201 protein-coding genes, 18 tRNA genes and 1 CRISPR repeat array (2 of these 220 only partly in view) are annotated in these 230,686 nt (G+C 37.6%); of the genes, 139 read left to right on the top strand and 80 right to left on the bottom strand.

What is annotated here, in order from left to right:
- The 4 genes from bamB to LG402_RS13800 all read left to right on the top strand — a co-directional run.
- Positions 1–424, top strand: partial view of an outer membrane protein assembly factor BamB gene (bamB, locus tag LG402_RS13815; protein ID WP_227335760.1) — the final stretch only. The gene continues 749 nt to the left of window position 1, outside the view; the window shows 424 of its 1,173 coding nt (coding positions 750–1,173); the start codon falls outside the window, past its left edge; its stop codon occupies positions 422–424.
- A 119-nt stretch (positions 425–543) separates the two neighbouring features.
- Entirely contained in the window at positions 544–2,034 is a 1,491-nt protein-coding gene (der, locus tag LG402_RS13810; protein ID WP_109407312.1) for a ribosome biogenesis GTPase Der, read from the top strand.
- 203 nt (positions 2,035–2,237) lie between these two features.
- Entirely contained in the window at positions 2,238–2,807 is a 570-nt protein-coding gene (locus LG402_RS13805) for a hypothetical protein (RefSeq protein ID WP_166540775.1), read from the top strand.
- Between the two features lie 168 nt (positions 2,808–2,975).
- A complete protein-coding gene (locus LG402_RS13800; protein ID WP_227335759.1) occupies positions 2,976–3,323 on the top strand; it encodes a hypothetical protein in 348 nt (115 codons plus the stop codon).
- Between the two features lie 221 nt (positions 3,324–3,544).
- Here the strand turns inward: LG402_RS13800 and hemF are convergent, their stop codons facing one another.
- Positions 3,545–4,453, bottom strand: a complete 909-nt coding sequence (gene hemF, locus LG402_RS13795; RefSeq protein WP_109407310.1) for an oxygen-dependent coproporphyrinogen oxidase — start codon at positions 4,451–4,453, stop codon at positions 3,545–3,547.
- A gap of 133 nt (positions 4,454–4,586) precedes the next feature.
- Between hemF and LG402_RS13790 the strand changes: the two genes are divergently transcribed.
- From LG402_RS13790 to cysM, 8 genes are all read left to right on the top strand, one after another.
- Positions 4,587–5,024, top strand: coding sequence for a GNAT family acetyltransferase (locus tag LG402_RS13790; RefSeq protein WP_166540773.1), 438 nt, complete (start codon positions 4,587–4,589; stop codon positions 5,022–5,024).
- A gap of 333 nt (positions 5,025–5,357) precedes the next feature.
- Positions 5,358–5,975, top strand: coding sequence for an RpoE-regulated lipoprotein (locus tag LG402_RS13785; protein WP_227335758.1), 618 nt, complete (start codon positions 5,358–5,360; stop codon positions 5,973–5,975).
- Positions 5,976–6,095: 120 nt separating this feature from the next.
- Positions 6,096–6,992, top strand: coding sequence for a Dyp-type peroxidase (locus LG402_RS13780; RefSeq protein WP_227335757.1), 897 nt, complete (start codon positions 6,096–6,098; stop codon positions 6,990–6,992).
- 235 nt (positions 6,993–7,227) lie between these two features.
- The gene (gene cysP, locus LG402_RS13775; protein ID WP_166540771.1) at positions 7,228–8,247 is read left to right on the top strand and encodes a thiosulfate ABC transporter substrate-binding protein CysP; all 1,020 of its coding nucleotides are present in this window, start codon (positions 7,228–7,230) and stop codon (positions 8,245–8,247) included.
- Positions 8,247–9,080 (top strand): sulfate/thiosulfate ABC transporter permease CysT, encoded by an 834-nt coding sequence (cysT, locus tag LG402_RS13770; protein ID WP_072068681.1) that lies wholly within the window; start codon positions 8,247–8,249, stop codon positions 9,078–9,080. The genes cysP and cysT overlap by 1 nt, the downstream gene beginning before the upstream one ends.
- Positions 9,080–9,922, top strand: a complete 843-nt coding sequence (gene cysW, locus LG402_RS13765) for a sulfate/thiosulfate ABC transporter permease CysW (RefSeq protein ID WP_227335756.1) — start codon at positions 9,080–9,082, stop codon at positions 9,920–9,922. The genes cysT and cysW overlap by 1 nt, the downstream gene beginning before the upstream one ends.
- A gap of 32 nt (positions 9,923–9,954) precedes the next feature.
- Positions 9,955–11,043, top strand: a complete 1,089-nt coding sequence (gene cysA / locus LG402_RS13760; RefSeq protein ID WP_109407305.1) for a sulfate/thiosulfate ABC transporter ATP-binding protein CysA — start codon at positions 9,955–9,957, stop codon at positions 11,041–11,043.
- Between the two features lie 169 nt (positions 11,044–11,212).
- Entirely contained in the window at positions 11,213–12,097 is an 885-nt protein-coding gene (gene cysM / locus LG402_RS13755) for a cysteine synthase CysM (RefSeq protein ID WP_109407304.1), read from the top strand.
- A 210-nt stretch (positions 12,098–12,307) separates the two neighbouring features.
- Here the strand turns inward: cysM and crr are convergent, their stop codons facing one another.
- From crr to cysK, 4 genes are all read right to left on the bottom strand, one after another.
- The gene (gene crr / locus LG402_RS13750) at positions 12,308–12,817 is read right to left on the bottom strand and encodes a PTS glucose transporter subunit IIA (protein ID WP_036935451.1); all 510 of its coding nucleotides are present in this window, start codon (positions 12,815–12,817) and stop codon (positions 12,308–12,310) included.
- 49 nt (positions 12,818–12,866) lie between these two features.
- A complete protein-coding gene (ptsI, locus tag LG402_RS13745; protein ID WP_227335755.1) occupies positions 12,867–14,594 on the bottom strand; it encodes a phosphoenolpyruvate-protein phosphotransferase PtsI in 1,728 nt (575 codons plus the stop codon).
- A 138-nt stretch (positions 14,595–14,732) separates the two neighbouring features.
- On the bottom strand, positions 14,733–14,990 hold the full coding sequence (gene ptsH / locus LG402_RS13740) for a phosphocarrier protein Hpr (protein WP_006533407.1): 258 nt from the start codon (positions 14,988–14,990) through the stop codon (positions 14,733–14,735).
- Positions 14,991–15,322: 332 nt separating this feature from the next.
- Positions 15,323–16,276 (bottom strand): cysteine synthase A, encoded by a 954-nt coding sequence (gene cysK / locus LG402_RS13735; RefSeq protein ID WP_109407302.1) that lies wholly within the window; start codon positions 16,274–16,276, stop codon positions 15,323–15,325.
- A 236-nt stretch (positions 16,277–16,512) separates the two neighbouring features.
- Here cysK and LG402_RS13730 point away from each other — a divergent pair, with 236 nt between their 5' ends.
- Entirely contained in the window at positions 16,513–17,043 is a 531-nt protein-coding gene (locus tag LG402_RS13730) for a hypothetical protein (protein ID WP_109407301.1), read from the top strand.
- 114 nt (positions 17,044–17,157) lie between these two features.
- Here the strand turns inward: LG402_RS13730 and cysZ are convergent, their stop codons facing one another.
- On the bottom strand, positions 17,158–17,928 hold the full coding sequence (cysZ, locus tag LG402_RS13725; protein ID WP_210812930.1) for a sulfate transporter CysZ: 771 nt from the start codon (positions 17,926–17,928) through the stop codon (positions 17,158–17,160).
- 226 nt (positions 17,929–18,154) lie between these two features.
- On the opposite strand from cysZ, the gene zipA reads away from it, so the two are divergent.
- The 4 genes from zipA to LG402_RS13705 all read left to right on the top strand — a co-directional run bounded on the left by zipA (position 18,155) and on the right by LG402_RS13705 (position 23,063).
- On the top strand, positions 18,155–19,186 hold the full coding sequence (gene zipA, locus LG402_RS13720) for a cell division protein ZipA (protein WP_208105217.1): 1,032 nt from the start codon (positions 18,155–18,157) through the stop codon (positions 19,184–19,186).
- 57 nt (positions 19,187–19,243) lie between these two features.
- On the top strand, positions 19,244–21,271 hold the full coding sequence (gene ligA, locus LG402_RS13715) for an NAD-dependent DNA ligase LigA (RefSeq protein WP_227335754.1): 2,028 nt from the start codon (positions 19,244–19,246) through the stop codon (positions 21,269–21,271).
- Between the two features lie 228 nt (positions 21,272–21,499).
- Positions 21,500–22,684, top strand: a complete 1,185-nt coding sequence (locus tag LG402_RS13710) for a NupC/NupG family nucleoside CNT transporter (RefSeq protein WP_036935465.1) — start codon at positions 21,500–21,502, stop codon at positions 22,682–22,684.
- Positions 22,685–22,847: 163 nt separating this feature from the next.
- Positions 22,848–23,063, top strand: a complete 216-nt coding sequence (locus tag LG402_RS13705) for a DUF3820 family protein (protein WP_023581656.1) — start codon at positions 22,848–22,850, stop codon at positions 23,061–23,063.
- Between the two features lie 2 nt (positions 23,064–23,065).
- Here the strand turns inward: LG402_RS13705 and LG402_RS13700 are convergent, their stop codons facing one another.
- On the bottom strand, positions 23,066–23,506 hold the full coding sequence (locus tag LG402_RS13700; protein ID WP_166540764.1) for a MarR family winged helix-turn-helix transcriptional regulator: 441 nt from the start codon (positions 23,504–23,506) through the stop codon (positions 23,066–23,068).
- Positions 23,507–23,686: 180 nt separating this feature from the next.
- Here LG402_RS13700 and LG402_RS13695 point away from each other — a divergent pair, with 180 nt between their 5' ends.
- A complete protein-coding gene (locus tag LG402_RS13695) occupies positions 23,687–24,442 on the top strand; it encodes an SDR family NAD(P)-dependent oxidoreductase (protein ID WP_166540763.1) in 756 nt (251 codons plus the stop codon).
- 61 nt (positions 24,443–24,503) lie between these two features.
- On the opposite strand, the gene LG402_RS13690 is transcribed toward LG402_RS13695, so the two are convergent.
- The 3 genes from LG402_RS13690 to gltX all read right to left on the bottom strand — a co-directional run bounded on the left by LG402_RS13690 (position 24,504) and on the right by gltX (position 26,257).
- Positions 24,504–24,579 (bottom strand) — tRNA-Ala (locus tag LG402_RS13690).
- Positions 24,580–24,605: 26 nt separating this feature from the next.
- Positions 24,606–24,681: transfer RNA gene (locus LG402_RS13685), tRNA-Ala, on the bottom strand.
- Positions 24,682–24,838: 157 nt separating this feature from the next.
- On the bottom strand, positions 24,839–26,257 hold the full coding sequence (gene gltX / locus LG402_RS13680) for a glutamate--tRNA ligase (protein WP_109407295.1): 1,419 nt from the start codon (positions 26,255–26,257) through the stop codon (positions 24,839–24,841).
- A gap of 319 nt (positions 26,258–26,576) precedes the next feature.
- Between gltX and LG402_RS13675 the strand changes: the two genes are divergently transcribed.
- The 8 genes from LG402_RS13675 to LG402_RS13640 all read left to right on the top strand — a co-directional run bounded on the left by LG402_RS13675 (position 26,577) and on the right by LG402_RS13640 (position 29,801).
- Positions 26,577–26,652: transfer RNA gene (locus tag LG402_RS13675), tRNA-Val, on the top strand.
- 39 nt (positions 26,653–26,691) lie between these two features.
- Positions 26,692–26,767, top strand: a tRNA-Val gene (locus LG402_RS13670).
- A gap of 43 nt (positions 26,768–26,810) precedes the next feature.
- Positions 26,811–26,886 (top strand) — tRNA-Val (locus LG402_RS13665).
- 41 nt (positions 26,887–26,927) lie between these two features.
- Positions 26,928–27,003, top strand: a tRNA-Lys gene (locus LG402_RS13660).
- Positions 27,004–27,041: 38 nt separating this feature from the next.
- Positions 27,042–27,117, top strand: a tRNA-Lys gene (locus LG402_RS13655).
- 40 nt (positions 27,118–27,157) lie between these two features.
- Positions 27,158–27,233 (top strand) — tRNA-Lys (locus LG402_RS13650).
- 14 nt (positions 27,234–27,247) lie between these two features.
- Positions 27,248–27,323: transfer RNA gene (locus LG402_RS13645), tRNA-Val, on the top strand.
- A 2,175-nt stretch (positions 27,324–29,498) separates the two neighbouring features.
- A complete protein-coding gene (locus LG402_RS13640; protein ID WP_166540761.1) occupies positions 29,499–29,801 on the top strand; it encodes a helix-turn-helix domain-containing protein in 303 nt (100 codons plus the stop codon).
- Positions 29,802–30,391: 590 nt separating this feature from the next.
- Here the strand turns inward: LG402_RS13640 and LG402_RS13635 are convergent.
- From LG402_RS13635 to LG402_RS13610, 6 genes are all read right to left on the bottom strand, one after another.
- Positions 30,392–31,441 carry an ABC transporter substrate-binding protein gene (locus LG402_RS13635; protein WP_227335753.1) on the bottom strand — a complete coding sequence of 350 codons (1,050 nt, stop codon included), beginning with the start codon at positions 31,439–31,441 and terminating at the stop codon, positions 30,392–30,394.
- A gap of 12 nt (positions 31,442–31,453) precedes the next feature.
- A complete protein-coding gene (locus tag LG402_RS13630; protein WP_227335752.1) occupies positions 31,454–33,622 on the bottom strand; it encodes a TonB-dependent receptor in 2,169 nt (722 codons plus the stop codon).
- Between the two features lie 278 nt (positions 33,623–33,900).
- Entirely contained in the window at positions 33,901–34,680 is a 780-nt protein-coding gene (gene phsC / locus LG402_RS13625; protein ID WP_109407292.1) for a thiosulfate reductase cytochrome B subunit, read from the bottom strand.
- A complete protein-coding gene (locus LG402_RS13620) occupies positions 34,677–35,255 on the bottom strand; it encodes a 4Fe-4S dicluster domain-containing protein (RefSeq protein WP_109407291.1) in 579 nt (192 codons plus the stop codon). Before LG402_RS13620 ends, phsC begins: the two co-directional genes overlap by 4 nt.
- A gap of 14 nt (positions 35,256–35,269) precedes the next feature.
- Positions 35,270–37,549, bottom strand: coding sequence for a thiosulfate reductase PhsA (phsA, locus tag LG402_RS13615; RefSeq protein ID WP_227335751.1), 2,280 nt, complete (start codon positions 37,547–37,549; stop codon positions 35,270–35,272).
- 861 nt (positions 37,550–38,410) lie between these two features.
- Entirely contained in the window at positions 38,411–39,214 is an 804-nt protein-coding gene (locus tag LG402_RS13610; protein ID WP_227335750.1) for a sulfite exporter TauE/SafE family protein, read from the bottom strand.
- A gap of 104 nt (positions 39,215–39,318) precedes the next feature.
- Between LG402_RS13610 and LG402_RS13605 the strand changes: the two genes are divergently transcribed.
- The 3 genes from LG402_RS13605 (at position 39,319) to LG402_RS13595 (ending at position 41,699) form a co-directional block, all read left to right on the top strand.
- The gene (locus LG402_RS13605) at positions 39,319–40,095 is read left to right on the top strand and encodes an AraC family transcriptional regulator (protein WP_166540757.1); all 777 of its coding nucleotides are present in this window, start codon (positions 39,319–39,321) and stop codon (positions 40,093–40,095) included.
- A 195-nt stretch (positions 40,096–40,290) separates the two neighbouring features.
- Positions 40,291–40,365: transfer RNA gene (locus LG402_RS13600), tRNA-Arg, on the top strand.
- Positions 40,366–40,529: 164 nt separating this feature from the next.
- The gene (locus tag LG402_RS13595; protein ID WP_227335749.1) at positions 40,530–41,699 is read left to right on the top strand and encodes a tyrosine-type recombinase/integrase; all 1,170 of its coding nucleotides are present in this window, start codon (positions 40,530–40,532) and stop codon (positions 41,697–41,699) included.
- A 55-nt stretch (positions 41,700–41,754) separates the two neighbouring features.
- On the opposite strand, the gene LG402_RS13590 is transcribed toward LG402_RS13595, so the two are convergent.
- The 11 genes from LG402_RS13590 to LG402_RS13540 form a co-directional block, all read right to left on the bottom strand.
- Entirely contained in the window at positions 41,755–42,759 is a 1,005-nt protein-coding gene (locus LG402_RS13590) for a Shedu immune nuclease family protein (protein ID WP_227335748.1), read from the bottom strand.
- A 1-nt stretch (position 42,760) separates the two neighbouring features.
- On the bottom strand, positions 42,761–43,090 hold the full coding sequence (locus LG402_RS13585) for a WYL domain-containing protein (protein WP_227335747.1): 330 nt from the start codon (positions 43,088–43,090) through the stop codon (positions 42,761–42,763).
- A 560-nt stretch (positions 43,091–43,650) separates the two neighbouring features.
- Positions 43,651–43,806, bottom strand: coding sequence for a hypothetical protein (locus LG402_RS13580; protein ID WP_227335746.1), 156 nt, complete (start codon positions 43,804–43,806; stop codon positions 43,651–43,653).
- A complete protein-coding gene (locus tag LG402_RS13575) occupies positions 43,796–44,014 on the bottom strand; it encodes an ogr/Delta-like zinc finger family protein (RefSeq protein ID WP_227336967.1) in 219 nt (72 codons plus the stop codon). Before LG402_RS13575 ends, LG402_RS13580 begins: the two co-directional genes overlap by 11 nt.
- Positions 44,015–44,309: 295 nt before the next feature.
- Positions 44,310–47,012 carry a DUF927 domain-containing protein gene (locus LG402_RS13570; protein WP_227335745.1) on the bottom strand — a complete coding sequence of 901 codons (2,703 nt, stop codon included), beginning with the start codon at positions 47,010–47,012 and terminating at the stop codon, positions 44,310–44,312.
- Positions 47,009–47,239: a hypothetical protein gene (locus tag LG402_RS13565; protein ID WP_064505810.1), complete on the bottom strand. Its 231-nt coding sequence runs from the start codon at positions 47,237–47,239 to the stop codon at positions 47,009–47,011. The genes LG402_RS13570 and LG402_RS13565 overlap by 4 nt, the downstream gene beginning before the upstream one ends.
- Complete coding sequence (locus LG402_RS13560; protein WP_227336966.1) at positions 47,239–47,718, bottom strand: host cell division inhibitor Icd-like protein; 480 nt, start codon at positions 47,716–47,718, stop codon at positions 47,239–47,241. Before LG402_RS13560 ends, LG402_RS13565 begins: the two co-directional genes overlap by 1 nt.
- A gap of 88 nt (positions 47,719–47,806) precedes the next feature.
- Positions 47,807–48,340 (bottom strand): GPO family capsid scaffolding protein, encoded by a 534-nt coding sequence (locus LG402_RS13555; RefSeq protein ID WP_198622587.1) that lies wholly within the window; start codon positions 48,338–48,340, stop codon positions 47,807–47,809.
- A complete protein-coding gene (locus tag LG402_RS13550) occupies positions 48,337–49,353 on the bottom strand; it encodes a P2 family phage major capsid protein (protein ID WP_227335744.1) in 1,017 nt (338 codons plus the stop codon). The genes LG402_RS13555 and LG402_RS13550 overlap by 4 nt, the downstream gene beginning before the upstream one ends.
- A gap of 17 nt (positions 49,354–49,370) precedes the next feature.
- Positions 49,371–50,231: a hypothetical protein gene (locus tag LG402_RS13545; RefSeq protein WP_227335743.1), complete on the bottom strand. Its 861-nt coding sequence runs from the start codon at positions 50,229–50,231 to the stop codon at positions 49,371–49,373.
- Positions 50,224–50,454 carry an AlpA family transcriptional regulator gene (locus LG402_RS13540; protein ID WP_227335742.1) on the bottom strand — a complete coding sequence of 77 codons (231 nt, stop codon included), beginning with the start codon at positions 50,452–50,454 and terminating at the stop codon, positions 50,224–50,226. Before LG402_RS13540 ends, LG402_RS13545 begins: the two co-directional genes overlap by 8 nt.
- Positions 50,455–51,535: 1,081 nt before the next feature.
- Between LG402_RS13540 and LG402_RS13535 the strand changes: the two genes are divergently transcribed.
- From LG402_RS13535 to mlaA, 4 genes are all read left to right on the top strand, one after another.
- Positions 51,536–52,093: a fused DSP-PTPase phosphatase/NAD kinase-like protein gene (locus LG402_RS13535; protein WP_109407287.1), complete on the top strand. Its 558-nt coding sequence runs from the start codon at positions 51,536–51,538 to the stop codon at positions 52,091–52,093.
- Between the two features lie 107 nt (positions 52,094–52,200).
- Entirely contained in the window at positions 52,201–52,449 is a 249-nt protein-coding gene (locus tag LG402_RS13530; RefSeq protein ID WP_227335741.1) for a GDCCVxC domain-containing (seleno)protein, read from the top strand.
- Between the two features lie 294 nt (positions 52,450–52,743).
- Positions 52,744–53,640 carry an AAA family ATPase gene (locus LG402_RS13525; RefSeq protein WP_227335740.1) on the top strand — a complete coding sequence of 299 codons (897 nt, stop codon included), beginning with the start codon at positions 52,744–52,746 and terminating at the stop codon, positions 53,638–53,640.
- 207 nt (positions 53,641–53,847) lie between these two features.
- Positions 53,848–54,585: a phospholipid-binding lipoprotein MlaA gene (gene mlaA / locus LG402_RS13520; protein ID WP_166540754.1), complete on the top strand. Its 738-nt coding sequence runs from the start codon at positions 53,848–53,850 to the stop codon at positions 54,583–54,585.
- Positions 54,586–54,664: 79 nt separating this feature from the next.
- Here mlaA and fadL read toward each other — a convergent pair whose 3' ends face one another.
- Complete coding sequence (gene fadL, locus LG402_RS13515) at positions 54,665–56,020, bottom strand: long-chain fatty acid transporter FadL (RefSeq protein WP_227335739.1); 1,356 nt, start codon at positions 56,018–56,020, stop codon at positions 54,665–54,667.
- Between the two features lie 344 nt (positions 56,021–56,364).
- On the opposite strand from fadL, the gene LG402_RS13510 reads away from it, so the two are divergent.
- The 4 genes from LG402_RS13510 (at position 56,365) to sixA (ending at position 61,224) form a co-directional block, all read left to right on the top strand.
- Entirely contained in the window at positions 56,365–56,661 is a 297-nt protein-coding gene (locus LG402_RS13510) for a YfcZ/YiiS family protein (RefSeq protein WP_082151772.1), read from the top strand.
- 235 nt (positions 56,662–56,896) lie between these two features.
- A complete protein-coding gene (gene fadI, locus LG402_RS13505; RefSeq protein WP_109407283.1) occupies positions 56,897–58,201 on the top strand; it encodes an acetyl-CoA C-acyltransferase FadI in 1,305 nt (434 codons plus the stop codon).
- A complete protein-coding gene (gene fadJ, locus LG402_RS13500) occupies positions 58,201–60,360 on the top strand; it encodes a fatty acid oxidation complex subunit alpha FadJ (RefSeq protein ID WP_413685596.1) in 2,160 nt (719 codons plus the stop codon). The genes fadI and fadJ overlap by 1 nt, the downstream gene beginning before the upstream one ends.
- A gap of 390 nt (positions 60,361–60,750) precedes the next feature.
- Positions 60,751–61,224 carry a phosphohistidine phosphatase SixA gene (sixA, locus tag LG402_RS13495; RefSeq protein ID WP_109407281.1) on the top strand — a complete coding sequence of 158 codons (474 nt, stop codon included), beginning with the start codon at positions 60,751–60,753 and terminating at the stop codon, positions 61,222–61,224.
- 79 nt (positions 61,225–61,303) lie between these two features.
- Here the strand turns inward: sixA and smrB are convergent, their stop codons facing one another.
- Complete coding sequence (gene smrB, locus LG402_RS13490) at positions 61,304–61,846, bottom strand: endonuclease SmrB (protein ID WP_166540750.1); 543 nt, start codon at positions 61,844–61,846, stop codon at positions 61,304–61,306.
- A 644-nt stretch (positions 61,847–62,490) separates the two neighbouring features.
- Between smrB and prmB the strand changes: the two genes are divergently transcribed.
- The 7 genes from prmB (at position 62,491) to LG402_RS13455 (ending at position 68,515) form a co-directional block, all read left to right on the top strand.
- Complete coding sequence (gene prmB, locus LG402_RS13485; RefSeq protein ID WP_264484603.1) at positions 62,491–63,366, top strand: 50S ribosomal protein L3 N(5)-glutamine methyltransferase; 876 nt, start codon at positions 62,491–62,493, stop codon at positions 63,364–63,366.
- Between the two features lie 205 nt (positions 63,367–63,571).
- Positions 63,572–64,657, top strand: a complete 1,086-nt coding sequence (gene aroC / locus LG402_RS13480; RefSeq protein ID WP_109407278.1) for a chorismate synthase — start codon at positions 63,572–63,574, stop codon at positions 64,655–64,657.
- A 173-nt stretch (positions 64,658–64,830) separates the two neighbouring features.
- Positions 64,831–65,631, top strand: a complete 801-nt coding sequence (locus LG402_RS13475; protein WP_072068644.1) for a sulfite exporter TauE/SafE family protein — start codon at positions 64,831–64,833, stop codon at positions 65,629–65,631.
- Positions 65,632–65,649: 18 nt separating this feature from the next.
- Positions 65,650–66,204 carry an elongation factor P hydroxylase gene (locus tag LG402_RS13470; RefSeq protein ID WP_166540749.1) on the top strand — a complete coding sequence of 185 codons (555 nt, stop codon included), beginning with the start codon at positions 65,650–65,652 and terminating at the stop codon, positions 66,202–66,204.
- Between the two features lie 152 nt (positions 66,205–66,356).
- A complete protein-coding gene (locus LG402_RS13465; protein ID WP_109407276.1) occupies positions 66,357–66,629 on the top strand; it encodes a YfcL family protein in 273 nt (90 codons plus the stop codon).
- A gap of 327 nt (positions 66,630–66,956) precedes the next feature.
- On the top strand, positions 66,957–67,853 hold the full coding sequence (locus LG402_RS13460) for a hypothetical protein (RefSeq protein WP_227335737.1): 897 nt from the start codon (positions 66,957–66,959) through the stop codon (positions 67,851–67,853).
- A gap of 110 nt (positions 67,854–67,963) precedes the next feature.
- A complete protein-coding gene (locus tag LG402_RS13455) occupies positions 67,964–68,515 on the top strand; it encodes a GNAT family N-acetyltransferase (RefSeq protein ID WP_227335736.1) in 552 nt (183 codons plus the stop codon).
- A gap of 78 nt (positions 68,516–68,593) precedes the next feature.
- Here the strand turns inward: LG402_RS13455 and mnmC are convergent, their stop codons facing one another.
- Positions 68,594–70,645, bottom strand: a complete 2,052-nt coding sequence (mnmC, locus tag LG402_RS13450) for a bifunctional tRNA (5-methylaminomethyl-2-thiouridine)(34)-methyltransferase MnmD/FAD-dependent 5-carboxymethylaminomethyl-2-thiouridine(34) oxidoreductase MnmC (protein ID WP_227335735.1) — start codon at positions 70,643–70,645, stop codon at positions 68,594–68,596.
- Between the two features lie 205 nt (positions 70,646–70,850).
- Here mnmC and fabB point away from each other — a divergent pair, with 205 nt between their 5' ends.
- A complete protein-coding gene (gene fabB, locus LG402_RS13445; RefSeq protein ID WP_227335734.1) occupies positions 70,851–72,062 on the top strand; it encodes a beta-ketoacyl-ACP synthase I in 1,212 nt (403 codons plus the stop codon).
- A gap of 563 nt (positions 72,063–72,625) precedes the next feature.
- On the opposite strand, the gene LG402_RS13440 is transcribed toward fabB, so the two are convergent.
- Positions 72,626–73,546 carry a DMT family transporter gene (locus LG402_RS13440; RefSeq protein ID WP_227335733.1) on the bottom strand — a complete coding sequence of 307 codons (921 nt, stop codon included), beginning with the start codon at positions 73,544–73,546 and terminating at the stop codon, positions 72,626–72,628.
- Positions 73,547–73,667: 121 nt separating this feature from the next.
- Between LG402_RS13440 and LG402_RS13435 the strand changes: the two genes are divergently transcribed.
- From LG402_RS13435 to LG402_RS13385, 11 genes are all read left to right on the top strand, one after another.
- The gene (locus LG402_RS13435) at positions 73,668–74,450 is read left to right on the top strand and encodes an AraC family transcriptional regulator (protein ID WP_109407270.1); all 783 of its coding nucleotides are present in this window, start codon (positions 73,668–73,670) and stop codon (positions 74,448–74,450) included.
- A gap of 149 nt (positions 74,451–74,599) precedes the next feature.
- Positions 74,600–75,742, top strand: coding sequence for a 4-phosphoerythronate dehydrogenase PdxB (gene pdxB / locus LG402_RS13430; RefSeq protein ID WP_227335732.1), 1,143 nt, complete (start codon positions 74,600–74,602; stop codon positions 75,740–75,742).
- A gap of 45 nt (positions 75,743–75,787) precedes the next feature.
- A complete protein-coding gene (locus LG402_RS13425; protein WP_227335731.1) occupies positions 75,788–76,798 on the top strand; it encodes an aspartate-semialdehyde dehydrogenase in 1,011 nt (336 codons plus the stop codon).
- On the top strand, positions 76,798–77,682 hold the full coding sequence (gene truA / locus LG402_RS13420) for a tRNA pseudouridine(38-40) synthase TruA (protein ID WP_227335730.1): 885 nt from the start codon (positions 76,798–76,800) through the stop codon (positions 77,680–77,682). Before LG402_RS13425 ends, truA begins: the two co-directional genes overlap by 1 nt.
- Before the next feature lie 24 nt (positions 77,683–77,706).
- Complete coding sequence (locus LG402_RS13415; RefSeq protein WP_109407267.1) at positions 77,707–78,408, top strand: DedA family protein; 702 nt, start codon at positions 77,707–77,709, stop codon at positions 78,406–78,408.
- Between the two features lie 169 nt (positions 78,409–78,577).
- Complete coding sequence (gene accD, locus LG402_RS13410; protein WP_166540742.1) at positions 78,578–79,540, top strand: acetyl-CoA carboxylase, carboxyltransferase subunit beta; 963 nt, start codon at positions 78,578–78,580, stop codon at positions 79,538–79,540.
- A complete protein-coding gene (folC, locus tag LG402_RS13405; protein WP_227335729.1) occupies positions 79,533–80,831 on the top strand; it encodes a bifunctional tetrahydrofolate synthase/dihydrofolate synthase in 1,299 nt (432 codons plus the stop codon). The genes accD and folC overlap by 8 nt, the downstream gene beginning before the upstream one ends.
- On the top strand, positions 80,821–81,477 hold the full coding sequence (gene dedD / locus LG402_RS13400) for a cell division protein DedD (protein ID WP_109407264.1): 657 nt from the start codon (positions 80,821–80,823) through the stop codon (positions 81,475–81,477). The genes folC and dedD overlap by 11 nt, the downstream gene beginning before the upstream one ends.
- A gap of 184 nt (positions 81,478–81,661) precedes the next feature.
- Entirely contained in the window at positions 81,662–82,153 is a 492-nt protein-coding gene (gene cvpA, locus LG402_RS13395; RefSeq protein WP_023581692.1) for a colicin V production protein, read from the top strand.
- Between the two features lie 30 nt (positions 82,154–82,183).
- Positions 82,184–83,701: an amidophosphoribosyltransferase gene (gene purF, locus LG402_RS13390; RefSeq protein ID WP_072068629.1), complete on the top strand. Its 1,518-nt coding sequence runs from the start codon at positions 82,184–82,186 to the stop codon at positions 83,699–83,701.
- Between the two features lie 119 nt (positions 83,702–83,820).
- Positions 83,821–84,402, top strand: a complete 582-nt coding sequence (locus LG402_RS13385) for a UbiX family flavin prenyltransferase (RefSeq protein ID WP_166540740.1) — start codon at positions 83,821–83,823, stop codon at positions 84,400–84,402.
- Positions 84,403–84,600: 198 nt separating this feature from the next.
- Here the strand turns inward: LG402_RS13385 and LG402_RS13380 are convergent, their stop codons facing one another.
- Positions 84,601–85,506 (bottom strand): TIGR01777 family oxidoreductase, encoded by a 906-nt coding sequence (locus LG402_RS13380; RefSeq protein ID WP_166540739.1) that lies wholly within the window; start codon positions 85,504–85,506, stop codon positions 84,601–84,603.
- 64 nt (positions 85,507–85,570) lie between these two features.
- Positions 85,571–86,188, bottom strand: coding sequence for a glutathione binding-like protein (locus LG402_RS13375; RefSeq protein ID WP_072068626.1), 618 nt, complete (start codon positions 86,186–86,188; stop codon positions 85,571–85,573).
- 198 nt (positions 86,189–86,386) lie between these two features.
- On the opposite strand from LG402_RS13375, the gene yfcD reads away from it, so the two are divergent.
- Positions 86,387–86,929: an NUDIX hydrolase YfcD gene (gene yfcD, locus LG402_RS13370; protein ID WP_072068625.1), complete on the top strand. Its 543-nt coding sequence runs from the start codon at positions 86,387–86,389 to the stop codon at positions 86,927–86,929.
- On the opposite strand, the gene LG402_RS13365 is transcribed toward yfcD, so the two are convergent.
- On the bottom strand, positions 86,926–87,972 hold the full coding sequence (locus LG402_RS13365) for a LacI family DNA-binding transcriptional regulator (protein WP_227335728.1): 1,047 nt from the start codon (positions 87,970–87,972) through the stop codon (positions 86,926–86,928). The two genes, yfcD and LG402_RS13365, sit on opposite strands and share 4 nt — an antisense overlap.
- Positions 87,973–88,199: 227 nt before the next feature.
- Here LG402_RS13365 and LG402_RS13360 point away from each other — a divergent pair, with 227 nt between their 5' ends.
- The 12 genes from LG402_RS13360 to alr all read left to right on the top strand — a co-directional run bounded on the left by LG402_RS13360 (position 88,200) and on the right by alr (position 102,229).
- Positions 88,200–88,643, top strand: a complete 444-nt coding sequence (locus tag LG402_RS13360) for a PTS sugar transporter subunit IIA (RefSeq protein WP_227335727.1) — start codon at positions 88,200–88,202, stop codon at positions 88,641–88,643.
- Between the two features lie 30 nt (positions 88,644–88,673).
- Positions 88,674–88,961, top strand: coding sequence for a PTS sugar transporter subunit IIB (locus tag LG402_RS13355; protein ID WP_088495113.1), 288 nt, complete (start codon positions 88,674–88,676; stop codon positions 88,959–88,961).
- A 10-nt stretch (positions 88,962–88,971) separates the two neighbouring features.
- Complete coding sequence (locus tag LG402_RS13350) at positions 88,972–90,228, top strand: PTS ascorbate transporter subunit IIC (protein ID WP_227335726.1); 1,257 nt, start codon at positions 88,972–88,974, stop codon at positions 90,226–90,228.
- Positions 90,229–90,615: 387 nt separating this feature from the next.
- A complete protein-coding gene (gene cas3, locus LG402_RS13345) occupies positions 90,616–93,309 on the top strand; it encodes a CRISPR-associated helicase Cas3' (protein ID WP_227335725.1) in 2,694 nt (897 codons plus the stop codon).
- A complete protein-coding gene (gene casA, locus LG402_RS13340) occupies positions 93,306–94,889 on the top strand; it encodes a type I-E CRISPR-associated protein Cse1/CasA (RefSeq protein ID WP_227335724.1) in 1,584 nt (527 codons plus the stop codon). Before cas3 ends, casA begins: the two co-directional genes overlap by 4 nt.
- 1 nt (position 94,890) lies before the next feature.
- The gene (casB, locus tag LG402_RS13335) at positions 94,891–95,478 is read left to right on the top strand and encodes a type I-E CRISPR-associated protein Cse2/CasB (protein ID WP_227335723.1); all 588 of its coding nucleotides are present in this window, start codon (positions 94,891–94,893) and stop codon (positions 95,476–95,478) included.
- A gap of 29 nt (positions 95,479–95,507) precedes the next feature.
- Positions 95,508–96,542 carry a type I-E CRISPR-associated protein Cas7/Cse4/CasC gene (gene cas7e / locus LG402_RS13330; RefSeq protein WP_227335722.1) on the top strand — a complete coding sequence of 345 codons (1,035 nt, stop codon included), beginning with the start codon at positions 95,508–95,510 and terminating at the stop codon, positions 96,540–96,542.
- A gap of 12 nt (positions 96,543–96,554) precedes the next feature.
- Positions 96,555–97,292 (top strand): type I-E CRISPR-associated protein Cas5/CasD, encoded by a 738-nt coding sequence (cas5e, locus tag LG402_RS13325; RefSeq protein WP_109407254.1) that lies wholly within the window; start codon positions 96,555–96,557, stop codon positions 97,290–97,292.
- Complete coding sequence (cas6e, locus tag LG402_RS13320) at positions 97,292–97,969, top strand: type I-E CRISPR-associated protein Cas6/Cse3/CasE (protein WP_109407253.1); 678 nt, start codon at positions 97,292–97,294, stop codon at positions 97,967–97,969. The genes cas5e and cas6e overlap by 1 nt, the downstream gene beginning before the upstream one ends.
- Complete coding sequence (gene cas1e / locus LG402_RS13315; RefSeq protein WP_109407252.1) at positions 97,969–98,889, top strand: type I-E CRISPR-associated endonuclease Cas1e; 921 nt, start codon at positions 97,969–97,971, stop codon at positions 98,887–98,889. Before cas6e ends, cas1e begins: the two co-directional genes overlap by 1 nt.
- Positions 98,890–98,891: 2 nt before the next feature.
- The gene (gene cas2e, locus LG402_RS13310) at positions 98,892–99,185 is read left to right on the top strand and encodes a type I-E CRISPR-associated endoribonuclease Cas2e (RefSeq protein ID WP_227335721.1); all 294 of its coding nucleotides are present in this window, start codon (positions 98,892–98,894) and stop codon (positions 99,183–99,185) included.
- Positions 99,186–99,242: 57 nt separating this feature from the next.
- A CRISPR array of direct repeats spans positions 99,243–100,796; the repeat unit is 29 nt; unit sequence GTGTTCCCCGTATGCACGGGGATAAACCG.
- Positions 100,797–101,005: 209 nt separating this feature from the next.
- Positions 101,006–102,229, top strand: a complete 1,224-nt coding sequence (gene alr / locus LG402_RS13305; protein WP_109407250.1) for an alanine racemase — start codon at positions 101,006–101,008, stop codon at positions 102,227–102,229.
- A gap of 70 nt (positions 102,230–102,299) precedes the next feature.
- On the opposite strand, the gene LG402_RS13300 is transcribed toward alr, so the two are convergent.
- The 3 genes from LG402_RS13300 to ackA form a co-directional block, all read right to left on the bottom strand.
- Entirely contained in the window at positions 102,300–102,443 is a 144-nt protein-coding gene (locus LG402_RS13300; protein ID WP_166540735.1) for a Hok/Gef family protein, read from the bottom strand.
- A gap of 152 nt (positions 102,444–102,595) precedes the next feature.
- Positions 102,596–104,740, bottom strand: a complete 2,145-nt coding sequence (pta, locus tag LG402_RS13295; protein ID WP_227335720.1) for a phosphate acetyltransferase — start codon at positions 104,738–104,740, stop codon at positions 102,596–102,598.
- 77 nt (positions 104,741–104,817) lie between these two features.
- A complete protein-coding gene (gene ackA / locus LG402_RS13290; protein ID WP_072068617.1) occupies positions 104,818–106,020 on the bottom strand; it encodes an acetate kinase in 1,203 nt (400 codons plus the stop codon).
- A gap of 392 nt (positions 106,021–106,412) precedes the next feature.
- Here ackA and yfbV point away from each other — a divergent pair, with 392 nt between their 5' ends.
- The 4 genes from yfbV (at position 106,413) to LG402_RS13270 (ending at position 110,138) form a co-directional block, all read left to right on the top strand.
- On the top strand, positions 106,413–106,868 hold the full coding sequence (gene yfbV / locus LG402_RS13285) for a terminus macrodomain insulation protein YfbV (protein WP_166540732.1): 456 nt from the start codon (positions 106,413–106,415) through the stop codon (positions 106,866–106,868).
- A gap of 139 nt (positions 106,869–107,007) precedes the next feature.
- Positions 107,008–107,502 carry a YfbU family protein gene (locus LG402_RS13280; RefSeq protein ID WP_072068750.1) on the top strand — a complete coding sequence of 165 codons (495 nt, stop codon included), beginning with the start codon at positions 107,008–107,010 and terminating at the stop codon, positions 107,500–107,502.
- 34 nt (positions 107,503–107,536) lie between these two features.
- Positions 107,537–108,199: a sugar phosphatase gene (locus LG402_RS13275; RefSeq protein ID WP_166540731.1), complete on the top strand. Its 663-nt coding sequence runs from the start codon at positions 107,537–107,539 to the stop codon at positions 108,197–108,199.
- 109 nt (positions 108,200–108,308) lie between these two features.
- Entirely contained in the window at positions 108,309–110,138 is a 1,830-nt protein-coding gene (locus tag LG402_RS13270) for an SLC13 family permease (protein WP_166540730.1), read from the top strand.
- A 57-nt stretch (positions 110,139–110,195) separates the two neighbouring features.
- Here the strand turns inward: LG402_RS13270 and yfbR are convergent, their stop codons facing one another.
- Together yfbR and LG402_RS13260 are read right to left on the bottom strand one after the other, a co-directional pair.
- The gene (gene yfbR, locus LG402_RS13265; RefSeq protein ID WP_004243705.1) at positions 110,196–110,777 is read right to left on the bottom strand and encodes a 5'-deoxynucleotidase; all 582 of its coding nucleotides are present in this window, start codon (positions 110,775–110,777) and stop codon (positions 110,196–110,198) included.
- A gap of 135 nt (positions 110,778–110,912) precedes the next feature.
- Positions 110,913–112,127, bottom strand: a complete 1,215-nt coding sequence (locus LG402_RS13260) for a pyridoxal phosphate-dependent aminotransferase (protein ID WP_072068611.1) — start codon at positions 112,125–112,127, stop codon at positions 110,913–110,915.
- An 853-nt stretch (positions 112,128–112,980) separates the two neighbouring features.
- Here LG402_RS13260 and hexA point away from each other — a divergent pair.
- From hexA to nuoN, 14 genes are all read left to right on the top strand, one after another.
- The gene (gene hexA, locus LG402_RS13255; RefSeq protein WP_166540729.1) at positions 112,981–113,898 is read left to right on the top strand and encodes a transcriptional regulator HexA; all 918 of its coding nucleotides are present in this window, start codon (positions 112,981–112,983) and stop codon (positions 113,896–113,898) included.
- 800 nt (positions 113,899–114,698) lie between these two features.
- Positions 114,699–115,151, top strand: coding sequence for an NADH-quinone oxidoreductase subunit A (locus tag LG402_RS13250; protein ID WP_072068609.1), 453 nt, complete (start codon positions 114,699–114,701; stop codon positions 115,149–115,151).
- A 17-nt stretch (positions 115,152–115,168) separates the two neighbouring features.
- Positions 115,169–115,843 (top strand): NuoB/complex I 20 kDa subunit family protein, encoded by a 675-nt coding sequence (locus tag LG402_RS13245; RefSeq protein ID WP_004243697.1) that lies wholly within the window; start codon positions 115,169–115,171, stop codon positions 115,841–115,843.
- Positions 115,844–115,919: 76 nt separating this feature from the next.
- The gene (gene nuoC / locus LG402_RS13240; protein WP_166540727.1) at positions 115,920–117,716 is read left to right on the top strand and encodes an NADH-quinone oxidoreductase subunit C/D; all 1,797 of its coding nucleotides are present in this window, start codon (positions 115,920–115,922) and stop codon (positions 117,714–117,716) included.
- Positions 117,717–117,718: 2 nt separating this feature from the next.
- Entirely contained in the window at positions 117,719–118,264 is a 546-nt protein-coding gene (gene nuoE, locus LG402_RS13235) for an NADH-quinone oxidoreductase subunit NuoE (RefSeq protein ID WP_006533305.1), read from the top strand.
- Entirely contained in the window at positions 118,261–119,625 is a 1,365-nt protein-coding gene (gene nuoF / locus LG402_RS13230) for an NADH-quinone oxidoreductase subunit NuoF (protein WP_072063177.1), read from the top strand. Before nuoE ends, nuoF begins: the two co-directional genes overlap by 4 nt.
- A gap of 53 nt (positions 119,626–119,678) precedes the next feature.
- On the top strand, positions 119,679–122,411 hold the full coding sequence (gene nuoG / locus LG402_RS13225) for an NADH-quinone oxidoreductase subunit NuoG (protein ID WP_227335719.1): 2,733 nt from the start codon (positions 119,679–119,681) through the stop codon (positions 122,409–122,411).
- Positions 122,411–123,388, top strand: coding sequence for an NADH-quinone oxidoreductase subunit NuoH (gene nuoH, locus LG402_RS13220; RefSeq protein ID WP_006533300.1), 978 nt, complete (start codon positions 122,411–122,413; stop codon positions 123,386–123,388). The genes nuoG and nuoH overlap by 1 nt, the downstream gene beginning before the upstream one ends.
- A gap of 14 nt (positions 123,389–123,402) precedes the next feature.
- Positions 123,403–123,945 (top strand): NADH-quinone oxidoreductase subunit NuoI, encoded by a 543-nt coding sequence (gene nuoI / locus LG402_RS13215; RefSeq protein ID WP_006533299.1) that lies wholly within the window; start codon positions 123,403–123,405, stop codon positions 123,943–123,945.
- Between the two features lie 12 nt (positions 123,946–123,957).
- Positions 123,958–124,491 (top strand): NADH-quinone oxidoreductase subunit J, encoded by a 534-nt coding sequence (gene nuoJ, locus LG402_RS13210; RefSeq protein ID WP_072063175.1) that lies wholly within the window; start codon positions 123,958–123,960, stop codon positions 124,489–124,491.
- The gene (gene nuoK / locus LG402_RS13205; RefSeq protein WP_023581731.1) at positions 124,488–124,790 is read left to right on the top strand and encodes an NADH-quinone oxidoreductase subunit NuoK; all 303 of its coding nucleotides are present in this window, start codon (positions 124,488–124,490) and stop codon (positions 124,788–124,790) included. Before nuoJ ends, nuoK begins: the two co-directional genes overlap by 4 nt.
- Positions 124,787–126,622 carry an NADH-quinone oxidoreductase subunit L gene (gene nuoL / locus LG402_RS13200; RefSeq protein WP_166540725.1) on the top strand — a complete coding sequence of 612 codons (1,836 nt, stop codon included), beginning with the start codon at positions 124,787–124,789 and terminating at the stop codon, positions 126,620–126,622. The genes nuoK and nuoL overlap by 4 nt, the downstream gene beginning before the upstream one ends.
- A gap of 19 nt (positions 126,623–126,641) precedes the next feature.
- Positions 126,642–128,171 (top strand): NADH-quinone oxidoreductase subunit M, encoded by a 1,530-nt coding sequence (gene nuoM, locus LG402_RS13195; protein ID WP_166540724.1) that lies wholly within the window; start codon positions 126,642–126,644, stop codon positions 128,169–128,171.
- 6 nt (positions 128,172–128,177) lie between these two features.
- Positions 128,178–129,647, top strand: coding sequence for an NADH-quinone oxidoreductase subunit NuoN (gene nuoN / locus LG402_RS13190; RefSeq protein WP_109407241.1), 1,470 nt, complete (start codon positions 128,178–128,180; stop codon positions 129,645–129,647).
- 60 nt (positions 129,648–129,707) lie between these two features.
- On the opposite strand, the gene LG402_RS13185 is transcribed toward nuoN, so the two are convergent.
- Complete coding sequence (locus LG402_RS13185; protein ID WP_227335718.1) at positions 129,708–130,754, bottom strand: alpha-xenorhabdolysin family binary toxin subunit B; 1,047 nt, start codon at positions 130,752–130,754, stop codon at positions 129,708–129,710.
- Between the two features lie 15 nt (positions 130,755–130,769).
- The gene (locus LG402_RS13180) at positions 130,770–131,981 is read right to left on the bottom strand and encodes an alpha-xenorhabdolysin family binary toxin subunit A (RefSeq protein ID WP_109407239.1); all 1,212 of its coding nucleotides are present in this window, start codon (positions 131,979–131,981) and stop codon (positions 130,770–130,772) included.
- A gap of 211 nt (positions 131,982–132,192) precedes the next feature.
- Between LG402_RS13180 and LG402_RS13175 the strand changes: the two genes are divergently transcribed.
- From LG402_RS13175 to menE, 6 genes are all read left to right on the top strand, one after another.
- The gene (locus LG402_RS13175) at positions 132,193–133,524 is read left to right on the top strand and encodes an isochorismate synthase (RefSeq protein WP_166540722.1); all 1,332 of its coding nucleotides are present in this window, start codon (positions 132,193–132,195) and stop codon (positions 133,522–133,524) included.
- 352 nt (positions 133,525–133,876) lie between these two features.
- A complete protein-coding gene (menD, locus tag LG402_RS13170; protein ID WP_166540721.1) occupies positions 133,877–135,571 on the top strand; it encodes a 2-succinyl-5-enolpyruvyl-6-hydroxy-3-cyclohexene-1-carboxylic-acid synthase in 1,695 nt (564 codons plus the stop codon).
- Positions 135,546–136,313, top strand: coding sequence for a 2-succinyl-6-hydroxy-2,4-cyclohexadiene-1-carboxylate synthase (gene menH, locus LG402_RS13165; protein WP_166540720.1), 768 nt, complete (start codon positions 135,546–135,548; stop codon positions 136,311–136,313). The genes menD and menH overlap by 26 nt, the downstream gene beginning before the upstream one ends.
- A 12-nt stretch (positions 136,314–136,325) precedes the next feature.
- A complete protein-coding gene (menB, locus tag LG402_RS13160; protein ID WP_109407235.1) occupies positions 136,326–137,183 on the top strand; it encodes a 1,4-dihydroxy-2-naphthoyl-CoA synthase in 858 nt (285 codons plus the stop codon).
- Positions 137,183–138,154 carry an o-succinylbenzoate synthase gene (gene menC / locus LG402_RS13155; RefSeq protein ID WP_227335717.1) on the top strand — a complete coding sequence of 324 codons (972 nt, stop codon included), beginning with the start codon at positions 137,183–137,185 and terminating at the stop codon, positions 138,152–138,154. The genes menB and menC overlap by 1 nt, the downstream gene beginning before the upstream one ends.
- Entirely contained in the window at positions 138,142–139,569 is a 1,428-nt protein-coding gene (menE, locus tag LG402_RS13150; protein ID WP_227335716.1) for an o-succinylbenzoate--CoA ligase, read from the top strand. The genes menC and menE overlap by 13 nt, the downstream gene beginning before the upstream one ends.
- A 178-nt stretch (positions 139,570–139,747) precedes the next feature.
- Here menE and LG402_RS13145 read toward each other — a convergent pair whose 3' ends face one another.
- Positions 139,748–141,202, bottom strand: coding sequence for a catalase (locus LG402_RS13145; RefSeq protein WP_166540717.1), 1,455 nt, complete (start codon positions 141,200–141,202; stop codon positions 139,748–139,750).
- A 284-nt stretch (positions 141,203–141,486) separates the two neighbouring features.
- Between LG402_RS13145 and LG402_RS13140 the strand changes: the two genes are divergently transcribed.
- The gene (locus LG402_RS13140; RefSeq protein WP_166540716.1) at positions 141,487–142,029 is read left to right on the top strand and encodes a YfaZ family outer membrane protein; all 543 of its coding nucleotides are present in this window, start codon (positions 141,487–141,489) and stop codon (positions 142,027–142,029) included.
- Positions 142,030–142,113: 84 nt separating this feature from the next.
- Here the strand turns inward: LG402_RS13140 and tyrP are convergent, their stop codons facing one another.
- The 6 genes from tyrP to ubiG all read right to left on the bottom strand — a co-directional run bounded on the left by tyrP (position 142,114) and on the right by ubiG (position 148,655).
- The gene (gene tyrP / locus LG402_RS13135) at positions 142,114–143,325 is read right to left on the bottom strand and encodes a tyrosine transporter TyrP (RefSeq protein ID WP_413685595.1); all 1,212 of its coding nucleotides are present in this window, start codon (positions 143,323–143,325) and stop codon (positions 142,114–142,116) included.
- Positions 143,326–143,507: 182 nt separating this feature from the next.
- A complete protein-coding gene (locus LG402_RS13130) occupies positions 143,508–143,741 on the bottom strand; it encodes a YgdI/YgdR family lipoprotein (protein WP_166540714.1) in 234 nt (77 codons plus the stop codon).
- A gap of 90 nt (positions 143,742–143,831) precedes the next feature.
- Entirely contained in the window at positions 143,832–144,110 is a 279-nt protein-coding gene (gene yfaE / locus LG402_RS13125) for a class I ribonucleotide reductase maintenance protein YfaE (RefSeq protein ID WP_109407229.1), read from the bottom strand.
- A gap of 25 nt (positions 144,111–144,135) precedes the next feature.
- Positions 144,136–145,266 carry a class Ia ribonucleoside-diphosphate reductase subunit beta gene (gene nrdB, locus LG402_RS13120; protein ID WP_109407228.1) on the bottom strand — a complete coding sequence of 377 codons (1,131 nt, stop codon included), beginning with the start codon at positions 145,264–145,266 and terminating at the stop codon, positions 144,136–144,138.
- 11 nt (positions 145,267–145,277) lie between these two features.
- Positions 145,278–147,569: a class 1a ribonucleoside-diphosphate reductase subunit alpha gene (nrdA, locus tag LG402_RS13115; protein ID WP_166540713.1), complete on the bottom strand. Its 2,292-nt coding sequence runs from the start codon at positions 147,567–147,569 to the stop codon at positions 145,278–145,280.
- A 348-nt stretch (positions 147,570–147,917) separates the two neighbouring features.
- On the bottom strand, positions 147,918–148,655 hold the full coding sequence (gene ubiG / locus LG402_RS13110) for a bifunctional 2-polyprenyl-6-hydroxyphenol methylase/3-demethylubiquinol 3-O-methyltransferase UbiG (protein ID WP_109407225.1): 738 nt from the start codon (positions 148,653–148,655) through the stop codon (positions 147,918–147,920).
- Positions 148,656–148,827: 172 nt separating this feature from the next.
- On the opposite strand from ubiG, the gene gyrA reads away from it, so the two are divergent.
- Together gyrA and rcsC are read left to right on the top strand one after the other, a co-directional pair.
- Positions 148,828–151,455: a DNA topoisomerase (ATP-hydrolyzing) subunit A gene (gene gyrA, locus LG402_RS13105; RefSeq protein WP_227335715.1), complete on the top strand. Its 2,628-nt coding sequence runs from the start codon at positions 148,828–148,830 to the stop codon at positions 151,453–151,455.
- Positions 151,456–151,647: 192 nt separating this feature from the next.
- Positions 151,648–154,482 (top strand): two-component system sensor histidine kinase RcsC, encoded by a 2,835-nt coding sequence (gene rcsC, locus LG402_RS13100; protein WP_227335714.1) that lies wholly within the window; start codon positions 151,648–151,650, stop codon positions 154,480–154,482.
- A 307-nt stretch (positions 154,483–154,789) separates the two neighbouring features.
- Here the strand turns inward: rcsC and rcsB are convergent, their stop codons facing one another.
- Together rcsB and rcsD are read right to left on the bottom strand one after the other, a co-directional pair.
- The gene (gene rcsB, locus LG402_RS13095) at positions 154,790–155,446 is read right to left on the bottom strand and encodes a response regulator transcription factor RcsB (RefSeq protein ID WP_036935620.1); all 657 of its coding nucleotides are present in this window, start codon (positions 155,444–155,446) and stop codon (positions 154,790–154,792) included.
- Between the two features lie 2 nt (positions 155,447–155,448).
- A complete protein-coding gene (gene rcsD, locus LG402_RS13090; protein WP_166540711.1) occupies positions 155,449–158,157 on the bottom strand; it encodes a phosphotransferase RcsD in 2,709 nt (902 codons plus the stop codon).
- Positions 158,158–158,360: 203 nt separating this feature from the next.
- On the opposite strand from rcsD, the gene LG402_RS13085 reads away from it, so the two are divergent.
- The 4 genes from LG402_RS13085 (at position 158,361) to LG402_RS13070 (ending at position 158,993) form a co-directional block, all read left to right on the top strand.
- Positions 158,361–158,448, top strand: a tRNA-Ser gene (locus LG402_RS13085).
- Between the two features lie 6 nt (positions 158,449–158,454).
- Positions 158,455–158,530: transfer RNA gene (locus LG402_RS13080), tRNA-Thr, on the top strand.
- A 293-nt stretch (positions 158,531–158,823) separates the two neighbouring features.
- Positions 158,824–158,911: transfer RNA gene (locus LG402_RS13075), tRNA-Ser, on the top strand.
- Between the two features lie 6 nt (positions 158,912–158,917).
- Positions 158,918–158,993 (top strand) — tRNA-Thr (locus LG402_RS13070).
- A gap of 129 nt (positions 158,994–159,122) precedes the next feature.
- On the opposite strand, the gene LG402_RS13065 is transcribed toward LG402_RS13070, so the two are convergent.
- Positions 159,123–159,860 carry a helix-turn-helix transcriptional regulator gene (locus LG402_RS13065; protein ID WP_109407864.1) on the bottom strand — a complete coding sequence of 246 codons (738 nt, stop codon included), beginning with the start codon at positions 159,858–159,860 and terminating at the stop codon, positions 159,123–159,125.
- A gap of 239 nt (positions 159,861–160,099) precedes the next feature.
- Between LG402_RS13065 and LG402_RS13060 the strand changes: the two genes are divergently transcribed.
- The 6 genes from LG402_RS13060 to LG402_RS13035 all read left to right on the top strand — a co-directional run bounded on the left by LG402_RS13060 (position 160,100) and on the right by LG402_RS13035 (position 163,365).
- On the top strand, positions 160,100–160,915 hold the full coding sequence (locus LG402_RS13060) for an antitermination protein (protein WP_227335713.1): 816 nt from the start codon (positions 160,100–160,102) through the stop codon (positions 160,913–160,915).
- Between the two features lie 364 nt (positions 160,916–161,279).
- Positions 161,280–161,588 carry a phage holin, lambda family gene (locus LG402_RS13055; RefSeq protein ID WP_072068579.1) on the top strand — a complete coding sequence of 103 codons (309 nt, stop codon included), beginning with the start codon at positions 161,280–161,282 and terminating at the stop codon, positions 161,586–161,588.
- Complete coding sequence (locus LG402_RS13050) at positions 161,581–161,985, top strand: structural protein (RefSeq protein WP_227335712.1); 405 nt, start codon at positions 161,581–161,583, stop codon at positions 161,983–161,985. Before LG402_RS13055 ends, LG402_RS13050 begins: the two co-directional genes overlap by 8 nt.
- Positions 161,982–162,431 (top strand): lysis protein, encoded by a 450-nt coding sequence (locus LG402_RS13045; RefSeq protein WP_227335711.1) that lies wholly within the window; start codon positions 161,982–161,984, stop codon positions 162,429–162,431. The genes LG402_RS13050 and LG402_RS13045 overlap by 4 nt, the downstream gene beginning before the upstream one ends.
- Before the next feature lie 24 nt (positions 162,432–162,455).
- Positions 162,456–162,773: a tail fiber assembly protein gene (locus LG402_RS13040; protein WP_413685690.1), complete on the top strand. Its 318-nt coding sequence runs from the start codon at positions 162,456–162,458 to the stop codon at positions 162,771–162,773.
- A gap of 172 nt (positions 162,774–162,945) precedes the next feature.
- On the top strand, positions 162,946–163,365 hold the full coding sequence (locus tag LG402_RS13035) for a GNAT family N-acetyltransferase (protein WP_227335710.1): 420 nt from the start codon (positions 162,946–162,948) through the stop codon (positions 163,363–163,365).
- Between the two features lie 64 nt (positions 163,366–163,429).
- Here the strand turns inward: LG402_RS13035 and LG402_RS13030 are convergent, their stop codons facing one another.
- Positions 163,430–164,335 (bottom strand): helix-turn-helix domain-containing protein, encoded by a 906-nt coding sequence (locus LG402_RS13030; protein WP_227335709.1) that lies wholly within the window; start codon positions 164,333–164,335, stop codon positions 163,430–163,432.
- 374 nt (positions 164,336–164,709) lie between these two features.
- Complete coding sequence (locus tag LG402_RS13025; protein WP_109407857.1) at positions 164,710–164,889, bottom strand: GhoT/OrtT family toxin; 180 nt, start codon at positions 164,887–164,889, stop codon at positions 164,710–164,712.
- A gap of 699 nt (positions 164,890–165,588) precedes the next feature.
- On the opposite strand from LG402_RS13025, the gene LG402_RS13020 reads away from it, so the two are divergent.
- Positions 165,589–166,131 carry a DUF924 family protein gene (locus LG402_RS13020; RefSeq protein ID WP_166540707.1) on the top strand — a complete coding sequence of 181 codons (543 nt, stop codon included), beginning with the start codon at positions 165,589–165,591 and terminating at the stop codon, positions 166,129–166,131.
- Positions 166,132–166,202: 71 nt separating this feature from the next.
- Here LG402_RS13020 and LG402_RS13015 read toward each other — a convergent pair whose 3' ends face one another.
- From LG402_RS13015 to LG402_RS13000, 4 genes are all read right to left on the bottom strand, one after another.
- Entirely contained in the window at positions 166,203–166,979 is a 777-nt protein-coding gene (locus LG402_RS13015; protein WP_227335708.1) for a dimethyl sulfoxide reductase anchor subunit family protein, read from the bottom strand.
- Between the two features lie 3 nt (positions 166,980–166,982).
- The gene (locus tag LG402_RS13010; RefSeq protein WP_023581764.1) at positions 166,983–167,600 is read right to left on the bottom strand and encodes a DMSO/selenate family reductase complex B subunit; all 618 of its coding nucleotides are present in this window, start codon (positions 167,598–167,600) and stop codon (positions 166,983–166,985) included.
- An 11-nt stretch (positions 167,601–167,611) separates the two neighbouring features.
- On the bottom strand, positions 167,612–170,044 hold the full coding sequence (locus LG402_RS13005; RefSeq protein ID WP_227335707.1) for a DMSO/selenate family reductase complex A subunit: 2,433 nt from the start codon (positions 170,042–170,044) through the stop codon (positions 167,612–167,614).
- A gap of 358 nt (positions 170,045–170,402) precedes the next feature.
- A complete protein-coding gene (locus LG402_RS13000) occupies positions 170,403–171,659 on the bottom strand; it encodes a mechanosensitive ion channel family protein (RefSeq protein ID WP_227335706.1) in 1,257 nt (418 codons plus the stop codon).
- 597 nt (positions 171,660–172,256) lie between these two features.
- Here LG402_RS13000 and LG402_RS12995 point away from each other — a divergent pair.
- Positions 172,257–173,876 carry a hypothetical protein gene (locus tag LG402_RS12995; protein WP_166540704.1) on the top strand — a complete coding sequence of 540 codons (1,620 nt, stop codon included), beginning with the start codon at positions 172,257–172,259 and terminating at the stop codon, positions 173,874–173,876.
- Between the two features lie 101 nt (positions 173,877–173,977).
- Here the strand turns inward: LG402_RS12995 and LG402_RS12990 are convergent, their stop codons facing one another.
- Positions 173,978–174,556, bottom strand: coding sequence for an HdeD family acid-resistance protein (locus LG402_RS12990; protein ID WP_109407851.1), 579 nt, complete (start codon positions 174,554–174,556; stop codon positions 173,978–173,980).
- 194 nt (positions 174,557–174,750) lie between these two features.
- Between LG402_RS12990 and LG402_RS12985 the strand changes: the two genes are divergently transcribed.
- The gene (locus tag LG402_RS12985) at positions 174,751–175,605 is read left to right on the top strand and encodes a D-amino-acid transaminase (RefSeq protein ID WP_227335705.1); all 855 of its coding nucleotides are present in this window, start codon (positions 174,751–174,753) and stop codon (positions 175,603–175,605) included.
- Positions 175,606–175,697: 92 nt separating this feature from the next.
- Here LG402_RS12985 and LG402_RS12980 read toward each other — a convergent pair whose 3' ends face one another.
- Complete coding sequence (locus LG402_RS12980) at positions 175,698–176,258, bottom strand: helix-turn-helix domain-containing protein (RefSeq protein ID WP_166540702.1); 561 nt, start codon at positions 176,256–176,258, stop codon at positions 175,698–175,700.
- Positions 176,259–176,342: 84 nt separating this feature from the next.
- Here LG402_RS12980 and LG402_RS12975 point away from each other — a divergent pair, with 84 nt between their 5' ends.
- Both LG402_RS12975 and LG402_RS12970 read left to right on the top strand, forming a co-directional pair.
- Positions 176,343–177,005, top strand: a complete 663-nt coding sequence (locus tag LG402_RS12975) for an AzlC family ABC transporter permease (protein ID WP_166540701.1) — start codon at positions 176,343–176,345, stop codon at positions 177,003–177,005.
- Complete coding sequence (locus LG402_RS12970) at positions 177,005–177,331, top strand: AzlD domain-containing protein (protein WP_166540700.1); 327 nt, start codon at positions 177,005–177,007, stop codon at positions 177,329–177,331. Before LG402_RS12975 ends, LG402_RS12970 begins: the two co-directional genes overlap by 1 nt.
- A gap of 81 nt (positions 177,332–177,412) precedes the next feature.
- Here the strand turns inward: LG402_RS12970 and LG402_RS12965 are convergent, their stop codons facing one another.
- The 3 genes from LG402_RS12965 to LG402_RS12955 all read right to left on the bottom strand — a co-directional run bounded on the left by LG402_RS12965 (position 177,413) and on the right by LG402_RS12955 (position 180,911).
- On the bottom strand, positions 177,413–178,816 hold the full coding sequence (locus LG402_RS12965; RefSeq protein ID WP_166540699.1) for an ATP-binding protein: 1,404 nt from the start codon (positions 178,814–178,816) through the stop codon (positions 177,413–177,415).
- On the bottom strand, positions 178,817–179,482 hold the full coding sequence (locus LG402_RS12960) for a response regulator transcription factor (protein WP_109407845.1): 666 nt from the start codon (positions 179,480–179,482) through the stop codon (positions 178,817–178,819). It lies immediately after the preceding gene.
- A 697-nt stretch (positions 179,483–180,179) separates the two neighbouring features.
- Positions 180,180–180,911: a hypothetical protein gene (locus LG402_RS12955; RefSeq protein WP_227335704.1), complete on the bottom strand. Its 732-nt coding sequence runs from the start codon at positions 180,909–180,911 to the stop codon at positions 180,180–180,182.
- A 154-nt stretch (positions 180,912–181,065) separates the two neighbouring features.
- On the opposite strand from LG402_RS12955, the gene LG402_RS12950 reads away from it, so the two are divergent.
- The 6 genes from LG402_RS12950 to LG402_RS12925 all read left to right on the top strand — a co-directional run bounded on the left by LG402_RS12950 (position 181,066) and on the right by LG402_RS12925 (position 186,839).
- Positions 181,066–181,404, top strand: a complete 339-nt coding sequence (locus LG402_RS12950; protein WP_166540697.1) for a DUF5713 family protein — start codon at positions 181,066–181,068, stop codon at positions 181,402–181,404.
- Between the two features lie 295 nt (positions 181,405–181,699).
- Positions 181,700–181,978, top strand: coding sequence for a DUF2798 domain-containing protein (locus LG402_RS12945; RefSeq protein ID WP_109407842.1), 279 nt, complete (start codon positions 181,700–181,702; stop codon positions 181,976–181,978).
- A 326-nt stretch (positions 181,979–182,304) separates the two neighbouring features.
- Positions 182,305–183,396 carry an NADH:flavin oxidoreductase/NADH oxidase gene (locus tag LG402_RS12940; RefSeq protein ID WP_227335703.1) on the top strand — a complete coding sequence of 364 codons (1,092 nt, stop codon included), beginning with the start codon at positions 182,305–182,307 and terminating at the stop codon, positions 183,394–183,396.
- Between the two features lie 257 nt (positions 183,397–183,653).
- A complete protein-coding gene (locus tag LG402_RS12935) occupies positions 183,654–184,283 on the top strand; it encodes a CatB-related O-acetyltransferase (RefSeq protein WP_109407840.1) in 630 nt (209 codons plus the stop codon).
- 432 nt (positions 184,284–184,715) lie between these two features.
- A complete protein-coding gene (locus LG402_RS12930) occupies positions 184,716–186,389 on the top strand; it encodes a YadA-like family protein (protein WP_227335702.1) in 1,674 nt (557 codons plus the stop codon).
- A gap of 132 nt (positions 186,390–186,521) precedes the next feature.
- Positions 186,522–186,839, top strand: a complete 318-nt coding sequence (locus LG402_RS12925) for a hypothetical protein (protein ID WP_166540694.1) — start codon at positions 186,522–186,524, stop codon at positions 186,837–186,839.
- A gap of 230 nt (positions 186,840–187,069) precedes the next feature.
- Here the strand turns inward: LG402_RS12925 and LG402_RS12920 are convergent, their stop codons facing one another.
- The 7 genes from LG402_RS12920 to ttrS all read right to left on the bottom strand — a co-directional run bounded on the left by LG402_RS12920 (position 187,070) and on the right by ttrS (position 195,361).
- On the bottom strand, positions 187,070–187,480 hold the full coding sequence (locus LG402_RS12920; protein ID WP_072068555.1) for an acyl-CoA thioesterase: 411 nt from the start codon (positions 187,478–187,480) through the stop codon (positions 187,070–187,072).
- Between the two features lie 108 nt (positions 187,481–187,588).
- Positions 187,589–188,368, bottom strand: a complete 780-nt coding sequence (locus LG402_RS12915; RefSeq protein WP_227335701.1) for a PhzF family phenazine biosynthesis protein — start codon at positions 188,366–188,368, stop codon at positions 187,589–187,591.
- Between the two features lie 163 nt (positions 188,369–188,531).
- Positions 188,532–190,067, bottom strand: a complete 1,536-nt coding sequence (locus LG402_RS12910) for a peptide MFS transporter (RefSeq protein WP_227335700.1) — start codon at positions 190,065–190,067, stop codon at positions 188,532–188,534.
- Positions 190,068–190,487: 420 nt separating this feature from the next.
- Positions 190,488–191,696 (bottom strand): multidrug efflux MFS transporter MdtG, encoded by a 1,209-nt coding sequence (gene mdtG, locus LG402_RS12905; RefSeq protein ID WP_072068552.1) that lies wholly within the window; start codon positions 191,694–191,696, stop codon positions 190,488–190,490.
- Between the two features lie 272 nt (positions 191,697–191,968).
- On the bottom strand, positions 191,969–192,910 hold the full coding sequence (locus LG402_RS12900; protein WP_166540691.1) for a Kdo(2)-lipid IV(A) acyltransferase: 942 nt from the start codon (positions 192,908–192,910) through the stop codon (positions 191,969–191,971).
- 74 nt (positions 192,911–192,984) lie between these two features.
- Positions 192,985–193,587 (bottom strand): tetrathionate respiration response regulator TtrR, encoded by a 603-nt coding sequence (gene ttrR / locus LG402_RS12895; RefSeq protein WP_166540690.1) that lies wholly within the window; start codon positions 193,585–193,587, stop codon positions 192,985–192,987.
- Positions 193,588–193,597: 10 nt separating this feature from the next.
- A complete protein-coding gene (ttrS, locus tag LG402_RS12890; protein WP_166540689.1) occupies positions 193,598–195,361 on the bottom strand; it encodes a tetrathionate respiration histidine kinase TtrS in 1,764 nt (587 codons plus the stop codon).
- Positions 195,362–195,538: 177 nt separating this feature from the next.
- On the opposite strand from ttrS, the gene ttrB reads away from it, so the two are divergent.
- From ttrB to ttrA, 3 genes are read left to right on the top strand one after another with little or no spacing between them, the layout of a single operon-like run.
- Complete coding sequence (gene ttrB, locus LG402_RS12885; RefSeq protein ID WP_072068548.1) at positions 195,539–196,282, top strand: tetrathionate reductase subunit TtrB; 744 nt, start codon at positions 195,539–195,541, stop codon at positions 196,280–196,282.
- Complete coding sequence (gene ttrC, locus LG402_RS12880; RefSeq protein ID WP_166540688.1) at positions 196,279–197,307, top strand: tetrathionate reductase subunit TtrC; 1,029 nt, start codon at positions 196,279–196,281, stop codon at positions 197,305–197,307. Before ttrB ends, ttrC begins: the two co-directional genes overlap by 4 nt.
- Positions 197,300–200,380: a tetrathionate reductase subunit TtrA gene (ttrA, locus tag LG402_RS12875; protein WP_227335699.1), complete on the top strand. Its 3,081-nt coding sequence runs from the start codon at positions 197,300–197,302 to the stop codon at positions 200,378–200,380. The genes ttrC and ttrA overlap by 8 nt, the downstream gene beginning before the upstream one ends.
- A gap of 264 nt (positions 200,381–200,644) precedes the next feature.
- Here the strand turns inward: ttrA and LG402_RS12870 are convergent, their stop codons facing one another.
- The 6 genes from LG402_RS12870 to LG402_RS12845 all read right to left on the bottom strand — a co-directional run bounded on the left by LG402_RS12870 (position 200,645) and on the right by LG402_RS12845 (position 204,096).
- Positions 200,645–201,247, bottom strand: coding sequence for a response regulator transcription factor (locus LG402_RS12870; RefSeq protein ID WP_166540686.1), 603 nt, complete (start codon positions 201,245–201,247; stop codon positions 200,645–200,647).
- A 291-nt stretch (positions 201,248–201,538) separates the two neighbouring features.
- Complete coding sequence (bssS, locus tag LG402_RS12865; protein WP_064720401.1) at positions 201,539–201,793, bottom strand: biofilm formation regulator BssS; 255 nt, start codon at positions 201,791–201,793, stop codon at positions 201,539–201,541.
- Positions 201,794–202,004: 211 nt separating this feature from the next.
- Entirely contained in the window at positions 202,005–203,057 is a 1,053-nt protein-coding gene (gene pyrC / locus LG402_RS12860) for a dihydroorotase (RefSeq protein ID WP_166540685.1), read from the bottom strand.
- 198 nt (positions 203,058–203,255) lie between these two features.
- Positions 203,256–203,331: transfer RNA gene (locus LG402_RS12855), tRNA-Asn, on the bottom strand.
- 290 nt (positions 203,332–203,621) lie between these two features.
- A tRNA-Asn gene (locus LG402_RS12850) sits at positions 203,622–203,697 on the bottom strand.
- A 323-nt stretch (positions 203,698–204,020) separates the two neighbouring features.
- Positions 204,021–204,096, bottom strand: a tRNA-Asn gene (locus LG402_RS12845).
- A gap of 297 nt (positions 204,097–204,393) precedes the next feature.
- Here LG402_RS12845 and LG402_RS12840 point away from each other — a divergent pair.
- Both LG402_RS12840 and LG402_RS12835 read left to right on the top strand, forming a co-directional pair.
- Entirely contained in the window at positions 204,394–205,335 is a 942-nt protein-coding gene (locus tag LG402_RS12840) for an AraC family transcriptional regulator (protein WP_227335698.1), read from the top strand.
- A gap of 89 nt (positions 205,336–205,424) precedes the next feature.
- Positions 205,425–206,018, top strand: coding sequence for an NAD(P)H-dependent oxidoreductase (locus tag LG402_RS12835; protein ID WP_227335697.1), 594 nt, complete (start codon positions 205,425–205,427; stop codon positions 206,016–206,018).
- 182 nt (positions 206,019–206,200) lie between these two features.
- Here LG402_RS12835 and LG402_RS12830 read toward each other — a convergent pair.
- A tRNA-Asn gene (locus LG402_RS12830) sits at positions 206,201–206,276 on the bottom strand.
- 157 nt (positions 206,277–206,433) lie between these two features.
- On the bottom strand, positions 206,434–206,940 hold the full coding sequence (locus tag LG402_RS12825) for a YlaC family protein (protein ID WP_227335696.1): 507 nt from the start codon (positions 206,938–206,940) through the stop codon (positions 206,434–206,436).
- Between the two features lie 455 nt (positions 206,941–207,395).
- Here LG402_RS12825 and cspE point away from each other — a divergent pair, with 455 nt between their 5' ends.
- The 17 genes from cspE to flhA all read left to right on the top strand — a co-directional run bounded on the left by cspE (position 207,396) and on the right by flhA (position 228,859).
- Positions 207,396–207,608, top strand: a complete 213-nt coding sequence (gene cspE, locus LG402_RS12820; protein ID WP_004243573.1) for a transcription antiterminator/RNA stability regulator CspE — start codon at positions 207,396–207,398, stop codon at positions 207,606–207,608.
- 110 nt (positions 207,609–207,718) lie between these two features.
- Positions 207,719–207,913 (top strand): protein DsrB, encoded by a 195-nt coding sequence (gene dsrB, locus LG402_RS12815; protein WP_109407827.1) that lies wholly within the window; start codon positions 207,719–207,721, stop codon positions 207,911–207,913.
- Positions 207,914–208,318: 405 nt separating this feature from the next.
- Entirely contained in the window at positions 208,319–209,017 is a 699-nt protein-coding gene (locus tag LG402_RS12810) for an MgtC family protein (RefSeq protein WP_072068540.1), read from the top strand.
- A 3,593-nt stretch (positions 209,018–212,610) separates the two neighbouring features.
- Positions 212,611–212,961 carry a flagellar transcriptional regulator FlhD gene (flhD, locus tag LG402_RS12805; protein ID WP_036935704.1) on the top strand — a complete coding sequence of 117 codons (351 nt, stop codon included), beginning with the start codon at positions 212,611–212,613 and terminating at the stop codon, positions 212,959–212,961.
- A 2-nt stretch (positions 212,962–212,963) separates the two neighbouring features.
- Entirely contained in the window at positions 212,964–213,545 is a 582-nt protein-coding gene (gene flhC / locus LG402_RS12800; protein WP_006533207.1) for a flagellar transcriptional regulator FlhC, read from the top strand.
- A gap of 134 nt (positions 213,546–213,679) precedes the next feature.
- Positions 213,680–214,573 carry a flagellar motor stator protein MotA gene (motA, locus tag LG402_RS12795; protein WP_036935706.1) on the top strand — a complete coding sequence of 298 codons (894 nt, stop codon included), beginning with the start codon at positions 213,680–213,682 and terminating at the stop codon, positions 214,571–214,573.
- Positions 214,574–214,575: 2 nt separating this feature from the next.
- On the top strand, positions 214,576–215,622 hold the full coding sequence (motB, locus tag LG402_RS12790) for a flagellar motor protein MotB (RefSeq protein WP_109407826.1): 1,047 nt from the start codon (positions 214,576–214,578) through the stop codon (positions 215,620–215,622).
- A gap of 35 nt (positions 215,623–215,657) precedes the next feature.
- Positions 215,658–217,832: a chemotaxis protein CheA gene (cheA, locus tag LG402_RS12785; protein WP_166539680.1), complete on the top strand. Its 2,175-nt coding sequence runs from the start codon at positions 215,658–215,660 to the stop codon at positions 217,830–217,832.
- Between the two features lie 21 nt (positions 217,833–217,853).
- Positions 217,854–218,354, top strand: a complete 501-nt coding sequence (gene cheW / locus LG402_RS12780; RefSeq protein WP_023581802.1) for a chemotaxis protein CheW — start codon at positions 217,854–217,856, stop codon at positions 218,352–218,354.
- Between the two features lie 384 nt (positions 218,355–218,738).
- On the top strand, positions 218,739–220,445 hold the full coding sequence (locus tag LG402_RS12775) for a methyl-accepting chemotaxis protein (protein WP_227335695.1): 1,707 nt from the start codon (positions 218,739–218,741) through the stop codon (positions 220,443–220,445).
- 59 nt (positions 220,446–220,504) lie between these two features.
- The gene (locus tag LG402_RS12770) at positions 220,505–222,151 is read left to right on the top strand and encodes a methyl-accepting chemotaxis protein (protein ID WP_166539681.1); all 1,647 of its coding nucleotides are present in this window, start codon (positions 220,505–220,507) and stop codon (positions 222,149–222,151) included.
- Positions 222,152–222,157: 6 nt separating this feature from the next.
- A complete protein-coding gene (gene cheR / locus LG402_RS12765) occupies positions 222,158–223,048 on the top strand; it encodes a protein-glutamate O-methyltransferase CheR (protein ID WP_109407822.1) in 891 nt (296 codons plus the stop codon).
- Complete coding sequence (locus LG402_RS12760) at positions 223,041–224,093, top strand: protein-glutamate methylesterase/protein-glutamine glutaminase (protein ID WP_109407821.1); 1,053 nt, start codon at positions 223,041–223,043, stop codon at positions 224,091–224,093. Before cheR ends, LG402_RS12760 begins: the two co-directional genes overlap by 8 nt.
- Positions 224,094–224,152: 59 nt before the next feature.
- Positions 224,153–224,542 carry a chemotaxis response regulator CheY gene (gene cheY, locus LG402_RS12755; protein ID WP_023581807.1) on the top strand — a complete coding sequence of 130 codons (390 nt, stop codon included), beginning with the start codon at positions 224,153–224,155 and terminating at the stop codon, positions 224,540–224,542.
- Positions 224,543–224,551: 9 nt separating this feature from the next.
- Positions 224,552–225,208, top strand: coding sequence for a protein phosphatase CheZ (gene cheZ, locus LG402_RS12750; protein WP_023581808.1), 657 nt, complete (start codon positions 224,552–224,554; stop codon positions 225,206–225,208).
- A gap of 419 nt (positions 225,209–225,627) precedes the next feature.
- The gene (gene flhB, locus LG402_RS12745; protein WP_227335694.1) at positions 225,628–226,776 is read left to right on the top strand and encodes a flagellar biosynthesis protein FlhB; all 1,149 of its coding nucleotides are present in this window, start codon (positions 225,628–225,630) and stop codon (positions 226,774–226,776) included.
- Positions 226,769–228,859, top strand: a complete 2,091-nt coding sequence (gene flhA, locus LG402_RS12740; protein WP_227335693.1) for a flagellar biosynthesis protein FlhA — start codon at positions 226,769–226,771, stop codon at positions 228,857–228,859. The genes flhB and flhA overlap by 8 nt, the downstream gene beginning before the upstream one ends.
- A 381-nt stretch (positions 228,860–229,240) precedes the next feature.
- Here flhA and LG402_RS12735 read toward each other — a convergent pair whose 3' ends face one another.
- From LG402_RS12735 to flgA, 3 genes are all read right to left on the bottom strand, one after another.
- Positions 229,241–229,678, bottom strand: coding sequence for a flagella synthesis protein FlgN (locus LG402_RS12735; protein ID WP_227335692.1), 438 nt, complete (start codon positions 229,676–229,678; stop codon positions 229,241–229,243).
- A 17-nt stretch (positions 229,679–229,695) separates the two neighbouring features.
- Positions 229,696–229,995 carry a flagellar biosynthesis anti-sigma factor FlgM gene (gene flgM, locus LG402_RS12730; RefSeq protein ID WP_099075771.1) on the bottom strand — a complete coding sequence of 100 codons (300 nt, stop codon included), beginning with the start codon at positions 229,993–229,995 and terminating at the stop codon, positions 229,696–229,698.
- A gap of 642 nt (positions 229,996–230,637) precedes the next feature.
- Positions 230,638–230,686, bottom strand: partial view of a flagellar basal body P-ring formation chaperone FlgA gene (gene flgA / locus LG402_RS12725; protein WP_166539684.1) — the end only. 608 nt of this gene lie beyond the right edge of the window; 49 of the gene's 657 nt are visible here — the last part of the coding sequence; its start codon lies off the right edge, out of view; it ends in the stop codon at positions 230,638–230,640.

The raw sequence follows: 230,686 nt of genomic DNA, 5'->3' as shown, positions 1-230,686 counted from the left end.
TATTGATGAAAATACAGTATATGCAATGGCATATAACGGTAGCTTAGTTAGCCTTGATATGCGTTCTGGACAAATTCTTTGGAAACGCGATTTAGGTTCAGTCAATGATATGGTGCTATTAGGTGATAATCTTTACCTTGTTGACCAAAATGACCGAGTTTTATCTGTTCGTAAATCTGATGGTGTGACATTATGGACACAAGAAGATTTATTGCATCGTAATTTAACCGCACCTGCTATTTTTGATGGCTATTTAGTGGTTGGTGATGCAGAAGGTTATCTCCATTGGATTGATACTTCGACAGGTAAATTCATTGCACAAAACGAAGTGAATAGCTCTGGTTTATTAAGTCGTCCTCAAGCGGTAAATGATAAACTGATGATCCAAGCTCGTGACGGTAAGCTTTATCTTTATAGTCGGTAATTAATTACTGACAAATCTATTTATTTTACGGCTCCTTTAAAGGAGCCGTTTCGTCTTTTTAGTAATTACATGTAAAATACAATCAGAATTATGATTGTATTTTTATGAGGCATCAAAAAATGATACCCGTTATTGCCTTAGTAGGGCGCCCTAACGTGGGTAAATCCACGTTATTTAATCGACTAACACGCACCAGAGACGCATTAGTTGCCGATTTTCCAGGCCTCACTCGTGACCGTAAATACGGTCGTGCAGAGTTAGAGGGCGAAGAGTTTATTATTATTGATACTGGTGGTATTGATGGTGCTGAAGAGGGTGTTGAAACCCATATGGCATCACAATCATTACAGGCAATTCAAGAAGCCGACGTTGTACTCTTTTTAGTTGATGCACGTGCCGGTTTAATGCCAGCAGACCAAGGCATTGCCAAACATCTTCGTGGTGTTGAGAAAAAAACATATCTAGTTGCGAATAAAACAGACGGTATTGATACTGATACAGCATTAGCTGATTTCTATTCTTTAGGTTTAGGTGAAATTTTCCCAATTGCGGCTTCTCATGGTCGTGGTGTGGCTCAATTAATTGAACAAGCATTATTACCGATTACAGGAAAAGTGGTTGAAGAAGAAAAAGAGCTGACTGAAGAAGAAGAGAATGCAGCATATTGGGCTGCATTAGAAGCTGAGCAAGAAGCACAAGCATTAGAAGAGGAAGAAGATGACTTCGATCCTTCTACATTACCTGTAAAATTGGCGATTGTTGGTCGCCCTAATGTAGGTAAATCGACGCTGACAAATCGTATGCTTGGTGAAGATCGTGTTGTTGTTTACGATATGCCTGGTACAACCCGCGACAGTATTTACATTCCAATGGAACGAGATGATAAAGAATATATCATCATCGATACAGCAGGCGTTCGTAAGCGCGGCAAAGTGAAAGAAACTGTAGAAAAATTCTCTGTTATCAAAACGCTGCAAGCGATTGAAGATTCTAATGTTGCATTGTTAGTTATTGATGCGCGTGAAGGTATCTCAGACCAAGATCTTTCATTACTAGGTTATATCTTGAATGCGGGTCGTTCATTAGTGATTGCTGTTAATAAATGGGATGGCATGACACAAGACGATCGTGAACAAGTAAAAGCCATGCTTGATCTTAAACTGGGCTTTGTTGACTTTGCGCGAGTTCACTTTATTTCTGCATTACATGGTAGTGGTGTAGGTAATCTTTTTGAATCTATTCAAGAAGCTTATGTCTGTGCAACGCGTCGCGTAGGTACATCAATGCTCACTCGTATCATGAAGATGGCTGAAGATGATCACCAGCCACCAATTGTTCGTGGACGCCGTGTAAAAATGAAATATGCACACGCTGGTGGTTATAATCCACCTGTTGTAGTTATTCATGGTAATCAGGTAACTGATTTACCAGATAGCTATAAGCGTTATTTGATGAACTATTTCCGTCGTACTCTGCAAGTTATGGGGACGCCAATCCGTATTCAATTTAAAGAGGGTGAAAACCCTTATGCGGATAAGAAAAATAAATTAACACAATCTCAGTTGCGTAAACGTAAGCGTTTAATGTCACATTTGAAGAAATCAAAATAAGTTAATTTAGTACCAAAATAAAAACTGAGTTCAATTTATAATGAACTCAGTTTTTTTTATCTCTAAGCATTATTTTTGGCTGCTTTCTTTCTATTATTGACGTGCTAACATCGCTAAGATAATTTAGTCTCTATTATTTATAAAAATATTTATCACTGCCAGCTATAAAACTGGTGTTCCTTTCTTATTTTTGAGAAATATCTATGCTTAGAGTTATTCTTCTTTTTATTCTTTTGGGATATCAACATGTTGCTTTTAGTAGCAATGGTTCGGATGATTTTTCTATTGGACTCGTTTCTAATAAAGAAGATGGACTTTTTTTATACACCGATAAAGCGATACTTACAGGGCAATCTGTTTATACTTGCTTTAATGATCTTACAGATAAAAACAACGATCGTTGCTTATCATTAAAAGGTGAAGATTTTACCATTTCAGACAAGCACAATGTGGTTTATGATCCTGTTGACGATAAAATAACTTATACATTTATTTATAATAAAAAAACGATGCAACTTGCACATTTTATGGATGAGTTGTCAGTATCTGTTATTTACCCTAATAACCCTAAGCAAGAAAATGCAGTTAAAATCACAGGTGTTTTAAAGCAAGTTGAAATTACCTTTAATGAAAACAAAGTGAATATAACGAATTGCTATAGCTCTGAGGGAATACATATTTATAATAAAGATAATCTGAAAAAATATCACTTATATTATTATTTAGGCTTTGATGTTATTTCAGATTGCCCTGATGAGTTATTTGAAGAATAAAAAAAGCATCATTTAAACAAGGTGTTACTCCTTATTTGATATTGATTTCATTAATTTTTTTAATTTAATTATCATATAATGATATGTTTTTCATAAAAACTTAATTTAATTTTTCAAATAATAATTTAAAATGTAATTGATTCCTATTCGTCTTAATGAGCTATTATTTTGAAAAAAACAATTATCATTGCATCAATTTTTATGCTTTCTGCTTGTGCAACACCTGAAAAATGGGAAGCAAACACCAGCACACCATCTCCTTTAGATATCGCTAAAAATATGTGTATGCAAGAAGCCAATGCACGATATCCTGCGAGATATGTGGCTTCAAGTCAGCCTTCTTTTGCTCCAATGAAAATAAATGGTAAAGATATTTCAACTTCAGGGGCAGGGACATCTTTTCCTTCAGATGCGAATGAATGGCAGCGTAGGGATTATTTTAATACCTGTATGAGAGGAGAAGGCTGGGAAAATAAAAATAAAGTTACAGGATTACTGGCCTTTTTGTTTAATTGACTTTTAGTTAGTTAAACAAAACAAGTTAAAAATGAATTAAACACCCTGAATTTATAATAAATTCAGGGTTGTTTTTTTCAGCATTAAGTAATGTGATATCAATGGTAAGCATGCTACCTATCGCATCAATATAACGTTTAAGTATTGATAGTTTAAGGTCATTATCAGCACGTTATATTTTGGCGGTCGCGTGTGGCTGTACCTTTAATGATTTATTTTCTTTATACCCACTCTTTTTGGATCAAAAAGTCACTGTATAGCTTTGCTTCTGGAGTATCTGGCTCAGGCGAATAATCATATTCAAAACGGACCAAAGGTGGCATAGACATCAAAATAGACTCTGTTCTTCCACCACTTTGCAAGCCAAATAAAGTTCCTCTATCCCACACTAAATTAAACTCAACATAGCGACCACGGCGATAGAGTTGGAATTGGCGCTCACGCTCTCCCCAAGGCATTGATTTGCGTTTTTCAACTATAGGTAAGTAAGCATCAATATAACCAAGGCCGACACATTGAACAAACTCGAAACAATGGTCAAAATCTGGTGTATTTAAATCATCAAAGAAAAGCCCACCGACACCACGGGGTTCGTTGCGGTGTTTAATATAAAAGTAATCATCACACCATTTTTTATAACGTGGATAATAATCTTCACTAAAAGGGGTACAAACAGATTTAGCAACCTTATGCCAATGAATAACGTCTTCTTCAAATCCATAATAAGGTGTTAAATCAAAACCACCGCCAAACCACCAAATGGGATCTTCACCTTCTTTTTCAGCAATAAAAAAACGCACATTAGCATGAGAGGTAGGAATATAAGGATTAAGAGGGTGAATAACTAATGAAACACCCATTGCTTGGAAACGGCGTCCGGCTAATTCAGGACGATGTGCTGTTGCCGATTTAGGGAGTGACTCACCATAGACATGTGAAAAATTAACACCTGCTTGTTCGAAAAGTGCGCCATTGGTTAAAACGCGAGTACGGCCACCACCACCTTCTTTTCTTTCCCAATTATCTTGCTGAAAAGTAGCTTTTTGGTCTATGTTTTCAAGAGAGTGACAAATCGTATCTTGTAGTGATAAGAAAAATTCTTTAACGCGATGAATATCAGGTAAATTCATAATAACCTACAATTTTTATCATATTTATTAAAAATAGAACTCCATATTGTCTATGTTCTCATTTTCAAGTTGATTCATAAACCAAACAAGCGATAATAAATTCAGATTTGTATGAACAATAACAGGCAAAACCATGGAAATACGTGTATTTCGCCAAGATGATTTTGAGGCAATTATTACACTTTGGGAACGTTGCGATTTAATTTCGCCAGAGAACGATCCCGAAATTGATATTGAAAGAAAAATAAACCATTCACCTGATTTATTTCTGATTGCAGAAGTGGCCGGTGAACTAGTGGGGAGTGTAATGGGGGGCTACGATGGTCATCGTGGATCTTTATACTATTTAGGGGTTCACCCAGACTTTCGTGGCAGAGGCATTGCGAATGCATTGATCTCTCGATTAGAAAAAAAACTGATCGCGAAAGGATGCCCACAAATTACATTAGTTGTACCAGAAGAAAATGATGCAACGATTTTTATGTTTGAAAAGCTGTTGTATGAAGATCAAAACCAAGAAAGTACAACTTATACTAAACGATTAATTGTCGATCAGGATTTTGATCTCTAACATGACATAAGCCCTCAATATTTTGAGGGTTACTCTTACTTTTGTGTTTGTCTTTTCTGTTTCTCTATTTTTATCCCACACTTTATTCCCTTATTTTATACGTAAAATCTGATATTGCTTTTTCTGTGGAACAAACCGTGATGTAAAGGGTCGTAACTAGGCTTTCTTTTTCATGAGATTATTCGACGTTAAATTAGGTAATACTTTGTTATGCTAATTTATTGTGGGTGTTTTAGTCTGATGATTGAGGTGCGGTAAAGAGTAAGATAAGGTGTGCCTAATGACATCAATATCTATTTTAATGAGTGATGAAAAAGTTTAACGGAGAAATAAATGATGCCTAAATTTTGGTTACCCTTGTGTTTAAGCACAAGCGTTTTGCTATTAAGTGGCTGTTCATCCATGGGAGGAATGTCTTTTTCTGCACTAAATCCGATGAATTGGTTCTCAAATGATACGCTAACCGTTTCCGCTAATGGATTAGGTAATATTACAAACTCAACAAAAATTACAGAAAATGATATTAAGAATGAGTTAGGAAGTCGCTTTCATTATCGTGAAGGTATGGAAATGCAAGGCAATGATATTATCGTCGTTGTTCAGGGCCTAGATGATAATAAAATTCAAGTGGCTTTCTACGGCAAAGAAAAAGGCACAGTAGAGAAAATAGAAGTCTTTGATGCCAAGGCAACGACAGATTGGGGTACAACTATTGGTACACCATTTAAAGATATCTATAAAAAAGCCTTTGGTGCATGCAGCAAAGGCCCTAAGGATGAAAAACAGAGAACAATTTTATGTCAATCCACAGAAGCTAAATCGGTGAGTTATGTCTTTAGTGGACAATGGGATGGTCCTGATGGATTGATGCCACCGGATGAAGTTTTATCAAATTGGACGTTAACGCAAATTATTTGGCAGAACAAAACGCCTACACGCTATTCTCTATAATATATGGAAGATTTTATAATCAGACTGTCTGATATTTGTTAAAAGGCAAATCTTCGGAAAAAAATATTCGATATAATTAACATTATTCCGAGCGTTTTGATTATTGATTAGGGAAGCAATATGTCTCATGCACAAAGTGGCATTTTAGTCGCACATAGTAAATTTGGTCTTTTTATCGAAGCAATGGTCGTGGGTGAATTAGAATTTCTGCGTCAAGGATGTCAGAAATTTATGCAATCATTATCTGATTTACAAAAGCAATTTCCTGATGCGTCATTAGGCGCAGTTGTTGCATTTGGCTCTGATCTTTGGAAAAAATTATCAGATGAAAACAGTGCTCCTGAGCTAAAACCTTTTCGCCCATTAGGTAAAGGTTTAGCACCAGCGACACAACGTGATCTGCTTATTCACATTCAATCTATGCGCCATGATGTGAACTTTTCATTGGCACAAGCGGCAATTGCAGCTTTTGGGAATGTGATTAAAGTTGAAGAAGAAATTCATGGTTTCCGTTGGATAGAAGAGCGTGATTTAAGTGGTTTTATTGATGGTACTGAAAACCCACAAGATGATGAACGCTACGGTGTTGCATTGATTAATGATGGTGTAGATGCTGGTGGTAGTTATGTTTTAGTTCAACGTTATGAGCATAACCTAAAAAAATGGGCTCGTTTTAGTGAATCAGATCAAGAAAAAATGATCGGTCGAACTAAAAAAGACAGTGTTGAACTTGATGAATCAGAACGTAATGTCACATCTCATGTTTCTCGTGTTGTGATTGAAGAAGATGGCGAAGAGTTGGCAATTTTACGTCACAGCCTCCCTTACGGTACTGCAAGTGGTAAACATGGTTTATATTTCTTAGCTTATTGTGGTCGTTTATATAATATTGAACAGCAATTACTAAGTATGTTTGGTGAATTAGATGGTAAACACGATGACTTATTACGTATGAGTAAGCCTGTTACAGGAAGTTATTACTTTGCTCCATCTTATGAAGTCTTAAAAGCACTATAAATTGCCAAGCATTAAATAATTTTTTATTGATAAAATGCCTGCTTTAATCGCAGGCATTTTTGTCTGAATTTTTTTCACATTAATTCCAATTGATGTAAATTTAATTAATTAGCTTGCGTTTTACTCAATTTTAATAGCTTTCAGTTATATCAAATAACAAAAGCTAACTACACTGTTATAAATAAAGCCGATAAAGTAACCATTAGAATAAAACTTACAATGATGGGTACTTTTGATGAAGAAAAACACAATCAGAACCTTTGCATTACAAGCAACTACAGCATTGTCTTTGGTTGTCAGCAGTTATGCAGGGGCTGCTCAATTACTTAATAGCTCTTATGACATTGCGCGAGAGTTATTCACACAGCTAAATAGTGATTTTAAAACTCAGTGGGATGCACAGCATCCTGATGACAAAGTGACTATCAAACAATCTCATGCTGGTTCTTCTAAGCAAGCACTTGCGATATTGCAAGGGCTACCTGCTGATGTAGTGACATATAACCAAGTGACCGATGTGCAAATTCTGCATGATAAAGGCAAGCTTATTCCTGCGGATTGGCAACAACGTCTTCCTAATAATAGCTCACCTTATTATTCCACTATGGCGTATTTAGTGCGCAAAGGTAATCCTAAAAATATTACGACATGGGAGGATTTAACTCGCGAAGATGTCAAAGTGGTTTTCCCTAATCCAAAAACATCAGGTAATGGGCGCTATACCTATTTAGCTGCTTGGGGAGCTTTTGAAAAAGCCTATGGTAATGATGAGAAAACCCAAGAAGCAATGAAAAAGTTCCTTAAAAATGTTGAAGTGTTTGATACAGGAGGGCGTGGCGCTACAACCTCTTTTATTGAGCGTGGTCTTGGGGATGTGCTGATCAGTTTTGAATCCGAAGTTAATAATATTCGCCAGCAATATGGTGAAGATGAATATCAAGTTATTGTGCCACCCGTAGATATTCTAGCTGAGTTTCCAGTCGCTTGGATTGATAAAAATGTGCAACGTAATGACACAGAAACATTGGCAAAAGCTTACCTCAATTATTTATACAGTCCTAAAGCACAAGAGATCATCACGCAATTTAACTATCGCGTGAATGATAAAGCTGTTATGGCTCAAAAAGCAGCACAATTTCCAGCAACATCTTTATTTACCGTTGAAGAGATATTTGGTGACTGGAATAACGTGATGAAAACGCATTTCACAACTGATGGCATGCTTGACAAGTTATTAGCGCAAGGACGTCAATAATGTTTACCACAACCAGTAAACGAGTATTACCGGGATTTGGATTAAGCTTAGGCGGAACACTGTTTTATACCTGCTTGATCTTACTATTACCAATGAGTGCGCTGGTTGTGCAACTTTCTGATATGAGCTGGGCGCAATATTGGGCCGTCATAACGCATCCCCAAATTGTTGCCGCGTATAAAGTCACACTACTTGCGGCTGCGGTTGCCAGTATTTTTAATGCTATTTTTGGCATGTTGCTTGCGTGGATCATTACACGTTACCGTTTTCCAGGTAGACAACTACTTGATGGTTTAATGGACTTGCCTTTTGCTTTACCTACTGCGGTTGCAGGATTGACGCTCGCTACTCTGTTTTCAACGCAAGGTTGGTATGGCTTTGTGTTAGATAAATTTGATATCAAAGTAATTAACACATGGATTGGTATCGCTGTTGCGATGGCTTTTACCAGTTTACCTTTTGTAGTAAGAACGGTTCAGCCAGTGCTTGAAGAGTTAGGCCCAGAGTATGAAGAGGCCGCTGAAACGCTAGGAGCGAGCCGTTGGCAAACATTTCGTAAAGTTGTATTACCTGAATTATCACCCGCGCTAATTGCTGGAACCGCGCTCTCTTTTACACGCAGTTTGGGGGAGTTTGGTGCCGTTATTTTTATTGCCGGTAATATTGCATGGCAAACAGAAGTGGTTTCCTTGATGATTTTTATTCGATTACAAGAGTTTGATTATCCTGCAGCTAGTGCTGTGGCTTCTGTGATTTTACTTGTTTCTTTAGTCTTACTGTTTTCAATTAATGGATTGCAAAGCCGATTTGGACAACGGTTGAGGGGGCATTGATGTCAGATATTATACAGCAACGCTCTATTTATCGTCGCCAGATTGATTGGATAAAATGGGGATTAATCCTTACAGGCGTTGTGTTATCCATTTTATTTTTAGTTGTGCCTATAGCGTGGATCTTTATGACCGCGTTTTCAAAAGGTATTGAAATATTTACTGAAAACTTATTAGACGGCGATATGTTACATGCTGTCTGGTTAACGGTATTAATCGCGTTAATCACCGTACCTGTCAATATGTTGTTTGGTGTCAGTATGGCATGGCTGGTTACTCGCTTTCGTTTCCCAGGACGCCAACTATTAATGACACTAATTGATATTCCTTTTGCGGTATCGCCCGTTGTCGCTGGACTGCTCTACTTACTTTTTTACGGTAGTAATGGATGGGCAGGGCAATGGTTATCTCAGTTTGATATTCAGCTTATGTTTTCATGGCCGGGAATGGTATTAGTTACGGTGTTTGTCACTTGCCCTTTTGTGGTTAGAGAACTGGTGCCGGTGATGATGAGTCAAGGTAGCCAAGAAGATGAAGCCGCTGTGTTATTAGGAGCGAGTGGATGGAAAATGTTTTGGCGTGTGACATTACCGAATATTCGCTGGGCATTGTTATATGGTGTGGTATTAACCAATGCCAGAGCCATTGGTGAGTTCGGGGCTGTTTCAGTGGTATCTGGTGCTATTCGTGGTGAAACCTATTCACTGCCGTTACAAGTTGAATTGCTACATCAAGATTACAATACCGTTGGTGCCTTTACGGCCGCCGCATTACTCGCCATGATGGCGATATTCACCTTAATGTTTAAAAGTGCATTGCAATGGCACTTAGCGCGTCAGCAATGACATCATTATTGACACAAAAGTAGAGGCAAAATATGAGTATTGAAATTAATAACGTCACAAAATATTTTGATCGCACCGAAGTGTTGCATGATGTCAGTCTTGATGTCGCTTCAGGTGAAATGGTGGCATTGTTAGGGCCTTCAGGATCAGGAAAAACAACACTTTTACGTATTATTGCGGGATTAGAACATCAAACCCAAGGGAAAATCTGTTTTGAAGGACAAGATGTTAGTCGATTACATGCTCGTTCACGTAAAGTCGGTTTTGTTTTTCAGCATTATGCGCTGTTTCGCCATATGACCGTATTTGAGAATATTGCATTTGGCTTAACCGTATTACCACGTCGTGAAAGACCAAGCAAAGATGCTATTCATAAAAAAGTGACCCAACTATTGGAGATGATCCAATTGCCTCACTTAGCTCAACGTTATCCTGCACAATTATCGGGTGGGCAAAAACAGCGGGTGGCTTTAGCAAGGGCTTTGGCTGTTGAACCTCAAATTTTACTACTCGATGAGCCTTTTGGCGCTCTAGACGCAAAAGTAAGAACAGAATTACGCCGTTGGTTACGTGAGTTGCATGAAGAACTTAAATTTACTAGCGTTTTTGTGACTCATGATCAACAAGAAGCAATGGAAGTGGCTGATCGCATTGTGATAATGGGGAATGGAAAAATAGAACAAGTAGGTACACCACAAGAAGTGTGGCAATCACCTTCAAGCCGTTTTGTACTCGAATTTCTAGGTGATGTTAATCATCTACAAGGTGAGATTAATGGCGCACAATTACATATTGGGGGCTATCACTTGCCATTATCGGTGACACCGCTTTATCAAGGTGAAGTAGATGTATTTTTACGTCCTTGGGAAATAGCATTAAGTACACATGAAAATAGTGTCTGTCGATTACCGGTTAAAGTCATTGAGGTTTCACCTAAAGGACATTATTGGCAATTGATTTTACAACCCATTGGATGGAGTAAAACGCCAATTACGGCAGTATGGAATGAGATGTCTTTAACGCCAGCAAAAGGAAACACCTATTATATGGGAGGTGCCCAAGCCCGTTTATATTCGGGTGATACTCCCTTAAAAACCGTGTCGTTGGCGTATACCGCGTAATTATATTTCTCATTGTACTTTCTAATTATCACCCATGCCTATTTTTAAGCATGGGTGTTTTGGTTTTGACAATAGCCTAAAGTTATCTAAATACGTTAATGCTATTGCGTTAATAAGTTAAATGTGATTTCTTCATTAATACAGACAAATAAATGAGCAGGGACTTATTGTGGCAGGGTTAGAACAATTTATTGGTAATACACCATTAGTAAAACTACAACGACTTACGCAAGAAGTAGACGCTGAAATCTGGGTTAAACTTGAAGGTAATAACCCAGCAGGTTCAGTGAAAGACAGAGCCGCATTATCTATGATTGAACAAGCAGAATTACGTGGTGAAATAAAGCCAGGTGATACGCTTATTGAGGCAACTAGTGGTAATACTGGGATTGCCTTAGCCATGATTGCAGCGGTAAAAGGTTACCGTTTAAAGCTGTTAATGCCTGAGAATATGAGTAAAGAACGTCAAGCATCAATGCAAGCTTATGGCGCAGAATTGATTTTAGTGAGTCGTGAAGTCGGTATGGAAGGTGCACGAGATCTCGCACAACAAATGGAACAGCAGGGAGAGGGAAAAGTATTAGATCAATTTAATAACCCAGATAATCCAAGAGCCCATTTTTTGTCAACAGGCCCCGAAATTTGGCAACAGACGCAAGGTCGTATTACACATTTTGTTTCGAGTATGGGAACAACGGGGACGATCACCGGTGTGGGTAGTTACTTAAAAACACAATCTGATAGTGTGCAAATTATTGGACTTCAGCCAGAAGAAAAAAGCCAAATTCCAGGTATTCGTCGCTGGTCGCCCGCTTATTTGCCGGGAATTTTTAAAAAAGAGCTGGTGGATAGTGTGATTGATATGTCTCAAACCGAAGCAGAATCAACGATGCGCCTTTTAGCAAGTCAAGAGGGTATCTTCTGTGGTGTGAGTTCTGGAGGCGCTGTTGCTGGCGCTCTGCGCGTTGCAAAAGAAAATCCAGGGGCAGTGATTGTGGCCATTGTGTGTGATAGAGGGGATCGTTATTTATCAACAGGCGTTTACTCGTCATAATTCAAGTTGTAGCGTTGTTGACTGCGCTCATTCGCACTAGTCACATACTTGTGTATGTTCTTAGCGACTTATTCCCTTGTCGCCTAGCTACACCTTGAATTATTTAGAGTAATAATATCGTCGAATGAGTTAGAGTATTTTTTGGGTTTTGAATATAAAAAAAACCGCCACATTATTGGTGGCGGTTTAAATAGAGAACATCTCAGAAGATTATTTTTTAATCTGAATAATAACGGTTTCACCAACAGTAACTGGGCCTGTCATTTTGGTTAAACCTTGAATTTCATCCATATTAGAAATGACAACTGGCGTTAGAACTGATTTTGCTTTTTCTTCTAATACAGCCAAGTCAAATTCTAAAATAGTATCACCAACTTTTACTTGCTGACCTTCTTCAGCGATACGTTTAAACCCTTCACCTTTCAGTTCAACAGTGTCGATACCGAAGTGGACAAATAACTCGATACCGTTGTCAGACTCAATAGAGAAAGCATGGTTAGTCTCGAAAATTTTACCGATAGTACCATCGACTGGTGCAACAATTTTATTACCAGCAGGTTTGATAGCAATACCGTCACCTACGATTTTTTCAGCGAAAACAACATCAGGAACATCTTCGATATTGACGATTTCACCTGAAAGTGGTGCAACAATATCAATCGTGCCACTGCCTTTCTTTTCCTCTGAAACCAGTGATTTTAATTTATCAAACAGACCCATGAATCTTCTCCTAATTATTGTAGTTGGGACCGGGCTCTGGCTAATGCGATTAGCACAGTGTCTTTTCTTTAGTAAAAGTTTCTACTAAGTCCATCAATTCTTTTGCAGTTGGCTGAGCAAGTGCTTGCCCTGCTAGTGCTCTTGCATCATCGTAATTCGCATTGCGGATCACTTTTTTGATGCGAGGAATTGAAATAGCACTCATACTAAACTCATCTAATCCCATGCCTAGAAGGAGCAGTGTTGCTCGTTCATCTCCAGCAAGTTCACCACACATTCCAGTCCATTTACCTTCAGCATGTGATGCATCAATCACCTGTTTTATCAGGTTGAGTACTGCAGGTGACATTGGATTATATAGATGAGATATCAGCTCATTTCCACGGTCTACAGCCAGAGTATATTGTGTTAGATCGTTAGTCCCAATACTGAAAAAGTCAACTTCTTTTGCCATATGGCGAGCCATTACTGCAGCTGCTGGTGTTTCTACCATCACACCGACTTCAATAGACTCATCAAAAGCTTTATTTTCTTCACGAAGTTGGCTTTTCAATATTTCAAGTTCTGCTTTCAATGCGCGGATCTCTTCAACAGAGATAATCATTGGAAACATAATACGCAGTTTACCAAAAGCAGATGCTCTTAAGATAGCACGTAATTGTGAATGAAGGATCTCTTTACGGTCAAGACAAATACGAATTGCACGCCAACCTAAGAATGGGTTCTCTTCTTTGGGTAGATTCATGTAAGGTAAGTCTTTATCACCGCCAATATCCATAGTACGAATAATGACCGCAGGACTTCCAACCGCTTCTGCTACCGCTTTATAGGCTTGGAATTGCTCATCTTCTGTTGGTAAAGAGTCTCTATCCATAAATAAAAATTCAGTACGATACAGACCAACACCTTCAGCACCGTTACGTTCAGCACCAGCAACATCACGAACTGTACCAATATTAGCGCAAACTTCGACTTGGTGCCCATCAAGTGTAATGGCAGGTAAATCTTTGAGTTTTGCTAATTCTTCTTTTTCGTGCAGATACTCTTCTTTGATGGCTTTTAATGCTTCGAGTTCTTCGTCAGATGGATTAATAATGATTTTGTTATTAATCGCATCAAGAACCAGATAATCGTCTTTTTTAATGGTTTGTGTCGCATTAGATGTGCCCACAATAGCAGGGATTTCTAATGAACGAGCCATAATAGAAGTGTGAGATGTTCTGCCCCCTAAGTCAGTAATAAAGCCTAATACGTTATCTAGGCTTAATTGAGCTGTTTCAGAAGGGGTGAGGTCAGTTGCCACTAGAATAACTTTTTCTGAAATAGCACTTAAATCGATAATTGGCATTTCTAAAATATTACGCATCAAGCGTTTACCAATATCACGAACGTCAGCAGCACGCTCTTTTAAATACTCGTCATCTAATGCTTCTAATGCGGTGGCTTGATCTTCAATAACAGATTGAACAGCAGCTTCGGCAGTTTTTTTGTCGCTTTTGATAAGAGTAACAATTTCTTGTTCCAACTCTTCATCTTCTAACAACATGATATGGCCTTCAAAGATTTCGGCTTTATCTGCACCGAGATTCTTTTCAGCACGCTCTTTAATGATTTCTAGTTGTTGTGCAGATTTATTACGGCCATCTTTAAAGCGCTCGATTTGATTCTCAATTTCATCACTTTGGATCTTACGTTGGCTAATGATGATTGGTTCTTCTTTGAGGAGAAGGGTTTGACCAAATGCGATACCGGGTGATGCTAAAATTCCTGAAATCATAATTTATCCTACGACTTGCTGGTGATAATCTTAAAAGAATAGGATTGCAAAATACTGTTGTTTTAAAATCATCATTAGAGGTTAACTCCCCTGAATGGTTTCAGGGGAATAAATACTGTGCTAATGCTTAATCGCGAATTATTCTAATTCCGCCATTAATTTTACCAGTGCTTCAACGGCTTGCTTTTCGTCTTCGCCTTCAGCAGAGATAGTCACTACAGTACCTTGGGTCAAACCTAAGGTTTGTAATTTGAAAAGGCTCTTAGCACTAGCAGATTTACCACTAGAGATAAGGGTGATATCAGAAGAGAACGTTTTGGCTTCTTTTACAAATTGTGCCGCAGGACGAGTATGTAAGCCGTTTGGTGCTGTAATAGTAACTTCTTGCTGGTACATAGGATTTTTTTCCTTTTATAACTCAATTGTTCACATTAAGTCAGGACTTAGTAAGTGTAGATGAAATTGTCCTGCTTTGCGTAGCTATATCAGATAATATTAAGTCGTAAAGCGTCATCTGATAAAAATAGTGTTCAGGAAAATAAAAGAGGGTGATTTTATCATCTCGGTTATTTTCTGATTAATTTCGACCTTCGAAATAATTAATTGATTAAATACTAAACTCGAAGGAATAAATCACCTGTCTGGATGACAAAGTTTGATCTCTACCACAAAAAAAGCACCTTTAAGGTGCTTTTTTAATAAATATTTTACAATTGAGATGATGCGATTTAGCTATCAGAAATGTCAGCAAAAAGTGGTGTGCTTAAATAACGTTCACCTGAAGAAGGTAAAATTACCACAATTTCTTTGTTTGCAAATTCGGGTTCTTTTGACAGTTTTACGGCGGCTGCAATCGCTGCTCCAGAAGAAATCCCCGCTAAAATACCTTCTTTGGTCATTAATTCTCGCGCAGTATCAAAAGCTTCTTCGTTTGTGATCTGAATAACGCGATCCAGTAATGATAAATCTAGGTTTTCAGGGATAAAACCAGCACCAATACCTTGGATTTTATGAGGACCTGGTTTAATCTCTTCACCAGCTAAGGCTTGTGTAATAACAGGGGAACCAGTTGGTTCAACCGCAACCATTGTTACTGCTTTACCTTGAGTCTTTTTCAAGTAACGACCAATACCCGTAATAGTACCGCCTGTGCCGACACCTGCAATTACAGCACCGACTTCACCATCAGTGTCGTTCCAAATTTCAGGGCCTGTGGTTTTTTCATGAATTTCAGGGTTAGCTGGATTACTAAATTGTTGTAGTAGGAGATAACGGCTAGGATCGCTATCACGAATTTCATTGGCTTTATCGATAGCCCCTTTCATGCCTTTCGCGCCATCAGTTAGCACTAAGTTGGCGCCTAATGCTTTGAGTAGTTTTCGGCGTTCAACGCTCATGGTGTCAGGCATGGTTAGCGTCAATTTGTATCCGCGTGCAGCTGCAACATAGGCAAGTGCAATCCCTGTATTACCACTTGTCGGCTCTACAAGTTCAACACCTTCTTTTAGGATACCTTTCTTTTCAGCATCCCAAATCATGTTGGCACCGATACGGCATTTCACACTAAAGCTTGGGTTACGAGATTCCACTTTAGCTAGAATGTTTCCATTTCCGAAATGCTTTAAGCGAATTAAGGGAGTGTGTCCAATAGTTTGCGAGTTGTCTTCGAAAATCTTGCTCATTTTTATCCTCGGTACATGATTTTTTATAAGGTCAGATGAAATTACCATACGCCATCAAGACAAAGATGGAAATAAGCTTTATGAATAACCTTATAACTTTTTCTTCTTTTTATTCCAAAAGGTTCTAATCAAGAGTGAGTGAGAAGATTCACAAATTAATAAATCAAGAGATGTGCAGTATATTGATGGCTGATAATCTATTTTTAACTACGTTTATTGTAAATACAGGGGTCATAATGGAAACTATTGAAGAGTTGATTAGCGCACTGGAACTCGCTGTACCTGAATTAGACGCGCAAGCTTTGCGTGAAAATTTACCTGAGTCTGATGCTCAAGAAGATGTACTTAATTGGCTATACGAATCACTCTCTGCTCAAGGATTAATGGATTATGTGGAATGGACAGAATATTTTGGTGATATTCCTGATTTGAAATCCTTAGAACAAATTTCTTTGTCTGAATCACCTAGCGCATTGATTTTATCTCAAGTTGAAAATATTGATTGGGATGAGGTGAGTGTTGATCCTTATATGTTGCCTTATGAATTACCTTATCTGGAATATATTAACCACTTTTTGACAGAAAAAGGGTTACGGTTAGTGGATCTCACACCGTTTGAAAATGCGTATATTTTCTGTATTCGAGACGATGAAGAGCTGATTGAAAAATTAGATGGTGCTTTAAATATCTTTGAAATGGGCATCAATGAACGTGAGCCGATGGATAGAGAAGAAACGAAAGATTATATTCGTTCACTCATTGAGTAATATGTTCAATTGCTAAATAAACACAATTAGCATTTTAAATATAACCTATAAAATAAAACCCCGTTTTAATAAAACGGGGTTTTTCAACATGATCGATAAGCGACGAGATAATGCTTACCACTGCCCTTGTTGTGTATGTTGTTTGCGATAACGATCGCACCACATTGCTGTTGCACCACAAATAGCGACAGGCATGATGACTAAATTTAGAATAGGGATCATGGTAAAAATATTAATAATCATACCAAATTGAAGATTATTCCATTTGTCCTGTTTGAGTGAGGATTTCATCGCTGCAAATGAAATTTTATGGTTATCAAATGGGAAGTCATTATATTGAATTGCCATCATCCAAGCACCAAAAGCAAACCATAAAATAGGAGCAACAGTTTGTCCGACAACAGGGATAAAATAAAGTAATAACAAGACAATAGCTCGAGGTAAATAATAAGCTATTTTGGTTAATTCACGTTTTAGAATACGTGGAATATCTTTTAATATACCCGTAACTCCCGTATCTGGTGGTGCAATACCGGTTATTTGACCTTCTAATTTTTCAGCCAACAGACCATTAAAAGGAGAGGCAATAATATTAGCTAAGGTGCTAAAGAAATAAGTGAACACCAATAAAATAAAAATAACGGATAATGGCCAAATTAAATAGCTTAGCCATTGTAACCAATCAGGGACTTTTTCCATCATCCAATTGACCATATCGCCAATTTGACCATATAACCACCAAAAGGCACTTCCGAGAATAATAATATTGGCAAGTAACGGCAAGATAACAAAACGTTTTAGCCCTTTGCGTGTAATTAAACGCCAACCAAGAGCAAAATAATGAAATCCATTTAAATTTTTATTCGTTTCTGTCAAATTTGTCATACTTCCTATTCTCTCCAATGAGGGCAAGCTAGTATCATATAGGGAGATAATCAGCCTTACTAGTCATGAATTGTCTAAAAAATGCGCATAAGAGATTGAAGTGTGTATCTTTGTGACAAGAAAATTAAGTATTGGCTTGCACTTATGAGCATTGGCAAATACTCTTAGTAAAAAGTAATATTCGCCAACGTGGCTATTAAACCTCAAGACAACAGAGATAGAAATGATGCAGCAAAATTTGCGTCTGATATTAATCGTTGTTGGTGCGATTTTAATCATAGCTTTGTTATTACACGGCTTATGGATTGGTCGAAAAGAGCGTTCTAAGCTTTTCCGTAATCGCCCAGTAAAACGTCAGAAACAGAATTATCAGTCAGATGAGAACGATGACGAACCACAATATGCTGAGACTAGTCATCAGACATCAACTTTATCCTCTACTGAAAAGCGGGAGAGTGAGCTACCGATAAAATCGGAGTCTCTACATGAACCTGAATTTTCGGTGGCAGATAGAGATCCATTAATGTCTGAGAACCAAGCAAAAGGGCATTCTAATGAAACATCACTACAACAAGAGCCAAGCCTTGGAGTATTTGATGTTATTGAAAAAGAATCTGCACCTGTTGTTAGGGATGAGCCAAGACAAGCTCCAGTGGTCAATGTAGCGGGTGAAATAAAATCACACGTTAATACAAGCTCATCGGTGAGCTCAGAGCCTTCGATTTCAGAGACAACGGCTCATGTGACTCCTGCTGAAACTGAATCTTCGCATCATGCTCCGGCTGAAGAGCCAAAAACGGGATCTGCGCCAGTTGTAGAACCTGTAGAAGAAGCAGAGAAAGAGCTGGTTATTGTCTTAAACGTAAGTGCGCACCATGGTCAAATGTTGGATGGTGAAATATTGATGCAAAGTATTATTCAAGCTGGATTCCAGTTTGGAGAAATGAATATTTTCCATCGTCATCTAAATCCAACGGCTAATGGTCCTGTTTTGTTTAGCTTAGCCAACATGGTGAAGCCGGGAACCTTTGATATAGATACCATGGCTGAATTAACCACACCAGGTGTCTCTATGTTTATGATGGTGCCATCTTATGGTGATGCTAACCAAAACTTTAAATTGATGTTGCTTGCAGCTCAACGTATTGCATCTGATGTGGGAGGAGTTGTACTTGATGATGAGCGCAAACTCTTAACACCACAAAAAATCGAGCTTTATAAATCTAGAATTCGCAGGACGCTGGATTTAAATCAATAGTTTCTATCTGTAAAAAAGCCCCCGCTTGCGGGGGTTTTTCTTCTTTGGTGATAAATCATGAATAAAAATACTCAACAAAAAATTGATAAACTTCGCGTTACCTTACGTCACCATGAATATCTTTATCATGTCATGGACGCGCCTGAAATACCTGATGCTGAATACGACCGCTTAATGAATGAGCTAAAAGCATTAGAAGCCCAACATCCTGAATTAATTACCTCGGATTCACCTACACAACGTGTTGGTGCATTACCACTCACTGCATTTGAGCAAGTGAGACATGAAATTCCAATGTTGTCTTTAGATAATGCTTTTGATGAAACCAGTTATCAGGCATTTGATAAGCGTTTGCGAGATCGTTTAAAAAATAGTGAAGAAATCACTTTTTGCTGTGAATTAAAACTTGATGGACTTGCAGTTAGCTTACTTTATGAAAATGGAGTTTTAGTACAAGCTGCAACGCGAGGGGATGGTACAACAGGAGAGAACATCACTGAAAACGTAAGAACCATTAAAGCTATTCCATTGCGTTTATATGGTGAAAATATTCCTGCACGTATTGAGATCCGTGGTGAAGTCTTTATGAATGAAAAAGGCTTTGAATATTTAAACGAAGAAGCTCGTCGCACTGGGGGAAAAGTATTTGCTAACCCTCGTAACGCAGCAGCGGGATCTTTACGACAACTTGATCCGCGTATCACAGCGAAACGTCCATTAACCTTTTTCTGTTATGGCGTTGGTGTACTCGAAGGTGGTGAGTTACCTACAAGCCACTATGCCCGTTTACAACTATTTAAAGAATGGGGATTACCTGTCAGTGATGCAGTAAAACTGTGTACTGGTAGTAAAGCCGTTCTTGAGTTTTATCATCATGTAGAAGAAATTCGCCCTAACTTAGGCTTTGATATCGATGGTGTCGTTATTAAGGTGGATGATATTGCGCTGCAAGAAGAGCTGGGTTTTGTCTCAAGGGCACCACGTTGGGCTATTGCTTATAAGTTCCAAGCTCAAGAGCAAATGACGATTATCAAAGATGTTGAATTCCAAGTAGGGCGTACTGGTGCAATTACCCCAGTTGCCCGTTTAGAGCCTGTGCAAGTTGCTGGTGTTGTCGTGAGTAATGCTACATTACACAATGCTGATGAAATCGAACGCTTGGGATTGCGTATTGGCGATACTGTGGTTATTCGTCGTGCGGGTGATGTTATTCCTCAGGTTGTTAGTGTGATTGAAGAGAAACGTCCTGCTGATGCACAAGAGATTATTTTTCCAACGCAATGCCCAATTTGCCAATCTGATATAGAGCGTATTGAAGGCGAAGCGGTAGCGCGTTGTACTGGGGGATTAATTTGTGGTGCACAACGTAAAGAAGCGCTTAAGCATTTTGTTTCTCGTCGTGCGATGGATGTTGATGGTATGGGCGATAAAATTATCGACCAATTGGTTGAAAAAGAGTATGTCAAAACACCAGCAGATCTTTTTCGTTTAGATGAGAAAATCTTGTCTGGTTTAGAGCGAATGGGTGAAAAATCAGCAAAAAAATTAATTGCTGCATTAGATAAATCAAAATCAACAACATTTGCGCGTTTTATTTATGCTCTTGGAATTAGAGAAGTTGGTGAAGCAACGGCAAGTGGATTAACCGCTCATTTTTCTACGCTTGAAGCATTACGAAATGCAGATGTTGAAGCACTAAAATCAGTCCCAGATGTGGGAGATATTGTGGCTAAGCACGTTGTGAATTTCTTCCAAGAAGAACACAATAAAACGGTTATTGATCAGCTAATTAATGACGCAGGCATTACATGGCAAGCACCAGTAATAGTCACTCATGAAGCGGGAGATAATCCTTTTGCTGGTAAAATCGTAGTGTTAACTGGCTCACTATCACAATTAACACGCGATGAAGCAAAAGATAGATTAGTGGCTTTAGGGGCAAAAGTGAGTGGAAGTGTCTCTAAAAAAACCGATATGGTGATTGCAGGTGAAGCGGCAGGTTCTAAGTTAGTGAAAGCTAACGAGTTAGGGATAGACGTTATTGATGAAGATGAAATGATAAGATTACTTGATCAATCTAAATAATCACTCTATTATTTAGTAAATGCTACTGAGAAACGCTCTCAGTAGCATTTTTCACTTAAGTGAAATTTACATTTAATGTTTCTTTAGTAACTTATAAAGTGTGATCAACCTATCTTATTTAATAAATAGTGTGTATGCGGTTTCATGATATTGTGACAATAGTCACATCCTAATGTTACGCGTTACATAAAATGCTCCTCAAGATTTATTTTTATTTTTGGAGCATGCATGTCTTCTATCATTCACTTCGTTTTAGCACTCGCCGTTATTGGCGCATTAGCATTCATTGCGAGTAATAATCGCAAAGGGATCCGTCTGCGTTATATCGTGCAGTTATTAGTTATTGAAATCGCATTAGCATGGTTCTTCCTCAACTCTGATGTTGGTGAAGGTTTTGTTCGTGGTTTTGCTGGATTATTTGATCACTTATTAGGTTACGCTGCCCAAGGTACTGAATTTGTATTCGGTGGCATGATGAAAGGTGGTTTAGCATTCTTCTTCCTGAATGTATTATGTCCAATTATCTTTATTTCTGCATTAATTGGTATTCTTCAACATATCAAAGTATTACCTTTCGTGATCCGCATTATCGGTACTGTGCTTTCTAAAGTGAATGGTATGGGGAAACTGGAATCATTCAACGCAGTTAGCTCATTAGTTCTTGGTCAATCAGAGAACTTTATTGCCTATAAAGATGTTTTAGGCAAAATGTCTCAGCGTCGTATGTACACCATGGCTGCAACAGCAATGTCGACAGTATCAATGTCAATTGTTGGTGCATACATGACAATGTTAGATCCAAAATACGTTGTTGCTGCTCTAGTACTGAATATGTTCAGTACCTTTATCGTCCTTTCTGTGATTAACCCATATTCTGTTGAGAATGAAGAAGATATTCAAATGGGTAATCTTCATGAAGGTCAAAGCTTCTTTGAAATGTTAGGGGAATACATTCTAGCTGGTTTCAAAGTTGCATTAATCGTAGCTGCAATGCTGATTGGTTTCATTGCTTTAATTGCTGCAGTGAATGCAATTTTCAGCATGATTTTTGGTATTAGCTTCCAAGATTGCTTAGGTTACGTTTTCTATCCATTAGCATGGGTAATTGGTGTACCAGAACAAGATGCATTACGTGTTGGTAGTGTGATGGCAACGAAATTAGTGTCTAACGAATTCGTTGCAATGGGTAGCTTACAAGATATCGCAGCCGATATTTCACCACGCTCAGTGGGTATTTTATCAGTATTCTTAGTTTCATTTGCTAACTTCTCTTCAATCGGGATTGTAGCAGGTGCGATTAAAGGCCTAAATGAAATGCAAGGTAACGTTGTTTCTCGTTTCGGTCTGAAATTACTGTTCGGTTCTACATTAGTGAGCTTCTTATCAGCGGCTATCGCAGGCTTGTTTGTTTAATCGCTCAAGATAAAACAGATAGCATGTGAATAAAATAACAATGTAAACCACATTACTTGTTCATCAGGTAATAAAAAATCAAGCAGTACCTTCGGGTACTGCTTTTTTTATCTTTAAATTACCCTATAATTGATCCTTTCCTTCGATAACAGCGGTATAGAATATGCTAGAAAAACAGCATCTTATTGATATAGCAAACACACAAATGCCATTTGGTAAGTACAAAGGGCGCATGTTGGTTGATTTACCTGAAGAGTATTTATTATGGTTTGCTAAGAAAGGAGAGTTCCCTGAAGGAAAACTAGGGCAACTCATGGAGATGACCCTTGCAATTAAAATTGAAGGCTTAGAAGGACTATTAAAGCCCTTAAAGCGGTGATATTAATTATTATCTAGACCTGATTTTTCAGGTGCTAATGCGTTAATAATTTTCTGACTTAATTCAATAAATAATGTTTGTTCTCCCAATGTCAAACACTCACTTATTTTTTCAGCATTTTGTTTACGACCTAATGCTGCTCTTGCTAAAAAAGCGTGGCCATCATCAGTTAAATGGGTAATAAACTCACGTTTATCTTTTTCTGAACGATACTGTGCAATAAATCCTAAGGTTTTTAACCCTCGCATAAACTTCGATAAATTTTGTCTTGAAATCGCTAACGAATGACTTAATTGGGATGGGGTTAAATCACCTCGTAAGCGCAATAATTCTAAAACATCATATTGACCCCAAGTGACTTGTTCTGGGGTATAACGAGTGCGTTGCGCGACTAATGTGCATTGTAATAATGATAATGCATTTTCTAATTCACATTTTTCCATAAATACGTCATCTCATGAATAATATTAACTAAAGTTAATTTTATCAGGTCATCCCGCGTGAAGAAACTTTATATTGATTAACTAAAGTTAATCAAATATCATGATGTATAGTTAACTTTAGTTAATTACCTTCCGATTGTACGATAAAACGAGATGTCATTGTTAATAGGTGAAATAAAAATGAAAGATTATTTTAAGGATAAAGTGATTTTAGTCACTGGTGCAAGTACAGGTGTAGGTGAAGGTATTGCACAATTGCTATTTCAACGTGGTGCGACGGTTTTCATTACCGGTAGGCATTTAGATCAAGTAATAAAAACAGCGTGTTCTATTGATATAACGGGTAAAAAAGTCATTGCTTTGCAGGCTGATATGACCTCACCTTCTCAGGTCGAAAAAATGATTGAGGCTGTTATGTCGCAAGCTGGAGCATTACATGGCTTAGTTAACAATGCAGGGATCACGGGGCCTCATAATACATCTATTGTGGATTATGAGATTGAAGATTGGAAAGCAGTAATCGATACCGATATTAATAGCGTATTTTATGGCTTGAAATATGGTATACCCGCAATATTAAAAAGTGGGGGAGGGAGTATTGTTAATCTTTCTTCATCTAATGGCGTTGTCGGTATTGCAGGTATTTCAGCATATACGGCAGCTAAACATGCCGTATTAGGGATCACTCGTTCAGCTGCACTTGAATTTGCAGATAAAGGAATAAGGATCAATGCAATAGGTCCTGGTTATGTCGATACACCAAGGATGCAAATGCTACCCAACGAAGTACGTGAATGGATGGCAGATACACACCCAATGAAACGTATGGCAACCAGAGAAGAAGTCGCTAAAACCGTTGCTTTTTTACTTTCAGATGAAAGTAGTTTCACAACAGGTGCATTTTATGCCGTTGATGGGGGTTACACTGCACAATAGAAATGAATAAGGAGTAGAAAACAAAAAATCCCGAAGATTTCTCTTCAGGATCTTGAAATTCTGGTGGAGCTAAACGGGATCGAACCGTTGACCTCTTGCATGCCATGCAAGCGCTCTCCCAACTGAGCTATAACCCCACATATTGGATTGTTCTAGAGTATATTGGTGGAGCTAAGCGGGATCGAACCGCTGACCTCTTGCATGCCATGCAAGCGCTCTCCCAACTGAGCTATAGCCCCAACATACTGGAACGGGCTTGATAATAGGCAACAAGCACAATACTGTCAATCAGTTAATCTCACATTATTTGTTGATTGCTGAAAAAGAATACAAAAAAAAGATACATTCCGTAATTTAGGAATGTATCTCTCTTAGTCAGCAAGTTTAATGTGTAAATTAAGCTTGATTTTCTCTTTCTGTAATAAAGTCTAATGCTTTATTAATACGCGCAATACTACGTGTTTTACCAATAGCATGAACAGTAACATCTAAGCCAGGAGATTGGCCAGCACCCGTTACAGCAACACGTAATGGCATACCAACTTTACCCATACCGATTTCTAATTCATCAGCGGTATCTTGAATAGCTTGGTGAACATTTTCAGCAGTCCAATCAGTAATAGCAGATAATTTATCACGAACCACTTCTAATGGTTGGCGAGCGACTGGGCGTAAATGTTTTTTCGCAGCTGTTTCTTCAAAGGTTTCGAAATCAACATAGAAGTAATGACAACTTTCAGCCATTTCTTTTAATGTTTTACAGCGTTCACCTAATAATTTGATCAGCTCAACTAATGATGGACCATTGCTGGTATCAATATTTTGTTGTTTGATATGCCAATCTAAATGAACAGCGACTTTTTCTGCTGGCAACGTATTGATGTAATGATGATTTAACCAAAGTAATTTATCAGTATTAAATGCACTGGCTGATTTGCTGATAGCTTCTAAAGTGAAGTGCTCAATCATTTCATCAATAGTAAAGATCTCTTGGTCACCATGAGACCAGCCTAAACGTACTAAGTAGTTTAATAGTGCTTCTGGCAGATAGCCGTCATCGCGGTATTGCATCACACTTACAGCATTATAACGTTTAGACAGTTTTTTACCGTCATCACCTAAGATCATTGATACGTGAGCATATTCAGGTACAGGTGCACCCAATGCTTTGAGAATATTGATTTGGCGAGGAGTGTTATTGATATGATCTTCACCACGGATCACGTGAGTAATTTCCATATCCCAGTCATCAATAACAACACAGAAGTTATAAGTTGGAGAGCCATCAGTACGACGAATAATGAGGTCATCCAATTCTTGGTTGCTAAATTCAATCGGGCCACGGATTTTATCATCAAAAATCACAGAGCCTTCTTGTGGGTTTAAGAAACGCACAACATGGGGTTCATCAGCACTGTGATTATGATTACCACCACGGCAACAACCATCGTAACGAGGTTTTTCACCTTTCGCCATTTGATCTTCGCGTAACTGTTCTAAACGTTCTTTAGAGCAGTAGCAACGGTACGCAGTGCCCGCAGATAACATCTGATCGATAACTTGGTTATAGCGATCGAAGCGTTTAGTCTGATAATAAGGACCTTCATCCCAATTCAGATTTAACCAGTTCATACCGTCCATGATTGCATCGATGGCTGGCTGAGTAGAACGTTCTAAGTCGGTGTCTTCAATACGCAGTACAAACTCGCCCTTATTGTGACGGCTATATAACCAGGAATAAAGTGCGGTGCGCGCACCACCAACATGTAGATAGCCAGTAGGACTTGGTGCAAAACGGGTTTTTATTTTACTCATTGGGATTGCCTTAGTACGTCTTACTTATATAGATAAGTAATCGTGATTATCAAAAAAACGAAATGGTTGCCTTATTTTATCACTGGATGCTAATTCCTCAATGACATTAAGCTTTTAACAGAGATAAAAATTTCAAATTGATGATGTTTTGTTTGACGAAGGCTACTCATAAGATTATTTTGGTTAATTGCTGTGTCACTTATGGTGCTAAAAAAAGCATCTTGACTAAAAATAAAACGAACAGTCATTTTCACGATAAAAATCTGATAAAAATCGTTGACTCATAGCGCAGTATCCCTATAATGCACCCCATCACGACGGGCGGTTAGCTCAGTTGGTAGAGCATCTCCCTTACAAGGAGGAGGTCGTTGGTTCGAGCCCAATACCGCCCACCATTATTTTCGTTGTGATACGTTGTATGATTTGATGTAATTGGGCGGTTAGCTCAGTTGGTAGAGCATCTCCCTTACAAGGAGGAGGTCGTTGGTTCGAGCCCAATACCGCCCACCAATTACATTAAAGCGTGGTAGTGAGAATTTAGTCATCATGAAGTGGGCGGTTAGCTCAGTTGGTAGAGCATCTCCCTTACAAGGAGGAGGTCGTTGGTTCGAGCCCAATACCGCCCACCACTTCATTCGGTTATTTCGCGCAATATCACATAATTAGGTATGGGTCGTTAGCTCAGTCGGTAGAGCAGTTGACTTTTAATCAATTGGTCGGGCGTTCGAATCGCCCACGACCCACCATTCCTAAAAATACAACATAAAGTAGTGAACATTGTGACGGGTCGTTAGCTCAGTCGGTAGAGCAGTTGACTTTTAATCAATTGGTCGGGCGTTCGAATCGCCCACGACCCACCATTCACAAAGCTACTTACAGATTTACGCAAAATTATTAAATGGGTCGTTAGCTCAGTCGGTAGAGCAGTTGACTTTTAATCAATTGGTCGGGCGTTCGAATCGCCCACGACCCACCATTTAATAATCAAGCGGGCGGTTAGCTCAGTTGGTAGAGCATCTCCCTTACAAGGAGGAGGTCGTTGGTTCGAGCCCAATACCGCCCACCACTTCTTTTTATCCTCTCTCATTACTTTCTTATTTACTTCCTATATTCTCTTTAAATAATCATGATCAGTGATTTAACGTTTTATTTTTATATGTTGTTCTACAACCTAACTAATTGATTTTTAAATTAGCTTTTCATAAGTTATCGCATCGTTTTAGCTATTACACTAACTTCAAGTGTATGCGCTTTCTAAGTCATCCTAATGGCTTCATTCATTTTCATGTACCACAGCTCGTTTCATTTTCTTTGATTCTTTCCTCTTATGCACTCTGTTTCTATATGGTTGTTTTAGCCTATTCAGACATTAAGCCTTCTACATGATGCAAAAGTTAAAAGGCGTTTTTTCAAAACGTTTTTTACATTTTGTTATGTTTATCCGGAAAATAGAGGTGTTTCCAAAGAGAAAATAAGGGCTTTCATATCTTAATTGGCATTCTATCTTTAAAACAAAGATGAGTAACTCTTTGAATACCTTCTACGTATTAGCCTGAAATATTCAAAAAACGATATTAGTATTAAAAGAAAGATCTGCTCTTTTTTTGATGATTTATAGGTTTTTTCGGTTTATTTATAAAATTAAATAACTTTAAAAACAGTATATTGAATGACTCTAACGTATTTAGTGAGCCAAAAACTCCATAAAATGAGTGGGTTAAAACATTTTTCATAACTATAAATAAACGTACATTTGATTATTTCTAATGAGGAAATTGAAGGAATAAAGATAAAAAATACAATTTTATAGTTAATCTTTCTTAATTATCATCCATTTATTACTAACGTGATGAAATTAAATGATTAAATATAATAATATTTAATTTTTTTCATTCTTCTTTTAAAGAAACTTTAAGTTAAAAATATCTACATAACTAAATGATTATTATGTTATTTTTATAAAAAATTGATATTTGTCAAAATTTGCACCATAATGAACTACGTAGTAAATGATATGAAGCAAAAAGAACTTATTTCATCATTAATTGATTTGCCATTAAGTGGTTAATTTCATTTTTTACTGAAAATGGAGAAAATTGTGCATTTGACAGGAATATAAATTATATAAAAATATTAATGTTTATTTGGGCCTAAGAATAACTCTTATATAGAATGAGTATAAATACTTAGGACATAAAAAGAATATTTCTTATGTTTTTTAACAAAATTAGATCATACCAAAATGGATATTTAACAGCTTATTCATTTTTAAATTTAATTTAAGTTGTAATAAAGATTCTGTTTTTACGCTATCCAAATGCGCGTATTTGAGTGAAAAAGAAAGAATAGAACAATGTGATGATAAAATGTTCAATTTTTATTGTGGTGAGCTCAAGTGTCGAATAACTTACTGATAAAGCAAAAAATATTTATATCAATGATTATGTTTTTTTATTGTAAAAATGAGATTTTTAATCTTATTAAAAATAAAAGGTAATTATTCATTAATAAAAATTCAAAAAAAATGATTAATTAAATGTATTGCCTATTTATGCCAATGTAATAAAGATTTATTACATCTTAAATATATTTAGCTGAAACGCTAAGGGTTTATGCTTATATAAATTAATTAACAAATGTTTAAAAGGTGATCTATATCTTAATCCTAATGTAATAATTGTAATTTGTTGATTTTAAATAATAATTTATATGAAATTATTAATTCATCAGATTTCATTGACATTACTTAAGCTATTTTAGAAAAATAGGAAAATTACCTTCTTTATGAGGTTAATTTATTATTTTAAATAAATTAGACTAATACAACTTGATTTATTTTTGCACAATTCGGGTTATCACGCTTTAAATTAAGAAGATGATAGATAATTATTCTGATTAATGAGTAAAGTTTAAGAAAAAAAAAGCGCTATTTTATAAATAAAATATTTTAACTATATGAAAACAAAGAATATATAGTGCTATCCTAGGTATTGTTTACTAGTATGAGTAAAGTACCAAGCCTTGATTGTCTTTTTTCGACTAGTTGAAAGTGTTTAAATGCGTAGTATATTATTTACATATGATAAGTCATGTTATGAATTGTAATATTTCTTATCTACTAAAAATAATATTTTATTAAAACAAAAAGGTGTCCTCGATAATATATAATTTTATATATTATTGCGCGATAACACACCATTATAAATTAGATATCAATCAAAGTGAAAAGCGAGAACATATTATGAGTAGCAAGTATCCAGTCGCTTATGCAGTTGGACAAAAAATTAAGTCATTAAGAAAATCTCAGGGTTATACTGTATTTCAGTTAGCAAAAGAGATTGATATTAGTGAGCAACAATTATTCCGTTATGAGCGTGGTGTAAACCGTATTGATATTGATTGCTTAGTTAGAGTGCTTGAAGTACTAGGCGTTAATATTGGTAGCTTCTTTGAAGAAGTAACAAGTGGAATGACTCAAGAAATTGAGCATAATGAACAACATATTCCAGCTCATTTCGATAGTAAGGCTCTTTCTATTTTCTAAAAATATCTTTAAATTAGAAGATAACTCATTTTAGAATAACTAAATTGAGTAGGATAATTCTTATATATGTATATCTTTAAGATTAGTAAATAATAAGAATTTTCTTAATTATAGAAATAAAGCCTCTATATAATATTAATGCCCTTATTAGGGCATTTTACGTTTTTATGGGAATGAAATTTTTTAATTCTCTTCAAGAAAAAGAAAAATATTATCGCAGAATATCCGAGATTTACATATCTGTAGAAATATACTCTCATACCTATTGTTATGTGTAAATTAACAGGGGATAGATACCTATAAATATAAATCTATTACTAATCAGCTCTTATATTACCTGCTATGATTTTACTTTTTGGTAACATTTTTAAAGCTATTAATGTATAACTTGTGTGCTTTATACCAAGGAATTTAAAAAGAATAAACGTTGATACGATAAAACTTGAAAAAGAGAACTGGGTCAGAAATTAGGATTAGATCAAATTTTCAAATTTAAGCATTTAATAGCAATGTAGAAATGGCAACAGATAGTCTTTATACAAGAGGAGAGCTTACAGCCTCTTCACCTTCATGATGAAAAGGCTGTTAGTTTAGTCTTGGAGTGGCGGTGTCAAAATATATTCGACCTGTTGATCGCTCAGGGAGATATTAAAAAATGTTTGGTAAAACTGTTTTGTCTCTTTGATGATATCAATGTGCTGTGTTTGCTCTGGGTATAAAATTGTTGCAAGCCATAAAAATTGTAGCGCTTCTTCTGTCGTTTCTCTGCACCACCAAAATAGACCTTTGGGATTTGTGTAGACACGACCTTCACGTACCGCAGTAATTGATTGCCATTCAGGTGAATTCTTGATGATTTCCGTATCTCTTGCATACATAGTGACAATGACATCAGGATTAGCATGAATAACTTGTTCTAAGGAAACTTCACCTGCTCGACTAGGTACATTGTCAAACCAATGTTCTGCAACATTGACTCCTCCAGCAAGTGTTATCCAATCATGATTTAGCGAAGGTGCGCCAGATGTTCTTAATGGCGACCCAAAAGCATGATAAACCTTTATTGGTTTCTTGATGCTTATCTCGCTTATGGCACTGTTTACAAGCGCCGTATTACGCTGAAAGTAAGCTAAATAATCTTTTGCTAATTGGTGGCTACTTGAGCCTAAAATTTCACCAGTAATCACGGTTCTTTCTAACAAGGCATCCATTGAGCCTGACTTTAATAATGCAACACTGATCCCTGCATTTTCTAGCGTCGTCATTTGTGCATCAGATAGCTTTCCTGTTGCAAAAAAGATTTGAGGCTGGCTAACAATTAATGTTTCGATATTCAGTGTGTCATTATTACCTTTACTGGAAATTGAAGCCGTTTTTATAGCTGGAACAATCTCAGTAAAAAAGGGAATAGTTTTGACTAAATCGGTTGTAGAAACAATTTTATCTCCAGCACCAAGCATCGCAAGGATTGCATTTTGTGCATTCCAACTCGTGGCGACTCGTTCTGGGGAATCAGGAACAGTAATTGATTGATCTTGATAATATTGAATAACTCTTTGTGCCTGTACATTGGAAGAGGTACTGAGGGCCGAAACCCCCAGTAATGCAATGCACAGGGTTTTAAAAAACCCTTTATACATTTAACTATCCCCTTAGAGTTCAATACTGACAGATGCGGAAATTTGGCGAGGTGTACCTAAGAAAGCATTAGCACCACCAATTGCACCATTTTGGTTACCAGAGAAGATAGACGCCCAATAATGTTCATTAGTCACATTATCTAAATTGAGGCGGAAAGTTGTTTTCTTATCCCAATACTGTGTTTGATAACGAGCCCCTAAATCGAGCGTGGTATAGGCTTTTGCCCACATTGTATTAGTAGTATTTGCTGCACGCTTACCAGTGTAGTGAACATTAGCGCTATAAATAACATTTGGTAAAGTAGGGTAATAGTATTCAGCTAATAAATTAGCTTGGTATTTTGGTACACCCACAACGTCTTTATTTTGAGTTTCTACATTGCCGGTATTGGTTAAGGTAGGATCTAACCAAGTCATGCTACTAAAAACGAAAAGCTCATCAGTGACTTTTCCGTTAGCAATAAGCTCTAACCCACGGTTACGTTGTTTATCTTGTTCTTTAAAGATATTGTCGTTACCCACATAGGCAAAAGGGCGCTCTAATTGGAAAATAGCCGCATTTAAATTAAGATCGCCAATTTGTGATTTAACCCCCATTTCCCATTGTTCGCTACGATAAGGTTTTAGCACTTCATTTTTGTTGTCGGCAGTGTTTGGAGCTGAATCTCCTTCTTCTAATGAATCTGCATAAGAAACATAAGTCATTACTTCAGGAATAGGTTTAAACATTAATGAGACAGCAGGGCTTAATCCATTTTCGGTGTGATTTCCACCGCCAGCACGATAAGACGTTTCTTTGATCCAGTTTTGACTTAGTGATCCCATTACTGACCATTGAGGATTAAAGGTAACGGTATCACCTAAAGTAAAGGATTGAACTTGTGAGCGGCTATTTTTAGTACGACTACCACCAGTGTAAAAACCTTTGTGTGTGGGGTCATCATAACTATATGGATTATCAATATCTAACCACGGTTGTGAATTGCATTCTAGAGGTGATTGAGGACCACATTTTTGATCTCCAGGATTAGTGCCGTAAATATCCCAACGATAACCGCTAGTGGCAAGAACTAGATCATGAGATAGTGCGCCGGTCATCACATGACCATTAACATTGACAGAGTGGCTTAAAACAGTAAAACGTCCATAAGTTGATGGAACAGATAATTCTTGTCGGAATTGCTTACCATCATTACTTAATTGGTTAGAAACAGAACGAAATCCGCGATCCGCTGTTTGATAGCCAATTGCTGCACTGATTTGCCAATCTTCGTTAAAATCATGTTTTAGTCGGCTACTTACCGTTCTGGTATGAAGATCAACACCTGCAAAAGCTTGACCATAGCCGGCTTTAGTTGGATCTGGCGCATCAGGTAATGCGGTAACTTTTGGTCCATAAGAAAATGCACCAGGGTAACCCATTTTTTTAAACCAGTAATCACTAAAATTCACTTCTAATACAGTATCAGGAGAGATATTCCAATCAAATGCGGTACTGATTAGCTGGCGACGTGTTTTGCTACCGGCGACATAACCTTTACCTTCATCATGCATTAGATTAATGCGATAACCAAAAGTGTTGTTATCATCAATAAAACCACCTAAATCAAGATGGCCTTTAAATTGGTTATCATTGACATAAGTTGCATTAAGTGATGTTAAGCGTTTTAAGGTTGGACGTTTTTGTGTGAAATTGAATTGTCCACTTGGGCTTGCTGGCCCATAAAGTGAACCTGTTAAACCATTGATAATATCTACACGCTCAAGCATTTCGATAGGAAAGGCTGTGGTAGAAATAATATTCACACCATCTAAACGAGAGTTAGCGACAACATTACCCTGCATTCCACGGTTTTGAGGACGACCAACATCCATACCACCACGTGCTTGCATTTGAGAGGAGGCATTATATTTTAAAATATCCGCAACACTGGTAACTTGTTGATTTTCAATCATGGATTGAGTGAAAGTATTTGTTGTATAAGGAGTATCTAACCATTTTTTCTCACCTAATGGCCCCATATCAACTTCACGAGTAACAAATCCCGCACCGGCTTCACTATTATTCACTGGCTGTGCAGTAACGACGATTTTTTCAGCATTTTCAGCGGCTACACTTGCTGATACAGCGAATGTTTGCGCTATAGCACAAGCTATTGTCGAAATGATAAATTTCTTCACGATAGACTCCCAAAATATATTTTTTAGTTATTTAACTCCATCGATATTAAAAAATTTATACAACGATGCTCATCGCAAATGTGATGCAATGTATATCATTGTATAGGTTTTTATATAGCGAGGATGGGCGCTGACTATACACCGAATAACATGTAAATAAAATGATATATTTGCTAATAATAAGATTATGAAATTGTTTCTGAATTAAGATCAAAAAAATGCCCGTTTACACGGGCATTTTAGATAATGATCTTTCTGTAAGGAGTAACCAGAGGGAATTAATGCTCTGCTTTTTTAGTTACTGAACCATGAGTATCATGCTTTTGGTGGCGATGATGACCATCAACCATACTGCGGAATGTCTGTGTAAAAGTGTCTCCTAATGTACATAAATAGAAGTGAGCACAAATAAACATTAATGCCACAATACCCAAAACTAAGTGTGCTTTTAACATCCAATAGCCATAACCAAGTACTTCTGGGTATAAACATAATAATCCAGTAACAAGTAACAGTGGCACTAAACCAAACATCACACCTAAGTAAGCAAGTTGTTGAAGAGGGTTAAACTTATCAGTTTCAGTTGCAGCAAAAGGATGTGGTTCACCTTTCATTATGCCATAGAGGTAAAAGCGAGCTTGTTTGATACAACGGCCAATTAATCCATTAAATCTTACTTTGTAATGTACACCGTTACTGGTTGTTAGATTAATCAGAATAAAACCAATCCAGAACGCGATAAGTACAAAACCACAGATTTTATGTAATAGCACCATTGAAGTGACATTTCCGATAGAGAAATGCCCTAAAAAGCCACTTAGTAATAATAGGATAAAAAGTAAAGCATTACCCCAGTGCCAAAAACGGATCGCTTTAGAATATAAATAAACACGCTCTTCTTCGTAATGGCCTGAATGTTTTGGTGCAAGGGCATAGCGTAGCAAGCCATGAATAACTAAAATGGCTATCATGGCAACAATTAATAAACCTGCCGCCATTAACCATACAGGCCAATAATCTGGCGTATAATGGAGTTCTGCTCCCCAGATACTAGTCATGCTTTATCCCCCTGATGGATTTCTTTACGACGGAATAAACTTGGTTTTCCGACATTATCTAATTGGTATTGATAAACGGATTTTTGTTTGATCCAAGCCTGAATTTCAGGTGAGTCGATACGACCAAAAGCAAGTGCATCCGTTGGGCATACCGATACACACGCAGGTAATTCACCCTCAGCTAATCGAGTATCTGAGCAGAAATTACATTTATCTGCGATATGCGTCATTGGGTTGATATAACGAACATGGTAAGGACAGGCACCAACACAATAATCACAGCCAATACACAACTCTTTTTTTACCTGTACGATGCCATTTTCATCAATAAAAGAGGCGCCAGTTGGGCAAACAGAAACACAAGGTGCATCTTCACAGTGCTGACATGAAACACGGAAAAATTGATAATGTGGATCACCCGCTTCATCGTTGTGTGGGCCTTGAATTTGAACTTGAAGTCGGCTGAAACCTTCAGGAATGTCATTGATGACTTTACACGCAACAGTACAGGCCTGACACCCAATGCAACGTTTTTCATCATGTAGCATGACAAATTGTTTATCATTATTGTTCATCGTTATTTTTTTCCTTAAGCACGACTAATTCTGACACCTGATGTATGCACATCAGTACCCGATACAGGACTAATTTCATGAGGTAATAAGTTGCCACAGTGAACACCTGTTGTAGTCGCTGCTGTTTTTGCACCCGCTTTTGCACCCGAACCCATATAAACAAATACGGTGTCAGGGCGAATGCCTTCAGTGATTAAAGCGTGTGCTTTTTCTTTGCCTATATTGTTTTCCAGAATGATTTCATCACCATGTTTAATACCATGGTTTTTTGCTGTTTCTGGATGAAGCCAAACTGGGTTTTCCCACATTAATTCAGCTAATAACGGTACATATTGTGTTGCACCATTAGTATGAACGGCGACTTTGCCTTGAATAAAATAAAGCTCGTCTTTTTCTTTTAATGGGAAGTTGTGGAAGCGAGGAATACCGTAATTTTCTAAACGGCTTTCTAATTCTTCAGAGTAGATTTCAATTAAGCCACTTGGTGATTTAAATGAGAGCGCTTTTTCCATTGTGTTATTGCTATCAACATGTTTGATGGCTTCTGGATATTGCTCAACAAAAGCTTTTACATAAGAAGGTTCGCGTAACAATAATGGAATACCATAAGAGACATAGCCTTTTTTATGCATCTCTTTGTATAGCGCTTCGCTACCATTAACTTGATAAAGCTGTCTTACCCCCATGTTTTCCCAAGGGAAATAAGCTTCTAATCCCAGCGCTTTACCTAATTCCATCCAAATTAACCAACTTGGTTTGGTATCACCAATAGGTTCGACAACTTGCTGGCGTAATGCATAAGCGGGATTTAAACCTGAAACATCAGCAACTTCTTCATCACGTTCTAAATAGGTGCATTCAGGTAAAAGGTAATCGGCATAAGCGGCACTTTCGCTTAAATACACGTCACAACTAACAATTAAGTCCAACTTCTGCGCTGCTTTTTCTAGCTCAGGACGGCAACTGACTGTTTGGAATGGGTTATGACGAGACATAATCCATGCTTTTGTTTGATATGGTACGCCTTCTAATGTTGAGTCGATAATCGATTGAACAATACCGCCACCTTTATTGATATATTTAAATTGAGGCGCTGTCGCATCAATGCGTTTTGCGGTAATTTCAGGCATACCTTTAACACTTGGTTTTGCCAATTCAGGAGCAATATTAATACCTGCTAATTTATTGTATTTTGCTGCTGCCTTTTTCTGATACATACCACCTTCACGTTCAATGTTGCCTAGTAAAGCATTGAAGGTGAAGATCATTCTGCGCATATTGATCTCTTCTTTATTAAAGGTCGCGCGGTGGCCTGGCATAATCAGTGCATGAGGAGCTTTTGCTGCAATTTCTCTAGCGATACGAGCAATATCTTTAGCGGGAACATCTGAGTGTGCTTGAGCCCATTCAGGGGTTGTATCTTGTAGAACTTCTTTTAATTGTGGGAAACCTACCGTAAATTTCTCAACAAACTCTTTATCGTAGAGATCTTCTTTAATTAAGATATGGCACATCGCCATTAGAACAGGTAAATCGCCACCAGGGCGGATTGAGAACCACTCGTCTGCTTTACTTGAAACGACAGATAAACGAGGATCAAAACTGACTAATTTTGCACCACGTTCTTGTGCTGTCATTAATTCATGCGTTTCAGCAACTTCAATGCCCTCATAAAGGTTATGACCAAAAGAGAGAATATATTTAGAGTTTGCTAAATCCATTGCAAGATCACCACCCATCATAACGGATGCAGCAATGGCTTTACCTGCTGGGCAAGTAGTTGCGTGTGTAAATGTATTTGGAGAACCAAATGCGGCGGCTAAATGGAAAAGGTGAGAAGAAAGCGATCCTGACTTAGATGAAAAAGAGATGCTTTCAGCTCCATAGCTTTGTTTTATTGCATTCATCTTTTCAGCTATTTCTTTATAGGCTTGTTCCCAGCTTATGACTTCCCATTCACCTGCACCTCTAGGGCCTTTGTGTTTCATGGGTTTGACAATACGGTTTGGATCGTTAACCAGACTAACGCCACTTCCACCTCTGGCGCAAATACGGCTACTTTGATGCTCTGCGTTTCTGTTTCCTTGGATAAATACAGTTTTATTGTTAACAACCTGAGCTTCTATAGGACAACGATAAGAACACATCTCACATAGACTAGGTGTTAATGTTGACTGACCCTTAAGAGAATCTACAGGATTAAATGCAAGTGCACCCGGTGGTAAACTACTCACAGTACAACCCACACATCCTATCCCCATCCCCTTAATGAAAGAACGACGACTAATACTCATATAACCTCCAGTTTCTTCTTATAGCTAAATATTATATACAGACGATTAAATAAATATTTGAAGGCGTCTCCAGTTTATTAATCCATAAGTGATGAGTTAGTTGTAAATAATAAATAATAGAGAATAAGACGTTAATAAATGTCACAAAATAAATTAACTAAAATAGACAAAATCAAATGATAATTATTTTCTTCTATTAACTCGTGTTATAAAGATTTTGAGGAGAAAGAGAGGATCTTAGAGGCTGAGGCATTTATGCTTACTTCTTTTAAATTCACTTACTTACGACATTAATTTGTTTTATTAAAGTGTATTTTAAATATATGATTAAATACAATAAATAATTGACAAAAAAGCCTATCGATATATAATTATTTATATATCGAAGTTCAACGTTATTGTAATTAATTTGTTATTTAAAAATCAAATTAAATAATATTTTTTAGCGTTATTTAAATCCAGTTTCTTCTTAAAATATATTTTGTAAAAAATAGCTAACTTATTATTTTGATGATAAATACGAATAAAAGAGAAAAATAAAGAGATGATATTTTGTGCAGAAAATGCTCAGTGAAACGTAATCAAACTGATACTAAAAATGAGACAATCTATAAATTATTATTCATTATGTTTAAATATTAATTAATAAAGCTAATAGTTATGGGGCTGTATATTGATTGTCAAAAAGAGCTGTTTTTTGTTTTATACATCTTAATAATATTAACGCCAAGTAAATATGCGTAGGAAAAGGTTTAAAGCAAATGTTAAAAATAAAGTGGCTCATTAAATATTGAAAGCCACTTTGTTTGCGTGTTGTCAAAATTGTTTTTCTGTTTATCTTTTTTATATAAAAGAAAGGATTTAAAACAACATAACGATTAAGACAAGGCTCAGTAATAAGGGATAAACTCTTGCATGCCATTTATCGGGAATACGAGATAAAAAGCGCTCAGAGATCTTTAACCCTATCCATGTGCTACAAATCAGAATAAAGGCTGCCTTTAGCCAAATATAACCAATAAAGCCAGATTCACTATTTAAAGGTGATGCAAAGGAAAGTGTGACATAAGTGAATGTTGCAGTGAGAGCTAAAGGTAAGGTTAAGGCATTTGCCATTGCTGCAGATTGTGCCATTGGTGTACCTCTACGACGTAATAGAGGAACTGTCATTACACTTCCGCCAACCCCTAAAAAAGCGGCAATAATACCAATCACTGTGCCATTAATGCTTTCTTGTGCTTTGGTCACCTTTTTTGCGTTGTGAGTCGGTGCCATAAAACCAGGGCGAAAATAGCAATCTAAAATAGTGACAAAGAGATAACCAATAAAGATCCATTTGATCCAAGTACCTTCAACTGTTAATGCGAGAAGGGCACCAAAGATCCCCCCAAACGCAATCCCAATAAAAAGGATGAACATGATATGCCAATCAAGCCTTTTTGCCTTATGGTGTTTAATGGTTGTGACTGTTGCAGAAAACAACATAATTAATGCAGAGGTGGCAACTGCGATTTGCATAGCATGTTCGGCAGGTAAACTGTCTATTCCCCAGAGCGTCAGAATAAGTGTATAGAGTAAGGGAACCGTGACAAAACCACCGCCAAAGCCAAATAGCCATGTTGTGATGCCCGAAATTAAACCAAAAGAAATCAGCCAGAGTGTCATTTCAAATCTCCTGTTGAGTCAGGAGATTAACAATATAGAATAAAACGATGGCTTACCCACGCGATATTGACAAGTTTATATGAATTTAGGACAATTTTAATATTATGCGTAATATCGATATTAACAGTGTGGATCATCTTCCTCGTGATATTTTAGCATTAGGCTCTGATTATCCTTATGACACATTACTTGAAGCACATCATCATCGGCGAGCCCAATTTTTATATGCACCCAATGGCGTAATGAAAGTCAAAACAGAAGATGGCCAATGGATTGTATTACCTTACAGTGGTGTGTGGATCCCAGCTGAAAAAACACATCAAGTATTAATGTTGGGTAGCAGCACTTATAGTCTCTATATTGAGCCGAATAAAGTACCTCGTTATTCGGAATATTGTGAGGTTTTACACGTTTCGCCTTTGCTTCATCAGCTATTACTTTGTGCAAATCAACTTCCTTTACTTTATGATTTAGGTGGGAGAGATAGCGCTTTATTAACGTTACTTTGTCATGAACTAGCTGAGGCCAAACCATTACCTTATTTTACTCCTTTGCCCCAACATGCTTTATTAGATGGGTTGTGTACTGAATTTATGTCACAACCGAATATTCGTACTACGCCAGAAATGTGGGCTGAAAAGTTAAATAAGAGTCTACGCACTTTTACGCGTTTATTTCATAAGGAAACAGGGCTTTCTTTTCGAGAATGGCGTCAAAAAGCATGTTTAATGTATGCATTAACGGCGTTAAAGAAAGGTCATTCAGTTACCGAAATTGCTTTAGAATTAGGGTATGAGAATCCGAGTGCCTTTAGTGCAATGTTTAATAAAGAGATGGGATACTCACCGAAATTATTTTTGAAGCAATTGAAAGAATTTTAGTAAAACTGTTATATATAAGAATAAACACAATCATTGATGATGGTATTTATTATTCCTTTTTTAAGGTAAATTTCACTGTTCAAAAAAGAAACAAAAAAATTCCTTCCAATATCAGTGCGTTAAAACTTGATTAATAGAGAGTGAGGGAGGTAAAATACAGTCCATCCATTAGTCATACATTACCTCGTTACGTACGTTCCCTTAGTTAAATGGATATAACAAGCCCCTCCTAAGGGCTAGTTACAGGTTCGATTCCTGTAGGGAACGCCATCTATACATATCATAATGTTCAGTAATGTCTAAAATAATAATTTAAACAATAAGTTATTTAAAAATAGTGTTCAGTAATGTTCTAAGATGTTTACTGGAATCCAGCCACTAATGTGTATAAAATTGAGTGTACTTCTAGGTTCAATGGAAAAACTATACACATTATGCCATTAACAGATATTCAAATCCGCAAAGCTAACCCCAAAGAAAAGCCGTATACATTGAATGATGGTAACGGATTATCTCTATTGGTTGAACCTAATGGCTCTAAGGGATGGCGTTTTCGTTATCGTTTTGCGGGCAAACCTAAAATGATTTCGTTGGGCGTATATGGGCAAGTCACACTAGCAGAAGCAAGAAAGAAACGTGATGAAGCTAAAAAGCAGTTAGCTGAGAATATTAATCCGAGTGATGCCCGTAAATCAGAAAAGATAGCATTAAGGTACGCAACAGAAAATACGTTTTATGCGGTAGCAATGGAGTGGCATAGCTCTAAATGCTCCACATGGAGTGATGGTTATGCAAGCGAGATATTGCGTTGTTTTGAAAATGATATTTTTCCCTATATAGGAAAGAGACCTATCGACCAAATTGCTCCCTTAGAATTATTAGCTGTTCTTCAAAAAATTGAGAAAAGAGGTGCATTAGAACAAGCAAATAAAATCCGTAGGCGCTGTGGTGAGGTTTTTCGTTATGCGGTCATAACGGGTAGGGTAAAATATAATCCTGCACCTGATTTAGCGGGGGCAATGAATAAGCCTGAAACTAAACACTTCCCATTTTTACGTGAAGATGAGATCCCTGATTTTGTTAAAGCGTTAAATAACTATCAAGGCAGTAAAATAACAAAGTATGCCACCCAGCTGTTAATGCTGACAGGTGTTAGGACTGTTGAATTGAGACTAGCTGAATGGTCAGAATTTGATTTTGATAATGCTATTTGGGAAATACCCAAAGAGAGAATGAAAAAGCGCCGTCCTCATTTAGTACCATTATCCCCACAAGTTATTGCGATACTCAATGAGCTAAAAGTAATTACAGGATATTACCCATTATTATTTCCTGGTCGAAATGATGTAAGAAAACCAATCAGCGAAGCGAGTATTAATAAAGTTATTGAAAAAATAGGTTATAAAGGCAGATTAACAGGGCATGGTTTTCGCCATATGATGAGTACAATTTTACATGAAAAAGGTTTTGATAGTGCATGGATAGAATTACAGCTTGCTCATGTTGATAAAAATTCCATCCGTGGAATTTATAATCATGCTTTGTATTTTGAATCCCGTAAAATAATGTTGCAATTTTATACAACTTTTTTATTAAATGAGTAATTAATAATATTTTCGCTACCTAACAAATAAAATAATAAATTTTTAACTTTTACGGTTATAATATATCGGTAATAGAAGCTTCAAGAGCCTCCGCATTTTGAACAATAAACTTAGCTCTTTCAAAAAGCTCGTCATAAAATAATATATTAATGCTTTTTAGGTTTCTTCTATACAATTCCAGTGTTTTCTTTTTAATAACTTTTTCTCTATCATTTCCTGTAATAGATGAAGCGTTTCCAATTACTAAAATACACTCTGGATCACAAGTTCGTTCTAAAATAAGTGTACCTTTTGAAGTATAGTTTTCTTTTTGACCTTCAATCTCCCAATTTGCTTTTTGAGCTAGAATTTGGCTAACTGCATCGGTTAATTCGTTTGATAATCGCCAAGAATCTGAACGATTTTTTCTATTAGAGAATAAAGCTGTTTCTGGAGTTTTTAACTCAACAAGTTTAGTATATCGAGTATCAGATAAAAGAAAATCAGCAATTACATCGTTAGACCCATTTAAGTCAGTGTGTGATATATGAGCTTCTCTTTGTAAAATTTTTAAAAACTGATAATTTAATCCATAGCCAAAAATCCAATTATTTTTTTCAAAAAAATGTTGCCAGTCAGCTTCTGTATAATCTCTACTATTATTTAATTTACATTCAAACTCGTTAATTGCATCTTTCCGGCCTAAAATAGTATTAATATCTGAACCTGTTAATCTATTATTAATAATATGTTGCAGTGCAAGAATTAAAGAAGTGCTATCCGAATGCTCCAAAACTCTCATAATCTCCTCATGATTATTTTGTATTTCAACAAAACGCCCTGTAATGGAAGATTCTGAGTCACGTATAACACTATACTGAGATAAATAGTTATATAGGTTTTGTAAATGGCTTAATTGTAATTGACAAGTAAAGTGTGATGATCCTGTAGTTAAAGAATAGGCGTAGATATTAGCTCTGAGCTCTGATGCTCCCATTGGAGCATCGTTTAAACCTGAAAGATTTAACGTTAATTGATAAACACCATCATTACCAATATCATAAGAATGATTAATACTCATTCTATACCTTAGCAATTACATTATCATAACCAGGCCAAACTGGATTATATTTGCTATCAATTTCGAACGGGCTATCACTTTCTATAATCTTAACATTTACAATTTCTTCGATATTAAACATTCTAAATTCTGGAAAGTTAGGTTCACTATCCGTTACTCCATCAACCTGCACTAAATGAACTTTTGTGGATTCATTACCATCCTTAGTTCTCATAATAAAAATAGCATGTGGATTTCCAACTCTCTCTCCAGGTGTTTTTCCTGGCTTATTATATTCAAATGAAATTGATTTGCGGTCTGAAATTGCTCTTCTTAAAAGTTGTAATGACATATAAACCCCTTTTTAATATAAACCAAGTAGTGTTACCTTACTTATAATTCCTGTTAGTTAAAAGGGATTCTCCGACAAGAAAATAAAAATCTCATGATTAACTTTAGTTTTGTGACAAAACTCAAATATTGTATTTGAAAAAATAAAATTTCAAGCCAACTCATCATTTTTTTCACAAAAGTTTAATCCCTTTTTATGTAAAGTAAATCACGCTAAATAAAATAAATTGGCACGTAAAATGCACTACACCGCACCCGCCTGCACAATTTGGATCTTAAAATTATTTCAGTTTGAATTTTTTACAAAACATATCGTGAGAGCGCATGGTGACTGGGTTCTTTGCGTCAGCATCAAACTGAAATGATTGAAAAGGATTTCAGGTTATTTCAGTTTGACGAAAAAAAGAGAGAAGCAAGTAGATTTGTAATGCCATGAAAATAAAAGAGTTTTCATACTTTACGTGAGAATTATTTTTAATGTAAACCTCGCATGAAAAACTGAAATGCCCAATTCATGCGGGTTCACAGAAAATTCAAACTGAAATCGAATGAAAAAATAAATCAGGAGTGGGGCGGTAACAATGAATGTTTTACTCGCTCTGATACGAGAGCCTGAATAATTTTTATTGCATCTTCAGCACTAAATCCAGATAAATTAATCACCATTGAATTTTGGTTTACTTCGACAGAAATAGACGGTGTTGTTTTAAATAACATGACTATTTTCTCCTTGTTCAATGGAAGGACGAGATTGCGTTAATTTACTGGGAGTAATCACATGTGAAAAAGTAACATCTAAAACAAACGTCATTCCACACTCTAGGTTATTACAAGAACAATATAATTCAGGGCCATTATTTTCGCCTTTCATTTTAATGTAATGGATCTTCGCTTTTGTGGAGCATTCAGGGCAGAGGACTTTCATTACTTTCACGTTATTCTCCTTATCGGGCGTTATGCCTACCAGAAAAAAGCCAATTAAATACATCTCTTGCTATTTTGATGGGTAACACGGGTAACATGGGTTACAGTGTTGAATATAAAGAAATTATTCTGTTACCTAATTAAAAAATAAAAGGGTAACAAGGGTAACAAATCGGGTATGTTACCCATTGTTACCCATAAAAAAGTTAAATGGGTAACAACTAAAACCCTTTAAAATCAATCTTGTAACCCAAGTTACCCTTGTTACATTAAAAAGATAAGAGGGTCAGTTTTTCTTACTCTATTTCGGAACAACCTAAAACTTCGCTATTAAAGATATAAACCCGTTTAACGCCTATTTCTGGCAGGCGAATACTGGTCTGTGGTTTGCCGTCTTTACCCGTTTCAAGCCACCCTTTTTCAACACACAAACGCACCACTTTACGGGCATCAAATCCTTTACAGATTTCTTTCCATGCAGTGGGTAATACATAAAAGATGATACTGCTTTCACCGTTACCCGTGTCTTTCTCAACACGCCTAAAGCCCATCATGCTTGCAGGTCGGCTGTATTCATCGTACCAATCCGCAAAACGGCTAAATTGGTGTCGAGAAATAAAATCACTGACTTGTTCTAATGCGGTCATATCTTCCTGATTTGCCGTGTGCCCGCGTTCTTTCATCCATGCAGATAAGCATTTCTTTGCCGATATAAACGCTTCGCCTTCTTTCCAGCCTGTAATACCTGCACGCGTGGCCATTTCTCCCGCCATAGCGACTAACGCAAAGCGTGTAATAGCGCGCCCCACTTGATTCCCTGCATTTTCAGGCATCAATTTTGTGGTGTATTCTTTCAATAAGGCTTTAGCGGTATTTGACACATCAGATAAATTGTTAGTGATGTACTTGAGCCAGTCGCGAAAGGGTGTTCCGTGATAACGCGTGACCGCATGTTCAAGGTATTCGGCAATCGCTTTACCGCTAGCAAAGTGGTGTAGGTCTTCAAAAACACCGTATTTACCAGAGTCACTCGGAATTTGTATCATTCGCACTTCAACCCCTGCATAAGTGCGTTCGCCTGCGTTTGAGGCGTGCTCAACAAGTGAGAGTTCCCCTGTTGATAGGAATAAGAGATTCCAACGGTTAGTCTCACGGACACTACCGTCTGTTTTGGCGCGGGCTTTTCCTTGTCCGTTTGCCAGCATATAAGCAATGTTACCCGCTTCGCGCCCGTCTACTTCCCTGATTTCATCTAACATCAACGTGGCGTCATTACGACGGCAAGCCGTTCCTTCAAGGGCATTGCCCGTAGCGCGCCATGTATACCAATAATCCGTACCGCCACACACTGACGATGCCACTTTCATGGTGGTTGTTTTACCGTCTGTGGATTCACCTTTTAAGTGATAACCGCCACCGCCGACACTGACTAACCGTAATAAGGGGGAAGCAAAGGCAAGGCTCACCGAAAAGGCAAGACGGGCATTACCCACACAATATTTGCCGATATGTTCACGCCATTGTTCGCTTGTACCTGAGACTCTAAAGTCTTTACCTTGGACACTGGACGTTTGTAAAATCACCGAATCCGCCCCGTTGCCGACCACTTCATCTTGTAGAACGTACACATTGCCATGCCAACCCGTTTTATTTACACAGGTGACTTTTCTTTCTGGACGACAAAGGGAGATATACTCCATTAAATGGGCGCGCGCCTGTCCTGAGATATTGATATAAGATAATCCATTCACCAAAAGTACACGGCGTAACTCTTCACCACTTCCGCTTAACATTTCCATGGGCATTGCCCATTTACGGCAATTACCGTAAGTGTCTTCCCATTCCAATAAGCGCCCGTAGTTACTCCCATCCGCATCACACGTAATCGCGGTGACTTTTATTGGACTGCTGATTTTGATGTTTCTGACTTCGATATCACCGTCTGACTTGGTGATTTGTTTATCAAACCACAGATATTCTTGCGTGAGACGGAAACCTTGTGGTAATCGGGTACGGTCTTTGCCGTAATACGTCATTTCTTCAAAGAAAGCATCTTTGAGTTTTTCAAGGCTATTTTCTTGTCGGAAATCATCCCAATCGGCTTTATAGTGCGTTGGTGGTAATGTTACCCATCCGTCAACCGCTTTACCTGCACGCTCCGCCCACATTTTGCCCGTGTTGTCTTTACCATCCACAAAGTCATTATCCCCTGCGATAATTATCTTCGTTTCAGGGTATTGCGCTCGTAGCTGTTGAGCAACTTTCACTAAGTTAGTCGCGGAAACACTTGCTACAATGAGCGCATCAAGGCATTTTAAGAGACTTAATCCCGTGGCAAAGCCTTCTGTAATAACAATTTGTTCTAAAGGCTTCTTCTCTGGCTGGCGAACAACAATAAAAGAGCCTGAAAGGGTTGAGCCTGATAACAGACTTTTTTCACCGTTTAGGCTAATCAGTTGCCCACCTTTAATCACCGAATCGGTATCAACCAACGGAAGCAATAAAGAGCCTACTGGAAAGCTAAACTCACCCTGTGTATACTGTTGGCGAGTTATTAAGCATTGATGGTTGGCTAACCCTTTATTGATTAAATACTGGCTTTTGCCCAAAGAACAAAAGGCTTTTATTTTTTCATAATGTTCAATGCCTTTCTTAGCGCTAACTTTCTTCACTGGGGTTGGCGCTATTTCTTTAAATGCGGGTAATAAAATAATTTTATTCACTTCCTGACACGCCGTTTTCGTCTCTTTTCCTGTTACCAATTTAACTAAATCTAACCCGTCACCGTGCCCACATTGATTACAAAACCATGTGCCTTTACCGTTCTTATCATCAAAACGAAATCGGTCTTTACCGCCACATTTAGGACATGCACCATGTTTATGATTATCAGGTACGGTAATACCGAGATTCGCTAGGATATAGAGCCAGCGTCCTTGTGACGCATTCACAATGTCGGTGACAGAGGGTGTTTCTGCTGAAAAATGAGTCTGAGTCATGACTTGATCTCCTCATTCATTAAACTGCTTTCTTGAATAATGGATTCCATTTGCTCAGAAAGGCATTCCATCAGTGCAGTCATACCCTCACAAGAAACTAGCTCGCTTCCTGTCATACTATGACTAATGAGTAAATCGGAGATAAAAGCAGTCGCTTGAGCGGTGCGTATAAGCGTTCTTTCACCTTCTTGAGATAACACGACATTACGATTAATAATGTGTTTCATTATGCATTTCCTCCTGTGCGCAGAGGAATTTGACCCGCAAATGATAAAACATAATCACGAGAGAGAGACAAACGAGCATCATGTTCATTAGATGCAGTTACTTCAAGACGACAAGGTTTAGCCGAGGTATCCGCGCGTTTAACGCTCAAAAAGAGGAATTTGATTTGAGTAGGGGTAGGGATAGCCATCATGATGATGATCTCCAGTAACTTAGTTAAGGAGTCACCGCGAGAGTTTCCACGCTCAGTAAGGGCGGTGACGTTATCAGGGGTGGAAATACTGGAGTTACTGGAATCCAGCCAGTCCGAGGACTGCCCTAACAACGCCACCATAGAATCTGTATAGGCGTAATTCGCCATAAGGTAGGCATTGATATGGACACAAAAAAAGACGCTAGGCGCGTCATGTGTCGCCAGTAACTGATTCAGGTTTCCACGCCTGACGTTAGATTTTGCTAACGCATCAGCAATATAGCCCATCCATTTAAAGGTATGCAACACTTTTATTATCCTTAAAAAAGTTGAATAGGAAATGAAATGAAAAGCCCAGCTGAAACTGGGCATCGCATTAACCCGCAGAGATAGCGGAAAACCAGAGGTTTTTGGCTTGCTTCAAGCCTTTATCTAAATGAAAAACGGAAGGTGAACTTAAACTCAACTTACGTTTTCTTCGGGAAAAATGAGCCCGATTGATACTAAATTGAAGCCTATCCGTTCCTACACTGGCGGGGCTATCCGTGACGGCAAGTCCACCTAAATAAAATATCCCTTTACCTTGAAAATCTTCTTCTACTTCGATGGAGCAAAATAGCTTTTGTCCTTGTGCGTTGTAGCTCAGTAACTTTCCATTCGGTCTTAAACGAACGTAGAGCTTTGTTTCACCGTCAACGGTATCCACTTTGGCATCGAGCACTTCGCCTAAGTTATCCAAATTGCGGTTATGCTCTTCCCAAATTAATGCGGTGTAATAACTGGGGTCGTAATACTCGGCAATATCCGTTAGCCACTGTGCCTCAATTTCTCGCTTATCCATACTTGTAAGCCCTGCCGTTGCGACACATATCCAACTGGTTGTTAACTGAGATGTATTTTTATCACTCATAAGGAATAGACTCCTTCCTCAATCTCAATGGCACTTTCATCAATCGCAGCATACAAATTGATATCACCTAAGCCATAACCCTCGTTACGTAAATAGCTATGCTCATAGGCTGAACGGTCATCAACAAACTCCGCTCTAAAGCGACGGCTTCCTGTTTGTGTGTAGATATGCAAATTATCAAGGCGAGTAACCACAATGCGTCGCCCAGGCATAAAGGGAGGAACAATAGCAAGACGACCTGCAACGGTACTGAGCATTTTTTGACTGGCATTTAAATCCGATGGGCTGTTAGCGCCATTAAATAAGGATGTGCGATACATGCCTGCTAATTCAGCGCCCACAAGTACCACTAAACGCGGGTCTTCGCGGTATTCTTCGGGAATTTTTTGCATAATGAGGTAATTCACCAACGCATCTAAATTAGGAAATTTTCCATCCTTACCTAAGGTAATTTTGTCAGTAATAATTTGAGCACCATCATTCGTGGTTTTGGCGATTTCATGCCAACCGATATTGACATCTTGGCCTTTAGGGAATTTTTGCGGATTGGTCGGATAGTTACAAAAGTGACCATTAAAGCCAATACGTAACATATCTAAAGCAACCGCTTTTGACATATAGTCGGACATGGATTTATTGATATGGTCATCATCTCCACTGCCACTATTGCAAATTAAAGATAATTGTTGATACGTGAGCGAACAGCAGGTATCCACTTCTTCTAGCGCAAAAGGTGTTCCTGCAAAGGCGACATTTTTATAGAAACGGCTTTCAACTTCTCGCCCCGTATGCAGTGAATTATCCCCTAAATTAACGGTATCCCCTTTAACTTCATCAACATCAGCAAGCGTTAATTGATTAATTAACCAATTAGAATCCATTAATGCCACACGAATTAAATTCGTTGACGGTTCTGATAATGAAAAATAACGACGCGCTGAAGATAAATACTTTACTCCACGGGTAAAATTCTCGTGGAAAACCCTTGCGCCTTGAGGTGCAATATAAGACATAATTAATTTCCTTATTATTAAATAAATGATTTAGTCATTAAGTATTTTTTATCGTGAACTTCTTTCTCTTGAGCTAGAATATAATTCACATAATCTTCTGCACTCAAAATAGATTTTATAATCCAATCTGTCTTACTGTAATAATATTGATATAACTCTACACCTCGTTGGTGCTCCCACATTCGCAATTTGTATCTATCATTAGAAGGTGTGCAAGAATTAAGAATATGTAAGATGTTTTTATTCAGTTTTTCAAAAGATAATTCAATATATTTATAAGCATCTTTAAATTCCCAACAAGTATTATTTCTTAAATATGAATTAAATTTATGGCTTTTGTATTCTTCATTTGGGATACAGTTAAGCTGTTTTTTATTAATTTCCTTTACATTCTCAATTGATTGAATAATGAAACGTAATAATCCAAACACACCATTAAAGTTAGTCAGCGTTTCTTTTGCATCATTAAGTCTTTCTTTACAGTGACTAACGTCGGCAATAATATCTTCTTTCCAAGCCCGTACCGACATGGCATTTTTAGGTTTTGTAAGCCCACCTTCTTCGGCTCTTTCTTTTATATTTTTAGCTAAATCATAATTCTTTGATAATTCAGTAACGATTTCTTCATTTCGTTTTGAAATAGCTTTCCCTCGTTCAATTAATGCAATAACTTCTTCCATTGAAGGATCAATGTTATCTAACGTTAACCCCGTAAGCTTTTGCAATTGTATTAATTGATTTTTAATTTGAGTAAACTTAAATAATTCAATGACACGAATAATAAAACCATTATCTTCATGTGTTTCATTAAATGGAATAGATTTGTAATTTACAATGGCGTGTAAGTTTTCATCTTTATAAAAAGTAAGTTTATTCATTATTTCCTTCTTCTTTCATTAGTTTATTATTAATCCATTCATGTATATCAGACTCAAGCCAAGCAATAGCTCGCTCACCTATTTGTATTTTTTGTGGGAATTCCTTTGTTTTCATTTGAAAATAAATTGAAGAACGAGATAAGCCTGTTAATAACATAACATCTGGCATCCTTATTAGCCGACTTTTTTTAGGGCGAAGGCTACCCTCAGATAATAAGCTCATAGCTTTTCCTTGATATAAATTTAGACGTTATTGTATTTTGTTGAATATTATTAAATCTCATTGAATGAGGTGATGTTTACATATAATTCCTAAATGGTAAACCCATCAAAAATATTGTTCAGTGGCTTTTTTACGAATAAAAAAATTGCTAAAGATACAAATAGCACTATATAGCACCTAATAGTGTTAACCTTAGTTAACCGTTGTTTATTTATGCTAATTAATATGCATATTTATTTTTTGTAAATAAATGTAAAAAATCATGTATTAAATTATAACTTTTAAAAATCAAGTCAGACATTACTAAATTTTATTAAGCACTATTGCATCTCTTTGGATAAAACAATATTTGCATATAACTACCTAAGGGTAAAGTAGCTAAAAATATAACTAAATCATCTGTTTCTGCATAAAGAAAATGATGATTTCACGAATAAGACTGAATAAAACCGAATACTACTGAATTAAAATAATAATCGGATATTTATGTGTGTTATGTGAATAAAATAAATTTGTAAAAAAATGTAAATTTAATAGTTGTACCATTTTATGGTTTTCCTAATACTAATTTAGACATCTTTGCTACTCTTTAGATGTTACAGCATCTTACGGGATGAACCAATTTTTGCATGGAAGTTAAAAAGGGTAAAGCGGTACAAAATATAATATATGTAACTTATATGTATTTATTATTCTTAGTTTTGTTTGTTATCTTATTCTTTATACTTTTTCCACTAACTACTACTAACTACCACTAGTCCTCACTATATTTTTTATATTGTAAATAAATGTAAATATTAGTGGTGGTGTGTAGTTGGTAATAATATGAATATATACACGATGTTAAAAAATAATCGAATAGTTATGTGTATAGTTTTATGTATAGATATATTTTTTGTATTGTAAATTATGTTTTTATTCATGATGTTATTCATATAATTCGATTCCTGTAGGGAACGCCATCTATTGCCCATTCGGTCATTTTAGAAATTATTCTTAGAGCCACGCTTATCAATTCAGGCTATTATCGCTATTGTTTTACTTCCTCATTCAATAACCAACAATAAATTTAGGTTTTTATATGGATATAAAATCAACTAATGATATTCGCTATTTAAAATTTTTATTTATTGTTTGTTTTTTTCTGCTGGTGGGATGTAATTCAAGGCCAACTGATATTCTTGTGCCGCCTGAAAACTTTTACCAAGTTTCAGAAAAAGTTTATCGTTCAGGGCAACCAACGCCGGGTGAGATGAAATGGTTGGAAACCCAAGGCATAAAGACGATTATTAATTTACGTGAATATCATAGTGATAGTGATGATGTAAAGAACACGCAACTAGAAGCTTTTCAAGTAAAAATGAACGCAGGTAGAATAACGGATGAGGATATTATTGCGGTATTGCGCAAAATAAAAAGTACGTCTGGGCCAGTATTGGTGCATTGTTGGCATGGTAGTGATCGTACAGGAACTATCATAGCAATGTATCGATTAATCTTCGAAAATTGGACAAAAGAGCAAGCAATTACTGAATTAAGAAAAAAAGAGTATGGCTATCATGAGCTTTTTTTCCCTAATATTGTTCAGTATTTAGAAGAAGTGGATATTTCAGCAATAAAACAACAAGTATTCGATTAATAAGTGATGGATAAATAAACAATTTATTGATTTTATATGCTATTGAAAAATAAAAAGAGCGTATTCTAAACAACAAGATGATGTTTATAAATTTATGTGGAAATAAAATGTCAAATAATCAGATTAACTTGATGTCAGAAATCACTTGCCCGCATTGTCATACGAAAAAAATGGAAACAATGCCAACGGATGCTTGCCAATGGTTTTATGAATGCACACATTGTCATGCTTTATTAAAACCCCTTGAAGGAGACTGTTGTGTATTTTGTTCTTATGGAACAGTACCTTGCCCACCTATTCAAGAAGCCAAATTATCTGGGGAAACATCATGTTGTTGCCAACATGAGAGCAAATAATTATTTATCTATAACAGTTAAATAAAACAGTTTTATATTCAAAGGTAAATTAAACATCAATTAATTTATTGGTTTGATTTTAAAAATATATTCTTGTTTAAAAAATAAATTACTGCTAGATTTTGTTTAGTCTATTTATAAGGTTTATTTTTATGTCATATTTTACAACCTCTCCAGCAATTATTATTACCATCACTTAGTGGTGGGGATTGGTTGTATTAAGAACCCGCCAGATAAGCGGGTTTTTTTATTTTAAACTCCTTATCTGGTACAAAGAAAAGATAAGGATAAAAAATGTTTACTCCACAAGAAGTTGAACAACATACCCAATCGCTAACACAACTAATTGCAAATGCAGATCAAGCTATTACTGACGAAAATTTTGAGTATTTAATGAACTTTTATACTGAAAATGGCACGTTGGTGGTTAAAGATGATTTGCATGTTTCTGGTAAGCCTTCACTGAAAAAAGCATTTATGGCGATTGCCGAATTTTTTAATCACTCACTGCAAGTTTCTCAAGGTAAAGTAAAAGTTATTTTTGGTGAAGATTGTGCGCTTGTTTTAGCACAAACACTTTTAAGTGCAAATATGCCAAATGAAGGAAAGTTTAATACGGTAAGAGAAGCTACTTATGTTTTTAAACTTATTAATGACCAATGGCTTTGTGTTATTGATAACTCTTATGGTACTGATTTATTAAAATTATCTTCTGATGCTCGTTTGCATTTTTTCTGTGGAAAAATTGCTTCTGGTAAATCAACGTTAGCAAAATCATTTGCTAAATCACCCAGAACGGTATTAATCAATGAAGATGAATGGTTATCGCGACTTTATCCAAATCAAATAAAGACAGTAACTGACTATATTGAAAAAAGTGAGTTAGTGAAGAGTGTATTAAGCGAACATATTGCAGTTCTTCTTAAAGCTGGAAATACCGTTATTATGGATTTTCCGGCGAATACAGCGAAGCAACGACAATGGTTAAAATCATTAGCTGATAATACGGGAATGCCCTATTTATTTCATGTTTTGAAAGTAGAAAGTGCTGAGTGTAAAAAACGATTATCTTTACGTAATCAATCAGATGAGAACCCGTTTAAAACTACAGAAGTAGAGTTTGATTTTATCACAGAGCATTTTTCGTACCCTGTTCCAGAAGAGCGATTAGTGATAAAAGAATATAATTAAATAACATCATAGATTTTTATATTAGCCCATAATATTGGGCTAATATTGTAAATTAGCTCAATGGGATAATCCTAAAAACTGAATTATCTTATAAGATCAACGCCTAATAAAAGTACCACTTGTTATGCATTGACAGTATTATATATAGAGTTTATGAATATGCGAACTATGATGCTGCTCATCATAAGATAATTAGCGGAGAACATTATGAAGTATCGCCTGTGCGGTGTTGCTCTTTCAGTCGCCTTACTTTCAGGATGTGCAAGTACCCCTAATAATGGGGAGGGGCGCTCTGACCCATTGGAAGGGTTTAACCGCCAGATGTTTGATTTTAACTACTATGTTTTAGACCCTTATATCCTACGCCCCGTTGCTGTTGTTTGGCGTGACTATGTACCGCCACCAGCAAGAAATGGCTTATCTAATTTTCTCGGTAACTTAGAAGAGCCCGCTAGTATGTTAAATAGTGTATTGCGTGGCGATTTTGAAAAAGGAGCAAAACATTTTGGTCGTTTTTGGATCAATACAGTCTTTGGTATGGGTGGCTTAATTGATGTTGCTGGTATGTCCAAAGAAACGATGGAAAAAGAAGTTCCAATGCGATTTGGTAGTACATTAGGTCATTATGGTATGGATTATGGCCCTTATGTGGTTGTACCGGGCTATGGTAGCTTTACTGTCCGTGAAGAGGGTGGTGACTGGGCTGACTTAACGTATCCTATGCTGAGTTATTTAACGTTTTGGATGTCAGCCGGTAAGTGGGCATTAGAAGGCATTGAAACACGGGCACAATTGCTCGATTCCGATGCTATTTTGCAAAATTCGTCTGATCCTTACTTAATGATGCGAGAAGCTTACTTCCAGAGTAATGACTTCAAAGCTGGTACGGTAAAAGAGAACCCTAATGCGAAAGCGATTGAAGATGATTTAGATTCAATTGACTAATTTTTGTGGTTAGTTTTATGTATAAATAAAAAATGGTCTTAAAAAAGACCATTTTTTGTATAAAAAGCACAGTGAGAAATTAGAAACGGTAATTAAAGTTCATACCGTATAACCATGCTTTACCTGATGACTCGAATTCATAAGCAGGCAATGGCAGATCTTCAGATAATTTCTCTTTGATTGTGACTTTTTTACCATGCATATATGCTAAGCCAACATCAATAGACATATCTTTGTTAAATGCGTAGGTTGTACCCGCACTTAACCAGAAACGATCTTGGTCTGGAATGGAGATAGAACGTTTATCAGCAGGGACTGGGCTATCATCGAAAGCGATACCGGTACGGAATGTCCAGTTATCATCGTGATAATAGGTTGTACCTAAAGCCACACGCCATGCATCACGGAAGCCTTCTTCTTTCCTGAACAGTTGTTGACCATCACTCTTACGTGTGGCCTTTAACTCTTCGAAAGCACTCCAGCTTGTATAAGCAAAGTTATAGTGAACCGCCCATTTTGGCGCTACACGATGATAAGCGGCAAACTCCCAAATCTCTGGTAAGTTAAGATCAAGTTTACCTTTAATGGTTTCGCCGTTAGTACCTACAATTCCCATTCCTTCGAGTTGTGGAATTGAACGTAAGTCACTTTGGTATTCACCGTCTTTAAATTTCACTTTAACTTTAGAACGGTAAGTAAAGCTTATACGGTTGCCTTCGTCGAATTCATATAATAGACCGGCGTTCCAGCCAAAGCCCCATGCATCACCTTTCAATTGAGCAAAGCGATCACTTGGCGATAGGCTTGATAAATAACTGCCTAATTGTCCCATGCCCGGTTTTTGTGATACAGCACTACCTAAAACTTTACCCGCTTCACCAACATGGCGTGTAATTTCAGCGTCAGCATAAAGGGCATTTAAGCCTAAGCCGACACTGAATTGATTATTTACTCGATAACCTGCACTTAAGTTTAAGTTCATGGTTTTTAAATCGGTTTTACCACCAATAAGGCCTGCAGCATAATCCTTTTTAAAATCAGTCGCTAAGCCAAAGTTTGTTGTGCCTGAGGCACCAATCGCCCATTTATCATTAATAGGGGCAACAAAGTGGATATTAGGGACTAATGCACTTGGTGCGATATCACCAGCAGTAGTGCTAGTTCCTGTAAGTGGAGATTTACCTTTAATGTCGACGCTTGGATTAATATGGATAGCACCAACAGAGAATTCAGGACGATCAAACATAGTGAGTGCAGCTGGGTTACGGCTACCTACGCTTGCGTCATCGGCAATAACGCCTTCTCCTGAAAATGCACGCCCTAGTGCTGAAGTAGAATATTCATTTAACTGAAAACCGGCAGCACCTGCTTGAGAGGAGATAACACCTACCAAGGTAGCTAGTGCTGTGCGGGTAAACAGGTTTTTACGGTTCATGACCTAAACCCTCATAATTTTTTTAAGTTGTTACTTCTGATTAGAAGCGCTGGATTTTAGGTGCGGTTGTCGCTATGACAAATCAGACCAGTTGTTTAAGTATAAAGTTGAACACCCTAAATGTTGCAAGTATGTTTTACAAATATTACCGTTTTGATTTAATAATTGGGATTTACTTAACATTATTTTCACAAAATATCCCAATAAAGATATTTTTGATTGTTAAATAAACAGAATAATCAATTATTTTTGTAAAATTGTAAGATAATTTGAGCTAAAGCAGTTTATTTTATTTTTTTGCAATTATGATAGATAATTAACATTTCTTTCGTTGGGAGACTAAAATGGCAGACGCAATTAATCGTTGTAGTGCAGAAGAAACCGCTGCTTGCTGTTGTGTAGATGTGGGTACTATTATTGACAATAAAAATTGCACTGCGTCATATCAGCATGTCTTCGCTGATAAAGTAGAAGCGCAAGCAATGTTGGATCAACTCAGTGCAAAAGCACAATCTATCGCTTCAGAGCCTTGCAAAATTAATCAACAATTTGCTGATGTAGATGGTGGTGTTCAACTTACTGCTGATTTTACATTTTCGTGTGAAGCAGAAAACCTGATCTTCCAGTTAGGATTACGTTAATCCGCTGAAAATAAATAGATTTAAGGCTGTTGAAATTCAACAGCCTTTTTTATTGCCCACCATTGTGTTTTTACCCTTTCTATCGTTATTGTTGGGTTTCAGACATTCTATCGAAATAATGCGCGCTAACTCCCACTTCTCATAAAATGATGTTTCTGATAGGTGAAATTTTTGTTAACACTATTGTCAGGTCAGACCTCTTTGGTGTTAGGAACTCATTTTGTCAGGAGCCGTTATGAAGTCATCAACGAACAGTGCTATGAAAGATCGCATCGCCATTGTCAGCGGGCTACGCTTACCTTTTGCTAAACAAGCGACTGCGTATCGAGGAATACCTGCGGTTGAATTAGGGCGTTCAGTGGTTCAAGAATTAGTGACTCGCAATGAAATTCCTCCCGAAATTATCGATCAACTTGTTTTCGGACAAGTGGTTCAAATGCCAGAAGCACCGAATATTGCCAGAGAAATTGTACTCGGTGCTGGCTTAAGTGTAAAAACGGACGCTTACAGCGTTACAAGAGCATGTGCAACGAGTTTTCAAGCGATTGCAAATGTTGCTGAAAGCATGATGGCAGGGCATGTTTCTGTAGGTATTGCGGGTGGTGCAGATTCATCATCAGTTTTACCAATTGGTGTCAGTAAAAAATTAGCGGATGTCTTGTTAAGTCTTAATAAAGCAAAATCATTAGGCCAGCGTTTAAGTTATTTAAGTCAATTGCGGTTTCGTGATCTTCTCCCTGTTGCTCCTGCTGTGGCTGAGTATTCAACGGGATTACGTATGGGAGATACCGCTGAGCAAATGGCAAAGACTTATCATATTTCTAGAGTTGCTCAAGATGAATTAGCACATCGTTCTCATCAATTAGCCACTAAAGCATGGGAAATGGGAAAACTAGATAATGAGGTAATGACCGCTTTTTTCCCGCCTTACAAAGAAGGTTTTCATCAAGATAACAATATTCGTAAAAACTCCGTTCTTGATTCTTACGCCAAGTTAAAACCGGCTTTTGATCGTCGCCATGGTAGTGTTACTGCTGCAAACAGTACGCCATTAACGGACGGCGCAGCCGCAGTATTAATGATGAAAGAGTCAGTTGCAAAAAGCTTAGGCTATCAACCGATTGGTTATCTACGTAGTTATGCGTTTACTGCAACAGATGTCTGGAAAGATATGTTATTAGGACCATCTTATGCCACGCCACTTGCGCTTTCGCGCGCAGGCCTCTCTTTGAGTGATCTAACATTAATTGATATGCATGAAGCTTTTGCTGCGCAAACGTTGAGTAATTTGACGTTATTTGCGAGTGAACGATTTGCTAAAGAGCAATTAGGATTATCTAAGGCAATTGGAGAGGTGGATATGGATAAATTTAATGTGCTAGGTGGTTCTATTGCTTATGGACACCCATTTGCAGCAACTGGGGCAAGAATGGTGACACAGACGCTCCATGAGCTTAAACGCCGAGGTGGTGGGTTTGGGTTAACGACTGCATGTGCGGCTGGTGGATTAGGTGCAGCTATGATTTTGGAGGTGGAATAATGGAACAACAACAAACAACACTAGAAAAACCTTCCGTTTTCCAATTTTCAGTTCGTAACGATAAAGTCGGCGTTATAACAATTGATGTTATCGGCGAAAAAGTGAATACCTTAAAAGCTGAATTTGTACAGCAGTTCCAAGATGTTTTGAAACAAGCGCAACAACATTCTGGTGTAAAAGGATTAATTATCACATCAGGTAAGGCAGATAGTTTTATTGCTGGCGCTGATATCTCAATGATTGCGGGTTGCAAAACAAAAGAAGAAGCAAGTGCACTCGCAAAAGCAGGACAAGACCTTTTTACCCAACTTGAAAATTACCCATTACCCGTTGTTGCAGCTATCAATGGTGCATGTCTTGGTGGGGGACTTGAATTAGCATTGGCCTGCCACGGACGAATTTGTTCGGATAATAACAAAACACGTTTAGGGCTTCCTGAGGTGCAACTTGGGTTATTGCCCGGCTCAGGGGGAACTCAGCGTTTACCTCGTCTTATTGGTGTGACGTCGGCGTTAGATTTAATTTTAACAGGTAAACAAATCAATGCTAAACGAGCGTTGAAATTAGGTCTTGTTAATGATGTTGTTTCACAAGATATTTTATTAGATGTTGCAGCAAAATGGATTTTGTCGGGTAAAAAAGAGCAGAAAAAACATTCAATCATGGATCGTTTCTGGGCAAATACCACATTAGGGAGAAATATACTTTTTGGGCAAGCGAAAAAACGCGCATTAGCTAAGACAAAAGGGCATTATCCTGCAGTTGAACGTATTTTGCATGTAATAGAGCGTGGACTCGAAAAAGATATTCAAACAGGGTTTAAAGAAGAGGCAACTGCTTTTGGTGAGTTAGCGATGACACCAGTTTCATCGTCGTTAAGACATCTCTTTTTTGCTTCAACAACACTTAAAAATGAGACAGGTTCATCTCAAAAACCTGATGGTTTGCATCATATCGGTATTTTAGGTGGGGGATTAATGGGGGGCGGTATTGCTTTTGTTACTGCCACAAAGGGCAATTTACCTGCAAGGATCAAAGATATTAGCGATAAGGGAATTGCTCAAGCCTTAAATTATAGTTGGAAAGCGCTTTCGTCCAAGGTCAGTAAAAAAAGATTATCTGCACGTGAACGTCAACGCCAAATGAGCTTACTTTCTGGTTCATTGGATTACAGCGGTTTTCATCAATCCAACATTATTGTTGAAGCGGTGTTTGAAGATCTTGCTTTAAAACAGAAAATGGTGGCAGATATTGAAGATGTGGGGAAAGGTAAAATTATTTTTGCATCTAACACCTCTTCATTACCTATTCATGAAATTGCAAGAACAGCGAAATATCCAGAAAAAGTGATTGGGCTTCACTATTTTAGCCCTGTAGAAAAAATGCCATTAGTTGAAGTTATTCCACATGATAATACTAACGAAAAAACTATTGCAACAACGGTGGCTTTCGCTAAAAAGCAAGGTAAGGTTGCGATAGTTGTAGGTGATAAACCCGGATTCTATGTTAATCGTATTCTAGCTCCTTATATTAGTGAAGCATTGACCTGTTTAGTACAGGGTGAACCAATTGAAAATATTGATAAAGCACTCGTTCAATTTGGCTTCCCTGTAGGGCCTATTCAGTTATTGGATGAAGTTGGTATCGATATTGGTACAAAAATAACACCAATATTAGTGAATGCATTTGGTGAACGATTTGCTTCTCCACCTGCTGTTGATGCCATTATTGCTGATGATAGAAAAGGGCGTAAAAATGGCAGAGGTTTTTACCTTTATACAAAACATGTTCTGCCTTTTTCATTTGGAAAAAATAAAAAACAGCCCGATCCTACTATTTATCGTCTTTTACAAATTAAACCCAAAAGCCAATTGTCTTACTCTGAAATCACAGAACGTTGTTTGTTATTGATGCTAAATGAAGCAGTTCGTTGCTTAGATGAAAATATTATAAAACAACCTCGTGATGGTGATATTGGTGCTGTTTTTGGTATCGGTTTCCCTCCTTTCTTTGGTGGCCCTTTCCGTTATATGGATAGCATGGGAACAACAAAAGTAGTAGAAAAACTTAATCAACTTGCTGATAAATATGGTGAAAGATATCGTCCTTGTGAACGGTTAGTTGAAATGGCTAAACGAAATGAACGTTTTTATGACTAATTAAACCTCTATACCATTGCATTTTCCTTTTGTGACACTTGTTTAGATTGAGGCGCTTAGGCGCCTTTTTTCTTGTACTTTTTGCGTCAGATTAATAATTGATGAATTTTTAATGGAAAAAAGGGTCGAAAGTGTTAATGATAGCCAGATATGGCAATATAGTTATTTGAAAATAAATTTAAAAATGAAGTTTTTTAAAATAAAATCCTGAAAAATGACATGAAATTTGTAAGACAATGGCATGATTTTAAATAGGTGAATTATGCAATTGCAATTAGGACATTGGCGATTTGATATAAGAATATATTCATTTTATCTTGATTAGATTAATTATCTTAAAAACGTTAATGCCAGTAATTACAAAAAATAAAATAGGTTTAATAATTTACTATGCAAATTTTTATTATGCGCCATGGAGAAGCAGCGCTTGATGCTGCAAGCGACGCACTACGACCACTGACTGAGCGTGGAAGAAGTGAATCAATAAAGATGGCTGAATGGATGACAACGCAAGGGCATCCTATCGATTATGTTTTAGTTAGCCCTTATTTACGAGCTCAACAAACATTAGAGGCTGTAAAAACAGATTTAGCGCTACCAAGCAAAATAGAAACCGACGAAGGGCTTATTCCTGGTGGTAATCCTTCACATATTGCACATTATTTACGTGCTTTAGGAGATACAGGATATCAAAATATCTTGGTTATATCCCATTTGCCTTTAGTCGGCTATGTTGTGGCTGAATTGTGCCCTGCGGTGTGCGCGCCTATGTTTTCAACATCAACGATTGCTTGTGTTGATTTTGATTTGTCAAAAGGTGCAGGGGAGTTGCTATGGCAAGTCTCACCTTCAACATTGAAATAAATTAGTTCAATAAAAATAATTAACGCCTTATTTCACCATTCGGGTGATTTAAGGGTTAATGCTTGAGATAACTGATATATCAACGACGGGCAATATCATCATTTTCGACTAACACTAATAACGCGGCATCACCTCCCCATTCTTTTGGGGCTTGATGGAACGCAATGACATCTGGGTGCTGCGCTAACCAAAGTGGTGTTTGTTGTTTTAAAATATGTTTGCCATGTCCATGCATAATACAAGCACAGTAAACGTGCTCTCGCCTACAGGCTGCAATCAAAGCACCAATCTCTTGTTTGGCAATTAGTTGTGTTAAACCATGTAAATCTAGAAAAAACTCAGGAACATAATCGCCACGACGTAGTTTTTTCAACTCATAAGCATTTGCGCCTTCTCTTAGGTAGCGCATAGGGCCTTCTGTCGCTAAATTAGGTTGAAATTCATCAGAAAAATAATATGAAGCATCAACTTGTTCTTGTTGCAAACGTTCAATAGCGTAGTGTGTCACTTTTTTACGTTTTGGCGAGTGAAGTATTTTATCTTGAGGTAATTTCTTTGTACCTTTTATCATTTCCTGAAATAACTCAATTTCAGAAGGTGGCAGTGAAAATTTTTTATTCATTTTTTATGATTCTTCATAGTGTTACTGTTTTTATAAGGCAATAGTACATGAAATAGTGTCAGAGATAAAAAAGTATAGGTTATAAATTTGGCATAAAAAAAGGCAGGGTATCTACCCTGCCGAAATAGTCACATAGCTAGCAAATACGAGGTGATTAACAAGTTGCTTTGCTCAGAATATCTGTGGAACATAAACTTTTTTATATCTTAAGCTTGCGGTAAAACTAAGATAAAAAGATATCAAAAAGAGTTTTCAAAAATTATGTATTTGTTATCAAGTGACTGCATATTGAATGAAAAACATCTCTAGGCGCATATTGGTATACAGTTAATTCTTTCATGTATTAAGTATGGTTCGTTTTTAATTTCTTGCTAATGAAAGTTAAATTAAAAGTATAAAATATCAAATTTTAATTTTAAGTAGTTCGTATATTTTGCTTTTTATTCTATGACTGAAGTATAAAACCATAATAAGTGTGTTGATATAAGCCGTAGTGATAACGTTGTTATGTTTTTTTACGGTTTCCCGCTGATTTATCACCATCTTCATGGCAAACTACAGACTTTCTATTTCTTCAGAGGACAACCATTTTGGATATAACACTAAAAGAGGAAGCAGTTGCTGATTTAAGCACTATCCTAGATATGCTACGTTGGGCTATGAGTCAGTTTAATTCATCTGACATTTATTATGGTCATGGCACAGATAACGCATGGGATGAAGCATTACAGCTTGTATTACCAACTATTGCACTTCCTTTAGATATTCCAGATGCGCTGTTATCGACTAAATTAACAACCTCTGAAAAAATGGAAATTATTACTCTGATTGAAAGTCGAATTGAGGAAAAGATCCCTGTTCCTTATTTAACTCATCGAGCTTGGTTCTGCGGTCATGAATTTTATGTTGATGAACGTGTGCTTATTCCTCGTTCCCCTATTGGTGAATTAATCAATAACCATTTTGATGGTTTAATCCAGCAAGAGCCAACACGTATTCTTGATTTATGTACCGGAAGTGGTTGTATCGCCATTGCATGTGCTCATGAATTTGAAGATGCGGAAGTGGATGCGGTTGATATTTCTGTAGATGCTCTGGAAGTGGCAGAATTTAATATTGAAAACCACGGCCTGGCTCATCGTGTTTACCCAATGCAATCTGATTTATTTAACGCTATTGTTCCAACGCCTTACGATATTATTGTGACGAATCCGCCTTATGTTGATGTTGAAGATATGGGCGATTTACCAGATGAATACCAAGTTGAACCAGAATTAGCATTGGCATCAGGTATTGATGGTCTTGATATTACACGCCAAATTTTACTAAAAGCGCCTGAATATTTAAGTGAAAAGGGTGTTCTTGTGTGTGAAGTAGGAAACAGCATGGTTCATCTTATCGAACAATTCCCAGACGTTCCGTTTACATGGCTTGAGTTTGATAATGGTGGGCTTGGTGTCTTTATGCTAACTCGCGAACAGCTTGTCGAACATTCAGAACGTTTTTCTAGAGCGAATTGACCTTTGATGGTCATTGTTAATATCAATCAATGACCATCATTGTTGAACAGGTTGCTTTACATGCTTCTCTTGCTGTAAAAATAAGCAGAAAAGTTTAACACGTCTTACTGATAATCGTTGATGTAACAGCAATGAGACGGTAGATTGTTATTTATTGCAAATAACATATTGATAACATCACACAGTAAAAGATAGGAATAAAGGGATGGCAGGAAACAGTATCGGACAATTATTCAGAGTGACGACTTTCGGTGAGTCTCATGGTGTTGCATTAGGTTGTATTGTTGATGGTGTGCCTCCTGGATTACCTTTAACAGAAGCCGATTTACAAGTTGATTTAGATAGACGTAGACCCGGAACTTCACGCTATACCACACAACGTCGTGAGCCTGATCAAGTTCGTATTTTGTCGGGTGTATTTAATGGCGTCACTACAGGAACTAGCATCGGTTTGTTGATTGAAAACACTGACCAACGCTCTCAAGATTACAGTGAAATCAAAGATGTTTTTCGTCCTGGTCATGCTGATTATACCTACGAACAAAAATATGGTTTACGTGATTATCGTGGTGGTGGACGCTCTTCTGCTCGTGAGACAGCTATGCGTGTTGCCGCAGGTGCAATTGCAAAAAAATACCTAAAAGAGAAATTAGGTATCGAAGTTCGAGGTTACCTATCTCAATTAGGGCCAATTACGTGTGATCTTGTTGATTGGTCTATTGTCGAAAGTAATCCATTTTTCTGTCCTGATCCTTCGCGTTTAGATGCACTTGATGAATATATGCGCGCACTTAAAAAAGAAGGCAATTCTATTGGTGCAAAAGTCACCGTTGTTGCTCAAGGCGTACCTGCTGGATTTGGTGAACCTGTCTTTGATCGACTAGATGCTGATTTAGCACATGCTTTGATGAGTATTAATGCCGTTAAAGGTATTGAAATTGGTGATGGTTTTGGTGTTGTAACATTAAAAGGTACAGAGAACCGAGATGAAATCACCAAGAATGGTTTTACCAGTAATCATGCTGGTGGGATTTTAGGGGGAATTAGCAGTGGTCAGCCTATTGTTGCACATATCGCATTAAAACCGACCTCCAGTATCACGATTGCAGGCAAAACAATTAATCGTGACGGTGAGGAAGTCGATATGATAACTAAGGGGCGTCACGATCCTTGTGTGGGAATACGCGCTATTCCAATTGCAGAAGCGATGATGGCAATTGTATTACTCGATCATGCATTGCGTCAGCGTGGTCAGTGTGGTGATGTTGTGCCACCTTTAATGCAGTGGTAATCATTCTACATCAATAACGTGATTGATAAGCTGTAGTAAGTTTGATGTTAGCTTTAAAGGTGTGAGCGCCTAATTTTATTATGCTCAGACTGTGTTGCTGTTACTCTCTTCAAAATAAATAAACGAAAGAGACAGCAACACGTCCTTTCATTTCTGATAATTCGGATAGATAAATGGATTGGCTCTTTTCAGATGGCATCTACCTTCTTCTCTTCTTTGTCGCTTTAATTGCGGGTTTTATCGATTCAATTGCTGGTGGCGGCGGTTTAATTACTATTCCTGCTTTACTTTCGGTCGGTATTTCACCAGTACAAGCGCTTGCAACCAATAAACTGCAATCTGTTGGTGGTTCATTTTCTGCAACACTCTATTTTATACGTCGCAGGGTTATTGATTTAAAATCCCAACGATTTGCGATTTTAATGACCTTTATTGGTGCGGTTTCTGGCGCTATGTTGGTGCAATTTATTAATCCAGAGGTTCTGAAACAAGCACTTCCAATTCTCACTATTGCTATTGGTCTTTATTTTCTTCTTACTCCGTCAATTGGTGCTCAAGACAGTAAACAACGTATTGGTTACTATACATTTGGTGCAATATTAGGCGGAGGTGTGGGTTTTTATGATGGTATTTTTGGACCTGGTACAGGTTCTTTTTTCGCTTTAGGTTATGTCATGTTACTTGGATATAATCTCTCAAAAGCGACTGCCCATGCTAAGTTACTCAATTTCACCTCTAATTTTGGATCCCTACTATTTTTTATTATTGGTGGGCAAGTTATTTGGACTCTTGGTTTAGTTATGCTTTGTGGGCAATTTATTGGTGCTCGCTTAGGTGCAGGCTTGGTTTTAACGAAAGGGCAAAAATTAATAAGGCCTATGCTGGTCATTATCTCCTTCTTGATGAGCATCAAACTCATTAATGACAATCATGGCGATACTATTGCACTTTGGTTCTCTGCACTTTTTAATTAGGAATAAATGGTTTTTTAAATGTCAGCACATCATTACCAACAGTTAATTGATATCTTTAATCAATGTTTTAGCGAAAGTTTTCAAACCCGTTTAATCAAAGGGGATGATGAGCCGATTTATTTGCCAGCAAATGAAGAGACACCTTATCACCAAATCATTTTTGCTCATGGCTTTTATGCGAGTGCATTACATGAAATATCACACTGGTGTATTGCAGGCGCGGCTCGTCGTCAACAAGTTGATTATGGTTACTGGTATTGCCCCGATGGACGCGACGAAACGACGCAAGGGCAGTTTGAGGCGGTAGAAATTAAACCTCAAGCACTGGATTGGTTATTTTGCCAAGCTGCGGGTTATCCTTTTAATGTCAGTTGTGACAATCTAGAAGGTAACTTTGAGCCTGATCGCTATGAGTTTAGAAACAAGGTCAGAGAACAAGTGCTTGCTTATTTACGAGATAAAAACACGCCACCTCGTGCTCAGCTATTTATTAATGCGTTACATTTGTTTTACAATACCCCTGAGCTAACGGAAGAGATGTTTCCTTATCAGGAAAACCCTTTAGTTAATTAAGGATTGCGAGAATAACTATCGCTTATCCACTGTGAAGGTTTTACCCGATAGGGTGGAGTCTGATGTAGTAAGGTTGCTGTATCATACGTTTTCTGCATTGATAATGCAGTGTAGATACTGAATACAGCAACATTATATATTGAGGATAAATAATGCTTTCTGAGTATGAAACGTACTTGTTAGATAGAATTGACAGCCGTGTTGAACATGCCACTGACGATGAGTTATTTGCTGGTGGATATTTACAAGGCCATATAACACTGGCTATTGCTGAGCTTGAGCAAGAAAACAACACACAATTAGAAGCGCTAAGAGCGCGTGTGGAAGAAAGCATTCAAAAGGCAATAAAAGCAGGTGAGCTATCGCCACCTGATCAAGTATTAGTATTATCTACGTGGCACGATTTAGTTAATTCAATTAATTAATTCTATATGTCTACCTAAGAGAACAACCGGCACAATCGGTTGTTTTTTCTTTCTTAAAATCTTATTAACATAATGACACTTAAGTCATATTTAGGATATTTGCTGTTGAAAAAGGTGAGTGTTTAGTCAAAAATCAATCCTCACTATTTATCAATTGTTTTTATTTGATTTTTCAAAGTCGATGTATCTCTCATTGATTAAGCATAATAGTGCTATCTTTTGTAACACCTTGCCATTTCTGTAAAATTACTTTTAAATGTTTTTTAGGAATGTTTCTCGGGATGCAAATGATTTGCATAGAATATTTATGATAAGGATAACGATACGATGAAAAATTTCTTTAAAATAAGCCTACTTACAAGCGCCATTTTATTTTTGTCTGCTTGTGATCAAGTTGATTTAGATAATAAAAAAAATAAATTTTATTACAGTAATCCAAGCGAAAATATGATCAGCTTTAGTGTTGATGGTAAAGAATATCAGGTTGAACCTGGTAAAAATGGCTATATTACATTGTCGCCTGGTGAGCATAACTTAAAAGACAGTGCAGGCAATAATGCCCTTTTTATGATTTATGACAACAATAATGGTGGCATATTAAACCCTGATAATTTCATGTACTACACCCTTTCTGAAGTGTATGCCGTGAAAGGAAAAACAGACCAATTTAAAACGGTTGACTACCCACTGATTATTAATGGTTACGAGTTTGAACTCCCCGTACGTAGCACTAATGCTACATTAATTGATGGTAATACCTTTCAATGTACCTACCCTCTAGGCGAGCCATTTCCTAATGAAATTCGTACACGCAATAAAAATAATGACGGTGGTATAAAAAATAAGTGTTTTGATAAACCAGAATTTATTAAATATATTTCTGCTGAGTACGCTAAAGATTTAAATCCATTTACACAAGAAGATGAGTATAACGATTCGGTGAATCTCAATTTAGATTACATGCTACCGACGGCAGAATTTACTGATCCCGATATTCAAGCAGAAGCAGAAGAGCTTGTGTCGCTTTTAAATCAAATTCAGGAAAGTGAAGATCCAAAGATCCACAACGCATTAAAAGATAAACTTTATAAGGCGACATTGGCAGTCTCTAATGCGTATGCTAATAGGGCTGTAAAGGACTCGGTAGAAGATAATAAATATTACACACGTTTTATTGAGGCGAGTGGTCAGTTTCAATCTTATGGTATTTTACCGAAAGATTAAAATAGCTGAAAAAGTAGTCATCAATTTAGTGTTAATGTAAGCCATCCAATAGGATGGCTTTTTAATAAGTTTAACTATCAAAGTATTAAAGTATAGAACTGGAAATAGATATGACGATCACACAAAATAAAATAAAAAATAATGGTATTACACTTCGCCAAACACAAATTGATGATGCCATTAAATTACCTACGATTGAGCAATCTGCAGGGCAACTTTTTAGCATATTAGAAGACTTAAAGTGGATCAGCGAAAGTGATGTCCAAGGGGTTGAAACACATCTAGAATTTATTAACCAACATGAACATTGGGTCGCGGTTAATCACGACAATGAACCTGTGGGATTTATTATGACGCAAGCATTGACTGATAGTTCATTTATTCATGAACTCTCTGTCAGCCAAGATTGGCAAAATAACGGAATTGGTAAATTACTTATTCAAAAAGTCAAAGATGAAGCAAAGGCGCGCCAATTCAGTACCGTTACATTGACAACATTTCGTCATGTTCCTTGGAATGCACCGTATTATCAACGCTTAGGTTTTTCTATTTTGCCAGAAAATGAAGTTCCACACTCTTTGCAAGAAATCTTAGACGATGAAGTTGAAAGAGGGGGATTCGTGAAAGAAACGCGCTGTGCAATGAAATGTAAGATTTATTAGTTCATAACATTAAAAAATAATAACGTTAAAATAAGCAACCTAAAGCGGTTGCTTATACACTAACGGGAAAAGCTACTTTTACTTTTTTACTTCAATCGGTTTTCCGCGTAGTAAAGGCCTTACCCAAAAACGATTAGGGTGTAAGGCATTCAACACACTATCTTCAACCGGGAAGGGTTCATCAAAAATTTGGCTTGCGAGAATTTCGGCTGATAACGGTGCTGAACATAATCCACGAGAGCCTAATGCACTGATGATATAAAGCTGATGATAAGCAGGCGCTAAAACGGGCGTTTGTCTTCTACGCTTAAACCTATCTAAATGGGTATATGCTAATAGCAAGTTTTCAAAGTTGGGTACTTCACCTAATAGCGGTAGATGATCGCGTATCGTACAACGAATACCGACTCGTGCATTGTTTTGGCTAAAATCAACATCAAAGCACCAAGGTGTTTTGGCTAAACAGTGCGTAAGATGATATTGATTGTCTTCTTGCTCCTCACTGGAAACCGTCAAATCTAACCTATCTCTGCGAAAGCTTGCGCCAACACAATGCAAATGATCTTGATTATCAACTGGCGTAAAATAGCCATCATAACAAAGCACTGTTTTTAATTTTGATAGTGTATTTGTTGTTGGAATATGACTAACTTGGCCTCTAACCGCACTAATCGGTAACTTGGCACTTTGGGTAAAGTCGGTAATTCGATGTCCATTTGCCAAAATTACGCAATCATGTTGTGATTGAATTTGTGTCACATGATTATCGTTACGATGAACGATATTTAAGCTCCAAGATGAGTCATGTTGCATTATCTGCGTAACTTGATGATTAAATTGCAATATTAAACCCAATTGTTGAGCATATTTTAGTGCTTGAGTGGTTAATTCAGTGGGAGAAAGCCAGCCAGCTTGCGGGTAAAAAATCCCTTCGTAATTAATATCTAACCCGCACTGGGTATTTATCTCATCTTGAGAAAGGTAACAAGCTATTTCGTGAAAAGATGCAGAATGATTAATTATTCGTTCTGCTTTTTTTCGCACTCTATCATTATAAATAAGTTGAGCAACACCAGACCATTGGTGAGAAAACATAATGCCAGCTTGGTTTAGATTGTCATAAGCACGTCGAGCAAATAAGAATGCGGTTGTAAAAAATTGCTCTATTTCGTCTGACTTACCATTTAACAAAGGGTATAAAACACCTTGTCGATTACCTGATGCATTTGTTGCGGGCTGTTTACCTTCACAATATAAGGTGACTTTAGCGCCTCTTCTTAAGCAAGAAAGTGCGATAAAGGTGCTAGCAATACCACCACCTATGATAGCGATATCTTGTGCTTGTGTTGCATGAGGTCGTGCATAATAAGGTAGGTATTCGGGGGAGGATGAATGAGGGAATACACCTGTCAACATCTCTCTTTTTTGCCCAAATCCTTTGATTTTTTTTATCTCAAACCCAACACTTTGCAAACCTCGTTTTACAATACCGGCAGCAGTAAATGTCGAAAATGTACCATTTTCTCTCATTGAATCTGCCATGGATTGAAAGAGTGTTTCACTCCACATTTGTGGATTTTTAGAAGGGGCAAAGCCATCGAGAAACCATGCATCTACTTTATTGCGTAGTGCTTGGCGAGTTTGCGGTAACAAGGTGTTGATATCACCAAACCATAAATCTAGTGTGATTGCCCCATCTGCGAGAATAATACGGTGGCAACCAGCGATAGGTAATGGCCATTGAGAACAAAGTGCTTTTGAATATTTTTCAAGTTCAGGCCAATGGCAATGCGCGGATTGTAAATCATTTTTTGTGAGAGGGAATTTTTCAAAGCTAACATAGTGAAGGCGCTTTAAACATGCGTTGGGTGATGTTTGTCTAAATTGCTCAAACGCTTGCCACAGTGTTAAAAAATTCAGTCCAGTACCAAACCCTGTTTCTGCAATAACACATTCAGAGCGTACATGTGTACCAAAACGTAATGGAAAATGATTTCCCTGTAAGAATACGTGTCTTGTTTCTTCTAGGCCGTCTTGGTTTGAAAAGTAAATATCGCCAAATTGTTCTGAGATAGGCGTACCAAGTTCATTCCAACTTAAAGATGCGGTATTTATCGGGCTATTATTCACGGAACTGCCTGTATTTCTCCAAAAAATTGTCTAATATCTTAGCGCTGTTAGCTAGGTTGTACCAGCCTTTAAGGGGAAACTGTTTTATCAGCTTATCTGCATTTTTGTAAAAAAGATCCTGATCGGACTTGTTCAGCGTACAACTGTACGCTAGAGTGCTACTCAGAAATCCCGCAGCTACAACTATTATTGTAAAGAGGTATGAATGAAGCGCGCAGTGATCACGGGTCTGGGTATTGTTTCGAGCATTGGTAATAACCAGAAAGAAGTGCTGGATTCTTTAAAGGAAGGCCGTTCCGGGATAACTTTCTCAGAAGAATTTAAAGAGATGGGGCTTCGTAGCCACATTTGGGGCAACGTTAAGCTTGATACTGAAGGTCTTATTGACCGTAAAATCCGCCGTTTTATGAGCGACGCATCGGTTTATGCCTATTTATCTATGCAAGAAGCGATAGCAGATTCAGGTCTGAGTGAAGACCAAGTTTCTAATATTCGTTCAGGTTTAGTCGTAGGATCTGGTGGTGGTTCTCCACGTAACCAAGTCCAAGGTTCTGATGGCATGAGAGCAAAAGGTCTACGTGGCGTAGGTCCTTATATGGTGACTCGTGCAATGGCATCGGGTGTTTCAGCGTGTTTAGCAACACCTTTTAAAATTAAAGGCGTTAACTATTCAATCAGTTCTGCTTGTTCAACATCAGCACACTGTATTGGCCACGCCGTTGAGCTTATCCAATTAGGCAAACAAGATGTTGTGTTTGCAGGTGGTGGCGAAGAATTAAGTTGGGAAATGACCTGCGAATTTGACGCTATGGGCGCACTTTCAACGAAATATAACGAAACACCAAGTAAAGCTTCCCGTACTTACGATAAAAACCGTGATGGTTTTGTTATCGCTGGTGGTGGCGGTATTGTGGTTGTTGAAGAGTTAGAACACGCATTAGCGCGTGGTGCACATATTTATGCTGAAGTTGTAGGCTATGGTGCAACTTCCGATGGCGCAGATATGGTTGCTCCTTCTGGTGAAGGTGCTGTGCGTTGTATGCAAATGGCAATGCAAGATGTTGAGAAAGTTGATTACATCAATACACATGGTACTTCAACGCCAGTTGGTGATTTAAAAGAACTTGAAGCTATCACTGAAGTATTTGGTACACATACACCAGCTATTTCAGCCACTAAAGCGATGACCGGTCACTCATTAGGTGCGGCTGGTGTACATGAAGCAATTTATAGCTTATTGATGTTAGAGCATGGTTTTATTGCACCAAGCATTAATATTGAAGCATTAGATGATAAAGCACTGGGTATGAATATTATTACTCAGCCAACAGAACAAAAGTTAAACACTGTAATGTCAAATAGCTTTGGTTTTGGTGGTACTAATGCTTCATTAGTAATGAGCAAATATAAAAACTAGTTAGTTATACTTATATTTTCTTATTAAAAAAGGCAGGCTTCATTTTAATGGAGACTGCCTTTTTATTTTAAATTCACAAGTTAAAATAAATTATTATTCTAATAAAGATACTTTTTGAATAAAAACTATTTAAAAAAGATTATATAAATAATCTTTAAAAATACCCCTTCTAATAGTTACCTGTTTTATTATTCTAATAAAATAGACGGTTTTTTATAACTAATTGTTTTAAATAATTAAATGAAATTAATCGTGTTTTATTTCAATCGTTTAATTTAATTGTAACTAAAATCATTAAATGTTTTGTTTTATATGGAGTTAGGTTAATAGAAAGGACTAATAGGACAAAAAGAGCTGAAAAAAATTGATCTGGATTATTTTATTACAAATAAGTAGAAGCTATTTAATATAAAAGTTGGTAATGTTTGCCACGGATACTTGTATTACTTTATATTTTATACTTTGATTTCTTATGTCAGTTTTATTTATAAAACCTAACATCATGATGTGACCGGCTAAGAATTTAGCCGGTATTTTTTTATTGTTGTCTTTTTGACATTGACTCACATCTCCTGATGACAATCTGCTTTTTTCGTTGCAGACTGACGTCGGAAATTCAGTGGTGTTCTCAGTTGTTGCACTAAGAGCACACCCAATAACACAATACCACCACCCACTAAATGATAACTATGCATTTCTTCACCAAGAAGTGTGATAGCAATCATTGCTGTAAATAATGGCATTAGGTTCATAAAAATAGAGGTTGTATTCGCACCTAATTTCATCACACCTAAGATCCACAGGTAAGGAGCAAGAATAGAAGCACCAATCCCCGCGAAAATCACTAATCCAATATTGTCTTTCGTTAATGCCACGCTTTCGGCAAGAAAGAAGTTTGGTAATAATAACAGAACACCAAACCCAATTTGAACATAAAGTGATTGCCAATTAGGTAGTGCGATAGACCACCGTTTTGTTAAAACGCCATAAAGTGCGTATGATGCCGAAGCAATAAACATCATTAGCTCGCCATATCCCAATCCTTGAGAAAGTAACTGGGTCGGTTCTCCACGACTAATTAGCCAGACCAAACCACTAATTGAAAGCACAGTACCGAGCACTATTCCGACAGTAGGCACAACGCGTAAAACAAAAATACTGATAATAACCGTCAGTAATGGGATCAACGAGTTCAAGATGCCCATAAATGTGGCGCTAACATAATGTGCAGCATAATAAGCCAAACTCTGGTACATCACCATTCCTAATGCACCAAGAATAAATAATTTCCACCAATATTGTTTGACGGTTTTACGATGGTGCCAAACAGGCATGATCAAAAAAGGCGTCATAATTAAAAAGGCGAGAAACCAACGATAAAAAGAGATAGCCGCAGGATCGATAACAGACGCAGCTGCTTTATTGACGACGGCATTAATGGACCAGATCAGTACTGCTAAAAACGGAAATATTGCGTTTTTCATTGTTCTCACATCTATTTTTAAACCAGGTTGCTATTGTAAGCTTGTCTGATTAGATATATATAATGAAAACCAGACAACAGATAGGCCAATAAAGACAACATGACAAGAGAACAACATAAAGATGACAATTGAACAACAAAAAATGCAATGGTTATTGTCTGATCCAGATACAGTGCGATTTCGTGATGAGCAGCTATTAGCTGAAACCGAGTTTGTTTATCATCAACATGACTTTGGTCAGTTGCTTTATGTGATTTCTGGTGTCATGGATTTAGAAGCAGGAGGACAGCGGTTTTTAGCACCCCCTGAATTTAGTGTGTGGATCCCTAAAAATGTAGGGCATGCTAGTTATAATAAAAAGACACTCTCTTTTAAGGTGCTAGATATCGCACCAAGTTGGTGTGAAGGTTTGTTAGATAAACCGTGTTTAATTCAATTAAGTGCTATTTTTTCAACTATATTTTCTGATTTCTTTCATCGTGGTGTCTGTAAACCACAAACAGAAGAAGATTTTCGCTTAGCGCAAGTGTTGATAGATCAACTTAAAGCTTCACCGATTCATCATACATACTTACCTTCTTCTAAAGATAAATTACTTGCCCCAATACTTTCTGCATTAGAGCAGGACCCAGCTGATAATACTTCGTTAGAAGAATGGGCTAAAAAACGTTATACCTCAGAGAGAACACTTTCTCGTCGTTGCCAACAAGAATTAGGCATGTCTTTTAGTGAATGGCGTAAGCGCTTACGTTTTTTACATGCAATTTCTTTATTAGAACAAGGAAAAAGTGTGAATGAAATTGCGTTTGATGTGGGATACAGCTCTTCGTCTACATTTATTGCAATGTTTCAACAATTTGCTGGCACAACGCCAGAACGTTTTCGTCGATTACCCAATTGCTAAGTCTTCTTTTCATATATTTACTTAAAATCTAGGCAGATTTTACTGTCAATAATAGGCTTTGTTGTTAATAAGTGGCAAAATAGACCGCTTAAATTTATTTTTTGATTGATTGTTTACACACATAAATACCAAATCAGTGAGATAACACAGTGAAAATTCTGGTTGATGAAAACATGCCTTATGCGGAACAGCTTTTCCGCCAATTAGGTGAGGTAAAAGCGGTTTCTGGTCGTCCTTTACCTATTGATGAACTTAATGATTCTGATGCCTTAATGGTGAGATCGATTACTAAAGTCAATGAATCCTTATTATCAGGCAAGCCAGTGAGATTTGTTGGAACGGCAACGGCCGGTTTTGACCATGTGGATATTGCATGGTTAGAGCAACAACAAATTGGTTTTTCATCAGCACCAGGTTGTAATGCTATTGCTGTTGTAGAATATGTATTTTCTGCACTGATGATGCTCGCAGAGCAAGATGGCTTTCAATTAGTCGATAAAGTTGTTGGTATTGTGGGCGTGGGTAATGTCGGAGGGCGATTAGCGACACGTTTACGTGCATTGGGTGTCAATGTATTACTTTGCGATCCACCTAGAGCAGATAACGGTGATAATGAAGAATTTTATTCATTGGAAACGCTATTAGAAAAAGCGGACATTCTGACTTTCCATACACCTCTCAATAAATCAGGTCCATACAAAAGTTATCATTTGATAAATGAGAACAACCTCGAAAAATTACCTGAAGGACGTATTTTAATTAATGCGAGCCGTGGTGAGGTTGTTGATAATCAAGCACTATTATCTGTACTTGAGAAAGGTAAATCCTTACGTGTGGTATTAGATGTTTGGGAGCCAGAGCCTGATCTCTCTATTGAATTATTAAATAAAGTCGATATAGGCACTCCACATATTGCGGGTTATACCTTAGAAGGTAAAGCGCGCGGTACAACACAAGTATTTGAAGCTTACTGTGATTTTATTGGACAGCCTCAACAAGTTGAATTATCAACCTTGTTGCCAGCACCGACTATTTCAACAATTTCAGTACAAGGTGAGCTAACACAAACGTTATTAAAACAACTGATCCACCTTGTTTATGATGTGCGTCGAGATGATGCACCATTACGAAAAGTGGCCGGTGTAAAAGGAGAGTTTGATAAATTACGCAAACTTTATCCTGTACGCCGTGAATGGTCTTCACTACATGTAATTTGTGATAACCAAACCACGGCCAATACATTAAGTGCGATTGGTTTTAGTGCTACATACAAAAGTGCTACACGCAAATAAAGCACAACATTATTTTTAAAATTTTATGGTATTGGAGGATATCTTATGGGAGAAGGTTGGAATATTGCTGTTGTTGGTGCAACAGGTGCTGTTGGTGAAGCTATTTTAGAGCTGTTGCAAGAGCGTGAATTTCCCATTGGTGAACTGACCGCAATCGCAAGTGAAGACAGTATTGGAAAATCTGTGCGTGTAAACAGCAAAAGTGTTGCTGTTCAAGGTGTTCACAATATCGAATGGGCAGATATTCAATTAGCTTTCTTTGCTGCTCCGACAGAAATTAGTGCGCAATATGCACAGCAAGCAGCAGACTCAGGCTGCATCGTCATTGATTGTAGTGGCATATTTGCTATGGATTGGGATGTACCACTGATAGTCCCTGGCGTGAATAGCTCAATGCTTGCAGAATATCGCACCCGTAATATCGTTTCTATTGCTGACAGTATGGTGAGCCAATTGTTACGTGCGATTAATCCATTAACAGAAGCTGCTGGTTTAACTCGTCTTAGCGTGACCAATTTAATGTCAGTCTCTCGTTTTGGAAAACAAGCAGTTGATGAACTTGCTGGACAAAGTGCTCGTTTACTTAATGGTGTTCCACCTGAATTAGGCCGTTTTAATAAGCAACTGGCCTTTAATATTCTACCTCTTATGGTTGATGACGAAGGCTCAGTACAAGAAGAGCGTCGCATGGTTGACCAAATTCGTAAAATCTTACAAGACGAAGGTCTTCCAATTTCAGTCACTACATTACAAGCTCCAGTTTTCTATGGTAATGCGCAATCAGTGCAATTAGAAACATCACGCCCGATGGGCAGTGATGAAGCGCGTGAAACATTGCAAGAAAATGAAGGCCTGAGTATCAGTGATGAAAATGATTTTCCAACACAAGTGACCGATGCTTCGGGGAATGTGGGCCTAAATTTAGGTTGCTTCCGTAATGATTATGGTATGCCAGAAGCCTTACAATTTTGGTCAGTGGCAGATAATGTGCGCTTTGGTGGGGCATTAATGGCTGTTGAAGTGGCAGAACAATTAATGCAGGAGCAGTTTTACTAATGAATGCGCCAGTGAGTGCTGAAGTAACAGAACAACCTTTGACTGAGTCAACGGTTATTTCTGAAAGCACAACAATCAAAATCGCGTTAGGCGTTGAGTATGATGGTAGTCGTTATTATGGCTGGCAACGCCAAAATGAAGTGCGCAGTGTACAAGAACGGTTAGAAAAAGCCCTTTCACAAGTGGCTAATGAACCTATATCAGTTTTTTGTGCCGGAAGAACAGATGCTGGAGTGCATGCAACGGGGCAAGTTGTCCATTTTGAAACAACGGCACACCGTAAAGATCCCGCATGGACAATGGGTGTTAATACCCATTTACCTGCGGATATCGCTGTACGTTGGGTAAAAACGGTTTCTGATGATTTCCATGCACGTTTTAGTGCAACGGCAAGACGTTATCGCTATGTGATTTTTAATCATCGCTATCGTCCCGCGATATTATCATCAGGAGTGACGCATTTTCATTACCCTTTAGATGCTGAGCGTATGCATCAGGCTGCACAATGTTTATTGGGTGAAAATGATTTTACCTCTTTTAGAGCCGTTCAATGTCAATCACGAACGCCATGGCGTAACGTTATGCATGTTAACGTTTCTCGATATGGTGATTATGTTGTGGTGGATATTAAAGCGAATGCTTTTGTACACCATATGGTGCGAAATATTGTCGGTAGCCTTTTAGAAATAGGGTGTGGCAATCAGGACATTACTTGGATGGCTGAATTATTAGCCTTAAAAGACAGAACCAAGGCCGCTGCAACAGCTAAAGCAAATGGCTTGTATTTGGTGGCAGTGGATTATCCTGAGCATTTTGAATTACCAAAACCTGCAATGGGCCCACTATTTTTAGCGGATAACCCTATTGAAATATCTCAATCATAAAAACACCCAGTTCTCTGAGGATTTATGGAAATATTAACGCAATTTGTTGATTTGATAAAATTTCTAATTGATTTTATTTTACATATTGATGCGCATTTAGCAGAGCTTGTCGCGCAATATGGTACATGGGTCTATGCCATTTTGTTTCTGATTGTTTTTTGTGAAACAGGGCTGGTGGTAACGCCATTTTTACCTGGTGATTCATTGCTGTTTGTTGCTGGTGCTTTAGCTTCTTTAGATACCAATGATGTGAATGTCCATATTATTGTCTTACTGTTGCTTTGCGCCGCGATTTTAGGTGATGCAGTGAACTATTCTATAGGGCGACTTTTTGGCGAAAAGCTATTTAGTAAGCCTAATTCACGTATTTTCCGTCGTGAATATCTGGACAAAACCCATGCTTTTTATGAAAAACATGGTGGTAAAGCGATTATTTTGGCAAGATTCGTGCCGATTATCCGAACTTTTGCGCCATTCGTTGCAGGAATGGGAAAAATGTCATATCGTCATTTTGCCTTTTATAATGTTACTGGGGCAATTGCATGGGTACTGTTATTTACTTATGCGGGATACTTTTTTGGTGACTTAGATATAGTTCAAAAGAACTTAAAATTGCTAATTGTTGCCATTATTGTTATTTCTATTTTACCGGGCGTCATTGAGATCATACGCCATCGCAGAGCGAGTGCAAAAGCGAAGAAAGAAAGTGATAGCAAAGAGGTTTGAGCAGTTATCATTAGTTTTTGCCGTAGAATAGCCATAATAAAGAGATGCGCTGAAATTCAGTAAGCGGTATCATCATAAACTTTGCTAACCACACAGCCAGTGCATTGTGGTTGATACGCTCACAATAATTTTACTGGCGAAGGTCAGATTCAGACGAAAAGGTCCGTTAATGAGCTGGATTGAAAAAATTCTAAATAAAAGCACTATCACAAGTTCACGTAAAGCCAATATCCCAGAAGGAGTTTGGACTAAATGTGATAGCTGTGGACAGGTACTCTATCGCGCAGAATTAGAGCGTAATTTGGAGGTTTGTCCTAAATGTGATCACCATATGCGCATTTCAGCGCGCCGTCGCCTTGAGACTTTCCTTGATACAGGAAGTACCACAGAATTAGGTAGTGAATTAGAGCCTAAAGATATTCTGAAATTCCGCGACTCCAAAAAATATAAAGACAGAATTAGCGCTGCTCAAAAGCAAACTCAGGAAAAAGACGCATTAGTCGTCATGAAAGGAACATTGAAAAAGATGCCAGTTGTTGCTGCTTCTTTTGAGTTTGCGTTTATGGGCGGCTCTATGGCTTCTGTTGTGGGGGCGCGCTTTGTTCGTGCTGTTGAACAAGCACTAGAAGATAATTGTCCTCTGATTTGCTTCTCTGCAAGTGGCGGTGCGCGTATGCAAGAAGCGCTGATGTCATTAATGCAAATGGCAAAAACCAGTGCAGCATTAGCAAAAATGCAAGAACGTGGTTTGCCTTATATCTCAGTGATGACTGATCCTACAATGGGCGGTGTTTCTGCAAGTTTAGCCATGTTAGGCGATATTAACGTTGCGGAGCCTAAAGCACTGATTGGTTTTGCAGGCCCACGCGTTATTGAGCAAACTGTACGTGAGAAACTGCCAGCAGGTTTCCAACGTAGTGAGTTTCTGTTAGAAAAAGGGGCGATTGATATGATTGTTCGTCGTCCAGAAATGCGTGATGAGCTGGCTGAATTACTGGCTAAGCTGACTCAATATGATTTAGTCGAAGATGAAGATGAAATTATTGGCGAAGAAATGATTGCTGATGAAATCGAATCTGCTGATAACGAGCCAGAAATTAACATCGAAACGAATAAAAAAGAAGATGTCTAATATCATAACTGCTCCTAAAGCCACATCGCCTCTGTCGGTGTGGCTTTCTTATCTTGAACACTTACATTCAAGCGCCATTGATATGGGGTTAGAACGTGTAGGCGAGGTAGGAAAAATATTAAATGTGTTACGCCCTGCACCTAAAGTCATTACTGTTTCAGGTACAAATGGAAAAGGCACAACCTGTCATATGCTAGAGTCAATCTTGATGGCATCAGGATTGAAAGTCGGCGTTTATAGCTCACCTCATCTTGTTCGCTACACAGAACGTGTACGTATTCAAGGCAAAGAACTTTCCGAAGATGCTTTTTGTGAAGTTTTTGCAGAAATTGAACAAGCTAGAGGCGATATTTCGCTGACCTTTTTTGAATATGGCACTCTGGCTGCGCTGAAGTTATTTCAACAAGCACAACTTGATGTTGTTATTCTTGAAGTAGGATTAGGCGGTCGATTAGATGCGACGAATATCGTTGATGCAGATATTGCTGCTATCACAAGTATTGCACTCGATCATACTGATTGGTTAGGTGCAGATAGAGAGCATATTGGTCACGAGAAAGCCGGTATTTTCCGTGCTAATCACTACGCTGTTGTGGGTGAGCCAGATATGCCTCATTCCATTGCTGAAGTTGCCAATGGAAAACAGGCTAAGCTTTTCCGTCGAGAAACGGATTGGTCTTTTGTTATTGAAGGTGATCATTGGCATTGGCGTTGTGCTGATTGTGAATTTGATGCGTTGCCTATCCCTAATATTCCGCTAGCCAATGCGGCGACAGCGATGGGGGTCATCCGTTGCTTGCTCAAATCTGATGATAAGGTCAGTCAAGCAATAACACAGCAAAGCATTGTTGAAGGTATGTCTCGAGCACAATTACCTGGACGTTTTCAGATAATTTCACAGCATCCTCTAGTTATCTTTGATGTGGCACATAATCCTCATGCAGCAGGATATTTAGCTGAAAAATTATCACAATTACCGCGTAAGTCTGATACCAAAGTGCGTATTGTTGTTGGTATGCTAGGTGATAAAGATATTGCGGGAACATTAGCGTGTTTAATGCCATTGGCGGATAATTGGTATGTTGCGCCACTTAATGAATTTCGTGGCGCTTCAGCGGATGTACTTGCTCAACATCTTGAAAACCCATCGGTATTTGAGAGTGTAGAGGCAGCATGGAAACAAGCTATGTCCGATGCTAATCCTAATGATATCGTCGTGGTTTGTGGCTCATTTCATACAGTCGCACATGTGATGGAATTTTTGGAAAAGGAGAGTGTGGGTGGCGAGTAAATTTCAAAATCGCTTAGTCGGAGCCGTGGTATTAGTGGCAGTAGGGGTTATTTTTTTACCTGCGTTGCTTGACGGCGATAAGAAATATAACGAAGACCAATTTGCCGCTATTCCTTTAGTACCCAAACCAGGCGATGAACAAGAAATTGAATCTATCGCTCCTATAGAGCAAACAACGACGCCTTCAACACCATCAGAAGGCGCTTCTGAAGCAATGCTTTCTGAAGCAGTCACGGGTGTTGAACAATCTACGGCAACAGCACCACAACCACCAACCGTTGTTCCTGTTACGCCACCAGTACAACCAACGCCGACACCTCCTGTACAGCCAACGCCTGTACCACCGGTGGTCACGCCACCTGTACAACCACCAGCACCACCAGTGCAAGAAACCAAACCACCAAAAGGTGAAGCTTGGGTTGTTCAATTAGGTGCATTGAAAAATGCGGCGAAGGTTGAAGAAATTATTGCGAAAATGCATTTCTCAGGTTACCCGGTGTATACCGTACCCGCGCGTCCTGTTGCTGGTCAAATGACTCGAATTTACATTGGGCCAAGTGCATCTAAGTCAGAATTACAGGCTATTTTGCCTCATTTAAAAGAGCTTACAGGCTTACAAGGTGAGGTAAGGGCATATAAGCCTTAATTTTTCTAAATGAGTCATCTGATGAGCGATGTAACAAAGCGTTAACTTATTGCGGCGATTATGATTTTTCATATCGCCGTAAATTATTTTGAAATTAGTGAAAATTAGCATTACGCAAACGTTTTCGTTTTCTGTTAGAATGCTTCCGTATTAATGCGGAGCATCATTTTTGGATAAAGAATTTATGGTCTGGATAGATTACGCCATCATTGCCATTATTGGTTTTTCCGCATTAGTCAGCCTGATCCGTGGCTTTGTTCGTGAAGCATTATCACTCATCACCTGGGGTTGTGGTTTCTTTGTTGCTAGCCAGTTTTATCCTTATCTTGCCGTCTATTTTACCCGGTTTGAAGATGAACTGGTTCGTAACGGGATTGCAATAGTCACTCTGTTTATTGCGACACTGATTGTTGGTGCTGTTGTGAACTATGTGATTAGCTCTCTTGTTCAACGCACAGGGTTATCAGGTACAGATCGAGTTTTGGGGGTCTGTTTCGGGGCATTAAGAGGCGTGCTGATCGTGTCAGCATTATTGTTTGTTTTAGGAGCATTTACGCCTATGGCAGATAGCGCTGATTGGCAACGTTCTGAACTTATTCCTCAATTCAACCATATTATTAGGTGGTTCTTTGACTACCTGCAAAATGCGTCAAGTTTCGTGTCGGAGAGAATATAACCTCTCCGTCTGGCTGATGAGGATCTATTCATGTGCGGTATTGTCGGTATCGCTGGAGCGAATCCAGTAAACCAATCAATTTATGATGCGTTAACGGTGTTACAACACCGAGGTCAAGATGCAGCTGGCATTGCAACGATAGACGGTAACAACGGTTTCCGTCTTCGCAAAGCTAATGGACTGGTTAAAGATGTGTTTGAAACCCGTCATATGTTGCGTTTAAAAGGTACTATCGGGATAGGGCATGTCCGTTATCCAACAGCGGGTAGTTCTAGTGCATCAGAAGCGCAGCCTTTTTATGTGAATTCACCTTTTGGTATTACGTTGGCGCATAATGGTAATTTAACCAATGCGCATTTATTACGTCGACAATTATTTGAAACAGCGCGTCGCCATATCAATACCACCTCTGATTCTGAAATCTTACTTAATGTATTGGCATATGAATTAGACCGTTTTGACCATTTCCCTCTAGAGCCTGATAATATTTTTGCTGCAGTCGCAGCAATGCATAAAAAATTACGTGGTGCTTATGCTTGCGTTGCGTTGATCATCGGCCATGGTTTATTAGCTTTCCGTGATCCCTTTGGTATTCGTCCTTTAGTTCTCGGTAAACGTACATTAGAAGATGGCCGCCATGAATATATGGTCGCATCTGAAAGTGTTGCATTAGATACTTTAGGCTTTGAGTTCTTGCGTGATGTTGCCCCCGGTGAAGCAGTTTATATCACTGAACAAGGACAACTCTTTACCCGCCAATGTGCTGAAAATCCACAATTAATGCCTTGTCTATTTGAGTATGTTTATTTTGCTCGCCCAGATTCCTTTATTGATAAAATTTCTGTTTACAATGCACGTTTGCGTATGGGGCAAAAATTAGGCGCTAAAATTGCGAAAGAGTGGGAAGATTTGCAGATTGATGTGGTCATTCCTATTCCAGAGACCTCGTGTGATATCGCATTAGAAATCGCTCATATTCTTAATAAACCGTATCGCCAAGGCTTTGTAAAAAATCGCTATGTGGGGCGTACTTTTATTATGCCCGGTCAACAAGAACGTCGTAAGTCAGTAAGACGTAAATTGAATGCAAATCGTGCAGAGTTTCGTGATAAAAATGTTCTGTTGATTGATGATTCTATTGTTCGTGGCACAACGTCAGAGCAAATCGTCGAGTTAGCAAGAGAAGCAGGAGCGAAGAAAGTCTATTTTGCTTCAGCTGCGCCAGAAGTTCGCTTCCCTAATGTGTATGGTATTGATATGCCAAACGCTAATGAGCTTATTGCTCATGGACGTGAAGTGGATGAAATTCGTAAATTAATTGGTGCTGATGGGCTTATCTTCCAAGATCTCTCTGATTTAATTGCCGCTGTACAAGAAGAAAATCCTGATATTAGTCAGTTTGAATGTTCTGTATTTGATGGTGTTTATATAACGAAAGATATCGACCAAGATTATCTAGATTATTTAGAAAATCTTCGTCGTGATGATGAACACAAAATTCGTGATCAAAATGAAATAGAAAACTTGGAAATCTATAACGAAGGTTAGTTTTTCGGTAATATAATGCCCTTATAAAGCGTCGATGCTAGCGTGTTCTGCATCGGCGCTTGTTTTTTGAGGGTTAATCATCATAATGATTTATGTTGATATATATTCTGAGGATTATAATGAAAAAGCTGATAGTTGGGCTAACCGGTGCCAGTGGTGCAATTTACGGTATACGTTTATTAGAAATTCTGAAATCTGTACCGTCAGTTGAAACGCATTTAGTGATTAGCCAAGCTGCTCGCCGTACTATTTCATTAGAAACTGATTATTTGCTAAAAGATATCCATGCTTTAGCAGATGTGATTTATGACGATCGCGATATTGGTGCGTCAATTTCTTCAGGATCGTTTCGTGTCAGTGGGATGGTAATTTTACCTTGCTCAATTAAAAGTTTATCCGGTATTGTTCATAGTTATACCGATACTTTAGTCACTCGTGCTGCAGATGTTGTGCTGAAAGAAGGGCGTAAATTGGTGTTGTGTGTGCGTGAAACGCCTCTGCATTTAGGTCATTTGCGTTTAATGACACAAGCTTCTGAGTTAGGTGCCGTGATTATGCCACCTGTACCAGCATTCTATTTTCAGCCTAAAACCATTGATGATATTGTCAATCAAACGGTTAATCGTGTACTTGATCAGTTTGAGATTGATTTACCTGATGATTTGTTTCAAAGGTGGGAAGGCGATAAGCCTGCCCGCTAAGTATACTCGTCGTTACTCGTCATACTTCAAGTTGTAGCGTTGTTGACTGCGTTCATTCGCACTAGTCACATACTATTGTATGCTCCTAGTGACTCATTTACTTGTCGTCTAGCTACACCTTGAATTATTTAGAGTATCTATTAGGTAGAATATTTATTCGCACTAGTCACATCGAATTATTGAAAATAGAAAAAGAGATTATTTTCCTGTGGTTATAATATCTTTTAATGCCTCTTCTAAATGTGGGTAGCGAAACTCAAAGCCAGCACTGAGTAATTTTTCAGGAATGGCTTGTTGCCCGCCTAATACTAATGTGGCGCTTTCTCCCATCACTAAACGTAATACACTTTCAGGAACCGTCATTAAGGCTGGGCGATTAAATGCTTTTCCTAATAAGCGAGTAAATTCTTTATTCTGTACAGGGTTAGGTGCAGTTAAGTTAAAAGCGCCTTTAGCATCTTGAGTCTTAAGCAAGAAAATAATCGCACTGACCATATCATCAATATGGATCCACGGCATATACTGTTTTCCGCTTCCTAATTTGCCACCTAATCCTAACTTAAAGGGTTTACTCATTTTAGGTAGTGCGCCACCGAGTGTTGAAAGTACAATTCCTGTACGTAACAAACAAACACGAGTTAATGGTGTTTGTGCTTCAAGAGCAATACGCTCCCACTCAGCACAAAGCTCATGTGTAAACTCAGGGTTTGCTGGCGTCTGTTCAGTGACTTGCAAATCACCTTGGTCACCATAAAAGCCAACCGCAGAACCAGATATGAAAACAGAAGGGGGAGAGTCGCTGGCTTTAATTAACTCAACTAATTTTTGAGTTAAATCACAACGGCTGTTAATGAGTTTGTGTTTTTGAGCAGGTGTCCAACGGTTATCGGCAATGGGTTCTCCAGCAAGATTAATGACCGCATCAAACCCATTAAGATTTTGTTTATCACTGAGTTGAGTCCAACAGGTGATTTCATTACAAAAGTGCGAATAGACTTTTTGAGGAGAACGAGAAAGCACTGTAATATCATTATTAGACAGTGCAAGTTCACACACTAATGCTTTGCCAATTAATCCTGTACCACCTGTGATAAGTATTTTCATCACCATCCTCCTGATCATCTTACCTAATAAAGAATAAATATCATCCTGACATTATGAATTGCTTTTATTCACCAAAGAGTTTTTTAGCTGCTGGGCGTTGGTTGATCTTATTTAGCCATTTTTCTATCGCAGGATAATTAGCCAAATCAATATTGTGGTGAGCATGAAGACGGGCCCATGTATATGTAGCGATATCCGCAATGCTGTATTCTTGGCCACCAAGGTAAGGTGATTGCGCTAATCTTTTTTCCAATACGCTATATAGACGCTGTGTTTCTTCAGTATAACGTTTAATTGCATAAGGGACTTTTTCTGTGGCATAGCGGGTGAAATGATGATTTTGTCCTAACATGGGGCCAAAACCTCCCACTTGCCAAAACAACCATTGTAGTTGTGTTGTTTTTTCGCGTAAATTTTGGCTAATTAATTTGCCACTTTTTTCAGCTAGATAGATAAGAATAGCACCAGACTCAAAAATAGAGAGTGGTTCGCCTCCATCTGCTGGTGAATTATCAACGATGGCAGGAATTTTGTTGTTAGGGGAAATTGCTAAAAACTCAGGCTTAAATTGATCACCTTTACTAATATCAATGCGATGTAACTGATAAGGTAGGCCTGCTTCTTCGAGAAAAAGTGTTATTTTCTGGCCATTTGGGGTATCTGCGTAATATAAATCAATCATTGAAAGCTCCAAAGTAAAGTAGGCACGAAATGTTTAGTATATCCACAGTCTGCCTTCTAACATCATAAAAAGCAAAAAAGCGCAAGATGGATAAGACAAGTCTCGTATGATTATTGTAGTGGTGAAAAATAGTGATTTTGGTATATTCAGGATAAAAATTACGATCGTTTAGTATCGGTTAAAAAAGGTTTGTTGAGGATGGAACAAGAAAAGACGGCATTGGTTGAGTGGGTTGATATTGTTGATGATAAAAATGAAGTCGTTGCACAAGCAACACGTCAACAAATGCGAGCTGAAAACCTACGACATAGAGCAACGTATATTGTTGTTCATGATGGGATGGGTAAAATTTTGGCGCAACGTAGAACAGAAACAAAAGATTTTTATCCCGGTTGGTTAGATGCCACAGCAGGTGGTGTTGTCCAACAAGGTGAAAATTTACTGGAAAGCGCGCGTCGTGAAGCAGAAGAAGAACTCGGCATTGCGGGGGTTCCTTTCGCTGAACATGGGCAATTTTATTATGATGATAAAAGCTGTCGTGTATGGGGAAGTCTATTTAGTTGTGTTTCTCATGGGCCTTTCGCTCTGCAAGCAGAAGAAATAGAGGAAGTGTGCTGGTTAACCCCCTCTGAAATCACAGAGCGTTGTGATGAATTCACGCCAGATTCACTAAAAGCGCTTTCTCTTTGGTTAACACGTAATAACAGTACACGTTTAGAAACCCGAGAAACCGTCGATTAAGGGGTACTTTGCCCTATTTCAAAGCGATAAGCATAGTTGATAACGGTATCTTCGAATATAGCGTTATCATCTTCGTCTTTTAAGCGTTGTAAAAGGGCGATAAGGTGTTTTCCTGCCTCTTTTCCCATTTTGTGATAATCAAAACGAATTGACGTAAGAGATGGTGATATTTGATCACTATTATCAGAGCCTTCCAAACAAGCAATGGCCAGATCTTGAGGGATCTTAATTAATCGCCTTTGGCACTCAAAAATCATTCCTAACGCAATGCTCTCATGACTACAAATAACGGCATCTAATTCAGGTTGCCGCAATAAAATTTCTGTTAAAGCTTGTCTACCATAAGCCATAGATGCGGGATCAGGTGTAGTGACACTTTGCTCAGCATTTAAATAATTTTTCAGTAAGGCTCGTGACCAACCTGTTATTTGCTGGTGGTGTAAACGCTGGCCTTGTAAAGCGCCAATATAACCGATACAACGTCTTCCTTGGGTGATTAAATGACTAGTTAAATCATATGCAGCTTGCTCATAAGAGCAATCAATACTAATGGCGGCTTGTTCATCAGATTGACTCGCAACACTGACAACCGGCACGTTGGCATTACTAATATGTAAAAAATGAGTGGGACTGAGTTGTGATCCAAAGACAACCAATGCGGCAGGATTGCTTTGTAATAGCATATTAATCACATCACTGGCTTTATGTGGTTGATATTCATAACAACCAACGAGAATTTGATATTGATGGCGATTTAATATTTGCTGTAAAGATTGCATAAAATCAGCACTGGCTTTATCTGTGAAAGAGGGTAACAGCACTGCAATAATATGACTTTGAGCCGAAGCTAACGCGCCTGCTGAGGCATTAGGAATATAACCAAGTTCCTCTACGGCTTGATTAACTTTCTCTCTTAACTTATCAGAGACCAACTCAGGGGTTCGTAATGCACGCGAAACGGTCATTGAACCGACTCCAGCGTGTTTAGCGACATCTTGTAATGTGACGCGACCTGTATTTCGGCGCTTACGTGTTTTGATCATGTGTGATTATGCTTGCTTAGCCTATTTTATTAACCGCAGATCCTACCTGAAATCTTTCTATTATGCTGAAACAATACAGTGTCAATTGTTGGCATTTTCTGCAATTAACATTTTATTAAAATGATAGCGCTATCACAATTACGAACGATCTATCTAGATAGCGCTACCATTAATGATTACTATCCTTAATAACGAAGCTCAAAGAGAGTCTTATTGAGGTTACAAAGATGCTTAAAACATTATTAACACCTGATGTGGTACAAGTGGTTCCGAGCGTTAGCGATTGGCGAGAAGCCGTTAAAGTGGCGTGTCAGCCATTAGTTGATAAAGGGTGCGTTGAACCTCGTTACATCGATGCTATTTACAAATCACATGAAAAAATAGGGCCATATTATGTTTTAGGTCCGGGTATTGCGATGCCTCATGCTCGTCCTGAAGATGGTGTTAACCAACTTTCTCTTGCATTAACGATTGTTGAGCAAGGAGTGGAATTTGGTGCTGATGAAAACGATCCGGTGAAATTACTGATTGTTTTAGCTGCAACAGATAACGATAGCCATATTAATGCCATTATGAAATTAGTCGAACTTTTTGATAACGATAAAGATATTCAAACGCTATTTAATGCGAAAAGCAAAGCGGATGTATTAGCAGTTATCAACAACTATTAATGACAATTTAAAATTACCAAGGGGAATACCATGAAAATTACAGTTGTGTGTGGAAATGGTTTAGGCAGTAGTTTAATGATGGAAATGAGTATCAAAAGTATTTTAAAAGATCTCGCTGTCAATGCAGAAGTGGATCACGTTGATTTGGGTTCAGCAAAAGGTACGCCAAGTGATATCTATGTTGGAACTCGTGATATTGCAGAACAGCTTAATTCTCAAGCCGTAAATGGAAGAGTAGTTTCACTGGATAATATGATTGATAAAGTTGCGATGAAAGAAAAACTTTCTGTTGCATTACGTGAATTAGGCGCGTTATAAGGAGCCTATCATGGACTTTTTCCGCTTTCTAATGAGTGATGTGCTTTCAGAGCCTTCTATTTTAGTGGGTTTGATCGCATTGATTGGATTAATTGCCCAGAAAAAACCAGTTACGGAATGTATTAAAGGCACGGTAAAAACCATTATGGGTTTTGTGATTTTAGGTGCTGGTGCCGGTCTTGTCATTAACTCACTGGGTGATTTCTCAACGATTTTCCAACATGCATTTGGCATTCAAGGTGTTGTGCCTAATAACGAGGCAATTGTCTCTATTGCACAAAAAAGCTTTGGTAAAGAAATGGCTCTGATTATGTTCTTTGCCATGTTGATTAATATTTTAATTGCTCGTTTAACACCGTGGAAATTTATTTTCTTAACGGGTCACCATACATTATTTATGTCAATGATGGTGGCAGTTATTCTGGCAACAGCGGGCTTAGAAGGCGCTGTATTAGTTGCGGTAGGTTCATTAGTTGTTGGGATTTCAATGGTGTTTTTCCCAGCCATTGCACACCCTTATATGAAAAAAATTACCGGTTCTGATGATGTGGCATTAGGACACTTCTCAACTATTTCTTATGTCGTTGCGGGCTTTATCGGCAGTAAATTTGGTAATAAAGAGCATTCAACAGAAGAGATGAATGTGCCTAAAAGCTTGTTATTTTTACGTGATACGCCAGTCGCAATTGCCTTTACTATGGGCATTATTTTTGTCATCACATGTTTATTTGCGGGCGATACTTTTGTTCGTGAAGTTAGTGGTGGTAAAAACTGGTTTATGTTCTCGTTAATGCAATCTATAACCTTCGCAGCAGGTGTTTATATTATTCTGCAAGGTGTGCGTATGGTTATTGCTGAGATTGTTCCTGCATTTAAAGGTATTTCAGATAAGTTAGTTCCTAATGCAAAACCTGCTTTAGATTGCCCAGTTGTATTCCCTTATGCACCCAATGCGGTATTAGTTGGCTTTTTAAGTAGCTTTGCTGCGGGTGTTATCGGCATGTTTATTCTGTATGCTTTAGATTGGACAGTAATAATTCCTGGTGTGGTTCCTCATTTCTTCGTGGGTGCAACAGCTGGGGTATTTGGTAATGCGACCGGTGGACGTCGTGGTGCGATTTTAGGGGCATTCGTTCAAGGCTTATTAATTACTTTCTTGCCTGTATTCCTATTACCAGTACTTGGAGACATCGGTATTGCTAACACCACATTTAGTGATGCAGACTTCGGTGTTATCGGTATTTTATTAGGTATTATTGTTCGTTGATAGTATTTGTTTATTGAACTTTAATAGATGCTCGACTTTCTAATCAGTCGGGCATTTTTTTTGTAGAAATAATGCACTTAAATTTTTTTATATATTCAATATATTATGATTAGTTCCCCGTATGCACAGGGATAAACCGGGGCAGACGCTAAAGCGGATAATGTTCAAGCTGTGTTCCCAGTATGCACGGGGATAATGATAAATAGTATTGTAATAATATAAATATTTTGTTATTTCATTTTAATGGTGATTTTTTTGCTAAGAGGATTTAGATAAATATCCGGATAAAATATAACTAGATATAGCTCTAATTTTTGATATTAAATTTAGAAAATGATGCCTATAAATAATAGACTCTAAATTATGTAAAATAATGATTGGGTTAATATGAATAACGATTATTATAATTATTGGGGAAAATTCACGTCGGAAGAAAATAATGAGTGTTACCACTTACTTCCTTATCATAGCCTTGATGTCGCTGCAGTTGGTGCAACACTCTTCTCTGTAAATAAAAAAATTATAAAAGATATTTCTGAATACCTACAAATTAGTCCTGAAAACTTCTCTAAATTTTTTTTATTACTACTTTCTCTTCATGATATTGGTAAGTTTTCATCGTCATTTCAGTATATTAATAAAAATATTATCGATAATAATAAAATTCCGGAAAGTAGATTTTCTTACGATGGAAAAAAATATCGTCATGATTGTTTAGGGTATCACTTTTGGAAAGAAATAAAAGATACAGTTTACTCATCAATAATACTATCTGATGGGAATTATAATAACCGTAAACTATCAAAAGGTTTCCTGATAATTATTGAGACCGTATTAGGGCATCATGGTAAACCAATTAATAAAAATGATATTGATTATATGGGGAATTTTACTCATGAAAATAATAAAAAAGCGGTGTCAGAATTTACAGTTGATATATTAAAATTATTCAAACCTCAAATCTCTGTAGATCTTTTCTTGAACGATGATTGGCTAAATAGGTTAAAACAAATCTCATGGTTACTCGCCGGAATGTCAACTCTTTCAGATTGGATTGGTTCTAATAAAGATTATTTCCCTTATCGTAGAAATAAAATACCTTTATCTGAATACTGGCTTTTAGCCCTAAAACAAGCCAAAAAAGCAACGCTAGCAAGTGGTTTTAATCAGGATCATGTAATCTTGTCATTTATTTCCGTTGAGCATAGTTTTGGCTATAAACCAACGCCATTACAACAATGGGCAGAAAATGTACCTATAAATAAATATCCACAGCTTTTTATATTAGAAGATACGACTGGTTCTGGTAAAACAGAGGCTGCATTAACATTAGTTCATAGATTAATGGAAGCTGATGCAGCGGATGGGTTTTATTTTGGCTTGCCTACACAGGCGACATCCAATGCCATGTTTTCAAGGATAGCGAATTATTATCCCAATATATTTCATAAAGATAGTGATATGCCAAGTATTGTACTTGCTCATGGGGCTAGTGCTATGAATGAGCAATTTATGAATATGATCCAAAATGGCAATGAACAATATAATCGCGCGGATAGTACTGCATCAGCACAATGCTATCAATGGTTATCAGATTCACGAAAAAAGGCATTATTAGCAACAATTGGTGTGGGGACTATAGATCAAGCTTTACTTGCTATGTTACCGCGAAGACATCAATCTTTAAGATTGTTAGGGCTAAATAGAAAAGTCATTATTTTTGATGAAATTCATTCTGCGGATGAGTTTATGTTTGAAATTATTGAACATTTATTATCAGCACATTTATATCAAGGTGGTTCAGTTATTCTATTAACTGCAACGCTATCATTAAAGCAAAGGCAGAGGATTATCAACAGTTGGTTTAGTGCACTTAATCAACCAAAAGAGGAAATTAAATCAAAACATTTTCCATTAGCCACACATTTAACTTATTTTCCTGATGTAACGCTGAAAGAATATCCACTGGAAAGTAGGAAAGAGGTTAGCCGAAAAGTTAAAGTAGAAATTGTTAATGAAGAACAAGAATGTATTAATATTGTTATCGATGCTGTTAATAATGAAAAATGTATTGTTTGGATAAGGAATACAGTTAATGATGCAATTAATGCTTATCGAGAAATAAATAAAGTCTTACCTGAGAATAGAGATAATTGTCTGTTATTTCATAGTCGTTTTACGTTGAAAGATAGAAAAATATGTGAAGAGCAAGTACTGAGGCGTTTTGGGAAGTCCAGTACAGCCCAACAAAGAAAGGGTACTGTATTAATTGCCACACAAGTATTTCAAGAGAGTTTAGATGCAGATGCAGATATTATGATTTCAGATATCTGTTTTATTGATGATCTTATTCAACGTTCAGGGCGATTACATCGACATACTAGAACAGAAAATGGGGATTATATACCAGCTTCAATCGATAGGCGACAATCTCCTATTTTATATCTACATGCACCTTTATTTACAGATACACCATCAAATAACTGGTTAGTAGAACATTTTTCATCAACAGAGGCTGTTTACCGTTCTCCTGGTCGTTTGTGGTTAACATTAAGAAGCCTAATTCAATTAGGAGAAATTAATATGCCACAAGATGCTAGGCAGTTAATTGAATCTGTTTATAGCGATAACGCTTATAATGAAATTCCACAGGCTCTAATTTATAAAGAAAATAATGATTTAGGAGAGCGTAAAGCACAAACGGTTAAAGCCAAGCTACAACTATTGAAGCTAAATAAGGGTTATAGTGAAGAGAGCTCAGAATTTTGGACAGAAGATCATTATGATATAAGTACGCGATATAGTGATATGGAAACAGCTAATATTCTTTTGCTGAAAAGAGTGGAAGATATATATCTTCCTTGGATAGCTGATGAGCGCCACTCTATTGAGCTAAGTACAGTTAAGATTTCGAAAAATAAATATGCAGATAAATTAGCTTCAGTATCTCAAGAAATAACGGAGAAAATAAATAAACAATATCCACAAACTCGATATTTACAATTGTGGATCCCAGAAGAAGATCACTATTATCAGTATGATCCTCTAATCGGTTTTAGTGAAAGACAGGAATTGTCATGAATATTATTAATCAACCTTGGCTACCTTTTCATTTTCGTAACGGTGAGATTAAAACGCTTCCTATTTCTGCTATTTCTCATCCTGATATTGTCGACTTTGCTTTAAATAGAGCCGATTTCCAAGGTGCAGCTTATCAATTTACCATTGGGTTATTACAAACTGTATTTGCGCCAAAAAATGAGGATGAATGGGAAGAATATTTTGAATCACCACCTTCTGATGAGGAGTTAAAAAGTGCTTTTAGTAAAGTGGCTCATGCTTTTAATATAACGGGTAGTGCTCCTTTATTTATGCAAGATTTCTCAAAATTAGAAGAACAAAAAAATATCCCTATAGCTCAGTTGTTAATTGATGCGCCGGGTGAAAACGGAATAAAGAAAAATACTGATCATTTTATTAAGCAAGGTATTGCTGATGTAATGTCATTAGAAATGGCAGTATTAGCATTATTTACCTTACAAATAAATGCCCCAAGTGGTGGCCAAGGCCACTTAGTTAGCTTAAGAGGAGGTGGCCCTTTAACGACATTAATATACCCCACGGAAGAGCATTCAACATTATGGCAAAAATTATGGCTAAATGTGATTAATAGAGAATTTTGGGAATATGCTGAACCGAATTTTGATGATGGCAGTGTTTTTCCTTGGCTAGTTCCCCTAGATTTAAAAGAAGGAAAAGGTGAAAAAATTTCGCCTGGCGATGTTCATCCTCTTCATATGTACTGGGCAATGCCTCGTAGAATCAGATTAAAAGTAGAAAATAAACCTACCATTTGTCAAATTAGTGATAAAAAGAGTCATTCTTCAGTTAAATATTATTTTACTAAAAACTATGGTTTAGATTATCAAGAAGGTTGGTTGCATCCATTGACACCATATTATTGGGATGCTAAGAAGCCAGAAACTTTTCCTAATTCACTTAAAGGAAGACAAGGCGGTATTCATTATAATCTTTGGGACAGATTATTGCTATCAAGTGATGAAAATGGGCAAAAAAGTGCTACCGTTGTCAGTCATTACTTAAAGTTATATCAACTATTAGAGTTAACAAGAAAACCTCGATTGCTTATTTTTGGTTATGATATGGATAATATGAAACCTCGAGGATGGTACGCCTTAGAAATGCCTATTTTTCATGTAAGAGATAAATATCATAATCAAATAGTGAATGAAATAAAAATCATCCAAGCATTGACAATAGACTGTTTGAAGAGAGTAAAAGAACAGATAAAAAAAGCATGGTTTAATAGTCCTAAAGATATTAAAGGAGATATTAGTTTTATTGATTTAACTTTTTGGCAAAGAAGTGAAAATATATTTTTTGAAGTTGTTCAAAATATTATTGTTCAAACACAGAAAGAGGATTTTCTAACTCCAGAACAAGCAAAAAAATGGTTAAATACAATTAGAAAAATTAGCCTTTCTATTTTTGATGAATATGCTTTATCTGCATTAGGAACACCAAAATCAGTTAGTGGATGTATTAAAGCAAGAAATGATTTAATTAATGATCTTTATGGTAATAAAAAAGTAAAAATATTCACTGAAAACTTTAAAATTACTAAAAGAAATGGAGAGTGATATGGGAGCTTATAAATTAGATAATATTACTTTGTATGGATATCCAGAATTACAATCAAATGTATTACGTTGGTGGGAAAGTTTATTTTTATCATCAGATGAATTAAGTAAAAAAGGTATTATCTCTGCACCAAGTCGATATAAAGCAGAATTAAAACGTTGTGAATCAATTACTGCTATTATGTTGACTGAAGGATTTCGTGCATTATGGTTAAGCTTTCCCTCTGAGCTTATTAATCAAGCTAAAACTGAAGATATTGAACGTTGGGCAGTCATTGTCGCTGTATTAGTTTACATCACTCAAAATGGTGAAAAACACTTTGCTACTATTGCTGGTGAAAAAGATGAAAGTAAAAAATCTTGTATTAGTGAATCACGTTTTTTACAACTACAATCTTCCCGTAATTATGATGAGTTTATAAGGCGACTAAGACGGATTTTAATTCAAATTAAAGGAAAATCCTCAGTTTTATCTATGTGTAAAGATCTTGAAAAATGGGTTTTAGAAAAACAACAAATTCGTTCTGTACAAGCAAGTGAACAAGTTATTGTTGAATGGGCAATGAAATATTATCGAGCAGCCATTTAACAGTTTAATTAATTTAATAAGGAAATGAAATGAGCCAATTTATTCAATTACATATTTTAACTTCTTATGCTCCTTCTAATTTAAATCGTGATGATTTAGGTCGTCCAAAAACGGCAATAATGGGAGGGGTTGAACGCTTAAGAATAAGCTCACAAAGTTTAAAACGTCATTGGCGTACATCAGAGTTATTTAATGTTGCATTTTCTAATAATATAGGTATTCGCACTAAAAAATTCGGATTACAACTTTATGATGCATTAATTGAAGGTGGGATTGCTGAAAAAAATGCCAAGAAATGGACTGAGTTAATTATAGAACAATATGGAAAAATAAAGAACGGCTCTATTGAAACAGAACAGCTTGTTCATATTAGTCATTTAGAAAAAACTTTGGCATTTGATTTGATCAATTTACTTATTAAAGAACAAAGAGAGCCTAAAAAACAAGAACTAGAGAATTTAAAAGAAATAAGTACCTCAGTAGATATTGCGTTGTTTGGTAGAATGTTAGCTTCAGCACCGAAATATAATATAGAAGCAGCTTGCCAAGTTGCTCATGCTATTAGTGTTCATAGTACGGTTGTTGAAGATGATTATTTTACTGCTATTGATGATTTAAATAATGGTGAAACAGATATGGGATCGGCTCATATTGGTGAAACAGGTTTTGCAGCTGCACTTTTTTATAGTTATATCTGCATTAATAAGACTCAATTAATTGAGTCTTTAGACGGTAATGAAGAACTTGCAAATAAAGCAATTCAAGCATTAACTGAAGTGGCAATTAAAGTTTCGCCAACAGGTAAACAAAATAGTTTTGCTTCTCGTGCTTATGCGAGCTGCGTTTTAGCGGAAAAAGGAAGTTATCAGCCACGTTCTTTATCTGTTGCGTTTCTAAAACCAATTGATGATGACGATATGGAAACTGCATCTATTAATGCATTGAATTCTCGAATGGAGAATTTTGATAAAGTTTATGGGGCTTGTGCAGATTCTCGCTATAAGCTCAATGTAGCGCAAGCTGAAGGTTCGCTCTCTGGATTATTACAATTTGTTGCTGAGTAATGAGGAGATATTATGGCTCAATATCTCGTTTTTCGTCTTTATGGACCACTTGCTAGTTGGGGGCTACCAGCAGTAGGTGGTGATAGACAAACAGGATTAGCTCCTTCACGTTCAGCTATTTTAGGCTTACTGGGCGCCGCGTTAGGTATTAAGCGAGAAGATGAAAACAAATTAACCCAATTACAGCAAAGCATTTTAGTTGCTGCAAAACAATTTGTACCAAGTACGTTATTAAGAGATTTCCATACGACACAAGTGCCTTCAGTTCGTAAAAATATTACACATGCTACTCGTCGTAGTGAATTAGCTGAAAAAGAGTTGAATACTATTTTATCTAGTCGTGATTATCGATGTGATGCTATATGGGTTGTCGCGATTAAATTAACACCAAATGCACAATATACACTTGAACAGTTAAAAAATGCGTTATTAACGCCTGTTTATGTTCTGAGTTTAGGGCGTAAATCTTGTCCTCTATCTTTACCGATGATGCCTAAAATTGTAGAAACAAAGCAATTACAAGAGGCATTAGATACTGAATTTCCTAATATAACAGCATCTACCAAAGCCGATAATTATTGGTTCAGGTCGGATGGATGGGTGACGTATTTTTGGGAAGGAAGCCATCAAGATATTGAGGGTGAAAATATTATGATATTACACCCTTGGGATGATCCTATAAATAGACAGCATTGGCAATTTCGTCAACGTAAAATGTATCAAATGAGCGTAAAAAGGGAGAGCGAATAATGTATTTATCAAGGATCACAATAGGCGGTTCTTCTGATTATTTGCACTCTTTATTGACGAATAAACAGCAGGCAGGATATACGATTCATCAGCTATTATGGCAGTTATTTACTGAAGAAAAAGAACGCTCATTTTTGTATCGAATAGAAATAGAAAAAAATGGTACACCCATTTTTTATATTCTTTCTTCGGTGACTCCAGCAATTAAACACGCTTTTTTTAAGATAGAAACTAAACCTTTTTTACCAAAATTAGCCCCAAAAATGAAATTAGCATTCTCATTAAGAGCAAATCCAACAGTTTGTATTACTGATAAAGAAGGGAAGCAACATCGTCATGATGTTCTTATGCATGCTAAGAAACAAGCTCAATTAAACGGAAATTATTCTAGTCATGATGATATTCAACATTTGATGCAACAAGCTGCATTAAATTGGATAACTTCTGAAAGTCGTTTAAATAAATGGGGGATTTCATTAACCCAGCTACCTGATATTAAAGCTTATACACCTGAGCGTATTAAAAAACCGTCAGGCAAAATAATGGCTTTTTCTTCAGTTGATTATCAAGGTGTGCTAACAATTGAAGACCCGCATCTATTTTGGCAACAATATCAGCAAGGATTTGGTAGAGCAAAGGCCTTTGGTTGTGGGTTGATGCTCATTAGGAGCATCTAATGGTCTTTATTCCTTTAAGACCCATTCCAATTAAAGATAGGCATTCAATGATTTTTATTGGAATGGGACGAATTGATGTGAAGGATGGTGCTTTTGTTGTTATTGATGAAATTAATGGCGAAAGAATGCTTATTCCTGTGGGGTCATTAGCATGTATTTTACTGGAACCAGGAACTCGTATTAGTCATGCGGCAGTTAAGTTGGCGGCAACCGCAGGAACATTATTAATATGGGTTGGTGAAGCAGGTGTACGACTTTATTCTGTTGGACAACCTGGTGGCGCGCGATCAGATAAGTTGTTGTATCAAGCAAAATTAGCACTTGATAGTGATTTGCGTTTAAAAGTTGTTCGTAAAATGTTTGAACTTAGATTTGGTGAGCCTGCTCCTTTAAAAAGGAGCGTGGATCAACTGCGTGGTATAGAAGGAGCTCGAGTTAGAAAGCAATATCAAATGTTAGCTAAGGAATTTAAGATTGATTGGAAAGGGCGACGTTATGATCCAAAGGATTGGGAGTCTGGAGATATTATTAATCGTTGTATCAGCGCCGCTACAGCCTGTTTATACGGTGTTACTGAAGCGGCAATTTTAGCTGCAGGTTATGCTCCTGCCATTGGTTTTGTGCATACAGGAAAGCCACTTTCGTTTGTTTATGATATTGCGGATATCATAAAATTTGACACAGTTGTGCCTGTTGCATTTAAGGTTGCATCATATAAAGCAATTGCACCCGATCGTGAGGTACGTGTTGCTTGTAGAGAAGCGTTTCGAAAGCATCAAACACTCAATAAACTTATACCTCTAATTGAAGAGATCCTTTCTGCTGGTGATATTCTTCCTCCTGAACCACCTATTGATGCTCAACCACCTGCAATTCCTCAAGCTCGCCCTTTTGGTGATGAAGGGCATAGAGAAAAATAGTAATGAGTATGATTGTTGTTGTAACTGAAGCTGTACCGCCTAGATTAAGAGGGCGGTTAGCTGTGTGGTTATTGGAAGTTAGAGCAGGGGTTTATATCGGCAATGTTTCTGCTCGAATAAGGGAAATGATTTGGCAACAAGTTAATACGCTTGCCGAAGATGGTAATGTTGTTATGGCATGGGGAACTAATACTGAATCCGGTTTTGATTTTCAAACGTATGGTGAAAATCGTCGAGAGCCTATTGATTTTGATGGCTTAAGGTTAGTGTTGTTTAAATCTTTAGACGATGAATAATTTTGGTAAAAATAAATATATTTTTTTATTTAATTAAATCAAATGGATATAATTAGAGTGTTCCCCGTATGCACGGGGATAAACCGTGATTTGGTTTGAGAACGGGAAGATTCAAATTGTGTTCCCCGTATGCACGGGGATAAACCGCCTGCTTGGTATTTTTCGATATCTGTATAACAGTGTTCCCCGTATGCACGGGGATAAACCGCATTGTGACACCACGTCAGGGCGGCACGGAAAGTGTTCCCCGTATGCACGGGGATAAACCGCACTGACCCCTGAGTTTGCTAAAACCTCCGATCGTGTTCCCCGTATGCACGGGGATAAACCGGTTTTAATCAAGCCAAAGATGTGCCAGGTGCGTGTTCCCCGTATGCACGGGGATAAACCGGCTTCTCGCGCAAAGTAAAATGTTGCGCCGATGTGTTCCCCGTATGCACGGGGATAAACCGCGGACGAACGCAGACTATCCGCATGATATTAAGTGTTCCCCGTATGCACGGGGATAAACCGCCGAAACCGCCAGAGCCTACCGCAACACCGAAGTGTTCCCCGTATGCACGGGGATAAACCGGATAATGAGAACGAAAAAGGGGGAATAGGTACGTGTTCCCCGTATGCACGGGGATAAACCGATAGGGTAGGGGATCACGATAGGTTAGGCGCAGTGTTCCCCGTATGCACGGGGATAAACCGCCAGTAAGATTCTTTATTTTCTAAGAACACCCGTGTTCCCCGTATGCACGGGGATAAACCAACTGGCACAAAAGAAGCGATTGAAGTAAAAACGTGTTCCCCGTATGCACGGGGATAAACCGGCCTCTCCAACCTCTGATGTAAAAATAGCGACGTGTTCCCCGTATGCACGGGGATAAACCGTCTCTGCTGTTTTAAATGATGTGGCTTTAGGCGTGTTCCCCGTATGCACGGGGATAAACCGAACACAGAGTCTTCATAATCAGCGGAGTTTCGGTGTTCCCCGTATGCACGGGGATAAACCGACTCATAATACTCCCTCCTGTGAGTATTCTCAGTGTTCCCCGTATGCACGGGGATAAACCGACAGTGTCACTTTCACTACTGGGCGCGAGGGTGTGTTCCCCGTATGCACGGGGATAAACCGTAATCAACCATAATCAACGATAATTCGGGATGGTGTTCCCCGTATGCACGGGGATAAACCGTAAAACACTAGATGCCATTCTTGACTTGGGTGGTGTTCCCCGTATGCACGGGGATAAACCGAGTTATTTATCTCTGACTTCAAAAATAAAATAGTGTTCCCCGTATGCACGGGGATAAACCGCAATTCTTTAAGTTGATTATCGATATATTGAAGTGTTCCCCGTATGCACGGGGATAAACCGTTATTAGAGATACAGCGTAATAACATGGACGAGTGTTCCCCGTATGCACGGGGATAAACCGTCACTGGAACGACAATTACAAGGCATCGGGTAGTGTTCCCCGTATGCACGGGGATAAACCGGCATTGGTAATTTTTCTACTATGTTTGTGAATGTGTTCCCCGTATGCACGGGGATAAACCGAAACATCTACAGCCAACGCCCATCTAATCGCAGTGTTCCCCGTATGCACGGGGATAAACCAACGTTCCCTACAGGAATCACACCTATAATTTTTTTTCCTTTTCTATTAATCTTCGTCATTGAGCCTATACATATATCACTTTGAATTAATATGTTTATTTTATGAATAATAATGCTATTATCCTGAGTGAATATTCACGATGTGTATATTTTCGTACCTAATTAATTATAAAAATAGGTTTAACATCACAATCACTAAGGAAAAAGAAGATGTCTTTTGGTATTCGATATCTTGCGTTGTTACCACTTTTTGTTATCACTGCTTGCCAACAACCTGTTAATCACAATCCACCAGCGACTCAAACAGCTCAGGTTCAGCCTGCAATCGTGAATAACTCATGGATTGAAATTTCACGTAGTGCGCTCGATTTTAATGTGAAAAAAGTACAATCACTTTTAGGTGATAAATCCTCGCTTTGTGCTGTTTTAAAAGGGGATGCATATGGCCATGATTTATCGTTAGTTGCACCTGTTATGATTGAAAACAATGTGCAATGTATTGGTGTAACGAATAACCAAGAGCTAAAAGAAGTGCGTGATCTAGGATTCCAAGGTCGTTTAATGCGTGTGCGTAATGCCACAGAGCAAGAAATGGCTCAGGCGACAAGCTATAACGTGGAAGAATTGATTGGTAACTTAGATATGGCTAAGAAATTAGATGCCATTGCTAAACAACAAAATAAAGTGATCCCTATTCATCTTGCCTTAAATTCAGGTGGAATGTCTCGTAATGGATTAGAAGTTAATAACAATGCGGGGCTTGAAGAAGCAAAGCAAATTGCTCAATTAGCTAACCTTAAAGTGGTTGGCATTATGTCTCATTATCCTGAAGAAGATGCGGATAAAGTAAGAGAAGATCTCGCTCGTTTTAAACAGCAATCACAAAAGGTATTGGATGTTACTGGGCTAAACCGTAAAGACGTTACTCTGCATATGGCAAATACTTTTGCCACAATTACCGTACCTGGATCATGGTTAGATATGGTGCGTGTAGGCGGGATTTTTTATGGTGATACCATCGCAAGTACAGATTACAAACGTGTTATGACTTTTAAATCCAATATTGCCTCAATCAATTATTATCCTAAAGGTAATACTGTTGGGTATGATCGCACTTACACACTAAAACGTGATTCAGTATTAGCTAATATCCCTGTTGGCTATGCAGATGGTTATCGTCGAGTCTTTAGTAATGCAGGACATGCTTTAATTGGTGGTCAACGTGTGCCTGTTTTAGGTAAAACATCAATGAATACGGTGATTGTTGATATTACCGATCTTAAAAATATCAATTCAGGGGATGAAGTCGTGTTCTTTGGTAAGCAAGGTAATGCAGAGATCACTGCTGAAGAGGTTGAAGATATTAGTGGTGCACTGTTTACAGAGATGTCGATTTTGTGGGGGGCGACCAATCAGCGTGTACTCGTGGATTAAAGTAGGGTACTTGTGATCACCAATCTCAACAACTTTTGAGAGAAATTGTGGGGGAATTTCCCCCACAAAACTATTTATCGCAAGATAAAATAGCTTGAACTACGGTGTCGCCACTACTGATATTAAAAGAACATAATCTTTCATGTTTCAGTAAAGCAAAACACCAAACTGTAATACATACAGTAATCAGCCCTAATAGGGCAAGCTTAGTCACTTCTCTTGACACTCTTTTATAAAGGAGACAGAATCAAGTTGGTTGGTTTTGAGACTGCCTCGAATTTTAGTCAAATAAGAAATCTGTAGAATAAAAAACGCCAAATGAAATTAATCATCTGGCGTTGTTTTATTTGAAGCGAACTTCAATAATTATGCGTTTTCTTGTTGGCTTGCTTGAATAGCTGTCAACGCAACGGTGTAGACGATATCGTCTACTAATGCACCACGAGAAAGGTCATTCACTGGTTTACGCATACCTTGTAACATTGGTCCGATTGAAACCAAGTCAGCTGAACGTTGTACCGCTTTATAAGTGGTATTACCGGTGTTCAGATCAGGGAAGATAAACACAGTCGCTTTACCTGCAACTGGTGAGTTTGGTGCTTTAGATTTAGCAACATCAGCCATAACAGCTGCGTCGTATTGTAAAGGACCATCAATCATCAGATCAGGGCGTTTTTCTTGCGCTAAACGTGTCGCTTCACGAACTTTCTCTACATCGCTACCTGCACCAGAGTTACCAGTAGAATAAGAGATCATCGCAACGCGTGGGTCGATACCGAATGCAATTGCAGAGTCTGCAGATTGGATTGCGATTTCAGCCAGTTGTTCCGCTGTTGGATCTGGGTTAATTGCACAGTCACCATAAACATAAACTTGTTCTGGTAACAGCATAAAGAACACAGAAGACACTAATGAGCTACCCGGTGCAGTTTTGATTAACTGTAGTGGTGGACGAATAGTGTTAGCCGTTGTATGAACAGCACCAGAAACAAGGCCATCTACTTCGCCTTTTTCCAGCATTAATGTGCCGAGAACAACGTTATCTTCTAACTGCTCACGAGCAACAACTTCTGTCATACCTTTGCTTTTACGCAGTTCAACTAAGCGAGGTACATAAATTTCACGTACTTCTTTAGGATTGACTAACTCAATGCCTGTGCCTAATTCAACACCTTGTGCGGTTGCTACACGACGAATTTCTTCAGGATCGCCTAACAGTACGCAAGTAGCGATACCACGATCAGCACAAATTGCTGCTGCTTTAACAGTACGTGGCTCATCACCTTCTGGTAAAACGATACGTTTTTTCGCTTTACGTGCTAATTCTGTTAATTGGTAACGGAATGCTGGTGGTGATAAACGGTTAGGGCGTTCAGAGTTAGCGGTCAGTGAATCAATCCATTGTGTATTGATATGTTGAGCAACGTAGTTCTGAATTTTTTCAATACGTTCATGGTCATCAGCAGGCACTTCTAAGCTAAAACTTTGAAGATTTAAAGAAGTCTGCCAAGTGTTTGCATTAACCATAAAGATTGGTAAGCCAGTTTCGAATGCACGTTCACAAAGTTGTTTGATAGGAGCATCGATTTGGTAACCACCTGTTAGTAGGATTGCACCAATTTCAACGCCATTCATTGCTGCAAGGCACGCTGAAACTAATACATCTGGGCGATCCGCAGAAGTCACTAAAAGTGAACCAGGGCGGAAGTGCTCTAACATGTGTGGAATACTACGGGCACAGAAAGTCACAGACTTAATACGACGGGTTTCAATATCGCCTTTATTGACGACTGTCGCATTTAAGTGTTTTGCCATATCTGTTGCACGGGTAGCGATTAAATCGAAGTTCCAAGGAATGCAACCCAGTAAAGGCAGTGGGCTATTCTTTTCAATGGTTTTTAAATCGACATTAGAGATAATCGCTTTATTTGAATCATCAAATATTTCAGATAAGTCAGGGCGAGTACGGCCTTGATCATCAACAGGTGCATTTAGTTTGTTAACAATAACACCGGTGATATTTTGGTTTTTTACACCGCCAAATTCAGCACGCGCAAATTCGATACGCTCTTTTAGCTGTTCAACCGTGTTGTTACCTAATGCAGTAACGAAAACAATTTCAGCACCTAATGTTTTTGCAATTTCATAGTTTAATGATTGTGCAAAAGGGTGCTTACGCATAGGTACCAGACCTTCGATGAGAATAACTTCTGCATCAGCGGTGTTTTCATGGTATCTAGCAACAATTTCTTCCATCAGAACATCTTTTTGGTTTGAGCTGAGCAGAGACTCAACATAATCCATGTTTAAAGGTTCTGATGATTGAATAGTGGAGTGAGAACGGATAATCGCAGTTGTCTGATCTAATGCGCCTTTTACACGAGGTTGTGCAATAGGTTTGAACACGCTAAGGCGAACGCCTTTTTGTTCCATAGAACGGATAACACCCAAGCTGACGCTGGTTAAACCTACGCGTGTATCAGTTGGGACTAACATAATTGTACGGGACACGGAAACCTCTTTAAATATCGGTTGCTCGTTATGTAAAACAGTACTGCCAGCATGACACTGGCAGTACATCAAAGAACTTAAGCGGTCAGGCGACTTGCGTCCTGAGCGATAACTAACTCTTCGTTAGTTGGGATAACAACAGCAAGACGGCTGTTATCGGTAGTGATAGTGCCTGATTTACCGAAACGTGCATCTAAGTTACGTTGATGATCAACTTCAAAACCTAATAGAGCCAGTTTTTTCAGAGATAATTCACGTACCATTGCTGCGTTTTCACCGATGCCACCAGTAAAGATAATAGCATCTAAACGACCTTCCATCAGTGCACAGTAAGAGCCGATGTATTTCGCTAAACGATGGCAATAAACGTCCATTGCACGTTTAGCATCTGCTTTAGTTTCATAGTTATCTTCAACATAACGGCAGTCACTAGTGACTTCAGTTAAACCTAATAAGCCTGATTCTTTAGTTAGCAGTTTATTAATGTCATCAACGCTCATACCTAAAGTATCATGTAAATGGAATACGATAGCAGGGTCGATATCACCACTACGTGTACCCATCACTAAACCTTCTAATGGAGTCAGACCCATAGAAGTATCAACACATTTACCGTTAACGATAGCAGATACAGAACCACCATTGCCTAAGTGGCAAGTGATTACATTCAGTTCATCAACAGGTTTATTTAACATTTTAGCGGCTTCACGGGAAACGAAGAAATGGCTAGTTCCGTGAGCACCGTAACGACGGATGCTGTGATCTTTATATAAGCTGTATGGCAGTGCATACAGATAAGCTTCTTCTGGCATTGTTTGGTGGAATGCAGTGTCAAATACCGCAACCATTTTCTCAATTAAATGAGGGAATGCTTTACGCGCTTCTTCAATACCAATAAGGTGAGCTGGGTTATGTAATGGAGCAAATGGGATAGCAGCTTCAATACCTTTGATAACTTCGTCAGTGATCACGACAGATTTAGTGAACTTCTCACCACCGTGAACAATACGGTGACCAATTGAAGCGATTTGTGCAGACAGTTCTGGTTTTTCAGCCAGAATAGTATTTACGATAAAGTTTAATGCTTCGCTATGAGCAGCACCTGCGCCTAACGCAGCTTCATGTTTTTGGCCATCCATTTTCCACTTCAGGCGGGCTTCAGGAAGGTTGAAGCATTCAGCCAAACCTGAAAGGAATTCTTCACCATTTTCTGGGTTGATAATTGCAAATTTAAGAGAAGAACTACCGCAGTTCAGTACCAGCACCAGCTTACTTGACATGGAATTACCTATTTATCTTGTTGTCGTAGTGTCTTTTATATTATAAAGACGGTGGTTAATAAAACGTCAATCATAAAAGCCTATCGCATTACTATGATGACATTAATGACGCGCATCATGCTTAAAGTAAAAAACTTGATGCTAATTATAGTTGCCAATCATTAATTGGACGATTTTTATTCACCCATTAGCTTTTCGCGTTAAAATCGGCGAAAAGGGTTGAAAATCACGCCGGCAAACAAAATATAGCGCTTTATTGCCACAAACCTTTAGAATGGGCACAGGATACAGAGTAAAGGCAACAAAGACAAAATATACTTAATTCTACTAAAAGATTTTTATTCTTTATAGATATTTTTTAAAAGTTACAGAAGAAATTGATTGAGGTCATTATGAGCGAACCGACAGTGACTCCTCCCGGCTTTTTTAAGAAGCTTCGTTTGGGTAATGAGTATTTAAAAACCTGGCCGGTTGAAAAGCAATTAGCGCCCGTATTCCCTGAAAATCGCATTGTCAAAGCAACACGATTTGGCATTCGCTATATGCCGCCGATCGCCATTTTTACAATGACATGGCAAATTGCTTTAGGGGGAAATTTAGGGCCTGCAATTACAACAGCGTTATTTGCCTGTAGCCTGCCAATGCAAGGGTTATGGTGGTTAGGTAAGCGTGCAGCAACCCCTCTTCCTGGCACATTATTACGCTGGTTTTATGAGATACGCGAGAAATTTGAAGAAGCAGGCATTGCTTTAGCACCTGTGGAACAAACGCCGACTTACCTTTCTCTAGCACATTTATTAAAACGTGCTTTTAAGCAACTTGATCGCTCTTTTCTTGATGATGTGTAGAACATTTGTTCTACCTTCGTCATTTGTCATTATTGTCTTTAGAATTACCCCGTTGAGATCAAAAAACGCGTAGTTAACACTACTCAATACTTTTGATTAATGTCATGCTCTTCTCAATGATTTCTTTGGAGAATTAATGATGGAAATGACACACGCACAACGCTTGATCCTCTCTAATCAATATAAAATGATGACTATGATGGATCCTGATAACGCTGAACGTTATCGTCGCTATCAGACAATCATTGAACGCGGTTACGGATTACAATTACGTGAACTAGACCGTGATTTTGATGAAATGTCAGAGGAGACTTGCCGTACCATTATTAACGTCATGGAAATGTACCATGCACTGCAAGTTTCTCGCGATAACTTAAAAGACCAAGAAATGCCGGATGCTCGTCGTGTTGCATTTATTGGCTTTGATGCGGCGACAGAATCCCGCTATCTTAGTTATGTGCGTTTTATGGTGAATACAGAAGGGCGCTATACGCATTTTGATAGCGGTAGTCATGGTTTCAACTCACAAACACCAATGTGGGAAAAATACCAAAGAATGCTGGCTGTTTGGTTAGCCTGCCCTCGTCAATATCACCTTAGCGCCGTTGAAATCCAACAAATTCTTAATGCGTAATAAGTAACGCATCATTCTAAGGTAGGCATAAATTATGGCGATCACATGTAAAGGCTTTCTGTTTGATTTAGATGGAACATTAGTTGATTCATTACCCGTTGTTGAATATTGTTGGGCGTTATTTGGTGAACGCGTTGGCATATCAACACAAGAGATTAATGACTATATTCATGGAAAGCCAGCCATTGAGTCGATTCGCCATTTTATGCCTAATGCTTCCGAACAAGAGATAACAGATACCTTTCGTTGGTTAGAAAAATTAGAATCAACACAAACAGAAGGTTTAGCACCGCTTCCGGGGGCTATTGAGTTAATTAATCACCTTAATGAATTAGATATTCCGTGGGCAATTGTGACTTCAGGTACCGTACCAATCGCATCAACGCGCCAATCTGTCACTGGTATTCCTGAACCTAAACATTGGGTTACAGCGGAATGTATTAGTAAGGGTAAACCTAATCCTGAGCCTTATCTTTTAGGAGCTAAAAAATTGGGTTTATTGCCTCAAGAATGTGTGGTTTTTGAAGACGCAGCGGCCGGTATTTACTCTGGTTTAGATGCAGGATGTCAAGTCGTTGCTGTTCATGCTCCTTTATCCCTTCCTCGCCGTAATGAGATTCATTTAATTATTGATTCTTTAAATGATATTCAAATCGAGAAGCAAGCTGAAAAAGTGATAATAACGCACAAAAGATAGTCTTTTCTTTGATCATACTAGAAGACTTATCGATGTAAAAATGGTCTACTTATCAATGTAGTGAATTGATGTCTTAACCTGTTTTCACTTATTGCTGATCGAGGCCATTTTGAATAGCGAATTATTATGGGTTTTAAGCCTGCTATTGATAGCTATTGTCCTTTTTACGACCAACAAAATCCGCATGGATGTGGTCGCTTTACTTGTCATCATCGCATTCGTTCTTAGCGGTACACTTACATTAAATGAAGCCACAGTAGGATTTAGTGATCCTAACGTATTACTTATTGCTGCCCTTTTTGTTATTGGCGAAGGGTTAGTGAGAACAGGCGTGGCTTATCAAATGGGTGACTGGCTTGTACGTGTTGCGGGTAGCAGTGAAGTTAAAATGCTTGTGCTATTAATGATATGTGTTGCAAGTTTGGGGGCTTTCATGAGCTCAACGGGCGTGGTAGCTATCTTTATCCCTGTTGTGCTGAGCGTTGCTGCTCGGATGAAAACATCACCAGGTCGTTTAATGATGCCGCTAGGTTTTGCGGGCCTTATCAGTGGATTAATGACCTTAGTGGCGACTCCGCCTAATATGGTTGTTAACAGTGAATTAGTCAGAGAAGGATTGCCAAGTTTTCAATTTTTCTCCATTACACCAATTGGTATTGCTGTATTGTTTGCCGGTATTCTATATATGCTGGTAGTACGTCGTTGGTTAGGAAATAACGATAATGGGAAGCAAAAAGAGGCTTATCGTCGTACTTTCCGTGATCTTATTCGTGATTATCAATTAGCAGGACGTGCTCGTCGTTTAGCCATTCGTAAAGGCTCCCCACTTGTAGGTCATTCACTTGATGAATTGCACCTACGTTCTCGTTATGGTGCAAACGTTGTTGGTATCGAACGCTGGAGGCGGTTTCGGCGTGTGATGGTCAGCGCAACAGGGGGCACTGAATTAAGAGAGCGTGATGTTTTATTGATAGATATGTCTGCCAGTGATGTTGATTTGCGCGAATTTTGCCGTGAACAGATGCTAGAGCCGATGGTATTACGAGGAGAATATTTCTCAGAACAATCCCGCGATGTCGGTCTTGCTGAAGTATCTATGAATCCAGATTCAGAGTTATTAGGCAAATCATTAAGAGAGATAAAATTCCGTACTCGCTACGGGTTAAACGTTGTTGCTATTCGGCGAGAAGGTAATGCGTTACCGGGTAAAATTGTTGATGAGCCATTACGTCTTGGTGATGTGTTGTTGGTTATTGGTGATTGGAAGCTTATTCGGGTTTTATCGACTAAACCACGTAATTTTATCGTGTTAAATTTAGCCGCAGAAATTGAAACGGTTGCGCCAGCTTCATCACAAGCACCTCATGCATTATTTTCGTTAGCATTAATGGTGGCATTAATGGTGACAAATGAAGTGCCTAACTTTATTGCTGCACTTATTGCTTGTTTATTAATGGGTAAATTCCGTTGTATTGATATGGAAAGTGCCTATCGTTCTATCCATTGGCCAAGTATTATCTTGATTGTGGGTATGATGCCATTTGCCGCGGCATTACAAAAAACGGGCGGTATTGAGCTTATTGTAAATGGTTTAATGGATGTCGCTGGTAGTGCAGGGCCTCAAGTGATGTTGGTATGTTTATTTGTACTCTGCGCATCAATTGGGTTGTTTATCTCAAATACGGCAACGGCGGTATTAATGGCTCCCATTGCGATTGCCGCTGCAAACCAAATGAATGTCTCACCGTTACCATTTGCAATGGTGATTGGTGTTGCTGCATCAGCCGCATTTATGACACCTGTATCATCACCAGTTAATACACTTATTCTTGAACCTGGCGGTTATAAATTTGCAGATTTTATTAAGATTGGTGTGCCATTTACGATTATTGTAATGTTTATTAGCGTATTCTTGATCCCGCTATTATTTCCATTCTAATGTTCTGCATTTTTCTGAAACGCCGTTTAGTTATTATAAACGGCGTTTTTTGATCATTTACTCACTAATTTCATCAAGAGATAAACTAAACCCAGGTACAAACACCTTCATAAAATAGTCCATTTCAGGGCTGTGTCTTTCTGCCAATGTTTTTTCTAAGCGATTTTTTGCTAGATTAAATTCACTGTTACCTGCAGCAAGTTCTTCAAGGCATTTTAAATAAGCACATAAACTATCAGCTTGTTTGACAATAAAGGTTTCTTCCTCACTATGTAATTGTTCATCAATAAGAGGACGAAAATCTTCTTGTAATTCTTCGGGTAGCATTTCAATTAATTTTTGCTGTGCGTATTTTTCTATTTTTTTATATTCATGAGCAATCTGTGGATTATGGTACTTAATTGGGGTTGGCATATCGCCAGTGATCACTTCGCTGGCATCATGATACATCGCTTGTAATGCAATACGCTCCGCATTGACATTACCATCAAACTTACGATTTTTAATCACCGCTAAAGCATGGGCGACAAAAGCGACTTGTAAACTGTGCTCAGAAACATTTTCTTGGCGAATATTACGCATTAAAGGCCAACGAGTAATGAGTTTCAAGCGAGAAAGGTGGGCAAAAAAGTAACTCATAATATCTCCCAATTGCGTGATTGATGACATTATTGTGAGTGGATAACTAACAGATGTAAACGTCAATAAAAAAGAAAATAAAAAAACGCAATATAACGGGTTGTTATACTGCGTTTTCTCTAATAGAAGACAATTTTATTGGTGATAACCCACAATAAAGCGTCCAAATTTTTGAATTGCCATATCTAAATCATCTTCACGGGGAAGGGTGACGATACGGAAATGGTCTGGATATGGCCAGTTAAAGGCCGTACCTTGTACCAGTAACACTTTTTCTTGCAGTAATAAATCAAGGATCATTTTCTGATCGTCTTTAATACTGTAGCGATTAAGGTCTATTTTAGGGAACATATACAATGCACCCATAGGTTTAACGCAAGACACACCAGGAATTTGATTGATCAGTTCCCAAGCACGATTGCGTTGTTCGTATAAGCGACCACCCGGTAGAATAAATTCGCTAATACTTTGATAACCACCTAATGCAGTTTGAATGGCGTGTTGCATCGGAACGTTGGCGCATAACCGCATGGAAGCCAGCATATTTAAGCCTTCAATGTAGCTTTTAGCATGCTTTTTAGGGCCGTTTAATACCATCCAACCTTGGCGGAAACCTGCAACGCGATAGGTTTTTGATAAGCCGTTAAAGGTGACTGTTAATAAGTCAGGAGCCATTGCTGCAATAGAGTGGTGTTCGGCATCATCATAGAGAATTTTATCGTAGATTTCGTCGGCGAAGATAATTAGGTCATGCTGACGAGCTATTTCAACGATTTCCATCAAAATATCTTTGCTATATACCGCACCTGTTGGATTGTTTGGATTGATAATGACAATACCACGGGTATTTTTTGTAATTTTGCTACGAATATCATCGAGATCAGGGAACCAGCCTTGCTGTTCATCACACATATAATGAACTGCGTTTCCCCCGGAAAGGGAAACAGCTGCTGTCCATAAAGGATAATCTGGAGCTGGTACCAGCATTTCATCGCCATTATTTAATAAGGCTTGCATCGCTTGTACGATTAATTCAGAAACACCGTTACCAATATAGATGTCTTCAACAGTGACGTCACGCATGTCACGAGCTTGATAATGCTGCATGATTGCTTTGCGCGCAGAGAACAGTCCTTTTGAATCACTATAGCCCTGTGAGCTTGGTAGATTGCGAATAACATCTACTAAAATTTCATCAGGTGCTTCAAAGCCAAAAGGTGCCGGGTTACCAATATTGAGTTTTAAAACTTTATTACCTTCTTCTTCCAGACGTTTTGCTTCTTGCAAAACCGGACCTCTAATGTCGTAACAGACATGTTCGAGTTTGTTTGATTTTTTAATCTGATTCATAGCGCGTTTACCTAATAGGGTCTGACGTGTATCTCTACTGTGGCGACTTAGCGACATTTATCGCCAATTGCTATTCATATAGAAAGATACAAATGAAAAGGCTGTCCCAGCAAATAACTGTTCTATCACTCTACTCTTACGTTACAAACTTTTGAAGATGCTAGGTAATTTTTGGTGTAAAAGGTCAGTTTATTCTTAGAATGTTATTTTGATGACTGATTGTGTGGCTTATGTGAGATTTATATTTCAGTTTCAAGAATAATTCTGGATTATTATTCTGGTGAATAAGGGCTTTTTAGTGTGGTTATCAGAAATAAGTTGATGTGATACATAGATAGATGGAATGTTGCATAATCAATTATTGAATAATTTTATCGGATTTGTATTATCTGACTTAATATATTAAATTTTCAAATAATATGGTTAAATCTACTTTATTCTATAGCAATCAATCAGTTTAAGTATAAATTAAATTTAAATCTTAAATTTAATTTATAGGGGAAGATACTTAAATTGGAATGTATAGTTAAGATAATTTAAATTATTTTCAAAATGTTAAAATTTATGTACGAGAAAGCAATATAGTATGATCCAAGTCTAACTTGTGATGATGGTATGCAGTTCTTTCTTGTGAATGCTTGAAATGATAATAAAATTTAATTTGTTACAAAAAGATGCAATTCCTTTCTATCTAGGAGGTGTAAACGATAAGAAACAAATGTAAAGTATTCGGTATGTCTTTGCTCTCCTTTTCAGAGTAGAGTACTGTCTAATTAGAAGTCTTTTTTAGACTTTTGATAAAAAACACCAGGTATATGTAATTTAAAAATCAAAAATAAGTGAAGAATAAACAATGATTAATGCAAATCGTCCGATAATGAATCTCGACCTCGATCTGCTTAGAACGTTTGTAGCTGTAGCAGATTTAAACACGTTTGCAGCCGCTGCAGCTGCCGTATGTCGAACCCAGTCTGCGGTTAGTCAGCAGATGCAACGTTTAGAGCAATTGGTGGGCAGAGAGCTTTTCGCCCGTCATGGTCGTAATAAGTTACTTACAGAGCATGGCCTTCAATTATTAGGTTATGCACGTCAAATTTTACGTGCGAATGATGATGCAACTGCATCATTAACGTATAGCGATGCGGAAGGGGAACTACGTATTGGTGCCTCTGACGACTCTGTTGATACTTTATTGCCTTTTTTATTAAATCGTATCGCATCAGTATATCCACGTTTAGCGGTTGATGTACGTATTAAACGTTCTCAATATATTGAAACAATGCTAGATAATCATGAAATTGATTTAGCATTAACAACAGCCCGTATTGGTCATCATCCACGTACAGCGTTACGCACTGCACCTGTGTTATGGCACTGTGCGCCTGATTTCCAAATACAAATGAATGAGCCGCTCCCTTTAGTTGTGATGGATGAAACAAACCCATTCCGTCAATTAGCAACGAACACACTAGATGATGCGGGCATTCAATGGCGTATTGCTTATGAAGCGGCTTCTTTATCTGCTGTTCGTGCTGCCGTAAATGCAGAAGTGGGTATTACAGCGCGTCCACTTGAAATGCAAAATGCCGATTTACGTATTTTAGGCGAAAGCGAAGGTTTACCGCGTTTACCTGAAACACAATATTGGTTATATCGTAACTTTGATGAACAAAATGAAGCGGTGTTAACAGTATTCAATGCAATTGAAAACAAGAAAACACCTTATACCGTCACTGCACCTGAAGATATTAGCTCTACTGATCTGGAATAATCACATTAATCGTTGTGTAAATATTGAGTGTTAAAACACAAAAATTAAAGATTAAAAAAACAGTCAAATAAGACTGAATAGTGATGAATAATGATAAACGGGAATAGATGCAATTAAGCGCATTTATTTCCGTTTTTTTATTGTCATATTTGTATGTAGTAACATTATGTTAATATTTATGTTGATTTATGTATTTATCTTTGTGACATTTCATTCCATAACCGCCTTAACTGCTTGTTAAAAAAATGTTTAACTTCCTCCTGGGTTAATCAGTTGTAGGATTTGTTAACAAATAAAAAGATTGTCTAGGTTTTTAGAGAATAAAAACGCAAATCAAAACGGATATTTGACCTCCTCCACAATATTGGAAAGTTAATTTGTTAAAATTTGGATAAATTTTAAACTGATTAAGTATTTTTTCGACTATTTTGTGAGTTTGATCAAGAAAATAAGGCACATTTGCCTGTGTTGAGTCAGGTTTTTCCTGAGATACTGGTGTAGTAAAATCGAATTATCGGTTAGACTAAGCGTGTTAGCAAAAATTTTGTAGATTGACTGACACGTTTTAGCATTAGCCAGTAATTGGGTGTTAAAAATGAGTGTTAAATTTGTTAAATCGCGATAGAAAACAGCGTAATTTATTACAAAGTTTTCTAAAAAATAAGAAAGGTATAAATAGACTGTTATTATTTCTTTAATTAGCAAGCCTGTTTAATTCGCCTTTTTTTTCGTAATTAGAAATGTGGTGTAAACCGCCGGATAAGAGTTGGTTAATTGACACCACCTTTGATGAGTAAGCAATGAGTATGTCTACAACCACCGAAGTTATCGCCCATCATTGGGCATTTGCTGTCTTCCTCATAGGCGCATTGGGGTTATGTTCGCTCATGTTGTTGGGTGCCCGCTATTTAGGCGGACGCGCACAGGCAAGGGCAAAGCATGTTCCTTATGAATCTGGTCTTGATTCTGTTGGCAGCGCTCGTCTGCGCATGTCGGCTAAATTCTATTTAGTTGCCATGTTTTTCGTTATTTTCGATGTTGAAGCACTGTTTCTTTATGCCTGGGCTGTTTCCGTTCGTGAAGTCGGCTGGTTAGGCTTTATTGAAGCATCAGTCTTCATCGCTATTTTATTAGCTGGATTATTCTATTTGGTTCGCATAGGTGCATTAGATTGGACGCCTATTCGCTCTCGCCGTGAAACTGCGAGTAAAAGCCATGTTCGATTAACCAGCGGCAAACATCCGCAGCAGTAATAAGCGAGGCATTAGAAATGGATTATACCCTCACCCGCATAGATCCGAACGGTGAGAATGACCGTTATCCCCTGCAATCACAGGAAATTGTCAGTGACCCATTAGATGCTCACGTTCATCGCAGCGTGTATATGGGAAAACTGGAACATGCGTTGCATGACGTTGTGAACTGGGGACGGAAAAACTCTTTATGGCCATATAACTTTGGTCTTTCTTGTTGTTACGTTGAGATGGTGACGTCATTTACAGCTGTGCATGACGTGGCTCGTTTTGGTTCAGAAGTATTACGTGCATCCCCTCGTCAAGCTGACTTTATGGTGGTTGCAGGTACTTGCTTTACGAAAATGGCACCGGTTATTCAGCGTTTATACGATCAGATGTTAGAACCTAAATGGGTTATCTCTATGGGTGCATGTGCTAACTCTGGTGGCATGTATGACATCTATTCCGTAGTGCAAGGTGTGGATAAGTTCATTCCAGTTGATGTGTATATTCCTGGATGTCCGCCACGCCCTGAAGCTTATATGCAAGCATTAATGTTATTACAAGAGTCCATTGGTAAAGAACGTCGCCCATTATCATGGGTTGTCGGCGACCAAGGCGTTTACCGTGCCAATATGCAATCAGAACGAGAAAGAAAACACGGTGAGCGTATCGCAGTCAAAAATCTGCGTACTCCTGACGAAATTTAAAGGCTTTTGCCTAAGACGTAACCAGAGCAATGTGTTGCGATCATAGTAACCCTGATCAAAGTTGTGGTGAATAGAAATGACCGATCAGATAGCGCAAAAAGGCGCTCGGCCAGCGTGGGAAACGACCGATCATATTGATGATCAGGTGGTTAATGAACTGCGTCAGAAATTTGGGCCAGATGCGTTTACGTTCCAGCCTACTCGTACTGGCATGCCAGTTGTTTGGGTTAAGCGGGAACAACTCATTGAGGTAATGCAATACCTCAAATCTTTACCAAAACCTTATGTCATGCTGTTTGATATGCATGGCTTTGATGAGCGCCTTCGTACGCATCGTCAAGGCTTGCCCGCAGCAGACTTTTCCGTTTTCTATCATCTGATATCAATCGATCGTAATAAAGATATTATGTTGAAAGTCGCATTAAGTGAAAATGATCTTAATGTTCCGACAATCACATCTCTCTTTCCTAACTCGAATTGGTATGAGCGTGAAGTCTGGGATATGTTTGGGATTGTCTTTAATGGGCACCCAAATTTACGCCGTATAATGATGCTTCCTGATTGGGAAGGTCATCCACTGCGTAAAGATTATCCTGCTCGTGCGACAGAGTTCGATCCTTATGTGCTGACAAAGCAGAAGCAGGATCTGGAAATGGAATCGCTGACATTTAAACCTGAAGAGTGGGGAATGAAACGCGGTACGGAGAATGAGGACTTTATGTTCTTAAACCTCGGCCCTAACCATCCATCCTCTCACGGTGCATTCCGTATTATTCTTCAGCTTGATGGCGAGGAAATCGTCGACTGTGTGCCTGACGTGGGTTATCACCACCGTGGTGCTGAAAAAATGGGTGAGCGCCAATCTTGGCACAGCTATATCCCATATACAGATCGAATCGAATACCTTGGCGGATGCGTTAACGAAATGCCTTATGTACTTGCAGTGGAAAAACTTGCCGGTATTGAAGTGCCTGAACGCGTTAAAGTCATTCGTGTCATGCTGTCTGAGCTATTTCGTATTAATAGCCACTTACTGTATATCAGTACCTTTATCCAAGACGTTGGTGCAATGACACCGGTGTTCTTCGCCTTTACTGACCGTCAGAAAGTTTACAACATCGTTGAAGCGATTACCGGATTCCGTATGCACCCTGCATGGTTCCGTATCGGTGGTGTTGCTCATGACTTACCACGCGGTTGGGAACGCTTATTACGTGAATTCTTAGATTGGATGCCAAAACGTCTAGATTCTTACGTAAAAGCAGCGTTACAAAACAGTATTTTGAAAGGTCGTACTATCGGTGTCGCCTCATATAACTCGAAAGAAGCGTTAGAGTGGGGTGTCACAGGTGCAGGTCTTCGTTCAACAGGCGTTGAGTTTGACGTGCGTAAATGGCGTCCATATTCAGGTTATGAAAACTTTGAATTTGAAATTCCTGTCGCAAGTAATGGTGACTGTTACGATCGTGTAATGCTGAAAGTAGAAGAGCTACGCCAGAGCTTACGCATCTTGGAACAGTGCTATAAAAACATGCCAGAAGGGCCATTTAAAGCAGATCATCCACTGACAACGCCTCCACCAAAAGAGCGCACATTACAGCATATCGAAACTATGATTAACCACTTCTTACAGGTTTCATGGGGCCCGGTTATGCCTGCTAATGAATCATTCCAGATGGTTGAAGCCACTAAAGGGATTAACAGCTATTACTTAACCAGTGATGGCAGCACAATGAGCTATCGCACACGTATTCGTACGCCTAGCTTTGCTCACTTGCAACAAATCCCAGCGGTTATCCGCGGTAGCTTGGTTTCTGACTTGATTGTGTATCTGGGAAGTATTGATTTTGTAATGTCGGATGTGGATCGTTAATCATGCAAAATGAATTAAACCAAAAAGATGATGCGGTGCAGATTGAAATTGTTGATGTCACGCATTCAAAGAAAGCGACGTTTGTATTAACTGAAGAAGAACGTGCCGAAATTGAACAAGAAAAACATCACTACGAAGATCCGCGAGCAGCATCTATAGAAGCACTGAAAATTGTGCAAAAGAACCGTGGATGGGTGGAAGACGGCGCAATCTATGCGATTGCGGATGTTCTTGGGATCCCTGCTAGCGATGTTGAAGGCGTTGCTACGTTCTATAGCCAAATTTTCCGTCAACCCGTTGGTCGTCACATTATTCGTTTTTGTGACAGCGTGGTTTGTCATATTACAGGTTATCAAGGCATTCAAGCAGCAATTGAAAAGCATCTTAATATCATCCCTGGTCAAACAACACCAGATGGTCGCTTTACATTACTGCCAACCTGCTGTTTAGGTAATTGTGATAAAGGTCCTACCATGATGGTAGATGACGATACTCACAGCTTTGTTAAACCTGAAGAGATTGAAACGTTACTGGAGCAGTATCCATGACAGCAATTTCAGGAGCAAAACCGATTATTCGTAGCGCAGAAACGCACCCGCTAACGTGGCGCTTACGCGATGATCGTCAGCCTGTATGGCTGGATGAATACCGTGCTAAAAACGGTTATAAAGCGGCAGAAAAAGCATTAAAAGGCATGTCACCGACTGAAGTTACGACAGAAGTCAAAGATGCTGGCCTAAAAGGTCGTGGTGGTGCTGGATTCTCAACAGGCTTGAAATGGAGCCTGATGCCAAAAGATGAAAGCATGAATATCCGTTACATCCTTTGTAATGCAGATGAAATGGAGCCGGGAACATATAAAGACCGTCTCTTAATGGAAGAACTTCCACATCTGTTAATTGAAGGGATGATTATCGGTGCTCACGCACTAAAAGCTTATCGTGGTTATATTTTCCTTCGTGGCGAATATATTGAAGCGGCTAAGCATTTACGCCATGCAATCGAGGAAGCAAAAGCAGCGGGTTTCCTTGGTAAAAATATCTTCGGTTCAGGTATTGATTTTGAACTGTTCGTTCATACAGGTGCTGGTCGTTACATCTGTGGTGAAGAAACAGCATTAATCAACTCCTTAGAAGGTCGTCGTGCTAACCCGCGCTCTAAACCACCATTCCCTGCAACATCAGGTGCATGGGGTAAACCAACCTGTGTCAATAACGTTGAAACACTGTGTAATGTGCCCGCGATTATTGAACATGGCAAAGATTGGTATATCGGCTTAAGTGAAGGCAAAAGCCCAGATGCGGGTACTAAATTAATGGGATTCTCAGGTCGCGTGAAATTTCCGGGCTTATGGGAATTACCATTTGGTACAACAGCGCGTGAGATCCTTGAAGATTACGCAGGCGGTATGCGCGATGGTCTTAAGCTGAAAGCATGGCAACCGGGTGGTGCAGGTACTGACTTTCTAACTGAAGATCATCTCGACCTCCCAATGGATTTTGGCACGATTGCAAAAGCAGGTAGCCGTTTAGGCACAGCGCTTGCGATGGCAGTAGATAATGAAATTAATATGGTTTCATTAACTCGCAACTTAGAAGAATTCTTTGCGCGTGAATCTTGCGGCTGGTGTACACCTTGTCGTGATGGCTTGCCATGGAGTGTCGAAATCTTACGTGCGATAGAAAACGGTAAAGGTCGCCCTGGTGATATTGAAACCCTTGAGCATTTATGTCGTTCTTTAAGTCCAGGACACACATTCTGTGCTCACGCACCGGGTGCAGTAGAACCTTTACAAAGCGCCATTAAATATTTCCGTGAAGAATTTGAAGCGGGCATTATTCAAGAAGATTATACCAATGCCAACTTAATCAGAGGTATTCAGCCTAACTTGCTGAAAAGCCGCTGGTAATTTTTTACGACACATTCTAGGTTTAACGCCTGCTGTGCAGGCCTTTGGGAAGCATGCTGACTATGGCTACGATTCATGTAGACGGCAAAGAATATGAAGTTAACGGGGCTGATAACCTGTTAGAAGCCTGTCTTAATTTAGGCTTAGATATTCCTTATTTTTGCTGGCACCCAGCGCTGGGAAGCGTTGGCGCTTGCCGCCAGTGTGCGGTTAAGCAGTATCAAAATGCTGAGGATACCCGCGGTCGTTTAGTGATGTCTTGTATGACACCAGCGACTGATGGCACGTTTATTTCTATTGATGACGAAGAAGCGAAGAAATTCCGTGAAAGCGTTGTTGAATGGTATATGACAAACCATCCTCATGACTGTCCAGTTTGTGAAGAAGGCGGTAACTGCCACCTTCAAGATATGACGGTAATGACAGGTCACACTATGCGTCGCTATCGCTTTACGAAGCGTACACATAGAAACCAAGATCTGGGACCGTTTATTTCTCATGAAATGAACCGTTGTATTGCTTGTTACCGCTGTGTTCGTTACTACAAAGACTATGCTGATGGTACTGATTTAGGTGTCTTTGGTGCACATAACAACGTTTTCTTTGGACGTGTTGAAGATGGCACATTAGAGAGCGAATTCTCGGGTAACTTGGTCGAAATTTGTCCGACGGGTGTATTTACTGATAAAACTCACTCATCACGTTATAACCGTAAGTGGGATATGCAGTTTGCACCAAGTATTTGCCAAGGTTGTAGCATGGGCTGTAATACAAGCCCAGGTGAACGTTATGGTGAATTACGTCGTATTGAAAACCGTTATAACGGGACTGTAAACCGCTATTTCCTCTGTGACCGTGGTCGTTTTGGCTATGGCTATGTGAACTTAGCAAGCAGACCTCGTCAACCTAAAAAACGTTTAGGTAGTAACTGGTTAGAGATCAATGCTGTTCAAGCAACTCAAGCTGCTGCGGATATGCTGAAAAAAAGCCAGCGTATTGTTGGTATTGGCTCACCGCGTGCAAGTATCGAAAGTAACTTTGCATTACGTGAAGTTGTGGGTGCTGAAAACTTCTATAGCGGTATTTCTGCATCAGAGCAGAAACGTTTGACATTAATGCTAGAGATTTTACAAAAAGGTGGTGTTCATACTCCATCTCTACGTGAAATTGAAGATTACGATGCAGTTTTAGTGTTAGGTGAAGATTTAACGCAAACCGGTGCTCGTATGGCATTGTCTGTACGCCAAGCAGTGAAAGGTAAAGCTCGCGAAATGGCAGCAGCTCAAAAAGTGGCTGATTGGCAAATCGCTGCGATTATGAATATCGGGCAACGTGCTAAATACCCACTGTTTGTGACTCATGTTGATGAAACTCGTCTTGATGATGTTGCTGCGTGGAGTTATCGCGCCCCGGTTGTTGATCAAGCACGCTTAGGTTTTGCAATTGCCAATAACATTAATGGTGAAGCACCAGCGGTTGATGGCATTGATGAAGCGCTGAATAAACATATCGAGATGGTTGTTCAAGCACTTTCTCAAGCGAAAAAACCATTAATTATCAGTGGTAGTCATGCAGGTAGCGAAGACGTTATTAAAGCCGCTGCCAACATTGCGTTTGCATTAAAAGCAAAAGGCAATGAAGTGGGACTTTCTTTCGTTGCTGATGATGCAAACAGCATGGGTCTTGCCATGATGAATGCGCAACCTCTTGATGATGCGTTAAAAATCATGCGCAGTGGTCAAGCAGACACCGTTGTTGTTATGGAAAACGATTTATATCGCCATTACGATGCTGATGTGATTGATGATGCGGTTGCGAAAGTGGATAACTTAATTGTTATTGACCACCAGCAAACAGACATTATGGCGAAAGCACATCTGGTTCTCCCTGCTTCTTCATTCGCTGAAAGCGATGGAACAATGGTGAGTCAAGAGGGCAGAGCACAGCGTTACTTCCAAGTTTTCGAACCTTCTTTCTATAACAAAGAAGTCGTGATGCATGAAAGCTGGCGTTGGTTAAGTGCGGTTGATTCACAATGGCATGAAAGAACACTGGATTGGACACAGTTAGACAATGTGATTGAGCATTGTGCAACACGTCTTCCTCAGTTTGCGGGCATTGTTGATGCTGCACCGAATGCGTCATTCCGTATTCGCGGTCAAAAACTGGCACGTGAACCACATCGTTATAGTGGTCGTACATCTATGTTGGCGAATGTGTCTGTTCATGAACAGCGTCAGCCAAAAGATATCGACACACCATTTGCATTCTCAATGGAAGGTAATAACAGCCCAACAGCGCCTCGCCAGCAAATTCCATTTGCATGGGCACCGGGTTGGAACTCACCTCAAGCATGGAATAAATTCCAAGCCGAAGTGGGTGGCAGCTTACGCTTTGGTGATCCAGGCGTGCGTCTAATTGAATGTGGTGATAATACACTAGGCTACTTCACGGATATTCCTGCGCCATTTAATGCACAGAAAAATCAGTGGACTGTCGCACCTTGCTACCGTTTATTTGGTAGTGAAGAATTATCACAACGTGCAGAAGTTATCCAATCTCGTATGGAAACGGCTTATCTAACATTGAGCGAATCTGATGCACAAGCATTAGCGTTAACTCAGGGTCAGCAAGCCATGTTTACTTACGAAGGTCGTGAATTCACCTTACCTGTGAAAATCAGTGCTCACCTGACTCAAGGTCAAATCGGCTTGCCGTTAGGTATGGCAGGTATTTCTCCATCGCTGGTGGGTGTATCGGTTCGTCAACTGCGGGGTATTGCATAATGAGCTGGTTATCTCCTGAAGTTACAGAGATTTTACTCACCGTTCTAAAAGCCGTGGTGATCTTGCTTGTCGTGGTTACCTGTGGTGCTTTTATGAGTATGGGGGAACGCCGTTTACTGGGATTATTCCAAAACCGTTATGGGCCTAACCGTGTAGGTTATGCAGGTTCAGCACAGCTAATTGCGGATATGATCAAAATGTTCTTTAAAGAGGACTGGATCCCAAAATTTGCTGACCGCTTTATCTTCACCATAGCACCAGTAATTGCGTTTTCATCTTTATTACTGTCATTTGCTATTGTACCTGTTAGCTCAACATGGGTTGTTGCTGACTTAAACATCGGTATTTTATTCTTCTTGATGGTTGCGGGTATCGCGGTTTATGCCGTGTTATTTGCGGGTTGGTCAAGTAACAATAAATACTCATTGTTAGGTGCAATGCGTGCATCAGCACAAACCGTAAGTTATGAGGTGTTCTTAGGACTCTCAATCTTAGGGGTTGTTGCTCAAGCAGGCTCTTTTAACTTGACAGATATTGTGAATTCACAAGCGAATATGTGGAATGTCATTCCACAATTCTTCGGCTTTATTACGTTTGCGATTGCTGGCGTTGCTGTTTGTCACCGTCATCCATTTGACCAACCAGAAGCAGAACAAGAACTTGCTGATGGTTATCACATTGAATATTCCGGTATGAAATTCGGTCTGTTCTTTGTCGGTGAATATATCGGGATCGTTGCAGTATCAGGTCTTATCGTGACGTTATTCTTTGGTGGTTGGCAAGGTCCTTTCTTACCATCATTCATTTGGTTTGCACTGAAAACAGGATTCTTCATGATGATGTTCATCCTTATTCGTGCATCGTTACCGCGTCCGCGTTACGACCAAGTGATGTCTTTTGGTTGGAAAATTTGCTTACCGTTAACTCTTATCAATCTGCTGGTAACTGCTGCAGTGATACTTTACAACGCTCAATAAGGGGTGATTGAACCATGACTTTAAAAGAGTTATTGACTGGTTTCGGCACCCAGGTACGAAGCATTTGGATGATTGGCTTACACGCCTTCGCCAAACGTGAAACACAGATGTACCCGGAAGAACCTGTCAATGTTGCACCACGCTACCGTGGACGTATTGTATTGACGCGTGATCCCGATGGTGAAGAGCGCTGTGTTGCTTGTAACTTGTGTGCAGCAGTTTGTCCAGTTGGCTGTATTTCATTACAGAAAGCAGAACATGAAGATGGTCGTTGGTATCCGGAATTTTTCCGTATCAACTTTTCTCGCTGTATTTTCTGCGGTTTATGTGAAGAAGCTTGTCCAACAACGGCGTTACAATTGACGCCTGATTTTGAAATGGGTGAGTTTAAGCGTCAGGATCTGGTTTATGAAAAAGACGATTTGTTGATTTCTGGACCCGGCAAATATCCTGAATATAACTTTTACCGTAAAACAGGTATGGCGATTAACGGCAAAGACAAAGGTGATGCAGATGATGAAGCTAAACCTATCGATGTCAAAAGCCTGTTACCGTAAGGAGCGATATTCATGGAATTTGCATTTTACATCGCGGGGCTGATTGCCATCCTTGCAACATTGAGAGTTATCACTCATACCAATCCAGTACACGCATTGTTGTACTTAGTGATTTCATTGATTGCACTCTCTGTGGTTTTCTTCTCGCTGGGCGCCTATTTCGCAGGTGCATTAGAAATCATCGTTTACGCTGGCGCCATTATGGTGTTGTTCGTTTTCGTGGTGATGATGCTCAACTTAGGTAAATCCGTCGTTGATCAAGAGAGAAAGTGGCTACAACCGAAGTTTTGGATTGGGCCAGCTCTTTTATCTCTGATGCTATTAGTCGTGCTTATTTATGCAATTAGTAGTGTCACTCACGGTGAAATTACTGGAGAAATAATTGGCGCGAAAGAGGTCGGTATTAGCTTGTTTGGGCCTTATATTCTGGCTGTTGAGTTAGCATCTGTTCTCTTATTGTCAGGGTTAATAGTTGCTTATCACATTGGTCGTGATCAGAGCCATGACGATCTCGTCGAAAACGAAAACGCAGGGGAGCAAAAATGATACCTCTTCAACATGGTTTGATCTTGGCTGCGGTACTGTTTGTGTTAGGTTTTACCTGCTTAGTACTTCGCCGCAACCTGTTGTTTATGTTGATCGGACTAGAAATTATGATTAATGCGGCTGCACTGGCATTTGTTGTCGGTGGTAGCTTTTGGGGTCAAACAGATGGTCAGATTATGTATATTCTGGCAATCAGCTTGGCAGCGGCAGAGGCAAGTATTGGTCTGGCATTGTTGTTACAGCTTCATAGACATCGCCAAAACATCAATATTGATACAGTCAGTGAGATGCGCGGATGAATATACTCTATTTAACCATTCTGCTACCACTGCTGGGATTTTTACTGCTCGCTTTCTCACGTGGTCGTTGGTCTGAAAACGTATCAGCATGGATTGGTACAGGTTCGGTTGGTTTATCGGCTTTAGTTGCACTTTGGGCTGGTATGGATTTCTTTGCCAATGGGCAAGAAACTTATGTTCTGACTTTATGGAACTGGATGTCAGCAGGGAATTTTAATATTCCATTCACTCTGGTTCTTGATGGTCTTTCATTAACCATGCTGGGTGTTATTACCGGTGTTGGCTTCCTTATTCATATGTATGCATCGTGGTATATGCGTGGAGAAGAAGGATATTCTCGCTTCTTTGCTTATACCAACTTATTTATCGCAAGTATGGTTGTTTTAGTACTGGCTGATAACATGATGCTGATGTATATGGGGTGGGAAGGGGTTGGCCTATGTAGCTACCTGTTAATTGGTTTCTATTATAGCAATCCTGCTAATGGCGCAGCGGCGATGAAAGCGTTTATCGTAACGCGTATCGGTGATGTGTTCTTAGCTATCGGTATGTTTATCCTGTTTGACCAATTAGGTACATTAAGCTTCCGTGAAATGGCAGTGCTTGCTCCTGAGCAATTAGCAGTAGGTTCAAGTGTTATTAACTGGGCAATGTTAATGGTATTAGGCGGTGCTGTAGGTAAATCTGCACAGCTTCCATTACAAACTTGGTTAGCCGATGCAATGGCAGGCCCAACACCTGTATCTGCATTAATTCACGCCGCAACCATGGTTACAGCAGGTGTGTACTTAGTGGCACGTAGTAATGCGCTATTCTTAATGGCACCAGAAGTACTGGAGTTAGTTGGTATTATCGGTGCTGTGACATTAGTGTTAGCGGGTTTTGCTGCCTTAGTACAAACAGATATTAAACGTATTCTTGCTTATTCAACCATGAGCCAAATTGGTTATATGTTCTTGGCTTTAGGCGCTCAAGCATGGGATGCCGCAATTTTCCACTTAATGACCCACGCTTTCTTTAAAGCGTTACTGTTCTTATCCGCAGGTTCGGTAATTGTAGCCTGCCACCACGAACAGAATATCTTTAAGATGGGCGGGTTACGTAAGAAGATCCCATTTGTTTATGCATGTTTCTTAATTGGTGGTGGCGCATTAGCGGCATTACCACTGTTAACAGCAGGGTTCTTCAGTAAAGATGAAATCTTATGGGGTGCGTACTCAAACGGGCATTTTAACTTAATGCTAGCAGGGTTAATTGGTGCGTTATTTACGTCACTTTATACCTTCCGTTTGATTTTCATCGTATTCCATGGTGAAACCAAAACCGAAGCACACCAAGTTAAAGGTTTTACACATACTTTCCCATTAGCGGTATTAGCACTGTTATCAACGTTTATCGGTGCATTAATTACTCAACCGTTAGGTGCTGTGTTCCCTGAAGGAAGCGCATCTCATGATGGTAAGTATGTGTTAGAAATACTTTCTGGTGTGGTAGCGATTGTAGGCGTTGCCATTGCAGCATGGTTATACCTGAAACAGCGTCAATGTGTTTCTAAGGTTGCCAATACTCGTACCGGTCGTTTCTTCTCAACATGGTGGTTCCATGCTTGGGGATTCGATGCTCTGTATGAAGTGCTGTTTGTCAAACCTTATAAAGGGGCGGCGTGGCTTATCCAAAATGATCCTGTGAACCAATTCTTTAATTTATTTGGTTGCTTGCTTAAAGGCACCAATAAAGGATTAAGTTTCAGTGAAAATGGATTAGCACGTTGGTATGCGGCTTCTCTCGGTTTAGGTGCAGTGCTGGTTATCGCTCTGCTGCTTCTGGTTTAATTAAGGGACACATTGCGCCATGTTATTACCCTGGCTAATACTTATTCCCTTCATCGGTGGCCTGCTAAGTTGGCAGGCTGAACGAATTGGCTCGCAAGTTCCTCGCTGGGTTGCGTTGCTGACGATGGGATTAACACTCGTTATTTCTGTGCAACTTTGGTTGCAAGGCGATTATCAACTACTCAGTGCTGATGGAGCACCACGCTGGACAGAGTATTTCTTTGTGCCGTGGATCCCTGCGTTAGGGATCAACATCCAGTTCGCACTTGATGGTATGTCATTACTGATGGCTGTATTAACTGCGATTTTAGGTATCTTAGCGGTACTTTCATCGTGGAATGAAAATCAACCATCACAAGGTGCTTTCCATTTTAACCTGCTGTGGATCTTAGCAGGTGTAATGGGGGTATTTTTAGCGACGGATCTGTTCTTATTCTTCTTCTTCTGGGAAATGATGTTGATCCCAATGTATTTCCTGATTTCTTTATGGGGACACAAAGGAAGTAGTGATAAAGCACACGTCAGTGCAGCAACGAAATTCTTTATCTATACACAGGCAAGTGGCCTGTTAATGTTGCTGGCCATTATCGGTTTAGCGGTTGCTTTCTACCGTGAAACAGGTATTTGGACGTTTAGCTATGACACCTTATTACAAGCACACACCGTATTAGGTACTGAGCTACAATTTATCCTGATGCTAGGTTTCTTCGCTGCATTTGCGGTGAAAATGCCAATTGTTCCTGTTCATGGCTGGTTAGCCGATGCGCACGCAGAAGCACCAACAGCGGGTTCTGTTGACTTATCCGGTATTTTGTTAAAAACAGCAGCTTACGGTTTATTGCGTTTTAACTTACCACTGTTCCCAGAAGCATCAGCATTGCTTGCTCCTGTGGCAATGTGGTTAGGTTTAATTACCGTATTTTATGCAGCATTACTGGCATTTCGTCAGACAGATATTAAACGTCTTGCGGCTTACAGTAGTATTTCTCACATGGGCTTTATCGTGATTGCGATTTATGCTGGCTCTGTATTGGCTTATCAAGGTGCTATCATTCAGATGATCACTAACGGTTTGTCAGCTGCAGGTCTATTTATCATGTGTGGCATGCTGTATGAACGCTTAGGTACGCGTGATATGAATCAAATGGGTGGATTGTGGAAAAGCATCCGTTTCTTACCTGCGTTTTCACTGTTCTTTGCAGTTGCCTCTTTAGGTATGCCAGGAACAGGTAACTTCGTTGGTGAGTTTATGATCCTGTTTGGTACTTATGGCAACTTTAAGCTGATCACGATTATTTCGGTCTTTGGTTTAGTCTTTGCATCTGTTTACGCACTATGGATGATGCAACAGGCTTACTACGGTTCACCGAAAACAGCTGAAAGAACCTATAAAGGGTTGGATCTGAGAGAATTCTTTATCCTGATCACCTTGGTGGTTTTACTGGTTATTTTGGGCTTCTTCCCACAACCAGTATTAGACACCTCGGCATCAGCGATGGAAAATCTCCAGACTTGGTATTCCGCTTCTATTTCAACAGTAAGGCCGTAATTCGCCATGACAATAACTCCTGAACAATTGATCGCAATGCTACCGCTATTAATCGTCGGATTGACGGTGGTGGTTGTGATGCTGTCCATTGCGTGGCGACGCGATCATTTCACCATTGCCACTTTGACAGCAACGGGTTTCATTATTGCGTTGGGATCACTCTATTACGTTAATGCATTAGGCGTCGTTGACGTGACCACGCTTTACCATGTTGATGGATACTCTAGCTTCTTTACTGCGCTAGTTATTCTTTCTGGTATTGGTACTATCGCTTTTGCTTATCCTTGGTTAGAAGGCTATCAAGATAACAAAGAAGAGTTTTACTTGCTGATTGCGATTGCAGTAGTGGGGGGGATTTTACTCTCATCTGCTCATCATTTCGCATCGATGTTTATTGGTATTGAATTGCTGACATTGCCACTGTTTGGTCTTATCGGCTATGCATTCCAACAACGTCCATCACTGGAAGCGGGTATTAAATACATGCTGCTTTCAGCAGCTGCGTCTTCTTTCTTACTGTTTGGTATGGCACTGCTCTATGCAGAAGCAGGAAACCTTTCCTTTACTGCTATGGGACAAAGTTTAAGTGATAGCAATATCCATAAACCATTAGTGCTTGCAGGTTTAGGCATGATGTTGGTGGGAATTGGATTTAAATTATCTTTATTCCCATTCCAATTATGGACACCTGATGTTTACCAAGGTGCGCCAGCACCAACGGGGGCATTCTTAGCCACTGCAAGTAAGATTGGTATTTTTGCAGTTGTGATGCGTTTATTCCTTGAAGCGCCTGCAGCAGATAGTGAAACCTTACGGATGATCTTAGGTTTCATGGCAATTGCCTCTATTCTGTTTGGTAACATTATGGCGTTAACGCAAAAAAGCGTGAAGCGCTTACTGGGTTACTCTTCGGTATCACATCTTGGTTATCTGCTAGTGGCATTAATTGTATTGCAATACAGTCCTGTGCTGGCGCAAGAAACGGCCGAAATCTATTTAGCGGGTTACTTGTTTGCAAGCTTAGGTGCATTTGGTGCAATCGCGGTAGCTTCAAGTCCTTATCGCGAAAGCGAAATGGATTCACTAGAAGATTACCGTGGATTATTCTGGCGCCGTCCTGTTGTTGCTGTAGTTATGTCCCTGATGATGTTATCACTGGCTGGTGTACCAATTACCTTAGGATTCATTGGTAAACTATATGTGATTATTGCAGGTATTAACTCAAGCTTATGGTGGTTAACTGGTATGGTCGTGTTAGGTAGTGCGATAGGTTTATTCTACTACCTACGTGCAGCTGCGATTGTTTTCTTACGTAAACCAGACAATGACAATACGCCAGCGGTTGCAACCACATCACAAAATATGGCGACATTTGTTGCATTAATCTGTGCGATTGTTGTGATTGCATTAGGTGTATGGCCACAACCATTAATTGAATTGACGAATTTTGCGATTATTGCACCTGCTGTAAATTAATCGTAAGAACAAAAAATTCAAATAATAAAACGGCTCTTTTTATAGAGCCGTTTTTTATGGTTAATTCTCGGTGTATTTTAATTGTTCTTTATTACTATAATATAAAGTGAAGTCATCTAAGAATGGGAAAAGGGGGATAAGAATTTTTTCCGTTAATGACATATTACTTTTCAAAGTTGTAAATTGTGAATTTATCATTTTCCAAGACTCATTTAACACGATTAATTGTTCAATAAATTCCCTTAAAAAAAGGTCAATATCAATTAACATATAGTAGTGTTTTAATGTAAATGAAGTATTTTGCTTCTCATTTTTTAATTGGCTAAGTTGTTTTATTTGTGAAAGAAAAAGCGTTGTGAGTTGATGACGAGTTTCAACAATTTTAGCATATGAAAAACCATGGCTTAATGTAGAAAATAATTTATCAAGTATTTCTATCAATGAAGATAAAATATTTTTTTCCTTATTTTCAATGTTAAGTGCTTCAATTTCTGATTTTAAAGGAATAGAGCCATTAAAAAGGTCGAAAAAACTCCGTTTGTTTAAAATATCTTCACTTTGGCGTATGATATCGAGTTCTTGTTTTGTCTTTTCATTTTCATGCTCTAATGTTGCAATTTGAGTTGTTAATGTATTGATGAGATTTTCTTTATCAATAATAAAAGGCATGATCCTATCACTAACAAACTGTGTTTTGAGTTGATTTATTTCTGATGAAAGAAATAGACAATGTTCATCAATGATTTTTTTAGTTTCATTGACTTCATTTAGAAATATATCTAGTATCTCTTTCTTTTCCTCTTCTAATTTTATTTTTAATTCGATACTGAGTGAATCTTTTTTTATCTCATTATCAATTTCATTAACTATTTTAAATGTATCATTAAGTAATTTCTGCCTTAATCTTGTTTTTAAAACAAGTGAGAAATAGATAATGTTTTCAATATTTTTATTATTTCTTTCTATGAATAAGGTTAATTCGTTGTTGAAATCATTATTCATGTAACATTTATTATTACTTAAATAAAGAATGTTTCGATAAGCATGAAATAGTTTTGTATGCTCAAATTTTATTTCAGGCGTTACCTGTTTTCTACTATTATTCATAACAATTTCCTTTTGTTAATTTGATGAGTAAAAAGAAGAGAGTGCATTATCAAAAGAAATAAAAATCTCTTTTGAATACCCAATAACCATATACCAAGGTGAAATGATTTTTTCTAAATAGATACTAAATTTAATGAGTTCTAATGCATTGTTTATTTTATTGAAGTTACTTATTGATGCATCTATCTCTGTTATTATGGCCTGCCAGACATATTCAATATGCTCTAATGCTATATTTGTATCTTCGATAAGTTGTTCTACATCGTCCAATTCAATATAAAGAGAATTTAAATAGAGAGATAAGTTAGTATAGATATCTATCTCCTTATTAAGGCTTTTTACTTTTTCTATTGATTCATTTCTCTTTTTGCGTATTTTTTCAGCTTTAGCGCCAAAAATACCTCCTGTAATAATAACGCCAATAATACCTGCCGCAAGTCCTGTAAAAGCAAGACCAACATAGTTTTTATACTCCTCTTTTAATATTTTAATATCCTCAATCAGTAAGTCTCGTTCATCAATGAGAGAGATATTATTACTATTATTGAATTCATTAATGAGTTTTTTTTTGTTAATGACCTCATGATAAATAGATTGATATTGTATATTTCTACTATCTTTCCCACCCATTATTTTACTTCTAAAGGTAGATAAAAGATCTTTTATTTTAAGGGTTTTATCTCGTTCAGTTTCGATATCTTGTTTCATACTTTCTAATATATGAATAAGTTGAGTCGAAATTTGTTTATCCTGATCGGTATATTTAATATTAGCCAATTCTTGATCGGAAAGATCATTGATAACAGTTGAGATTTTGGTTAATAAAGGCATTTGGCTAATAAATAAAATGATGTTTTCACCCGTAGATGTTATTTCCCTTCCCATGATTTCTAAATCAATAGCTTGTTGTTTTATTGCATATTCAATTTTATTCCATTCAAATGCATGTTCTCGGATCCGAACAAAAAGAGACAAGATATTATCAGAGGAGAGTTGTTGTATGCTTATTTCATTGTAACCAATAAAATTGATAACATCTTCTAATTTGTAAGGGAGTGAAAGTGCTTTGTTAATATAAGATTTTATCTTAATTAAATCATGAGAAGTAACAATTCCGGGTAAGCGCCCATTTTCGTTATCTATTCCGAGTATTAAGCTGAGTGCCTCTTTGGGAATATCGGGCGTTTCGATAATTTTATCTATATGTTCATAGGTGGTTGTATCCATATAACCTCTCTTATGTATAATAATTTTTTATCTATACAGCATGTTCTTAGAATGATTTGTTTACTATTTAGGATTTACAGATTAATGCTTCTACTTTGTAACATGAAAAATACAAAACTTTGATAAATGACAAAGGTTATAATTAATCAGCCCTTTGATAATTCTTATAGAGACGTATAATCTCCCTTTTAATTAGTTGTGGGTATTTGGAGTGGAAAAGGTTAATCCTGTGTTTTCGACACTGTACGAAAAAGTTAAAAAAATAAATCTGACAGCACAAGGTAATCTTTTACATTTGAAAGTCGCCTTGCCGTCAGAGGTTTCGTTCCCATTACTCTCATGGCTTGCTGCTCAAGTGTATTATCCGCAATTTTACTGGCAGCATCGCGATGAGAGTGAAGAAGTGGCAGCATGTGGGCAATTATGTTGCTTCAATCATATTCAAGACGCTCGCCAATTTTTAGCAATTCATCAGTCTGATATAAATATTGATGATGTGCGTATTTGGGGCTTAAATGCGTGGGATACCATTATTCCTGGCCGTATAGATGAGATAAATGGGGATGATGCCTATCTTTTTTTACCTAGAATTGAAATTAGGCGCCACCAGCAGCAGCTTTCTGTTCATTTAAATCTACTTGATGACGCTGATAAAAAAGACACCTTAGATTTTCTGCAAACATTAAATCAATCGCTAGATATTGAGCCTCTTTCTGTTTCTGTGACTCAAGTTAATCACTCTTTAACGCAAGAGCAGTGGACTCATTATCTTGATATTGCATTAGATGAAATTAACCAAGGCTTATTTGAAAAAGTAGTGCCAGCAAGGGCTACATGCTTAACATTAGATAATCCACTTAAAGCCATTCAATTTATGAAAGCAAGTCGTGATGTCAATCATCATTGCTATCATTATATGCTGGCATTTTCACCTTCAGATGCCTTTATGGGATCAACTCCTGAAAGATTATATAAACGTGATGAGTTGATGTTGTATACCGAAGCGTTAGCTGGAACTGTAGCGAGTTCGGATAATGAGCAACAAGCGATAGCGTTTGCAGATTGGCTGATGAATGACAAAAAAAACCAGCATGAAAATTTGGTTGTCGTTGATGATATTTGTCAACGATTACAAGGTGGTGTTGACGGTATTGATGTCTCTCCAGCTGATGTTATCCGTTTACGTAAAGTACAACATCTTCGTCGTTATATTCATGGAAAATTAATTAATTCAGATGATATTGATTGTTTAAAACGATTACAGCCAACTGCGGCGGTGTGTGGATTACCAAGAAGTGTTGCGCGCGCTTTTATTCGCAAACATGAGCCTTTTGAACGTCGTTGGTATGCCGGATCTGCAGGGTATTTATCGCTTCCTCATGCCGAATTTGCAGTAAGCTTGCGTTGTGGTGAGTTGCACGATGATACCTTGACGCTGTATGCAGGTGCGGGTGTTGTGGCCGGCTCTGATCCACAGCAAGAGTGGACAGAAATTGAAAATAAAGCGGCGGGTTTACGAACATTGCTAGAGAAAGAGAGTTAATTTTCTACTAAAAGTCTGAGTTAGGATAAATAGCATCAGCAATAATCATCATAATTTGATGAGTGTTTTTTTACAGTCAGTTATTTAGTGCTACTCTTCAAATAACCACTGCTAGTTGTTAACTAATTGATGCTATTCTTTAGCACTGTAGCGTTATTTATTCTTATTCTTAACGATAAAAAAGAGCGCTTTGAAAATAAGGCGGACAACTCGCCTAAATAATGCACTCTTTGAGTGTTTTCTTTAACGATTTATTTAACGAAAACTTCTGTTCATTGAACTAGGCTAAGGAAAAGTATTTAGGAACAGATATTATAATAGCAATTGCAGGTTTTCGTTGTTGGGATGATCAATGTCTAATAGTTCGTTTAATCGCCAATGGGCTAAAGTTATACTCGAAACTTTGACTCGTCATGGTTTACGCCATATCTGTATCGCACCCGGATCACGTTCGACTCCTTTAACACTCGCAGCTGCCGCTAATCAAAAATTAATATGTCATACGCATTTTGATGAACGTGGGCTTGGTCATTTAGCTTTGGGGTTGGCAAAAGCAACCAAAGATCCTGTTGCCGTGATTGTGACATCAGGTACCGCTGTCGCTAATTTGTATCCGGCATTAATTGAAGCGGGATTAACAGGGGAGCGTGTTATCTTTTTAACCGCAGACCGACCGCCCGAATTAATTGATTGCGGTGCAAATCAAGCTATCCGTCAGCAAGGTATTTTTGCAACGCATCCTTCACAAACACTCTCTTTACCACGACCGACAGCGGATATTCCCGCAAACTGGTTAGTTTCTACACTTGATAATGCGATGAATACATTGGTTCATGGCGCGTTACACGTTAATTGTCCTTTTGCTGAACCGTTATATGGTGATGATGTTGAAACATTAACACCATGGACTGAAGCTTTAGGGAATTGGTGGCAAAATGATAAACCGTGGTTACATGAAACTCGCTTTAATGCAGTTTCAACACATCCTCAATGGAATGAGTTACGCCAGAAAAAAGGTGTTGTGATCGCTGGGCGTATTAGCCCAGAAGAAGGTGTTGAAGTCGCAAAATGGGCATCACAATTAGGTTGGCCTTTATTAGGTGATGTATTATCCCAAACAGGGCAACCGTTACCTTGTGCTGATTTATGGTTGAATAACTCACAAGCAAAATCAAAACTCAATAATGCCGAAATCGTTATTCAATTTGGCTCAAGCTTAACAGGTAAACGTTTATTGCAATGGCAAGTGGGATGTTCTCCCAACGCTTATTGGATTGTTGACCCTATTCCGGGACGCTTAGATCCCGGCCATCATCAAGGTGAAAAATTCACATTATCACCCATGCAATGGTTAAGGGCACACCCAGCTGTTGATAATTTATCTTGGGCTAAAGCATTAACAGATATAGCTACACAAACCTATCAAAAGGTAAGTGAAATAACGAATTATTTTGGTGAAGCACAGGTTGCACATCAATTAGATAAATTACTTCCTAGTGATGGACAGTTATTTGTTGGCAATAGTCTGATAGTGAGATTAATTGATGCTTTTGCTCGATTACCACAAGGTTATCCGGTAATGAGTAACCGAGGTGCAAGTGGTATTGATGGTTTAATTTCAACCTCTGCAGGTGTTCACCGCGCGACAAAAAAGCCAACATTAACAATTTTGGGCGATTTATCGGCATTGTATGATTTAAATAGTTTAGCGTTACATCAACAAGTTTATGCACCTAATGTTATTATCGTAGTGAATAATAACGGTGGGCAAATATTTTCTATGTTACCCACGCCAGAGGCAGAACGAGAACGTTTTTACTGTATGCCTCACTCATTAAATTTCAAACATGCAGCCGCAATGTTTGGTTTGCATTATGTATCACCAACAAGTTGGGATGCACTGTTAACGACTGTTCAGGATTGCTGGACAGGGGCGCCAACAACAACATTAATTGAATTAATTGTTGATGATACTGATGGCGCAAAAACATTAAATCAGCTGGTAAAACAGGTAACATCTCATGACTTTAGCATGTCAGCGATATAATACCCATAATGAAGGGCCTTGGTTAGTTTGGTTGCATGGGCTATTAGGTGAAGGTTGTGAATGGGAGCCTGTCATTCAGGCTTGCCATGAATATCCATCACTTGTGATTGATTTGCCTCGTCATGGTGGTTCTGCATCTATCAGCGCGAAAGATTTTGTTGAAGTGAGCACTTTGTTAACAGACACTCTAAAAGAGCAAGGTATTGATCACTATTGGTTAATTGGTTACTCGTTAGGTGGCAGGATCTCGATGTATCATGCATGTTTTGGTGATACGGCAGGATTAATGGGATTGATTGTAGAAGGTGGCAACCCAGGTTTAAATGATGCAACAGAAAGGCAAAATCGCATTGCGCATGATAAATGTTGGGCTGAGCGTTTTCGTAATGAACCTATTTGTGATGTATTAACACAATGGTATCAACAACCTGTATTTGCTGATCTAAGTGATGAAAACCGACAATTATTGATTGAAAAACGTCGCCATAATGCGGGGTTTTGTATTGCAGAAAGTTTAGAGATGCTTTCTTTAGGTCATCAGCCTTGGCTAGTCTCTGAATTGCAGCAACTCACTTTGCCATTTATTTGGCTTTGTGGTGAGAAAGATAAAAAATTTCAAGCGATAGCGCAGCAATATTCGCTACCATTAACGACTATCCCGCAAGCTGGACATAATGCGCATCAGGCACAGCCAGCTGCTTATGCTGCGGTGATAAATCATGTTTTATCCCTCTTTGGTTAAAGGAACCTAATTATGCTTTACCCGAGCGAAGAAAAGTTATATGCACCGATTGAATGGCTAGATTGTTCTGAAGGTTTTGAAGATATTCTCTACCATAAATCAGTCGATGGCATTGCAAAAATTACGATTAACCGCCCGCAAGTGCGTAATGCTTTCCGTCCTTTGACAGTGAAAGAGATGATCCAAGCATTAGCCGATGCACGTTATGATGACACAATTGGTACTATCATTTTAACGGGTGCAGGTGAAAAAGCATTCTGTGCTGGTGGTGACCAAAAAATTCGTGGTGACTACGGCGGATACCGTGATGATAGCGGTACGCATCACCTGAACGTGTTGGATTTCCAACGCCAAATCCGTACTTGCCCGAAACCTGTTGTGGCAATGGTCGCTGGTTATTCTATTGGTGGTGGTCATGTGCTTCATATGATGTGTGACTTAACTATCGCGGCAGAAAACGCTATTTTTGGTCAAACAGGCCCTAAAGTGGGTTCCTTTGATGGTGGTTGGGGTGCTTCTTATATGGCTCGTATTGTTGGCCAAAAGAAAGCGCGCGAAATTTGGTTCTTATGCCGTCAATATGATGCAAAAGAAGCATTAGAGATGGGCTTGGTTAACACTGTTGTACCTTATGCTGATCTTGAAAAAGAAACCGTTCGTTGGTGTCGTGAAATGCTGGAAAACAGCCCAATGGCATTACGTTGCTTGAAAGCAGCATTAAATGCGGATTGTGATGGTCAAGCAGGCCTGCAAGAATTAGCGGGTAATGCAACTATGCTGTTCTATATGACGGATGAAGGTCAAGAAGGCCGCAACGCCTTTAACGAAAAACGTCAACCTGATTTCTCTCGATTTAAACGTAACCCATAATGCGAAACGCCAAACTCTATTCATTCAGCCTACCTGTAGATGCAGGCGTTGTTCTGCGCTATCAAAGGCTAAAAACGCGTGATGGTTTTCTTGTCTGTTTAGAGCAAAATGGCAAACAAGGATGGGGTGAGATTTCACCTCTTCCTGAGTTTAGCCGTGAAACTTTAGAGCAAGCACAAGTATCAGCGCAATCTTGGTTAACTGCGTGGTGTGCGGGTGAAAACCCTGAGCACAGTGAACTGCCAAGCGTGGCTTTTGGCCTAAGTTGTGCATTAGCAGAGCTTGAAGGCACATTGCCACTAGAGGCAAACTATCGCGCAGCTCCTTTATGTAATGGCGACCCTGATGATTTGATTTTAAGCCTTAATGATATGGAAGGTGAAAAAGTCGCTAAAATCAAGGTGGGATTATATGAAGCGGTACGTGATGGGATTGTTGTTAACCTGCTATTAGAAGCCATTCCAGACTTAAAATTAAGGTTGGATGCGAACAGAAGCTGGACACCAGCCAAAGCAGAAGGATTTGCGAAGTATGTAAACCCTGCATGGCGTGATCGTATTGCATTCTTAGAAGAGCCTTGCAAAACACCAGAAGAGTCGCTGGCTTTTTCTCAAGCAACAGGAATTAATATTGCTTGGGATGAAACAGTGCGTGATGACGGTTTTGAAGTAAAACCACAACCTGGCGTCACTACGATTGTGATAAAACCTACGCTGGTGGGAAGCCTTGAACGCTGTCAACTGCTTGTTAAACAAGCGCATGCGTTAGGATTAGATGCCATTATCAGTTCAAGTATTGAGAGTAGCTTCGGGCTGACTCAATTAGCAAGAATTGCACAGTGGTTAACACCTAATAGCATTCCGGGGCTCGATACTGTTGATTTAATCAAACAGCAACTTATTCGTCCTTGGCCAAATGTGGATATTCCACTTATCTCTCTTGAACAGCTAGAGACAGTATGGCAACAGTAGTTCCATTTAAACAATGGCCGTGGCATCACTGGGCACAATTAACCCCAAATGAAACGGCCATCATTTCAGGCAATTCGCCTATTACATGGCAACAATTAAGTTGTCATATTAATCAATTAGCGAACCATTTTATTAAGCAGGGTATTAATACTCAAAGCACAGTATTGTTACGAGGCAAAAATCATATCAATCTTGTTTTTACACTACTCGCTATTTTTCAATGTGGTGCGAAGGTTTTACCTTTAAATCCACAGCTTCCAAAATCTTTACTTGATGAATTATTACCTCACTTAGGTATTGATTTTTATGCTGATTTGAGTGAGATACCGCTAGATTTAAATGCAACATTGCTTGATCTTAGAGGTATTGAGTTAGATAACACGTCACGTCAATATAAAACTCAAACTATAAATGATGTCTTATGGGAGCCATCTCGTATGGCAACACTTATTTTGACATCAGGTTCATCAGGTTTACCCAAAGCTGCGGTGCATACTTTTGATGCGCATCTTTGCAGTGCAACGGGGGTTTTGTCATTAATACCTTTTGAAAAAGGGGATAGTTGGTTACTTTCTTTACCTCTATTTCATGTCTCTGGGCAAGGTGTTTTTTGGCGTTGGTTGTTACGTGGCGCAACTCTAGTGGTACGTGATATGCACCCTTTTGAAAAAGCGTTACAAGGTTGCACTCATGCTTCTTTGGTTCCTACACAATTATGGCGCTTCTTACAAAGTAGAACGCAACAAGATAAGCAACCTATTACCTTAAAGTCGGTTCTATTAGGGGGAGCAATGATCCCTATTGAGCTAACGCAAGAAGCAGAACATTGGGGAGTTCAATGCTGGTGTGGTTATGGTATGACTGAAATGGCATCAACTGTTTGTGCAAAACGTGCAGATGGTAAAGCAGGAGTCGGGTTTCCACTAAAAGGTAAAGAAGTTAGGTTAGTGGATGATGAACTCCAGATAATGTCTGATAGTGTCGCATTAGGTTATTGGTTTGATGGTAAATTAAAACCGCTATCGCTTACGGCTGATGGCTGGTATTCAACGCGAGATAAAGGCTGTTTTAGTGCAGATGAGTGGTGTGTTTTAGGGCGCTTGGATAATCTCTTTTTCAGTGCCGGTGAAGGAATTCAACCAGAAGATATTGAAAAAATCCTTAATACACATCCAAGTATTAGCCAATCTTTTGTGGTCCCTATTGATGATGCTGAATTTGGGCAGCGTCCAGTCGCAGTTGTGGATGCTGATATTGAAATAATCAATCAATTACCACAGTGGTATCACTCTCTATTAGCCGGATTTCAACGACCTGTTGCTTGTTTACAACTTCCTGAAAGCCTTAAGAATGGCGGAATTAAAATCTCTCGTAAACAAGTGCAAGAATGGGTGAAAGGGCAAATGTTGAAGTGATATCTATGCATTTTTCGAACTTCCCCTCAAAAATATATATAAACTTAGTTTGAAGAATGCCTATTTTTGATAATTTATTTTAATAACAGTAAATCATAAAGATTATTAGAGATAATGAAGGCGCCCGAAGGCGCCTTTCTGTTTTGCCAAGTTGCTCACAAGGCTTCTTATTATGCAGTTACTTAGCTTCTGCTTTCGCTAAAGCTTTCATTGCTTTTTCAACGCCTGCGCCGTATTCAGGATGGACTTTCTTAAATAAGGCAATTTGGCGTTTTTGTGTATCTTTACTTGCCTGTATTAATTCACCCGCGATACGAGCAAACATACGTTGATGCTCTTCATCACTCAGTAATTCATACAGTGCACGAGGTTGGCTGAAATAATCTTCGTCTTCACGATGGTTCCAGTGATCTGCTGCACCTTCGATAGATAATGGTGGCTCTTTAAAATTAGGCTGTTCTTGGAACATGCCACCATTATTTGGCTCATAAGTAATACCGCTACCACTATTACCATCAACACGCATTGCACCATCACGATGGTAATTATGGAACGGGCATTTTGGTGCATTAACTGGGATCTGATGATGGTTAACACCTAAACGATAACGGTGAGCATCACCGTAAGAGAATAGGCGACCTTGTAGCATTTTATCTGGAGAGAATCCGATACCAGGAACAATGTTAGCAGGACTAAATGCTGCTTGTTCAACATCAGAAAAATAGTTCTCAGGATTACGGTTTAATTCAAAGTAACCCACATCAATTAATGGATAATCCGCATGAGGCCAAACTTTGGTTAAATCAAAAGGATTATAAGGTACAGTTGATGCTTCTTTTTCTGGCATCACTTGAATTTGTAAATTCCAACGTGGGAAATCACCGCGCTCAATAGCATTAAATAAGTCACGTTGTGAACTTTCTCTATCTTGACCTACGAGTGTTTGTGCTTCGTCATCCATCAGGTTTTTAATGCCTTGTTGGCAACGGAAGTGGAATTTAACCCAAAAACGCTCATTATCTTTATTAATAAAGCTGTAGGTATGGCTACCAAAACCATGAATAAAACGGTAGCTTTGTGGTAAACCACGGTCACTCATATCAATGGTTAATTGGTGTAATGCTTCTGGTAAATGAGAGAAGAAGTCCCATTTGTATGCCATATTACGTAGGTTAGTTTTAGGATCACGTTTTACAACGTGGTTTAAGTCAGGGAATTTCAGCGCATCACGAAGATAGAAAACAGGGGTGTTGTTACCCACCATATCCCAGTTACCTTCTTCAGTGTAAAATTTTAACGCAAAACCACGAATATCACGTTCTGCGTCTGCGGCACCTCTTTCACCAGCAACTGTTGAAAAGCGAGCAAACATTTCTGTTTTTTTACCCACTTTAGAGAAAATTTTAGCGCGAGTATATTGTGTAATATCGTGAGTAACTTTAAATGTACCAAAAGCGCCTGAGCCTTTTGCGTGCATACGTCTTTCAGGAATAACTTCACGATCAAAGTGAGCAAGTTTTTCTAGAAACCAGACATCTTGAAGCAACATTGGGCCACGTGGGCCTGCGGTCATTGAGTTATTATTGTCTACAACAGGTGCGCCAGACGCCGTTGTTAGCTTTTTCTTTTCCATCACATATCTCCAGTTTATGAAATAGTAAACGTTCTAAAAAAATAGCATGTGTGAATAAAATGAAGCGAACAGCCTTATATTTATTATGGTTAATATTGACTGCAAATCCACTTTAACAATATTAAACTCATTAATAAAACCGATTAGACCAATAATATTGATAGACGTAACTTATTTACATAGATTGAAAATTCTACAGATTAGCTTTCAATTTTGACTCAAGTTGTTTAATAAATTTGTTGTATAATTATAAGTTAGGACAATTATTTGCTGGAGTAATAACAATGAAAAAATATTTATTGGTCGGCGCTATAAGTACATTATTTATGGCGGCAAATGCCAATGCAGTATCAATGAATATTCAAGCGGGTGAGCATTATACGGACGTTCGAGCAGGACTAGGTAATCCTAATGCGGGCCTTTCTTTTAATGGTAACTGGGCTCGTAGTGATCATGATGGTCAGTTAGGTAGCTTAGGTGCGAAGTTTGCTCTGCCTTTAGGGCCTTTTTCAGCAAGTGTTGGTGGTAAAGCGCTCTATTTATCACCAAAAAATGGTGATGATGGCGCTGCTTTAGCGGGTGGTGTTGGGCTTAATTGGGATATTTTACCTTCTTTAAGTGTTTATGGTGAGGCTTATGGCTCTCCTGAAGGATTAACGTCTGGTAGCAAATCTTATTATGAAGCCGATGTGGGCGCGCAATTAACGGTATTTAAACCATTGCATGTCAATGCAGGTTATCGTGTGATTGAAATCGAAAACTCACATAATAGAAGTAATAATAAATTAGCTGATGGGTTCTATGTGGGTGCAGGTTTAAGTTTCTAAGCAAAAACTTGCAGTAACGTTAAATAAAAAGCAGGTGTTGAACAATCAACACCTGCTTTTTTGTTGTCTGTATAAAAAATGTGATTAACCGACTTGAGGTAATAAACCAAAAGTGATGGCGACTTGAATACTGATCACAACTAAGCCACAAGTAAAGACAACGGCTAATGCACCTTTTCCACCTTTGACTTTGTATTTATCCGCGCTGTGTTGCTCTTGTCTTACTTTCCAAACTAATAAAGCAGGTAGTAGCAATGCCAAAATAGATAATGCAATAGCTGCATAAGCTAATGCTTGTACAAAGTTAGGAAAATAAAGAGCACAAAGTAAAGGCGGAACGAAGGTTAATAAGCTTGATTGCATACGACCTGTAGCACGATTACTGCGTTTAAATAGGTCAGCAAGATAATCAAATAAGCCTAGTGCAACACCAAGGAATGAGGTAGCTAACGCCAATGCAGCAAATAGGTTTACTGCAATATTGACGCGAGGCGTTGCAACGACATCGCGGATAGCGGTAAGTAGGCCATTTAAACCTGATTGTTGCGCCATAATTCCCATAAAAGTATTTGTAGGAATGGCTCCTAATGTGGCAATTTGCCATAAAATATAGGCAACAAGAGGGATTGCACTACCAATAATAAAGATAATACGTAACTTTTTAATATCGCCATTCATATAACTTACAATACTTGGCACGCTACCGTGGAAACCAAATGAAGTAAAAATAACGGGAATAGCAGAAAGAATAAGCCCGTGAGCGACTGGCATTGACGTTAAATTGACACTTTCAACGTGGGGTAGCATCACAACCAGCATAAAGATTAAGAAGAAAACTTTTGCTGTAAATAGCAGCCGATTAATCATATCAACTGATGTGGTACCAATACCTACTACAGCACCACCAATCACTGTAAAGATTATAATACCTTGAGTGACAGAGAGTTCATGACCAATCCAAGAGGATAGGGTAGATGAAAGCAATTCGCCAGCGCCGCTAATGTAAGCTGTCGTCAATGCATACATCAATAAGAGTAGAGCAAGTCCAGTGATCACTTGACCACCAACACCAAGATAACGCTTAGCGATTGAACCAAGACCAGTATGAGGATCGTTGTATTGATAAACTTCCACTAGCAAGAGCGCGGTATAACTCATTAATAACCACAGTCCTACGAGTAATAGCATAATAGTACCAAAGCCAATACCCACCGCAGCCAGTGGCATTGCCAACATGCCTGCCCCAATTGTTGTTCCTGCAACAATAAAAACACTACCTATAGTGCGATTTTTCACTAAGTCCTCTGCTCGCTAGCTATTTTATTTATATAAAATGCAGAGTATAAGAATGGTAAATACCTGTCAAATTTTAATTACGTATACTGTAATTATTTCTTTACGGAAAATAAAAAATGAATAAAAAAACGCCAATTAATAAGTATCAATTGGCGCTTAATAGAGGTGATTAATTAAGAATATTAATCGTCAAGCTCTACCATTCGTCTTATCTGCTCACGATTAATTTGTTTCAATTGCCCAGTTTCTGCATCTTTATAGGTAATTAATCCAGTTTTTTCATCTTCTTGGGGCTTATCTGTTGTTAAAATCGTTTCCCCATTTACTGTTTCTATTTTTTGTGGAGTTGAACAACCCGCAACTAATAAAAGTGATGCAGAGATAGCAACAACTGAGAAAATAGAATTTAATTTCATAATGTTTTTCCTTTTTTCATCAATGTAATTTAATTCTAGTCAATGATGGACAACAATGTTAGAAAAAAAGGAAAATTAAGATAATTCAAATCATTCAGAGCAAATTTCTATTTCAATGTCACTAATAGGATGACAGCTACAAGGTAAGATTTCATCGGGTTGGATAAATGCTAAAGGTTCATTGCGATAGCAAACCTTGCCTTTCACTAAACGTAGACGACAAGAGCCACAATAACCCTCACGGCATTGGTATTCGACTTGAACTTTCCCATGCTCTAAAGCATCAAGCAATGAAGGGTGGGCGTCAGTATGAAATTCTAGTGGTGTTGAAAGACCCTGCTGATGCAGGGTCACTTTATGAGATGCCATAACGTATCAGTGTTATTTCTCGGTATTACAGTTCAAAATTACTCAAGTCATCAGTATCAACTTGTGAATCAATTTGGCCCACAAGATAAGAACTGACTTCAACTTCTTGAGGTGCTACTTGAACGTTGTCAGACACTAACCATGCATTGATCCATGGAATAGGATTTGAGCGCGCTTTAAATGGTAATTTAAGACCTACTGCTTGCATACGAATATTGGTAATATATTCAACATATTGGCAGAGAATTTCTTTATTTAAACCAATCATCGAGCCTTCTGAGAACAGGTATTCTGCCCACTCTTTTTCTTGCTCTGCGGCTTCAACAAACAAGTCATAACATTCTTGTTCACATTCTGCGGCTATTTCTGCCATTTCAGGATCGTCTTGACCTGAACGCAGTAGATTCAGCATGTGTTGCGTACCCGTTAAGTGCAATGCTTCATCACGTGCAATCAATTTAATGATTTTAGCGTTACCTTCCATTAACTCTCGTTCAGCAAAGGCAAATGAACACGCAAAGCTTACATAGAAACGAATCGCTTCTAACGCATTTACACTCATGATACACAAATAAAGTTGTTTCTTTAATTTGCGTAAAGTCACATTAACGGTTTTACCTTGAACATGATGATCACCTTCACCATACATGTGATAAAGGTTAGTTAATCTGATCAACTCATCGTAGTAAGAAGAAATATCACGCGCACGTTTTAAAATTTCTTCATTTTCAACGATATCATCAAACACAACTGACGGATCGTTAACAATATTACGGATAATATGAGTATAAGAGCGCGAGTGAATGGTTTCAGAGAATGACCATGTTTCAACCCATGTTTCTAACTCAGGGATCGAGATTAAAGGTAAGAATGCCACGTTAGGGCTTCTGCCTTGAATCGAATCCAACAGAGTTTGATATTTTAAATTACTAATAAAAATGTGTTTTTCATGATCAGGCAGTGCATTGTAGTCAATACGATCACGAGAAACGTCCACTTCTTCTGGACGCCAGAAGAAGGAGAGTTGTTTTTCAATTAGCTTTTCAAAAATAGGGTATTTTTGCTGATCATAACGCGCTACGTTAACAGGCTGCCCAAAAAACATGGGCTCCTGAAGTTGATCATTTTTAACTTGTGAAAAAGTAGTATAGGACATAGCTTCCTCAATTAAATTTTACACGCGCCGCCTTCACAATCTGAATCTTCAGTCTCAACGACTTCTTCCAGATCACCCTGTACATCATCTGCACCATCACGGGTGTTGTGATAATAAAGTGTTTTCACACCATATTTGTAAGCGAGCAGCAAATCTTTCAGCAGCTGGTTCATTGGAACCTTACCGCTAGGGAAACGAGTAGGATCGTAGTTAGTGTTCGCTGAAATCGCTTGGTCAACGAATTTTTGCATAATGCCCACTAACTGCAAATAACCTTCAATACTTGGCATTTGCCACAGTAATTCATAAGCGCCTTTCAAACGCTCATACTCAGGAACCACTTGACGTAAAATACCGTCTTTAGAGGCTTTAATACTGATATAACCACGAGGTGGCTCGATACCATTGGTTGCATTCGAAATCTGAGAAGAGGTTTCTGATGGCATCAGTGCAGACAATGTTGAGTTACGTAAGCCGTGCTCTTTAATGTCTTTGCGTAAGCCTTCCCAGTCGTAATGCAGAGGTTCTTTTGTCAGAACATCTAATGATTTTTTATAGGTATCAATAGGTAAAATACCTTCAGCATAAGTGGTTTCATTAAACCATGGGCATGCGCCTTGTTCTTTTGCTAATTCATTAGATGCTTTTAATAAATAATATTGAATTGCTTCAAATGCACGATGAGTTAAGTTATTTGCACTGCCGTCAGAGTAGCGAACACCGTGTTTAGCTAAGTAATAAGCAAAGTTAATAACACCAATACCTAAGGTACGACGGCCCATTGCGCCTTGTTTAGCGGCTAAGATTGGATAATCTTGGTAATCTAATAGCGCATCCAGTGAGCGAACAGCTAAACGAGCTAGCTCTTCTAAATCATCAAGATTTTCAATTGCACCTAAGTTAAAGGCTGACAAGGTACAGAGTGCAATTTCACCATTAGGATCTTTAATATCGTTTAATGGTTTAGTAGGTAGTGCAATTTCTAAACACAGGTTTGATTGGCGGATAGGTGCAATAGCCGGATCAAATGGGCTGTGTGTATTACAGTGGTCAACATTTTGAATGTAAATACGGCCCGTAGATGCACGCTCTTGCATCATTAATGAGAATAACTCAACCGCTTTAACTTGTTTTTGGCGGATGCTCTTATCTTTCTCATATTGTACATATAAGCGTTCAAATTCATCTTGATCGGCAAAGAAAGCATCATATAAACCAGGAACATCAGAAGGGCTGAATAAGGTAATATCCTGGCCTTTGATTAAACGTTCATACATTAATTTGTTTAATTGCACACCGTAATCTAAATGACGAACACGGTTATCATCAACACCACGATTGTTTTTCAGTACCAGCAGGCTTTCAACTTCTAAATGCCACAAAGGGTAGAACAGTGTGGCAGCGCCACCACGAACACCACCTTGCGAGCAAGATTTTACCGCAGTTTGGAAGTGTTTGTAGAAAGGAATACAACCTGTATGAAACGCTTCGCCATTACGAATAGCACTGCCTAATGCACGAATACGACCTGCATTGATACCAATACCCGCACGTTGAGAAACGTATTTTACAATAGCGCTTGATGTTGCATTGATAGAATCAAGGCTATCGTCACACTCAATTAATACACAAGAGCTAAATTGACGAGTTGGTGTTCTGACGCCAGCCATAATTGGCGTTGGTAATGAGATTTTGAAAGTAGAAATCGCATTATAAAAGCGTTCGATATAGTCCATACGTGTTGCTTGTGGATAACGAGAGAACAAGCAAGCTGCAACTAAAACATATAAAAATTGTGCACTTTCGTAAATTTCGCCAGTAATACGGTTTTGAACGAAATATTTACCCTCTAGCTGTTTAACCGCAGCATAAGAGAAGTTCATATCACGTTGATGAACAACAAAGTTATTCATCTGCTCAAATTCTTCTTGGGTGTAATCTTCAAGAAGATGACGGTCGTATTTGCCTAGATCAACTAATTTTTTAACGTGCTCATAGAGCGTTGGTGGCTCAAATTGGCCATAGGCTTTTTTACGTAAGTTAAATACGGCAAGACGGGCAGCAAGATATTGATAATCAGGAGTTTCACCTGAAATTAAGTCTGCAGCAGCTTTTACCAGTGTTTCATGGATATCAGCAGTTTTGATACCATCATAAAACTGAATCTGAGAACGTAATTCAACTTGAGATACAGAGACATTTTCTAGGCCTTCAGCGGCCCAGGCGATTACACGGTGAATTTTGTCTAAGTCAATGCGTTCTTTATGACCATCACGTTTTGTGACGAGCAGGCTGTGATTCATGAGCGATGCACCTTTCTTGCATTAGTGCTACCTGAAATTTTATACCGCAAAAAAACGCTCCCGATGACAAAGAGTGTCAAGGAGTCTTGTGGTGTGAAATTTAAGGAAACACAATATATAGGGGTTGGTTCAAATGGTGATAACAAGATAAAGGTAATTGAGAGATTGATCAAGTGTACAAATCTGATTGTTTCTGTGGATAAATAGGGGATAAATTTTTTAATAACTGCCCGTACCCTGCGTAAATACAGGCAGTAAGAAACTCAAATTCAGGTGACAATGATGTAAAGTCAATTTTAAAAAATGTGATCGTTTGATGTTTTATTAAACCAAATCAAACTTTCAGTTTCACGAATTCGAGTTATGTGTCGATTGTGTGTGCACCATATAATTCACATCGACGTTTGGCGCCAATCGGAATTTGTCAGTGATTGGGTTATAATGTAAGCCAATCATATTTTTGCTACGTAAGTCGGTTTCATCAACCCAACTGAGCAGTTCTGATGGACGAATAAATTTATTAGCATCATGTGTGCCCTTAGGTACCATATTTAGAATATACTCCGCACCTACCACCAGCATTAGCCATGCCTTTTTATTACGGTTGATAGTTGAAAAGAAAACATGCCCACCTGGTTTTACTAATTTTGCACAGGCTCTTACAACAGAAGAAGGGTCTGGAACGTGTTCTAACATCTCCATACAGGTGACAACATCGTAAGCTTGCGGGTTTTCATTTGCATGGTTTTCAACGGTATCTTGAATATAAGTCACAGGAATACCTGACTCTAGTGAGTGCAAGCGTGCAACTTGTAATGGCTCTGTGCCCATATCAAGGCCAGTAACTTCGGCACCGACACACGCCATACTTTCAGATAAAATACCGCCACCACAGCCAACATCGAGGACTTTTTTTCCAAATAAGCCGTCAGCGCGTTCTTGGATATAGTTAAGTCTTAGTGGGTTTATACGGTGCAATGGCTTAAATTCACCTTCAAGATCCCACCAGCGTGATGCGACGCTTTCAAACTTGTCGATTTCATGCTGATCCACGTTAGCATGTAAAGAGGTTGTTTTATCATTCATCAGAAAGTATTACTCCTATTTTCATATTGCCATGATTCTACCAACGTTAGACGGTGAAATCGAAGAGAATAGCGAAAGGATCATTAATTTAGTTGTTTCCTTTTTCCAAAAATTGGCGATTTGTGGTATAGTTCTAAACCTTTGAATCCGTAGTATGAGGGACAGTGGCTCCATGAGCGACATTGCCAGAGAAATCACACCAGTTAATATCGAAGAAGAGCTGAAAAGCTCATATTTGGATTATGCGATGTCTGTTATTGTAGGACGCGCATTACCCGATGTTCGAGACGGACTGAAGCCAGTACACCGCCGAGTTCTTTTCGCGATGAATGTACTAGGAAACGATTGGAATAAACCTTATAAAAAATCAGCCCGTGTTGTTGGGGATGTTATCGGTAAATATCACCCGCACGGTGACAGTGCTGTCTATGAAACGATTGTTCGTTTAGCACAGCCTTTTTCTATGCGCTACATGTTGGTTGACGGGCAGGGTAACTTCGGGTCAGTTGATGGTGACTCGGCGGCTGCAATGCGTTATACCGAAGTTCGTATGGCGAAAATCGCCCATGAACTGCTGGCGGATTTGGAAAAAGAAACGGTTGATTTTGTTCCTAACTATGACGGAACAGAACATATTCCGGCAGTTATGCCAACCCGTGTTCCAAACTTGCTAGTCAATGGTTCATCAGGGATTGCGGTGGGGATGGCAACAAACATTCCTCCACATAACCTAGGCGAAGTTATCGACGGCTGTCTTGCTTATGTTGATAACGAAGACATCACTATTGAAGAGTTGATGGAACATATCACGGGGCCTGATTTCCCGACTGCTGCTATTATTAATGGCCGCAGAGGAATTTTAGATGCTTACCGTACTGGTCGCGGGAAAATTTATATCCGTGCTCAGGCTGATATTGAAACTGATGAGAAAACCAGTCGCGAAACAATTATCGTGACAGAAATTCCTTATCAGGTGAATAAAGCGCGTTTAATTGAAAAAATAGCAGAGCTTGTTAAAGATAAACGCATTGAAGGTATCAGCGGATTACGCGATGAGTCTGATAAAGACGGCATGCGTATTGTTGTTGAAATCAAACGTGATGCTGTGGGTGAAGTGGTATTAAATCACTTATTCTCACAAACACAAATGCAGGTTTCTTTTGGTATTAATATGGTTGCGCTTCACCAAGGCCAGCCAAAACTATTAAATCTAAAAGAAATTATCTCTGCCTTTATTCGTCACCGTCGTGAAGTTGTTACTCGTCGTACAATTTACGAATTACGCAAAGCGCGTGACCGTGCTCATATCTTAGAAGCGCTGGCTGTTGCATTGGCGAACATTGATCCTGTTATTGAAATGATCCGCCAAGCACCAAACCCAGCAGAAGCAAAAGCAGCATTAATTGCACAACCTTGGGATTTAGGTAGTGTTTCTACCATGTTAGAGCGTGCTGGTGACAGCAATGTTGCTCGTCCTGAATGGTTAGAGCCACAATATGGTGTGCATGACGGTAAATACTATCTTACAGAACAACAAGCTCAAGCTATTTTGGATCTGCGTTTGCAGAAACTAACTGGTCTTGAACATGAAAAACTGTTAGATGAATACCGTGACTTATTGCTGCAAATTGCTGAATTACTGCATATCTTAAGAAGCCCTGAGCGTTTGATGGAAGTCATTCGAGAAGAGCTAAATGCGATTAAAGATCAATATAACGATCCACGCCGTACTGAGATCACTGAGAATACAGCAGATATTAATATCGAAGACCTGATTAATGAAGAAAATGTAGTTGTTACACTTTCTCATCAGGGTTACGTTAAATATCAGCCACTTACCGATTACGAAGCACAACGACGTGGCGGTAAAGGTAAGTCTGCAGCAAGAATTAAAGAAGAAGACTTTATTGATCGCCTGCTGGTGGCTAACACCCATGACACCATTTTATGCTTCTCAAGCCGTGGTCGTCTCTATTGGATGAAAGTTTACCAGTTACCAGAAGCAAGTCGTGGTGCTCGTGGCCGTCCGATTATCAACTTATTACCTCTTGAGCAAAATGAACGTATTACGGCTATTTTGCCAGTGAGAGAGTATGAAGAAGGTAAGTTTGTCTTTATGGCAACGGCAAGCGGTACAGTGAAGAAAACACCTCTGCAAGATTTCAGCCGCCCTCGTAGCGCAGGTATTATCGCAGTCAACTTAAATGAAGGCGATGAGCTAATTGGTGTTGACTTAACCGATAGCACGAACGAAGTTATGCTGTTCTCTGCTGATGGTAAAGTGGTTCGTTTTGCAGAAGATTGTGTTCGTCCAATGGGTCGTACTGCGACAGGTGTTCGTGGTATGAAACTGAGTAATGATGATAAAGTCGTTTCTCTGATCATTCCTCGTGGTGACGGTGATATTTTAACCGTTACTGAAAATGGTTATGGTAAACGAACTGCACAAAGCGAGTACCCAACGAAGAATCGTGCTACACAAGGCGTTATCTCTATTAAAGTGAGTGAGCGTAACGGTAAAGTAGTAGGTGCAATTCAAGTTGAAGAAACTGACCAAATTATGATGATCACCAATGCAGGTACATTAGTTCGTACTCGTGTTTCAGAGGTCAGCATTGTTGGACGTAATACACAAGGTGTTACCTTAATTCGTACAACAGAAGATGAGTTGGTTGTTGGCTTGCAACGTGTTGAAGATGAAGATGACGCATTAGATGATGATGAAGTTAATGAGGTTATTAACGAGACATCACCTGAAGAGTCGGGATCAGATTTAACCGATGATGCAGATGAAGAATAATATTTATCATTATTGTGATGTATAAATAAAAGAAAGCAGGCATAATTGCCTGCTTTTTTTATGTGGTTGGATCAGAGTATCATCAGAAATAATTATCCTGATGATAAAGATCATATTATTCAGACATACAGTAATTTCTGCTAGAATAGAATAAGTTTCTTATGCGGTAGGAATATTGATTAGGGTGGTTGTTTGAGATATCTCTCGTCCTTTAAAACATCGTTAAAAATTTCCCGCTACCTTTTTCGCGTATTAGGTATCATGTTGTGGGCGATGGGGGCATTATTAACGATGTTTTACCTCATCAACATCTTTAATGATACTAAGTCAGATATTCGGCAAGAGTATAGTAATAACTACACTAATCTCCTCAGTTTTTTTCGACAAACTTCTGGCACTATCCGTGATTTACAATACCTCGCAGAACGTCATCAAGAGCAAATTAATTTAAATCCAGGTATAAAAAATTCATTATTTTATGAAGGACCATTTTCACTTCATAAACTCAATGAAACGGCGGACTGTGAATTATTTAAAGGACAAACCAATAACTATTTTCGTTCGTTTAACAGTATCTTATATTATTGGAAAGATAATACCCCTGCATTACAAGGGATAAACCAGGTTTTCATGGTAGGTTCGCACAGTATGTGCATGATTAACTTCCCTTTGCGCGCATCACCTGTAGATACTGAGATGTTGAAAAAAATGGTTTACGAAAATACACGTAACTACATTAATCAACGGGCGCAAGGCAAAGAAGTTAATCAATATTGGATAGTTCCAGATGCAAAAGGGGATAGTGGCATTTTATATGTTATGTCACCTGTTTATGCTTCTGGTAAATTTATTGGATTAATTGGTATTGAAAGAGCAATTCGCCTTGAATACTTCTCTCCAGCCAAAGACAGAGTAATTTCTATCCATCTTCTAAATAGCCGAAATACCACGGTATTAAGCTACCCTGCAGAAAATAATTATCGTTCTGTTAAGCAAGTCGCTGATGTGAGCGCACCTTATTTTGGTTTTGATGAAGATTTCAGTGAGTTAGTTGCAAAACGAAAACTATTGCCATCCTCTTTTAGTGTGGTGTATTCATTACCACTCAAGCAAATTTTAAATGAATTTAAATTCACGATTTTTAATGCACTGATTTTAAATATTATTTCTGCCATTTTTATTTTTATTTTTGTGTGGATCTTCGAAAGAAAAATATTCTCACCAGCAGAAAATAATGCTTCCCGATTAGAAGAGCATGAACAGTTTAACCATAAAATTGTGGCATCGGCACCTGTCGGAATTAGTATTCTGAGAATACGCGATGGCATGATCATTTTAAGTAATGAATTAGCACATAACTATTTTCGGTTACTCAGTCACAGTGATAAGCAAAATATTTTATCTATTATTGCTGAAAAAAGTAGCAATATGGTTGATGTAGTGACGAATAACCGTAATCACTTACAAATCAGTTTTGTTAATTCACGCTATCAAAATGAAGATGTGGCTATCTGTGTTTTAGTGGACATTAGCGCTCGTGTTAAAATGGAACGTTCGCTACAAAATATGGCAACAGCGGCAGAACAAGCTAACCAAGCAAAATCGATGTTTTTAGCTACGGTGAGTCATGAATTACGTACACCACTTTATGGCATTATTGGTAACTTAGAGTTATTACAATCCTTTGCACAAAACGATGATACAAGTCGATTATTAAAAACGATGGATAATTCCTCATCATTACTGCTAAAAATTATTAGTGATATTCTCGATTTCTCAAAAATTGAATCTAAACAATTAAAGATTGAGATTAAACCGTTTAATTGTCGCCAAGTACTCTCTTTTGTTATTTCTAACTATTTACCCTTGATTGCGAAAAAAGATTTAGCTATCTACTGCTTTATCGAACCAGATGTACCTAAAATTGTAAATAGTGATCCTGTTCGGGTACAACAGGTTATTTCTAATCTATTGAATAATAGCATTAAATTCACTACGACAGGGTGTATTACCTTACATCTTTATAAAGATGAGTATTACCTGTATTTTGATATTCATGATACAGGACGAGGGATTGGTGAGAAGGCATTACATGAGCTTTTTGAACCATTCTTCCAGGTTTCACAAAATACAGAAAGCGCATCTGAAGGTACAGGATTAGGTTTAGCTATTTGTGAAAAACTAATTAACTTAATGGATGGCGATATCAGTGTTGTTTCACAAGAAAATATTGGTAGCCGATTTACAGTTCGAATACCACTTTATGGTGTGTTAGAAGAGAATGAACTTGCTACCGAAAAGGATATTTATAAAGAGAGTACCGTTCGTTGTTTTATTGATATCAAAAACCTTTATTTAGAAGGGTTTATTGGGCGATATCTCAATTACTTTGGGTTGAATTGTGAATTATTAACAGAAGAAACAACACTCTCTTCAACTGATTTTATTATCACGGACTATGATTATCCGAGAGAGCATCATTGCCAATTTATTAGGCTTAATGAACATTATCTCGAACCATCCAAAAAAATAGCAGAAAACATATGGGTATGTAGTACTTATAAACTAAATGAATTAACAAAAATAATACTACAATTACCGCAAAACAAAATTGAAGCAAATTGTGTTGATATGGTTGAGTTGAATACCGATTGTGGTTTACAAGCGTTGACCATCTTGATTGTTGATGATCATCCAATAAATCGCTTATTGCTGACCGATCAACTGAAAAAAATTGGTTTTAACACAGCAACTGCAGAAGATGGGTGTGATGCATTAGCCTATTTAGCGAAAAATCATATCGATATCATTCTAACTGATGTCAATATGCCAAATATGAATGGTTATCAGCTTGCAACTCACATACGAGAAATGGGGAGTGATATGCCAGTAATTGGTGTAACAGCGAATGCAATAGCAGAAGAAAAGCAACGCTGTATTGATGCCGGAATGAATGATTGTGTGTCTAAACCGGTATCACTTTCCATCTTAAGAGAAGTTTTGGTAGGACATATACCTAAAAAGTAGTTTATGCAGCCACCATAAAAATAAACAAATAGAAAAGAGATTAATTTATTAATCTCTTTTCTATTTGTTAAGTAATAACAATATTAACTGCACGGATAAGATAGACATAAAGAATGATACCATAAATAACACATCCTATAGCTTCTAGGGCATTATCAGACAAAAGATGAGTGTAGGGTATATTACATCCGTTTAGCGCTTTGCGGGTGGGATGGCGCGAGAGAATAAAGACAAAAAAGCAGAGAAGCTCCCAAAATAGGTTGAGCTTCCTGATTTTATCGGTACTGCAAACGGTCGCTTGAAAAGATTAATCTGGGCCGTTAATTTCCTTATCAATAGTTACTGATGATAGGTAATTAAGTAATGCAATATCGTTATCAACACCCAGTTTCATCATTGCTGATTTTTTCTGGCTACTAATCGTTTTAATACTACGATTAAGTTTTTTTGCGATCTCAGTGACGAGAAAGCCTTCAGCAAATAATCTCAGAACTTCACTTTCTTTAGGTGACAAACGTTTATCGCCATAACCATTTGCATTTACTTTCTCAAGTAGTTTCGCGACACTTTCAGGCATAAATTTCTTGCCTTTTTGCAACGCTGCTAATGCTTTTGGTAGATCCGTTGGAGCACCTTGTTTAAGTACAATACCTTCAATTTCAAGATCAAGGACAGCACTCAAAATAGCTGGGTTGTTATTCATGGTAAGTACAATAATCGACAAATTCGGGTAATGTCTTTTGATGTACTTAATTAGTGTAATACCATCACCATACTTATCACCAGGCATAGATAAGTCAGTAATTAATGCATCTGCATTTAACTTAGGCAAGTTGTTGATAAGTGACGTTGAATCTTCAAATTCACCAACAACATTGACCCATTCAATTTGTTCTAAAGATTTACGAATACCGAATAAAACGATTGGGTGGTCATCGGCAATAATAATATTAAGGTTATTCATGTTTAATTGTTACCTTGCTGCAGCAACTGTTGAATCCATTTATCCAGTTGAGTGATACGTTCTTTGATCTCTAATTCATTATGATTTTTTATGTCATGTTCTAAATATTCACAGCTTTCTCTGAGATATTCTAAATCTAACATGGCAAAAACCCCTTTTAGACGATGAGCTGTCTGAGCTAGAGAATGAAAGTCTTTATTTGTTGCTTCTAAGTGTAGTTTCTCAACATCAATAGGAACAGTACTGATAAATAGTTCCTTATAATCACTACCATTCAACTTCTTCCTATAATTATTAAGAATTACTTCGTAATTATCAAGGTTATTATTTTCATCTAAAATACTCTCTTCAGTTGTATCTAGAGAAAATGACTCATTTTCTTCAATTAAATAAGTAATAGCTTCTATTAAAGGATCACCGAAGTTATAGTTACACTTTATTAAATTTTTTGATATTTTTTCAAATCCAACAATAGAGCTCATTAATAATATTGTTGGAGACTCTGGACTATCATCCGGAGTATCTTTAAGTATGATATCGTATTCGGGATAAAGATTCTCTCTATTTTTATCAAAGTATGTCGCGCCGTATTTATCAAGTTGTCGGCAGATGATTTTTTCTATTTCAGGGTTTTTTATGGCGAGTTTTGCGCTTATTCCTTCCAATAATATGTTAAAAGTTCGTTCTTCCGTATCTATATGCTGGTATGGGAGTGCAATCCGGAAATGAGAACCAATACTTTCTTGGCTCTTAATTGTTAACTCACCCTGAATTTTATTACATAACAAATGACATAAATAAAAAATAATCCCAGAGTTGGAGTAATATTTATCTCCCATCGCTTGTCCGAGGAATGGGTATTTTATATTAGCAATGTCTTGTGGTGTTAGCCCACTTCCACTATCAATAATATCAATAAGTATTTCTTCTTTATCTTTATTTTTAACTAAATTTAGATTAACAGTTATTTTTCCATAGTTAGTCGTACTAATGGCATAATTAATCAATGATAAAATAATCTTACTTAATGCTGGCCCATCATTAATTAAAAGTAAACCAGGCCTTATATTATTATGGAAATAAAGGGTTAAGCCTTTTCTTATCATAAATGGTGATGCAGTTATCAAAATAGATTCAACTAATGTTGAAAGCTCAAATTCATCTTTGTGAATTTTCCATTCTTGATTTTCTAACTTATTAATTAACGTAATATTTTCTATCCATTCGGAAATGTAATTTGTTTTTTCTAATAATAAGTTAAGCAATTGCTGATGCGTGCTTTCGGGCAACAGTTCTTTGAATTGATAAACCATCTCATTTATATCTTTAATCGGACGCATTAATTCTAATGACATATTAGATAAAATCTTACGTCGCGCGATGGTATTTTTTTCATATTCTTGCTGTGCAAGTTGTAATTTTTTATTGATAAGTGCTTCGTTGTCTTTATTCAGAAATATGAATAATGACGTATTGTCAATATTGCTGTTATTGCTGGTTCTAATCTCATAAATCTCATTATTGATCGCTGTTTGGATTAAGCCATTATGTTCAATCGCCATCTGTCGGATCTTTGATAAATCGATATGAGGTAATAGTTTTTCAGCATGGCTGTTGCTAATAATTTTATGGTTAGAGGAAAAATTGTATACCAATAAGCCGATAGGAAGATTAGAAATGATGTCATTAGTCATCTCTTCTTTGATGCGTAGATTACGAGTCATTGAGATGTACGGGAAAACATATTTGTTACGTATATAGATGTGTCCGAAAACAGAAACTGAAATAAAGGCAAGCAGGCTAATTAACAACCAGATGTTTTTATAAGCAATCTCTTTGATAATGAGTTTCAACGGATATTCATAAGAGAGTGAATAGGGAATGCCCGCAATAGGTTGAGAAAAAATCAAAGAAGAGCCATCGGTTGAAATTTCAATACTGTTTTTATCATAGACCGACTGTTGGCCTGTTGGCAGTAATCTTAAGTAGTGTGGTGATAGTTCTGAAGGTAAAAAATTATTGATAGGTAAATCAAAAGCGACCACGCTCGTAAGTTGCCCTGGCACATTAAACATAATGCGGTAGGTATAGTAATAGATATTTTCTGTAGACATCTTTCTAATAGGAGAAAGACTCTCTTTTTCATCTAAAGCGGTTGATTGCATCAGCAACTCAGAGCGTTTGTTCTCAGCGGTTAACGTCAGGTAGCTTTCTTTGTAACGAATTTCTGGTTTAAGCACAGAGTGGGTCGTAATTAAGATAAGATCATTTCCTTTACCATTTAGATAATAAAGTGAACTGTAATCATTACGTACACCCCAGATAATTTCGAGTGAATTTGCAAAGCGTTGTGCTAGCTGGAACGTTTGTTCGTTAGGTTTACCAAATATAATGGCATCTATAGTTTGATCCCGACCTTCAAGCCAAAAGACATCAGAGCGTAGTTTTATTGGAGTCAGTGGTAAGGATGGGAAAAAGGCCGTGTCTGATATTTTATTTGATAACTGAAAAAGCTGATTAGAGTGATAACGGTAATCTTCAACCTGCAAAGCAAATTTATGAGTCGTGTTGTTGATAGCATTCTTTTTACTATCGAGCCAAGTATCAAAATAACTGTAAGCGTATAAAAAAAGTGATATGACCATAAAAAGAAGAAACAGGACATATAAGCGAGTTAGTGTATTTGGCTTGAGTTGGTTCAATGTACGCATTCAGTTTGCGAGCCTTTAAGAGACAATGTAGTTAAAAAAAGAAAAGTTGAATAAACAATCACCATTATTCAGTCATTATATTAACAGGTTATCGCTTTAAAAGGGATATTCGAATGAACTTTGAGCAAACAAACAAAAAAAACAGATTTTTTTACAATAGAAGCTAGACAGCGAGGTCAGAGATAGGCATAATTCCGCGCTATGGAAGGATGGCCGAGTGGCTGAAGGCAGCGGTCTTGAAAACCGCCGATGGGAAACCATCCTAGAGTTCGAATCTCTATCCTTCCGCCAGAATTAGCCGGCTTAGCTCAGTTGGTAGAGCAACTGACTTGTAATCAGTAGGTCACCAGTTCGACTCCGGTAGCCGGCACCATATAAGAACCCGTTATCTTGCAAGAGGTAGCGGGTTTTTTCTTACCTATATTTTATTTATCCGCATATTGCTACCATCAACTTTTTAAGTTTTTTTCCTTCTCTGTTGTTCCATATATCTCACAATACCTTCTTGTTTATTATTTTAAATTATCAAAATTTAACCACTATATTAGTGGTTTAGCATTTTTTAAGCAAAAAAAGACTGAGAATTAAGCAAACGGATAAAAAAGTCATTTTTTTTACAATCAGGACTAGACAGCAGGGTCAGAGATAGGCATAATTCCGCGCTATGGAAGGATGGCCGAGTGGCTGAAGGCAGCGGTCTTGAAAACCGCCGATGGGAAACCATCCTAGAGTTCGAATCTCTATCCTTCCGCCAGAATTAGCCGGCTTAGCTCAGTTGGTAGAGCAACTGACTTGTAATCAGTAGGTCACCAGTTCGACTCCGGTAGCCGGCACCATATAAGAACCCGTTATCTCGCAAGAGGTAGCGGGTTTTTTCTTTGATCAAATCTTAATGCTAAAGTATATATGTACTAAAAAACACCACATTAATAAAAAGATGGTGGTGTTTTTAGGCATTACAATGATTACCAACCCATAACCGACCAGTTAAATACACGCCCCAAGATTTTCACTTCTTCTAATGTGGAACGTTCATCAGGATAATCAATCGTATTATAACTACGAATGATAATAGTGTTATTGGGGAGTCGATGTAAAATTTTAACTCTTAAAAGATCGCCTTGTTGAATAGCATAAATACCACCATCAACAATTTTTGTATGTCCTGTGCTGATAGTTACTATAGAGCCATCAGGAATAACAGGAGACATACTGTCGCCATGCACTTTAAAAGCAACAGCATCACTAGGTTGTACACCATAGCGATTAAATGTAGAACGAGAAAATCTCAACAATTCCACCTTTTGATTATCAGTGGTACAACTTCCGAAACCGGCAGCTAATTCAATAGTAGTATAGAAGGGGATTTCAACTTCATCTCGTTCTATCGGTGTATTATTATCCCAATCATCAACCGGAGTCATTTCATTTACTGAAACGCCGTCATTTCTTTTTGCTCCTCGCCCATATTCTAACCATTCTGGTCGAATATCTAACCATTGACTTAATGCTAAAATGTTAGTTGGATCAGGAATCGATTCACTGTTTAACCATTTCCATACTGCAGGGGCGCTGACTTTTATACCTTGTTGAGCTAACGCATCTGCAATTCTTTTACCCAGCCCACGACCAGCAATCCCTGAATCTAAGCATGCTTCTTGAAGCCTTTTTGTGAACTCCGTTTTATTATCGTTTTTAACCATTGGTTAATTTCCTTTACCGCTTGACGCCACTTTGGTTAAAATATAGCATTAACCAGTAGTTAATAAAAGTACGAAAAGTACAAAATAGTAACTAAATAAACCAATGCAAGAGTGGTAAGTAAAAATCACGTTGAGATAACGCCGTAAAATGCGGGTGATTTAGATGCATAAATGCCATGCCTTGTCGTGGTACATGGATGACCAAGTTAGTAATGATAGGAAATCAAAAGGAGCATTAAATGAGACTAGCAGACTTACCTAAATATTTTTCACCAAAAAGCATTGTATTAAGTGATGTAAGAACTGTTAAAGCAGTAGATTCGCTTTCTGTGACTGATGTGATGACATCAATTAGCCTAGTTACGCGAAAAGGACGGATGGGCATAGAGTTGTTTTTAGCTAAGCATAATATTAGTCACCCAGATGAAGCTATAGAAAGTCTTTATCAATACGCGTTAACTCAGGCATATCAATATAAAGCCATTGATAAACTAACTGAAAATGATAAAGCCAAGGTTTTACATATTATTGCCAATTATGCCTTTCAAGATTATGCAAGAAGTGCAGCAAGCAAAAAAGTTTGTCCTGATTGCAGTAATGGATTTATTGACGTTGATGTTTTCACTACCAAAAGCCATACATCAAAAACAGTTAAAGGCTTTGAGCGAAACCTTAAAAATGAACTTAAAGCCAAACCTATAGGTAATACTTCTTACCGAAAAGTGAGAGAAACAACTCGAGTTGTTTGCCCTACTTGTAAAGGGAAAGCTGAAATTCGCTTGGCCTGTCGTTGTCATGGCTGTGGTCAAGTTTTAGATAAAAAAGAGAGTGAAAAACAGGGCATGTCAGTTTTTAAACCTTCTAGTAAATGTGCAGGACGCGGATATCCTCGTTTAAAATTCAGTGAAGTATTAGAACAAGTACAAACGGTGGTGAGTGTTTCTAAAACAGTTGCATACAGTAACTACAAGGTATTATTTGAACATTTAGTGGAAGAATGCTTTAAAGAAGAGTCTTTATCAGAAAAAATTCTTCAAGAAGTAACTGTTAAGTAATAATTTTCTATCTTTATTTATTTTCGTAGAAACTAGCTGTTGACTTTCAGGAAAAATAAACATACTATATCCCCACAGTGAGAGATTTGTATCTAAAGACCTCACAACAGAATATAAAGAGCCTCACTTCGGTGGGGCTTTTTTGTATCTGCATTTTCTTAACAAATACAAAGTAACAATATTTGTTAAAGCTTATTTTCAATTGAAGACCACAATGTGGTCTTTTTTTATATCCGCCATTTATCTAACTAGATAAATAAAACATAAACATACTCATGTTAAAACCGTACTTAAATTTAAGCGCGGTAGATGAGTATCTTATTTATTACATTTCCTCCTATTTGGAGGTAAGCCATGAGAAACAATGAAAGAAAATCCAGATTTATGGGAACAGATATTTATTGCTCTTTCTTCAATGAAAGAACAAGGAATATCTGCCTCTCTAGCTGGAGGAATGGCTATTCTTCGAGGTTTATATAACGGCGGAGGATGGAAACAAACCTCTATAGATGGGCTGATGTGTGCAATGTTTGCTTGGTTTATTAAAGATATTTTAATTTTATTTAATATTAATCATGAGTTTGCTTATTTAGCCAGTGTGTTTATTGGTTATATCGGAGTAGATTCCGTGAGCAAACTTTTAAAAGGAAGAGCAGGAGTTAAAAATGGCTAAAATAGCGCGAGGTGAGCGTAATAATAACCCTGGCAATATCCGGCATGGTTCAAAATGGCAAGGGTTATCTGTTGAACAAACAGATAAAGACTTTTGCCAATTTATTTCACCAGAATATGGAATAAGAGCCATCTACAAATTATTGCAAACGTACCAAAAAAAATATGGCTTAAATACTATTAAAACCATTATCAATCGTTATGCTCCACCTAACGAAAATAATACAATAGGCTATATTAACCGAGCTTCAAAAGAGATAGGTATCGGAATTAATACTCCTATTAATACACAATTAAAAAATATCACGATTCCTTTAGTAATAGCGATTGTTAATATTGAACTTGGATATCAACCTTATTCAGAGAAGGTTTTTGAAGATGCGTGGCTATTATTATGACTTCTTTATCTAGAATAATGGTAATAGTTATTTTATGCCTAGGTACAGGATTGGTTTGGTTAATTGATAAAAATAAATCTTTGAAAAGTGAATACGATGATATCTATCAATCTCTTATTCAACAAATTGCAGAGAATAAAGATTATCAATTAAGAATTAATCGACTTAATCAACTTGATAATCAGCATACACAGGAACTTGTTCATGCGAAAAATGAAATTGGCCGATTGCGTGATATTAGTGAGCGTATTCCTGAGCGGGTGTACATCAACGCTGAGTGCCCCAAAGCGTCAATCACTTCCTCCTCCAGCTTGGATGATGCAAACACCGCCAAACCTACTGATACCGCTATCCGAAATTATTGGTTACTCCGAGAACGAATTGCACAGTCAGAACAGATTATTCTAGGTTTACAGGATTATATTCGCCAAGAGTGTATTAATTGAAAATATTTTTATACGACTTATGAAATAAAAATAACTAATGAATATTATGTTGAGCTTTGCATCGCTCAGAATGGTAATAAAAAAATTCAAGCAGATGAAAATGGATATCCAGTGCTTGTTGATTTAATAAATAATGATGACTTGGTTTTAGCTACAAAAGGAAATAAAAGAAGAAATCTAAAATGGGTCATTGATGAATTAAAATTATTAGATTGCTCTATGGAATTGGGAATTATTTCTTCATATGAAAAAGTAAGAAGGAATAAATTAATGAAATATTTTATAGAAGTATATAATGTAAATGATGGTGAAAGTATAGAATGGCCAGAAAAACCAAATTAAGTCTATATTATTCATTTTGGTTTTTTATAACTAGCTCACTAATCTTATAGTGGTTGTGAGCTATGAAAAAGTTCTAAACTGTACCAATTCTAGTTATAGATTTTTCTGCAAAAAGTAATTCGATAATATAAACTTAACCTCTAAATATTAGAGACAGTTTAACAATAAAATCATGAAAATCATCTCCGCTACACATCATCATCTTTCTGCGCTTATTGAGTTAGATACCTATGCTCAACAGGATGCTTCACGTATTGAAGAAATTAAAGCTTGGCTTGATAGCCAAGCTGTTTATCTTCTTGAAGTGGATGCACAGATTGTGGGGTATGGTGTTATTCATCATTACTTTTTTAATCAGCCATTTATTGAACTAGTGATGATAGATAAAAAGTATCGTCAAAAAGGTTATGGAAAATGCTTGATCACTTATTTTCAAGAAAACACACAAGGAGATAAGCTATTTACATCAACCAATAAATCTAATCATGCAATGCGAAATATGTTAATTAAGTTAGGCTTTATTGAAAGCGGTTGTATTGAAAATCTTGATGAAAACGATCCTGAAATAATTTATTGTTTTATTAAAAAATAATAAATTATTTCAAAGTATTTAAACTCAAAACCATCTAGAGATAGATGGTTTGAGTGAGTTTATCTTATTTTTTATCATTAGTATCAATTTCAATCGGAATATAGTAATTCACATCTTTAACTAAAGGTATTGGCCTATTAATTAATTCAGAAACAGGATAGTTTTCTTTAAAAATATATTCCTCAATATCGGGTGATCCTTTCTTTCTCGGTATATTTTGCTTTTTAAGCAAAATACCATAAATATTATAGATAATATCTTTATACTCTAATGTGAGTAATCTTTCTGGAATGCTAAATTTTAGATATTTTGCATTCTCAATATGGGTAGTATTTACAAATTGTGCATTATATACTTTAGGTGTATTCTCCATCATTGTTGCATATTTTATCGTTAGTTCATTGTTTTTCTTTGAAAAAATATCATGTATGGCATACACACGGTTATGCTTATATAGTGCATTTTGAAAGAATGTTTTCCAATAGAATTCTCGTGATTTTTCGGTACTGAAATTCCAATCGATTGCATTTGCTTTATAGGTATGCTCAATCCCTATTAAAGATAAGGAATCAATAGTGACAATTTCAATATCTAAATTAAAGCCACTAAATTTTCTTAGTGGTAATGTAAAACCGTGAGCCTGCCAATTCTCTTTTCTACGATAATTATAGGGCGTCATATTGAACAGCTTTTTAAACGCTCTTGAAAATGTTTGTTGAGAATCAAACCGATATTTTAATGCAATATCAAGAAGGGGGGTTCTTTGTAAACGTAATTCAACTGCTGCACAAGAAAGACGTCTAGCTCGAATATAAGAGGCTAATGTTAGCCCTGTTTGTTCTTTAAACATACGTTGAAGATGCCATTTTGAATAACCTGATTTTTGTGAAACATTCTCAAGTTTTAGATCTTTCTCTAAGTTTTCTTCAATCCAATAGATAATATCTGTAATGACATTTTCACTAAACATATTTTAACTCTAATTAAAAAATTATTATTGATAATATGAAATAAGACGGTATCTAGGTAATTTACATAAAATACTGTAATGAAATTATACTTAAATGTAAATTTATAAAAATACTTATTTTATATCAGATTTTAAAATAACGTTTTATTTTCAAAAAAAACGAACATTATTCATAACACACTGATATAACTCGGTAAATATTGTTTTTATTGAATAAAGTAACGAGCAATTAGATATTCTTTTTTAAATAAAATCTAAGCTAAAAGTGTTATTTTTATAAAGTAATTAATTTATTATTTAAATTTAAAACAGTAAATAGTTATTATTCTAATTTAATAGAATATAACTATGTTTATTAAACATAAGATTAAAAACTAGCTGAAAATAGAAAAAATAAGCGCCATAGGAAAGCTAAGAGGCCAAGTGAGTGCGATTAATAATGCACTGAGAAGGCGCATAGCAAAACTGGGATCTTTGGTTAAAAAGAAAGTAATAATAAACGAGATCACAGCTCCAATAAGGTAGCTTATTCCAATAACAGAGATAGCAGACATAACAGATCATTCAGTAAATAGACTGTGGCAATTGTACTCCAAAATTGTTAAAGAAACAGAGGAATAGGGCAAACTTTTCAATAAATGTCATTACTAATGTGCAAATTTTAAACATTCATCTCACTTTTGATCTCTGGTTTCTTTTAGGTGTAATCACACAAGATAATAACAAGGCTAAAGCCGAAAAATCAAAAAATGAAATGTAAGATATTGATTTAAATTATTATTTATAACAATCTTTATTGTCTTGAAATGATACTCACTAAAAAAACAGTACAAGACGGCATAGATCTTTTTTAGTGGCTTCACTATAAATAATGAAATTTGCAAATGCTGATTTTTAAGGCAGGGTAGTGAGGCAGAGATAAGTTCTATGGTTGTAAAATGTACGGGTTAATTATATTACATCATAATATCAACAGAATGTAACAAATGGAATGAATGTCATTTATACATACTTGTAGATAAATTAGCTTATGGATGGCGCGACTTAATGGACTTAAGCGTTAGCTAGGAAGCATTTTAAATCCCCTTTTCAATGTTTAAAGGGGATTTATTTTTATATCTGTTTCGGATTGGGGTTAATAGCCGTCACTATATTAAAATGGTAACTTATCAAAGTAGTAACCCGTCAATGACGTTTATTTTAATGAAAATAAACGCTGTTTTGATTAATAAACAACAAGTGTGGTGGTTTTTATGATCCCTTATCAATCAACTTTGACGTTTTGGTTTGAAGAATGCACACCAGAGCAATGGTTTAAAAAAGATCTGCAGTTTGATAAAGAAATTAGCCGTAGGTTTGGTGAATTATGTTTAAGTGCAAGTCGTGGTGAACTTGCATCATGGCGTGAAACTATAGAAGGGCGCTTAGCTGAAATAATTATCCTTGACCAATTTTCTCGTAATATTTGGCGTGATACACCAAAAGCCTTTGCACAAGATAATATGGCTTTAATTTTAGCGCAGGAAGCTATTCGTTTACCTGAATACCTGACGCTAACTCCCGTTAAGCGTAAATTTATGATAATGCCATTTATGCATTCAGAATCAGCTAAAATACACCAAGATGCAGTCGTATTATTTTCTCAACTTAACGACGAAAATACGTATCAATATGAATTACGACATAAAGAAATTATCGATAAATATGGTCGTTATCCTCACCGTAATCAAATTTTAGGTCGTACATCGACACCTGAAGAATTAGATTTTTTACAGCAACCTGGCTCTTCATTCTAAAAAAATGCATACCTAAAAAGGTATGCATTTTGGTTTCTTTTTTATGGTTGATTAATCAGCCATAAAATTGATCACATTGTAATATGCCATAAGTTATAGAAAGCGATACGGCCTGATAACTCAGCAATAATCACCGCAGCGGCGCAAGTGACTAGTGTCATTTTTGACGCCTGTGCTTTTAGGGAAGTAAATCCTACGATAACAATACCCAATGCTAATACCGCTAATTGGAATCCCCAAAAAAGAGATTGGTCAGCACTCAGTTGAGGGCCGGTAAAGCCAAGGAAGCTGACATAACCTGAGCGTGTAGCAAAAGTGATAATAGCCCCGATAATAAAGGACAGTGCGCCTAAACGTCTTGCGCCTGTTGCCATTGCCAGTACACCGCCACCTACTAAGAGAGTCATCCAAAATTGCAAGGTAGTGTAATCTGTATTCCAGTTAGCAATAGTTGGAATGTGGTAAACCTGAGGGATTGACCAAACAAAGGCTAAACCAAAAATAACAGTAAGCAGATTACAAATTTCACGTAAACCTTTCCATTTTTTCATTATAGTGAGTGCGACAGTTGCAAAAGCAAATCCCGTAAACACACCACTTAGAAAGGCTTCGTTACTCATAGGAGAACGGCCAACACCTAAGAGCATATTGAAAAAACGCAGTGGTTGACCAACGTGTAATCCACCAATACCTAAGCCAATTAATGTTAAGACTAAAGCTAAAATATTGGCATTACGCAGTTGGTTCTCATCAATCTGACCTAATTTTTTACTGATATAAGCAATAAGAAACAGGCCTGCTGCTGAAGAACCTAAAACAGTAAAAAAGACTAGAGGAAGTTCATGCATGGTTTATACCTCCGCCGCATTTTGAACTGAGCCGGTTTTATCACCAGAAGGTTTTGCTTCTTTGTGTGCTTTGATAACGATATTTGGATTAGTCAGGCTTGGGTCTGGCATTGGTGCAATACCGCACTCTGTGCCATGTTTCGCTCTGATCACTTCAATATCATCAAAATCAAGTGCGCGTTGAGGACAAGACTCAACACAAACCGGTTTCATGCCTTGTGCTACACGTTCATAGCAACCATCACACTTAGACATGAGTTTTTTCTTCTCATCGAATTGTGGCGCACCATAAGGGCAACGCAATTCGCAATAACGGCAACCAACACAAATATCTTGGTTAACAACCACTAAACCATCTTCTTCACGTTTATGCATAGCGCCAGTTGGGCAACCTGCAACGCAAGTAGGGTTTGAACAATGGTTACAAGAAATGGATAAATAATAACTATAAATATTTTGTGTCCAGATCCCGTCTTGTTTTGCCCAGCTACCGCCACCGTATTCATAAACACGGCGGAATTTAGGGCCTAAATCTAAATCTTTTTCATCCTTGCAACTGACTTGACATGTTTTACAGCCAGTGCATTTAGTGGAGTCAAAATAAAAACCATATTGCTTCATGAGTTAACTCCTTATGCACGTTTCACTTCAACAAGGTTTGTATGTTGTGGATTTCCTTTAGCAAACGGCGAAGGGTGCCAGCTTGTTAATGTATTAATACATCCACCTGTATCTACACCTGTTGTATCAAGTGAACGCCATGCACCTTGCGGTACTGCAATCACACCAGGTAATACACGATCAGTAACTTTGACAAGAATATTTAAGCGACCACGTTCATTATAAATTTCAGCGATATCGCCTGATTTTAATCCGCGTTCTTGCGCATCAATTGGGTTTAACCAGAATTGATGTGGGATAGCTTCACGTAACATAGCAACGTTATAATAGCTTGAGTGAACGTGGCCTTTATCGTGGAAACCCGTCATTTGCAGAGGGAATTTTTCTTTAAGCTTAACGTTTTCAACACCTTCTTCATTCTTACAATATTCTGGAATAGCAGGAATACGGTCGCCTTCAGGTAAAACCCAGCCTTCAGTATCTTGCATTAATTTTTCAGAATAAATTTCAATCTTACCTGACGCTGTTTTTAATGGGTTAGCGATAGGATCTTGACGGAATGCTTCAAGTGCTACGTATTGATTACGATTAGGTAATTTACGATCGATAATCCCCATATCATTGGTTTCTGTAAAAGTAGGCAATGCAGGGTTTTTCTCACGCATTTGGTTATAGCAATATTCAATCCACTCTTCGTAAGTCCGACCTTCGGTGAATTGCGCTTTGGTACCCATTTTTTCTGCAATGTCGGTTAAGACATCATAGCAAGGGCGGTTTTCCCAAAGTGGTTTAATCGCATTTTGTAAGCGGACAACATAGTGGTAAGCACCACTTGCGTAAGAGTTATTGATAAGATCGTTTGTTTCAACCGTTGTTACGTCTGGCAGTAGAATATCTGCGTATTTTGCAGAAGGTGTCATGTGGTTATCCCACACTAAAATAAACTCACATTTTGATTCATCTTGCAGCAAATCATGGGTTTTATTCAGATCAGCGTGTTGGTTACCAATCACGTTACTGGAATAACACCACATAAATTTAATGCCAGTATCGAGTTTATCTTTATTTCTAACACCTGCATTTTTACTCGTTAATTCTTCACCACGTGCAATCGCTTCAGACCACATAAACGTTGGGATCAGCGTTTTTACAGGGTTAGGAAGTGCAAAGCTTGCTACAGGATAAGCTACGTTACCGCCCCAACAGCCAGTATTTGTACCTGGACGGCCAATATGACCAGACATTAATGGCAGCATCATAATAGAACGGCAGGCTTGTTCACCATTGGTTGTACGTTGAATACCCCAACCTTGAGAGATCCACGCAGCTCTTGCACCACCAATTTCACGTGCCAATTGGATAATACGTGCAACAGAAATACCGGTTAATTTACTCGCCCATTCAGGAGTTTTGGCAATACCATCAGGACCATTACCTAAAATGTAATCTTTGTAAGAGCCATTTTCAGGTGCTGATGCTGGAAGTGTTTGCTTATCCCAACCGACGCAATATTCACGTAAGAAATCTTCATCGGTGATACCTTCTTGGATCATCACATAACCTAGTGCAGCAACTAATGCGGCATCGGTACCTGGATAAATTGGTATCCACTCTGCACCCAGTGTTGTCACACTGTCAGTACGGCGAGGGTCAATGATGATTACTTTACTTTTGCTCTTATCTAACGCATTTAGCGTTTCATAGAACTGGCCACCACCTGACATACGAGTTTCAGCAAGGTTATGACCAAACATCACAACGAGATCTGAATTCTCAATTTCTGTTAACAGAGATTCCAACATATCGCCATAAACATAAGGAACGATACCTGTTAATTGAGAGTAAGAATAAGTACCGTAATCACTTAAAAAGCCACCCACAGTGCTTAATAAACGTTTACATGCGGTTCTACCGTGTAAGTTTGCGCCGGTAGAGCCTGTACCGTATTGATAATAAATTGCTTCATTACCATACTTTTCGATGGTGTATTTTAATTTTTCGGCGATGATTGATGTGGCTTCATCCCAAGAAATACGTTCAAATTTACCTTCACCACGTTTACCAACACGCTTCATTGGATATTTTAAACGGTCTGGATTGTAGGTTTTCCAACGAACAGAACGACCACGCAGACAAGGACGAATTTGGTGAAGACCGAATGTTGAATCGTCATACATAGTTTCATTAGAAATGCGACGGATAACGCCATCTTTCACATGAACCTTTAATGGACAACGGCTACCACAGTTCACTAAGCATGCACTGTATTTGATAGTTTCTGAAGTCTCATCAGGACGAATACCCTGGGGGGTTTGAGCATTAGCAGCGAATGGTAATGAAACCGTTCCTGCAACAGCGGCAGCACCAGAAATAACTGCTGCAGACTGAATGAATCCACGCCGACTCATTTCAGTAATAGAAGTATTATTTTTAATTTTTGACATTGACATTACCCTAACATTTTTCACAACAAGTAAAGTTGTATATATATGTTAAGTTATAACCCTTCTACCTATAATGATTTATATCAATATAAAAAATGTTAATAACGTTATCTAAAAAAATAATTATTAAACAAATGGTTACATTTTTTGATAAATACCACTTTAGTGGTAAATGAAATATAGATTAAATAGGATTTAACAATCAATCGATATATAAAAAATAACATAGCGATTTTAAATACATTATAATTAAACAAGATTGTTAATATGATAACAAAATAAGAGATTCAAAATATTTGTTAATACAAAAAGTCAAAAAGGAGAATTTATCTCCTTTCTGATTTTCGATAAAAATGATTTATTGCTGATTATTCTCTACAGGAAATCTCAGTGCTCTTACATCATTTCCCGTTGGGGATTGATGCACTCTTAAACCAAATTGGGGCAAAATAGCAAAAATATGATCAAAAATATCGGATTGAATCGCCTCGTATTGTACCCAAACAGTTGTATTGGTAAACGCATAAATTTCAATAGGAAGCCCATCTGAGGTTGGTGCTAATTGTCTTACCATAATGGTCATTTGCTTATGAACATTAGGGTGATTTTTTAAATACGCTTCAACATATGCACGGAAGGTTCCGATATTGGTCATGCCACGTTGGTTTAATGGTGTTTGACATTCATTGCCTAAAGTCGCATTGAATTCACTAATTTCACTTTCCTTATTTTTGATATAAGGCGCTAATAAATGAGCTTTTTCTAAATCATCAAGTTGTTTTTTATCTAAGAAATGAATGCTATTAATATCAAGAGCAAGGCTTCGTTTAATACGACGTCCTCCCGATTTTGTCATAGCTTGCCAATTCTTAAATGAGTCTGAAATAAGTGAGTAAGTTGGGATAGTGGTAACAGTATTATCCCAATTACGGACTTTAACGGTTGTTAAACTAATATCGATAACCGCACCATCAGCGCCATATTTAGGCATTTCTAACCAATCACCTAAGCTTATCATGTTGTTTGCGGATAACTGAATACCAGCCACCAATCCCATTATGGGATCTTTAAACACCAACATTAATACTGCCGTCATTGCCCCTAAACCACTGAGTAAAATAAGGGGAGATTTTCCAATGAGCAGGGAAATAATCATTATCCCAATTAGGACTGAAGCGGCGAGTTTTAAACTTTGAAAAATACCTTTCAACGGTAATCGGCCAAAGGAGGATGAATTTCTCATGATCTGCATGCACAGATCCATAATAGAGAAAAGCATCAATAAGCCGAAAATTAAGCACCAAGCTTGGGCGCTGGTGGTGAGGACTTCTTGTGTTTTACCTGAACCCATCCAAACAAGTGCTTGGATATTAACAACGACACCTTGGATTAAAAAAGCAAAACGACTAAATAGTTTGTTTATTTCTAATGAAACTTGCCATTTTTGGTCATATTGATTGATGGCGCTCGAAATTCGAGGTAGGACTAATTTGTGTAAAATAAAATGAAGAACAAGGGCAACAAGAAAAATAATGACTAAAACGAGTAATAAAGAAGCGACTTGAGCGTATTCTTCATTGAATTGACGTATCCATGTAAGCAGTTGCTGCTGCATAAAATATCCTCATAGTTAATGTGTATTGTGTATTAAGAGTACAGAAAAGAGATCTTAGTTCAAGGAGGTGAATTTTTTGTTACGAAAGGTGCGCGGATAAATAAGGTAAGGAAAAAGAAAATATATAGAGTAAAAGCCAGAAATAGTCTTTTTTGCGATGAGGGGCTATTTCTGGCTTTGAGCTGTTTATTATTTTAAATCAAATAATTACAGTAAGCGAGTTGATGATAATTGTACAACAACTTGGTGCAAGTGAGTAATAAAAGAAGTCATTGATTTCATATTAAGTATCCTATTAATAAAATGTGATTCACGTCACAAATATTTTCTAAGATTGATTTTAATCACATTTTCATAACAGTCAATAGCTTTATACAAAAATATTTTAAATTTTAAATTATTTTTTATGCTAAAGGTATTTTCTGCCTATTTAAGCCGTGGTGCCTTATTGGTGAACCTATTTATCTTATTGTTTATTAATTGTTTTTTATTTCCGTTTATTAACAATACTCAGTTGACTTTTTTCTATTGTGATTTTCACTTGTTTTTTTTGCTTTAAGCTAAAAATGGAATCGGAAAAAGAAAGGAAATCACTCAATGGATATCGAAACAAAAGAAGAACGTTTGCAAAAAATCTTACAAGGTGAGAAAGAAACGCTAGCGTTTCAGCCGCCTGCCCATAGTGCTCAGGCTCAAGCTGTTGATGCGGATGTGAAGATTGAATTTAATCAGATCAAAGCATCGCCTGATGAAGTGGATAATGAAGTAAAGATAAATCGAGTTATTAAATATGAGGTTGTTGTAACCGGGATTAATTTGCGTTTGGCGGAATGGCGTACCAGCCCGAAAGGAATTTTAATTTTACCCAATAATAAAGATGTCTACATTACGATAGTTGATAACAATACAACAGAGATCTCATTAACGGGAAATCGTAATGGTGTGGCGTCATTACAATTGATATTAAAAGATGAAGATGATGAAAATATCGTATATTACGCAACACCGATACAAATTCGTGTTACACCGCCAAAAGCCAATCCTAATACTGACTGCACAGCGACTAACTGTGAGCGATTTGATGATTTATTGACAATACGTTCTGAGTCTATGCAGTGGCCAAGTAAATGGGAAAGTGTCTCTAAAAGCTTTGTCGTGCATTTACAGGATAAAGAGGGGGAGGATGCGTCAAATAAAGAAGTTAAATTAGTCTACGATGTTGATAATAGTACTCTTGACGTTGAACCCGAAATTTATAACGCAGATGGCGAAATGGTTAATGTTGGCAAAACGAATAAATATGGTATTGCGAATTTTAAAGTAAGGTTTAAAAAGAGTGAGCCAAAACAAATTGCCATTTTTCATGCTGAATCTGAAAATAGTGACGAGCCTACCAAGCCCATTAAATCCAGAGATTATTATGTTGAATTAACCACGGAGAAGCTACCCTCTCCGAAAGTGCCTGCAACATTAAATGGGATTTTAAGCTATCACAGTGAAAATTATTGTGTGAATGCAAATCTTATTTTAGGACGAGATATTAGTGAAAGTACTCAGGTTGGTTTTTATTTTAATGACCAATTAAAAATGTTGCCTTGCACTGATAAATCTGCAGTTTCTGTTAGATTGGAAAATCAAGCATTAACAAATGGTATCCATTACATCTCTTTCTTCACTGTTGATATATTCGATAATATTTGTTTTTCTCGCCGTGAGCGTATTATTGTTGATAACTCTTTAACGGGAGAGTGTAATAAGCAAATTAAAAATATTGCACCTAAACCTTGCGTTAGTGTCACTATTCCACAAATTTGTGATCGCTATTTTAATTCTGTCAATATTAGGCTTGTACCTTCTTTATGTTTACAAATTAAAAACCGTGTTGCAAAAATGCATATCCAGAAAATGGTTATCATTTTTAATGGTTATTCTAAAATGAATAGCAGTGAAAGAACGCTAGTGTATCGTTCAACATTGGAAATTTATGCAGATGATCCTCGTTTAGGTAACTTCTTGCATGATATAACACCAAATAATGAACCTATAAATATGGTTGAAATACTAGAACCTGTGTTAGAAAGTATTTTGGCTGATGCACTACCGAATATTGAAGTGGGGCAATTAGGTATCCAAGTGATGATATTTGAGAATACAGGGAATTGTTATCTTTGTGGTGAGAATATGTATACAGTATCTCTGCGCTTGCCTTGTGCTTAATACTTACACTTAATATAGAGAATAGTTTTCTGCTCAAGAGCCACATAATGTGGCTCTTTGCTTAGCAAAAACTAATAAGAATATGATTATTGTATAGCCTATTAACGAGTCATTCTTTTTATTGCACTGGTTATCGATAAAATGGTGAGTGAGCTTAAAATAAGCTGTATACCAATCAATGCCATTACCAGAGCTACGGATGTTTCAGGCCCAAACGCAAGTAAAAAATAGGCGATAACGAGATCTAAAAATCCTACCAAGATATTAAACCACCCATAAAAGTTATCTTTAATTTGCTTGAAGCCGATATTTAGGCGCAATATCCCCGCAAAAATAAAGAGAAAACCGATAAAAAAAGCCAGGCTAAGCATACCGTTTAGCGGATCAGTAATAAAAATATAGCCCAGCAAAAGATAAATAAAACCAGCTAATAATGTGATGAGCATTGACCAGCCTGAAGAGACTTGAGAATTGAAGCCACCAATAATGCTGGATATTGCACAGGCAAAGAAAACGATACCGAGTAATACACTGATAACAACACCAGAAGAGAGAGGGTTAATAATACAGATAAAACCTGCAATAAAGCCCAATGTGGCGATAATATTCATTAAGGTACATTGTCTTTTAACCAGTTTCTCTGTTAGCTGAGATAAATTATTTTTATTAATATCTAACATAGCAACCTCTTTATGTTTATATTTTGGACATAAGTTAAATTATAGCAATTTTTGTTTATATAACATGACTTCTTTAAATAAAACTATAATTAAAAAGAGGTAGGGAAGGTGATAAATCATCTTTGAAATATAAAATTGAAGGAGTAAGGTAGTGGCTAAGGTTAAATGTTAATAAAAGTTATAACGGAGGTAAAATGTCTGATGTTGTGTATTTAAATAATCAGTTTGTACCTAAAGAGCAGGCTAAAATATCTGTTTTTGACCGTGGTTTTTTATTTGCAGACGCGGTTTATGAAGTTACTGCAGTTATTGATAGTCAACTCATTGACTTTGACGGACATTTCCAACGTTTACAGCGTTCGTGCAAAGAATTAGGATTATCCCTTCCTATCACGAAATTACAATTAATCGATATTCATCAAAAACTTATTGAAAGCAACCATCTTCATGAAGGGCTTATTTATTTACAAATAACCCGAGGTACTGATTCATCTCGCTTTTTTGATTTTCCGTCTTCATCTATTCCTTCCACAATTGTTGCCTTCGTTCAGCACTCCACAGTAATTAATCATCCTAATGCCAAAAAAGGCATTTCGGTAGTCAGTGTTGACGATATTCGCTGGCAGCGTTGTGATATTAAAACTGTTGCATTATTAGCCGCATGTTTAGCGAAACATTATGCACATCAACAAGGTGCTGATGATGCTATTTTAATAAAAGATGGCTATATAACAGAAGGTAGTTCAAGTAATTTTTTTATTGTAAATCATGATAATGAAATTATTACACGACCTTTGAGTCAGGACATTTTGCCAGGTATCACGCGCCAAGCAATTATTCAATTAGCGCAAGAAGAGGGGCTTAAAGTTATTGAGCGTTTATTTACGCTTGATGAAGCTAAAAAAGCAAAAGAAGCTTTTATTAGCTCAGCTACCACGTTAATTTGGCCTATAATTTCAATCGATAATGAAGAGATTAATCAGGGGAAAGTTGGGCATTTGTCTCAACGTCTACGAGAGATCTACCTTGATAAAGCACTTAAAAAATAATTGAATAGACAAATATACTTAATAAAATTTATCGCACTGTTTTTAGATTTTTATTGCAATATAACAGTGCGGTAAATTTATCATTTATTGTATTAATTATGATGTTCAATGATCATTACAGCGGTTGTATCTGGCTCTAAAGCCCGTAATACATGAGTAACATCACCGGGATAGCAAATGTAATCACCGGGTTGCAATTCTTGTTGATTATCTAGCGTTCCCACCATTGCACTACCACTAATAATAATAATATGTTCAGTCACATTTTTACTGTGAGGATCTGACACCCTATCTTTTCCCGGTTGAGCAATTACGGTATATATATCGCGTTTTGCCCCCATTGGGCAGGATGAAAGTAAAAAAGCATGGTAATACGCTTTTTCTGCGCTAATTTTAAAGCCATCACCTTTGCGAATAACTTTGACTTCAGATTGTGGTGCTGAAATAAGTTGAGAAAACGGAATGTTTAATGCAACACAAATCGCCCAGAGTGTTTCAATACTAGGGTTTCCTTGGCCTGCTTCTAATTGAGATAATGTGGATTTTGCAACACCGGCTCGTCTTGCAATTTCAGCAAGCGAAAGGCCCGCTTTTTTTCTCTCTCGGGCAAGGGCCTGAGAAATAATTTCAATAGGCGCACAAGGCGATGACATCATAGCTTCCTTTAAAATCATCTTGCAAAAAAATAAATCGTTCAACATAATGAACGATATGTTCAATAAAAAATACGATATTCTATGCAAATTAACAGTCGGCTTGATAATAACGTACTTAGAGACATTCTGCTTGTTTCATTAGCAGATGGTATTGTTGGTATCTCTTATGGTGCTTTGGCTCATACACAAGGGTTTGATTTTTGGGTGCCATTAGTGTTATCCATTTTCGTTTTAGCCGGCGCTTCTGAGTTTCTTTTTATTGGTGTAGTGGCGATGGGAGGAAGTGCAATTTATGCAGCGCTTGCTGGATTGATGGTTAATGCACGACATATTCCCTTCAGTATGGCTGTAAAAGATTTACCCGGAAAAGGGCTTAAATCATTATTAGGCTTTCATATATTAAATGATGAAAGTGTTGTATTTGGTTTATCTCAACGAACAGCTGAACAGAATAAACTTGCATTTTGGGCATGTGGGTTGAGCATTTTACTTGTTTGGCCTTTAGGAACCATGATAGGTATTTATTTAGGATCATTTATTGTTGATATTAAGATGTTAGGGTTAGATGCGATGTTCCCTGCTATTATCTTGGCACTAAGTTTGCCAGCATTAAAAAATAAACTAACACGTAATGCTGCGATTATTGGTAGTGCCATTGCTCTTATAACAACACTATTTTTACCTGTAGGGATCCCCGTTTTATTGTCATTAGTTGGCGTGTTATTTGTGCTAAGGAGAATTTAATGTCCACCGCATCTATTATTACAGGAATTATTATTCTTGCTGTTGGCACATATGCAATGCGTCTTTCCGGAATATTGCTTAACAATAGGTCCGGTGTTTCGCCTCGTGTAAAAGAGATACTTTCATTATCAGCAATTGTTATTTTATTTTCAGTGGCAACGACCTCAACATTTTTTGATGGCAATCAACTTGCTGATATATCAAAAATTATTGGTGTCGGGGTAGCGGGTGTTCTCACTTGGCAAAAAAAGCCATTTATTATGATTGTGCTTAGTGCCGCAATAGTGACTGCTGGGTTACGTTGGCTAATAAAGCTTTGGGAATAAATCAACAATTAACGCTACGGTGATAAAAGAAAAAGGAGGCATGAATGCCTCCTTTCTAATATTTTGTTAATTAACAAGTAATTAATCATTTTCTGATGGTTTTATTTCTAACGGTAGCGTGATAATAAAACCGATACCTCTATTATTAAGTCCTTCAGCCACAATTAATGAGGCTTGAATTTTATTAGCGAGGTTTTGTGCAATAGATAACCCTAAGCCACTACCCGTTTCATTTGAACCAGGAACACGATAAAAACGTGAAAAAAGGGCATTAATATGTTCTTTTGCCACTCCTGGCCCATCGTCACGCACAAAAATGTTAACCCCTTCTGCATATCTATTTTCAATAGTAACTTCTACTTGGCTACCTTTAGGACAATATTTAATAGCATTATCAAGTAGATTATTAAATATAGAGAGTAATGCTTGTTTATCAGTTTTAAGGGGCAATGGATGCCCTTCATTTAGTGATAGTTCAATATTTTTACTAATTGCATAGGGAACACGTTGTGCTATTGCATTACCAATGATGTTATAGATATCAAGGGTTTCTATTTTAAGTGGAAAATCATCACATTCTAATCGTGCTAAATCAATTACTTGATGAGAAAGAGCTGCGGCTCTATCAAGTGATTGTTTCATATCATCAATAATCTCTTCGCGCTCATGTTGATCATCTACTAAAGAGAGTAGATGTAATTGAGCAATAACAGCAGCTATTGGTGTTCTTAATTCATGGGCGGCATCTGCCATAAATTGTTTTTCACGAATATTAGCTGCATCAATTCTTGCCATTAACTGGTTTAATTCTTTAAAGATTGGACGTATTTCTTTAAATTGTTGACCGACATTAATCGGCGTTAAATTACGAGGTTTACGATTAGAAATTAGTTCTGCAGCTTGCCTTAACGGACGTAAACTAAAATAAGCTGTAATTAAAATAGCAAAAATAACTGTTGCTAGAATAAACAGAAAGGGCACAAATGTTCCCTCAACAGGGTTACCTATAACATGACCCCTATCTTCAACGGATTCACCAATAAATACTTTTATTTTGTGTTTTTCTCCCCAACTAAAAGAGAGGATCCACTTTTCACCCGCCACAGAGACTTTTTCGGATGCTAATGAAAGCACTCTGGTTGGAATAGGTAATTCAGGGCGGTTAGTATAAATCAGAGTATTATTTGCATCTAAGGCAATAAACCACGGCAGATATTGTAATTCATCATCTTCGCCATTGAGCATGGCATCTATATACATACCTTGTAAGTTATGAGCGATTTCTTTAAGGACTTCAGGCTGATCAGCAACACTTTCTAAGGTATTAGCAAAACCCTCAGCAATAATTTCTTGTTGTTTATTATAAATTTTTTCAAACTCAGCAAGATAATCAAATTGTATCCAAGCTAACCATACGCCCCAAAGCATAACAATAGAGATAATTTGAAGAACAATGGTGTAAATAAAGAAAGAACGGATCTTCATTTAGTTAGCATCTTTTTTTAATAAATAACCCACACCACGCACAGTGATAATTCGCTCTTTTCCTATTTTTCTACGCAAATTATGCATGTGGACTTCAAGTGAATTACTTTCAATTTTATCATCTAAACCAAATAGGCGTTGTTCTAACTCGGATTTACGCACTACATTATCAGTATTACGCATTAATTCGTATAACAACTGATATTCTTTACCTGATAATAAAAGCAATTCGTCATTTAAGGTGACTTGATGGTTTGCAGGATTAAGCTGTAAATCCCCAATAGACCATATTTGTGATGAAAAACCAGCCATTCTACGGCTAACTGCTTTTACACGGGAAATAAGTTCAGGCATAGCGAAAGGCTTCGGTAAAAAATCATCAGCCCCTGAATCTAAAGTTTGTACTAAATTGTCGATTTGAGTTCGAGCCGTTAAAATGATGATCGGAATTTTTTCGCCGTTCTTTCTAAGTGCAATAAGTTCATCTTGTCCATCGCCATCCGGTAGACCCAAATCTAATAGCATTAAATCAAAAGGGCGCTGGCTCAGTTGAACACGAGCATCAGCAAGTAACCTAACCCAACATGGGTGAAAACCGGCAATTTCAAGCCCGCGACAAAGCGCTTTACCGAGTTGTAGATCGTCTTCAACCAATAAAATATTCATAATAATACCTATCTAAAATCGTCTTAAGAAAGTATAAGAGCCAAATAAAAATTGAGCAATATAATAAAATGTAAAATCAAGTTTGATTAATGAACTCTTAATGTAAGATAAGATTTTATTTAATGTTTTTTTTTACTAAAAATAGGCGACTTTAAAAATAAAGTATTAATATGAATGGAGTTTCTAGATAGTTTTGTTTTGTATTTTATTATTTTAAGGCATTTAATGTTAATTTTTAAAAACGAATTAAGTTAGAATTACTATTCTTGGTTTGTTATAGGTAGTATATTCTCACATTATTATGCTAAGTTAACTTAAATGATTTACCTAAGATGCTTGCTTTTTTAAAATGAAATATAACATTAGTTAAGAATGATTAAATGTGATGGTGTATTTAAGATAATATAAATATAAAAAAATAATTTCATTGATTAATATGTCTATTAAAATGATGCTTTATTGTTTTATTGAAATAAAATAATAGGATTATTATATCCCTGTTGTGCAACATTTTATTAGATTTAAATTATTTACTCTATTCATCTATACTCTTGCAATAGAACTTCGTGTTTTAAAAGGAATTTGATTTTTATTAAAAGGAATTTATATGAAATTAGATGGTGTTATTTAGTATAAATTAAATCATTCTGTGTCAGAAATGCTCCCATCCCTCTGGGAGCATTTCACATGGTGGTTATTACTCACAAAATGAGTTATCCCATAAATGTAAATCAAATGGTAAATTTAACGGTTTTGCTAGTTCATTCGCTATATTCTGAAATTCTGCTTTTGCGTGTTCTAGACGTTGTTTATCGCTTTCAGGAATAAAGTTATCTTTTGCAGGTAAATCATCTAAATTGTATTCTTCCACTAATACTCCATTATCCCAACGCTGAAATAGCCAATAACTACCAGGCATCAGTGTATAGTTAGTGCCTTCAATTAATGTTGTTCTATCAGATTGGTAATGTATGGGAATTAATTGATTAGCGACATTATCCCAGATCCAGCCTTTATAAGTGCCATCAGTTAAACGAGTTATCGACCAATGCATATCATCAGGCTGATAAAAATTAAGCTCTATTAGAGGCATATAAATTGGATTATCTGTGGAAAATGAGGCTTGAATGAGCCCATTTGTAAAATAAGAGATATCCAATGTTTTGTTATCGTTGTTTAAATTTAAATGACAATTATCCCATTTTGTTATTTTTAAACCGTTTTTTTCTGGAACTTCTGGAATTGAAATTATGAGATCTGTTGCACTGTCTTTTGCTGGTGGATAGTAACGACCTGTAATGTATTCACCATTACTGCCATAAAATTTCCATGTTGCTAAAGGGGAGTGCTTAAAATAGAAATTAAGAATAAAAAAAGAAAGCAAAGCGATAGTCAAAAAAAGAAAAATAATTCGTATTTTTTTAGTCATTTTACTTTATTGCCTATATTCTATTTACTCTTAAAGTTGTATAAATTCAGTGTAACAGAAATGAATCATTTAATTAAAGAAAGTAATATATCCTTACCAGAAAAAGGACATGTATTTAATGTCACTAAGGTAAATACTTAAATAGGATTTCACCATGATCAAAAATTCAGTTTTAGCTTTACACTCTTTTTTAAAAGAGATGGAAAATGATGAGTATTATCCAGCTCACCTGGTAAAAAAAGGACAAGATTTACTTAAAACACTGTGTTTTAAAATTGAAGCGACTTCACCTAAAGATTTATCAGAGCTTTATATTTTAACTCAAGAAACAACAGATCAATTTAATGATCTTGCTGAGGAGTTTTGTGAAGAAGGTAGTGAGATTGAAACCGTTGCAAGAGAGTGTATTGCAGAAGATTTTGGTATTATTGCTGATGAATATGGTTTTAAAGATGCTGATATAGAAGAATTAATTGCAACAAGAGATTGGTAAAAAAGTGTGAGAAAACAAGATAATGTTTTCTCATTTTTATTATTTTTAATTGTTTAATTATATAAATAAATTTTATATAAAACAAAAGAAACGTATATTTATCTCATATCATTTATTCTCTAGATGAGAATAGAATAATTTAGTTGACAAAAAAATATTTATTAATAAACTAGCCTACAGTTTAGTCAATAAGACTCGTAAGCGTTTACGTTAATCAACGCATATAACTTAGTTTTAGCCTGTTGTATTGGCAGTTATGTGCCGTTGTACAATCGTATTATTGGGGTCTTTCACTATGTCTTTTCATGACAAAAATTATTTTTTAGGTATTCCTAAACTGCCTACTCGAGCAATGATTTTTCTTGTTCCTTTTTTCCTTTCTTTTATTATGTCAGGTATTGTTGCTTTTATTAGTACCGTCAAATCGTTAGGAATGGGTATGTATGTTATCTCCCCATGGTTAAGCTCTTGGGGGATCTCTTGGATGATTGCTTTTCCAACCGTCTTATTTGTATTGCCTATCGCAAGACGTTTCTCTCTGTTACTGGTTAAGCCTGCAAAATCGAATGACTAATTAGAAAAAAGATCAGTATTTAGTGCTGATCTTTTTCATGTTGTTCATTTCTTGTTTTATACGTTTGAAATAATATCTTATTCCGTTGTAGCAGATTAAAATAAGGTGATAGTTTATTGAGTAACTTTTACATTTTTTAATAACTATAAGGTTTAGGTAAGAATAAATAATAACTAAGAAATAAAGTATTTATCATCACAATGTGAAGTAGGGCATCGCCTTGATGGATAAGATCCGATAGCCTTAAACTTGTATATTAAATCCATTTATTTATAAGCAAAGTAATTTTCTTTGCATAAATTCTTATTGGTAGCAGGAGGCTTTATATGAGTTTGTTGTTTTCCCCTAAAAAATTAGGCCCCCATCAGTTAGATAATCGTATTATTGTTGCGCCAATGTGCCAATATTCAGCACAAGATGGTTATCCGACAACGTGGCACATTATGCATTATGGGCAGCTTGCATTATCAGGTGCTTCGCTTGTGATTGTGGAAGCAACTGCTGTTGAACCGAGAGGCCGTATTAGCTATAAAGATTTAGGCATTTGGTCTGATCAGCATGGCAGTGAATTAAAAAAATTGGTTGATAATATTAAGCAATATTCCTCTGCTAAAATTGGTATACAAATCGCCCATGCGGGGCGCAAAGCATCAACTGATTTACCTTGGAATGGTGGCGGATCATTAGCACCAGATTATCCTTATGGTTGGCAAAAAGTTGCACCTTCAGCAATTCCTTTTGGAAAAAATCATCAGCCTCATGCTCTGACTATTGAAGAAATTGAAGAGATAAAGCAATCCTTTATTGAGGCAGCGAAAAGAGCAGAATCAGCAGGTTTTGATGTTATTGAAATTCATGGCGCTCATGGATATTTATTGCATGAATTCTTATCCCCATTATCAAATGATAGAACAGATCAGTATGGTGGTGATTTTAATAATCGTAGTCGGTTATTAGCAGATGTTTTTGTTGGAGTGAAAAATGCTGTTTCTGATAATGTTTGTGTTGGCGTGAGAATTTCTGCAACAGATTGGGTTGACTGTGGCTGGGATCTTGAAAGCACAGTTGCTTTAACGCAACATCTTGAAGAGTTAGGTTGCCATTATATTCATGTTTCTTCTGGTGGTTTATCTGATAAGCAAAATATTAAACTAGGCCCTAATTATCAAGTGCCATTTGCTCAGGCTATTTATAATGAAACACAATTGCCAGTTATTACGGTTGGACTTATTACCGAGCCAGAACAAGCTGAAGCTATTTTATTAACAGAGCAAGCTGACTTTATTGCACTAGGTCGAGGTATTTTATACGATCCTCGTTGGCCTTGGCATGCGGCAGAAAAACTGAAGCAAACCATAAAAGTAGCGCCTCAATATTTACGTTGTGCGCCTCATGGGAGTAAAGATTTTTTTAAATAGTCATTTCTTAAACCATGGATAGTCATAAAATGTTATGTAGATTATCCGTGGTTTTTTCGTCAATAAAGCTTATGATGACAGATAACAATAGTGGTATAAGTTTATCGAATAAAGAGACAGGATAATAAAGTAAAATGAAACAAAATCCTTTATTACTTCAACCTAGGATAGCTTAAGGCGATGTGTTTTGAATGCGAACACATCATCAGAGAATTAAGCATTCTTTGATGACTCATTAATTTATAGCGAGTCATATTATGAAAAATAAGCATTGGTCACGTGTAGAATATCTACATGAAACAGTAAAAAATAAAAACATTATCATCAAAGGACAACATAGTTATTACAGTGATTGTTGGGATGAGGGTTTTGAAGCTTCTGTTGTGCGCTATCTTTATGGTGATGAAGTTAGCCTGCAATGGGAACCATTATGGGAAATTGATAAATTATATATCGGTGATTATGTTTGTATTGGTGCACAAGCCGTTATATTAATGGGCGGAAACCATACTCATCGTATGGACTGGTTCTCTCTATATCCTTTTATGGATAAAATTGAAGAAGCTTATATAGGTAAAGGTGATACTCATATTCAGGATGGTGCATGGATAGGAATGCGTGCAATGATAATGCCTGGAGTCACTGTTGGTGAAGGGGCTATTGTTGCTGCTAATAGTGTTGTTTCCAAAGATGTGGAGCCTTATAGTATTGTAGGTGGAACGCCAGCGAAACATCTTAAATTCCGTTTTGATCCAAATGTGATTGAGCAACTTTTATCGTTAAAAATTTATCAATGGTCAGAGAAAAAATTTGAAGCTCTTAGGCCTTATTTATGTCAATCCTCAATTGATAAATTATTAATCGCAGAAGCGACTTTTATTGAATAAACATAAATCCCTAAACATAAAAATGTTTAGGGATTTATACTTAGTTATTGTTGTAATATAAATTTATAATGCTATTAAAATATAAAAAAATAGCGTTATTATTATTTGATCTTTATCTCAAAATTTAAAACATTTTAATTTTATTAAAATAGATCTTGTTTTTAATATTAAAAACCATTCTTATTTTTTTATTATTTGTCTTTTTTCTTTAGTGGTTGATTTTATTTTGAAAATAAAAAAATAGTAATTTATTTTTTTATTGATTATATAATTATATATCAATGTTATTATTCATTTATAATGAAATTCCTGAGTGGAATTAAATTATTTTGTAAAATATATAATGTGTAAAAAATAAAATACATATTACTCTATGTATGAGTTTATTAATTATGGAGTGATATAAATATGATTTGCAATATAAGTTTTAAGATGAAACTATTGGCTATTATATTATTTTCATCTACATTTTCTTATGCCAACAATACCACTTTATTAGGTGGAGATAGTAAAGCAGATGGTAATGAGGCGACAGCAGTTGGATATAATACGTGGGCACATTCAGACCAATCAACAGCGATTGGAGCTAATGCCGGCGCTGAAGGTAAAAATGCAACAGCAATCGGTCATAAAAGTACGGCAATAGGGGATAATGCATTGTCATTAGGAAGTGGGGCAATGGCTATTGGCGAAGGTTCACTGTCTATTGGCTCTCAAGCTTATAGTGAAGGTAAGGATGCAATTAGTATAGGTAAAGGTGCAATAAATAATGCGGAAAATGGGGTGATATTAGGCAGTGGAAGCCGCCTTTCAGATAGCGCTGAAAATTCGGTCCTTATTGGCAGTAAGTCATCAGGAACAGCAAGTAATGCTATTATATTAGGTGATAAAAGCAGTAATAATCGAGATAATACGCTATCAATAGGCAGTGATAAAAATCAGCGACAAATTATTAATGTTGCAGCAGGAACACAAGATACAGATGCGGTGAATGTTTCTCAACTGCAAGAAGAGAAAAATAATATTCTTATTGAAGCTGATAAGCGTATTCGTGACAATAATGTCGTCATCAATGATAAAATTGAGCAAGAAAAAAATACTCTACTCAAAGCAACCACAACTCAAATAAATGAAAATAACAAAGTAATACAAAATGATATCTCTAAAGCAAGTGAAGCTGTATTAAAACAAAGTGAATCTAAAGCAAAGGTATTGGCTGATGATGCAAATAAAAAATCAAATCAATATACTGATAGTAAAATAAACGAACATCAAGATACAATTATTAATTATATCAATGAAGAAAAAAATGAATTCTACCTTTATACCGAAGATAAACTTTCAGACATGAAAGCCGGTGTTGAGTCTTATACTGATAATAAAATTAGTGAGTCTGAAAAGGATATTAAAAATTACACAAACAATAGATTTATTGAAGTTGAAAATAGTGGTAAAGAGTATACTGATTTTAAAGTTAATCAGCATGATGTAAAAATAGTTGAGCATATTGATAATGTTAGAAATGAAATTACAATATCAACAGAAGGGCAAGTTAAAGCATCAGAAAAAAGTGCTAATAGTTATACGGATATAGAAATTAGTAAAATAGCATCGGGTATGGAAGGGCTTATTGGAAAAAATAATGAAAAAATAATAAAGGAGCGTGAGAAGTATATTAATCAAAAAGGAAATGAGTATATTAATATCACTAATAGCATTATTAGTGAGAGAGATGAATCGTTGAAGGAATATATAGAAAGATCAAAACATGACTCTATCTCTATTGCAAATGAATATACCAATAATAAAATTAAAAATATCTTTATTGATAACGATATTGCACTGAAAAATATGGATAATAAAATTGATAAGGCAGATAAGAGAGCAAGTGCTGGTATCGCTTCCGTTGCAGCTATGGCGAATATTCCCTATGTGACGGCTCACACTTTTAGTTTAGGTGTGGGGGTTGGTAATTATCGAGATGCTAATGCACTTGCAACAGGTGCTCAGTATCAAATAACAGAAAGTGCAATTATTCGTGTTTCAGCTTCATGGAATACGGAAGATCGCGGTGTTGTCGGTGGTGGTGTTTCTTATGGCTGGTAAGTGTCTACTAAATAATATTGCTTAGGATAATAATGAGAAATAAGGTCGTTTTTTCTTATAGGATTGACTGGCTTTTATGCCGTCGATTTGAATAATAAGGATAACGACCTTTGTTTTTATAATGAGACTATCATGATCTATCTTCATTCTGGTGGTGGCTGTATAGAAAAGCAAGTAAGAGTAAATCAAGCCGCAACAGATAAAGCGCAAGAAATTGCTAACAATATAATGAAACCACTCATTCAAATAAGATCGCTTACTGACCTCTCTGGGGATAATGAGGATGTTGGCGTAATATTGCTCATTGAACCTTCCATCGATTTGGCGCTTGAAGTGGGCCGAAGATATTCACACTCTGTTGATATAGTTATTGCTGAAAGTGCAAAAATGGGAATGAAATTAACAGTTTGTCAGATTGAATTTTCAGTAATAAAGATCTGTGTTCTCTAATTCTCTGTTGTATACAGTTATCCACATTAACTGTGGATAACTCTTGTCTTACATGTTAGTAATCTTATTACTATTTGATTTTATTGAATATTTATCATTGATTGAAAAATATCCATTTGAATTAATTATTTTAATGTCTTGTTCTTACTAAGAATAATTTACGACATAATAAAATCATGTACTTTTTAATTAAGGCAGGTCAAAAGAGAGATAGTACTCTTTATAAGAGGCTATTTGTCGAATAATGGCGTGGGTTTTCCGGCATTATCGACAGCTACAAAATTAAATTGGCCATGGATCACTTCTTCTCGTCCTTCAGCGTACATATCTTCCAGAAAAATTGAGACATTAACCGTTAAGCTAGTACGTCCAACACGAATAACTTCACCGACTAGTTCAATAATCGTGCCTGATGGGATCGGATGATTAAAGTTAATCTTTTCGGTTGAGACAGTCACTAGGCGTTTACGACTAAAGCGTGTGGCGGTAATAAATGACACTTCGTCCATCCAAGCTAATGCAGTACCACCAAAGAGTGTGGAGTGATGGTTAGTTGTGGTTGGAAAGATAACTTTAGAAACGCGAGTAACTGAATTTTTGATTTTATCTTGCAGTTCAGGAGATAAGTCAGAGATAGACATAACAATAAAGCCTTCTTCTTTTTGATACTGTAGGGAAATTTTCCCCACAGTATAAAATAGAGTAAATTGAAAGCAAAGTAGATGAATGGCTGATAATGTCGTCAGTAATTAAAAGGTAATTTCACCTGCTAGAAAAAGAGTCGCGTCACCGGTAAGTAGAATACGACCATTTTTTAATTCACAGTCGATATTTCCACCTCGTTTTGAGACTTGTCTTGCGTGTAATTGTTTTTTATTTAGCTTATCACTCCAAATAGGAGCTAATACACAGTGAGATGTACCAGTAACGGGATCTTCATTAACCCCTTTTACAGGTGCAAAGAAACGAGAAATAAAATCAAAAGGTTTATTGCCTTTAGCTGTAATAATAACGCCAGGTAAATCTAACTGTGCGATTTGAGTGAAATCAGGTTGGTAGTTAATGACTGTTTTTGGATCAGATAAAAAGCAGACATAACGATCATGTGCTTGCCAAACTTCATTGATGATTAAATTAAGTTGTGTTTCGAGTTGTGATTTTATGCCGTTATTTAACGTTGCTGGAATGGTTGGAAAATCAAGCGTAAAAAATGAATCTTGGCAAGAGACGGTGAGCTCACCTGAAAGTGAATGAAATTTAAATAAATTATCTGGAGCGTGTTTGATCGTCTTTAATACAAATGCGGTGGCTAATGTGGCATGTCCACATAATGGTACTTCTATTTTTGGTGTAAACCAGCGAATGTGATCATCCACTAAAAAAGCGGTTTCAGGTAAATTAATCTCACTAGCAAGTGTAATTAAGGTGGCATCTGGCAACCATTCTTCTAACAAAACGACAGCTGCGGGATTCCCTGAAAAAGGTGTAGAAGAAAAGGCATTAACATAATAAATAGGAAGAACAGTCATTCCATTACCTTAGTGATAAATTATCAATCAATAGAAGATAATGAGATTAAGTGTTTTAAATACTAGGTGCAATATATAAAAATCACCTTTAAATAACAGGGTATAAAAGCAAAAAGCCATGCCTAAGCAAATGAGGCATGGCTTCAATAATGAGCAACTGAAATTAAGCTTGTGCTTTCTCTTTGCTATCTGCGCTTTGTAAAATCTTACGAACTGGAATAATTAGTGCAGCAAGAACAACGGCACAAATAACCAGTGCGATAGAAACATGAGAGAAGAAATCAGGCATTACATCCAATTTGTCTGGACGAATATTTCCGCCCATTAAACCAGCGGCTAAATTACCTAATGCGCTTGCACAGAACCATAATCCCATGACCTGCCCACGCATTCTTGCTGGGGCTAAAATAGTCATTGTGGCAAGGCCAATTGGGCTTAGACATAATTCGCCTAATGTCAGCAATAAGATGCTACCAATCAACCAAAGTGGTGATACACCTTGTCCTGTTGCGATAACGCTTTCAGATGCAAACATCATGACGGTAAAGCCACCCGCTGCAAATAAAATACCAATCACAAACTTAGTGATGCTGCTTAAATTCATATTCTTACGTGCCATCATTGGCCATAACCAACTAAAGACAGGCGCAAGAACAATAATAAACAAGGCATTTACAGACTGGAACCAAACTGCAGGGATCTCAAAGCCCATAAAGTTTAAGTCTGTATAGTCATTGGCAAATAAGTTAAATGATGTCGGTTTTTGTTCGAATGCAGACCAGAAAAGGGCGGCTGAAACCAATAAAAGGAAACAAACAAATAAGCGAGAACGGTCACTACTACTTAATCCTGCGAATAGGAATAAATAGATAAAATAGGCGATAACACTACCGGAAATCACATAGACCATAAAGTTAGCCACAGCAACTGGGTTAAAAGGAATAACACCAGAAATGATAAGGCCAACAATTGCCATAAGAACGACAGATAACGCTAAAATCCATTGACCGACATTACGACGAACAACCGTTGGGCGATCCCAGCTTGAATCTAAACCTACTTCACTATCAAAGCGACGCATGGTCGGTACTGCGTAAAAGCGGAAAATCAGTAACGCAACAAGCATACCAATTCCACCAATACCAAAGCCCCAATGCCAGCCATAATCACGCACTAAGAAACCGGTGATGAGTGGTGCAATAAATGAGCCCATATTGATACCCATATAAAATAAGGAGAATCCACCATCACGGCGAGTATCATCCCTTTTATATAAGGTTCCTACCATTACTGTGACGCAGGTTTTAAATAATCCTGTGCCCAATACAATCAGTAATAAACCGATAAAGAACAGATCTTCTGACCAAAACGCAGAAAGTGCGATGGATAGGTGCCCTAATGCGATAAAGATAGAGCCATACCATACAGCTAGGCGTTGACCTAACCAGTTATCAGCCAGCCAACCTCCAGGTAGCGATGTTAAATAAACACCACCTGCGAAAATACCCACAATAGCAGATGCCTGCTCTCTGGGGATTTCCATGCCACCCTCATAAACGGTTGCCGCCATAAATAGAATTAATAATGGGCGAATACCATAGAAAGAAAAGCGTTCCCACATTTCAGTGAAGAAAAGGGAGCTTAATGGATATGGGTGGCCAAAGAAAGTTCGGCTAGATTTTGAGTGAGTAGATTGCATCTTAAATTCCCAAAAAAAACCTCTACAGGTCGTTTGCAAGTAAAAAGAACAAAATATTAGCAAGTGATGAAACAAAATTATTTCATTCTGTTATCAATATTCACCGCATTTAATTAATATATTTTTAACATACTTTTGTCAGAATTTAGCGACTAAAAGTATATTTAATACTTTATAAACCATTTTTTGGTGCAAAAGTCGATAAAAATCTCATTTTGCAATAGTTAACCTTGCAATTTTTTGAAAAAAGAGGACAAGAAAATTTTAGAGGTCTTAACAAACAGGCGTTAAGAATGTTCTTAATAAACAATAAATTACAAAAAATAGAATAAAAAAAGTAACAATTAGGCCTTTAAATGTAAAAGTGTAATTTTTTGAAGAAAAAAAACTATTAACTGATCTTATTTGTGGATTTTCTGACTACTTTTCTTGTGGCGTTCTAAAGCTTAACCAAGAATAAATTAGATTAAAAAAGACAACCGCCGCGGTGAAATAAAAAACAGCTCTAAATCCATAGCTTGCAGCAACAAAAGCACCCATTAACGGTCCTGTAACATTTCCAACATCCCTTAGTGCTTGGTTATAACTAAAAATTCGACCCGCAATAGCCGGGGTAATGTTATAGAGAATAAGCGTTTGCACTGCAGGTAACATAGCTGCATTGACTGCGCCAAGTAAAAATCGTAATGCACCAAGTTCCCAATAATTACTGACTAGTGCCATTGGAATTAGCATAAAAATAGAGAGCCCGAGGGTAAAAATAAGGACTTTATCAGGGCCAATTCGGTCACCAAGCTTACCAAAGCGAGGGGCACTAATCAGTGCAGCAATACCGGGTACGGAGGCAACAACACCACTGATAAAGGCAAGGTTACTGACTGATCCTGTTAATTCACGGATATAAAGTGTCAAAATAGGGGTAACTGAACCCGTTGCCACTTGAATGATCATTGTGGTGAAAAATAGACATACCACGAGTCTTTTGTTTTTAAGTGATGAAAAAACCTGTTTTGTAGTTAGTGCGTCTTTTTTAGAAACCGGTGTGAAGTTTTCACTCACGAAAAAGAGGGTGACTAGAAAACAAATAAATAAAACCGCTGAAGTAATAAAGAATACAGGGCGTAAACCATAGAGGTCGGCAAGCATTCCTCCAATTAAAGGACCGATTAAAGCGCCACTTACAGCACCCGTTGAAAGAGTACCTAATGCCCAACCACTTTTTTTGACAGGGACTTGAGTTGCAATTAATGCGTTAGCATTAGGAACAAAGCCACCTAATACACCTAGCAAGGCACGTAATACCAGTAACTGCCATATATTTTGTGCAAAACCAATTAATACCATGACAATTGCCATGCCAAGGGCAGAGCGTAATAGCATTAATTTTCGACCTTTCCTATCAGACAATTTTCCCCAGAAAGGGGCGGCGATAGCAGAAAAAAGAAAAGTAATACTAAATGCTACACCCGTCCAAAGGTTAAGCTCTTCATGATCGGTTATACCTAATTCTTCAACATATAAAGGAAGAAAAGGCATAATTAAACTAAAACCTGCGCCAGTTAGAAAACAACCAAACCAGACAATATAAAGATTACGTTTCCAAGAATTATTTCGGGGCTTGAGATCCATGTTACTCCTTTAGCCGAGAACGAGAGAGTAAACCAAGAAAATAGGCTGAACATAACCGTGGTGATGTTGAATATTGTGACAACGCATCGGTCTTCTTATTTGTAGTGAATAAGAATATAGCCATGATACAGAATAAGTGCGATAGGTCTTGCTCTTATAATGTGTTTTTGCAGGAGTTTACAGCTTGTGCTGTTGTTGATTTTATTATTGTTGTTTCAGCGTGTTGTCATATTACAAAGTGGCTGCTTTGGAATAAAACAGCCACTTCGTGATTAGTGTACTTTCTTTATTTCATTATATAAAGAAGCGTCCCCTTCTGGGCGGGTTTTAAAGCGGCGATGCAACCACATATATTGGTCTGGCGCACGTAAAATCTCTTGTTCAACCACTTTATTCATCGCCTTAGCAGTATTTTCCTCATTATCAACAGGAAAATCGGCAACAGCCGGAGAAATAATTAACTCATAACCCTTACCTTCAGGTAAGCGTTTGGGCGTAAATGGAATTAATGCAGGTTTGCTGGTTCTTGTCAGAATATAAGTTCCCGTTGTTGTTGCCGCTTTATCAACGGCAAACAAAGGTACAAAAACACTTTTACGTGGACCATAATCATGATCAGGTGCATACCAAACAATTTCTCCCGCTTTTAAGCTACGGATCATGCCTTTGACATCTTTTCTGTCGATCATAAATTTATTAGAACGTAATCGACCCCATGTTTGTAGCCAGTCCATAACGGGATTATCGTTAGGGCGGTAAACACCAACTCCTGGGTTATAGATACCAAAAATACGAGCACCTAGCTCAAGAGTAAGAAAATGTATCCCAATAAGTAAGATGCCTTGTCCTTTTTCTTGAACCGCTGAAATATTTTCAAGTCCGCTGACTTTAAACCAGCGCTTAACTCGCCATTCAGGCCAAAACCAAGCCATTCCAGTCTCAAACAATCCCATACCAACAGATTCAAAATTTTTATTAATTAAAGCTTCGCGTTCACTTTTTGGCATTTGTGGAAAACAAAGTTCAAGATTTCGTTCCGCTATTTGGACACGTTTTCTTAAAAAAACTTTAGAGAAACGACCTAGGCGTGTGCCTAGCCAATAAATGACAGGATAAGGAAGCAGAACCAGAATATAGAGTAATCCGATCCCAAACCAAGTCAGCCAATACTTAGGCTGCAAAAATGATTTTTTAAATGGAGGTGACTTTATCATAAGCCTATCTATTTACTATTTTTCCAATGAATATCTTATATTGTGACATTTTTTGGCGCAGATAAGAAATTTTGTCATAAATTAGGTGAAATTATTTCAATGCCTTGTAACGCAGTCACCAATTCAGCAATATTTTTAGCGGCCATTTTGTCCATCACTTTGGCTCGATGAACTTCAACAGTTCTTATTGAAACACAAGCAACTTCAGCGATTTCCCGGTTCATTAAACCTTGAATAACATAATAAGCAATGTCTTTTTCTCTTGGGGTTAATGATGCATAGCGACGACGAATATCATGCGCAGTAAAACGGGTATTTGTTTCAAGAAATGCGGCATCTAAGGCTGATAACAGTGCATTGCTATCAATGGGTTTTTGTAAAAAATCAATAGCGCCTTTTTTGATCTCCTCAACGGCCATAGGAATATCACCATGTCCTGTTAAAAAAATCACAGAAAGTGTACTGTGCTTATCAATTAAATGCTGGTGAACTTGTCTACCGTCAGGTTTTGGCATTCGCATATCTAACAGTACAACCCCTTGTTGATAGAGATTGACGTTGTTGATAAAGAATTCACTATCATTCCAAACATGGGCTGAATAACCTAAGCTTTCTAATAAAAACTGACAAGCATCAGTGACAGCAAGATCATCATCAACAAGGTGAATAGTGGGCATTTTTTCTCCGTTATTTATTTTTATTAGGGAAAATAAGCGTGATTTTTAATCCGACATTATTTTGCTCATTTTGTTGATTTTCAATATGAATATCCGCACCTTGAGAAAGCAATAATCGCTGGCAAATCACTAAACCTAATCCAAGTCCTTCCGTTTTTGTTGTTTGGAATGGAGAAAAAGGTTGTTCAAGCTGACTATGACTCATTCCGCCTGCATCATCTTCAATAACAACAAGCAATCTATCTGGTGCTTTGTGTGAACTTATCTTTAAATGCTTTGCACCTGCTTGCAGGCTATTGGTGATTAAATTCGATAAAATTTGCTCTAATAAGGTTTCGGGTAAACACAGAGTATCATGTTCATCAACATTGGTTTTCAGTGAAACTTGTGGGTATTTTTCTTCTACACGTAAAAGTTTCCAAATATGGTGGATACATTCCGCAATATTCTGATGAGAAAGCGTAATCGTATCTGTGTTAGGTGCCTGTTTTCCAACCCATAAACGTAGATTTCTAATGATATCAGCACCGCGTTGTGCTTGCTTGTCTATTTGTTGCAATGCAGGTAATAGCGGGTGTGACTCATTTTCTTTTTTAAGGCGAATGACACTACCTTGTGCATAACTTTTTATGGCGGAAAGAGGCTGATTAAGTTCGTGAGCAAATCCTGAAGCCATCTCCCCCAATATATTTAAGCGTTGAGCGTGTTCTAACTCTTCTTTTTGCTGCCTTAATCGATTATGAGCATGCTCTAATTGTTGACTGCGACGCCTTACTAAATAGCTAATCCACACTTGGTTTAAAATAAGAAAAAAGATAGCAGCCAACGAAAGACCAATAATAAATTGGTGTTGAATTGCCCAGCTTTTTGCATCCAGCCAAAGTTGGCGTTGTCGAGGATGTTGGTTGACTTCCCTGAGTAAGTTTTCAACTTGTGTATGTGATGCAGGGGCTCCCCATTTCATGGGTTTACTGTCATCCGTGAGTAAAGCGCGAGTCACTTTATCAACTAACTCATCAGGCACAGTGTCTAATGCTGCAAATGACCAATTAGGATACAGGGGGGTACTGGTTAAGCACGGAGTGTTAGTTTGATAGGAAATGACTGGGCGATAATCACTTTTTCGAATCAACCCTTCATTATCCATATTTTCTAGTAGGCAGACGGGAATAATTGCCGCGTTAATATCTTCATCTCGTAAGAGATAAAGCAAGGCATCGGCAGGAAAACCGGTAAAACGTAGAGTGAAATCTTTATCGGGATCGATACCTTCTTCGCGTAGTGTTTTATAACCTAAAAGATAACCACCAAAAGCATCGGGTGCAATAGCACCAACACGCTTTCCTATTAGCTCGTGAACAGAAGTAATTGGGCTGTCATTACGCACTAAAATCAGACTACCAATCACATTTCGTGTCGTGTTATCAGGCTCATAACCAGAGCGTAAAGAGAGTAACCAGCGTAATGGAAAAGCATTATCCAATTGAATAAATTGCGCAGGATTTGTTAGTAAGAAATCAACCTTTTTTTTCGCTACTGCTAGCTTCATTTCTTCCAGGTTTAAGGGAACTAACACAAAATTTTCTGAAGGTAATTGTTCATTTAATGTTTGAACAAGAGGTAACCAGTGCCTTTGTGTTGAAGCATCACCCCGTAAGGCCAAGACGCCAATATTCCACTCTTTTGCAATGGCATGTAGAGGAAGTACAAAAAAGAGCAGTAATAATCCGATACTTACTGTATTTCTTATCCCAATTGTCTGTTTTATCGTCATAAATATCTAATGTTAAATATTGTTTTGGATCAAGTTCATACCCGGTATGTGGTAAACCACAATAGGTGTTGTCTTCAGTAATTTTTACAATGCACTTATAACAAAACACATACTTTTTACTTTCTATTTCCTTCACTCATTGTGAGATTGTGTTGTTGAGTGATGCTGGAGACAAATATGGATCTTGGAAAACGAAAATTTCTACAACAATTAGGGGTCCTTACTGCAGGTGCTTCACTGGTTCCTTTAGCTGAAGCCGGCATTAAATTATCACCTGAGCGTCGTGAAGGCTCAGAAGATAAACGCTATGGCATGCTGATTGATTTACGCCGTTGTGTAGGATGCCAGTCCTGTACTGTGAGCTGTAATATTGAAAATCAAACACCCCAAGGGCAATTTAGGACGACAGTAAACCAATATCAGGTTGCTATCAAGGGGCAAGAGGGGATAACCAACGTCTTGCTACCTAGATTATGTAACCATTGTGATGAACCACCTTGTGTGCCAGTTTGTCCTGTCCAAGCAACTTTCCAACGTAAAGATGGCATTGTTGTTGTTGATAATGAACGTTGTGTTGGTTGTGCTTATTGTGTTCAAGCATGTCCTTACGATGCCCGTTTTATCAATCACTCAACACAAACTGCGGATAAATGCACTTTCTGTGCGCATCGTCTTGAAGTTGGTTTATTACCTGCCTGTGTCGAATCTTGTGTTGGCGGCGCGCGTATTATCGGTGATATGAAAGATCCTAATAGCACTATCAGTAAAATGCTGCGTACACATGAAAAAGAGCTGAAAGTATTAAAACCAGAAAGTGGCACATTACCACAAGTTTTCTATCTCGGCCTCGATGATGCATTTGTACAACCGTTAGCAGGTCAAGGACAACCAGCATTATGGCAGCAGGAGGTTCACTCATGATCCCGCAACTCTCTCAAATTCAAGAAGTCATTGCGATCCCGCAAGAATATTTTTGGTTGCCTTGGGCTGTGCAGTATTTCTTTTTTATTGGTATTGCTTGTTGCGCAACACTTTACGCCTGTTGGCAGTGTTGGAAAGGCCGTGCAGGTAATCAACGTTTAGAAGCCGTAGCGGTATTTATTGCAGTGACCGCGGGTATTACAGCACCGCTTGCTTTAACTGCAGATTTACACCAAACAGCGCGTGTATGGCACTTTTATGCTTATCCAACACCGTGGTCGTGGATGGCATGGGGTTCAATATTACTGCCATTGTTTTCGGCGTTTAGCATGCTTTACTTTGCGGCAATGGTTGTTCGCTTAGTGTGGAAACGTGAATATAAATTAACACGTTGGGTTGCATTAGCTTGCTCATTAACTGCAATTGGTTTGCTGTTATATACAGGGCGCGAAGCTTCTATCTTAAAAGCAAGACCTGTGTTGTATACCTATTGGTTACCGATCTTACTGTTCTTTAGTGCAATGCAAGTGCTACCAACATTGTTGGCATTAGGAACGCGTCGTGAACCTGTACATCAACGTGAATTAGCGATGTGGTTTGTAAGCTCATTAATGTTATTAGCAGTATGTACGGGTTTTTGGGTTGCTGGCGATACGATCTCAGGTCAGGCCATTAGACAACAATTAGCCATGGGAAGTCTTGGTTGGTGGAGTGCCATGGGCGTTATCGCACTATGGGTTATCTCTGTTGCAATGGGACTTTTGATGGCAAAACAAGCCCGTTCGATCGTATTTATTACCATTATGGCATTTGTATCAATGGGGCTTGCGTGGGTATTACGCTGGTTAATGTTGATGGGTGCACAATATATTCCAAAATATAACATTATTACAAATCCTTATGAATTTACGCTAGGCAATGATGGACTGATGGCAATCGTCGGAACATTTGGATTGTGGATAGCGTTAACCATCATATTTAGAGAAAGTATTCGTTGGGTTGTCAGGAGAGTGCAGCATGGCTAAGTTTACAAGACGTCAATGGCTTAAAGGTGGATTGGTTATCGGTGGTATTGCCGCATTTGCTGCCAGCTACCGTGATGTTGCTAAACGTGCCATAGATGGTTTAGTTGATGGCACATCAGGTAAAGTGACACTTGACAGGATCAATGGCAACTCATTATTACCTGAAGGTAAGGTTGTTAAAGAGAGCAAATGGCAAGCGAATACTGATCAATCGGTTTGTATGACCCAATGTTTTGGTTGTTGGACGCAATGCGGTGTTCGTGCCCGTGTTGATAGAGCAAACAATAAAGTATTACGTATTGCAGGTAACCCTTATCATCCACTTTCTCATGATCATCATTTTGGCTACAACATGCCAATTAAAGAAGCATTTGAAAAAATGGGGGGTGAAAGTGGGTTAGAAAATCGCTCCACGGCCTGTGCGCGTGGTGCAACCATGATGGAAAGCCTTGATAGCCCAACACGTATTCTTGAGCCGATGAAACGAGTTGGTAAACGTGGTGAAGGTAAATGGAAACGCATCAGTTTTGAACAATTGATCCAAGAAATTGTTGAAGGCGGTGATTTATTCGGAGAAGGTCATGTTGATGGTTTGCGTGCGATCCGTGATTTAGACACTCTGATTGATCCCAAACAACCCTCATTAGGTCCTAAAGCTAACCAATTATTAATGACAAATGCGGGTGATGATGGACGTGATACATTTATTCGTCGTTTCGCTCAAAACTCATTTGGTAGTAAAAACTTTGGCGCTCATGGCTCTTATTGTGGGTTAGCGTATCGTGCTGGCTCTGGTGCGTTAATGAACGATTTAGATAAAAACGCCCACGTTAAACCAGATTGGGATTATGTTGAATTTGCACTGTTCTTAGGAACATCACCAGCACAATCAGGTAACCCATTTAAACGTCAAGGTCGCCAGTTAGCTAATGCACGTATTCGTGACTCGTTTAATTATGTGGTTGTTGCACCAGCTTTACCATTAACAACAACATTAGCTAACGATCATGGGCATTGGGTTCCTGTTCAACCAGGAACGGATGCTGCTTTAGTGATGGGAATGATCCGCTGGATCATTGAAAATAAGCGTTACAATGCAGACTATCTGTCAGTACCAAGCGAAGTTTCAATGAAAAATGTGGGTGAGAAGAGCTGGACAAATGCCACTCACCTTGTGATCAGTGATGAAAAACATCCACTTTCAGGACAAATGCTCACTACGGCACATTTGAATGATGTTGCTGAAGGGGAAGAGCAAAACTTAGTGTTATCGCTAGATGGTGAATTAGTTCCCGCAACACAAGTCGATAAAGCACAATTATTTGCTACGCATAAAATTACTTTAAAAACAGGCGCAGAAGTGACTGTTAAATCAAGTTTTCAATTACTTGATGAAGCGGCTAAACGTATGACTCTGGCTGAATATAGCGAGCGCTGTAAAGTACCAGAAACGACCATTGCCGCATTAGGCCGAGAATTTACCGCTTATGGGAGAAAGGCTGCTGTTATCTCTCATGGCGGTATGATGGGAGGAAATGGTTTTTATACTGCTTGGAGCGTGATTATGCTCAATGCACTAATAGGTAACTTAAACCTTAAAGGTGGGGTATCGGTTGGTGGCGGTAAATTTAATGGCGCAACAGATGGCCCTTGTTACAAAATGGATAGCTTTAAAGGTAAAGTGAAGCCAAAAGGCATGGTGCTATCACGTAGTAAAGCAGCCTATGAAAAATCCGATGAATATCGTGAGCGTGTAGAGAAAGGAGAATCGCCATATCCTGCCAAAGCGCCTTGGTATCCGTTTGCTGCGGGGCAATTAACTGAGCAATTGGGTTCTGCATTAGCGGGTTATCCTTATTCATTAAAAGCATGGATCACGAATATGACCAACCCTGTTTATGGGATTGCTGGTATTCGTCAAGTAATGGAAGAGCGCCTTAAAGATCCAAAGCATCTGCCTTTAATTATCGGTATTGATGCCTTTATGAATGAAACAACTGCGCTGGCAGATTATATCGTGCCTGATACACACAACTTTGAAAGTTGGGGATTTAGCGCGCCTTGGTCTGGTGTTCAAGTGAAAGCAAGTACTGCACGTTGGCCGATTATTGAACCTCGTGTTGCTAAAACAGCGGAAGGCCAACCAATCTCAATGGAAACATTCTGTATTGCTGTTGCAAAAGCCTTAGATTTACCAGGCTTTGGTGATAAAGCTATTGAAGATATGGATGGAAATTTTTATCCAATCAACAGTGCAGAAGATTACTATTTACGTGTTGCGGCTAATATGGCGTTTATGGGTGAAAAGCCGGTTGCTCCTGCAACTAATGAAGATATTTTATTAAGTGGTGTTGATCGAATTTTGCCAGTAATGACTTCCACATTAAAAAATGAAGAAGTATTACGTGTTGCATATATTTACACTCGAGGCGGTCGTTTTGCGCCTTATGACAAAGCATGGAATGGTGATGAAACGGGACCTCAGTGGAAGAAACCATTACAAATTTGGAATGAAGAAGTTGCAAAAAACCATCATGCAATAACGGGTGAACGTTATAGTGGTTGCCCAACTTATTATCCACCACGCCTTTCAGATGGTAGCGATATTCACCAGCACTATCCTGAAAATCAATGGCCATTAAAATTAATGTCCTTTAAGTCTCATGTGGTGAGTAGTTCAACGGGTATGATACAACGTTTACGAATGGTGAAACCGAGTAACTTGGTCGCAATTAATCCTCAAGATGGTAAAAAATGGGGTGTTAACCATGGTGATAAGGTTCGTATTGTAACACCTGGTGGGCAAGTTGAAGCTGAGATTAGTTTACTCGATGGTGTGATGCCAGGTGTTTTAGCGATTGAGCATGGTTATGGGCATCAAGAATTAGGCTCCCGTCAACATTACTTAGATGAACAACCTTTACCGATGGATAAAGGTATTGGTAATGGTATCAATCTTAATGATTTAGGGTTCGCTGATCCAACAAGAGAGATAACCAACACTTGGTTAGACTGGGTATCTGGTGCCTCTGTTCGTCAAGGTTTACCTGCTAAGATTGAACGTATCGCTTAATTATCTATCTTGAGTTTTTATCCATCACTTCACTCTTTAAAATGGAGAGTGAAGTGATAACAAAGTAAATAGCTTATTTTTTATATTATAAAATAGATATAATATTAGTTTAATTATTTTAATATCACATGTACCCTACATACATAATATTATTATAAATTTAAGGTGACCAACACGCCTATTCGTCATCATGCTTACAGAGAGTAATAATAGGAATCGGACTCCTTTTTTCTTTTGTTTATTTTATAATATAAAAACACAAGACTACTTTTCATATATGTACTTTAAAATGTTATATATGAAAAATAGCTCAATTCTATTTTTTACATTAATCTTCTCAGTAATATGTCTCTTGTGTGAATATACCGTACTATTGCTAATACATAGCTTTTTAGCTATTTGGTGATTGGGTAATTCATTCATCCAGTAATTAATAATTTTTTGTTCTTGTGTGCTGAAAATAGAGCACATAGAGTGTTTATATGTTGGAAAAAATACTTGGCATCGTGATGTGAATAAAGATGTTTTTTCAAGCACCCAAGGAAGTACTCTTTTAGGTAGGATAAAACAGTTATTTGTCAAAGAGATAGGTCTTTCTTTGTCAGGATAGTTTGCATCAATGTAGAGATAAAGTCGGCAATTTCTTGTTGAAATGAAAAAGAGTTGCAAATGTTGGCAGTGTGCTATTTCTCGGCAATATCGGGTAAGATCAATGAATATGATATCAGGCATAGAATGATTAATATAATTATTAGCTTCTTGTATAGATGATACATCAATAATTTCATGTCTTATATTTCTTTTGGAGAAATAATGTTTTATACCGTTACGAGTAAAGAAACATTCATCAATAATTAATATTTTCACAAATAACTTCCTTGTTTGTTACTATTCTATTAATTTATTAAAATAAAGATAACTTCATTTTATGTCAATTCGGCATATATATTATTTTTTTCAAGATATATCGAATAAAATAATTATTATTACTCTTGTATTAAATGATGATTTATTTATTAATGTTGTTAATTGTTTTTTATGATATGAAATTTATAAATAGATAGTATATAAGAAATGATTATGCGGAATGATAAAAATGAGAACAGGAGTACATAGTACTCCTGCTTTGCGTTCGCTATCTTTTTGTCGATCTTTTTATTAATGCTTGGTGTTGTCTGAAACAGAATCTTCAGATGATTCAATTTTATCAATACCTGCTTGAAGAATATGAATCAACTGTTTAGCTATGTCTGTTGTGAGCCAAAGTGTCTTATCTACAACTGCATTTTCTGGATGATGTTCGTTTTCAGGAAGATAATGTAAACGCAACATCATGGCATCGTAGATGTCAACGGTACTGATATCCCAGCCTACAACAGGATGTGTCTGTATAACTTCATTTTTTCTACTCATAATACCTCCTAATCATACAGCCGGTTTTGACTAAGAGAGAAGCTCCCACGCAATGTGGTTACTTTTCAGTATACGAGATTTATCATGATTAAAAAGATAAATTTTTGTTGTAACAAAAAAATGTGTGCTGGCTCTGATAAAAGAGTAATGCACCATTAACAGTCGAACAAATGTTATATGGTGCATTTTAGAAAAATATCAAGGGGTGAGATTAATCGACAGTAATATCCCAGTGAATATTTTCATTCGCTAAGAATGGGATAAGAGCTTCATTACCACAAAGAATTTGAGCAGGTGCTTCAATGGTTTTTTCTGTTAGCGTAATGGTGCCTTCATTTACAGGTAACCCATAAAAACGTGGGCCATTGAGTGAACAGAATGCTTCAAAGTGCGCTAATGCATCAAGCTCTTTAAATACGGTTGCATAGGCGGCTAATGCAGTAGGGGCATTAAATACACCCGCACAGCCACAAGAGGACTCTTTTCGATGTTGCAAATGTGGTGCAGAGTCTGTTCCTAAGAAAAAGCGAGAATTTCCAGATGCTACTGCTTGTCTTAATGCCTCTTGGTGAACATTACGTTTAAGAATTGGTAAGCAATAGAGATGAGGTTTAACACCGCCAACTAACATATGATTACGGTTAAACATCAAATGTTGTGGAGTAATGGTGGCGCCAAGAAATTCATTTCCTTCTAACACATACTGAGCCGCTTCTTTGGTTGTGATATGTTCAAAAACTATTTTTAGCTCAGGAAATTGTTTGCGCACAGGGGACATGACGCTATCAATGAAACGTGCTTCTCTATCAAAAATATCAATATGTGAAGCAGTAACTTCGCCGTGGATCAACAATGGCATACCGATTTTTTCCATCACACTTAAGATTGGATAAATCTTTGTAATATCAGATACACCATGGCTTGAGTTTGTTGTTGCATTTGCAGGATAAAGCTTACAGGCGGTGAAAACACCTTGTAAAAAACCTTGTTCAACTTCTGAAGGCAGCGTGCTATCCGTTAAATAACAAGTCATTAAAGGTTCGAAGTTATCACTAGCAGGAATAGCAGCTTTAATTCGATCACGATAAGCGCGAGCTGCTTCAATAGTTGTCACTGGTGGAACAAGGTTTGGCATGACAATGGCTCTGCCAAAATAACGACTGGTATAAGGAACAACGGTTTTTAGCATGTCATCATCACGAAAGTGAACATGCCAATCATCAGGACGGCGAATAGTGAGGGTGATAGGTTGTGCAGTGGTCATATACCGGCTCCGTGTGTCTTAGGAAAATCGAAAGATCAAGGATTGGATTGGACTAAGTAGTCAAGCCGGAAACGAATGCTAATACGAAAACGATTAAATAGCTACCATTTAATCGTATTTTTTATTATGTCTTATGGGATGCTGTAAGGGAAAACAGAGAATAAAATCAAAAGGTTACGAGGGTGACACAAATAGAAATGGCTCCTCCAACTGGACTCGAACCAGTGACATACGGATTAACAGTCCGCCGTTCTACCAACTGAACTATGGAGGAATAACACTAAGTGGCGTGTATCATATAGCGGTCGTTTTGATATGTCAAAGGACAATCCTCGATATTTGTTTAAGTGCGTAGATAAGCAACATTTTGTGCATTTCTAAAACGGATACTCTGATAAAGAGGTGATATTTTCTGCAATAATGAATAAAAATAAAGAGATAACGTACTCAACTGTAAAAACGGAGATCTTAAAAAATACATTAACGGAGAAGAGAATGAAATGAATTATGCTGAAGGTAGAAGGCAAAAAGCCCGCACTATAATAGCGCGGGCTTTTCTAAATTTGGCTCCTCCAACTGGACTTGAACCAGTGACATACGGATTAACAGTCCGCCGTTCTACCGACTGAACTATGGAGGAAGCGTGTTCTCGTGAGAACGAGACGGATAATAGCGAGGGTGATGAACTTTGTAAAGTGAAAAAAGTGAAATAATAGTTTAAGTGGTTAAAAAATAACTAATTTATAGATTTTAAATCAAATAAAGCTACTTTAAGATAAAAATGATTCAATAAATCACACTAGGTAAAATGGAAAATATAAAAACGAGTGTTTTTATTAGTCATTAAGTTATAGAAAGCGATTGATTCAACTTGAAGAAAAAGAGACAAGCAAAACCAAAGAAGAAAATAAAAAGTTAGAAAGCAAAAAGCCCGCACTATAATAGCGCGGGCTTTTCTAAATTTGGCTCCTCCAACTGGACTCGAACCAGTGACATACGGATTAACAGTCCGCCGTTCTACCGACTGAACTATGGAGGAAGCGTGTTCTCGTGAGAACGAGGCGAATAATAGCTATCCTTTGTCACCTTGTAAAGTAAAAAAATGAAAAAAAATACTGTTTGCTCAAGAGTGCATCAAGTTGTTTCTTTTTTGATAAAAATGTATAAAAAATAAATGGTTATCAGTAGACATTATGTTCAATAAGACATTTTTATTATGCGATGTAATTCTAAAGTCGATAAGGAACAATAAGAGGTCTTTTCAAAAGAAAGTTTTTCATACTGTTTAATAATACAATGTAAGTAATGCAGAGGTTAAATAGAAGATCCAGAGATAATGAATACCACCGATTTATCAACGCCGATTTTAATTGAGTTCGAAGAATTTAAAAAAACGCTCCTTTCCCATACGAAAGATAAAGAAGGAGGTTGGGATACGGCTGTTTCTGGATTAGCGCTGTGTCACTATACAACAACGACAGAATCAGAAGGGTGGATGTATGAGCCAAGTTTAGCTATTGCTGCTCAAGGTGCAAAACAAATAACAATAGGTTTAGAAACAAATTGTTATCGTCCCATGAATATGCTTTTGACATCATCTGATATACCCACTTTTGCTAAAGTTTGTGAAGCATCTAAAGAGGCGCCATTTTTAGCTATCTTACTTAAATTAGATCTCTCTTTATTACCTGAATTGTTAGCAGAGAATCGATTTGAATTATTGCAAGAAAGCAATCAACATAGAGCCCAACAAGTCGTTCCCGTCACAGCACCAATATTACAAGCAGTCACTAGACTTATTAAACTGATTGATACACCAGAAGATGTGCCTTTTATCGCTCCTTTGATCCAAAAAGAGATCCTTTATTACTTATTACGATCAAATGGTGGGGCAAGGCAGCAGTTATTGGCATCGCAACATCCTCAATGCCGCCAAATTAATCATGCTCTTGATTGGGTTAAAATGCATTATCGAAATACTATTCGTATTGAAGATTTGACCACATTAGTAGGAATGAGTACCTCTTCATTTCATTTCCACTTTAAAAATCGAACGGGTATGACACCACTACAATATCAAAAATGGCTACGCCTTAATGAAGCTCGACGCATTATGTTAATTGAAATGGCAGACGTTTCTGAAGCAGCATTTAGAGTGGGATATGAAAGCCCATCACAATTTAGTCGTGAATATCATCGATTATTTGGTTTAGCCCCTTTAAAAGATATTCAACGATTAAAAGAATCTGACACTGAAAGAGTATCTTTGGATTATTAGGCAAGAATAATGGAGAAATGAGTTAAAGCAATAATGAATGATTGCGTTACAGTCATGCTATTAGATTTTGGTATATAAAGGAGTGTGAAGTGGCTAACGTATTTATTATTAATGCATCAAAAGAATTCGATGGTTCTGAAGGAAAACTCAACGATCATTTAACGCAAGTTGCGACAACATTGCTATCTTCACATCAGATAAATGTGCAATCAACTCGTATTGATGATGGCTACGATAATGATGAAGAAGTTGATAAATATCTATGGGCTGACGTTATTATTTATCAAATGCCAGCGTGGTGGATGGAAGGGCCTTGGATCTTAAAAAAATATATTGATGATGTATTTAGTGCAGGTAGCGGTAAATTATTTATTGATGATGGTCGCACACGAAAAGATCCTTCAAAAAAATATGGTTCGGGAGGGTTGCTACAAGGTAAAAAATACTTACTTTCTGTGACTTGGAATGCGCCATTTGAATCTTTTGAAGAACAAGAGCAATTCTTTGAAGGAAAAGGTATTGATGCTGTGTATTTTCCATTCCACAAAGCAAATCAGTTTTTAGGTATGAAAGGATTAAAAACCTTCGGAATGTTTGATGTGGTAAAACAACCTCAAATTGAAAAAGATGTTGAGGCGTATAAAAAGCATTTAGAACAAGAAATTATTGGTTTGCATCGTTAAACTTAGTCAAGCGTATTTATGGGCTATCTCTTATTTACAAGAGGTCTAAACAGCCACAATGCGATAGAAATGAAAAAACAGATTAAAAAATGAGGAAAAGTGGCTGATTTTAATAGAAAAATATTGTTGAAATAGTTAATAGCAAAAAGCCCGCACTGTGATAGCGCGGGCTTTTCTAAATTTGGCTCCTCCAACTGGACTCGAACCAGTGACATACGGATTAACAGTCCGCCGTTCTACCAACTGAACTATGGAGGAAGCGTGTTCTTCTTGAGAACGAGGCGCATAATAACGATGATATATCAGAGTGTCAACGCTAAAAGTGGATTAAATATCTGTTTGGTTGGTTTATCGACAAAGTGGTTAAATAATAGAAGTTATTCTCCGTGTTTTTACGGTTAACACGGAGAATAGATCAAGATTGGGGAGATAATTGTGATGCTGAAATAGATTGCTGGACAGGATCGAACGCCATCAAATAGACATCATAAAAATGAATTTCTTGTTTTTTACTAATAATCTCACGAATGTCTTCTTTTATTTGTGGCGAAATTGCAGGATGTTGTTGAATTTCATTTACTGCTTCATCAGACAGTTTCTCAAAAGTATACCATTCACCGTTATAGCAAACTCTTAAATCAAGCACGCCGATATCTTCAAATTTATAGATAGGCTTAATGTCAAATAGTAACACTCCGGCCATCACTAGGAACATCAAAGAAAAAAGCACTAGTGAAATAATACCAAAATAAGGAGAGTAGATAAGTAATGCGGCAAGTAATATATAAGAGAGAACCATGCTGATACATAACCAGATATGGTTTTTCAAAAATTGACTATTAAAGTGTGGCTTTCCGTCTCTTTTTTCAGCTTTATTGATCCGGTTTAAATCACGCTCTAAGATTTCTTTTAATACATTCATTGTAAACACCTTAAGAGATGAATGTTGCAAACTTGTTTCTTGTTGCTAGATTATCACGGAGACAAGATAAGCAGGTAGAACAGTTTTTTTAAATTCTGACATTAACTGTTATTGTAATGCCATTAAGATTATTCTTAGTTACTGTTAATAATAGAGATAAAATATCAAATAAATTTTATACACAGTGATAAAAATAGAGGAAGAATTGTATTTTTAATGTGCAATTCGCATTTTTTTAATCTTTAGACGCATAAAACTATTGCTATTAAACTTGTCTCATGCGTTAATGAGTAAGGCCTCAATACAGACCTGATTTATGATTGACATTCTAAGTTAATGAGTTTTAAACAGCATCGCTTTTTGACCGTTTTCTTCATGTGTGCCCATAAGTTATAGGTAGTTCAGGCCAGTAGATGCCGAGAAGGCAACGTTTTATTGATATATAGGAAAGTCACATGTCTGACAAAATGAAAGGTCAAGTTAAGTGGTTCAACGAGTCTAAAGGCTTTGGTTTTATTACTCCAGCAGACGGAAGCAAAGACGTATTCGTTCACTTTTCTGCCATTCAAGGTAACGGTTTCAAAACTCTGGCTGAAGGTCAGAACGTAGAATTCACAATTGAAAACGGTGCAAAAGGTCCAGCAGCTGCTAACGTAACAGCTCTGTAATTTAAAGCCTTTTAAAAATTTTCTTCAAGCCTGTCACCTTATGGTGGCAGGCTTTTTCTTTATGGGTAAAATAAATAAAAAGAGAATGATAATATTTATCAGGAGAGAAAATGCAGATTAATGATAAGGTTGTTGTGAAAACGGATGGTGTTGACGATCGTGAAGGGATCATCCTACTTATTGAAGAATTTAACGAAGGTATTATGTATTTAGTATCACTCCCTGAATATCCAAAAGGAATTTGGTTTTTTAATGAAAAAGAGGGTGGGGAAGGGACATTTGTTAGACCAATACAAGAAAAGTGATTTGTGTTTAGGTTCGGTTCATTTACAATTTTAAATCAGCTACTTATACTTTTGCTAAATTTTAGTGGGGAGAAGTCACCTTGGATACGCAAAGTTGTAGGTTAACGGTAACTCAGTTAACCCAAAATAGATTTGTTCAAATCAATAGGTAGGCTGTTTTCTTCATTAAAACTGCTTACCATTTTTGGTGGGCAGTGCATTGTAATATTCCTTTCTTATATATTCAGATGTTTGCACTTACCCAAAAAATTTCCTTTATATTACTAATAAACAAGGTAAAGGCATGTGCTACATTTTTTTCTCTCTATTTCCTCCACCTAGGTTGATACGTTAATTCCAATACTCTGAACATTTAGAGAAAATTTTTCATACTTATTTTTTAATCATCATGTAGAGGAAATAAACATGACGATGACACCTTATATTTTAAATTTGGTGATTGCCATGTGTCTTGGTGCTTTGATTGGAGCTGAGCGTCAATGGCGACAAAGAATGGCTGGTTTAAGAACGAATGCACTCGTTGCCACCGGAGCAGCTGTTTTTATCTTAAGTTCAATCGAGACTTCACCTGATAGTCCTGGCCGAATAGCGGCTCAAGTGGTTTCGGGAATAGGCTTTCTGGGCGCTGGTGTAATTATGCGTGAAGGAATGAATATTCGAGGATTAAACACCGCGGCAACACTTTGGTGTTCTGCTGGAATTGGTGTGTTATGTGGTTTAGGTTTGTATCAATTGGCGACTATAGCAACACTTCTAATTCTTTGTGCGAATATTTTATTACGAGAAGCCGCTCAACGTATTAATGCTCAGCCACAACACCAAGCGATAGATATTGAGCAACGTTACTCAATTCGAATTATTTGTCATGAAGAAGATGAAGTTTTAGTGAGAACCCTTATTTTGCAAGCAATAAATGGTTTACATGTTCGATTACAATCTTTGAGTAGTGCAGATACATTGATGCCTAGCCAACTAGAAGTTTGTGCTGAGCTGCTTGCAACTCCCGTTGAACAAAAAGAGATAGAGGCTATTGTCTGCCGTGTTAGCTTAGAAAAAAGTGTAAGTGCTATTAATTGGAAAATTGCAGCTGAACACCCTGCTTAACTAACAATAGTTTGCGTTAAATGTGTCTCTTATGATGGCTCTCTATATTCTATATAGGGAGTTTTTTGTTTCCTTAATATAGGGAAGATATTAAAAAATAATTTAAAAAGAATATAAATGTTATAGAAAGTTATAAGCATATAACCATATTGTTTGTGAGCAAATAAACGTAATGGTTAATTTTAAAACTAAGTACCTTATTGAAGGTAGTGAGATCTGTATCATGTGTTAAGTATTATTACTGACATATATAAATAAAGTATTTTGTTTGCGTAATTATTATTTATGTAACTATTACTCTACGGAATAAAAAATAGGACTTTTTATTCATAGCTGGCTAATTAGAAATACACAGAAAAAGAGAGGAATTATTTTCGTTTTATTTTAAATACCCATTTTTATGTAATTTGATTAATATGCAATTATTTATATTGTGGTTAACCCGTATTTTGTGAGCTTTAAGTGAAAATGACTGAATAGAGTTTTAGCGTATTTGATATGGTTTCTCTATTTTATTAATTATTGATTTCAGATTGGTTTGATTTATCACTGTTTATTTTATTTTGAATAAACGATGAACATCAAAATCAAGTAAGCGTTTGCTACAAGTTATTTACTTATTAAATGAGGTACTTAGGTGTATTGTAGGACAAAAAGTCGTTATTAAGGGACTTAGCGCAGTATAGAATTTTGGGTCGAAAAGCGTGTTTTCTATTGATTATACTGGGAATTTTTTTAATACCTAAATAATACTCTCAAATTATTTCAATGTATTTGGCGAAATATATATCAATGTTTTTTATCAGGTTTGGTTTAAGTTTCAATTTTTGAGTAATATTTTTAATTTAACCAAATTAGCGCCCAGAAAAAGTGGGCCGAGTGTAGTTAAATAGCAAGTTTAACCCGCTACAGCAAAGCTGATGAATGGCTGTGTAATGTTGTTTATAATTGCTCATCAGTGGTGTGCAAAATTTTTTGAAAGAATGTGATTTTTTTTGTAAAAAGCATGTAGGAAAAATGATACCAATAAGTAATCTTATAATGAGAATAGAAAAATCATACCAAGCATTTCTTTGTTTAAAATAATAATTTCATGATTTTATTATTTGTAACTTTGTCAAGGATGTAAATCTTACTTATTACAGAAGGAGAATTATCTTAGTGTGAAATAGCTATGCCATTGTCATTTATTCTGAAAATAAATATAAAGGATTATTGAGATATTGACCTTTTTTGATTTACTTAAAAAGATAAAAACAAGTTCGAACTACCATTAATTAAAAAACTATGTCATCAAAAAAAGATGATAAACATTTCACGATAGCAATCTCAAAAAGATAGGGCTCATTTCAATAGAACTGAAAGCAATACACAAACTATTTGTATTCACGGCATGAATAATCTCAATTATTTTCGATTTGAAAAATAAAGTTACAATATTTTTGCTGATTCTTCTTTTCACAAAAAACAGAACACTTTTGGGGTGTAAATGATGGAACCTTGTTATTGCTTTTTAAGCTTGATCTAATAAATGAGATATAGATCTAAATTACTTAGATATATCAATATTTTTATTACTTTTTTATGGAGAGAAAATGTCTTTTTAAACCCCAAATTACTCAAAAAAAGGGTAATAATACGGGCTAAATTAGTGATAAGTAGAGATGAATATTTAGATATGTATTTTAGCTATCTAAATAAAAATATAACGGTGTTTAAATATCAGCCTGTGCCTAACTCTGTCAACATCAACTTTTGTTAAGCAATGGTGTTACTTAATATCAGCACTTTTGGCTCTGTAATGCATTAAGACTTGTGCTAGCTAGGTTAAAATGAAGATTCTGAACACTGAAGGGGAGGGAAAGTGAAACAATACTCATCATTTTTAGGAGTAAAACAAATTACGGTGAAAGTTAGTTTCAATGATAAAAAGTAACATTTGATATTTTATAGTTTGTATTAATGATAATGGAGTAATCAATAAGATGTTATTTTGATCGCATTCATTTTGTCTTGTTTACATTTAAAAGGATTGGGTATACAAGTGTTAAGCATGGCGTGGTGTGTTTGTCTGTACAGGCTTTTTCAGCATTTTGCTGTAATCTCAAATAGAAGAAACAAAATTTATATTCGATTCTGTTCTTTTGTGAATTAATCACTTTATATTAGGGAACTCTAAATATTTTTTTTATAAAACTGAAATTAATATTTCAATTTCAGTCTATTTTTTATAATAAAAAAGGTAAATTTTATAATATAAAAAATCAAGTTCTTCTTAATTTTTTTATTTTTCTTCATTGAATATAATGTCTATAGTTTATTGAAATTTATTTTATCAATATATGTAATTGTGTTTTTAAATATTTATTTTTAAATTTTCTTTTTTTAATTTAATTAAATAGGGCTTATTTTTATAAATTAACTCAGTGTTTCTTACATTTTTCTTAAGCCAAATATTGTATTGTATTTATATTCTCACTTATTAATTTGATTGGTATGAAATTATTTACTATTAAATTTCTTTTTTCTTATTTCTATCTTTAATATTAAAAAAACAGCTAGCGCAAATATTGTCTGTTTATAAAATAAACTATAATTCATAAATAAAACTTACTTATATGGGGATATTATTTAGTCGTGACTAATTTACAGTCAATAAAACTCTTATTAAGAGTTCTGTAATTTAAGTGTTAAAAGGCTACCTTTAAATATAAGTATATTTATACTATTACATATGAAACTTTAATCTTGTGGAAATAAATATTCAATGATTTAAGGGTGATGGTGCATAACTAAGAATTTAATTTTATATGGCTTATCCTTCTGAATCATAAAAACATGGATTTATCATTTTGATTTTAAAGGAAAAAATAGATGCTTAAATTAAGATAAAAAAAAGAATAACTAGAAATAATTATGGTAGTCTATTTTTCAAACAAATTGTAAATAAAAAGTGATCATTTCTGAGGGTTTAAGTAAATGATGAAAAAAATAATATCTGTAGAAATATTTATTAAACTGGAAGAGCTTGTTTAGATAAAGATGAGGAGTAGATATTGCAATATATGTTACTGTGATCAAAAAAATCTTCAATTGTGGATTTGTCAAATTTTTATGCTGTATTTTTAGGTTTATAAGTTTAATAGATCGTATAAAATAAAAAATTATCATTAATATTTTAATTTGGGTAGATTAGCTTATTAATTTACACAGAGTTTTATTACTTTTATCACTTGAATAGTTAATGAACTAATTCCATAATAATGATTATCTTTTTGTGATGTGACTCACATAGTATTTAAATTGGACTACTTTATCCGTTGAATAACTTAATCGTTAAGGAGTAAAGTTGTCGCGTTAGGATTATTCTTAACGAGCTATATTAGCGAGCATTTAAAGTTTACTTTTAATTTAAATGTTTTTTTCGCTACTTTTGAAAATGACCGTAACTAAGTAATACAAGGTAGTGTTACTACGTGTCATGTTCATAAAATGGGGCCTGGAAATTTAATATTACATTTATATTAATTTCCTCGGGATCTTTCATTAGGAAGATCCTCTTTGTTCAATATAATCGGACGGGATGTAAAGAGATGAGTACGGTTGAATTGCTTAAGCATATTTATGACATAAATTTATCGTATTTGCTTTTGGCGCAAAGGTTAATTAACCAAGAAAAGGCTTCAGCAATGTTTAGGCTTGGTATTAGTGATTCCATGGCTGATGCTCTTGCAGAGCTTACATTGCCTCAATTGGTTAAGTTGGCTGAAACAAACCAACTAATCTGTAATTTCCGGTTTGAAGACAGCGAAACAATAGAACAACTCACCAAAGAATCTAGAGTGGATGATTTACAACAGATCCATACTGGAATTCTTCTTTCTTCAAACTTGTTTCGTCAGTTAGCGGAACAAGATACTTCTGCAACAAAGAAACGGGCATAACAATGAGTGAGAAAAGTATCGTCCGAGAAGCGAAAGACATTCGCTTAGCAATGGAATTAATCACCTTGGGTGCCCGCTTACAAATGCTTGAAAGTGAAACTCAATTAAGTCGGGGGCGTTTAATTAAATTATACAAAGAATTAAGAGGGAGCCCCCCTCCAAAAGGAATGTTACCTTTTTCAACGGATTGGTTTATGACATGGGAACAAAATATCCATTCCTCAATGTTCTACAATGCTTATCGTTTTTTATTGAAAAATGGGGGATGTGTAGGAGTTGAGGCAGTTGTTAAAGCTTATCGTTTATACTTAGAACAATGTCCACCTGTTAAAGATCAAGAACCTATTTTAGCACTAACAAGAGCATGGACATTAGTACGCTTTGTTGAAAGTGGTATGTTACAACTTTCAGTTTGCACCAAATGTAATGGTTCATTTATTACACACGCACACCAGCCTGCTAGCAATTATGTTTGTAGTCTTTGCCAGCCTCCTTCTCGCGCAATAAAAAAACGTAAACTTTCCGCCAATCCTGCCGATATTAACTTACAACTGTTGGATGGTCTTGAACAGTTTGCAATGTGATTCGAGATTGAAAGTTAAATATCAGGTTATAGAGCTTAGTTATCTATAACCTGAGCCGTTTCCTCTCCCACTCCTATCTCTTGCTGCTATGTTCGCCATTCTCTCTATAACGAAATTAGCTAAAGGGATATCGCGTGTTAGTACTCTTAGGATATATCGTGGTTATGAGCGCCGTCATCGGGGGATATCTTCTCGTCGGTGGTAGTTTAGGCGCCTTGTACCAGCCAGCCGAATTTATAATCATTTTTGGTGCCGGTATCGGTGCTTTTATTGTAGGTAATAATGGTAGAGCAATTGTATCAACAATGAAGATCCTACCGAAATTACTTCGCAGTACCAATTACAATAAAGCGATGTACATGGATTTAATGGCACTCATGTTTCGTTTGTTGTCAAAAGCGCGTCAAAACGGCATGTTGGCATTAGAGAGAGATATCGAAAACCCACAGCAAAGTGATATTTTTTCCCAATATCCCCGCATTATGAAAGATGTCTATATGCTCAGTTTTATTACTGATTATATGCGTCTCATGGTGACAGGAAATATGAATCCTTATGAAATTGAATCTCTGATGGATGAAGAGATTGCAACTTTTGAGGAAGAGAGCGAAGTTCCTGCAACGGGATTATCTGCCATGGGTGATTCACTACCCGCATTTGGTATTGTTGCTGCGGTGATGGGTGTCGTTAATGCGTTAGGTGCAGCCGATAGACCTGCTGGTGAAATGGGCGTTCTCATTGGTCATGCAATGGTCGGGACTTTCTTAGGTATTTTATTAGCATATGGTTTTATTTCGCCATTAGCTTCTCGACTCAGACAGCGCTCTAGTCAACAAATGAAAATGATGGAGTGTATCAAAACAACACTGTTATCTAGCATGAATGGATATGCGCCACAGATAGCGGTTGAGTTTGGACGTAAAACCCTCTTTCTGGCAGACAGACCTTCTTTTATTGAATTGGAAGAACATGTACGTCAGGTACGGACACCGATGCAGGCAAATCCTGATGCAATGAAAGAAGAGTAATTATGAAGAGTAATTCACAAATCATTCGAGTTAAAAAGCGAGGGAGAAAGCAACATCACGCTCACGGTGGTGCATGGAAGATAGCTTATGCTGACTTTATGACTGCAATGATGGCTTTCTTTCTTGTGATGTGGTTACTTTCAATCTCTAGTCCACAAGAATTAACTCGTGTAGCAGAATATTTTCGTACACCGTTAAAAGTCGCGATTGAAAAAGGGCGATTTAGTGGAGATGCAACAAATCCTATTCCTGGAGGAGGGCGTGATCCTGTCTATAACGAAGGGGATGTCTTGCCAAAAGGCGAGGAAGATAAACAGCTCAATGAAAAGCAACAATTCCGCCGATTAAAAGATAATTTAGAACAGGTCATTTTAAATGATCCTAGATTAAAAGATCTGAAGCCTCATTTATTAATAGACATGATGGATGAAGGCCTACGAATTCAAATTATCGATAAAGCAAATCGCCCTATGTTTAGAGTTGGTAGCGCCACCGTTGAACCTTATATGAAGGATATTTTGACGGCTATTGCCCCTATTTTAAATGACACACCATATAAAATCAGTTTATCGGGTCATACCGATGATATTCCTTATGCAAGTGGCGCTTTTAAATATAGTAACTGGGAATTGTCAACCGATCGCGCTAATGCCTCTCGACGGGAATTAATTGGTGCAGGATTAAGTGAGTGGAAAGTGTTGCGTGTTGTAGGTATGGCATCAACAGTTCATTTAGTTAAAGAGGATGGTTTTGCTCCAGCTAACCGACGGATCAGTATTTTGGTCTTAACGAAGCAAGCAGAACAAAAAATTGTACAAGAAAATGAGCGGGTTGCACCGACAGTAACTGAGGCTTCAGAAATTGAGCCTCTACTTTCAGGGCAAGAAACCCCACAAGAAAAAGCAGCAAATACACAGGCGGGGTCGTCTGTGTCTTCTGCATCTGAGCTTCCCGAATCAAAAAAGGAAAATGTTGAAACAGGAGTTTCTGGGGAAAGTTTGCCATCACAATCGACAAATATTACTACAAAACAGGGAACAGCCCCCTAATTTGTTGGTAATCGCGTAAAGGTGAATGAGTAACGATGGATATTACTGAGTTTTATCAAACATTTTTTGATGAAGCAGATGAGTTGTTAGCTGATATGGAACAGCATTTACTGTTACTTGATCCAGAAAATCCAGATCAAGAACAGATGAATGCGATTTTCCGTAGTGCACACTCCATAAAAGGAGGAGCTGCAACATTTGGCTTCGTTAAACTTCAACAGACCACTCATGTGCTTGAAAACTTGCTCGATAGTGCAAGACGTCATGAGATGGCGCTCACCGACGACATTATTAACCTGTTTCTGGAAGCGAAAGATATTATGCAACAGCAATTGGATGCACATAAAAACTCACAAGAACCTGATGAGGAAACATTTAACTATATTTGTGAGAAGTTGCGTCAGCTGGCTCTCGATGTAAAAGAAGAACAATCAGCTCCTCATGTTGAGGCCGTTGCTGGATCTGAAACTTCAGTTTTACACGTCACTGAGACTGAAACTTCTGCCTCATCATCGGATGTTGAAAGTGTACAAAATGACGCCATTGTAGAAGAAACATCGAAAATGGCTGCTGATGGACATTATTACCATCACATTATTTTGTCTGATCTTAAAGAGACCGATATTGATTTAATGCTTGATGAATTAAAACATCTTGGGGAAGTAAGCCAAGTTGAAAAACAACATCATGGTCTTGAGGCAATATTAAAAACAACCGCAACAGAAGAAGATATTAGTGCGGTACTCTGTTTTGTGATTGAGCCTGAACAAATCTCGTTTAGACAAAATACCGCGACAGAAGAAACGGCAGAACATATTACGACATCAGAAGAGAGTGAAATATCTGCTGATGGCGCTCATATTGAAAACCAAGTTGAGCATCCAGCATCTGTTCAATCTATTGCTGCTGAAAAAGTAATAACACCAGAACCGGTTAAAACACCAGCTGCGACAGTGTCGACACCTGCTAAAAGACCCGCTACTGCACCAACTCCTAAAACAGAATCAACCAGTATTCGTGTTGCGGTTGAAAAAGTGGATCAACTTATCAACTTAGTCGGTGAATTGGTTATCACACAATCAATGTTGGCTCAGCATAGCGATAGCCTTGAACCGTCTATATACAGCGATTTATTAAGTTGTATTGCACAACTGCAACGCAATTCTCGTGATCTGCAAGAATCTGTGATGTCGATTCGTATGATGCCAATGGAATATGTATTTAGCCGATTCCCTCGAGTTGTACGTGATTTAGCAGGTAAAATGAATAAAAAAGTTGAGCTAAACATGATTGGTAGCTCGACAGAACTTGATAAAAGTTTAATTGAAAAAATTATCGATCCACTAACTCACTTAGTCCGTAATAGTCTCGATCATGGTATTGAAATGCCAGCAGATCGCGTTGCTGTTGGCAAGCCAGAAGCAGGACAATTAACATTGTCTGCTGAACATCAAGGCGGCAATATTTGTATTGAAGTGACTGATGATGGTGCTGGTTTAAACCGCGAACGGATTTTGAAAAAAGCCATTTCTTCAGGGCTTTCAGTTTCTGAAAATATGAGCAATGAAGAAGTTGCTATGCTGATTTTTGCACCTGGATTCTCAACCGCAGAAGTTGTGACTGATGTTTCTGGCCGTGGTGTGGGTATGGATGTTGTGAAACGAAATATCCAAGAGATGGGCGGTCAAATTCAAATTAGTTTTGAAGTGGGCAAAGGGACTCGTATTCGTATTTTACTGCCGCTTACATTAGCTATTTTGGATGGCATGTCAGTTAAAGTACAAGACGAAGTCTTTATTCTGCCATTAGGTACAGTAGTTAGTTCTTTACAACCTGAAGAGGATGATATTTATCCATTAGCGGGTGATGAGAAATTATTGCAAGTAAGAGGAGAATATTTACCTCTCATCGAATTGCATCGTACTTTTAATATTGAAGGTGCTCAAACAGATATTACTCAAGCGATTGCGGTTATCGTACAAAGTGCCGGACGCCGTTATGCTTTATTGGTAGATAAATTAGTTGGTCAGCATCAAGTGGTCGTTAAAAATATAGAAAGCAATTACCGAAAAGTACCGGGTATTTCTGCCGCAACAATTATGGGCGATGGTAGTGTGGCTTTAATTCTTGATGTACCAGAATTACAACGCTTAAGTCATACACAAATGACAAATAAGAAAAAGAATACAACTGCAAGCGCAGTCATTTAATAGTGAGGATAAAATAAGATTATGGCTTCGGAACATTTCGAGAAATTATCCGGTGAAACTGTTGGACAAGGATTTCTAATTTTTACGCTGGGCGACGAAGAATATGGAATTGATATTTTAAAGGTTCAAGAAATTCGTGGATATGATCAAGTTACTCGTATTGCTAATTCACCTAGCTTTATTAAAGGGGTAACAAATTTACGGGGCGTTATTGTTCCGATTGTTGATCTGCGTATTAAATTTTCACAAGAAAGTGTAACTTATAATGACAATACTGTTGTTATTGTGGTTAACTTATTAAATCGAATTGTGGGAATTGTTGTTGATGGCGTTTCTGATGTTCTTACGCTAAAGCCAGAGCAAATCTGCCCTGCGCCAGAGTTTGCGGTCACAATGTCTACAGAATATTTAACAGGTTTAGGCACTTTAGATGAAAGAATGCTTATTCTTGTTGATATTGAGAAATTGCTCAACAGCGAAGAAATGGAATTAGTTGATAGCGCAACAATTCAGGCTAAATAAGTTTTTATTTTTTAAAAATAATCTAAATACTGTTCCGGTAAATTTGCCGGAATAGCTATTTCTGTCTTTTTTATTTTATTAGCGAGTGCTAAAGCATTAAATTAACTTTAAGGTAAATTTAAAGATAAAAAAGAACTGATAATTTGAGTTAAGTTCTATTTTATTATTTATTAATTTATAAGTAGCTATCACCTAGTTGTAATGTTTTTCTACTGACGGAAATAAATATAAAGTTTTTTATACTTATAATTTTAATTAAAAACAAGTATTACCACCGCTTTTTAATGGGGCAAAAACGTGACTAAGACGAAATGAAACCTATAAAGTTTCTCTTAAGTCTGCCGATAACTTGCTCATTACCATTTATTATAAAAAAGGGAAACTATGTTTAGCCGAATGAAAATAGTGACTGGATTATTATCCATTCTTCTGTTGTTTGGTGTTTTGCAATTTATCTCCGGGGGAGTTTTTTACTCAAATATTATTGAGACAAGAAATGACCTGAATAAAACACTGATAATACAGGATCAACGTGAGCGCCTAGACGAAAGTTGGGCTAACTTACTCCAAGCCCGTAATAATATTAATCGTGCTGCGATTAGCTTTTTATTACAAGATAAAAACCTGAATGTGGATGATTCTCTTTCTGTTGACTATCTCACGGGTCTTGCTCGTAAAAATATGTCTCGTGCAGATGAGAAATTTAAAGAATTTGAAAAGAATATTACTGCTTATCAAGTTCACTCAGAAGATGATGTTCGTAGCCTAAAAGGGCGTTTTATCGAATATTTCTCTGCATTAAATCAATTGGAAATTTTACTTCAAGATAATAATTTAAAAGACTTTTTTGAGCAACCAACGACAGGTTATCAAGATGCTTTTTATAAAGAATATCTTGCCTACGTTATGCGTAATGAGAAGTTTAATGATGAATTAAACGTGGCATTAGAAGCCTCTCACCAACGTACTGTTATCACAATGGTTGTTTTAGCCATTATCGTTATCTCTGCGTTAATTTTATGCTGGTTTGCGTTACGTAATGCCTTGATTAGACCATTAAATTCACTTCTATTAAGTATTAAAACCTTCTCCGAAGGGGACTTACGTCCAAATATTGAAGTGAATGGCCGTAATGAAATGAGCTTGTTAGCGAATGGCTTAAAGCATATGCAACAAGAGCTTATTCAAACCGTTCGTGGAGTCTATCAGAGCACAGAAAATATTTATAACAGCACGAGTGAAATTGCAGCTGGAAATAATGATCTGTCTGCACGTACCGAAGAGCAAGTGGCTTCACTAGAAGAAACTGCGGCAAGCATGGAACAGTTAACTGCAACGGTAAAACAGAACGCAGATAACGCTCGTCAAGCAAGTAACCTTGCCAACGATGCCTCAGATATCGCCCGTCAAGGCGGAAAAGTTGTTGCTAATGTGGTGCAAACAATGCACGACATAGCCGGAAGTTCTCAGAAAATCACCGATATTACTGCCGTTATCGATGGTATTGCATTCCAGACCAATATTTTGGCACTGAATGCAGCCGTTGAAGCAGCAAGAGCCGGTGAGCATGGTCGCGGATTTGCGGTAGTTGCCGGTGAAGTTCGTAACCTTGCACAGAGAAGTGCAGAAGCTGCTAAAGAAATAAAAACACTGATTGAAGATTCTGTAAGCCGTACTGAAACAGGCTCTGTGCTTGTTGAAAGTGCGGGTGAGACGATGACGCGTATTGTGGACTCTGTAACTCGAGTTACTGACATTATGGGCGAAATCGCTTCTGCATCAGATGAGCAAAGCCGAGGTATTTCACAAGTTGGCCTTGCGGTATCTGAAATGGATCGTGTCACTCAGCAAAATGCCTCTTTAGTAGAACAATCTGCAGCCGCTGCTGCTGGTCTTGAAGATCAAGCAGTTGCATTAACCCGCTTAGTTTCAATCTTCAAATTACCGGGTCAGGAAGAAAAAACGCTAGAAAGAAAGGAATCGGATGCAACCCCTGTAGTTAAAGCCGCTGCTCCACTTATAAAACCAGGAACCTCAGAAAAGAAAAAGAGCAGCAGTGTTGAAGATCCCGCTAACTGGGAAACTTTCTAACAACAACAAGTGGCTGACAAGCGGTGGCTTTTTACCACCGCTTTAAACGAGGTGAAGGCATGTTTAGGTTTCGCAAATTAAAGATATCCACCAGTCTATATTTATTACTGATGATGTTTTGCGTTATGCAGGTGATTTCTAGTGGTATTTCGCTAGGAATTATCCATTTGAATAACGAACAGATCACCAGAGTTGATTTAGATACATCTAAGCGAGATGAATTAGGATTAAGTTGGGCATCTTTAATACAAACACGTAATGCGATTAATCGTGTTGCTATCGCAATGAAAACTGAACAGTCAACGGATTATATTCAATCTATTGAATCAATTGCACTTTCACGCTTGGAAACGGCGAATACTCATTTTCAAAATTTCCTTGCTGAAATAAATAAAGAGGCAATACCGACAGAAGAAAAAGAAATCGTTGAAGCGGTGAAAAATGATTACCGCGTTTTATATGGTGCATTAACTGAATTACATAGCATGTTAAAAAACGATAATTTCCAAGGTTTTTTAGATCAACCAACGGAACGTTATCAAACGGCAATGGAAAATTCATTTAATACTTATATGAATTACGTGCAGACAGAAATTACAGAATCGATAGAGCAAGGACATCGTTCTTATACTATCGCTATCTTAATGTTTATCGGTGCAATAGCGATGATTATTGTTGTGTCAATCGCGGCTCACCGTTGGCTAAGTTTTAATATCATTAAACCTTTCGCAAGTTTAAGCCGTTATTTTAATGATGTTGCGACTGGCAAATTAAATCGTGAAATTCTTGTATTTACGGATGACGAAATAGGGGATGTGTTTAGACAATTACGAGATATGCGTGGTGAGTTAGCGCGTTCTATTCGTATTGTTCGAGATAACAGCCACGCTATGTATTCTGGCATTCAAGAAATTTCCAAAGGAAATACGGATTTATCCTCAAGAACTGAACAACAAGCTGCTTCATTAGAAGAAACTGCGGCAAGCATGGAAGAGTTAACAGCAACGGTAAAACAAAATGCTGATAACGCCCTGCAAGCAAGTAAGCTCGCAGAATCTGCTTCTGAGACAGCCATGCGTGGTGGTCAAATTACGCATAGTGTTGTTGAAACCATGGATGCGATTACACAAAGTTCTCAAAAGATAGGGGCTATTATCAGTGTGATTGATGGTATTGCGTTCCAAACCAATATATTAGCACTTAATGCGGCTGTTGAAGCTGCTCGCGCAGGCGAACAAGGACGAGGATTCTCTGTTGTCGCTGGAGAAGTTCGTAATCTTGCTCAACGTAGTGCTGATGCTGCAAAAGAAATCAAATTATTAATTGATGAATCTGTTTTACGAGTCTCTCAAGGTTCTCAACTCGTTAATAATGCAGGGCAGACAATGGAGGAACTCGTCACATCAGTAAATAAAGTCACTGAATTAATGGCAGAAATCGCCTCAGCTTCTGATGAACAAAGCAGAGGTATTCACCAAGTCGCTGATGCAGTCAGTCAGATGGATCAGGTGACACAGCAAAACGCTGCTTTGGTGGAGCAATCAGCATCTGCTGCCGCAGCATTGGAAGATCAGGCTAATAACCTTGTTGATGCTGTATCGGCATTCGAGTTGCCTGACACGGATGAGAATAATACTTCTTCATCCCTAGAAGGTAATGGGTTGAAAAAAGCAGATAAAAAATCATTTTTTAAAAAGACCCATTAAAAAACAATGAAACGTAATGTTACTGAAGTCTTATCAGATATCGCTGCTCAACCGTTGGATATTTTTACCCAACGGTTCATGTTGTCCGATGATCAGTTCCAATCTATATGCCAATTGATTTATCAAAAGGCAGGTATTGTGCTGACTAACAACAAAAGGGAGATGGTTTATAACCGTCTCACTAGGAGGTTACGTGAATTACGGATGAATAACTTTGGTGACTATCTTGCGTTTCTTAAAAGTGATGTACGCAACCCTGAATGGCAAGAGTTTGTTAATGCTTTAACAACTAATCTCACTGCATTTTTCAGGGAAGCACATCATTTTCCTATTTTGGCAAAACATGCCAGAAAAAGAGCCGGAGGCGTCTACCGAGTATGGTGTGCAGCTGCATCTACTGGAGAAGAACCTTATTCAATAGCGATGACTTTACGCGATGTTTTTGGGAATAACCCTTATAAAACCAAAATTATTGCCAGCGATATCGATACAAATGTGTTGGATAAAGCACGAAAAGGTGTTTACCGACAAGAAGAGCTTAAAACATTAAATGATGAATATTTGAAAAAATATTTTCTCAAAGGTGTCGGCGATTTTGAAGGATACGTGAAAATTAGGCCACAAATCAGCGAGATGGTCTCTTTTCAGTATTTGAATCTACTCGACAAGCAATGGGATTTAGAAGGTAGTTTTGATGCGATTTTTTGTCGTAATGTCATGATTTATTTTGATAAAACGACACAGCAAACCTTACTTAACCGCTTTACCTCATTACTTAAACCAGACGGAATGCTGTTTGTTGGGCATTCTGAAAATGTAAGCCAGCTTAGCAAGGATTTCTACTTGCATGGGCATACCGTTTACGGGCTGACACCAGCAAGGAGAGGTTATGAATAAAATAACGGTACTCTGTGTTGATGATTCGGCGCTAATGCGTCAAATCATGCGAGAAATCATCAACAGTCATAGTGATATGGAGGTTGTTGATTGTGCACCAGATCCTATAGTGGCTCGTGACTTAATAAAAAAGTACAACCCACAGGTATTAACGTTAGACGTTGAAATGCCACGTATGGATGGTATTGATTTCTTGGAAAAACTGATGCGATTAAGACCGATGCCTGTCGTTATGGTTTCATCATTAACAGCTAAAGGCTCAGAAGTAACGTTAAAAGCGTTAGAACTGGGCGCTGTTGATTTTGTGACTAAACCACAGCTTGGTTTACGTGAAGGTATGCTCGCTTATAGTGAACTGATTGCAGAAAAAATTCGTGCTGCTGCTCTTGCTCGAATTAGTCGGCGTGAAGTTCAAGTCGTGCCTTCTAAATCATTGTCATTTACACCGATGATTTCGAGTGAAAAGTTGATTGCTGTAGGTGCATCAACTGGTGGCACAGAGGCTATTCGTAATTTTCTAGAACCATTACCCGTTACCAGCCCTGCGGTGTTGATTACACAACATATGCCAGCAGGGTTTACACACTCATTTGCAGAACGATTAAATCGTTTATGCCAAATCAGTGTAAAAGAAGCTGAAGATGGAGAACGTGTATTACCAGGGCATGCGTATGTTGCGCCGGGTGATTATCACATGGAGCTTCGTCGTAATGGTGCTAACTACCAGATCCACATTAATAAAGAACCAGCAGTAAACCGTCATCGTCCTTCAGTCGATGTGCTATTTCGTTCAGTCGCAAAATATGCGGGGCGTAATGCTATTGGCGTTATTTTAACTGGGATGGGAAGTGATGGTGCAGCAGGGTTATTAGAAATGCGTCAAGCGGGAAGTTATACCTTTGCACAAGATGAAGCGAGTTGTGTCGTCTTTGGTATGCCTCGTGCTGCGGTTGAAATAGGCGCAGTTGATGAGGTGAAAAGTATAAGCTCAATGAGTAAAGCGGTACTGATGAAAATCAGTAGCACGCAATCATTGCGTATCTGATTAAGTTCAGTTTAAAAAGCAACACAGTAATTTGCCGATATATTTTGAAGGAGTTTTCAATGGCAAGTAAGGATCTGAAATTTTTAGTGGTTGATGATTTTTCAACAATGCGCCGCATAGTTCGTAATTTGCTAAAGGAATTAGGATTTACGAATGTAGAAGAAGCAGAAGATGGTGCTGACGCGTTAGCTAAATTACGCAATTCGGCAATTGATTTTGTGATAACAGACTGGAACATGCCAAACATGGATGGTCTAGAGCTTCTTAAAAATATTCGTAGTGATGCGGGACTTGCAGCAACACCAGTATTAATGGTGACCGCTGAAGCTAAAAAAGAAAATATCATTGCAGCAGCGCAAGCCGGTGCAAGTGGATATGTTGTTAAACCTTTTACAGCAGCAATTCTTGAAGAAAAACTAAATAAAATTTTTGAAAAACTGGGCATCTAAGGAGTCGCAATGAGTGGGAATCCAATTATGCCGAAAGATAATATTGAAATGACATCTGATATTATCAGCCGGATCGGACAATTGACGCGGATGTTGCGCGACAGTTTGCGAGAATTAGGATTGGATAAAGCAATAGCCGAAGCAGCAGAAGCCATCCCTGACGCTAGGGAACGATTGGATTATGTTGCTCAAATGACCGCTCAGGCAGCTGAGCGTACATTGAACTGTGTCGAAGCTGCGCAACCTAAACAGGATGCGTTAAGTGCCGATGCAACTAAGCTTACTGAACGTTGGGACCAATGGTTTGAACAGCCAGAAGAGCTGAAAGATGTACGCTCTCTTGTAACCGATACCCGCAATTATTTGCGGGATATCCCTGAGAGTACGGCTTTTACTAACAGTCAGTTATTGGAAATTATGATGGCACAGGATTTCCAAGATCTGACAGGTCAGGTGATTAAGCGCATGATGAGTGTGGTTCAAGAAATTGAAAAACAACTCGTGATGGTATTAATGGAAAACCTGCCACCAGAGCAACTTGAAAAGTCTAATGTGAAAAAAGAGACTGATTCTTTATTAAATGGTCCACAGGTTAATAAAAACAACGCTGGTGTGATCAAAAATCAAGATCAAGTTGATGATTTGCTAGAAAGTCTAGGTTTTTGACCTGTGATGAGTTTTAGGGCGATAAGGACGTTGAGATATGCAGAACGCATTCGCTCTATGCTCTGCTCTTTAGGATGGTGTACTTTATGGATAAAAAATCACGTAATAACGCTTTGATAGCCCACGCTATTGAAGAAAATGTAAGCCGCTTTGTTTAAGCGGCTTTCGAGGTTGCTTAAATAAGCATCAATATAAAAAATACATTATTTTCTGTGAATTTCGCTGATTTCCTTATTATTAGCGCCAAAAATACCTTTATTGTTATTTTTATCATTAGGTCGGTTTCTAAACACCTACCGTCATAGCCCAAAAAGCCCCGTAAATTTGCGATTGTTCAGCCCATCAATTTCCTCTGAATTTGTCATGCTTAGAGTCATTTCATTCATGCTTTTAATCTCAATATCTAAATCGGACAGACTGTGGCTGAAGATAGCGATCTCGAAAAAACAGAGGACCCCACACCCCATAAACGGGAAAAAGCTAAAAAGGATGGGCAAATTGTTCGTTCTAAAGAGCTTTCATCCGTTTTAATGATCTTGGGTGGCGTGAGTTTGCTGTGGATGAGTGGTGGATTTATCACTCGTGGGCTATATGCCATGTTAACAGAAGGATTTACGTTTAATCATCACCTTATTGGTAATGAGAATTTGTTGATCCCTCGATTTGGTAGCTTGATTAAACAAGCTGTTTTTGCGTTATCACCTGTATTTTTTGGGTTAGTGCTTGTGGCAATTGGTGGCTCTGCTTTATTAGGCGGGATTAACTTTAGTAGTAAATCGATTAAGTTTGATCCGAAAAAATGGAACCCTATTTCTGGGTTAAAACGTATATTTTCAATGAATGCGTTAGCCGAGTTATTTAAAGCGATACTGAAATCAACCTTTGTGGGGATCGCTGCAACAGTTTTTTTATGGCACAACTGGAACGATATTCTTCATCTGATCACACTTCCACCGCTTAGTGCATTAGCCAATGCAATGCAATTGCTGATTTTTGCCGTCTACATTACGGTTTTTATGCTGATCCCGATGGTGGCATTCGACATTATTTTTCAAATCCGTAGCCATCTGAAAAAGCTACGTATGACACGCCAAGAAATTAAAGACGAATTTAAACAACAAGAGGGTGATCCTCAACTTAAAGCGCGTATTCGTCAGCAACAACATGCTATGTCTCGTCGTCGAATGATGGCTGATGTACCTAAGGCTGACGTCATTGTTACGAACCCAACACACTATGCTGTCGCACTGCAATATAACGACAAAATGACCGCACCTAAAGTGTTAGCGAAAGGTGCTGGGGCTATTGCGTTAAAAATTAAAGAAATTGGCGCAGAAAATCGAATTCCGCTTCTAGAAGCACCACCGCTTGCTAGGGCGTTATATCGTCACAGTGAAATAGGCCATGCAATACCTTCAACCCTTTATGCTGCGGTTGCAGAGGTGCTTGCATGGGTTTATCAACTGAAACGATGGAAAACCGAAGGTGGTTTAAAACCTAAACAACCTATGAACTTGCCAGTGCCTCCCGCACTGGACTTTGCTGGAGAAGATAATCGTCATGGCTAATTTGGCCTCATTACTCCGCTTGCCGGGAAATTGGAAAAGTTCTCAGTGGCAGATACTGGCAGGGCCAGTGCTTATCTTGTTGATACTGTCAATGATGGTATTGCCATTGCCACCTTTTCTATTGGATTTATTATTTACCTTTAATATTGCACTCTCCATCATGGTGCTGTTAGTGGCAATGTTTACCAAGCGTACTTTAGACTTTGCTGCTTTCCCGACTATTTTGCTGTTTACCACGTTGTTACGTTTGTCATTAAACGTTGCTTCAACGCGTATCATCTTAATGGAAGGACATACAGGGCCAGAAGCTGCAGGGCGCGTTGTTGAGGCCTTTGGCCATTTCCTTGTGGGCGGTAACTTTGCTATCGGTATTGTGGTCTTTATCATCCTTATTTTGATTAACTTTATGGTTATCACCAAGGGTGCGGGACGTATTGCTGAAGTGGGTGCACGCTTTGTGTTAGATGGAATGCCGGGTAAACAGATGGCAATCGATGCTGATCTGAATGCGGGTATTATCAACGAAGATGAAGCTAAAAAACGCCGTAAAGAAGTTTCATTAGAATCTGACTTTTACGGCTCAATGGATGGTGCGAGTAAGTTTGTTCGTGGTGATGCCATCGCCGGCTTAATGATCCTTGTGATTAACGTGGTGGGTGGCCTTATCGTCGGTGTTGCTCAACACGGAATGGCGTTAAACGATGCAGCAACGACTTATACTCTTTTAACCATTGGTGATGGCCTGGTTGCTCAAATTCCAGCATTGATTATCTCAACAGCAGCGGGTGTTATTGTTACTCGTGTTGCAACAGATGAAGATGTTGGGCAACAAATGGTGACTCAACTATTTGATAATCCTCGTGTACTGATGTTAACAGCTGGGGTATTAGGCTTGTTAGGTTTAGTACCAGGAATGCCTAATTTTGTTTTCCTCTTCTTCACGGCAGCATTAGGCGGATTGGGTTGGTATATCTTACGTCGTAACGCTAATCCCGAAGTGCAACAACAAAAAGAGATGGAAGAAGTTGAGAAGCAAAACCGTGTTGTTGAAGCGTCATGGGAAGATGTGCAACTGGAAGATCCATTAGCTATGGAAGTAGGATATCGCTTAATTCCGATGGTAGATAACCGCCAAAATGGTGAGTTATTAGGGCGAATTAGTGGTATTCGTAAAAAGTTCGCTCAAGAGACAGGATATCTCCCTCCTGTCGTTCATATACGTGACAATATGGAGTTAAGACCTTCCTCTTATCGTATTCTAATGAAAGGGGTTGAAATTGGTCATGGGGAAGCGCATCCGGGTCGTTGGTTAGCAATCAATCCGGGTAATGCAGTCGGCTCTTTAGACGGTGATATCACTCAAGAGCCAGCTTTTGGTTTGCCCGCAGTTTGGATTGATGACAGTTTAAGAGAGCAAGCACAGGTGCAGGGCTATACCGTTGTTGCTGCAAGTACCGTTATTGCAACGCACTTTAACCATGCATTAACGAAGTACGCATCAGAATTATTTGGTCGTCAAGAAGCACAAATGTTATTTGATAGGGTCAGTAAAGAGCTCCCTAAAATGACAGAAAATATGATCCCAGATATGCTTTCACTCACGGTGTTGCATAAGGTATTGCAAAATCTGCTTTCTGAGCAAGTGCCTATTCGTGATATGAGAACCATATTAGAAGCATTAGCGGAGCATGCACCAGAACAAAAAGATCCAGCTGAATTAACCGCAGTGGTTCGTGTTGCACTTCGCCGTGCGATTACACAACACTGGTTTGGTGATCAAGATGAAATCCAGGTGATTGGTTTAGACGCAAGCTTAGAGCGTATTCTTGTTCAAGCGATGCAAAGTGGCGGTGGATTAGAGCCAGGGCTTGCTGAAAATATTGAACAACAGGCGGCAGATGCTGTACGCCATCAAGAGATGTCCGGTGGTGCGCCAGTATTATTAGTGAATCACGCATTGCGTCCATTACTTTCACGCTTCTTACGCCGTAGCTTACCGCAATTGGCGGTGTTATCGAATATGGAAATTAGTGAAGGTCGCCGTATCCGTATGACATCAATGATTGGTGGGCAACCGCATTAATCATTCTCGCTGATATACCGTTATCTACAAGCGAAGGCCACTTTATTAAGTGGCCTTTTTTATATTGATAGACATAAAGGGGGATGTGTTAGCGCTTTTACTCATAATAAAGGGTGAAGTAGGTACATCAATAAATAAGTGGCTTAATGATGTTATGAAAAAGTGCAGTAATGGTGTGAATAAATGAGGAAAGGAACAAAGAAACAAGGAATCAAAGGCTCAAATAACAGTTAAAACTTAGATCAGAGAAATGAAGGTTACGAGAAGAAGATAGATAATAATGATGTATGGTGGCTTAAAGTGAATAAAGTTTTATCAATAAAGAAAACGCCATCAATATTGATGGCGTTACATGTGAATTCTGATAATTATCGAGAAAACCTAAACCTGAATTTTTCGCCCAGCTAATGTAGAACGCTGTGCTTGACCATCAGAACCATAAAGGGTTGGACTGTGGTTCTTCTGCAAAAAACGGATAGCATCACTATTACGAGAAATATGTTGCTCTAATAGCAATCCGTTATGTTGATTAAGATGTTTTAGCTCCGCCGTAATATCCATTACTTGTATCCATAAATCAGATAAGAATGGTAACCCTGTGTAAGGTTTTTCTACACCGGCTTGTAAGCTTAGCGTATGACGCTGTTGGTCTGTATGACCTAAAGCCGACAAGACAAAATTCTTCTGTTCAGTAACTTCGTGAAGTGCATTGATATCAATGTTACCTGCACACAATAACTGCTGTTCAGCACGTAGAATACCAGCAATGGTATTGAGCTGTGATAATTGAAGATCTAAAGTCTGGCGGAGTTCTTCCATCATAATCATATAAAATATTATTGAGTTATGCTTTCAGCAGCTTCACGGAAAAGAGCATCCGCGATTTTACCGCTGTCCATGGTTAATGTTCCGTTGGCAATTGCTTCTTTTAAGCGAGCAACTTTCTCAACGTTAATGTCTTTGTTTCCAGGCTGAACAAGTTTTTTCTGCGCTTCACTTAATTTAACCGAAGTGTCACCTGTTGCAGTTTTTTGTTCAGTTGTTCCCGATTTACGTGAACCCTGTGTAACTTCACTTGGGTTACGTTGTGCAATTGCGTTAATCGGAAGCAGTGGATTTGCGCGTTCAATACTCATAGGAAAATCCTTTGTTAGGCATCAATTAATAGTCAGATGAAGCCATTGTAAAACAACCTATGTGTTTTCGCCTATCATCTTGATTCTTTATATCGGCTATGAAATCAAAAACTTTAATCTTAGTCGTCATACTCGTCATATTTCAAGCCGTAGCGTTGTTAACCACATTCACTCGCACTAGTCCCATTACTCGTCATACTTCAAGCCGTAGCGTTGTTAACCACATTCACTCGCACTAGTCCCATTACTCGTCATACTTCAAGCCGTAGCGTTGTTAACCACATTCACTCGCACTAGTCCCATTACTCGTCATACTTCAAGCCGTAGCGTTGTTGACCGCATTCACTCACACTAGTCACATACTTATGTATGCTCCTAGCGGTTCGTTCATTTGTCGCCTAGCTACAACTTGAATTATTTAGAGTATGTATATGGTTGTATTTTTAATACAACTTGAATTATTTAGAGTATGTATATGGTTGTATTTTTAATACAACTTGAATTATTTAGAGTAAAAAATGTATACAAATACAGTATTTGTTCAAATTGTAGCGCAAGAGAGTTTACCTCGGCTTGCCATAACTGAAACCGGTAACAAGCAATTCAATATAGGCTTATTCTGCTTATCAGCTTTTTAATTTATTAAAGAGGAATGCGAACAGAGCCATTTTCAAGTGCTTCACCAGTGACA

Source organism: Proteus sp. NMG38-2, assembly GCF_020640995.1.
Lineage (GTDB): Bacteria > Pseudomonadota > Gammaproteobacteria > Enterobacterales > Enterobacteriaceae > Proteus.
This window is presented reverse-complemented; position numbering and strand designations above follow the sequence as displayed.

Excerpts from the sequence above, each read along its gene's own strand:
- ackA (WP_072068617.1), bottom strand. The coding sequence starts at position 106,020 with ATGTCAAGTAAGCTGGTGCTGGTACTGAACTGCGGTAGTTCTTCTCTT.
- fadL (WP_227335739.1), bottom strand. The coding sequence starts at position 56,020 with ATGAACCGTAAAAACCTGTTTACCCGCACAGCACTAGCTACCTTGGTA.
- cysP (WP_166540771.1), top strand. The coding sequence starts at position 7,228 with ATGAAGAAAAACACAATCAGAACCTTTGCATTACAAGCAACTACAGCA.
- LG402_RS12950 (WP_166540697.1), top strand. The coding sequence starts at position 181,066 with ATGATCAAAAATTCAGTTTTAGCTTTACACTCTTTTTTAAAAGAGATG.
- ttrB (WP_072068548.1), top strand. The coding sequence starts at position 195,539 with ATGGATCTTGGAAAACGAAAATTTCTACAACAATTAGGGGTCCTTACT.
- rcsB (WP_036935620.1), bottom strand. The coding sequence starts at position 155,446 with ATGAATAACCTTAATATTATTATTGCCGATGACCACCCAATCGTTTTA.
- LG402_RS13635 (WP_227335753.1), bottom strand. The coding sequence starts at position 31,441 with ATGTATAAAGGGTTTTTTAAAACCCTGTGCATTGCATTACTGGGGGTT.
- LG402_RS13415 (WP_109407267.1), top strand. The coding sequence starts at position 77,707 with ATGGAAATATTAACGCAATTTGTTGATTTGATAAAATTTCTAATTGAT.
- cheA (WP_166539680.1), top strand. The coding sequence starts at position 215,658 with ATGGATATTACTGAGTTTTATCAAACATTTTTTGATGAAGCAGATGAG.
- cas2e (WP_227335721.1), top strand. The coding sequence starts at position 98,892 with ATGAGTATGATTGTTGTTGTAACTGAAGCTGTACCGCCTAGATTAAGA.
- LG402_RS13780 (WP_227335757.1), top strand. The coding sequence starts at position 6,096 with ATGTCTCATGCACAAAGTGGCATTTTAGTCGCACATAGTAAATTTGGT.
- gyrA (WP_227335715.1), top strand. The coding sequence starts at position 148,828 with ATGAGCGACATTGCCAGAGAAATCACACCAGTTAATATCGAAGAAGAG.
- LG402_RS12935 (WP_109407840.1), top strand. The coding sequence starts at position 183,654 with ATGAAAAATAAGCATTGGTCACGTGTAGAATATCTACATGAAACAGTA.
- LG402_RS13000 (WP_227335706.1), bottom strand. The coding sequence starts at position 171,659 with ATGCAGCAGCAACTGCTTACATGGATACGTCAATTCAATGAAGAATAC.
- cheY (WP_023581807.1), top strand. The coding sequence starts at position 224,153 with ATGGCAAGTAAGGATCTGAAATTTTTAGTGGTTGATGATTTTTCAACA.
- LG402_RS13590 (WP_227335748.1), bottom strand. The coding sequence starts at position 42,759 with ATGAGTATTAATCATTCTTATGATATTGGTAATGATGGTGTTTATCAA.
- LG402_RS13130 (WP_166540714.1), bottom strand. The coding sequence starts at position 143,741 with ATGAAATTAAATTCTATTTTCTCAGTTGTTGCTATCTCTGCATCACTT.
- accD (WP_166540742.1), top strand. The coding sequence starts at position 78,578 with ATGAGCTGGATTGAAAAAATTCTAAATAAAAGCACTATCACAAGTTCA.
- LG402_RS13475 (WP_072068644.1), top strand. The coding sequence starts at position 64,831 with ATGGATTGGCTCTTTTCAGATGGCATCTACCTTCTTCTCTTCTTTGTC.
- LG402_RS13555 (WP_198622587.1), bottom strand. The coding sequence starts at position 48,340 with ATGAGTGATAAAAATACATCTCAGTTAACAACCAGTTGGATATGTGTC.
- cas1e (WP_109407252.1), top strand. The coding sequence starts at position 97,969 with ATGGTCTTTATTCCTTTAAGACCCATTCCAATTAAAGATAGGCATTCA.
- LG402_RS12985 (WP_227335705.1), top strand. The coding sequence starts at position 174,751 with ATGTCTGATGTTGTGTATTTAAATAATCAGTTTGTACCTAAAGAGCAG.
- cspE (WP_004243573.1), top strand. The coding sequence starts at position 207,396 with ATGTCTGACAAAATGAAAGGTCAAGTTAAGTGGTTCAACGAGTCTAAA.
- LG402_RS13730 (WP_109407301.1), top strand. The coding sequence starts at position 16,513 with ATGGAAACTATTGAAGAGTTGATTAGCGCACTGGAACTCGCTGTACCT.
- LG402_RS12960 (WP_109407845.1), bottom strand. The coding sequence starts at position 179,482 with ATGAATATTTTATTGGTTGAAGACGATCTACAACTCGGTAAAGCGCTT.
- LG402_RS13530 (WP_227335741.1), top strand. The coding sequence starts at position 52,201 with ATGTCAAATAATCAGATTAACTTGATGTCAGAAATCACTTGCCCGCAT.
- LG402_RS13705 (WP_023581656.1), top strand. The coding sequence starts at position 22,848 with ATGCTAGAAAAACAGCATCTTATTGATATAGCAAACACACAAATGCCA.
- LG402_RS12930 (WP_227335702.1), top strand. The coding sequence starts at position 184,716 with ATGAAACTATTGGCTATTATATTATTTTCATCTACATTTTCTTATGCC.
- LG402_RS13585 (WP_227335747.1), bottom strand. The coding sequence starts at position 43,090 with ATGTCATTACAACTTTTAAGAAGAGCAATTTCAGACCGCAAATCAATT.
- LG402_RS12735 (WP_227335692.1), bottom strand. The coding sequence starts at position 229,678 with ATGGAAGAACTCCGCCAGACTTTAGATCTTCAATTATCACAGCTCAAT.
- LG402_RS12970 (WP_166540700.1), top strand. The coding sequence starts at position 177,005 with ATGTCCACCGCATCTATTATTACAGGAATTATTATTCTTGCTGTTGGC.
- bssS (WP_064720401.1), bottom strand. The coding sequence starts at position 201,793 with ATGAGTAGAAAAAATGAAGTTATACAGACACATCCTGTTGTAGGCTGG.
- menD (WP_166540721.1), top strand. The coding sequence starts at position 133,877 with ATGTCTAATAGTTCGTTTAATCGCCAATGGGCTAAAGTTATACTCGAA.
- fadI (WP_109407283.1), top strand. The coding sequence starts at position 56,897 with ATGAAGTCATCAACGAACAGTGCTATGAAAGATCGCATCGCCATTGTC.
- LG402_RS13605 (WP_166540757.1), top strand. The coding sequence starts at position 39,319 with ATGCGTAATATCGATATTAACAGTGTGGATCATCTTCCTCGTGATATT.
- LG402_RS13385 (WP_166540740.1), top strand. The coding sequence starts at position 83,821 with ATGAAAAAGCTGATAGTTGGGCTAACCGGTGCCAGTGGTGCAATTTAC.
- LG402_RS13620 (WP_109407291.1), bottom strand. The coding sequence starts at position 35,255 with ATGAACAATAATGATAAACAATTTGTCATGCTACATGATGAAAAACGT.
- fadJ (WP_413685596.1), top strand. The coding sequence starts at position 58,201 with ATGGAACAACAACAAACAACACTAGAAAAACCTTCCGTTTTCCAATTT.
- LG402_RS13560 (WP_227336966.1), bottom strand. The coding sequence starts at position 47,718 with ATGGGCTATATTGCTGATGCGTTAGCAAAATCTAACGTCAGGCGTGGA.
- folC (WP_227335729.1), top strand. The coding sequence starts at position 79,533 with ATGTCTAATATCATAACTGCTCCTAAAGCCACATCGCCTCTGTCGGTG.
- LG402_RS13595 (WP_227335749.1), top strand. The coding sequence starts at position 40,530 with ATGCCATTAACAGATATTCAAATCCGCAAAGCTAACCCCAAAGAAAAG.
- ttrS (WP_166540689.1), bottom strand. The coding sequence starts at position 195,361 with ATGACGATAAAACAGACAATTGGGATAAGAAATACAGTAAGTATCGGA.
- phsA (WP_227335751.1), bottom strand. The coding sequence starts at position 37,549 with ATGAGTATTAGTCGTCGTTCTTTCATTAAGGGGATGGGGATAGGATGT.
- LG402_RS13015 (WP_227335708.1), bottom strand. The coding sequence starts at position 166,979 with ATGCATGAACTTCCTCTAGTCTTTTTTACTGTTTTAGGTTCTTCAGCA.
- LG402_RS13790 (WP_166540773.1), top strand. The coding sequence starts at position 4,587 with ATGGAAATACGTGTATTTCGCCAAGATGATTTTGAGGCAATTATTACA.
- LG402_RS12980 (WP_166540702.1), bottom strand. The coding sequence starts at position 176,258 with ATGTCATCGCCTTGTGCGCCTATTGAAATTATTTCTCAGGCCCTTGCC.
- LG402_RS13060 (WP_227335713.1), top strand. The coding sequence starts at position 160,100 with ATGAGACTAGCAGACTTACCTAAATATTTTTCACCAAAAAGCATTGTA.
- cysZ (WP_210812930.1), bottom strand. The coding sequence starts at position 17,928 with ATGACAAATTTGACAGAAACGAATAAAAATTTAAATGGATTTCATTAT.
- LG402_RS13140 (WP_166540716.1), top strand. The coding sequence starts at position 141,487 with ATGAAAAAATATTTATTGGTCGGCGCTATAAGTACATTATTTATGGCG.
- menH (WP_166540720.1), top strand. The coding sequence starts at position 135,546 with ATGACTTTAGCATGTCAGCGATATAATACCCATAATGAAGGGCCTTGG.
- LG402_RS13510 (WP_082151772.1), top strand. The coding sequence starts at position 56,365 with ATGGCAGACGCAATTAATCGTTGTAGTGCAGAAGAAACCGCTGCTTGC.
- LG402_RS12975 (WP_166540701.1), top strand. The coding sequence starts at position 176,343 with ATGCAAATTAACAGTCGGCTTGATAATAACGTACTTAGAGACATTCTG.
- LG402_RS13440 (WP_227335733.1), bottom strand. The coding sequence starts at position 73,546 with ATGAAAAACGCAATATTTCCGTTTTTAGCAGTACTGATCTGGTCCATT.
- LG402_RS12940 (WP_227335703.1), top strand. The coding sequence starts at position 182,305 with ATGAGTTTGTTGTTTTCCCCTAAAAAATTAGGCCCCCATCAGTTAGAT.
- LG402_RS12920 (WP_072068555.1), bottom strand. The coding sequence starts at position 187,480 with ATGTCTATCTCTGACTTATCTCCTGAACTGCAAGATAAAATCAAAAAT.
- LG402_RS13045 (WP_227335711.1), top strand. The coding sequence starts at position 161,982 with ATGACTTCTTTATCTAGAATAATGGTAATAGTTATTTTATGCCTAGGT.
- LG402_RS12995 (WP_166540704.1), top strand. The coding sequence starts at position 172,257 with ATGGATATCGAAACAAAAGAAGAACGTTTGCAAAAAATCTTACAAGGT.
- prmB (WP_264484603.1), top strand. The coding sequence starts at position 62,491 with ATGCTACGTTGGGCTATGAGTCAGTTTAATTCATCTGACATTTATTAT.
- flhC (WP_006533207.1), top strand. The coding sequence starts at position 212,964 with ATGAGTGAGAAAAGTATCGTCCGAGAAGCGAAAGACATTCGCTTAGCA.
- flhA (WP_227335693.1), top strand. The coding sequence starts at position 226,769 with ATGGCTAATTTGGCCTCATTACTCCGCTTGCCGGGAAATTGGAAAAGT.
- LG402_RS13575 (WP_227336967.1), bottom strand. The coding sequence starts at position 44,014 with ATGAAAGTCCTCTGCCCTGAATGCTCCACAAAAGCGAAGATCCATTAC.
- LG402_RS13695 (WP_166540763.1), top strand. The coding sequence starts at position 23,687 with ATGAAAGATTATTTTAAGGATAAAGTGATTTTAGTCACTGGTGCAAGT.
- yfcD (WP_072068625.1), top strand. The coding sequence starts at position 86,387 with ATGGAACAAGAAAAGACGGCATTGGTTGAGTGGGTTGATATTGTTGAT.
- nuoC (WP_166540727.1), top strand. The coding sequence starts at position 115,920 with ATGACCGATCAGATAGCGCAAAAAGGCGCTCGGCCAGCGTGGGAAACG.
- LG402_RS13180 (WP_109407239.1), bottom strand. The coding sequence starts at position 131,981 with ATGGATACAACCACCTATGAACATATAGATAAAATTATCGAAACGCCC.
- truA (WP_227335730.1), top strand. The coding sequence starts at position 76,798 with ATGAATGCGCCAGTGAGTGCTGAAGTAACAGAACAACCTTTGACTGAG.
- aroC (WP_109407278.1), top strand. The coding sequence starts at position 63,572 with ATGGCAGGAAACAGTATCGGACAATTATTCAGAGTGACGACTTTCGGT.
- alr (WP_109407250.1), top strand. The coding sequence starts at position 101,006 with ATGTCTTTTGGTATTCGATATCTTGCGTTGTTACCACTTTTTGTTATC.
- ttrC (WP_166540688.1), top strand. The coding sequence starts at position 196,279 with ATGATCCCGCAACTCTCTCAAATTCAAGAAGTCATTGCGATCCCGCAA.
- LG402_RS12965 (WP_166540699.1), bottom strand. The coding sequence starts at position 178,816 with ATGAAGATCCGTTCTTTCTTTATTTACACCATTGTTCTTCAAATTATC.
- LG402_RS12910 (WP_227335700.1), bottom strand. The coding sequence starts at position 190,067 with ATGCAATCTACTCACTCAAAATCTAGCCGAACTTTCTTTGGCCACCCA.
- nuoF (WP_072063177.1), top strand. The coding sequence starts at position 118,261 with ATGACAGCAATTTCAGGAGCAAAACCGATTATTCGTAGCGCAGAAACG.
- casB (WP_227335723.1), top strand. The coding sequence starts at position 94,891 with ATGGGAGCTTATAAATTAGATAATATTACTTTGTATGGATATCCAGAA.
- LG402_RS12990 (WP_109407851.1), bottom strand. The coding sequence starts at position 174,556 with ATGTTAGATATTAATAAAAATAATTTATCTCAGCTAACAGAGAAACTG.
- nuoI (WP_006533299.1), top strand. The coding sequence starts at position 123,403 with ATGACTTTAAAAGAGTTATTGACTGGTTTCGGCACCCAGGTACGAAGC.
- motB (WP_109407826.1), top strand. The coding sequence starts at position 214,576 with ATGAAGAGTAATTCACAAATCATTCGAGTTAAAAAGCGAGGGAGAAAG.
- LG402_RS13035 (WP_227335710.1), top strand. The coding sequence starts at position 162,946 with ATGAAAATCATCTCCGCTACACATCATCATCTTTCTGCGCTTATTGAG.
- nuoL (WP_166540725.1), top strand. The coding sequence starts at position 124,787 with ATGAATATACTCTATTTAACCATTCTGCTACCACTGCTGGGATTTTTA.
- LG402_RS13245 (WP_004243697.1), top strand. The coding sequence starts at position 115,169 with ATGGATTATACCCTCACCCGCATAGATCCGAACGGTGAGAATGACCGT.
- menE (WP_227335716.1), top strand. The coding sequence starts at position 138,142 with ATGGCAACAGTAGTTCCATTTAAACAATGGCCGTGGCATCACTGGGCA.
- yfaE (WP_109407229.1), bottom strand. The coding sequence starts at position 144,110 with ATGGCATCTCATAAAGTGACCCTGCATCAGCAGGGTCTTTCAACACCA.
- LG402_RS13465 (WP_109407276.1), top strand. The coding sequence starts at position 66,357 with ATGCTTTCTGAGTATGAAACGTACTTGTTAGATAGAATTGACAGCCGT.
- dsrB (WP_109407827.1), top strand. The coding sequence starts at position 207,719 with ATGCAGATTAATGATAAGGTTGTTGTGAAAACGGATGGTGTTGACGAT.
- phsC (WP_109407292.1), bottom strand. The coding sequence starts at position 34,680 with ATGACTAGTATCTGGGGAGCAGAACTCCATTATACGCCAGATTATTGG.
- yfbV (WP_166540732.1), top strand. The coding sequence starts at position 106,413 with ATGAGCGAACCGACAGTGACTCCTCCCGGCTTTTTTAAGAAGCTTCGT.
- LG402_RS13030 (WP_227335709.1), bottom strand. The coding sequence starts at position 164,335 with ATGTTTAGTGAAAATGTCATTACAGATATTATCTATTGGATTGAAGAA.
- nuoK (WP_023581731.1), top strand. The coding sequence starts at position 124,488 with ATGATACCTCTTCAACATGGTTTGATCTTGGCTGCGGTACTGTTTGTG.
- LG402_RS13570 (WP_227335745.1), bottom strand. The coding sequence starts at position 47,012 with ATGACTCAGACTCATTTTTCAGCAGAAACACCCTCTGTCACCGACATT.
- menB (WP_109407235.1), top strand. The coding sequence starts at position 136,326 with ATGCTTTACCCGAGCGAAGAAAAGTTATATGCACCGATTGAATGGCTA.
- LG402_RS13545 (WP_227335743.1), bottom strand. The coding sequence starts at position 50,231 with ATGAATAAACTTACTTTTTATAAAGATGAAAACTTACACGCCATTGTA.
- LG402_RS13805 (WP_166540775.1), top strand. The coding sequence starts at position 2,238 with ATGCTTAGAGTTATTCTTCTTTTTATTCTTTTGGGATATCAACATGTT.
- LG402_RS13710 (WP_036935465.1), top strand. The coding sequence starts at position 21,500 with ATGTCTTCTATCATTCACTTCGTTTTAGCACTCGCCGTTATTGGCGCA.
- LG402_RS13455 (WP_227335736.1), top strand. The coding sequence starts at position 67,964 with ATGACGATCACACAAAATAAAATAAAAAATAATGGTATTACACTTCGC.
- nuoG (WP_227335719.1), top strand. The coding sequence starts at position 119,679 with ATGCTGACTATGGCTACGATTCATGTAGACGGCAAAGAATATGAAGTT.
- casA (WP_227335724.1), top strand. The coding sequence starts at position 93,306 with ATGAATATTATTAATCAACCTTGGCTACCTTTTCATTTTCGTAACGGT.
- LG402_RS13365 (WP_227335728.1), bottom strand. The coding sequence starts at position 87,972 with ATGATCAAAACACGTAAGCGCCGAAATACAGGTCGCGTCACATTACAA.
- cysK (WP_109407302.1), bottom strand. The coding sequence starts at position 16,276 with ATGAGCAAGATTTTCGAAGACAACTCGCAAACTATTGGACACACTCCC.
- LG402_RS12945 (WP_109407842.1), top strand. The coding sequence starts at position 181,700 with ATGTCTTTTCATGACAAAAATTATTTTTTAGGTATTCCTAAACTGCCT.
- hemF (WP_109407310.1), bottom strand. The coding sequence starts at position 4,453 with ATGAATTTACCTGATATTCATCGCGTTAAAGAATTTTTCTTATCACTA.
- ligA (WP_227335754.1), top strand. The coding sequence starts at position 19,244 with ATGAATAAAAATACTCAACAAAAAATTGATAAACTTCGCGTTACCTTA.
- purF (WP_072068629.1), top strand. The coding sequence starts at position 82,184 with ATGTGCGGTATTGTCGGTATCGCTGGAGCGAATCCAGTAAACCAATCA.
- nuoH (WP_006533300.1), top strand. The coding sequence starts at position 122,411 with ATGAGCTGGTTATCTCCTGAAGTTACAGAGATTTTACTCACCGTTCTA.
- ptsH (WP_006533407.1), bottom strand. The coding sequence starts at position 14,990 with ATGTACCAGCAAGAAGTTACTATTACAGCACCAAACGGCTTACATACT.
- LG402_RS13375 (WP_072068626.1), bottom strand. The coding sequence starts at position 86,188 with ATGATTGATTTATATTACGCAGATACCCCAAATGGCCAGAAAATAACA.
- gltX (WP_109407295.1), bottom strand. The coding sequence starts at position 26,257 with ATGAGTAAAATAAAAACCCGTTTTGCACCAAGTCCTACTGGCTATCTA.
- LG402_RS13785 (WP_227335758.1), top strand. The coding sequence starts at position 5,358 with ATGATGCCTAAATTTTGGTTACCCTTGTGTTTAAGCACAAGCGTTTTG.
- cheR (WP_109407822.1), top strand. The coding sequence starts at position 222,158 with ATGAAACGTAATGTTACTGAAGTCTTATCAGATATCGCTGCTCAACCG.
- LG402_RS13580 (WP_227335746.1), bottom strand. The coding sequence starts at position 43,806 with ATGTTATTTAAAACAACACCGTCTATTTCTGTCGAAGTAAACCAAAAT.
- smrB (WP_166540750.1), bottom strand. The coding sequence starts at position 61,846 with ATGAATAAAAAATTTTCACTGCCACCTTCTGAAATTGAGTTATTTCAG.
- ptsI (WP_227335755.1), bottom strand. The coding sequence starts at position 14,594 with ATGATTTCAGGAATTTTAGCATCACCCGGTATCGCATTTGGTCAAACC.
- cas5e (WP_109407254.1), top strand. The coding sequence starts at position 96,555 with ATGGCTCAATATCTCGTTTTTCGTCTTTATGGACCACTTGCTAGTTGG.
- ubiG (WP_109407225.1), bottom strand. The coding sequence starts at position 148,655 with ATGAATGATAAAACAACCTCTTTACATGCTAACGTGGATCAGCATGAA.
- cas3 (WP_227335725.1), top strand. The coding sequence starts at position 90,616 with ATGAATAACGATTATTATAATTATTGGGGAAAATTCACGTCGGAAGAA.
- sixA (WP_109407281.1), top strand. The coding sequence starts at position 60,751 with ATGCAAATTTTTATTATGCGCCATGGAGAAGCAGCGCTTGATGCTGCA.
- menC (WP_227335717.1), top strand. The coding sequence starts at position 137,183 with ATGCGAAACGCCAAACTCTATTCATTCAGCCTACCTGTAGATGCAGGC.
- LG402_RS12840 (WP_227335698.1), top strand. The coding sequence starts at position 204,394 with ATGAATACCACCGATTTATCAACGCCGATTTTAATTGAGTTCGAAGAA.
- ttrR (WP_166540690.1), bottom strand. The coding sequence starts at position 193,587 with ATGCCCACTATTCACCTTGTTGATGATGATCTTGCTGTCACTGATGCT.
- LG402_RS13525 (WP_227335740.1), top strand. The coding sequence starts at position 52,744 with ATGTTTACTCCACAAGAAGTTGAACAACATACCCAATCGCTAACACAA.
- LG402_RS12825 (WP_227335696.1), bottom strand. The coding sequence starts at position 206,940 with ATGAATGTATTAAAAGAAATCTTAGAGCGTGATTTAAACCGGATCAAT.
- mdtG (WP_072068552.1), bottom strand. The coding sequence starts at position 191,696 with ATGGATCTCAAGCCCCGAAATAATTCTTGGAAACGTAATCTTTATATT.
- LG402_RS13565 (WP_064505810.1), bottom strand. The coding sequence starts at position 47,239 with ATGAAACACATTATTAATCGTAATGTCGTGTTATCTCAAGAAGGTGAA.
- LG402_RS13700 (WP_166540764.1), bottom strand. The coding sequence starts at position 23,506 with ATGGAAAAATGTGAATTAGAAAATGCATTATCATTATTACAATGCACA.
- nuoJ (WP_072063175.1), top strand. The coding sequence starts at position 123,958 with ATGGAATTTGCATTTTACATCGCGGGGCTGATTGCCATCCTTGCAACA.
- nrdA (WP_166540713.1), bottom strand. The coding sequence starts at position 147,569 with ATGAATCACAGCCTGCTCGTCACAAAACGTGATGGTCATAAAGAACGC.
- rcsD (WP_166540711.1), bottom strand. The coding sequence starts at position 158,157 with ATGCGTACATTGAACCAACTCAAGCCAAATACACTAACTCGCTTATAT.
- LG402_RS13425 (WP_227335731.1), top strand. The coding sequence starts at position 75,788 with ATGGGAGAAGGTTGGAATATTGCTGTTGTTGGTGCAACAGGTGCTGTT.
- LG402_RS12760 (WP_109407821.1), top strand. The coding sequence starts at position 223,041 with ATGAATAAAATAACGGTACTCTGTGTTGATGATTCGGCGCTAATGCGT.
- flhD (WP_036935704.1), top strand. The coding sequence starts at position 212,611 with ATGAGTACGGTTGAATTGCTTAAGCATATTTATGACATAAATTTATCG.
- LG402_RS13260 (WP_072068611.1), bottom strand. The coding sequence starts at position 112,127 with ATGAATCAGATTAAAAAATCAAACAAACTCGAACATGTCTGTTACGAC.
- cvpA (WP_023581692.1), top strand. The coding sequence starts at position 81,662 with ATGGTCTGGATAGATTACGCCATCATTGCCATTATTGGTTTTTCCGCA.
- LG402_RS13055 (WP_072068579.1), top strand. The coding sequence starts at position 161,280 with ATGAAAGAAAATCCAGATTTATGGGAACAGATATTTATTGCTCTTTCT.
- yfbR (WP_004243705.1), bottom strand. The coding sequence starts at position 110,777 with ATGAGTTACTTTTTTGCCCACCTTTCTCGCTTGAAACTCATTACTCGT.
- cysT (WP_072068681.1), top strand. The coding sequence starts at position 8,247 with ATGTTTACCACAACCAGTAAACGAGTATTACCGGGATTTGGATTAAGC.
- LG402_RS13355 (WP_088495113.1), top strand. The coding sequence starts at position 88,674 with ATGAAAATTACAGTTGTGTGTGGAAATGGTTTAGGCAGTAGTTTAATG.
- LG402_RS13020 (WP_166540707.1), top strand. The coding sequence starts at position 165,589 with ATGATCCCTTATCAATCAACTTTGACGTTTTGGTTTGAAGAATGCACA.
- hexA (WP_166540729.1), top strand. The coding sequence starts at position 112,981 with ATGATTAATGCAAATCGTCCGATAATGAATCTCGACCTCGATCTGCTT.
- cysW (WP_227335756.1), top strand. The coding sequence starts at position 9,080 with ATGTCAGATATTATACAGCAACGCTCTATTTATCGTCGCCAGATTGAT.
- LG402_RS12810 (WP_072068540.1), top strand. The coding sequence starts at position 208,319 with ATGACGATGACACCTTATATTTTAAATTTGGTGATTGCCATGTGTCTT.
- fabB (WP_227335734.1), top strand. The coding sequence starts at position 70,851 with ATGAAGCGCGCAGTGATCACGGGTCTGGGTATTGTTTCGAGCATTGGT.
- LG402_RS13010 (WP_023581764.1), bottom strand. The coding sequence starts at position 167,600 with ATGAAGCAATATGGTTTTTATTTTGACTCCACTAAATGCACTGGCTGT.
- LG402_RS13540 (WP_227335742.1), bottom strand. The coding sequence starts at position 50,454 with ATGAGCTTATTATCTGAGGGTAGCCTTCGCCCTAAAAAAAGTCGGCTA.
- LG402_RS13005 (WP_227335707.1), bottom strand. The coding sequence starts at position 170,044 with ATGTCAAAAATTAAAAATAATACTTCTATTACTGAAATGAGTCGGCGT.
- LG402_RS13145 (WP_166540717.1), bottom strand. The coding sequence starts at position 141,202 with ATGGAAAAGAAAAAGCTAACAACGGCGTCTGGCGCACCTGTTGTAGAC.
- mlaA (WP_166540754.1), top strand. The coding sequence starts at position 53,848 with ATGAAGTATCGCCTGTGCGGTGTTGCTCTTTCAGTCGCCTTACTTTCA.
- LG402_RS12900 (WP_166540691.1), bottom strand. The coding sequence starts at position 192,910 with ATGATAAAGTCACCTCCATTTAAAAAATCATTTTTGCAGCCTAAGTAT.
- LG402_RS13640 (WP_166540761.1), top strand. The coding sequence starts at position 29,499 with ATGAGTAGCAAGTATCCAGTCGCTTATGCAGTTGGACAAAAAATTAAG.
- LG402_RS13550 (WP_227335744.1), bottom strand. The coding sequence starts at position 49,353 with ATGTCTTATATTGCACCTCAAGGCGCAAGGGTTTTCCACGAGAATTTT.
- flgM (WP_099075771.1), bottom strand. The coding sequence starts at position 229,995 with ATGAGTATTGAACGCGCAAATCCACTGCTTCCGATTAACGCAATTGCA.
- LG402_RS13380 (WP_166540739.1), bottom strand. The coding sequence starts at position 85,506 with ATGAAAATACTTATCACAGGTGGTACAGGATTAATTGGCAAAGCATTA.
- cheW (WP_023581802.1), top strand. The coding sequence starts at position 217,854 with ATGGCTTCGGAACATTTCGAGAAATTATCCGGTGAAACTGTTGGACAA.
- LG402_RS13050 (WP_227335712.1), top strand. The coding sequence starts at position 161,581 with ATGGCTAAAATAGCGCGAGGTGAGCGTAATAATAACCCTGGCAATATC.
- LG402_RS12955 (WP_227335704.1), bottom strand. The coding sequence starts at position 180,911 with ATGACTAAAAAAATACGAATTATTTTTCTTTTTTTGACTATCGCTTTG.
- LG402_RS13275 (WP_166540731.1), top strand. The coding sequence starts at position 107,537 with ATGGCGATCACATGTAAAGGCTTTCTGTTTGATTTAGATGGAACATTA.
- nuoE (WP_006533305.1), top strand. The coding sequence starts at position 117,719 with ATGCAAAATGAATTAAACCAAAAAGATGATGCGGTGCAGATTGAAATT.
- nuoN (WP_109407241.1), top strand. The coding sequence starts at position 128,178 with ATGACAATAACTCCTGAACAATTGATCGCAATGCTACCGCTATTAATC.
- LG402_RS12775 (WP_227335695.1), top strand. The coding sequence starts at position 218,739 with ATGTTTAGCCGAATGAAAATAGTGACTGGATTATTATCCATTCTTCTG.
- cysA (WP_109407305.1), top strand. The coding sequence starts at position 9,955 with ATGAGTATTGAAATTAATAACGTCACAAAATATTTTGATCGCACCGAA.
- cas7e (WP_227335722.1), top strand. The coding sequence starts at position 95,508 with ATGAGCCAATTTATTCAATTACATATTTTAACTTCTTATGCTCCTTCT.
- LG402_RS13025 (WP_109407857.1), bottom strand. The coding sequence starts at position 164,889 with ATGTCTGCTATCTCTGTTATTGGAATAAGCTACCTTATTGGAGCTGTG.
- LG402_RS13360 (WP_227335727.1), top strand. The coding sequence starts at position 88,200 with ATGCTTAAAACATTATTAACACCTGATGTGGTACAAGTGGTTCCGAGC.
- zipA (WP_208105217.1), top strand. The coding sequence starts at position 18,155 with ATGCAGCAAAATTTGCGTCTGATATTAATCGTTGTTGGTGCGATTTTA.
- LG402_RS13280 (WP_072068750.1), top strand. The coding sequence starts at position 107,008 with ATGGAAATGACACACGCACAACGCTTGATCCTCTCTAATCAATATAAA.
- LG402_RS12925 (WP_166540694.1), top strand. The coding sequence starts at position 186,522 with ATGATCTATCTTCATTCTGGTGGTGGCTGTATAGAAAAGCAAGTAAGA.
- cas6e (WP_109407253.1), top strand. The coding sequence starts at position 97,292 with ATGTATTTATCAAGGATCACAATAGGCGGTTCTTCTGATTATTTGCAC.
- LG402_RS13185 (WP_227335718.1), bottom strand. The coding sequence starts at position 130,754 with ATGAATAATAGTAGAAAACAGGTAACGCCTGAAATAAAATTTGAGCAT.
- LG402_RS13610 (WP_227335750.1), bottom strand. The coding sequence starts at position 39,214 with ATGACACTCTGGCTGATTTCTTTTGGTTTAATTTCGGGCATCACAACA.
- LG402_RS13535 (WP_109407287.1), top strand. The coding sequence starts at position 51,536 with ATGGATATAAAATCAACTAATGATATTCGCTATTTAAAATTTTTATTT.
- LG402_RS13250 (WP_072068609.1), top strand. The coding sequence starts at position 114,699 with ATGAGTATGTCTACAACCACCGAAGTTATCGCCCATCATTGGGCATTT.
- pyrC (WP_166540685.1), bottom strand. The coding sequence starts at position 203,057 with ATGACCACTGCACAACCTATCACCCTCACTATTCGCCGTCCTGATGAT.
- nrdB (WP_109407228.1), bottom strand. The coding sequence starts at position 145,266 with ATGTCCTATACTACTTTTTCACAAGTTAAAAATGATCAACTTCAGGAG.
- LG402_RS13350 (WP_227335726.1), top strand. The coding sequence starts at position 88,972 with ATGGACTTTTTCCGCTTTCTAATGAGTGATGTGCTTTCAGAGCCTTCT.
- der (WP_109407312.1), top strand. The coding sequence starts at position 544 with ATGATACCCGTTATTGCCTTAGTAGGGCGCCCTAACGTGGGTAAATCC.
- cheZ (WP_023581808.1), top strand. The coding sequence starts at position 224,552 with ATGAGTGGGAATCCAATTATGCCGAAAGATAATATTGAAATGACATCT.
- LG402_RS12770 (WP_166539681.1), top strand. The coding sequence starts at position 220,505 with ATGTTTAGGTTTCGCAAATTAAAGATATCCACCAGTCTATATTTATTA.
- LG402_RS13065 (WP_109407864.1), bottom strand. The coding sequence starts at position 159,860 with ATGGTTAAAAACGATAATAAAACGGAGTTCACAAAAAGGCTTCAAGAA.
- LG402_RS13470 (WP_166540749.1), top strand. The coding sequence starts at position 65,650 with ATGTCAGCACATCATTACCAACAGTTAATTGATATCTTTAATCAATGT.
- LG402_RS13460 (WP_227335737.1), top strand. The coding sequence starts at position 66,957 with ATGAAAAATTTCTTTAAAATAAGCCTACTTACAAGCGCCATTTTATTT.
- nuoM (WP_166540724.1), top strand. The coding sequence starts at position 126,642 with ATGTTATTACCCTGGCTAATACTTATTCCCTTCATCGGTGGCCTGCTA.
- ttrA (WP_227335699.1), top strand. The coding sequence starts at position 197,300 with ATGGCTAAGTTTACAAGACGTCAATGGCTTAAAGGTGGATTGGTTATC.
- LG402_RS13435 (WP_109407270.1), top strand. The coding sequence starts at position 73,668 with ATGACAATTGAACAACAAAAAATGCAATGGTTATTGTCTGATCCAGAT.
- LG402_RS12915 (WP_227335701.1), bottom strand. The coding sequence starts at position 188,368 with ATGACTGTTCTTCCTATTTATTATGTTAATGCCTTTTCTTCTACACCT.
- crr (WP_036935451.1), bottom strand. The coding sequence starts at position 12,817 with ATGGGTCTGTTTGATAAATTAAAATCACTGGTTTCAGAGGAAAAGAAA.